A 230,686-nucleotide genomic window follows, 5' to 3' on the forward strand; every position below is an offset into this window, starting at 1 on the left:
ATTCTTGTTTTGCCAATGATAATGCCAACCTTTGTGTATTTTAAAATGCTAACTCAATTTGAAAATTTATCCTTGAATATTTATACACTACTAATCACCATCTTAGTTTTTGTTATTTTGATTGTTAACAGCACCATAACTACTCACATGGCACTAAAATTTGCTGTGGAACAGGATTGAAAAATCTTACTGTTATTCAGTAGACTTCTTGCATAACCTAGAAAAAAGGCAAATAGTTATTATAGATTTAGGTTTATCGACAATTTGAAAAACCTTCATTCCAGCATCCTTCCCTGTCATCCAAGTAGCCCTTCGTTGTCATCCCAGTGTCAAAAACTGGGATAACAGCTAACCTGACAACCGTCATCCCGCTACTTGTTAGCGGCTAAGAGATACCGTGACGGTATGACGGTTCGCGGTGGCATGACGATAAGCCTCATCATCCCGCTACGTGTTAGCGCCGCGGCGGTATGACGATTCGCAGCGGCATGACGAGAAAGGGGCTACTTGGATGATACCTTTTTTCTACTTAGTTTGGGTTATGCAAGAAGTCTATTCCTTCATAAGGAGAAGTAGTTAAAGGAATTTACTCTATTTCTCCCTCTTTTTTTATTATTTTTAATCTATAGTTAACGTAAAAGAGATATGCAAAAACTCTATTGATCCATAGTCTGCAAATTATTAATAACACTTACTTTAAAGAACCTCACTTTACGCTGATCTTTGAGCGCTCTTCTGTGGTATTTTGTAAGAGTATAACTTGTGAAATCGTCTTCCCTATAGATTAAAGAGTTACACTGCTTTATATGTGATGCTATCCACTCTGCATAGTCCTGATGATCGGTTGCAATGAATATTTCCCCTGTTATAAGTATTTTTTTTGCTAATAAATTTAAAAATTCCGTATTAATTAATCGTCTTTTATTGTGACTTCTTTTTGGCCATGGATCTGGAAAGAGAATAAAGAATCTTTCAACACTGTTATCAGGAAAATTTGCAATCAATTCTCTTGCATCTTCTGTCCACATTAAAATATTTTTTATGTTCTGTATTTCTATGTTTGTCAGCAAGCGAGAAACCCCCTTTAAGTAGGGCTCACATCCTATAAATAATAGATCAGGTTCATTGAGCACCTGGTAAAGCATATTTTCACCGTTGCCAAAGCCTATTTCTACCCATATTCTTTTTTGTGAATTTACAATTTTCTCTATAGATTCCTTGCTGTTTTGAATAGAATATTTTTCCAATATTTCATCAACATCAGGTTTTAGCCTGGACCTTCTGGAGAACGATCTAATCCACTTGCTATTCTTAAATAGCATATTCTTGATACATATATAATTTTCTCACTATATTTTATATAGCTTAAACAATTCTCGAAATGAGTTAATGAAAAATTACTTGTCAATAATTGTTAATATTATATAATATATGAGTTCTAATAAAGTTTAAGTTAAAGGTATGAATAATAATAATCCAGTCGTAAATCTACCGGTTACTATCAGAAAGCTATCATCAAACAAATTTATAGAAGAGATATGTCAAGGCCAATTTGAGGATCAAGATAATACCTTGTTTGAAGATTCTTTTGTTAACAAAATTAAAGAAGGAGATGTGGTAGAAGGTGTAATTACAAGAATAAACCCTAACGACGTTGTGGTTGATATTGGTTTAAAATCTGACGGGAGAATTCTGATCAAGGAACTCGGTTGTAATGATGAGGTCATTATTGGCTCGAAAATCAGAGTTTATGTGGAAAGAATTGAAGATTATCATGGTAATGTTGTTCTTAGTCGTGAAAAAGCAATTAGGGACGAAAAATGGAATAAGTTGGAAGAAGATACAGTTACAAGGGCTGAAGTAAGCGGAGTTATTAAACGCTCAATTAAATGTGGCTTTATTGTTGATCTTGGTGACGGAATAAGCGCTTTTTTACCGCTGAGTCATGTGGATTTGAAGCAAGTAAAAGATGCGAAGCACCTTATTGAAACTGAACAAAAGTTCATCGTGCTTAAAATGGATAAGAAGCAGGGCAATATTGTAGTATCAAGAAAGCTGGTGTTAGAAAAATTGCACGCTGGTGAAAAAATTAAATTTTTAGAATCTTTAAATGAAGGCGATATAATAGAAGGGAAAATAAAAAGTATCACTCATTACGGTGTATTTGTCGGTATTCATGAATCAGATGTAGTGGGAGTTATAGATGGATTGTTACATATTACAGATATCTCTTGGAGTAGGGTAAGTCATCCGTCTGCAGTTTTTACTTGTGGTCAGACTATAAAAGTTAAAATTATAAAAATAGACAAGGAAAATGCTAAAATTTCCTTGGGTGTGAAGCAGCTAGAAGATAGCCCTTGGCAAGATGCAGAGTCAAAATATCCAGTTGATAGTGTGCATAAGGGTTATGTAACAAGCATAGAAGATTATGGATTATTTGTTGAGCTTAGACCTGGAATTGAAGGTTTAGTGCACTCGTCAGAAATAACTTGGGTTAAGAGTAATTTACCAGTTAGTAGTCTCGTAACAAGGGGACAAGAAGTATATGTAAAAATTCTCAGTATTGACATTGCTAAGAGTAGGATGAGTTTAAGCATGAAAAGGTGTGTAGACAACCCTTGGCAAGTATTTATCAATAAATATCCTCCTGGTTCTATTGTTTCTGGTGAAGTGAAGAATAATACCGGCTCATATGTATCTGTTGCTTTCGGTGATTCTGAAATAGATGAGAACGTAGAAGGGACAATATATGTGAAAGATTTTAGTTGGTCTAAAAATGGTTCAGATGAGATAAAGAAGTATAATGTAGGTGATAAAATAGAAGCAAAAGTAATAAGGGCTAACGTGAATCGGGCAAGAATTTATCTTGGAATAAAACAAATAGAGTATGATCCTCTTGAAGAACTGATAAAGAAAGTTAAGGTAGGTGATAAAATACAGGTTATTGTAGGTAAGAGAGAAGATAATGGACTAGTCGTTGAAGTTGAGAACGATGTAACCCTTCTAATAGATCAAGAGCATTTACCAGAGAATAAAAAATTCTCTATATCAGAAAAAATAGAAGTTGAAGTATTGGGTGTTGAAGAATATAACATAGCATTATCTGCTAAGTGATAAGGTTTACTTATTTTGGCTTCATATAAATGGCAACAAAGTCTGATATAATAGCGAGGGTAGCAAAAAGACATCCTTTTTTAGATAAGATTGTTATAGCAGCTATAGTTGATAGATTTTTTGGGATACTTTCAAGCACATTGAAACATCATAATAGAGTTGAAATTAGGGGGTTTGGTTCTTTTTCAGTTAGAAGTTATAACCTGAAAGAAACAAGCCATTTAATGTTACAGAAGTTTACAAAGAATCAATACTTTAAAACATATTTTCGTAGCAGTAAAAAATTATCTGATTTGATAAATGAATAAAAATTTATACCATAAATAAGATGAAAGTAGGGGTTTGAGTTTATACTGTACGATAGAAATTTTTAGCACCATATGCAAGTAGTAGAAATAGTTATACGTAATAACACATATAAAATATCTTGCGAAAGTGGGAAGGGGAATCATTTATTACGCCTTGCTAATAGTTTTGACAAGTTAGTTAGTTCTGTATCTCAAAAAACTGGAGGTAAGGGTTCGGATGCATTAAATTTCTTACTTGCAGCACTAATTCTTGAGGATAAAATTTTAGAATTAACAAAGCGATTAGATGAAGTAAATCAAGAGCGCGAAAAGTATAGAAACGAGAAAAGAATAGAATATACTGAGGTACTAGATAAGGTAAATAAGATTATCACTAATCTTGAGTGCATAAAGGATTAGCTTCAATAAAGCAAGCAATTAAATTGACTATCTGACTATTCAAGCCAGGAGGGAGGTTTGTCTTACGAGTTATGTAACAATATAATTCGTAATCATCAAGATCAACTATTTTTTCGTATTCGATTAGTTCGCTTAAGGAAAATTTATCAAGATATTTCAATGCGAAATGCCCTAAAAGTATATCGGTTTCTTTGCAACCCCTATGCCAGCTTCTATATATTAATTTTCTTCTGAGTAGTGAGGTATCTGTCATTACAATTAAACTTTTTTTAATTTAAAAGTTAAACTAAATACTTGTCAAGCGAGGCGCATTTTAATATACTTAACATTTTGTTAAGATCTAAATATACAGGTGGAATTAATTTCTAATCTTATCCATCAATTTAGCGATGGAATATATTATTTTTTATCATTTTCTTTAATAATTTCTGTCATAGTATTCGTGCATGAATATGGGCATTATGTTGTTGCCAAAGCATGCAAAGTTAAAGTTGAATCTTTTTCCATAGGTTTTGGTCCTGAAATTTTTGGTTTTAACGATAAGTCTGGAACTAGATGGAAATTAAGCGTTGTTCCATTGGGTGGTTATGTTAAAATGCTAGGAGATACTAATGCAGCGAGTGTCCCAGCTGATCAACAAGAATTAACGGAAGAAGAAAAATTGTATTCATTTCATACAAAACCGCGTCATAAAAAAGCAGCAGTAGTTTTTGCAGGGCCTTTTGCAAACATGGTATTTGCTGTTATAGCTTTTACAATATTTTTTAGCATAGCAGGTTATTATCGCACTCCACCGGTGATTGAAAATGTAATCGAAGGTAGTGCAGCTAAGCAAGCTGGTTTGTTGCCAGGTGACACTATTACACAAATCAATGAGCATAAAATAAAATACTTTGAAGATATTTCACGTGTGATAATGTCGAATCCTAAAACAAGAATGGAGATTGAGTATAGCAGAAATAATGAGAAGCACAGGACCAGTTTAACTCCATTAATAATCAAGGACAAAGACGTTTTTGGCAACACAATAGAAAGAGAAACTATGGGGATTATTTCAGTCAATACATTAAAGCAGTCGTCTTTTCTTGGGGCTGTGAGCTTATCAGTAAGTGAAACTTACCACACTATGTGCTTAACGATCAAAGCTCTCTTTCACATTATTGTTGGTAAAAGGAGTATCAATGAAATAGGTGGACCAATAAAAATCGCAAAATATTCAGGACAATCAGCTAAAAAGGGATTTATTATGGTTCTATATTTTATGGCAATCATTTCAGCTAATTTAGCTGCAATTAACTTGCTGCCAATACCACTGCTAGATGGTGGGCATTTATTTCATTATATCATAGAAGCGGTTATACGTAGGGATTTAAGCTTGAAATGTCAAAAATATGCAGCTATTTTTGGTGCTTTAGTGTTGTTTTTGCTTATGGCAACTGGAATGTCAAATGATATTAGGGATCTTTTTTGAAATAAAATATGAAAAAGCTATTTTATATACTGGTAGTGGTTTTTATTTCTTTTCCTGCCCTGCTTGTTGCTTTAGGAACTGCGGAAAAAGTGCAGGTGAAAGATGTCAAATGTATTGGTAATGAGAGGGTAAGCAACCAGACAATAGGGTTCTATATAAAACTAAAATCTGGTGATTATATAAACGACGATGATATAGACTCAATTATAAAAGATCTATATAAAACAAAGTTATTTGCTAGTGTTAATGCTTACATAGATGATAAAAAAAATTTGGTAATAAAAATTCAAGAAAATCCACTAATTAACAAGATAATATTAAAAGGTAATAAGTTATTTAATAGCAAAGAGTTACTAAATAATGTGATTCAGTCAAAATCGCTAACTATTTTAACTGAAACAAAATTGCAAAACGATTTAGTGAATTTAGTCACTACTTATAGAAATAACGGTAAGATTGGTGTTAAAATTGAATATGACCTGAATAAGCTTGATGGCAATAGGGTCAATCTAATTTTTAAAATAAAAGAAGGCAAAACCTCTAAAATTAAGGATATAAGATTTATAGGCAATAAAAACTTTTCTGAAAATGAGCTAGAGCAAGTTATCAAAAGACATAGTAATGACATATTTAGTAAGTTATTTAGAGCTATTTTTAAAGGCGGAAATCATTATTCACCGCAATATCTATTGATTAACACAGAATTGCTCGATCATTTTTATTCATCTAAAGGATATATTCAAAATAATATTCAACCAATTGTTGAGGTTGATAATAACAATCAAACAGAGTTAACTTTTTTGATTGACGAAGGACAGCAGTATTTATTTGGAAATAATGAGGTTAATATTGAAACTGAAATTCAGGATTTGAGCCTAAAAGAAGAAATATTGGATTTTATAACAGAGGAAAACGATAAGATATTTAATAGAGTTAAAATTAATAATACAGTAGAAAAAATAAACAAATATTTAAATGAGAAAGGATATATATTTGCAAAAGTTAATCCAGAGTATGCACAACGTGACAATGTTGTAGATGTAACCTACAGAGTGCTGCCGGGTAAAAAGATTTATATAAATCAAATTACAATTGATGGTAACGATCGCACTTTAGATAAAGTGATCAGAAGTAAGCTAAGTGTAGCAGAAGGTGATGCGTACAATATATCTGAGATTCAAAAGTCACGTAAAAAACTAATGAGTAGTGATTTTTTTGAAACAGTGAAAGTAAATAGTTATGCAGTTAATGATAATGCAGTAAATCTTGACTTAAGTGTTAAAGAAAAAAACACTACTTCGTTGTATTTGGGAGGAGGTGTGTCTCTTCCTGGTGGAGCATTGATTAAAATTGACCTCAAAGACCGTAATTTATTTGGTACTGGAAAAGAGCTCTCTTTTGCTCTTGAAAAAAGTCAATACGTATTTTCTACTGATTTAGAGTTTGTTGAAAATAATTTTAACGATTCTGATACGTCACTAGGCATGGGTGTATTTTATGAAAAACAAGATAAACCAAACACTACTTTTGATAGTTGCGATATGGGATTTTTTACAAAGTTATCATATAAAGTCACAGAGAACTTAACTAATTCCCTTCGCTATTCTTATAAGTATAATCATATACACATGGATAATAAGGGTGGACAAGACACCGATATCTCTGAAATAATACTGGACCGAAAAGGTAAACATCAGATTTCATCAGTGGGATACACGTTGGCATATAATAAACTGGATAATCTATATGCTCCAAAAGAAGGGTATTTACTGCGCTTAAGTCAGGATATTTCAGGATTGGGAGGAAACGTGAATTTCCTAAAATCTGAATTCTTATCTTTTTATACGCACCCTATATTAAGCAAAATTGACGATGATATAACGCTACGCTTTAAGATGGCGGCAGGTCATATTTTTTCTTATACTGATGAAAATCTAAACATTGGCCAGCACTTTTTTAAAGGGGGTAATGAGATTAGAGGGTTTGACCTTTCCGGTATTGGACCAAGAGCAGAAGACAAAAATAAAAGCTCATTAGGAGGCAAAACTTATTTTAATCTAACACAGCAAGTGGATTTTCCTCTACCAAAACTATATGACTATGCTGGTATCAAAGGCTCACTATTTGTTGACTATGCAACACTTTTTGGCTTAGATGATAAAAATAAGAAGTATGAAGGGAAATACTACGATAGCAAGCTTGTGAGAGTGTCACCAGGTTTTGGCTTTTCAATGCTTTCTCCTTTTGGTAGACTTAGATTGGATTTCGGGTTTCCTTTAGTAAAGGAATCTTATGATATAATACCATCACCAAATGTTAAATTTTCTATTGAAGCGGGGATTTGAATGAAATATATACAGTTATTTATATCAGTTATTGCCTTAATTATTTCCTTATTTGTGGGGTATAAGTTTGTAGGATATCAACCTCAGAACACAAAAGCTGCAATTATCGATAGTGACAAAGTCATCAATGAATCTCTTGCTCTGCAAAATATACAACAACAAATAAAGGAGCAGAATTCTAGATTACAACAAGAATTTGAAAGTGAGTTAGAAAAACTTAAGCCATCAAAAGAAGAATTTGAACTTTTGTCAGAAGAAGCAAAAAAAGAAAAGACAGAACAGTTTAATAAGCACACTGTAAATACTAGAGATAATTACGCTAAAAAAATGTTACATTTAGAAGAAAGCTATAGAGACGCAGTAGAGAGTGTTTTTAACAAGATAAAAGAAGTCGCTAAAAAAACGGCAGAAAAAAACAACATAGATTTGGTACTATTTATTTCAAAAAAGAACCAAGTTTTATACTCCATGGATGAAGTTGATTTATCAGATGTGGTATTAAACAATATAAACAAGAAAATACCTGAATTTGCTTTGAAAGGCATTGAGTAGGCTTATGCAATTTAATATCAGTGATATTATAAAAATATTACCACATTCTTATCCGTTTCTCTTAGTAGATAGAGTTATAGAGTGTGATCCTGGTAAAAGTATAAAAGCAATCAAAAATGTGACTTTCAATGAGCCATTTTTTATTGGCCACTTCCCTGGTCATCCAATAATGCCAGGAGTCTTGATAATTGAATCTCTAGCTCAGGCATCTGCTATATGTGTTCTAGGTAAAGAAACAATAGAAAATAAAGTTGTTTACTTGAGATCCATTGAAAATGCAAAATTCAGAAAGCTAGTTACTCCAGGGGACACATTGATTCTTCAAGCTAACATTCAAAGTGTGTGTTTAGGTGTACACAAATTTAGGTGTATTGCATCTGTTAGCGAAGAAAAAGTTGCAGAAGCAACAATCTCAGCAGTATTGCAAAATAAATAAAATCTTCATCTGTAAGAAACAGCATGTACACTGTATAGTATAGCAATGAAGCTGAATTTCAACATCTCATTTTCTAATCTATATACTCGCAATGGATTAATAAAATTAGATGAGACATTTTTGAATTATATCAAATCATGTGATGAGAGCTTGTTTTGTTCATTAATTGAAGCAAGAGAAAAAGCAGCTTCTTCTTCAATGTCATCCCAGTGTCACCTCCCATCATCCCAGTGTCACCCCCCGTCATCCCAGTGCTTGACACTGGGATCTAGAAAACAAGAAGGACGGTCAGCTACTTGGATGACAGATAGTCAGTTAATAGTAGACCTCTCATATTTACTTGATGAATTTATTGCAAAACTTTTCAATGTTGAAAAAGAAATAGAGGAGCTAAAGAAAAAGCACAACGACTTTGCTGTAATATATAAGTGCAAAAGATTATTTGTCCAACGCTATGCATTGAAGAAATACACTAATGTGGCGAATATAGATATTACTAACAAACTAAGTCATTTTCTCACTTTGCCAACAACAGAAAAAAATTTTGCTGAGCAGGTGATGCATTGGTTTGAAGATAAAGAAAATCACAAAGAAGAAATAGAACTTGCAGCACAATATGCAGTGTGGAGAGTAAAAAATAAACAGAGTATATTATTCAGTATTCATAAAAAAATCGACCACGAAAACCTCATACCATTTTCTAAAAAAGAAGTGGACAAAGTTGAAGTGCTGTATTCAAATGAAGTAAAAAGACGATACGGTTTTGATCTAACAAGCAAAAAGGTGAGTTTGAATAAAGCACTAGATAATGCTCACTACTGCATATTTTGTCATAAGCAAAGTAAGGACAGCTGCTCAAAGGGGCTAATTAATAACGACAATACTTTTAAACAATCTCCACTAAAAGTTGAACTGCACGGCTGCCCACTAGAGCAGAAAATATCAGAAATGAATCTGGTGAAAAGCGAAGGGTACAGCATAGCAAGTCTTGCAATTGTGATGATAGATAACCCGTTATGTGCAGCTACTGGACACAGAATATGCAATGACTGCATGAATTCGTGCATATATCAAAAACAAGAACCCGTAAATGTGCCAGCAATTGAAACAAGGATTCTGGATGATGTGCTCAGTTTACCGTACGGATTTGAAATATATTCTCTGCTCAGCCGTTGGAATCCTTTAAATTTTCAGCGTTCATTGCCAAGAGAAAACACCGGAAAAAACGTTCTAGTTGTAGGCCTTGGTCCTGCTGGTTTTAATTTAGCTCATCATTTGTTGAACGATGGGCATAACGTTATCACCATTGATGGACTAAAGATTGAACCTTTGATCGATAATTTCCAGCTAATTAAAGATTTCAAACACGAAAAATTGAGTGAACGCACGGCAGGAGGGTTTGGTGGGGTGGCAGAATATGGTATTACTTCTCGGTGGGATAAGAATTACTTAAAGATTATTAGATTACTGCTGGAAAGACGTGAGCATTTCGCACTTTATGGAGGCATTCGTTTTGGTGGCACGATTAATGTTGATGACGCGTTCAACTCGGGTTTTGATCACATCGCCCTAGCACTTGGCTCTGGTAAGCCACGAATGATCAAAATAAAAAACATACTAGCTCGTGGAGTACGCATGGCATCTGATTTTCTGATGTCGTTACAACTGACTGGCGCTCTTAAATTTGATTCTATAGCAAATCTGCAAGTTCGTATGCCGATAGTTGTCATAGGGGCGGGGCTTACTGCGATTGACACTGCCACTGAAGCTTTAGCGTATTATCCAATTCAAGTAGAAAAATTTCTTCTTCGTTATGAGATATTAGTTGATAAGTATGGAAAGGACTGTGTTGAAAAAGATTGGACAGAAGAAGAGCGCGAAATTGCGAATGAGTTTATATCGCACGCACAATTGATCCGAGAAAAGCAAAAGTTAGCAAAAAAAGAGAATAGAGAAATAAAAATATTAGAGTTAATGCAGAGCCTCGGGGGAGTGCAAGTTATATATAGAAAAGAGCTAAAAGATTCACCAAGTTATCGATTAAATAGCGAAGAGGTGCAAAACGCATTATCAGAAGGGATTTACTTTATTGAAAACTTAGAGCCAGTTGAAGTTGTGACGGATAAATATAACCATGCTGAATTAATAAAACTGATAGACACAAAATCCGGCGAAATCAAACGTATAAAAGCACGTTCTATTTTTATAGCAGCAGGTACTGAGCCAAATACAGTTATTGCAACAGAAGATAAAAAGCATTTTAAATTAAGTAATGGGTATTTTACTCATTTGAATTCATCAGGAAAAGAAATAGACCCAATATTTTCTCCTAAAATGCCAAATAAAGATAGAATATTAGTGTATAAGCAAGGCAATAAAACAATCAGCTTTTTTGGTGATCTTCACCCTTCGTATAGTGGCAGCGTCGTGAAAGCTATGGCAAGTGCTAAGAACGGCTACCCTATTATTTCTCAGCTTTTGAGTGGAGTTAATAGCTTCGTTTCTGTCATTCCAGTGTGTGATGTTGTGGGCCAGAAAAAAAATGCGTGGTCAAGTGTTGAAGACCTGGCTAATAAAGAATTATTTAATAGAATCAAAGAGCAATTCACTGCAAAGGTTATAAAAGTTCAATATTTAACAGACAAAGTTGTGGAAATAGTGATCAAAGCACCACTTGCGGCAAAGAATTTTAAGCCTGGGCAATTCTTTAGATTGCAAAATTTTGAAACCAATGGCAGAAAAGCCAATAATACAAACCTTGCTATGGAAGGTATAGCCGTAACCGGCACTGAAGTAGACAAAAAAAAAGGAATTATTTCCACTATTGTACTGGAAATCGGCGGCTCCACTAATTTATGCAGACACTTAAGAGAAGGCGAGCAAATAATTCTTATGGGCCCAACTGGCAGACCTACTGAGGTTTACTAAGTCTCAATATTAAAGTGATGCCAAATTTTATTTCAAAAAGTAAATAATTTACTAACGCTCGTGCACAAATTAAAAATAAATTATGCACGAGTGTAGCGTTATGAATTAGGAGTGCTATATTAAAGCTTACCTCACTATTAAAGCTATCGGTCAGATTAGATTAAAAACCTAATCTGACCGGTTTCTCTATAACCCTCTAAACTCTGATATAATTATATGATAATTAGTTTAATTAGTGGTTAATATGCAAATTGATTTTATTCATATATTGAGATAGCATAAACCATATTGGTTTTAATTATTGTGCAACTTTATAAATCGTCACTGTTACTTCTACTGACTGTATTAATAGTTATAGTCCTAAAATTACCTGAAAATTTGAGCATTGCAGTAAATTGGTCTCTCCCAATTCTAGATTTTGATTTATCTTTTCGTACCATACTAATATCTTTTTTATCAGTTGCATTTTTAGCTGTTCTACCAGCACAAAATTTGACTTTTTCAGAGATGCTATCTTTTGCTGCTTACACTATTAGTTCACTTTATGCAGTTTTATCTGAACATATGATATTGGTTATAATATTCTGTGAATTAATGACCATCAGTGCATTTTTTATTATCGCAGCTAGCTGTAGAGATAGTGGACCTGCAATAAGGTACGCTTGTGTACACTTTTTCGTTGGAGTTATATTAATAGCAGGATTGGCACTTCAAAGCACTAACCTGATAATTTTGGGTTTATTGATAAACTGCGCTTGTTTTCCTTTTTCATTTTGGGTTGTTGATGCATATCCTGCTGCATCGCTACATGGCACCACATATCTCTCTTTATTTACCACTAAAGTCTCTTTTTTAGTGATGCTTTTACACACTTATAACCTATGGCAAGATTGTACTGAAATATTAGCGCTTGTAGGCGCCATCACTGCAATTTACAGCATTATATTTGCTTCTCTTGAGCAAAATATTCGCAGATTTTTATGCTATAACGTTGTAGGACAAATGGGCTTGCTGATTATTGCAGGAAGTTTGCTCAGTCCTTCGGAAAAAGCAATACCAATTTTGATACTGCATATAATCTTCTCTCTTGTTTATCAATCATTATTGTTTGTGGTCAGTAATTCGATTATTTCACAAACAAAAACAATTAGTTTTAATGGAGTGGATAAACTGATGTCAGTGGAAGGCATGTGTGCTATAATCGCAATACTTACAATGGCTGCATTTCCTGGAACCGTTGGATTTATCAGTAAATCATATATCACAGCTGAAATTGAAATGAACACTGTTGCCTTAAAAGGGTATAAAAATTTATATAAGCTTCTAAATTTGCTGCTTCATTTAAGCGTGGGGCTAAAGTTTCTTTATTACTTATTTATTGCAAAAAGTAAGTCAAAACCTTTAGCAGAGAGAGGAGGCAAAATGACTATGATTATTTTAGCATTTATATGCGTAATCGCTGGCAATCCTTACTTACCTATTTACAATAAGCCTTCAATTTTTAATCTTGCGTACAACACAAAAAATATTTGGTCGCAATTTAATTTATTACTATGTACTACTTTATTGTTTATTCCTTTACGCAAGTTATTTTACCCGAGAGTAAATTTTAAAATGGATGTTGATTGGATTTTTAGAGCTTTCATACCCTATATTATCTTGCTGTTCAATCAGTTAGTCTCTAAAACTAGAGAAATGTTTGCCAGCGTAGTGCAAAACTTGACTAATCCACTTGTTGGTTTATACTTTAATAATATTACTAAACTTAAAGAAGTGCTGAGTTATAACTCAGTGAGTTTTGTTTCAGCTTCTTCTCTCTTTTTAATGAGTATTCTACTAATGCTATTATGTTTAAATCGTTAACTGAAAGTTTAAATTCTGTATTTAGTAAACTGAGAGGAAAGTCAATCATTTCTGAAGATGATTTTAATCTTGCCATGCGTGAAATACGCATAGCCTTAATTGAAGCTGACGTTTCACTTGAAGTTGCAAAAAAATTCATCAACGACATTAAAGATAAAGTGATTGGGGAAAAAGTCATAAAAAGTGTTTCTCCAGCACAAATGATAATTAAAATTGTACAGGATAATTTAGTTGCAGTTCTCGGATCAGAGAAAAGTGACTTAAATCTAGCAGTTAAACCCCCTGCTGTGATTATGATGGTGGGCTTACAAGGTGCAGGTAAAACAACTACCTCAGGAAAGCTTGCTTTAAAACTAAAAAAGCAAAAGAAAAAAGTGATGCTTGCCTCTTTAGACATTTATAGGCCTGCTGCCCAGAAACAACTTGAAGTGCTAGGTAAACAAATAGATGTGCAAACTTTACCTGTAGTAATAGATGAGAAGCCCATTACAATTACAAAAAGGGCAATAGCAATAGCAAAGAACGATAATTATGATGTATTAATACTAGACACTGCAGGCAGGCTTCATATTGACAATAATATGATGAATGAGTTGAAAGCCGTAAAGGAAATAGCTTCACCTGCAGAAGTTATTTTAGTAGCCGACGCAATGATAGGCCAGGATGCGGTCAACATTGCCAAATCATTCAATGAGGTAATAGGTGTAACCGGCATTATTCTCACCCGTGTTGATGGTGATGCACGTGGTGGTGCTGCTCTTTCTATGAAAATGATCGCCGATTGTCCAATTAAATTTATTGCTTGTGGTGAAAAATTAAGTGACCTCGATGATTTTTATCCCGATAGAATTGCAAAAAGGATACTTAGCATGGGTGATGTTGTATCATTGGTTGAAAAAGCTGCTGAGATTGTTGGTCAGGAAGAAATTGATAAGTTACAAAAGAAAGTGAAAAAAGGTAAATTCGACCTAAACGACCTAGTGGGAATGTTAAAAACTCTGAGTAAAATGGATGGCATTAGCAACATAATGAAATTCATTCCTAGTTCATTTACAAAAAAGCTAAGTAGCAGTGTGCCAGATGACAATAAAGTGAAAAAATATATAGCCATCATAAACTCAATGACTGAAAAAGAAAGGCAAAATCCAGATATTTTAAATGGCAAAAGAAGACTTAGAATTTCTAAGGGGTCCGGAACAACTGTAACTGACATTAATCTTCTAATTAAGCAGTATAATCAAATGAGCTCTATGGTAAATAAGTTCAGTAAAGTTGACCATAGTAAACTCAAAGAATCTGATTTGATGGATATGCTAAGCAGAAAGTAAGTCAGCAGGTAGTGAAATGAGACAAATCATCAGTAAACCTTTAGCTATATCAAAAGCGGCTTAGGTCTCGCAAAAAAATTTACAGCTTCTTGCTAGCCAAGAAATTTATTATTAATTTTAAGAAATACTATAGCTGACCCAAGCAACACGTCATACCGCCACGGTATCTCTAGATCCCGCTAACACGTAGCGGGATGACGAGGCTTACCTTATCGGATTGTTTCAACACGTCATACCGCGATTCATTCGCGGTATCTCAGCCGCTAACAAGCAGCGGGATGACGAGTTACTATACCGCTGCGAACCGTCATACCGCCGCGGTATCTCTAGATCCCGCTAACACGTAGCGGGATGACGAGGCTTACCTTATCGGATTGTTTCAACACGTCATACCGCGATTCATTCGCGGTATCTCAGCCGCTAACAAGAGATCCCGCTAACAAGCAGCGGGATGACGAGTTACTATACCGCTGCGAACCGTCATACCGCCGCGGTATCTCTAGATCCCGCTAACACGTAGCGGGATGACGAGGCTTACCTTATCGGATTGTTTCAACACGTCATACCGCGATTCATTCGCGGTATCTCAGCCGCTAACAAGAGATCCCGCTAACAAGCAGCGGGATGACGAGTTATAGCCTTTCTTATAATAGTCCGAATGCGATAAGATATGTGTTTATGGCTATAGCAGGCCAGTAGCATATTACGGTCTGTTCGGATTATTGTAAAAAAAGCTATACTATACCGCTGCGAACCGTCATACTGCCGTGGTATCTCTAGATCCCGCTAACACGTAGTGGGATGACGATTGTCAGGGTAGCTGTCATCCCAGTAGCCTCTTTCTCTTGTCATCCTAGTGCCCTGACTACTTGGATCCAGGAAAAAGAATGGTGTCATGAAAGTAGCTGACACTGGTCTCCATCCAAAAGGGTGTCATCCGAGTAGCTTGACTACTTGGATCCAGGAAACTTAATTGCAAGTAATGCATTGGGTTTGGTGAGTATGGGTTTTGCGTTATAGAATGAAGCACTTTTTGTGAATTTGTAAAGAAAACTGGATCCAAGTAGTCAGGGCACTGGGATGACATCATCCTTTTTTTTGGATTCCAGACTGGAATGACAGCAGTCCTACGTCATACCGCGATTCATTCGCGGTATCTCTAGATCCCGCTAACAAGCAGCGGGATGACGGTTGTCGTTTAGCTATAAATATTTAAGAAATTTACTAAACAGAAAAAAAGGCAAAAGAAGCCCCGTAGTTGGCTAATTACTTACATTATACTTTCAAGTATGGCGTTTTTTTATTCTAAACGCTTAATAACCGCGACTCAGCTGCTTTTAAATGCAACTAACCTTAGCTATAAATGTTTAAGAAATTTACTAAACAGAAAAAAAGGCAAAAGAAACCCTAGGGTAGCTAGTTATTCACTATCCATTTTTTAAGTTGGCGTTTTTTTATGTTTTAAACGCTTTATAAGCGCGTTTCAGCTTATGTAGGTAGAAGTTTGATAAAGACATAAGGTGCACATAGTGCAAAAAATTAAACATGAGACGCCAGATACGTGAGTTTTTTTGTCATTTAATCTGTACAGAGAAGATAAATAAATAGCTTCAGTGTTTATGATAAGGGGGCTGGCGGAGTTTGTCAAGCAAGTTTTTTCGTTTCTATTGTAATGACAGTTATGGCCTGTGCAAGAAATCTATTGATTTACAGCAGGTTCTTTGTTACAGTTCACAGTTATGCAAAGAAACTTAAAGCCTCATGAGTTTATTTACAGCCAGTGGTTTACATAATTTGGAACTGTATAGCTGAGTATTGTATATGATAATATTGATAACAAACGATGATGGCTTTGGAAGTGAAGGAATAAAATTACTCAAAGAGATTGCACGGAATTTTGCGCCAGAAATATGGATAGTGGCACCAGATACTGATAGAAGCGGAGCTGCAAGATCTCTTGATTATCCAGTGAAACAATCTATTGGAATAAAACAACATAGTGAAAGGGAATTTAGTGTGTCTGGTACTCCTGCAGATTGTGTCATTATTGCGCTAAATAAAGTTATGAATAAAAAACCAGACTTAATATTGTCCGGAGTAAATATTGGATCAAATGTCGGGGACGATATTTGTTATTCAGGAACAATTGGTGCTGTAATGGAAGGTGCTGCAAGGTCTATACCTTCTATTGCGCTAAGCCAAGTTTATCATGATAAAATAGACTGGCACAATACAAAGGTTTTTGCACCAAAGGTTATTGCCAAGCTAGTTAAGGTTGGTTGGCCTAAAAACATAGTGATGAGTGTAAATTTTCCTGCTACGGAAAAAGTAAAAGGAGTAGAATTTGCTGAACAAGGTGAATATAGCATTGATGGGGATTTAACTTTTACTGAAAATTCGAATGGCTCTTTTAGCTTAAATTGGTCTCGAGAACACTCAGGCAGTGGTAGTGTAAATAAAATAAAAGAAGGATTTATTACTATTACACCGGTAAAATTAGATTTTACAGATTATGATACATTGAATGCTATGAAAAATTCTTACGCAGACGAATTTTCTTCTATAGCTGACTGAAAAAAACATTTGCATTGCTCCTAACTAGATGTTTTCTATTATGTTATCGTGAGCGATTATTTTTTCTTCACCTGTATCCATATTTTTTACTTTAACAGTATTGTTGTTTAACTCATCATTCCCAAAGATCAATGCAATTTTAGCATTTGCTTGACTTGCTTTCTTCATGCGATTTTTAACTGTCCCACTGTGTTCGTAACTTACATATAAACTATTTCTGCGCAATTCATTCGCAAGTGTTAGAGCATATTCTTCAGCCTCTCTGCTGATTGGAATTAGGTAAATAGGTCTCTCTTCTTTCGGAGAATAATTGATTAACTCCATTATGCGTTCAATGCCTCCTGCAAATCCTATTGCTGGAGTGTGTTTTCCACCTACTGAAGATACTAAATTATCGTATCTTCCACCGGCAAAAACTGCCCCTTGTGCACCTAAATCCTCTGTAACAAACTCAAACACTGTGTGGCAATAATAATCCAAACCTCGAACTAGTTTATTGTTTACGGTATAAGGTATATCAAGAATTGTTAATCCATTTAGTATTTGTTCAAAGAAATCTGAGGACTCTTTCGTATAATAATTGCTGATTTTAGGCGCATCAGAAATTATTGATTTATCTTTCTCATCCTTGGAATCCAGTATTCTGAGTGGATTTTTGATCAACCTATTTTTGCTATCTTCTGATAGATCATTTTGATACTTTGTAAAGTATAAGATCAAAGCTTCCCTATATTTAGTGATTGTTTCACCATCACCTAAAGAGTTGATTTCCAGCTTTACATTTTTATTGATGCCAAATTCAGTTAGTAAGTGCTGAGCGAGTGATATCAATTCAATATCAGCTTTTGTATCTTCTATACCAAAAACCTCAAAATTTATCTGATGAAATTGCCTCTGTCTTCCCTTTTGCGGTCTTTCGTAACGAAATGCAGGCCCTGTTGAAAATAATTTTATCGGCGTTTGCAGTTTTTTTTCAATGAGTAGCCTGACAACTGCTGCAGTGAACTCAGGACGTAAAGTTATGCTCTTTCCCCCTTTATCATTAAAGGTGTACATCTCTTTAGTGATGATGTCTGAGCTATCACCTAAAGTCTTTGTGAAAACTTCCGTATATTCAAATATCGGAGTTTGAGCAGGCAAAAAGCCGTATAGACTTGAGATTCTATTTGCTGTTTGCTGAATGTATTTAAACTTATACCACTCATCAAATAGAAGGTCTTTCGTTCCTCTAACTGTTTGATTAGTCATAGTGTGGTCTCTATACCTGCAACCTCTGGTATGTGGTAGCTCAGCATATTCTGCACTCCTTGCTTTAAAGTAATTGCAGCACTTGGGCATCCAGAGCAAGCTCCTTGTAATTCAACATAAACTATCCCGTCTTTATAGCCACGAAATTTGATATCGCCACCATCTTGAGCAACTGCAGGTTTGATATAACTTTCCATCAATTCTTTTATTCTATTTACAATTTCTATATCACTTTCATCAAAAAATTCCTCATTTGGTATGTTATTATCATTCACTCCTTCTTTATCTAGCGCTTTTCCACCTGAAGTAAAGTGATCCATAATTGTAGTTAAAATTTCCACTTTTAATATATCCCAATTAATTCCACCCAATTTTGTTACTGAAATAAAATCATGACCAAAAAACACTCTTACCACATGTTCTATTTGAAAAAGATTTGCTGCTAACTTGGAGTTTTTTGTTTCGTCTGCATTTGAAAAATCAGCCGTTTCTCCTTCGTTTAGAATTGCAAATCCAGGGAGAAATTTCAGTGTGTTTGGATTTGGTGTTTCTTCAATCTGGATGAACATGTTATTTACCATGACAATTATAATTGTTACTATTTAATCATAAAATGATAAAAAAATATACATGTCATTCATCTTTTTCCTTTTTTTGATATTCATAGTAGTTACATTTGTCTTGCCTAGCGTTGTTGTATTTTTTCTTTTCCTGACAAAAAAAAATAACATAAGTTTCATGATGAACTCTATATTGAGTAAGTTTTTGAACGAATTTAATAGCAGTAGAAGTTGTACTGAAAATTACACTGGTGATAACATGTCCAAAGATGAAGCATTAAAGATACTAGGGCTGAATCCTGAGGCAAGTCAAAATGAAATCAATAAAGCATATCAAAATTTAATGAAGTTAGTTCACCCAGATAAGGGAGGCTCGGAATATTTTGCACAAAAGTTAAATGCAGCACGTGATAAGTTGCTGAAGAGGTGATTAATATTGCTTTAAAGTTTTTATTTGTGTGTAAAGGATAAGTTGCTACAATAAAAAAATAAGATAAAAGTAGCAATGGACATGTGTTCAGAAAGGTTTAAGTTATGCAGGAAGATAACAAGAAAGAAACAATAAAAGAAGAAAAAGGCATATTAGGATGGATAGAATATAGATTGCCTATATTTTCTTTTCTAAAACACACCGCTTCTTATCAAGTGCCAAAAAACTTAAATTATGCTTGGAACTTTGGCTCTTTGGCTGGTATAGCGCTAATTTTACAAATAATAACAGGTATATTTCTTGCTATGCACTACACTCCGCATGTTGATTATGCGTTTAATAGTGTAGAGCGCATAATGCGGGATGTGAATTACGGGTGGTTAATACGCTACACTCACGCTGTTGGAGCATCGCTCTTCTTTATGGTAGTCTATGTTCATATAATGCGTGGGTTATATTACGGATCTTATAAAAGACCGAGAGAGATGGTGTGGTTTATTGGAATATTTATATTTTTTGCAATGATGGCAACTGCCTTTATGGGATATGTATTGCCTTGGGGACAAATGAGTTTCTGGGGTGCAACAGTTATAACCAACTTATTTTCTGCTATACCTTTAATTGGCAATAAAATAGTTATATGGTTATGGGGTGGTTTTTCAGTGGATAACCCAACACTTAACCGTTTTTTCGCTCTGCATTATCTTCTGCCTTTTGTTATTATTGCTTTAGCTATGCTTCATGTGACAGCTCTGCATAGGTTTGGCTCTGGTAACCCAAGTGGAGTGGAGGTAAAATCAGATAAGGATACCATCCCTCTCTATCCTTATTATATAGTCAAGGATTGCATAACTTTTGGTCTGTTTTTTGTAGTTTTGTTCGCATTTGTTTTCTATGCTCCCAATTATCTTGGGCATCCAGACAATTATATAGAAGCTGATTCTATGGTCACTCCGGTACATATAGTGCCAGAGTGGTATTTTTTACCTTTTTATGCAATGCTACGTTCAATTCCAGATAAACTTACTGGTGTGCTTACCATGTTTGCGTCTATTTTAGTGTGGTTTTTGTTACCTTGGCTTGATAAATCAAAAGTTAAAAGTGGTGCTTATCGCCCGGTGTTTAAGAAATTTTTTTGGGTTTTTGCAATAAATTTTGTACTTCTTGCCTGGCTTGGAGGACAAGAGGTAAAAGAGCCTTACATCACTATGAGTAGGCTATCTACTCTTTATTACTTTGCATACTTTGTGATAGTTTTACCACTGCTTAGTAAGTATGAAAAGCCAAAAGAACCACCAAAAACCTTAAGTGATTCTGTGCCGGAGATGAGGTGATGTCAATTCAAAGCAGATCTCTTACAAAATTCTCTGTCATCCCAGTGCTTGACACTGGGATCCAGAAAAAAAATAAATGGATTCCAGCATCATGTACACAATTGTATGAACGTTGTATACAACACACAGTGTCATTCCACTATCTTCCGTTGTCATCCCAGTGCTTGACACTGGGATCCAGGTATAAAAATACTTACAAATCATGCAATGGACAACAGATTCTAGGAGTGCATGATAACCATAATGTCAGTGATGAAATAAGCTGGATTCCAGTGTCAGCTACTTGCATGACATCAATTCGAAATTTACTAAAACAGTGGTTATGCATGGGATCTAATGTATTTGCAATCTTCTGCATGTTATTTCTATCTAGTCTTATATCTGCAGAAGAATTTAAATCATCACCAAATAAGAAAATAGACTGGAAATTTGATGGAATTGTCGGATCTTTCGATAGAGAGTCAATTCAGCGTGGCTATAAAGTGTATAAAGAAGTCTGTGCTGCTTGTCATTCAATGAATAGGGTAGCATTTCGTAATTTGCAAGATGTCGGTTTTTCTGAAGAAGATGTAAAACAAATAGCAGCTTCTTATCAAGTTAAAGATGGTCCGAATGATTTGGGTGAAATGTTTGACAGACCTGGAGTACCTTCGGATTATTTTATTGCGCCTTTTGATACAAAAGAAGCAGCTGCAGCAAGCAACAATGGTGCAGTCCCACCAGACTTATCATTAATTATTAAAGCAAGACATGATGGTGCAAATTATGTCTATTCATTGTTAACAGGCTATCAAAACGGCGAACACGATGAAAATGATTTATATTTTAATTCGTATTTTCCAACAGGCAGATTAGCTATGGCGCCACCACTTTCTGAAGGAATGGTGGAATATGATGGTGCAAGGCAAGCCACAGTTGAAAATATGGCGTATGATGTGATAAATTTTTTACAATGGGCAGCAGAGCCAGAATTAGAGCGCCGGCATAAACTTGGATTAAAAGTAGTGGCGTATTTTATAATTTTAACAGTGTTTTTTGTATTAACTAACAACAAAGTTTGGAGCAAGCTCTATAAAAAGAAGTGATAGTCAATTTTGCCTCAAGCACAATGGTTGTCATCCAAGTAGCTAACACTGGTTCCTTTATGACGGTGTCATCCGAGTAGCTGACACTGGGATGGCTTTGTCGCATCGTACCTTATACGGTAATAATTTACGATAAATTCATGTAGCCATTTCGAATTTAGCCATACCAATGTCAGTAAATTTATTAAGCAAACAGCACTTAATGAGCAGTTCTTTTTCACGATTTATAGCTCTTTTCATAGAAGTCCGGATGTGATAAGGATAGATAATGATAAGGAGGTTGAATGCCAGCAGCATATAGTTATGATTTAAGAAAAAAAGCAATGGAGGCGCTAGACGAAGGAGAAAGCAGAGAAGCAGTGGCAGCAAGATTTAAGATTGGACGAACTACTTTATGGGAGTGGCAGCACTGTAGGCTTGACCATAAATTATGTTAAGATAGAAAATGACTATTTTAGATAGAGCTTGATGTAATGCAGTGCGGTACAAAATAACGGTAGAATATAATGGTAGTAGTTTCTCTGGTTGGCAAAAGCAGCAACACTCTGCTAACTCAATCCAGGAGAACATAGAAAATGCTATATTTAATTTTAGTGGTGAGAAAGTTACTTTGTACTGCGGTGGCAGGACTGATGCAGGGGTTCATGCTTTAGGACAAGTTGCTCATTTTGATATGGAAAAGGAATTTGAGCTTTATAGAATAAGGAATGCAATAAACTATCATTTAAAATCAATTCCTATAGTCGTGCTTAATGCAGAAGTTGTAGATGATGCGTTTCACGCACGGTTTTCAGCAAAAAAAAGATATTACGAATATAGAATAGTTAATCGCTATGCTCCTGCCGCTCTGGAGACGGGTTATGTATGGCAAGTGTTTAGCCCACTTGATGTAAATATTATGCGTGAAGCTGCTAAACATCTACTTGGAAAACATGACCTTTCAAGTTTCCGTTCAAAAGATTGTCAAGCCGCAAATCCGATAAGAACAATTGATGATATCGATATAATACAAAATGGGAATCATATACACATCAAAATATCTGCTATTTCCTTTTTACATAACCAAGTGAGGATTATTGTGGGTACTTTAGTTGAATTTGGAAAAAATAGAACCAATCCGCAAGAAATGCTAAATATATTAAACCAATGCAAAAGAAGTGCCGCTGGAGTTACTGCACCACCTTTTGGCTTATATTTGGTAAAGATAGATTACTAATTTAATAAAAGCTAGTGAAATAAGTGCCATACCGCCACGGTATCTCCAGATTCCGCTAACAAGCAGCAAGATGACGAGTTTAAGTTCTCATTGGCATTACTACATATAATGCACTTGAATCGTCTTCATCAGTGATAATTGTAGCACTATTACCATCGGCTAAGCTAAACTTACATTTATTTTTTATGCAGGATAGAACATCAAGTAAATAACGCGAGTTGAACCCTATTTCTATAGGGGCTTCATTGTAGTCCACTTCTATGGATTCAGTTGCATCACTGCACTCTTGGGAGTTTGAATGCAGAGTTAGCAGCTTTTCTTGTAGTGAGAATTTAATAGATTTTACTTTATCAGATACAACAACGGAAACTCGATCTATAACGTCTGAAAGTTTTTTACTTTCAATAATCATATGCTTATCTTGAGATGCTGGAATAACTGCTTTATAATTTGGAAAAGTTCCATCTATTAATTTTGATATTAGAATATATTCACCGCATGTAAACTTGATTTTTCTGTCTGAGACTTTTACTTTAATTTCATTATAATCGTCCAATATTTTTAACAGCTCCATAACAGTTTTACGTGGAATGATCACACCAAATTCGCCATTGATGTTCCCAGGCTTTGGCCTCTTTATACATGATAAACGATGGCCATCAGTTGCAACGCAGTACAGAAATTGCTCATCTGTATGTAGATATATTCCATTTAAATTATACCTTGTATCATCTAGTGATACAGCAAATTTTGTTTTAGTTAATAAGTCTATCAGGTCTGTATTTAGTAGAGTAAAATCATGTTTATAATTGTCTTCTTCAAGAGCAGGAAAGCTGCTTGAAACTACATTCGGTAAAGAAAAGTTTGCATTTCCGCAAGACATCAATAATTTTCCTTGGTTGTTTACTTCAAAATTGACATCCAAATCAGCGGGTAACTTCTTCACTATGTCATGTAAAGTATGCGCTGAAATTTTTACTTCTCCTTCTGTTAATACGGTTGCAGCAAGTGAGGCAAACATTGAAATGTCAAGATCAGTTGCCATTAATTTTATGCTGCCGTGTTGTGCTTTGATATTTATACACGCCAAAACATCTATTGCATTACGCCTTTCAACCACTCCACTTACTCTGGATAATGTATTTAAAAGACTTGTGCGGCTCACGCTAAAACGCATCTGCTCGCACACAGAATTTTGCTTTTTGATTTCTGTATCTACACCTGCAACCTCTGACATTGCTAACTCTCAAAAATATATTTTAAATGATATCCACATCCCATATAAAGTAAAGTGCTATTTATCGAAAGGGCAGTCTGTTTTATACTACAACTGGAAAATTACCTATTCTGTTACAATAATTTACTTTGTATGGCATAAATCATGCATTTTTTGATACGCTTTTTGAAAACCAAGTAGGGAATAAGTATCATCAATGGTCACTGTTTTTGTTTTTCCATTAACTACCATTGATAATCCCTGCTTCATTTTTAGAATGAGATCTTGATCTATTTTTGTATGCTCTGCCCACGCAAAACTTCCCTGTATTATGGGCAGTGTATATTTAATTTTTTTGTCGATATTGAGAGCTACAGGCTCCTTATCATACTGAAAACCAGAGGTAACGCTTACCTCATCTGCTTTTTTATCGACATAACTAACCATTACATACGGCTTGCGATTGGTTGTATAATATTCGCTTTTTTTTTTAGGATAGGATACAATATAACATACTTTCTCTCCATCTTCCAATGCAGTATACACGAGCCAATCTTTATATTTTTCCTTCAATTGTACATCACTAACCGATGCAAAAGCGCCTATCGAAAAAAATATTAGAAATATAAAAAAACTACGCATGCAAACCAAATTTCAAACTTTCAGATTGTATATATTGTTTTACCTTAGCCATCGCCTGCTCAGCCAACTGCCTTATTCTTTCTCTTGAAACACAATATTTTTTACTAAGTTCATCCAGAGTTTGAATGTTTTCAGACAAATATCTACTGATAAAAATGTCTCTTGCCCTTTCGTTGAGGCTCGCTAGTGCATTGTTTAAAATTGTTTCTTTTAATTCTTTTTCTTCATGATTCTGATAGGTTACTTCTTGACTAACCAAGTTACATGGGATCATATCTTGTAGCTCCCTTTTAGAGTCATCACCTATTTTTATGCAATCGTTTAGCGACTGATCCTTACAAGCCATACGGTAATTCATCTGCAGAACGTCTCCTTCGGATACAGAAAGCTCATTAGATATTGCTTTTATTTCTTCATTATTTAAGGTTTCCCTGTTTGTATACTGTAAAATTCTTTTTTTTATTTTACGTAAACTAAAAAACAATCTTCTTTGTGCTTGCGTTGTGCCTATTTTCACAAACGACCAAGATTTCAATATAAAGTCTTTTATTGAAGCTTCAATCCACCACACCGCATAAGTTGAAAAACGAAACCCTAAATCAGGATTAAACTTTTTCACTGCATGCATTAAACCCATATTTCCTTCCATGACCAGGTCCATCAACAATAGTCCATAATTTTTGAATTTCATTGCAATTTTCACTACCAAATTCAAATGGCTGGTAATCAATTTATGAGAAGAAGAAACATCCTTATATTGGTTCCAATTTTTTGCTAATCGTACCTCTTCCTCTTGAGACAGCATAGGAAATTTTTGCACCCTAGCAATATATTGCATGAGATTGGTTCTGCTATCGACACATAAGCTTGCCATTGGGGTCAACATAACAACTTAAATTAAAACTTCATGCATATAATATATTGATTTTCCAGCAAAAATTCAAGCTTTGATTTGAAAAAAGTACAAATTTTTCATCTAATTTCTTGGAGACAGTAGGCCGCAGTGTTAGCTAATTGGATAACATTATGTAACTTTAGATGATATTCTACCAGTACAATGGTAAACGTTACAGCTTAAACACATAGCAAATAGTGTTATTCCAGTGCCTTGACACTGGAATCCACATTTCTTTTTTCTAGATCCCAGTGTCATGCTACTTGGATGACAAGAAAAACCCCACTGGGATAACAAGACTGAGATAGACTAGAAATTAAACGCTACTCCAGCTTCTGCACCAACAGTGCTGTAAAGAACTTTGAGTTCCCCTTTGTCTTTGCCTGCAGCAGCATCTTTATCAAAATGAGCACCAAAAGAACCGAAATAACGAGCTCCAGCATAAAGTTTGACTTCCGGAGTTACATCATAACTAACACCAGCTTTTACTTGACCAGCAAAACCAAATTTACTTTTTTGATCATTCACAGCGTCTTTCAAAGGAGTGCTAATATACGCTGCACCAACACCAACACCAATATATGGAGTGATAGGCATATCTTCAATTGCTATATCGTAATAAACGTTAACTAGTCCTGAAATTGCTGTTAAACTGTCTGCAATAGTATCTGGCGTAAATTTTGCATCTGTAACATCATTTTTGTTTAGGTATGAATAAACTCCTTCAACATCAACCCTGATGTCGTCCATTTTGTAACCAAACGCACCACCACCAGCTATAAAAGACGCTTTTAATGGACTGTAATCACTATTGTCTTTCTTATAGGTAATACCATCAACTTTTGTGAAAAGAGGTAAAATTTCACCGTTGTATTGCAAACGAACGTAGTAGCTAGTTTCTTCATCACTTATTGGACCAACAGGATCTGAAAAAGCAGAGTTTGATAAACTTAGCAACGTTGCTAAAGCGGCTGCTGAAAAAAACTTTTTATAATGCATAATTGTCCTCGTAAAAAAAATTAAAATTCCACTTTAGCAGTCTAAGTAACAACTAAAGTTAAGTCAAGTGCTAACTTAATAACACAAAATATCCTACATTTTAACTAATTTTTAGGAGAAGACAAAGATTTTATTAATGAATAAATACGACTTTTTTACTCTTGATTTTTTGGTATAGCTAACATAGGTAAGATTTACTATCGAAAGACCTCGTCATTCCGCTGCTTGTTAGCGGATGAGATACCGCGAATGAATCCATAACTACACGAACATTGCAATTTGAGTCTACCAGGAGGGCAATGCCTCTTATTCAAGTACCCTCTTCTTGTCATCCCAGTGCGTGACACTGGGATGGCTTTGTTGCATCGCTCAAATGAAAAGAACTGGCAGTTACTGACAAAATTCATTATAAATAGCCATTTAACTGTTGAAGAAAAAATATGCCACAAAAAATGAGAGTCAGTAACTGCCATGAATATAACAAATTTCTCCAAGAAAGAGGAAGCATTTTTTGTTATATCAATGACGCCATAGAAAATTGGTACGAGAATTGTCCAAAAATGCAGGGCGGCAACTATATTTATAGTGATAAAGTTGTGATTTTGGTGCATATAATCGTCAGTTTCTTTAGAATTGGTTTAAGACAAACAGTCGGGTTTATAAAAGGGTATTTGCAACAAATAGGAAGAGATTTGGCAGTTATCAGCTATTCACAAGCATCAAGAAGGTTTAAGAAATTTAATATTAAGATAAATGATTGCAGAATTGATAAAAATATAGCTCTTTCCATAAAAGTCCGGATGTGATAGGATAAGGATAGATGATGATAAGGAGGTTGAATGCCAGCAGCATATAGTTATGATTTAAGAAAAAAAGCAATGGAAGCGCTAGACGAAGGAGAAAGCAGAGAAACAGTGGCAGCAAGATTTAAGATTGGACGAACTACTTTATGGGAGTGGCAGCAAAGAAGAAAAGAAACAGGAGACTTTCAATCAAAAAAACTTGGAAATGGGGGTTACAATCACAAAATTACCGACTGGGATACCTTTGCCAAATTTGCCAGAGAACACGGAGGAAAGACTCTATCGGAAATGGCTAAACTTTGGAACAACGTTAGTATCCAAACGATCTATCGAGCCCTTAAAAAAATTGGATTTACGCGCAAAAAAAGACATATGGATACAAGGAAAGAAACGAAGAAAAACGTGCTGAATTTTTGAAAATTATAGCGACAAAAGAACCTAAAAACTTAGTGTATATAGATGAGTCTGGCATTGATAACACCGAAGACTACCCCTACGGATATTGCCAGAAAGGACAGCGGTTTTATGCCTTAAAATCTGGAAAGAAAACTCAACGAATCAGTATGGTTGCAGCCTTAAGTGGAAGAAAGATAGTTGTTCCGTTAACCTTTGAAGGCCACTGTAATATGGATGTTTTTAATGGATGGTTTGAGCAATTTTTGACACCGATCTTGGAACCTGGACAGACTGACCTTACCCAGAAAAAGTGGAGAGAAAGAAAAGAGTTTTTTTGGGTAAAATAAAATTTTGGAGGATTAGAAATGGTAAGAGAATATACAGCAGAATTCAAATTGGAAGCTGTTAAACTGGCAAATGAACAAAGAAAGGCAGGTCAAACAATTACAAAAACAGCAAAGGATTTAGGAATAAAGGGTGGTTTATTAGGAAAATGGATAAAGAAACACAACGAAAAAAAGTCGGCAGCAGATGCATTTCCAGGTAGAGGTAACATGGCTCCTTACGACAAAGAGAGGTTTGATTTACAAAGCAAGAGTAACAAGGGAAAGAGACATTTAAAAAAAAGCCCTGGCCAGTCAAAAAGAGTAAAATATTTTTTTATATAGTAACTGCTATAAAGTACAGGAATTATGTAGGATTTTCTGCTAGTGGCTACTATAAGTGGACCACAAGAAAAATAAGCAGTAGAGAATCAGCAAATAAAGAGCTACTCGAAGCTATTCAAAAAATATATCAAGTTTCTAAATGTAGATATGGAGCTCCTAAAATTCATGCTGAATTGAAGGCTTTGGGTAAAAGTTGCAATTTGAAAACGGTGCAAAGTATTATGCAGAAAAATGACATCAGGGCTATACTGAAAAGAAAGTTTAAAATTAAAAAACAACAAACAGATAATAGAGCTGTAGCTCCCAATATACTAGATCAAAACTTTATTGTTGATCAACCAAATAAAGTATGGGATTACTTACATCAAAACCAAGGAGGGATGGCTATATTTGGCAGCAATAATTCTCACGTATGGTAGTTAATGAGTAGTGCAATAAATAAACAATTGGTTATGAACTCTTTATTAATGGCCATTAATAGGCGTAAACCTGTTAAAAATCTACTGCTGCACAGTGACCAAGGTTCACAATATACTGCGCAAGGGTATCAATATCTCTTAGCTGTAAAGAATATAGATGAGTAATAAAGGCTGTTGTTACGACAATTCTGTTGCAGAAAGCTTCTTTAGCTCATTGAAAAGAGAAATACTTATTGATACTTCACAACACTCTGCTCAACAAACTAGAACTGCAATATTTGAATACATAGAAATTTTTTATAACAAACAACGTCACTATTATAGCTTTTTTTACAATAATCCGAACAGACCGTAATATGCTACTGGCCTGCTATAGCCATAAACACATATCTTATCGCATTCGGACTATTATAAGAAAGGCTATAACTATTGCATTCCAGAACAATTTGATGCATCATTCTTTTTGTAAAAAACATTCCACACTTTCTCTCCACTTTTTCTGGGTAAGGTCAGTCAGCTACTTGGATGACAGGGGAGGTGCTACCCTGACAATCGTCATCCCGCTACGTGTTAGCGGGATCTAGAGATACCGCGAATGAATCGCGGTATGACGGTCTGCGGCGGTATGACGTAGGGCTGCACTAGCTATATCATGCATTTTATTAACCGACACTATAAACAACATCCTTACAATTATGAGATTGAACCACAACTTGCTCAAGCGTTAAGCTGCTGCGTTTAGCGTCTTTACCGTGGTTTTCCCCAAGAACATTTGTTCTTTCGTGTTTTATTTCTTCAATGAATTTCTTGTTAACGCTTTCAGGGTCAATCTTTTCCTGCGAATATATAAGATTAGTGCAATTTGTTTTTCTATAATAATGTATGCCAAAATCCACAATGAGTAATGCAAGTATACCAGAACCTATAAGTAATGATAATCCTATGTTATTAGTCAAAGGGTTTTGGTAAAATTTTTGTACACCATTAACACCATGTGTTGCAAGTAGCCCTAGAGGAAACGCTATATTTGCAGCAACTACACCAGTAAATAATGCAGTAAATATTGGTCTGTCGTTAATTACTGATTTTATTTTATTAGTTCTAGTAATTACTTTTTCGTCAATGTTAGTGAAGCCTTGTTTAGCTTCCCAAGCATTAAGTACAAAATTTGAATGAGTGCCATTGCTATATTCCAGTCTTACAGATTTTATAGCTTTATCTTTTGGCTGGTGCTCCAACACCTCATCTAAAATTCCATCCGCATTTTTTTCTTGAGTTTTATGCTCTGCAGTATCTCTAAATTGCCTTATTGCAAAAAGTATTGGACTAATTGCAAGCAACGCAGCAAGTGCAATGACTGGTATAGTGATATATTTTGGGCTGTTTGTAAAAAATGCAATAAATTTTGCTTTGTCTTGTAAATATACTAAAGCTGCGGATGTGCTGAGTATAATAGCAGTGGCAGTAAAAATTATAAAGCCCTTCTGCTGCATGGCATATTTTGCTCTTGGCAAGAATCTGTTTGTTTTCTTGCTTGGGCTGATTAAAGGAATTTCTGAATCCATTTCACCTGTACTATATTGTGTACTGAACTCTTCTTTTAGGTTTTCGAGAGTTTTATTAGAATCCCAAGGGTCACTAAATTCCGTTTCTTGTGAAGCTGATCTTCTCATTCCATAGCTTATTCCACTATCTAAACTATTTTTCAAAGCTGGATTTTTTGGCGGAACTGATGGTGCTTCATCATCATCATCTTCTACTGTCTGTCGATTTACAGTCGCATAATCAGGATCTTCATCTGATTCTTCATGTGACATTCCCTGCACACGTGGTACTACATTCAGTACACTTGAGATAGCATTTCCTGCTTCTTCAGGCGATGGTGGATCTTTTAGTGTTATCTTGCTATTGTCACCTGTTTGTTCGTAAGAAGTTAATTTTACTGTTGATTTTTCGACTGACCCATGCATATTCACTCCAAAGTTAATTACTATGCTGCATTGATTACGCTATAGTTATTAAGATGTAGTAAATACCAATTTACAGATAATGTATCTGTTTAGCAGAGTGGCAAAATAAGGTAGACGAGAAAAGACAACTATAGGAACAAATGGGTGTCATCCCAGTGCCCAGACACTGGGATCCAGAAAATTTGATTGTGTACTATACAACATTTTTGATCAAAAGCTGGATTCCAGTGTCAAGCACTGGAATGACATCACAGGGGCACTGGAATTTTTGTTTCAATATTTGTACATTAGCCATGTATCTGAACAGATACATTATTAGTATAGAAATTGTCTATCAAAGATCCTTTCATTCAGAGGGTAATCTTTGTCAAAAAGCAAAGTTATTGTGTTTTCGTGGTCTTTTTGTATTTTTATCTGTGATATATTATGAAACTCCTTGTAATCTGATACTACAAGTGCTGGACGGTTTTTTGTGTCGTTAATGTCAATTTGTACGATTGTATCGTTTGATATTAACGCTCCATTCCAATGCCTTGGATAATAGCTATTGATAGAGGTTAATGCAAGTAAATTTGAATTTAGCGGCAAGATTGGGCCACCGGCAGAGAAGTTGTATGCAGTGCTGCCTGTGGGAGTAGATAATATTACTCCATCCCCTCTAAATTTTTCTACTTTTAGCTTATCATTAATAGTAATATTCATTTCTACTATTTGGTTTGCTTTTCTAAAAACATATACTTCGTTTACTGCTATGTAATGATATCTCTTGCCACTTGTGTCTGTTGCTTCCATTTTTAGCAAAGTTAACTGAGTTGAAGTTGCATGCTCTATATGATCAATTAAATCTTCACTGCAGCTAAAGCATTTATTCATCAAAAACCCAACATTGCCAGTGTTTATCCCATACACATGCATGTTTTTATTTTCTATGACGTAATTGTGCAAAGTGCGTAGCATAAAGCCATCACCGCCAACAACTATCAATAGATCGATTTCGGACTTATTTTCTTCTGTTATATTGATAAAATTAAGTTTCTTTAATAGTTTAGATACTTCCTGCGATTTTGGTGATGGAGAAGCAACATAGCCTATATTTTTGTATTTATGCATGCTTCAGTAAACTCTCTAAAACTTAAAGAGGAGGAGAATTAGAAAATGCTTCCATATTTATCGTTAAACTTAGCTAATTTGCTAGTTTTACTTGCTAACCCGCTTGTCAAACTTCCAGTCCATGCAGGGTGAGTAAGAGGATCTCTATCAAGTTTTACCCTATCTCCCTCCTTTCCATAAGTGGAACGAGTTTCAAACTCTTGACCGTCTGTCATAACTATAATAATTTTATGATAATTCATTGTTGTTTATAAACTTTTAGTCAGTTAACATTCTAGTGAACTTAATTCACTAAGTCAATCATTATTCTAAAATATTGACAAAAAATAAATAAAATCTTATACTTAATAAGGAATAAGTAATAATTATCATGATTTTCGCTTTCCCTGGTCAGGGCTCTCAGTTTGTAGGAATGGGAAAGAGCTTATATAGTGAGTTTTCCGTTGCAAGACAAGTATTTAATGAAGTAGATAGCATATTGGGTAGAAAGCTGTCTCATTTAATCTTCAACGGTCCTATTGAAGAATTAACCATTACAGAAAACGCTCAGCCAGCTATAATGGCAGTATCAATTGCAATGCTACGTGTTATGGAGCATGTGTTTGGCAAATCTCTTTTCACTGATCACAATGTTAAATATGTTTGTGGGCATTCAGTTGGCGAATATACAGCGCTGTGTGCTGCAGGAGCGTTAACGCTTGAGTCTGCAATCAAGCTGCTGAAAGTTCGCAGCGAAGCAATGCATGAAGCTTCACTGAAATGTAAAGGCGGAATGGTTGCGTTGCTTGGAGCAGAGATAAATGAAGTGGAAGATATATTGAAATCAGTTCAAATTGACGGAATTTGTGAAATTGCAAACGATAACGGTGGCGGACAAGTGGTTATAAGTGGCACTAGAGAAGCTCTTGAAATGTTACCCGATTTATTCAAAAACTCGAGTGTGAGGAAACTAATTAAATTACAGGTTAGTGGGCCTTTTCATTCATCTCTTATGAAACCTGCTGATGAAAAAGTTTTGGAGTTTTTGAAGGGTATTAAAATAACCCGTCCTATAGTTCCTTTGATATCAAATGTTACAGCTAAAGAGGAGAGTGATCCCAAAGTTATAAAAACTTTACTCGCCAAGCAAGTTGTAAGCAGAGTGAAATGGAGAGAAATGGTTTTGTATATGTCAAGCCGTGGCATTAACAAATTTGTTGAAATTGGCCCTAATAAAGTTTTATCTAATTTGGTCAAAAGAATTGACCAATCTATCAGTACAAAAAATATAGATAGTATTGGTGATATTGACAGCTTCTTTAATGAATCATTAGTACTAACAGCGAAAAATTTAAAAGTTGGATTAAGTTAAAACACATCTATTTGATGTCATTCCGGTGCATAACGCTGCCTAGCTGGAATGACAGAGGGTAATGCAAGAAATCAACGAACTGCCTGTCATTTCGTTTGGTTTTTTAATTCCGAGTAGCTGTAAAATAGTAGGGGCAATGTCAGATAACCTTCCGTCTCTTAGTTTTAGATTATCGCAAGACACAATAAATGGCACTTTATTTAGAGTGTGTGCTGTATGAGGTGTATTATTTTCTTCATCGAACATACATTCCACGTTACCATGGTCTGCAGTAACAATTAATGCGGTGTTGCTTGACTTTTTAACAGCATTCAGCACTTTCGCAAGACAATCATCTACAGCTAGCACAGCTTTCTCGGCTGCTTTTATATTACCTGTATGCCCTACCATATCAGGATTAGCGTAATTTACAACTATCAGTGCGAATTCTTGGGAGTGAATTTTTTCTACAAGCTTTTCTGTGAGCTCGAAGGCTGACATTTCGGGCTGCAAATCGTAAGTTTGAACTTTTGGTGAGGGAATGAGTATTCTTTCTTCACCAGAGAAAGGTTCTTCTTTTCCACAATTGAAAAAGAAAGTCACATGAGCGTATTTCTCGGTTTCGGCGATACGTAATTGTCGTAATTTATTGTCTTCTATTGTTTGTCCTAGAGTATCAGCGAAAGAAGTAGGAGGAAAAATATAAGGAGTTTTGAGATCTTCTTTATACTTCATCATACTTAAAATTGAAGAGAATTTTGCTACCTTAGCGTAATCTGTTTTGCCAAGCAAAATACTTGCTAATTGTATCATTCGATCAGCACGAAAGTTAGCCAACAGCACTCCATCTTCTGGTTTTATACCTTGATAGTCACCTATTACTGCGGGCCTAATAAACTCATCAGTTATGTTATTTTGATAATTTTCATCAATCAACGATACTGCATTATCATGACAAGGTGCCTTTGCAAATGCGATAGCCTCATAAGCTTCGATTGTTCTCTTCCACCTGTTGTCACGGTCCATAGCATAGTAACGCCCAGAAACAGTAGCAATTCTTGTGTCATTTCCCTTTATACTCTTTGTAAATTCTTGAATGCATTTTTTTCCTGAATTTGGCAATGTGTCTCTGCCATCTAAAAATGCATGTATCACCACTTTTATTCCATGCTGTGATATTTTATTTGCTAAAGTTGAAATATGCTTTTGATGCGAATGAACACCACCATCGGACACCAATCCCATTATATGGCATACTCCGTTCTTACTTTTTAGATCATTAATAAAACTTTGTAGATTTACATTGTTTTCTATTGTTCCAATCTCTTGATTAATGCGCTGAAGGCTTTGCATTACTACTCTACCACTGCCAATATTCATATGGCCAACTTCTGAGTTACCTATTTGACCACCAGGTAACCCCACATCAGTTCCACAGGCGGATAAACTGCATTTTGGATAATTAGAGCTAATATATTGCCAACAGGGTGGATTTGCGTTGCTAATAGCATTGTATTTACTGTTTTCTACTCCATTTCCCCAGCCATCTAGTATACATAAAACGACTGATTTAATGCCCATATAAAATCAACACTAAAATTCAACAGAGAAGAGCTCCCCGGGCCGGATTCGAACCAGCGACCAATTGGTTAACAGCCAACTGCTCTACCACTGAGCTACCGAGGAATAAACCGTTTTTAATTTACCATGTTGAACGTTGGTTGTAAACGTTTTTTGTGTAGACTTTAAGTCCAACTGGTCACAGAAACGAAAAAACTTACTTGACAAACTCCGCCAGCCCCCTTATCATGAAACTGAAGCTATTGTATTTGCTTTCGCCAATCTGCAGATTAAAAGGTAAGGATTACTTAATGTATCGGCGTCTTATGTTCAATTTTTTGCAGTATATAGATACTGTATGTCTTTACAAAACTTCATCTACATCTAGATTTTTATCTAAATAAGCTGAACGCGCTTATAAAGCGTTACAAGACATCAAAAAATGCCAATACTCGACAGAGATAGTAAAAGACTAGCTAACTCGGGGATTCTTTGTCTTTTTTTCTGCTTGGTAAATTTCTTAAACATTTGCAGCATAGGTTAGTTGCAATTAAAAGCAGCTAAATCTTGCTTGTCAAGCGTTTAAAACATAAAAAACGCCAATATTTTAAAGCGGATAATAACCACGGGGCTTCTTTTGCCTTTTTTTTTATTTGGTAAATTTCTTAATGTTTATGGCTAAGCAACAGCCGTCATCCCGCTGCTTGTTAGCGGGATCTCTTGTTAGCGGCTGAGATACCGCGAATGAATCGCGGTATGACGTAGGACTGCTGTCATCCCAGTGCTTGACACTGGGATGGCTTTGTTGCATCGCTCTTCGGATAGTAGGTAACGTACAATAAATTCATGAAGCTATCTCAAACTTAGCCATGCCTATTTCAGTAAATTTGTTAAGCAAATAACACTTGAGTAGCAGTTCCTTCTCACGATTAATCTCAGATTTGCTCCTAAAACTAAACCCAAATATTCGCTTCAACCTTGAGAAAAATCCTTCAATATACGATCTTTTTCCGTAATTTACTTCTTCTTTCCATCTTTTTATACCATTCTCACCATGTAATTTCATTAACTGAATAGCGGCATTTCTATCAAGCATATAATCCAATTTTGGATGCTCTGCTGCGTTGTTTTTCGGAGGAATTTTCGTTTTTATACCATATTGATTACACAGCTTATAGAGCTTTTCTCTGTCATATGCCCTATCTGCATATAGTACTTTTATGACATACTGAAAATCGACTTCTTTTAGCAAATCACAAGCTCCATAGTGATCAGAGTAGACACCGTTACTGTATTTTACAGCTATGGCTTTTTTGCTGTTTGTATTCAACATTACATGCAATTTTCTTGTCTGTTCATAGCTGCGATACTTTCTATCTTCGCTATTTTCTTTGCTATGACCAGGAGTGTTGTTGTATATACTAATTCCTGTACTGTCTATAGTAATTTCGATATCTTCCATATTATTTTTATCAATTCTGCAATCATTGATCTTAATATTGAGTTTCTTAAACCTTCTTGATGATTGTGAATAGCTGATAACTTGCAAATTTTTCCCAATTTGCTCAAGGTATCCTGCTATAAACCCAACTGTTTGCCTCAGGCCTATTCTAAATAAACAAGTTATTATGTGCACCAAAATTACAACTTTATCGCTATAAATATTGTTGCCACCTGGTATTTTTGGACCATTCTCGTACCACTTTTCTATGGCTTCGTTGATATAATGAAAAATATTTCCTCTTTTTTCTAGAAATTTGTTATATTCGCTATGGTTACTGACCCTCATTTTTTGTGGCATATTTTTTCTTTCAAGGTTAAATGGCTATTTTATAATGAATTTTGTCAGTAGCCACCAGATTTTTTCAGTTGCTATGCAACAAAGCCCACTGGGATCCAGGAATTTTGTTAAGTTGGTAAGCATAAAAGTAGCCGTTTTATGTTAAAATACAACGTTTTGATGATTATGAAAAAGCTGGATCCCAGTGTCAAGCACTGGGATGACAGCATAGGGGGCTACTTGGCTGACAACCGTCATCCCGCTACGTGTTAGCGGGATCTATGTTGAGAGATACCGCGAATGAATCGCGGTATGACGGTTTGTGGCGGTATGACGATAAGACACAAAGCCTAATGGAAAAAACTGCGAACGCCAGTGAAAAACATAGCAATTTTATTTTCATTTGCAGCTTTTATCACATCTTGATCTTTCAGCGAGCCGCCGGGCTGAATTATAGCTGTAATCCCATGTTTTGCGCTTTCTACTATGCTATCTGGAAATGGGAAAAATGCATCTGAAGCAAGCACCGCACCTTTACATTTTTCACCTGCTTTTTTCACTGCAATGTTAACACTATCTATTCTGCTTGTTTGTCCTGCACCGATGCCAATAGCACAACCATCTTTTGCTATAACTATTGCGTTGGATTTCACATGCTTACATATTTTCCAGGCAAAAATAAGATCTTTTTTTTCTTTTTCTGTTGTAGTGCATTCTGTTACTTGTTCTGCTTTTATCTTGTGATCATTATTTTCTTGCACCAAAAACCCGCCAACAACGTTTTTAATTTGGTATTTCACATTTTGTTGGAAAGATTTATGAATAATCACTCTTAAATTTTTCTTTCTTTGTAAAATTTTTAGCGCCTCATTGTTTACTGATGGTGCTATCACAACTTCCAAAAATATCTCGTTTAATTTTTCTGCTAGCCTTAAATCTATCTCCCGATTTAAGGCAACTATACCACCAAAACTGCTTACTTCATCACACGATAGGGCCTTTTCATATGCCTCCAAAGCATTATCACCAACAGCAGCGCCACACGGGTTATTGTGCTTTATTATCACTGCTGCAGGCTCTTCGAATTCAGAAGTTATGTTAAGTGCGGACTCTATATCTACTATATTATTATAACTCAACTCTTTTCCATGTATTTTTTCCAGCGGATATTTGGTGAATTGATTGCTATAAAATGCAGCTTTTTGATGAGGGTTTTCACCATACCTTAATTCTTGTGCTTTATGCCCATATAGTGCGAAAAACTCTGGCAACTCATTATTTTTACTCTGGGATAAAAACCAACTGTGAATATTAGAATCGTAGTGTGCAGTGAGAGCAAATGCTTTGGTTGCTAAATATTTTCTATATTCCAATGTTGTTTCATTGTTATTTTTTATCATCTCAGCTTTTAGTGCTTCGTAGTCTTGAATGCTAGAAATAACTGAAGTAAAACGAAAGTTTTTTGCTGCAGCTCTAATTAACGCCACTCCGCCGATATCTATTTGTTCTATAATTTGCTCTTCATTTGAGCCGCTACTTACTGTCTCCCAAAATGGGTATAGGTTAGTTATAAGCAGGTCTATTGGCTCAATACCTAGATTTTGTATTTCCGTTTTGTGTTTTTCTCTATTGCAAAGTATTCCTCCATGAATTTTAGGGTGTAAAGTTTTTACTCTACCACCCAGTATCTCTGGAAATTGTGTGTAATCTGAGACCTCTTGTGTTTTTATTCCTGCACTAGATAGCGTTTTATAAGTATTTCCCGTTGAAAGAATTTCTATTTGTTGCTGCATTAAAAACGATGCAAGATCAATTATATTCGTTTTATCGTATAATGATATTAAAGCTCTTTTTATTTTCATTTTTATATGGAAAGTTTTTTAAAATTATATCTAAGAAAAGGAAATTTAGCTATTACATTTCTACACTAATTTAAAGCAGTCTATTCTATAAATTTTTTTACCATGCTTGATTTCAAGCCACGAATAAAATCTTCAATACTGCAAGGATTTCTCCCTTCCATTTGTACAACTTTAGGAATTAAAGTGCCACCTTTTAAACTTATGTGCATATTATCGTTAACAATCTTACCTTGTTCTGAAGCGAGAGCTTCAAAGTCAGCATCAAGTATCCTGATACGTTTATTTTCTATCTTAATGAATGCTTTTGGGTAAAACGCTTTAACCTTTCTATAAGCAACTTCACAGGCATCACTTGCATAAATTTTATAGTCTTCCACTTTGTCAGCGTAACATGCATTGTTATCGTTCTGTTTTAAGGGAAGCTGTTTTTCAATTTCGTTTAGCACTTTCAGCAGTAAATCACTGCCTAGCTTAGATAATTTATCATGCAATGTCTTGTAATTATCGTTCTTTTCGATAAGAAATTTTTCCTGTTTTAAAATAGGGCCGGAATCTAATCCTTCATCCAATTGCATAATGCTAACCCCGGTTTCTTGATCTCCTGCTAAAATTGTGTGCTGTATCGGGGCTGCACCACGCCACCTTGGTAGTAATGAAGGATGAATATTAATACAACCATATTTTGGAATATTCAAAACTTCTCTTGGAAGTATCAATCCATACGCGGCAACAACCGCAACGTCTGGCTTGAAATTTCTAAATTTTTCTTGCTCTGCCGAGAACTTTAGAGAGATAGGAGTACATACCTCTATGTTACTTTCTTCAGCGATAACATGTACTGGAGATTTCATTGGCTTCTGTCCACGCCCCGAAGGTTTTGGAGCCTTGGTGTATACTGCCACCACTTCGCTCTTTGATTTCAGTAACAAGCTCAGAGAATTAACAGCAAATCCTGGTGATCCCATGAAAATAATTCTCATGGTGTTTTTGCTTTAAGAATTCTCCGCTAATTTACCACTTACAGTTTCTACTAATTTGGCAAAATCATCCTTATAATTAACTGCCATCTCAGCAAGAATTTTTCTATTTAAATCAATGCCGGCAAGTGTAAGACCATGCATAAACCTACCATAAGTAAGCCCATGCTCTCTTGCTGCTGCATTAATACGTATTATCCATAAGCTACGGAAATCACGTTTACGGGTTCTTCTGTCTCTGTAAGCATATTGCAGTGCTTTTTCAACTCTTTGTAATGCAATTCTATAACAGCTTTTTGCACGTCCTCTATAACCCTTTGCCAGTTTCAATATTTTTTTATGACGAGCGTGAGTAGTGACTCCACGTTTTACCCGAGCCATTTTATTTTACCTCCATTTTGTTAAATACCGTAAGGCATATGAAGCTTAACTATACGCGAGTCAGATTTACCAAGAATCGTTGTACCGCGCTGATTACGAATATTAGATTTACTTCTCTTTACCATGCCATGCCTTTTGCCTGACTGAGTAGAAATAACTTTACCCTTAGCTGTAAGGTGAAAGCGCTTTTTCACAGAAGATTTGGTTTTTAATTTTATTTTCTTCATATTCCAAATAAATTTACAAGCACTACTATTGAGTTCTTTAATAGTAATTAAGCATTAGTATAAATAATTTTATTAAAGAATCAAATTAAAATTGTATATTAAAGGAGTTTAAAAGTAATTACGCCCAATATGTGTGTTATACCTTCTTTATTCCCAAGTGGCAACAATACTTGCCTCATTTTAACACTTTCACTTTCTTCCTCTTCATTGATCGGGCATTTACTCTCTATTACAGTATCAAGTTTATCAATAACTGCATCTATTTTATATAGTCGCAAAAATGGTGCATCAATTGCATACTTATTATCAATGCGCGTCTTTTTCTCAAAACCATAGAATTCAACAGCCTTTTCTCCTGCATTTTCACAAATATAACCTTGATCCTTGACTTCAATGACAAAACAATGCTGCCATGATTCCATTATTTCTGCAGTGTCTATTTCATGCCTTTCTGGCCAATCTCTGTCTGATCCTTTTATGTCATTCCAGTGTTGAGTCACCACATTTGCTATTCTTTTTTCTTTGCCTACATAAATTTCCATTCCAATTTCCACATATAAAACACAGATATGAGGTAAATTTATCGTGAATATATTGATTTTTTCTTACCACAAGGTGCATGTCACTAGAAGTTCTCGTACCAATTCCTACTTATAGAACAAACAATATGGGAAACAAGATTATACAGGTAAATATAGCTAGTTGAGGTTTATTAACACCAAAATTATTAAATGAAAAAGCTGTGGATTTAGTAAAGGAAATATTAAAACAGGATATACAATTCTATTGATTTATTCAAGAATCCTGTATGTGAATTTTGGGGATGTTTTTTAAACATCCCCTAGTTTGGACAAGCGCTAATACTTAGCGATAGTTTGAGAAGATAGATGTGTTACTGATGTGGCATTGCTTACTTTGCTGGGCAAAGATTCTTTTTCCTTTCTTTTCGGTGTAGCTTTGGAATGCTCAAGTTGAGTTTGCTCAGAAAGATTTCCTGTCTCACCATTGCTTTTCTGTACTTTTTTAACGTAGCTACCTTCCCTATTTTTTCTGTACCATAAATATCCTAATCCTACACAAGCTACTACTAGCACTCCCACCAATATACCACAAACAGTCCCTATTGCTAATATTTTTAGTCCTCCATTTATTTCCGGTAATTTAGGCCCTTCTACATCTGTACTATTAAATATAGGACGTTCTAATACTTCTTTTGGCTTGTTACCAAAATGGAAAACATTCCTTATATTTTCAGTCGTAATTCCATTACTAGCATTTGATCTCGTTATTTCCTCTATTACGTCGTTAATCTCTTTGGTGGTTGCTTTGCGTGATGCAAAATCAAATAATTCTGGCTCTTGTTTTTTTAAAGGAGCTGATTCTATAGTTACATATTCGCCACCTTCTTGCACCTCATGGTCAACTCCTTCAGTAGTGGATTCTTCCTTTTTTATATTGGATAATAAAAATTTACCTAAAGATGGAACAACTGAATGCAAGAACTCCTTTCCGTTATAGGTACCAGGCTTAACTTTTTTTACTTCACTAAGTATACTGGACCATACTTTATCGCTTGATTCAAACCGTCCAAGTATTGTGTAATTTGCTGCAAAAATTATTTGATCATTGGGATTGCCAAGTATTATAAAACTTTTAATACGGCCTTTATTACTTCCTTCAACTTCCCAAGTTATATCAGGGCTGGATATAGAAGAGCGGCGAATTTTTACTCCGTTGCTTGCAATCGAATGATAAAATAGATCAAACCTTTCATCCCATGCCCTTTTATCCCATGCCCAATTATCCCATGGCCGTCTTATATAATCTGGTAATGACTTTCTCATCATCTTACCTCCTAATTAATTAACAAAAATATTGCTTGAATTAACAAATATTTCTCCATGTTAGTGAATAAATTACTTTAGGCTACAGCTTTTTGTTAAAATTTTTATGTAAGCGCTACTTTTATTATACTGAATAATGTATATATTAATATTTGGATCGATAAATTGATTTTATTTCCATTGCAGCTTATTATTCATAAATACTCTCAATAAAAACGATGAAGCTAAACGAAATCAGAGAAAGATTTATAAAATTTTTTGTAAGTAATGACCACGAGCAGGTTTCTTCTTCTCCTTTGATTCCAGAACATGACCCAACGCTCATGTTCACAAATGCTGGTATGGTGCAGTTTAAAAATATTTTTACTGGCGCTCAAAAAACTGAAATGAAACGTGCTGTCTCAAGTCAAAAGTGCCTAAGAGCAGGCGGTAAACACAATGATCTGGAAAATGTTGGCTATACAACTCGGCATCACACATTTTTTGAAATGCTCGGAAATTTTAGCTTCGGTGATTACTTTAAGGAAACTGCGATAGAATTTGCGTGGGAATTTATCACTAAAGAGTTATCTCTTGATAAAAACAGACTATCCATAACCGTCTACCATACTGATGATGAGGCGTACGAGATTTGGCGTAAGATAAGTGGCTTTTCAAGTGATAAAATCATAAGAATTACAACGGATGATAACTTTTGGAGTATGGGAAGCACTGGTCCGTGTGGTCCATGTTCTGAAATTTTTTATGACCATGGGAGTCCTAATTTACAAGAGGGCGATAGAATTGTTGAAATCTGGAATCTGGTATTCATGGAGTTTAACAAAGATGAAGAAGGTAATTTACACAAATTGCCAAAAAAATGCATCGATACTGGAATGGGCCTTGAAAGAATAGCGGCTGTTATGCAAAACGTCCATGATAACTATGATATTGATCTATTTTCTGCTCTGATAAGTAAATCACAAGAGTACTGTGGAAGAACGGAAAATAAAATAGCGCATAAGATCATAGCAGATCATCTTCGCGCGGCTGCATTTCTCATCGCAGAAGGAGTGCTTCCTGGAAATGAGGGCAGGAATTACGTATTACGCAGATTAATTAGGAGAGCCACACGTTATATTCACCTGCTTGGATATAATGATTCCCTACTCCATCGTATTTTTCCAGTGTTGATAGATAGCACGAGTTCGGCTTATATGGGAGCTGAATTAGTCAGAGCTAAAAGCTTAATAGAAACGACGTTAAAATCAGAGGAAGAAAACTTTAAAGACACTTTGATGAAAGGTATCAATCTCCTGGAGAAATTCACTACAGATTTAAAATCGGGCGATACTTTGCCTGGAGAATCAGCGTTTAAGCTATATGACACCTACGGATTTCCTTTGGATATTACACTTGATATTTTAAAAGAGAAAAAAATAAATTTTGACCAGAAGGGTTTTGATGATGCAATGGGAGAACAAAAAGAGAGAGCACGTGCTAAATGGGCTGGATCTGGTGAAAAATCTGTTGAGCAAGTATGGTTTGATTTGATCAATAAATTTGGCAAAACAAAATTTGTTGGTTATGAGTTCAATGAAGTAAGTGATGCGAAAATACTAGCTATAGTTTCCTCTAAAAATGAAGTAATTGATTCTGCAAAGGAGGGAGAAAAGATAACCATTATACTTGATAAAACACCTTTTTATGGCGAGTCAGGTGGACAAGTGGGAGATACTGGCAGTCTGATCAAATCTGATAGAAGTATTATTATAGTCGAGAATACCAATAAGGTTAATGACCTATATTTGCACAGATGCATAGTTAAGTTCGGTTCAATTTGTAAAGGTAACACAGTTGCAGCAAGCATTGACAAGGAAAGAAGGCAAACCTTAAGAAGAAATCATTCAGCTACACATCTTCTGCACTTTACACTCAGAAAAATTCTAGGTGATCATGTCACTCAAAAAGGTTCCCTAGTTGCACCAGATAGACTGAGATTCGACTTCAGCCATAACACTCAAATGACTCAAGATCAGTTGTTTTGGGTAGAGGATATGGTAAACTCTCTAATCAGAGAAAATCTTTCCGCATCTACAAAAATTCAAAGCATGAATCAGGCAATAGACGAAGGAGCTATGGCGTTATTCGGCGAAAAATATAGCGATCAAGTAAGAGTAGTGAAGATTGGAGATTCAAGGGAACTGTGTGGTGGCACGCACGTTGAACATACTGGAGAAATCGGTTTATTTAAGATAGTAACAGAGAGTTCTGTTGCTTTTGGAGTGAGGAGAATTGAAGCTTTAACTGGTCAGGAAGCAATCAATTATGTACGTGATAATGAAATTAACTTAAAAAAAGTTGCAGAATTCGTAAAAGCGCCAGTGAGTGAAATAACAAGCAGATTAAGTATTTTAAGTCAAGAACACAAAAAATCCGAAACCAAAATAAAAAACCTATATAAAAAGCTTGTGAGTGCAGAGAATATAAAAAGCACCGAAATAAATGGAATAAATTTTATAAGCCACACTTTCACTGATATTCCAGCAAATGTAATAAGAGAGTTTGTTTTGCAGCAACAAAAACCAAAAACGGTAATAGCTTTTACGGCAACAGAAAAAGATAAAACAGTCTTGATTATTAAAGTAAGTAAAGACTTAATCAATAAGATTAGCGCAAAAGAACTAATATCCATAGCAGTTAAAAAGAACTGTGGTGGGAATGCTGAACTTGCACAAACAGGCTGTGATAGCAAGAAAATAGATGATGCCATTACAGCCATTTATAGCAAAATAACAGCTTCTAAGCACTCTACGTCATACCACCACGAACCGTCATACCGCCGCGGCGCTAACAAGCAGCGGGATACTTAACCATCGTCTACACCGTCATACCGCGATTCATTCGCGGTATCTCTTAGCCGCTAACAAGAGATCCCGCTAACAAGCAGCGGGATGACGAATTACTATGCCGCCGCGAACCGTCATACCGTTGCAAACCGTCATACCGCGATTCATTCGCGGTATCTCTTAGCATAGATCCCGCTAACAGGTAGCGGGATGACGGTTGTCAGGCTAGCTGTCATCCAAGTAGCTCGACTACTTGGATCCAGGAAAAAGAATGGTGTCATGAAAGTAGCTGACACTGATTCTTTTATGATGGTGTCATCCCAGTGCCCAGACACTGGGATCCAGGAAACTTAATTGCAAGTAATGCATTGGATTTGGTGAGTATGGGTTTTGCGTTATAGAATGAAGCACTTTTGGTGAATTTATAAAGAAAGCTGGATCCCAGTGTCAAGCACTGGGATGACAAGGTATAAACCTTATCGTCATGCCGCCGCGAACCGTCATACCGCGATTCATTCGCGGTATCTCAGCCGCTAACAAGAGATCCCGCTAACAAGTAGCGGGATGACGGTTGTCGTTCAGCCACAAACATTAAGAAATTTACCAAATGAAAAAAAAGGCAAAAGAAGCCCCGTGGTTATTATCCGCTTTAAAATATTGGCGTTTTTTATGTTTTAAACGCTTGACAAGCAAGATTAAGCTGCTTTTAATTGCAACTAACTTACGCTGCAAATGTTTAAGAAATTTACTAAGCAGAAAAAAAGACAAAGAATCCCCGAGTTAGCTAGTCTTTTACTATCTCTGTCGAGTATTGGCATTTTTTGATGTCTTGTAACGCTTTATAAGCGCGTTCAGCTTATTTAGATAAAAATCTAGATGTAGATGAAGTTTTGTAAAGACATACAGTATCTATATACTGCAAAAAATTGAACATAAGACGCCGATACATTAAGTAATCCTTACCTTTTAATCTGCAGATTGGCGAAAGCAAATACAATAGCTTCAGTTTCATGATAAGGGGGCTTGCGGAGTTTGTCAAGGAATTCTTATTAAAACTAAAGAGCTCAAATGAAAGGAGGTAAACTCTAAAGTATACATTTAGTAGCGCTTTCTATGAGAGAAATCGTATTACCTATTCCGTAAAGCTTTATGAAAGATCCCATTCTTGGACCGGTTTTTTGGCCAAGTAACGTTTCATATAATAGCTGAAACCAGTCACGTAAGTTGGTGTAATCATATTTTTTTCCAATAGAAAATACCTGAGATTGAATTTCTTCAGCAGTAGCAGTTGTAGATAGAGAATGTAAAGTGTCCTTCAAATCTAGTAACGCTGCTTTTTCTTTTTCATTTGGAGTTTTATATGATTTTGTTGGCTTGATAAAATCGTGATAATACTTTACTGCGAAGTCTGAAAGTCTATCAAGCATTTTATTATTTTCTGGTGTAACGTTTGGTGCATAAGAGGATATAAAACCCCATAGGATCTCTTTGTTTTCAGCATTACAAGCTGCTGCTAGGTTTAAAAGTAGTGAGAAATTTATTCCTGAAGTTTCTATACTGGGAACATTGCCCTGGTGAATGTGCCAAGCAGGATTATTTATATCCTTTTCTTTGTTCTCATGATAACGCTTTACAAATTCTAAATATTCATCAGTTGATTTTGGTATCACATCAAAATATAAACGTTTAGCTTTTTTAGGACTCTGAAAAATGTACAATGCTAAGCTCTCTGTTGGTGCGTAAGTTAGCCACTCTTCAATTGAAATGCCATTTCCTTTTGATTTTGATATTTTCTTTCCTTCTTTATCAAGGAAAAGCTCGTAGCAAAACAGAAGTGGTGGCTTTTCTCCAAGTATTTCACATATTTGACTTGAAAGCACAGCAGATGGAGTTAAATCTTTTCCGTGAGCTTCGTAATTTACTCCAAATGCGGCCCACCTCATTCCCCAATCAGGTTTCCATTGCAGTTTACATTTTCCTTTTGTCACTGGAACTTCTATTTTTTCCCCGTTTGGGTCTTCATATGTGATTGTTCCTTTCTCTGTATTTGTTTCAATTACTGGAACTTGTAAAACTTGAGAAGTTTTTGGGCATATTGGCAAGAATGGACTATAAGTCTGCTGTCTTTCTTCCCGAAATGATGGAAGCATTACGTCCATCACTTTATCATAATTTTTCAGTAAGAGTAAAAGTTTTTCATCGTAAACGCCAGATTTATAACACTCTGTTGCACTCCTGAACTCGTATTCAAATTCAAACATATCAAGAAATTTACACAACAATGAATTCATATGATGACCATAACTCTGATGAGTGCCAAATGGATCAGGTATCATAGTCAATGGTTTATTTAAGTGCTCTCTTAGCATCTCTTGATTTGGCACATTATCTGGTATTTTTCGCAAACCATCCATATCATCTGAAACTGCAATGATTTTGGTTTTTATACCAGGAGCTATTTTTTTTAATGCATTTACAATAACTGTAGTGCGGAAAACCTCTCCAAAGGTTCCTATGTGGGGTAAACCAGAGGGTCCATAACCAGTTTCAAATATTATTTCTTTTTTATTAGGAAACTCTTGCAATATTTTTTCTGCTTCTTGAAATGGCCAACTTGTCATTATCGGGATTAAATAATGTATCTTAACTTAAAGTGCTACTAGTTTCAATGGATTTTTAATATAATGATATAGTATTAGTGTTAGAGCTATTATTAGAAGGTTAAAGATATGTCCACAGGTAGTATACAAACAGATCAATTATTTAAAGGTCTTACAAGACCTGCAATGCTCTTTGGTGTGAGTTATATGTTTGCAATATTAAACGTCCTGATTTGCATGCTAATTTTCATTAATTCAAATGATTTAAGAGTGATTCTCTTAATGTTACCAGGTATACATGGACTTGGTTATATAGCTTCTGCAAAAGAACCGTTGTTTATTGAATTATTTATGGTAAAATTGGGAAAGTGCTCGAAATGTTTAAATCGTTTTTACCATGGAGCCAATTCTTATGATATTGCTTAACGTTGTGTGATGCTGAGGTTTAGGGCTATTCAATCAAAGAATAAATCTACTCTGAACAGGGAAGTTCACGCTGCTGAATTTATTCCTTATTCTTGCTATTGGAATAGCACAACCTTGATGACAAAAGAAAATTGGTTGGTTAAGGTTATAAAATTAAGTGGTTTTGCATTTGAAACTGCCGATGACGAGGATTTAGTCATACAGAACAACATCAGGAATCAGATGCTAAGAAGCATTTCATCTCCGGCATTTAGTTTGTATTTTCATACTATCAGACGTAAGAAAAATATTTTTTCTGATGAATTTGCAAGTCAAGGTTTGCCGAATTTTTTCGCTAATCACGTAAATCTAAAATGGAGAGAAAAACACGCAACAAGGCAATCATTTATTAATGACCTATACATTACGATTATCCGTAGAGCGGACACAAAAGGAGTAGAATTTTTGTCACATCTACTAAAAAAATTCGGACATGTAACTTCAAAACATGCTTGGGAAAGTGATATACGTGCCACGTATGAAGATTTAGAGGAAACGACAAATCGTGTAGTGACAAGCCTTAGAAATTATTCGCCTAAAATTCTTGGAGTAAAAGAAACTCCAGATGGTTTGTTCTGCGAAATAATGGAGTTTCTATCTAGAATCGTAAATTGTGGATTCGTTACAAATACGCTTTTTCCGCTAAGAACTGAAATATCAAGATACTTACCAGTACATAGGTTATTCTTTGGCCGTAAGATGATACAGGTTGTGACTCATAATGAGAGTAAATATGCTGGAATAATTAGTATCAAAGAATATGGAAATCATACTTCTGCAGGAATGCTTGATTCGTTTTTACAACTTCCTTACGAGTTTATAATTACGCAATCTTTTCAATTTATAAACAGGCAAATGGCGATTGGAAAAATGCAGATACAGCAAAATCGAATGATACAGTCTGCAGATAAAGCTATTTCTCAAATAGCAGAAATTTCTCAAGCGCTTGATGACGCAATGAGTGGTAAGATTGCGTTTGGTCAACATCACCTGACTATTTTATGTATAGAAAAAAGTCCTAAATCATTGGATAACGCTCTGTCGTTGGTAGAATCAGAGCTTTCTAATTGCGGTGTTTACCCTATACGTGAGAGAGTTAACCTTGAACCAGCATTTTGGGCGCAAATTCCTGGTAATTTCGATTATATAGTGAGAAAAGCTACAATAAGTAGTCTTAATTTGGCTGGATTTGCATCTCAACATAATTATCCTACTGGTAATAAATTCAATAACCACTGGGGAGATGCCGTTACAGTTTTTGACACGACATCTGGTACTCCATTTTTTTTCAACTTTCATATAAGGGATGTTGGACACACTATGATAATTGGCCCAACTGGTGCTGGTAAAACTGTTTTAATGAATTTCCTGTGTGCCCAAGCGATGAAGTTTTCTCCAAGGATATTCTTTTTTGATAAAGATCGCGGTGCAGAGATTTTCTTAAGAGCACTTAGTGGTATCTATACTGTAATAGAACCAAGAACTAAAACAAATTTTAATCCTTTACAACTTGATGATACCTCTGATAATAGAACATTTTTAATGGAGTGGATAAAGTCTTTAATTTCGGTATATAATGATAAATTTACTTCAGAAGATATTGCACGAATTAATGATGCAATTGAAGGAAATTTTAAATTAAGAAAAGAAGACAGATTCTTGAGAAACCTCGTACCGTTTTTAGGGCTTGCAGGTCCTGATACTCTAGCTGGGGCAATATCTATGTGGCATGATAATGGTTCTCATGCTGCAATATTTGACAATAAAGAAGATTTGCTAGATTTTTCACGAGCAAGAGTATTTGGTTTTGAGATGGCTAGCTTGCTCAAAGATCCTGTTGCTCTTGGACCGGTCTTGATTTATTTATTTCATAGGATTAGTATATCTCTTGATGGCACTCCATCTATTATCGTTCTTGATGAGGCATGGGCGTTAATAGATAATCCAGTTTTTGCACCCAAGATAAAAGACTGGTTGAAGGTACTGAGAAAACTAAATGCTTTTGTGATTTTTGCTACTCAGAGTGTTGAGGATGCAAGTAAAAGTACTATTAGCGATACGCTTGTACAACAAACAGCGACACAGATTTTTTTACCAAATCTGAAAGCTACTAGTGTCTATCGGGATGTTTTTATGTTAACTGAACGTGAATATATATTAATTAAGCACACAGATCCGAGTACTAGATTCTTTTTGGTGAAACAAGGAGTCAATGCTGTAGTAGCTAGAATAGACTTAAAAGGCCTGGATGATATAATCAACGTATTATCCGGACGTGCAGAAAGTGTTCTATTGTTACACGATATATTAAATGAAGTTGGGGACAACCCAAAAGTATGGTTGCCTATATTTTATCAGAAGGTAAAAAATGTTTAAGACTAAGCTGTCATTGCTATTAATTGCGATATTTTTACTAAATATAGACTTTTTACTCTCATATCCAGTGCTTGCAGATGGAGTAAGTGGTACTGACAAGACAGAATTTGTTAGCAGATTTAATTCCACTGGCAGTTTTAGTCGTGCCTCTAATCCTGATTGTGGAGCGTTTAAAACAGCTGCAGCACTTGCTGGAATAGCGATTGCTGTTGGCGCAATATTTACTGGCATTGTTTTGATCGTTTCTTCTGCTGGTTTGTTTACCGCTCTTGTTATTGTTGGAATGATAGCTGCAATTGTTGGAGTCTGGAAAGCGATAGGAGGGCTTGTTGTTTGTGAACATAGTTTTGTTAAACACCCAGTTGCACGTGATCATGATGGAAAATACAAAAATTTTAAATTAGAAGACACAGGTTATAGTGGCTGCACCAATGAAAATTACCAAACAGAAGAGGAATATTTTTCTTGTTTGCAAAATAAAGCTCGGGAAGACGTGAACAAAAAAGATTATGACGGGAAAAGAGCAGAAAAAGAAGCCTTAAATTCTAACGTTCAGGAGAGTACAGAGAGTTATTACTGGCCAAAAAACGGTGTGCAATACAGTGAATATATAGAAGTATGTCATCGAAACCCTTTAACTTTTGGTAATCTTTTTAACAAGAAAGACTTTGATTTCAGAAAAGAAACTGGATACATAGATTTTGATGTCAGGGAGAAAGATACTGGATATGTAGATGGGTCATGGTCCCCGAAGGTTGATGGTGAGCTGAAATGTAAAGTTCTCAAAGCAGGACAGAGCGAACCCATACATGGAGCTACATTTAAAGCAGTAAGAAAAATGGGCAGATTATGTGTGGAGTTAGCAAGTGTGAAAATGCTTGGTATCGAAATGACTCCTTGGCCGCAAGGGGTTGATATGGGGTGCACGGAATTGCCACCTGACCCACTTGCTCCTATGTGTGAAAAATCTGTGATGATATTCAAAAATAAAGATGGTACAGGAGAGGAAAAAGTTCCTATTGGTAATAATGATGACTATAAAACTATTATCAGATCTAAAGAAAAAAGACTCAACGGACAAGGGGGGAAAATTTTTGTAGGTTATGATAATGCTGGCTGTTTTAGCTCGTATGTTTCTGAAGCTTGTTATAACCAGGCAGGGAGTAAATCATTAGCTCCTATTCCCGTAACTTCTATGATAGTGCAATGCATTAAGGAATCGTTAGATAATTTAGTTGCAGGTAAAGGTGCACCAAATGGTGAGAGTTTTATATCTGTAGCACAGAAAAGGCTGAAAAACACTGTAACTGCTGTTTTAGTTTTAGCTTTAATACTGTTCTCTATAAAAGCCATGTCTGGTGGAGTTCAGAGGCCTCAAGAAATGTATATGTTGATCATAAAATTCGCTTTAGTGATTTACTTCACAACAGGCAGTACCATGTCTCATTATTATGGAGAATTAACTCGTCTCTCAAATGGTTTGTCAGAGATAGTGCTAAAAGCATCATCTGAAAGTAAAGGCATATGTAATTATAAAGCAGGTACAGATTATGAATATACTCGTGCAGGAAAGAGGGTATCTTACAGTTATCTTGCACCTTGGGATAGGCTTGATTGTAGAATTTTATTTTATTTAGGTGCCCCTTTAGATGGAATTGGTGGCAAAATTGGTACTGGAGGTGTTGCAACGTTAGCAGTCTTGCTTGGTGCTGCTCCTGTCTTATTAGTTGCAGGTTCGGTAATCGGTATTATTTTTGCTGGTGGACAAATTTTAGTAGCTCTTGTCTGTATATTTATGGCCGTTCTGATGATGATGGTTATTTTGTGGCTGTGCTATGTATTTATTTTATCTCTAGTTGCTTTAAGTGTAATCATCATTTTATCACCTTTGTTCATTCCTATGGTTTTATTCCAACACACCAAAGGATATTTTGAAGGCTGGGTGAAAGAGTTGATTACCTATAGCTTATACCCGGTTATCCTTTTTGCGTTTTTGTCCTTTATGTTCATAGCATGTGATAAAATCTATTTTAAAAATTTAAATTTTGAACTGGACGAGTCATATAAAAATGAACAACCGGACAAGTCATATGAAAAGAAACAAGCAGAAATCTCATATAGTAAGAAAAAACAGTGGTTTAAATTGAAAGATGGGGAATGTGATAAAAATGAAACTACTCTTGCATGTATGATGCAAAATTATAGCTTTAAAAAGAGCAGCATACTTGGTCTATTCGACTTTACATACATGGAGTTTGGCAGCTCTCTCATCGGAGAATTATTAAAATTGTGTTTAGTATTATTCCTCTTTTACCACTTTTTAAACATTCTTCCTGGCATGGCTGCTGAACTTGCTGGTAACCATAGAGCAGCACTTGGCTCAGGTCAGACACCTGGACAAATGGTGGGCAAAGCTTTATCTGCTGCCAAAGCTGCTGCTGGGGGTGTTGCTGGAGTTGCTGGTGCTGCTGCTAAGAAGTTGAGTGGTGGAGACAAGAGTAAATCTCGAGGTTCTGGTTCTAGTAGCTCCGAGAGTGTTAACAAAAGCACTGAATGAGTTGGATTTATGCTAAAATTTTTGCTGATAATACCGTTTTTTTTTCTGTCAGGCTGCGGGGAACATCACTGTATTAAGCCAGAAAATTTATCAGGTTTGCGTGAAAAACTAGATATAGTGTCAACAGAGCAGAAATGGGTTGATTCTGGTGTTAATATTTCAGATAGAATAAGAGTAACAGAGATTGATATAGTGCCTAGTAAGGTTAATTTTTGTCCTAAGCAGTATGCAGATTTTGCAATTGGGCCTGGGAGAAATGACGTTGCATTACCATTTGCACTTAAAAAAGGCGATACGATAAGCTTTAGTGTGATTGGAAGTAAAGTGTGTAAAGATAAAGAGAGTGAGACAAAAATCAGGTATTTGAAAATCGACGAAAAGTGTAGCGAGCAAGAAACGGAACATTTTGCACATGTTTTAAATCAAGAGAAATGCCAAGGTGGCAAGGATGGGATATGTCCTAATAAATATATAATAGGCGATGCGCAATGGTTGAGTGGAAGAGAGTACTGGTTTTCGAAGTTAGATCAAGATGAAAGAAAAAAGGAAATTGAAAATATTATTAACTCTATAAAACAAGGAGAGAATATAGATTGCAGCAAGCTTTCAGAGAGCAGTGCAAGTAAGATAGATACGCACATTTTAAATTCACTCTGTAGACGTATATGTAAATTTTCTTCTGGTCGTAGAGGCGAGGATTGCGTGTATATTGAATATAATAATATAGAAATTGAGCTATTCAATGCTTTAAATTCTAGTGGTGAATCTGTTGTTGCTGAAATTATTAGTAACGTATTAAAGGGAAAACAGGTAAAAACTGACATTACATTTCTAAAAGTTGGTATGGATAATGAAACTCTTGAACACATTCCAGGTGGTGGTTTATGTACTAGTTGTGATCATAAGATGGAGAATGACCATCAAATACCAAGTTTAACTTTTAGTCTATGTAGCAGAAATGACAAGAGCTGCTACAATACAAATGACAAAGGCGGGTTCAACATAAGAGTAACGAAGAACCATAGTCTGGAAAATAGCTTGTATATAAGTGTTTCCGATAAATTCCCTGAGCATAAGCCTGGTGAAAATCAAGCGGATATATCTGTAGATATCAGCAAAGTTCATGACATGGAAAACTTGAAAGGAAAATTAAAAGACAAAACAGGCACCATATATTACGGAATAAGAGACCATGGCTGCGATTACAAAAATGAAGGTCAGTTTAGTATTAACCTAACAACTAAAGAGCCACCTACAAAAACTTTTAGTGCAATATATAATTTCTTTGATGAAAAAGTGAAAACTGCATTTTTCGGCTCTAATTATAAAGACCCTAACGCAATTCACTCTGATACTAGTCCTGTGAAGTCTCTTTACGAAAGTTTTATAAAATCAAGCAGAACAAATACCATTAGATCTACTATAATATCACTATTAGTACTATATATAATCTTATATACTCTTTATTACTTTTTTGGATTAACTCATATTTCTATATATGAGTTTTTAATTATATGCGTAAAGATAGGAATCATCGCCCAGCTATTGCAGGATAATAGCTGGGACTTTTTTTATAACAACGCATTCTCTATATTTATTAACACTCCAAAACAACTAATAGAAATAGCAAATTTTAGAGGCACTACTTCAAATGTTTTTGAGTTTCTTGATTTGCCGCTCAATAGGTTCTTGTCATCGCATTCAGTATTGTTAATAGTATCTCTTATATTTTCTGGCCCTTTGGGCATTGTATCTTTTTGCTTGGTGATTTGGGGTTTAATCACAGTGAGCTTATCTATTTTTAATGCCTTATTTTCTTTTATTACATCTATAGCAATAGTTGCGTTATTACTTTCTTTAGCACCTATTTTTATTATTTGTCTTTTATTTGCGTATACTAGGCAGATGTTTCAAAACTGGGTTAAAAATTTAGCAAGATTTGCAATTCATCCAGTGGTCCTTTTAATTTTTATATCACTGATAAGTCAGGTTATGGATTATATTGTGTATTCAGTATTTGATTTTGAGGTCTGCTCTACATGTATACTTAATATTAACCTAAAGATTTTTAACCCTTGTATTTTTTATGGTTATGCTTCCAAATATACACCTAATATTACCGCTATGATGGCTTTTGTTATTTTGGGACACGCTATGAAAGCTTTAGTTGAAGCTTCTTCGGCAATATCTGACTCGTTGTTTGGTGCTTATGTAGCAAGCGAACCTGGAAGACAGTATCAACAAAGCTTAATGGGAACAGTAGGGTTAGATGAACAAAGCGTTCAAAGAAGAGAAAGAGGAGATGCCTCTCAACAGTCAGGTACGTCAAGACCTCAAATACCACAAGGGACTCAAAGGTCAACGCCTCAGATACCACAAGGAAGACAGCAATGATAAGTAAAAGATCACTATTGTTGATACTGTGTCTTGCAATCACTGGTTGTAATATGGATTGTGTCGAGCCTGGGTTGCAGAGCAAAAACACCAGCGTTAATGTGGATGTTCCAGTTCGTAAAGCCGATAAAATTCATTGGGTTGATTCTGGTCAGGTAATTAGTCAGGGTGAGAAAATCAAATTCACCCTCGATGGATCAGTAAATTTTTGCCCTTTTAAAGAAGACAAAAATCCAAGGAAAGTACTTGTGCCAGCTAGCTTTTGTGCTGATGGCTCAGAACCAAATTATAGTAAGGCTGCGGATATTAATAGTGTACCTAACAATTATGGTGTTAATGAAAGTAAAAACGAACTATGTGGTGGCAAAGGATTTGGCAGCAATAGACGTTATGTGGACACTGGAATTAAAGTAAATCCTGGTGACAAGTTAAGCTTCAGCTTAGTTCCCAGAAAAATAACAATTGATTACGACAATCCAGAAGGGAAAGGCATCAATTTTGATGACAATTGTTATAAAGCTGTAGAAAATGACCGTAAGGAAGCTGTATATAAGAAAGCTACAGTGAGTGAAGTACATCAGGGGGGAGAGTTTTTTTGTGATGGTAAAGATGGTACAAAAAATAAAATACAATTTTTACCTCTTGATAAAACAAAAGCAAAGGAAAGCAAAGTGCTAGTTGGCAATGGGTATACCCCATATGATAATAAGGTGCATTTTAATAAAGGTTATATTCAAGACAACGAACCATGGGTATATGGTTCACTACTTGATTTACGCCGCGCTAAAATAGGATTGAACGAGTTATGTAATGGAAAAAACTGTAGTCTTGATGAGAGAAAAAAGTACTCCTCCTATGAGCTTAACTGTTACCATCAAAATATATGCTATACTGAGAAGGGTATATGGAACTATGGTTTAGGTCAAGCAGGAGAACGGAACTGTGTCTCCTCTATAAGGTATAAGAAGTACGATAAAGGAAATAAATGTGATATGTATTCTTATCTAGAAAAAATGGAAGGGAATGTTAAAGCAGGTAGTTTTACTGAAGATGATAAATCTTGGGCTGAGGCTCTTGTTGCAAAAATAAGCGATCCAGGTGATGCAAGTATTTCTGAAGGCAAGCGTAATGATATGAAGGGCGATGCTAAAGGTATTCAATGTCTTCCAAAAAGAGGAGAAGCAGGAAAGGAGAAAAATGATAAACTAGTATGCTCAAAAATCAGTGATAATTTTGAAGATTTTTCCTTAAAATTAAATCATGACTATCCAATAGGAAGTGTAACACCTGGTAGCAGTGTGATGCTTGCCATTGCAGATTATGGTCACTATGGAGCTAATAGAGGTGGGTACCATGTTAAAGTGACTAGATCATGTGAATATATTAATGGCGAAAAATTATATGTATATTTAGGTGATGAGCCACCTAAAGATTTGCATGGTGTGGGAACTAATGATTTTAAAGTGGTAGGAGTGAGAGAAAGAGTAAACGGAAAAGATGAGTACACCATATTAGATGTAATAAGCGGAGAACACTTTCAGAACGAAGAATCTAAGAAGATATATTTCGGCATCAATGTAAGCAACGTAGAGAGAGATGACATTACAGATAAAAATGGCAAATATTATGAAAATAATAAGTACACAGTAACTTTATTTGTTAAAAGAAAAATTAATGATTTTATTTCATCGAATGTAAACGGGGTATTTAAACTTATAAAAGAAGAAGTAATTGGGGACAGCGTTAAAGATTCATACAAAGGATATGCAAGAGGTCTTCTTCAAGGGGTAAGAGCTTTGCTTACTCTATACGTTATATTTACTATCGTTGGCTATATGCTTGGAACAATACAGCTAAGTAAATTTGATTTCATTGTAAGAATGTTCAAGATAGCATTTATAGCTTTTGCCTTTAGCGATAGAAGCTGGGAACTTTTTGGTACAACTTTATCCAGACTTTTTATAGATGGTAGCACTTATTTGGTTGATAGCTTTTCTGGCTATATAGGGGAAGGGGGGAGAAAATTTGCATTCTTAGACTTGACAGCAGGAGTATTATTCACAGCAGAAACTTGGTTAAAGTTTTTATCATTGATGCTCTCTGGTCCTTTTGGCTTTATTGCATTTTTGGCAATACTCTACGCTACTTTTATGTTCTTAAAATGCATTATTAGCGCTACGTTTAAATATGTAATATCTACTGTTCTAGTGGCGTTTTTACTGTCATTAACACCTTTATTTATCGTATTTATTCTATTTCAAAAGACTAAACCCTTGTTTGATAATTGGATAAAAACGTTGGCTCATGTTTCATTAGAACCAGTCATTTTATTTTCATTTTTATCTCTTTTAAATCAGTTGATGTATTCAGTTTTATATAACCTCACAAATTTTTCTGCATGCTATCAATGTTTAATTAGCGTAAATTTCTTATCGTATGATCTGTGCTTGATGAAATCAATACTGCCTCTTGGATACAGTCCTGGCACTAGCGTTGATGTTGCACTCAGTACCGGAGAAAGGGCTGGTGGACACTTTGCAGCATTACCTATAGACCTAATCCAGGCGTTTATATACCTCATTATTGCCGGTGCAATGGAAGCTTTTGTTTCTATATCGGAAACTATGGTACAAACACTATTTAGCTCTGGTTATGGAGTTACTGGCGGTGTTGGTACAGTTGCTAAGAGCGCATCGCAAGCTATGCTGTCAACCGTTGGCCTTGATGATAAGACCCAAAGTATGATACAGAGTATCAAGCAGAAAATGAGTAAAGATCGGGGAAAAATTGAGGCTAAATTACCTAACACGCCAAAGCAACCAGACAAAAAAGAAGATTCTAAAGGAAGTTCTGATAAAACAACGAGTGATAGACCTAAAACATTAAAACAATCAGATCAGCAAAAAAATTCTGATGAAGCAATAAGAAGTGATCCTAGTGCTAAAGCTAAAAACAAGGAAGAAAATGAAGAGGAGTAAGATATAAATGATATTATGGAGTAACTAATTAAAAAGATATTTTAAGTAAAGTTTTAGAAATTTATTCTGTATTTGGAAAAAGTTTAGATATGCAATCACGTTTAGGCAAATGTTGGTTTAGGGTATTACTTCTTGCAGCTTATGTGCTGATCACAGGTTGTAGTAAAAACGATATGCCTTTTCCAAGGTGTATATCTGCTGACTATTTTGGTCCTAAACCTATTGCAGTAAGCGCTCATTTTTCAAGCGACCACAATGCATTTATTCCAGAAGATGGAGAAGTTGTTGATCCTGAAACTGGTGAAATTAATTATGGTTTTCACCATAACCAAGTGGTGAAGTGGGAGGATACCGGACTCGAAACCAATGGAGATAGTTTACAAGTGCGAGTTAATGGTGCATGGACATCTTGGAGTAATAATAACAAGAAGGAATCTAAAAAAGGCAGTTATACCTTACAAAGCTTGGAGCAGTTAAAATATGCAACTAAATTTGAAGGCAAGTCAGGTGATAATAGTCTACCTGACTTTCACTTAGTTTGTAATGATTACAAACCTAGTGCGCCACAGAAAATTTCAAGTAAGTCTAATCCAAGTTGCACTGTAAAGTGCAAGTGCATTAATGAAGATGATAGCGCAAATACAGTATCACGTGGTGCTCCATGTTGGTTTACCAACGGTCATGGTGCTTATCTTTTGTTTCAAAGGCCTGGTGACGATAGTCCTAACAAAGATTTGAAATCTATGCGCAATCCTTCATCTCCTACTGTACATCTAGGTTACAACTCCGTGGCAGAGAATGGGAGCGGTCTTTTTGCTTTAGAAAGAGATAGCACTAAATTAAAGGACAGGGATTGTGATACGGTGAAATTAGAAAAGGGATGGAAAATATATGTAAAAATATTAGATAGATATTACTTAGATAATGTAGGTGGCTACTCTTTTGAGTTCTTAAGTGGAGTGCAGCAGCCAAGTAGTTTTGGGTTTTTTGATTACATTTATAACTATCTAAAATGTGTATTATTGATTAACGAAAATTGCAAAGAACATTTTAATAGCAATGATCCTGCAGTTGCACAAGCTATGTTCGAAAATATAGCTGAAAAAAGTACGAGCTTTCACAATTTTGTTCTTTCCTTACTTGTTCTATTTGTAATGATTTCATCGCTTCTTTATCTTTTTGGCATGATACGAGAAACTAAGCATGATATGCTCATCAGAATGATGAAAATCACTCTAGTAATAGTGCTTATATCTCCTGGAAGTTTTAGATTTTTCTATGATCATTTTCTCGTTTTATTCATCAAAGGTCTTGAACAATTGATAAGTGTAATTACTAACTTTGCTCCCAACATGAACACCGGAAGTATTGCTCAAGGAGATGAAGCTAAGTTGTTTAGCTTCATGGAGGACATGTTCAATAAATTTTTTGCTTATTCTGTTTGGAAAAAGTTTGCAGCGTTTTTACATTACCAAATGTGGGCAAGCCTTCTTATGATACCGGCAATTTTCATAGGGATTGTACTATACTTCTTGTTGTGCTTGTATGCTTACATAATATTTCTCTCTGGCTTTATGGGTATAGCTTTTCTTATAGCCATTATGCCACTGTTTCTAATTTCTATTTTATTTTCACCGCTGAAAAGTCTATTTGAAGGTTGGATAAAATTCTGCATCAGCTTTTGTTTACAGTCGATTATGATATTTGCTCTCTTGTCATTACTGGCTTCCATTATAATGAATACCTTTTATAGGCAGTTAGGTTTTACTGTATGCTACAATAAATGGTTTGAGGTAAGGTTATGTGCTCCAAAATGGGTGTTTGGTGGTTTTTGTATCGTTGATAAGCAGTACTTTGGTTGGACCCCAGGGCAAATTTTCGTACCTTACACTCTTGGAGAAGCTTCTCCGCTGAACGTAGATAAGAACATAGAAGGTATAGAAAAGATAAGCAGAGAAGATGGTACAATAAAATTTACTGGCGGTGCTGGGTATATCCCTCTTCCACCGGATTACATTGAAAAAGGGTTTCGTTATATAGATTATCCTTTCTTTAACCCAATTCCTGGTACTGAGAAGAATCCAGCAGACCACTATATTGCAGAAAGTGATATGGTAGTTAGTAATGGCTGTAGTGAAAAAGATCTAGTGCGCTTAACAAATAGTTTATCTCATGCATCAGAAAAAGCTGATATCTTATTATTGATTAATAATATAAGTAAAAAGACAGAAATCTATTGTAAGCAGCCAGGAAATGAAAGCAGGTGTACTAATTACAAGGAAATCATAGAAAAAGTAATTCTACAGCCAAGTTTAAAAAGTGAAATAAAGTCTTTAGTGCAAGATATAATTAGACAAGATGGGAGCTGCCAATCACAGAATTTTTATAAGGTAAATAGAAACTATCAAGAAAATAGTGATTACCAAAGGGTGCAAGACATACAGAGAGGTTATTTAATCAATGCAGGGGAAATCTTTATACTATTCTTGCTTTCATTTTTAATGTTCTCCTTACGCACGTTCGTACAACAAATGGGCTCAAGTATAGCTGGTGGTGGATTCAGCGTTTACAATATATCTAGTATGTATTCTAAGCATTCTCCAAGCGCTACTGCACATGGCGACCCAGATGCGTCTTTTGTAAGTCAAATCTTATATTCTGGCAAATCAGCAGTGCAAGATAAAATTGGTGGAGGGTTAGAGTCTTTAGGCAGTTGGGCTACTCATTTACCGGATAGATTAGCTGGAGGTGCAGCTAATCTGCTGGGGAGAGTACCAAGAGTTGGAGGAGTGCTGAAATACGCTATTGATGTGCCACGTAAATTTGTAGGTGCTACTATTGAAGCAACAAAATTTGCAACATCACCTAAAAATGACGTTGATAAACTTGAGGAAAAGATCTACAGGGCATTTGGAGTTGATAAGGAAGATATTACACACAGAAGGATCGGTAAATATTTAGATTATTATAAAGGATACGTAGGATCACATTTGGGCTATACAATAGAAGATGCTATGAAGTTTACTTGGGAGCATGGCCTTGATTCTATAGGAGTTAGCCGTCGTACAGGAGAAAAAGATGGTTATCCAAATAACTTACTTTTTAGAGCAAAATCGCATAGGCAAGATTTCTTGAATAAGCTTCATGATGACACCATAGGCCGTAAGAGAGAACCAGAAAAAGACAATCCTGATCAATCAAATAAGGTAGAACGAGAGTTAGGCACGGAACTAGTAAGAGATAACCATGATCAGCCACTAGAAGAAGGCGACCCTCTTCGACTACGAGGGGGAGGTCAGCCAGATAAGGTAGTACGAGAACTAAGCACAGAACAAGAAGACAAGCCTAATCAACTACAGCATGATCAGCCAACAGAAGAAGATAAGCCTGATCAATCAAATGAAGTGACACGAAATTTAGGCACGGAACCAAAAGGTTCAGATGAAATTGATGATTTTGGATCTGCTTTTGAAGGTATGGAAAAACGTGCTGAAAGAGAAGGCAGAAGAAATCAAGATAAAGTTTACAACCTCTCACCACTTTTTGAAATGAACACTCCAGAAGCTGTAGAAAAACGTGCTGAAAGAGCTAGAAGAAAAGAAGAAAGAGATCGAAAAGACGAAGTTTATAATCTTAAGCCTTTATTTAAAGAACCAAAAAATCCAGAAGAGTACGTTAAGGCACTTTTTGAAATGAATACCCAGGAAGCTATAAAAAAACGTGCTGAAAGAGAGGAAAAAAGAAATCGAGAAGACAGTAAAAGGAAATTACCGGAACCAATGAGGAAACCAGATGCAAAAGGAGATGAGAAGAGGATTGAAGATGAAGACTAATAAAAATTTCAAAGGCCTTGATTATTATAAATTGCAGCAAGACAAAGATGGCAACATAAAGTTAAATGACTACGACGACATTTTAAATGCGCGTAGGGCAAGGGTAGACTTGTTGCGGGATAACACATCACTTGACAAGGATGTCAATTTTGCTAAATTGAATAAAGCTTTGAGTGAGAAATTTGTAGATAATCATAGTTTATTGTCTGAATTTGATAAGGAAGACAAAGAGATTGTACAAGAAAGGATTAAGGTGTTTAGTATTTTAGAAAGTCTTGAAGACCTTAAAAGCGTGAAAAGTGAAGATCTGTTAGAGGTTAGCTTACTGCTGTCAGATCTTAGCTTCATAGAGAGAAATGTTGTACTAAATACCGATCAGAATTCTGATCTAGCAGGATTTAAAAACCTATTTATTGAAAAAAAAGCATCTGGTGAAGAGTATAGTGAAGAAGAATGTAGAGGCTTTCTTGATAATATAGATAAAATCAATACTATAATTAAGTTAGAGTTAGAAAGCAGAATTGAAGGGCTAAATCATGATGAAAAAAATGATCATGATGATTTACAAGATGAGATTGGTCAAGCAATTAATGCAGCAGGCAAATCAGAAAAAGATAACTGATGAGTCTTGTGTTTGTGTTTTTCTTACAAGCGACTCGATAGCTTCTCTCTATTAAACTGCTAAAGCCATATTGACATTAATCATATAGTATAAATAATTAATTATTTTGGAGCTTATTTAATATGCTACGCATCATTGCAGGCAAATATCGCGGAAGAAAAATAACTACAGGCAAGCATTTAGCTGCACGGCCAACTATGAGTATTGTCCGAGAAGCAATATTTAATATGCTTTCCTCAAGAAAACCTATTTATAACTTGAATGTACTTGATTTATTCTGTGGTAGTGGTTCTTTTTCATTTGAAGCGCTTTCTCGCGGCGCTAAACATGCATTTATGGTAGATTCAGATTATTACAATTTGCAATTGCCTAAAAAAACAGCAAAAGATTTTGGAATTACGGACAATGTTACGCTAATTTGCTGCAGTGCTAACTGCTTACCACAACCTATTTCAAAATGTGACATAGTTTTTATAGACCCACCTTACAATAGCAATCTAGTTGAATCAACGTTGAATGGACTAGCTCACTCAGGCTGGTTAAGTGATGATGCATTGATAATTCTAGAGATTAGGAAAAACGAAGATTTTGAGTGCAATAAAAACTTCAGTATAATCTTGGAACGCACCTACGGTATAGCGAGAATAATTTTTCTTTCTCTATTAACTTGAACTTGCATATACTTTTCATTGATGAGTTCCAGTTCTATTTTCGTCAAGTTTCCGGAGAAATTACTTATTCTGTACTGCCCTAGATCAAAATTTTTATTAAATTCAGAGTCTATTAAATATTCATGTGCTTCTTCAATAAATTTATTTTCTTTTTCTTCGTAACTGGTGTATTTTGTTGTACCATTATTATCCTCACAATAAACTAAATGTTCTTTATGATCAGCATGAATATTTTTATTTTCACAAACCTTTTCAGGATCGTGCTCAAGTACTTTTCTACCAACAATCAATAGCTTATAAGAAATTTCCTATGATTCCTTTTAAGCGAGTTTTGAATTTTTGAAATGTCATGACATTGTTGATACGGTTATCAAGAAACGATAAAGTATCCACAAAATCTTCTGAATAATCATTGATAAAAAAAAGTATCGTACTTAAGTACACTCCAGCTAATATTGCTCTTTTTGTATAGTAGTTAAAATCTGTTGATTGGTCATAAATGCCATACCAAATCGCACTAACAGTTCTGTATAAAAGTTTACTAGAAAAATATGTATTTTTTGGTGATACAGAGAATAATAAAACATTTTTTAAAAGTTCTCTATAATTTGGTAGCTTAGCGTAATTTGAAAGGCGTATTTGAATGGCTAACTTTACTCGCTCTCGCACTTTCATATCTTCTAAATTAGAATTCCTTAGTTCAGCTTCCATTGAGCTATTTAAGTCCTCTGCTATGTGCTCCAAAGCGCTATATATTCCATTCTGAAATTTGCAAAAGCTATTAGCTAGATTAAGGTCAGTGCACACCTTTAATAGGGTTTCATCGCTTATCCCTTCAAATGGAATAACCCTAATTAGCTTATCTATTATTAACTTTTGTTCCACAGTAGCATTATACTAAACAACATGTGTGATTGTACCTGAGATTTTCAAACATTCTACAAAATGCTTCACCACGTTCCTCGAAATTTTTCCATTGATCAAAAGAAGCACACGCGGGAGAAAGTAATATTGTTACTTCTTCTGCGCTATTTAAGGCCTCTTCAAAAGCCAATCTGAATGCATCTTCTAGATTGCAACATTTAACATAATCTACTTTATTCTCCATAACATTTGCAAAAGCTTCGGTTGATTCTCCAATAAGAAAAGCTTTTCTAACCCTTGTAAAATGCTTGCTTAATGATTCTATTCCACCTTTTTTGCTTCTTCCACCAACGATCCAATTTATGTTTTCATAAGATAAGATCGCCTTTTCGCTCGACTTTGCATTAGTTGCTTTGCTATCGTTCACGAAAAACACATTTCTTATTTTGCCAAGCAGTTCATTCCTATGCCTCAGTCCTGAAAAGGACTTGATTCCATTGATAATAGTGTTGCTATCTACTCCAAGTACCTTACATACGGCATATGCGGCTGCTATGTTTTCTGCGTTGGAAATTAAATTTATTTTCACGTCGCTTACTGATAAGCTATGATTCTCTAGTTTTAACGAGATCTTCTGGATCCCAGTGCCCCTTTTGTCATCCAAGTAGCTGACACTGGGATCCAGATAATTTCGATCTATACCAGTAATCTGTTCACTATAATCAAGCAAATTGTTACCTGCCAATGATATTAGATCTCTTGCACCACCCTCTGTCATCTGAGTAGTTGGCAATGGTTTTTCTTTTCTGGATTCCAGCGTCACGCGCTGGAATGACATCGGGGAATATGTTACTGAGATTGGAATTTTGTCTCCAGTGAATTTGTTGAATATATCAGCAGTAATCTCATTGTCACATCCTATTACGGCAACCTCACTACCGTTTATCAGTTTTAATTTAGTTGCTATGTAGTTCTCCATACTTCCATGCCTATCTATGTGATCTGGTGTAATATTGAGCAGTGCTGAAATGTCCACGTTAATTTCATTCATCAACTCCAATTGAAAAGAGGAGAGTTCGATTACATAAATTTCTGCATCTCTTTCTAGATCCAAAACAGGAACGCCTAAATTTCCACCAATAGCTACTTTTTTCCCTGCAGATTTTAATATGTGCCCTATTAGTGATGTAGTGGTTGATTTACCATTTGTTCCTGTGACGCCTATTACCTTCTGGTTTGTAGTTTTAGCTTCAAGAAATAGCTCAATGTCTGATTTTATTTTGCAATCAAAACTTCTTGCAAGTTTTACTATCCAATGTGGCTCTGTTGGCACTCCAGGGCTTAAAACCAATGCACTGATCTCATGCCAATTGTATTCCTTGGGATGAATAAAATTACATTTTTTATACATCATTTTTGCATTTGCTATTTGCTCTTCATGATCATCCCATGCATATATTCTTGCACCACTCTTTGTTAGAGCGTTAATGGCGGATAAACCAGTTTTACCAAGACCAAAAACCGCAACGTTTTGATTTTTGTATTTGTTTAGTTGCACTGCTAGATAACTTATGCGAACCATTTTATAAAGATATCGTACAAACTACAACAGACTTCTTGCATAGGTCACAACTGTCATTCAATAGAAACGAAAAAACTTACTTGACACCCTCCGCCAGTCCCCTTATCATGAAACTGAAGCTATTTATTTATCTTCTCTGTACAGATTAAATGACAAAAAAACTCACGTATCTGGCGTCTCATGTTTAATTTTTTGCACTATGTGCACCTTATGTCTTTATAAAATTTCTAGGTTTTTACCTAATATAAGCTAAAATGCGCTTATAAAGCATTTAAAACATAAAAAAACGCCAACTTAAAAAATGGATAGTGAATAATTAGCTACCCTAGGGTTTCTTTTGCCTTTTTTTCTGTTTAGTAAATTTCTTAACGTTTATAATTTAGATTAGTTGCGGTTTAAAAGCAACTGAATCGCGGTTATTAAGTGTTTAGAATAAAAAAACGCCATACTTGAAAGTATAATGTAAGTAATTAGCCAACCACGGGGCTTCTTTTGCCTTTTTTCATTTGGTAAATTTCTTAATATTTATGGCTAAACGACAATCGTCATCCCGCTGCTTGTTAGCGGGATCTCTTGTTAGCGGCTGAGATACCGCGAATGAATCGCGGTATGACGGTTCGCGGCGGTATGACGGTTCGCGACGGCGTGACGATAAGCTCGTTATCCCGCTGCTTGTTAGCGGCTAAGAGATACCGCGGCAGTATGACGGTTAAGTGGGGTGTCATCCCAGTGTCAGCTACTCGGATGACAGGAGAAGGAGGCTACTTGCATGACACCATTCTTTTTTCTGGATCCAAGTAATCAGGGCACTGGGATGACAAGAAGAGGGCACTGCCATCATAAAGGAACCAGTGTCAGCTACTTGAATGACATCATAGGGGCGCTGGGATGACACCCTGACAATCGTCATCCCGCTGCTTGTTAGCGGGATCTATGCTAAAGGAGATACTTGGATAACAAGAAATATAGGCACTGGAATTGCAAAGAGTTTGCAAATATTAGTTATTACCTGTAGGATATAGAGAAATTAGTAAGGATTTTAATAGGAATAATATGCCATCTGTTACTTTTATTTTACCTGATGGGAGTAAGAAAAGTTATGAAGCTGCAGAGGGAGAAACTCTGCTCAATTTAGCCCATAGAAGTGATCCAGATCTGCTTGAAGGTGCATGTGAAGGCTCTCTTGCTTGTTCTACATGCCACGTGATTGTTGATCCAAAATCTTATGATGCTGTAGAAACGCATAATCCCATATCTGATGAGGAAAATGATATGTTAGACCTAGCTTTCGGCTTAACAGAGACATCAAGACTTGGGTGCCAAATAAAAATCACAAAAGATATCGACGGCTTGTGTGTAACCATACCAAGGGGTACAAGAAATATATCATTGGATAAACAGGGGAGTGATTAGCTATGCGTAAGATTTTTATCTATATTATCATCTCTTTACTTTTGTTTATTCCTGTAGCGTATAGTGGTTTTTGGTATTTTTCTGCATGTAAGGTAAAAAATCTTTTAGCTGAAACAATACTATACATTAACGACGAAAAATTTGATATTTCACATGATTTTAGTGGATTTCCTTCTAACCTAATTTTTCGTGTGACAAACCCAAAATTTTCCAATGAGCAATTAACCATCTCATCTGATGCTTTATTGATAAAAAATAGATTGTTTGATAAATCAGTATATATCTACATACCAAGCAATGAAGTCAATATTGCTGTTCATGGTGATGAGAAAAAGAATATAAAATGCCACACAAACGATAGCAGCCACTTTGTTGTTAGACTAAACGATTTACCATCTTCATTGCGATTCAACAAAAATAGTACCGTGATAGACTATATAGATACACTTCGTTACGAAGATTATGGATTAAAATGTGATGTTTTAGAAAATCAGCAAAGTGTTATAACTGAAGTGAATGATAAAAGCAATTACATTCAATTTCACCTCGATAAAGAACCAAGTGGAAATACTAAACTAGGATTTGATTTTTATACTTATCGGTATAAAAATACTGCAAGTCCTGAAAGTTACCTTAGTATCGACACTAAATTTGATTACGAATTTGTAAACCACATCTCAGCTTCCAGAATTAATTTCAACATAGAGAAATTTTTAATTCAAAGTAATAATTTTTCTCTTGCTGCAGATGGTGGAGTGCGAAATTATAATTTGGTTACGTCTTCATTTAAAGACAAAATCAACGTGGCTATATCAAATTATAAAGAATTAATCTCGTTTATGATTGGTGACTCAAAAACTTCAGATGCGTTTGAAAAATTAATGTCTTCCTTATCAGAAAAAACAACTGATGATGGTATTCAATTTTCAATAAAGTACGATGATGATGTAGGGTCAAGCTTTATTGGAAAGTTATCCACCACTGATTTTATGAACCAGCTCAGTAAAATAACCCAATTAACCAAGGATGAGAGCAGTAGTTAGTTTACTTTTCATATTGATATTCCACTCAGGCGTAAACGCTTTTACTCTGGATAATAAACTCAGAGATAAAAGCATGGAAAAACGAGCAACAAGTTTATTTGAAATAATAAGGTGTCCAATATGTTCTGGCGAATCATTGTCTGAATCTGGATCTCAGATCGCGTATGATATGCGAGAAGCAATTCGTAAAAAAATCAATGATGGATACACAGATGAAGAGATAATCTTAGAGTTAAAAAATTCTTACGGCAATTCAATTATAATCGTACCACCTAGCACTTACATTTTGTGGTTTATTCCACTTACAACTCTGCTTATTGGGTGTTTTTTAATACAAAGATACATCAATACAACCACTTAAACCTTTTATATATAGCTAAAGTGACTTAGGTTCTCTAATTGCACATAAGTCAACAATAATTTTCACACAAATCAAAACAGCATATCTTCTCCATGATCCTTGGTAATTTTACATAAGTTAAAAGTAGCATATGGTTCTCTCCGCGGTCTGAGATGACAATAAATTTGTCAAGCCGCATCATACTTGTTAGGCGGAAGTGGACGGCAACATATTTACCACGAAGTCTAACTAAGTTCTTGCTTGTCCCTTCCATCGGCATTGCTATCTTTATTTTCAATAAAATTATTGTCCTATGCTCTTTTGATGTTTATTGATAATAAAATTCTGTTTTATCAACCAACATCCTATGCATAATTACAGCTAATTTTCTTGCTACTGCTACAATTGCTTTTTTCATTCCTTTTTTCTTCGCAACCCCAGTTTTTTAATTTAAATGTCCTCTTGGTAACTGTAAGCATTGTTTGTGCAGCTTCATATAACATACTTCTACATTCCGCTGGTCCCATCTTTGATATGCTGCCATGCCGATCAACTTTTCCAGAAGAATATTGCCTTGGTGTCAACCCTATATACCCCAGTTGCGGATTAGCCAACGAAGTAAAGCTTAGAAATGCAGCGGCTGCATGGAATATGAAACAAGCGTAGAAAAAATGTGTACCAAAAAATTTATCGGTGATCTGTGGCGAGTATGCTCAATCTCAAATTTGTTTTTCAGAGAGCCAAAAACTGTCTCAATAATCGATCTTTTTCTTAACAAAATCTTCTCATTTAGCACCATTAATGAGTTTTTCATACCCTTTTTATACTGGTTACAAGCTTTAACCCTCTATCGAATAATTCGTGAAAAAGATCTTTTTTGATATATCCTTTATCTCTAAACAATAATCCAGTCAATTTCTGAGTTAAATTTGGCACAGGTATCAACGTTGCCTTTTGTCACCGTAACCCCTTGAATTTCGCCAGTTTCGTTGATTACTAGATGTACCGAAAAACCACCCATAAGTAGTCTTTCCAATCTTTGCCAACCCTTTGAAAACTTTGTTTCTCGAGGTCCTTTTTGGATGGCAAACAGCGATAGATTATGTACGAAATCCCTGTCACTTTTGACTGTTCGCAAAACCATTGCATTAAGAGCGCTAAATACCATAAAACCCGCGATTTTAACCTGATAAACCTACTATAGGATGGCAATTTTGGAAACGCTGATTCGTATAATAATTTCAAATAATGCACATAGAAAATTTTAAAATTGTCGCACTTGATATAGCAATATTATGGTAAAAATCTCTGAATGCGTAATCTCTGGCGTCCTGGTTGGTTTTTTGCCACTTGGTAGAAGTTTTTCTGCAAAATTTTCATCGACTGTATTGCAAAAATCATCGACTATACAAAAGATTTCTGTTACTTTCTCTTTCATTGGTAACCTCCTATTTTAGGAATGAATATCAAATACCTTGGAGTTTACCCTATTTCCTTACCTTTTCTATTTTTTCTAATTTACAACTGGGGTTAGCAGTGCTGTGAGAATGGTTGAAAGCGCAAAAGAAAACCTCTCGGAAGTTAAAAATATACTGGTCGATGCAGGTTATACAGGAGAAAATTTTGCAACTAAAATAAAAACGATTATTGGAGCAACTGTAGAAGTAATAAAACGAAGTGAATTACATTCCTTTGCTGTATTGCCACAAAGATGGGTTGTAGAGCGATCTTTCGCTTGGTTAGAAAAATGCAGACGATTGTGGAAAAATTGCGAGCGAAAACTTAACACTAGCCTACAAATGGTCGTTCTTTCCTTCATTTCTCTTCTATTGAGAAGATTTTAAACAGGTTCTAAATCTTTATTTTAAAAATGTCATATTGACCACCGGTACCTGAAAATACTATTCCAATTGATCAGAGCTATCCATTTCCTTAATTTTTGTAACGTTGTCATAGGAGTACTATAACTTTAGTATCAACTATGCTTTATTGTTTTTGCATCTAAAAAAATTTAGCTTATTCAAGCAGCATTTTGCCTTTTTTTGGATGTAGGGATTTTTTAGGAATTGTCTTCTTGAATTCTATGGTATTTTGTTTAACATTGAAACAAGATTCCAGTATCAGCTACTTGCATGACATTGTTGGTTAATGTTTTATGGCTTTACGATAGCTATACAACTTATCTTAAAAGCAATATAGTGTTTACTATACAATGAATCAAAGATAGTAAGTAAAGTCTATGGAATTTCAAATCGCTACACATTTTCAACCGGCTGGGGATCAACCACAGGCAATCGATAGCTTAATTGCAGGGCTAAATAGTAATAAAAGAGATCAGGTTTTGCTTGGAGTTACTGGTTCTGGGAAAACTTTTACTATGGCAAATGTTATTGCAAGAACAAATAGGCCTGCATTAATTATGGCACACAATAAAACTTTAGCAGCACAGCTTTATGAGGAAATGAAAGGATTGTTTCCCCATAATGCTGTTGAATACTTCATTTCTTATTATGATTATTATCAACCTGAAGCCTATTTACCACAAACTGATACTTATATCGAAAAAGATTCTGCAATTAACGAAAGAATTGAGATGCTGCGTTATTCCACCGTCTGCTCCCTTTTGGAGCGCAGGGATACGATCGTAGTTGCCAGTGTTTCCTGCATATACGGTCTTGGTTCGCCTGAGAGCTACCGCAGCATGATCATACCGCTTAGTGTTGGAAATAAAATTCGTATTAATGATTTCCTGAGCAACTTAACTGATCTTCAATACAAGCGCTCTGATGCCAGGTTTGAGAGAGGATATTTCAGAGTGCGCGGCGATATTGTTGATATATTTCCTTCCCATTATGAAAATAAAGCTTGGCGTTTATCGTTATTTGGCGATGAAATAGAAGAAATTTCTGAAGTTGATGCTATAACGGGCAATGTTACCAAAGGCGTAAATAAAATCACCATTTTTCCAAATAGCTATTACATAACCCCGCGTGAGGCTTTGTTGCAGGCAATTGAACTAGTCAAAAAAGAGCTGCATGAACGCTTGGATTATTACTACTCGCAAAACAAGATTGTTGAAGCAAAGCGCCTCGAGCAACGCACTAATTTTGATATCGAAATGATGAGAACAACAGGAATATGTAAAGGTATTGAAAATTATTCGCGTTATCTCTATGGAATGGAAGCTGGGGATCCACCACCTACTTTGTTTGAATATTTACCCAAAGACGTAATTTTATTTGTTGATGAGAGTCATGTCACCGTTCCTCAGGTTGGTGCGATGTACAGTGGTAATGAGGCGCGTAAAAAGAAATTGATCGACTATGGCTTCAGGCTCCCTTCCGCTTTTGATAATCGTCCATTAAAATTTGAAGAGTGGGAGGGAGTTAGGCCGCAGACTGTTTACATTTCAGCCACTCCAGGAAAGTATGAGTTGGCAAAGACCAATAATGTATTTATAGAGCAAGTTATCCGTCCAACAGGGCTTACAGACCCAATCTGCATTGTAAAACCAATAGAGAGTCAAATTGATGATGTAATTCATGAGGCACAAGTGACAATAGGGAAGGGATTTTGTGTTTTAATCACTACATTGACGAAAAAAATGGCTGAAAATTTAGCTGAATATATGAGTGAATTGAATATGAGAGTGAGTTATTTGCATTCTGATATTGCTGCGCTGGAGAGAATAGAAATTATATACAAATTGAGATCTAAAGAAATCGATGTTTTAGTAGGTGTTAACTTGCTGAGGGAAGGTCTTGATATTCCAGAGTGTGGGTTGGTTGCAATTTTGGATGCTGATAAAGAAGGATTTTTGCGATCGGAAACTTCATTAATTCAAACGATCGGTCGTGCTGCGCGTAATGCTGAAGGTAGAGTAATTTTGTATGCAGATAAAATCACTGGTTCTCTGGACCGTGCATTAAGAGAGACCGAAAGAAGAAGAAAAAAACAAGAAGAACATAATATATTGCACAATATTGTCCCAAAGACTATAATAAAACCTATATCAAACACCTTACAGGAGAGGGCAATAGCAGAACCGAAAGTAAATACTAATAAGGATGATTTGAGAAAGCAAATGATAGAGCATGCTAAAAATTTAGAATTTGAAGAAGCAGCAAGAATAAAAAAATTATTGCAAGGTTAAGTAATATATGATGCTATGGGCATAGTATAAAAATGTAAATAATTTTATTGATATCTTTATATTAATACTTTTTAAATATTTAGTACCGCGCAATATCTGCAATGGATGAGAAAAATTAACACCAGTGCCTTTAGGGTCAGAGACTTTGGCCCCAACCCTAATAAAACACTTAGGTGGCTGAGAGTAGTGGATTAGATAATAAACCTAAGTTAGTTTCCAAAAAGTCCCTTACTATTTTGATATTCCAGTTTTGTGGAGCTTTTTGCAGAGTCCTTCGGAATCGGAATCAGAAAAATTTGAGTGTGGTGAACCTGCTTCCTCTTCAGACGATGAACTACTGCTTCCGCTTTTCGGAAATTTGTTTGTTGAATTACCTTCACCTACAGGCGATTGAGACCTACGTTTTAGCAATCTTCTTCCAGTATTCTCACAATCCATAGACTCATAACCACTTGTTGTTGCCTCAGCTTTAGAGCTTACGTTTTCAGCATCAGTTACGAACCCGGAAGAGTAACCGCTGTCTTTATTATCTTCGGGCTTCATCTTTTCAGCTTTTGATATACCTTTAGCAGGCCATTGCTCTTTCCTAAACGACTCTACTTCCGAACCATCATAATCACGGTTAATCCAGTATCCACCTTCGTCTTTTGTAATTGAAATATATTCTAATACGCTTTCATCGGGATAACAGGTTGTAATTGCTTTTTTAGGGGATAACCCATGTTCTCGCACCTGGGAATTTACCCATTCGTCCTTTTTAGATTTCACATACTTTTCGACGATGTTAATGTCGATATCTTTTATTTCTACTTTTCCCTCATGCTCCTGACTAAAAAGTTCTTTTAAGTTAAGTAAGGCACCACGACTTATATTAGCAACAACTGTTGTTTCTTGGTTTTCCTCACAACTAGAAAGAAATTTAAATGGAAACTCATTGAGATCATAGGCTTCTTCCTTATTGACACGATACTCTTCTTTCGTTTTATCTATTATCTCCTGTAAATATTCTTTTACATCAACACCATCATCAATAAAACTAGCAATCTTCCCATTTTCTGCAATAAAGTTAGTATGAGGAGGATCCAAAGCATAATTATTTAAGTTAAACCAATAAAGCAATGCTTTAAACAACTTTTCTTCTTCCTTAGTAACTTGCTGTTTTTCAGGTTCCTCATTAGAAACCTCAGGATTTAAGAATGTTGAATCATCCCATGCTGTAGGAAAAGGAGTCAATGATGGCCTATATCTCACTTGCTGATCCCGAATCTCTATTGGCATACTTTCATCAGCACCTTTCGATGATGAAGGTCTACTCTGTGTCCATGATAAACCACTAGGTCCTGGTTGGGTAAACTGCGTTGACGACGTCCATTTATTTCCGGACGTGCTTTGTGATAACAAAGGGTTCATTGGCTGAGACCAAGTACTAGGTCCTGCTTGCACATTTTGAGCAGCACTTACACATTTCTCTGTACCCTGACTAACTGCAGTATAACTCAAATGTGAACGTGGCAAGAATTCTCCACTCGTTCCAGGAACATCTAACTTTTTGTGCAGCATAAAAGATTCTTCCAACCCTTGCCTGGGAGACTCTCCTAATCCTACACCCTGACTCCGCGTGGGAGACTCCTGTTTCAGTGATGGTTCAGTTAATAGCTTTCGAGGAAGCTCAGGGTCAATGGCCAGTTCATGGTCTTTATTGATTACAGAGCTTTCCATGATTTTGCTCAATACACAATACGAGATTTCCTTATCATAAAAATTTATACCATATACTCCTTTCTTATAACCTTCTCCTAGTAATTCTGTTAACTGTTTCTTAGTGATACAATCATCAACATTATGCAATACAGAATAACCAAATACCTTATTGATATTTTTTGCCTCTTTTTGAGTCAGTGATCTAAAGCTCCCATCGAAACTTTGCACAACAGGTATAAGAACTGAATTGTCTTTACTACCTAAATAGGATGCATGAAAGATTATGTAAATTGGAATACTTGATTTAACATGAACCAAGTCAGTTATTTTATCCTTTATTGCTTCAACATATTCATCCTCATTGCTAGGAACTTGAAGATGACGCCCCATGAGCCATAAATTACGCTCTATCATGCTATCAATGAGTGGAATATTATTTTTGAATATATCTTTAACATATACACAATTACCTTCAACTTTAAGGAGGCTTGAAGAAACGTTATTATGGCTTTCAATTTCTGACCGGAACAATTCTATAAACTTATCTCTTACTTCTTTATCTCGAAAATCTGTACAGTATAGATAATGCCTGCGATCAAACTTCATAGACCTTGTCAAATCTTCTAAATATCCTACGCCAAAAATTTCTCCAAGTTCTTCTTCAATGTTACTTGCAAATGAAGATATTAAGTAGCATTTTAAATTAAAAATTGTGCCATCCTCTATCGGAGCAACATATCTCATACCTTTCTTGCTAGGCTGCAATTTTCCTTTCCCCAAATTAAATGGAAAGGACTCAATATCAAAAGCTATACCTGCACCCTTTTCAGTTTCATAAAACCTTTCTACTACTTTATTTTTAAAGTCATTCATATAACTCACGCATTGCTCAGCATTCATGTTTTTATCAAATTTAATGACAATAAAATCTCCATTCCATCTACTTTCTAGAATAAGATTAGTATCAATAATGCGATAAAAACGATTATCAAAATTAAATGCTTCAACCAGCTTTTTAGTCATCTTATTTTTAGGCATAACCCCCCCTACAAATTACCACAAACTTTTAACTTTTACTGCTACATTGACCACTAGACTGATTTTGCTTTCTTTTCTCCTCCTCCAGCTTTTTCCATTTTGCACTAAAGTCATCAATCCTCCTTGGATCCACCCTGTCTAAGTAAACTTTTCCCCCTCCTGGTTTAGTATCATCACCATATTTTGGTTTAACGTAATTATCTTTTGGCATATTTACCCCCGGTAAAAATATTATGTAACTAATATACTAAAAATAAAATTAAGTGGAAGCACTTTTTTATATTTTTTTTCAAAAAATTTTATTCACTCTTTTTCATAAAATTCAGTTTTCTAGATTCCAACGTCACGCGCTGGAATGACACCTGTATTTCTCTTTGCCATCAATCCCTACTCTTTAATGTCATACCAGTACCTCTTTTTCTTGTCATCCCAGTGCCCAGACACTGGGATCCAGTCTCTTTTGTCATCTAAAGCTAACACTAGCTATCCCCTCGATGGTGCTTTTTCTGGTGCCTTTCCTATTGAATCCACATGATTATTAACTTTTACACCATCAATCAATCTTTTTGGTGGTTGAGCATCACCCACAGAACTCTGCTGAGCAGCACTAGCATTAGACTTTCCATTATCATTAATTCCTGATGGAGCTTGAAAATGATCAACTGTAAGGTTGCGCCACTCTTTTTGCATCTTTGTTCCCGTATTCTTAGACCTGAAACCTTTTTTACGCTCCCCCGCCTCTGGCTCCTTTGGAGCTTCCTGTTTAAGTGCAGGTTCAGTTTTCTTCGGTTCCTCCGGCTTCGCTTTTTTCTCTTCTTTGTCCACTTTTTGTTTTTGTGAATTTTCATGATATTTTCTTTCAAGCTCAGCAAGACGCAATAGATGTTTCAAAGGATCTGACACAATTTCAAGTTCTGGTTTGCTCAGAGGGACTGGCCTTACAAATCCGGGTGAAACTTCAAAAAGGGAAACTGGCACAGCGGGCTTTTCTCTTTCGTCTACCTTTATTTCTACGTCTTTATGAACTTCTTTATTTTCTTCCTTTAATGATGTTTTTTCTGCTTTTTTATCTTCTTTTTCTGTAGATGCCTCTACCGCAGCCGCCAACTCAACTCCAAACATCTCTGCGAACATTGTAACAATCCATCCGACAACGGCCATTTGTAACCTGAGTTTCAGATCTTGCAATGCAGTTAATCTTTCTAACGCCCTTGCAAACTCTTCTTCTGATAACTCACCACTGCCTAATTTTTCCTGCAATTCTTTTATCTCTTTGTCCAACCTCTGATTGAAACTTAAATCGCGTGCAAAAATCTTCTTGATTAACTCCTTAAGCTTGTCACGCATAAATTTAATTATCGAAAGAAGCCAATTTTTTTCTTTCTTCTCCTTGAGCATTTGGTAGATTTTCGGATCATCTACATCTACTTCAAAAAGGGTAAAGAGAGATTCAAAGAAATTCCAGAAATCTCCGAGTACTCTTCCTTTTTCACCAGTGAAGTAATCCTCATCATCACCTTCTCCGATATGTAGCTCTGCTTGAGATGATATTTCATCGACACAACTAGAAGCCTGACGCTCACACTCGAGCCTCCTGAGCAAATCTTGTCTGGTGAGCTCCTCTATGGCTGCTTTTAGTTCATTTAGCTTCTGCTCTGCAGAGAAATCTTGCTCCCTGATTTTTCCTTGGAAGATTGAGCTACCGTTTCCGTTATTATCTGAAAAATTTTCCATTATTTTTGCCCCCTCAATAAAATTACTGCCTTTGTTGTTACCTGAAAAGCTTTCCACCATTTTTACTTCCTTCATAAAACTTAATAATTTAATTCTACAGTACTAAATATTTAAGAACTATTAATGTAAAGATGTCAATAAAATTATTTACATTTTTACACTATATATATATTATATCATGTGCTATTTAACCTTTCAATAATATTTTTTATTTTTACTGCTTCTTCAAACTCTAGCATGCGCTTTTCTTAAATTATCCTTATTAATATTTGCTTTTGCCTCTATCCCACTTTTTCTTGTAAAGTATTTGATATAGATTTTATTATACTCTTTGGCATAACATTTGCAACATACTTTATCTATAAATGGAAATTATTATACTTGCAGCTAGACACAATTTGAAATAATTTACACTATAAAGTTAAGGAACGAGATCCCAGTGTCACGCACTGGGATGACAGCAGTCCTACGTCATACCGCGATTCATTCGCGGTATAGATTCCGCTAACAAGTAGCGGAATGACGAATTTTTGTTTTTCAAATTATCGTAAGTCACTTTAGCTATATCAGAGCAATAGAGGCAGTGCGTAGAGGAGCTCACCAGACAAGATTTGCTCAGGAGGCTCGAGTGTGAGCGTCAGGCTTCTAGTTGTGTCGATGAAATATCATCTCAAGCAGAGCTACATATCGGAGAAGGTGATGATGAGGATTACTTCACTGGTGAAAAAGGAAGAGTACTCGGAGATTTCTGGAATTTCTTTGAATCTCTCTTTACCCTTTTTGAAGTAGATGTAGATGATCCGAAAATCTACCAAATGCTCAAGGAGAAGAAAGAAAAAAATTGGCTTCTTTCGATAATTAAATTTATGCGTGACAAGCTTAAGGAGTTAATCAAGAAGATTTTTGCACGCGATTTAAGTTTCAATCAGAGGTTGGACAAAGAGATAAAAGAATTGCAGGAAAAATTAGGCAGTGGTGAGTTATCAGAAGAAGAGTTTGCAAGGGCGTTAGAAAGATTAACTGCATTGCAAGATCTGAAACTCAGGTTACAAATGGCCGTTGTCGGATGGATTGTTACAATGTTCGCAGAGATGTTTGGAGTTGAGTTGGCGGCTGCGGTAGAGGCATCTACAGAAAAAGAAGATAAAAAAGCAGAAAAAACATCATTAAAGGAAGAAAATAAAGAAGTTCATAAAGACGTAGAAATAAAGGTAGACGAAAGAGAAAAGCCCGCTGTGCCAGTTTCCCTTTTTGAAGTTTCACCCGGATTTGTAAGGCCAGTCCCTCTGAGCAAACCAGAACTTGAAATTGTGTCAGATCCTTTGAAACATCTATTGCGTCTTGCTGAGCTTGAAAGAAAATATCATGAAAATTCACAAAAACAAAAAGTGGACAAAGAAGAGAAAAAAGCGAAGCCGGAGGAACCGAAGAAAACTGAACCTGCACTTAAACAGGAAGCTCCAAAGGAGCCAGAGGCGGGGGAGCGTAAAAAAGGTTTCAGGTCTAAGAATACGGGAACAAAGATGCAAAAAGAGTGGCGCAACCTTACAGTTGATCATTTTCAAGCTCCATCAGGAATTAATGATAATGGAAAGTCTAATGCTAGTGCTGCTCAGCAGAGTTCTGTGGGTGATGCTCAACCACCAAAAAGATTGATTGATGGTGTAAAAGTTAATAATCATGTGGATTCAATAGGAAAGGCACCAGAAAAAGCACCATCGAGGGGATAGCTAGTGTTAGCTTTAGATGACAAAAGAGACTGGATCCCAGTGTCTGGGCACTGGGATGACAAGAAAAAGAGGTACTGGTATGACATTAAAGAGTAGGGATTGATGGCAAAGAGAAATACAGGTGTCATTCCAGCGCGTGACGTTGGAATCTAGAAAACTGAATTTTATGAAAAAGAGTGAATAAAATTTTTTGAAAAAAAATATAAAAAAGTGCTTGCACTTAATTTTATTTTTAGTATATTAGTTACATAATATTTTTACCGGGGGTAAATATGCCAAAAGATAATTACGTTAAACCAAAATATGGTGATGATACTAAACCAGGAGGGGGAAAAGTTTACTTAGACAGGGTGGATCCAAGGAGGATTGATGACTTTAGTGCAAAATGGAAAAAGCTGGAGGAGGAGAAAAGAAAGCAAAATCAGTCTAGTGGTCAATGTAGCAGTAAAAGTTAAAAGTTTGTGGTAATTTGTAGGGGGGGTTATGCCTAAAAATAAGATGACTAAAAAGCTGGTTGAAGCATTTAATTTTGATAATCGTTTTTATCGCATTATTGATACTAATCTTATTCTAGAAAGTAGATGGAATGGAGATTTTATTGTCATTAAATTTGATAAAAACATGAATGCTGAGCAATGCGTGAGTTATATGAATGACTTTAAAAATAAAGTAGTAGAAAGGTTTTATGAAACTGAAAAGGGTGCAGGTATAGCTTTTGATATTGAGTCCTTTCCATTTAATTTGGGGAAAGGAAAATTGCAGCCTAGCAAGAAAGGTATGAGATATGTTGCTCCGATAGAGGATGGCACAATTTTTAATTTAAAATGCTACTTAATATCTTCATTTGCAAGTAACATTGAAGAAGAACTTGGAGAAATTTTTGGCGTAGGATATTTAGAAGATTTGACAAGGTCTATGAAGTTTGATCGCAGGCATTATCTATACTGTACAGATTTTCGAGATAAAGAAGTAAGAGATAAGTTTATAGAATTGTTCCGGTCAGAAATTGAAAGCCATAATAACGTTTCTTCAAGCCTCCTTAAAGTTGAAGGTAATTGTGTATATGTTAAAGATATATTCAAAAATAATATTCCACTCATTGATAGCATGATAGAGCGTAATTTATGGCTCATGGGGCGTCATCTTCAAGTTCCTAGCAATGAGGATGAATATGTTGAAGCAATAAAGGATAAAATAACTGACTTGGTTCATGTTAAATCAAGTATTCCAATTTACATAATCTTTCATGCATCCTATTTAGGTAGTAAAGACAATTCAGTTCTTATACCTGTTGTGCAAAGTTTCGATGGGAGCTTTAGATCACTGACTCAAAAAGAGGCAAAAAATATCAATAAGGTATTTGGTTATTCTGTATTGCATAATGTTGATGATTGTATCACTAAGAAACAGTTAACAGAATTACTAGGAGAAGGTTATAAGAAAGGAGTATATGGTATAAATTTTTATGATAAGGAAATCTCGTATTGTGTATTGAGCAAAATCATGGAAAGCTCTGTAATCAATAAAGACCATGAACTGGCCATTGACCCTGAGCTTCCTCGAAAGCTATTAACTGAACCATCACTGAAACAGGAGTCTCCCACGCGGAGTCAGGGTGTAGGATTAGGAGAGTCTCCCAGGCAAGGGTTGGAAGAATCTTTTATGCTGCACAAAAAGTTAGATGTTCCTGGAACGAGTGGAGAATTCTTGCCACGTTCACATTTGAGTTATACTGCAGTTAGTCAGGGTACAGAGAAATGTGTAAGTGCTGCTCAAAATGTGCAAGCAGGACCTAGTACTTGGTCTCAGCCAATGAACCCTTTGTTATCACAAAGCACGTCCGGAAATAAATGGACGTCGTCAACGCAGTTTACCCAACCAGGACCTAGTGGTTTATCATGGACACAGAGTAGACCTTCATCATCGAAAGGTGCTGATGAAAGTATGCCAATAGAGATTCGGGATCAGCAAGTGAGATATAGGCCATCATTGACTCCTTTTCCTACAGCATGGGATGATTCAACATTCTTAAATCCTGAGGTTTCTAATGAGGAACCTGAAAAACAGCAAGTTACTAAGGAAGAAGAAAAGTTGTTTAAAGCATTGCTTTATTGGTTTAACTTAAATAATTATGCTTTGGATCCTCCTCATACTAACTTTATTGCAGAAAATGGGAAGATTGCTAGTTTTATTGATGATGGTGTTGATGTAAAAGAATATTTACAGGAGATAATAGATAAAACGAAAGAAGAGTATCGTGTCAATAAGGAAGAAGCCTATGATCTCAATGAGTTTCCATTTAAATTTCTTTCTAGTTGTGAGGAAAACCAAGAAACAACAGTTGTTGCTAATATAAGTCGTGGTGCCTTACTTAACTTAAAAGAACTTTTTAGTCAGGAGCATGAGGGAAAAGTAGAAATAAAAGATATCGACATTAACATCGTCGAAAAGTATGTGAAATCTAAAAAGGACGAATGGGTAAATTCCCAGGTGCGAGAACATGGGTTATCCCCTAAAAAAGCAATTACAACCTGTTATCCCGATGAAAGCGTATTAGAATATATTTCAATTACAAAAGACGAAGGTGGATACTGGATTAACCGTGATTATGATGGTTCGGAAGTAGAGTCGTTTAGGAAAGAGCAATGGCCTGCTAAAGGTATATCAAAAGCTGAAAAGATGAAGCCCGAAGATAATAAAGACAGCGGTTACTCTTCCGGGTTCGTAACTGATGCTGAAAACGTAAGCTCTAAAGCTGAGGCAACAACAAGTGGTTATGAGTCTATGGATTGTGAGAATACTGGAAGAAGATTGCTAAAACGTAGGTCTCAATCGCCTGTAGGTGAAGGTAATTCAACAAACAAATTTCCGAAAAGCGGAAGCAGTAGTTCATCGTCTGAAGAGGAAGCAGGTTCACCACACTCAAATTTTTCTGATTCCGATTCCGAAGGACTCTGCAAAAAGCTCCACAAAACTGGAATATCAAAATAGTAAGGGACTTTTTGGAAACTAACTTAGGTTTATTATCTAATCCACTACTCTCAGCCACCTAAGTGTTTTATTAGGGTTGGGGCCAAAGTCCCTGACCCTAAAAGTACTGGTGCTAGTTTTTCTCATCCATTGCAGATATTGCACCGTACTATCCACTTGATCATCATAACGGGCTTCCGGAAACATTAAAATCTCATACTCAAAATCATTAAGCCATACTGCTTGCTGTGGCAGAAAAACCCTGCCGGACTCTATCACCGGAACAATTTGATAAAATCGAGTGAGTTTGTCATTGTGTGGCACTATTTCAATAATCGGTAGATCGCTATTTGCCTTTAGCTCTTGTGTTAATTGTTGACCACTTGTTTTTGCTTCGATCAAAATTGCGTGTGGTGCCCATCTTGCAGCTAGTGACAGGACTTGCTCTTTAAGCTTTGGGTACTCAAGCTTTGCTCGATATGCATCAAGTAAATAGAATTTATTATCTATTTTTGCCCAGGTGGTGCAGATGCTAAAGTCGCTGGAATCGTTTGTTGAAACTGCAGTGTCCCAGCTTTGAGTTACATGTGAGAGATTATCAGGGAAATTTTTATAGCGCTTTAGCCACTCTTGTTTTATTATACCGCTTGAAAGTGGTAGAGGATTTTGTTGATATTGAGCAGCAAAAGCGTAACTCCCGAGTTCAACTTTTATCATCTCAACTTCTTCTCTTCCTCCCTCCAGGGGATATAATAACTCATTCTCTTCTCTTGAGTATAATACTCTTGCAGGTAGTGTCATTCCAGCACTTGATGCTGGAATCCAGTCTTTTGCGGTTGAATTTTCTGGATCCCAGTGTCTGGGCACTGGGATGACAGGAGGGGGGGTTGGAATGACACCAGTATGGTTATTATAGCCTTTCTTATAATAGTCCGAATGCGATAAGATATGTGTTTATGGCTATAGCAGGCCAGTAGCATATTACGGTCTGTTCGGATTATTGTAAAAAAAGCTATAATTGAATAAATAACCTCCTTATTTTCAGAAATCATTGGCAAACAAATGTGATGCCATATGTTTTTTGGCTTGGATAAGAGGTGCCCAGTTAAGTCTTCCAGGTGGAGCCTATGCATCACAAGCACAATTACTCCTTTTTTTCTATCGTTGAGTCTCGTTACTAAAGTCTGATCGAACCAGTTTGTGGCACGTTTTCTAAATGTTTCACTCAAAGCTTGAGCAGGGTTAAGCGGATCATCCACAATAATAAAGTCACCACCTTCACCGGTTAATGTTCCTCCAACTGATGTTGCGATTCTAAATCCTCTCTGCACTGTTTGGAATTTATATTTAGTGTTCTGGTCTTTGGATAGTTCTACTTCTGGAAATAGCTTTTTATACCAATCAGATTGCATTATGCACCTCGTATCAAGCGAATGTTTTTCACTAAGCAACTTAGAATAACTTGCAACTATTATTCTTGCAGTTGCCCAGTATCCATGCGGGCCACGCAACACTCACACATATGGACTTCATTGAACGCGGAGGCATATTGAGTATTATGCGCCTTACTTCGCCAGCATTCGCTGCTTCCAGCCTGTCTGCTATGACTTTTATGTACTGATAATCATTATACTCACATCCCGGCACCACTGTTTGAAAGCACAGTTCAATGAATTTTAGAAAATTTATATTATCCATATGTGTATTTTAGTGAATGGAATGTAGACTTTAATAGTTTTGATTTGTCTTGTAAGATTGAGGTGTTACAATGACAGGCTTACAATGCTGCTAATTTAGTAAATAACCTACGAGTGCTATTTCTTCAACTTTATCGAAGTAAAGAATTGATTTCCATTGCGGTAAATGAGCAACATTATTGAATCTTTACCGTTTTTCTTTACTGCTAAATCAACTTGTTTTTGGAAATCATCAGTATTTTCAATATCGATTCCATCTAATTGGATAATGATGTCTCCTTTTTTAATGCCGCGTAGTGCAGCGTTACTGTTATTATCCACACTAGTGACTATCACACCTTTTGTAGGTGGATCATTTTTGCCTTCTCTTAATTCTTTTGACAAGTTTGAAACAGTTAAACCAGTAGATGTTGATTTATTTTCTTCTTGATTATTATCTTGGCAACCATTCGTCAATTCCCCAATCACGGCCTTAATGTTAACCTCTTTGCCTTTTCTTAGTAACTTAATTTGCACCTTTTTCTCAGGTCCAACCCTTGAAACCATCTGAGGTAATTGTGTCATCCTATCAATTATTTTACCATCAAACTCTAATAATATGTCACCCACCTTAATTCCACCTTTTTCTGCAGGACTATCCTTTACTATACTTGCAACCAATGCGCCTTTTATATCTTTTAAACCCAAGGACTCAGCAAATTCTTTCGTTATAGGCTGAACTTGCACACCAAGCCAACCATGTTTTATTTTTTTGCCACTTTTTAATGTGTCAATAATTGACATAGCTAAATTAGATGGTATAGCAAAGCCTATACCCACATTGCCGCCAGACTCAGATGGGGAATAGATAGCGGTGTTAATGCCTATAACTTTTCCATTTAAATCAAATAATGGCCCTCCAGAGTTGCCTCTATTAATTGCAGCGTCGGTTTGAATAAATTCATTCATAGTGCCGATACTAATGTCTCTAGACCTTGCAGATATAATTCCTGTGCTTACAGAGCTACCCAAACCAAATGGGTTACCTATTGCAATAACTGTATCGCCAACCCTTGCTGTATCAGAATTACCAAATGCAACAAAAGGAAGATCTTTATTAGAATGAACCTTAAGCACAGCAAGATCAGTTCTTGCATCATAGCCTAAAACTTCTGCTTTGAAATAAGTATTATCGTTCATAGTAACTGTGATATCTTGGGCGTTTTTAATAACGTGACAATTGGTTACTATAGTTCCACCTTTATCTATAATAAACCCAGAACCAAGCAACACCACCTCTCTGTTAACACTAGGGCCCCTATCCATAAAAAACTGATCAAAATGCTCAAAAAATTCTCTAAAATCATCAAAGAAATTGTTTCTTGGCATAAAAGGGATTTTAGTTCTATTGTTACTTTCTTGTTTGATTATTTGTTCGCTTGAAATATTTACAACCGCAGGAATGAGTTCTTCCACTAAATCGGCAAGTCCTTGATTACAGTTACATGCAGTAGTGCTAGCATTAACGACCTTTTTTGCATTCCAATCAAACATATTAGCGTACGAAGAAAACGCAATTAGAAAATATGCAAATATAGATAAAATAAATGCCTTACTTTTCATAAATTATTTCCATCCTTTATTTAAAATATCTAAAAAGTTATTGTTTGGTGAAAGTACAAATTTAGTATTATTTTCGGCAAATGATTTACTGTAAGCGCTCATAGAACGATAGAAGTTAAAAAACTCCTCATCAACTTTAAATGCCTCATTATAGATTCTGGTTGCTTCAGCGTAACCACGGCCCCTTATCTCGTGCGATTCTTTTACTGCACTAGAGATAATTTCCCTCTTTAATTTATCAGCTTTTGATCTAATTTCCTGCCCCGCTTGCTCTCCTTCTGCTCTAATTTCTTTTGCTTCTTTTTCTCTTTCAGTTTGCATACGGCGAAATATTGCAGAACTATTTTCTTCTGGTAAATCTGCTCTCTTAATTCTTACATCTATTATTTCTATGCCAAATTTTTCAGCTTCAGAATAAACTCCACGCTGAATCAACTGCATAACCTCTGATCTTTTTTCATTCAACAAACTAATCAACGAGAATCTGCCTATATTTTCTCTTATGTGTGCTTCTATAATCGGATATAATCTTCTAACCAGCCCTGATTCATTCCTCACAGCCTGGTAAAAAGTAATAGGATTCGTTATTTTATATTTTGCATACGCATCTACTATAATACGTTTTTGATCTGCAGTTATCACTTCTCTTGGAGTTTTGTCAGGACTTAAATCTAAAACTCTTTTATCAAGAAACTCTACACTATTTATGAATGGCAACTTAAAATATAAGCCACTTTCCCTAACATCCCTTACAACTTTACCCAGTTGTATAACTATTGCTTGCTTTGTTTCTTGCACAACAAATATTGAATTAGATAAAACAATCAATAAAACAACAAATACAGAAACAAAAACAATTTTAATATTACTACTCATGGTTATTTTCCTAAATTTGTAAGAGGTAAATAAGAAAACATACCTTTCAGATCATCAGTTACAACAACTTTGTCTACCTTACTGAAAATATTTTCCATAGTTTCAAGATAAATACGATTCTTAACGAGAGAAGGATTCTGTCTATATTCCTCATAAAGAGATAAAAAGCGATTTGCATTACCTTTTGCTTCATTTATTACTTCATTTTCATATGCTTGTGCATCTAATTTTATCTTTATCGCTTCACCCTTTGCTCGAGGTATAATATCATTATTATAAGCATATGCTTCGTTTATAGTACGCTCTTTGTCTGCACGAGCACTTTGTACATCTCTAAACGAACTGATTACTTTTTCTGGTGGATCAATTTTTTTCATTTGAACAGATAAAATCTCTATGCCCATTTGGTATCCATCAAGAATCTGCTGCAATAGAATTCTAGTATCTCTAGAAATTTCTGGTCTGCCTTGACCAAGTGCAAAAGAGATCGTGTTTTTACCTATTATTTCTCTCATGGCACTTTCAGCAGCATTTTTAACACTGAAACCGGGTTTGTAATCCCGCACTTTGAATAAATAGTCCTTAGCATCTCTAACGCGCCATTGAACCTCGAAGTTAACGTTGACTATATTTTCATCTCCAGTTAGCATCACGCCTTCACCGCGATCTGTATCTCGCCCATAAGAACTACTTACCCCAATTTCTTCACGATTTACTTCCTTAACGTTCACTTTAAAAACCTTGCCAATAGGGTAGGGGAAGTGATAACGCAAACCAGGTGTTTCTGTATTAGAATATTTACCAAAGGTAAGTTCTATACTTTCTTCACTAGGATGGACAATATAAAAGCCAGTGCAAGCATAGAACAGCAAAATAATGAAAATGATGAAATAAGGTTTTTTGCCCCTGTTTCTGGTTAATCCATTAAGAAAGAACCTTATATCAGATACAGCTTTACTTAAAATATCTTCATTATTAGGAGTTTTGTTCCCTACCGGTTTCTTTCCCAGATTCCAAGGATTATTATCATCAAACATAATGATTGATTCTATAATTAATACGCTAATATTACTTCTTTAATAAGAAAATGCAAACATAAATTGCTATTTTATTTACAAATTAATCATCAGGATGGAAAACATGATCGTACACTTCCTTTTCTCTATGTAATATGGTCGACTCTATGGAATTTTCTGGCTTTTTTTTGAATTCTTTGTTGTCACTCTTTAAGTGCACTACGTCTTTGTGAAAATGGGAATTATACCTAAATAGTAAAGCTATTATTATTAAAGTTATAACAGCCAAAAAGATGAGTGTTCTTTTTCTATACTTCATAAATGCTGCAGCTTCTTGACCTAATTTTCTATGTTACCACAAAACACGTCAAGCGAAATTATTTGAAGACAAATAAATACTGGCAATCAATTTAACACTAACTTAAGAATCAAGGAATACAATTATACTATATTTAATTAATAGTGAGGTTTAAAATGTTAGCCAGTGAACAAACAAATTCAAGTCCTGTTAAAAAAAGTTCTACTTTTGTGGAAGCTTTGCAGGGTAAACTACATGATATAAAAAATTTCTCTAATTGGTCTGCAAAAGAGCAAATGGTTGCAGTAGGTGCAGTAGGTGTGATGGTTGGTGCATTACTTCCATTTGTGGCAGCTGCTTTACCGGTTGCTGCAACAGGTGCAATAGTTGCCCTTACTCTATTTTTTGCTGTGAAAGCAGTTGAATACACATTCAAAGGGCTCAAATGGTCAGCAGAAAAAACAGTTAATGGGGCGAAATATACTGCCGGAAAAGTTAGAGATGGTGCTGTACATGTTAAAGATAAGGTGAAAGAAGGTTATGAACATTCAGTAGATTCACTGAAAAAAGGCGCTAGTTTTGTAGGCGAAGGAGTGGCAAATAAGTTCCATAAGGCATCTGGTGAGACGGACTATTTAGATAAGGTAAAAAGGTTTACTCCAGATGCAATTAAGAAATCTGACGAAATAAGAAATGATATGAAAGCAATTTTTGCTGATAAAGGAAATAATTCTGGGTTAGTGAAAAATATACTTTCTGGAATATCGTCAGAAATTGATTTAAAAATGGCAGAGAAGGCAAAATCAGGGGAGATTGAACATACTTCTGAATGGCAAGTACAGAAAGAATTCATTAATAATTTAAATGAAAAAAGCTTGCATAACTTGTTAACACAAAGGTCATTACCTAAAGGTAGTTATTTCATCGACAGTGTTTTCTCTGAACATCACGATGAAATTAAGAAGGTTATTAAAGAATGTAGAGAAAATCATTTGTACTCAAGCGTAAGCAATATGTTTGACAGAGCAGAGAAAAAAGCTAACAGGCCTTCTGTCAAAAGTTTAACTAGGTCTGTGTCATCATCATTCTCTTCACTGGGAAGAAAAAACTCTGAACAATCTAACAGCTTGTCAAAAAGCAATTCACTAAATTCTATAGGAACTGTAAGTACTGCTACTGTCTCTGATTCAGATTCTCAGAACTTTGCAACAGTCCGTAGAAGCAATTCATCTAGTAGCTTAACTCCTAAGCTTACTCCAGTTGCTCCACCAAAGCCACCTAGAAGCCCTTCTATTGATAGTGGAAGAGGTTCATCTGGTTCTTCTACGCCAGAAGGACAAGGGCCTTCTAAAGAAGAAGTGTTAGAACAATTCGATCCGTTGTATAAACCAAATTCATTAAAGAATGATGTTAGTATTACAGATGGCATAGGATTAAAAAGGTAATAAACAAAACCACTCACCTTCTCTAAAAGGATGTTACTCAATGAGTAACGTCCTTTTTTTGTTTTTAAACTATAGAAAAATCCTAGATCCCAGCGGTATGCGTACAACCGTATGAACATTGTGATTTCTCTGCTAGGAAAGGTGTCATCCCAGTGCTTGACTACTTGGATCCAGGAAAGTTTGCTTGTTTACAAGCAAACTAGCATAGAAAGTGGTTACAACGTTTTCGATGAGATTATATGGAAAACTGGATTCCAGTGTCAAGCACTGGAATGACATCACAGGGGCACTGGGATGACACCTTTACGTTTGAGGCAAACTAGCTATAACACTTAACATACTACCTTTGCAAACAAATGTTCATACAGTACGCGCTGGCGTTATTTTCTCTTGATGAATAAACCTGAGTGGAGTATAGTAGCAATGCGTTTATATAGATTCTAATGAATAATTTAGTTTTCAACTTTTTCAAATTTAAATGAGGCTAAAACTATTTCTGAAGAATTGTTAAACGAGAAGTTAATTGTATGTGTAACTGAAGTAAATTCTCTGTATTTATGGAAGGGTGAAATTAACAGTGGTTGTGAAGTAGTGGCAATTATGAAGAGCAGGAATGATCAAGTTGATAAAATTGTAGAAAAAATCGAAGCAATGCATTCTTATGATCAGCCAGCTATTGCTGTGATGCCCATAGAAAAAGCAAATAAATCTTTTACTAATTGGGCTAATAGTGTTATTGATGTAAGTAGTATTGGGGTGTAGCCAAGTGGTAAGGCAGCGGTTTTTGATACCGCCACGCGAAGGTTCGAATCCTTCCACCCCAGCCATATTGAAGTGGGTGTGAAATGATATCACTTTTCTATAAATTAAGATTATTGAATTATATATTAGGTAGTCTAAAAGATATAATTGTGAAACTGTTTCTCTTCACAATGTATCTTTACACATTCAGCATTGTGCTCATGTTTCTCAGCAATGGTTTTTGGTATGCTGTAGAATTTTGCTCTTTCAAAAATGCGTTTTACCGTTTGTTTCAATATTGCAAGTGGTATTATGAAAATAGGGAAGATCTCGGTTACGGAATTTCTATTCGAATATTAGTGGCGTTTCTTACTCCGCATTTTCTCTATAAATTATCACTTGGCACAGGCTGGAAGTCCTTTTTAAAGGAAAAGATAATACAGATACTCAACACAAGAAGAAAAAAGGGTAGTGAGTTCAGTAACACAAGTGGCAGTAGTTATAGTGATAAGAATAATTACAGCAATAACAGTGGTAACAATGAGCGTCAAGCTCAAGATGCAAAGCGAAAAGTAAACATGATAAAGCAGCTATTAATCAAAGATATAGAGGCAACTATAGATAGGAGATTGAATTATATTTTTTTCGGTAAAAGGAGTAAACCTCATTAAGTATATAAAAAGGCTTTATCTAGTAAGGCTTTTTAAGGTTGGCTGTATTTTATTTTTTACGTATACCGGATCACAATCAGCCAATATACATGTGTGCACAAAATCTTGACTAAAGTCTGATAACCAAGAAATTGCCTTACGTTTTTCTACCAAGCTTTCTGTTTTTTTACAGTTACTTGCTGCATCAATCATTGCCTGCGCTATTACTGATTTCCACAGCAAATAATACCTTTGTATATCATCTGACGTACTATTTGTTTCATAGTGGTTAAAAAATTCTTTAAAATTGAAGTTGTTTGACATAATGATACCTCTTTGGATTAAAATTTGAATGATTTGAGTTTATGTTGCCACAGCAGATTCCGCTAACAAGCAGCGGGATAACGAATTACTTAACCGTCATTACACCGTCATACCGCGATTCATTCGCGGTATCTCAGCCGCTAACAAGAGATCCCGCTAACAAGCAGCGGGATGACGGTTGTCGTTTAGCCATAAACATTAAGAAATTTACCAAATAAAAAAAAGGCAAAAGAAGCCCCGTGGTTATTATCCGCTTTAAAATATTGGCGTTTTTTATGTTTTAAACGCTTGACAAGCGAAATTCAGCCGCTTTTAATTGCAACTAACTTACGCTGCAAATGTTTAAGAAATTTACTAAGCAGAAAAAAAGACAAAGAACCCCCGAGTTAGCTAGTCTTTTACTATCTCTGTCGAGTATTGGCATTTTTTGATGTCTTGTAACGCTTTATAAGCGCGTTCAGCTTATTTAGATAAAAATCTAGATGTAGATGAAGTTTTGTAAAGACATACAGTATCTATATACTGCAAAAAATTGAACATAAGACGCCGATACATTAAGTAATCCTTACCTTTTAATCTGCAGATTGGCGAAAGCAAATACAATAGCTTCAGTTTCATGATAAGGGGGCTGGCGAGGTTTGTCAAGGAAGTTTTTTTGTTTCTGCGGGCTACCTGGTTTTTCTACTGAAATTTTGAAAAATGTAATCTACTCCTATATTCAAATATATCAAGCAGTAATTCAAAATCAGCCATTGCGCCTTTTGCGTTATTATACGCGAGATTGAGCAGCTCTTTGTCCTGATATAAATCAGCAAATTTAAATTCCATACATCCTGATTGTTTTGTGCCTAAAATATCTCCACTGCCTCTTAGCATCATATCCCTTTCAGCAATGTAAAATCCATCTTGTGACTCACACATGATCTTTAACTTTGAAGATGAGCTTTTACTTAAATTATCGTATAATAATACACAAAAAGATGGCTTGTTTCCTCGCCCTACTCTGCCTCTTAACTGATGCAATTGTGATAACCCAAATTGCTCTGCATTTTCTATAATCATGATGGTTGCATCTGGCACATCTATACCAACTTCTATCACAGTGGTTGCAACAAGCAGAGAAAATTCATTCCTTTTGAAGGAAAACATAACTTGATCTTTCTGCTCCTGAGTCAATTTTCCGTGTATTATCCCGACTTTATCAAGAAATGTTTTTTGTAATTCCTGAAAACGCATCTCTGCTGCAGCAATATTGGTCTCTTCGTTTTCTTCTATATATGGACAAATCCAATATGCTTTTTCGCCCCTGTTTATAGCACCTTTTAGCTTTTCAATAACATCTGGCATCCTACTAATGTTCATAGTTACAGTTTTTATTGGCAATCTGGATTTTGGTTTTTCTTTCAAAATTGAACATTCAACATCACCATACATAGCTTGCTGCAAGGTTCTTGGAATGGGAGTTGCAGTAACGAAAAGTATATCGGCATTTTCTCCTTTTCCTACCAAGCGATTTCTCTGCATCACTCCAAATCGCTGTTGCTCGTCTATGACTGCAAGCCCTAAATTTTTAAATGTAACGTTAGCTTGAAATAGTGCATGAGTGCCAATCACTATATTTAAAACACCACTTGCAAGTTCGTTCATGATAATCTTTCTTTCCTTGCGCGAAGTTTTACCAGTAAGCAGCGCAACTTTTATATCGGTACAGGATAAAACTTCCTCAATCCAATTATAATGTTGCTCCGCCAAGATAGTAGTCGGTGCCATTAGAGCTGCCTGCATGTTGTTTTCTACCACATTTATCATTGCAAAAAGTGCAACTACGGTTTTGCCACTACCAACATCACCTTGCAGCAAGCTTATCATGCGATACTTGGATTTTTGTCTCTCTGAGATCTCATCTATTGCACGAGTTTGATCATTTGTTAATTGAAACGACAATTCATTTAAAACTTGCTCTTTGTATTTACTCAATATTATAAATTCTCTTCCCCTTTCTTTCACATGATTTTTTCTTGCAAGTTTCAGCGCTAGCTGATACGCAAACAATTCATCATAAGTAAGCCTTTTTCTACAAACCTCAGCTTCCGCCAATGAGCTTGGTCTGTGCAACTTTATGATGCTTTCCCTCCAACTTAACCATTTTTTTTGCTTGATTAATGTATCATCTATCCACTCTGGTAAATCAGGCAATTCCTTTAGATTAGAGCTTATTATGTTCCCAATGCGCTTATTGGTAATGCCACGGCATAATTGGTAAACTGGCTCTATGCAAGCTATTTCTTTAAATTGGTTGATGTCAAGCGACACGTAATCTGGATGAGTAATTTGCCAATGTTCAGCAAATTTTTCGAGTTTGCCACTGATGATCACATTCGCTCCAATTGGAAATAGTTTATATAAATACTTAACTGAGTAATTAAAAAAGACTATGAATATATACTGACTCTCACTTTCAACGACTATTTTATATGGTCTACCTCTAAAAGTGGGCGACTGATGTTCATAAACTTTTGCAATGAAAGTTGTAAATTCTCCAACTCGAGCATCAGATAGTAACTTGCTTCTATCCACATAACTAAGTGGCTTATAAAACAGCAGATCCACCACCTTGTCCCCACCACAAAGTTTAGGCAATATTGCGGAATGGAACTTAGGTATATTCTCCAGCCTGCTATTTAGAAAAATCTGATTGCTCATTGAGATTCATACATGTGTAAAACTGTTATAGAGCCTTTTTAAAATCTTGTCACCTTATGGTCAGGTATGCACTATAGCTAGCACAGCTCTCTAACGTCATACCGCGATTCATTCGCGGTATCTCAGCCGCTAACACGTAACGGAATGACGAATTTGTTGTTTTTAAAATCGTCGGTAAGCCTAAGTTACCCCTAACTATATTTGCTATCATAGGGCTTATAGTAGGTATTTTATTAACTTATTAATCATTTTTATGTGTTATTATACCATTAGCAGTCTATATCAAGGTATTAATGATGAACAGCTCTACACCAAAAGAAAAGGAAAATCCAATAGTTACACTAAGAGCTCAAGCAGGAAAGTTTGGTTTTAGCAGGTTGAGGGCTGGTAAAGATAATGCTGAAGCGAATTCTGGTGCAACTATGTACGTAGATCTTCCAAGAATGAAACTTGTTATTCAGAACAAAGTTATAACAAAAGAGCTTGTTGATGAATTATATAATAAACATACCAACCTCATTTCAAATGACAAAAATAAGTACCGCCAATTTGTAAAACAAGTTTTTACAGAGCTATTTGAATACTTACTATTACCCACAAATAAAAACATAGTATTGTATTTATTCAAATAATTTAATTTTATTAACCTGAAAGCTTATTAGATTAAAATTATTAAACTAAGAGTTATAATTTTAGCAACTAAAAGCTGTAAATTGCACCATATAAACAGTTATTTCAAGCACAAGTTATGCCATTAAGAGCTATGCAACAAACATTTATATTTGTGGGTAATAGTAAGATTTGAATATGCTGAAGCAGAAGTTCCAAATGATTCTATTCTAGAAGAACTAATCACTAATTGTAACCAGGCTGCTTATGTGGATGCATTGTATGGTAGAGGAGGACCTATCCTTCATTTAGCTGAAACATATGGGTTATTGTTTCAGTCTAATCATGTAACACATATTAATTGTAGTGATCCAAGTCATGCGGCAATCAGAATTGAAGAAAAAATTGCAGTTCGCACTTTTGCAGAACTGGAAGAAGAATTATGTAAATTGGATAGCTCGCTAGAATTCACACTTAAGTCTCAAGGTGATAAAAATGTAACATATGAAGATGGTAAATTGTCACTTACTGTTCCTAAGAGACTGAAGGACTATAATATAGGTGATAAAAACTTGTTTGACGTTATAAAAGAGTGTTTTCAGAAATTTTGCGAGAGGCTTGGATTTTTTAAAATAAAAATAGAGCATGGCTTGGATAAGCCACCAAAAGTGAACAGCCATCTGGAAAATATGGAACCGCCCATTCATAGCAATGAGTATGGAAATACACCTAGAAACTAACAATTAAAATATTTCAAGCGCTGTTAGCTCATTTGCACAATCAATGACTTCAGAACTTGGGAACTGGTTTTTAAACCAAGTATACTGGCGTTTTGCGTAGTGTCTTGTGTTTGTTTGAGCAATCTGTATCGCTTCGTCTAAAGTAATCTCACCTTTCAAATACTTTACAATTTCTGGCACTCCATGTGCTTTCATAGCTGGCAAATGTGGGGCTAGGTTCATGCTAAGTAGCTTTTTTACTTCATCAATTGCTCCATTTTCAATCATTGTAATGAAACGAGAATTTATTTTTCGGTATACATCTTCACGTTTAGGCAGAATTGTATATATCTTAAAATTATTGAATAAAGGAGGCTGTCTATTCTCTTGCCATACAAAAATTGACTTGCCAGTTTCAGTGATAACTTCAAGTGCCCTTGAAAGGCGGTGCGAGTCATTCATGAACACTTTACCTTGAATCCTTGGATCTTTGCTTAGCGCTAATTTGTAAAACTCCTCTTTACTTAAATTTTTCCTTAATTCGCTTACATTTTTCCTCACTTCCTGACTTATTTGTGGCATTGATGATAAGCCTTTGATTAAACTGCTGATGTAAAGCCCGCTTCCTCCAGTGATGATAGGTATTTGAGCATTTTCTAATGCGTGATTAACTTCTTTTTCTAAATCTTCTAACCATAGACCCACGGAATAATTTTCTTTTGCTGAAACATAACCATATAGTTTATAAAATACTTCTTGCTTTGGTGGTTGAGCAGTAATTATGGGAATTTCTTCATATACCTGCTTTGAATCACAATTTATTATACTAATATTTCCATATTTTTCTATCAGGTTATCGCATAATTCTGATTTACCTGAGGCCGTAATTCCTGTAATAATTACTATATTATTTTTCATTTATATTAATTTAATTAACATATGATAAAGTGTAGTAAAAGTTTGGATTCTACAATCTAAAGTTTGGAGATTTTTATGGCAGAAAACAACGACAATAATTCATTTACTAAGCGTTTCACAAACAGGACTCCTGGCGGTACAGGGGAAGGTTTTTCCAGTAAGTATTCGTCTCAAAACACCAAAGAACGGGCATTAGGGGAAAAAGGAAAAATTTCTGAATTAGCAGGCAAAAAAACCGAATCCAAGGAAGCTTTTTCTGAAAGTGGCGGCATAAAAAGTAAAAGCAGAACTGTCAATGAAAGATCTTTTGCTGATGCAACAAAAAGAAGTAGGTCAGATCTTATATACTTGGTCCGTGGTAAAGATCGTGGAAAATCAGCGTGGCATTATGTATTAGTTGATAAAGAGAAAAGAGAAATGTTTCTAGCAAAAAGCAGAACTGGCTCTATAGATGTTGCAGACTATGGAGAGATTTTGTATTCAGGATGGGGAGAGGATCCACCACAGGCAATAGTTGATAAAGTCAATGAAGAGTTTGGGTTGTAGCAAGTCTGCATAACAAATGGTAAGCTGCGTTGTATTATATTCACAAAAACTAGCGTATCTGTTTAGAGGAGTGGCTAATGTGCAAATATTGAAGCAAAGTGCGTGACACACAGCTGTACGAACATTGCAATATGGTACATAGTAAACGATGTCATTCCAGTGCTTGACACTGGAATCCAGCTTTTTCATAATCATCAAAATGTTGTATTTTAACATAAAACGGCTACTTTTATGCTTACCAACTTAATAAAATTCCTGGATCCCAGTGGGCTTTGTTGCATCGCTCTTCGGATAGTAGGTAACGTACAATAAATTCATGAAGCTATCTCAAACTTAGCCATGCCTATTTCAGTAAATTTGTTAAGCAAATAACACTTGAGTAGCAGTTCCTTCTCACGATTAATCTCAGATTTGCTCCTAAAACTAAACCCAAATATTCGCTTCAACCTTGAGAAAAATCCTTCAATATACGATCTTTTTCCGTAATTTACTTCTTCTTTCCATCTTTTTATACCATTCTCACCATGTAATTTCATTAACTGAATAGCGGCATTTCTATCAAGCATATAATCCAATTTTGGATGCTCTGCTGCGTTGTTTTTCGGAGGAATTTTCGTTTTTATACCATATTGATTACACAGCTTATAGAGCTTTTCTCTGTCATATGCCCTATCTGCATATAGTACTTTTATGACATACTGAAAATCGACTTCTTTTAGCAAATCACAAGCTCCATAGTGATCAGAGTAGACACCGTTACTGTATTTTACAGCTATGGCTTTTTTGCTGTTTGTATTCAACATTACATGCAATTTTCTTGTCTGTTCATAGCTGCGATACTTTCTATCTTCGCTATTTTCTTTGCTATGACCAGGAGTGTTGTTGTATATACTAATTCCTGTACTGTCTATAGTAATTTCGATATCTTCCATATTATTTTTATCAATTCTGCAATCATTGATCTTAATATTGAGTTTCTTAAACCTTCTTGATGATTGTGAATAGCTGATAACTTGCAAATTTTTCCCAATTTGCTCAAGGTATCCTGCTATAAACCCAACTGTTTGCCTCAGGCCTATTCTAAATAAACAAGTTATTATGTGCACCAAAATTACAACTTTATCGCTATAAATATTGTTGCCACCTGGTATTTTTGGACCATTCTCGTACCACTTTTCTATGGCTTCGTTGATATAATGAAAAATATTTCCTCTTTTTTCTAGAAATTTGTTATATTCGCTATGGTTACTGACCCTCATTTTTTGTGGCATATTTTTTCTTTCAAGGTTAAATGGCTATTTTATAATGAATTTTGTCAGTAGCCACCAGATTTTTTCAGTTGCTATGCAACAAAGCCCACTAGGATCCAGATATACAAATACTTACAAATCATGTAATGGACAAAAGATTCTAGGAGCATATGTCAAAAACAATGTTCGTGATGAAATAGGCTGGATCCCAGTGTCAGCTACTTGGATGACAGAGGGGGGTGGGATGACAGAAGATGATGGAGTGACAGGGAGTAATACAAAAAGTTTCGTCATCCCCATTGAATCGGCTTTAAAATCGATGTTCAAAGTTGAAATTTCCCTAGAAGATGCGGGGAAAATCAGAAAAGGTCAGGAAGTTGTATTAAATAACTTGCGTAATTTAAAGAATCATGATATTTGTTGTACGGTGGTGGGTAGTGTACCTATTGCAATCTGCAGTTTTATTTATGGTTGTGTGAAACCTATTCGTGTTTTTAATATTTAAAATGAGGTTTAGATGTCGATAACATCCGAAAAGAAAAAGAGTTTGATAAATATATATGCAATTAAAGAAGATGATACAGGTTCATCTTTTGTACAATGTGCAATTTTGACCGAGAGGATCAGTAACTTAACTGAGCATTTTAAAGTGCACAAGCATGACCATCACTCTAAGCGTGGTTTACTTATATTGATAGGTAGAAGACGCAAGCACTTAAATTATATAAAGCGTAAATTTGGTAATGAAGCCTATCAGGAATTAATAGAGAAGTTAGGCATTAGAAAATAATCGAGGAATTTAGTATGTTTAAAATTATAAAAAAATCTATAGAGTGGGGTGGTCGTGCCTTATCTTTAGAAACAGGAAAAATAGCACGCCAAGCTCATGGTTCAGTAGTTGTAAATTACGGTGATACTTCTGTTTTAGTAACTGTTGTAAGTAAAAAGAAGGAAGAAAATGTTGATTTCCTACCTTTAAATGTACAGTTTATCGCAAAAAGCTATGCCATGGGTAAGATCCCTGGCGGCTTTTTTAAAAGAGAAGGCAAGCCATCTGATAGAGAAACTTTAATCTCAAGAGTAATAGATAGAAGTATAAGACCACTATTTCCAGAAGGATTTAATGATGAAGTTAGTGTGGTGTGCAATTTATTAACTTATGATACAGTCAATCCTCCTGAAGTGCCAGCATTGATTGGTACTGTTGCAGCTCTTGCAATTTCTGGTGTTCCTTTTCACTTTACTATAGCTGGAGTGATGGTTGGTTGTGATGAAAATAATAACTATGTACTCAACCCTTCTGTTCAAGAGATGAAAGCAAGCAGCTTGGATCTGTTTTTGTCTGGTGATGAAAATTCAATTTTAATGGTTGAATCAGAAGTGAAAGAGCTCTCTGAAGAAAATGTTTTTAATGCAATAAAATTTGGCCATGAACATCTTAAGCCTGTCATTAAGCTCATAAAAGAGTTTGCTGATACAATTGGCAATAAACCTGAGAGCTTTACCCCTTTTGATGCATCAGATATAACACAAGAGCTCGAAAAATACGGTAAAGATTTTGAAAAAGCATATTCGCAAACAGTAAAACAAGAGCGAGTTCAAGCTTTAGAAGCGATCAGAGATAATATATTGAATGCTCTTAAGGAAGCTGGAAAAGACGAAAAGTTAATTACGTATGCAGTAAAAAACTTTGAAAGATCTTTAGTACGTGAAATAATTAGAAAGAAAGGTGTAAGGATAGACGGTCGTAAGCATGATGAAATACGTCAGATAGAAATTGAAGTTGATGTTCTATCCAAGACTCACGGTTCTGCGTTGTTTACCAGAGGTAACACTCAGGCGCTGGTTGTTACTGCTCTTGGCACTACGCAAGATGAGCAAATCGTGGATGATATTGAAGGGGATAGACGTGAGCACTTTATGTTACATTATAATTTTCCTCCTTTTTCTGTTGGAGAAATTTCTACTGGACGTCCACCTGGAAGAAGAGAAATTGGTCACGGTAAACTTGCTTGGAAAGCAATTCATCCTGTTTTACCCGATAAATCTGAATTTCCTTATACAATAAGAGTAGTGTCCGAAATTTTGGAGTCTGATGGTTCTTCTTCTATGGCAACAGTTTGTGGGACTTCTCTTGCTTTAATGGATACGGGTGTGCCAATAAAGGCCCCTGTTGCTGGAATTGCTATGGGCCTCATTAAAGATAAAGACGAATATGTAATACTTTCCGATATATTGGGTGATGAAGATTATCTTGGTGATATGGACTTTAAAGTAGCAGGAACTAGTGAAGGGGTTACGGCACTACAAATGGATATGAAAATTTCTGGTATAAGCTTTGAAATTGTTGAAAAATCTTTAGAACAGGCAAAAGCTGGAAGATTACATATTTTAGAAAAAATGAATGCAGTGATTTCAGAACACAGTGATGATGTCAAAGACCATGCACCAAGGATGTTATCATTTTACATAGATAAAGACAAAATTTCTGCTGCTATAGGTTCTAAGGGAAAAAATATACGCAGTGTGTGTGAAAGAAGTAATGCAAAAATTGAAATAGGAGATGATGGTAAAGTTTCTGTTTTTGCTACGAGTGGCACTGAAGCTGAAATTGCAAAGAGTATGATGATTGATTCAATAACAGAACTAGAACAAGGTTCTATAGTTGATGTCAAGGTTGTAAGAATAGAGAAGTCTATTGTAGAGCTTGAATTTCTTAATGGCAGAAAAGGAAAAATGCACATAAGTGAAGTAGCTAATGAACATATAGATTCTATAGAGAGCGTACTTAAACAAGATGATACTTTCAAAGCACTAGTAATTGACTTCGAAAAAGGTGGGTGTCCAAAGTTGTCAAGACGTCGGGTTGATCAAGAGACGGGAGAGTTTTTTGAAGGTGAGCTTTACAACGAGGAAAGGAAAGATGGTCCAAATGACAGGGATAATTATTACAATAATTCATTTAGTAGAAAACCTGGAGGAAGTCACCATAAGAGGCCTCCTCGTCCTCGTTCTGGTTTCAGCAACAGAAATAGGCCGAAATTTGGTAATAATGATTCATCATCAGGTTTTTATTAAGAGTAAACTTCTTGCGTTACCTCTCGTCATTCCAGTGCTTAACACTGGAATGACACCCTTTCTGGTGAAGGTTGTTCTCAAATCACAATGTTAGTACAATTGTGGTGTTAGCTATAGCTAACCCAAGGTATCCGTTCAGCGGAGTGGTAGAATAAGGTAGACAAAGTGATCTAAAAAGATAATCATAGAGCAAAAGTGAGGTAATGTGGTAAACCTTTTAGAACTTTGCAAAAATTTACAGCAAAAAATAGAAAAACTGAAAGCAGAGATAGAGAACTTAAAAGCAGAAAATAAAGCTTTAAAGATAGAGAACGCTGAATTAAAGGAAAGGCTTGGTTTAAACTCGAAAAATTCATCTCTACCGAGCTCTAAAGAATTGTACAAAACAAAAAAGGACAAGCCAAAAAGCGAAAGGAATGTTGGCGATCAGGTTGGGCATAAAGGAAATTTTCATGCTACAATGGAAGCGGATAAAGTAGTAAAAATAGAGTTGCCTAATATTTGCGAATGCGGAGGAGAGCTTGTAATATGCGAAAAACCTTATGTTCACCAAAAAGTTGATCTTCCGGAAATTAGGCCTTATGTAGTATAGCATTTCTCATAATAGTCCGAACAGGTCATAGGAAGGCAGAATCAACAGCACGACGAAAGGATTCGAATAGAGGAATGTTTTTCCTGGCTCTGTTTTTTATAGCAAACCAATGATGCTCAATTTTGTTGAAATCTGGAGAATAAGGCGGCAGATACAAAATTTCTGCACCAACCCCTTTAGCAAGCTCGATAATCTTATCAGACTTATGAAAAGTAGCATTGTCAAGAATGACAGTCTGTCCAGGTTCCAAGATCGGTGTCAAAAATTGCTCAAACCATCCATTAAAAACATCCATATTACAGTGGCCTTCAAAGGTTAACGGAACAACTATCTTTCTTCCACTTAAGGCTGCAACCATACTGATTCGTTGAGTTTTCTTTCCAGATTTTAAGGCATAAAACCGCTGTCCTTTCTGGCAATATCCGTAGGGGTAGTCTTCGGTGTTATCAATGCCAGACTCATCTATATACACTAAGTTTTTAGGTTCTTTTGTCGCTATAATTTTCAAAAATTCAGCACGTTTTTCTTCGTTTCTTTCCTTGTATCCATATGTCTTTTTTTGCGCGTAAATCCAATTTTTTTAAGGGCTCGATAGATCGTTTGGATACTAACGTTGTTCCAAAGTTTAGCCATTTCCGATAGAGTCTTTCCTCCGTGTTCTCTGGCAAATTTGGCAAAGGTATCCCAGTCGGTAATTTTGTGATTGTAACCCCCATTTCCAAGTTTTTTTGATTGAAAGTCTCCTGTTTCTTTTCTTCTTTGCTGCCACTCCCATAAAGTAGTTCGTCCAATCTTAAATCTTGCTGCCACTGTTTCTCTGCTTTCTCCTTCGTCTAGCGCTTCCATTGCTTTTTTTCTTAAATCATAACTATATGCTGCTGGCATTCAACCTCCTTATCATCATCTATCCTTATCCTATCACATCCGGACTTTTATGGAAAGAGCTATAAGAGGTTGTCCACAAACCAGTAAATCAAGCATATTCCCTACTTAACATAACTTTACTCATAGCCAGATATATGAAACTTTCAGTAGATGTTGTAAGTAAATCGTACTCCTTTGATAGCCTTCTATTTCTATTGATCCAAGCAAAAGTCCTCTCTACCACCCACCTTCTCGGCTGTACTGAAAATCCAGGTCCCGTTGTGGCAATAGTTCTAGTGGTGTATCTTTATGCACCCAAAACCTTACTATTACCCACAAATATAAAGTTCGTGAGCAAGTCGCCATCCTTCTGCTAGATCAAAGAGACGTCTCCATCCTTTCCAAATAGTAATGGGGCCTGGTTCTAGATCATTTTTTCTAGCCAAATGTCCTCCAAGTTGAGCAATCCATGAAACAGCTTCTTTTATAGTAGGAGTTGCATTTGAACATGGTTTTCTATGTATTTTTACATATAGAACTTTCCATTCTTCTTCGGCTAATAAGGTAGTACACGGTAATGTTGGATCAATTCTTGCAATTGTTGTAATAAAGAAAATTCTCCAAGCAATAATACTCATTACTGTTAAATATCGCATCAACCTTTCTGCTGTTCCAAGCCTACATTCTTCAACTTTGAGACCAGATTTTAAAATTTTATGTAATATTTCTATTTTCCATCTAAGACAATACCACCTAACTTTTTCAACAGCTTCATCAAAGGTATTGACTGGAAGATTTGTTAAAAGCATCCACTCTAGCGGACTTGTTTCAGAAGGAAAGTCTTTTTCAACAACGTAAACTGCATAGTGTGGTAATTTAAGTAATTCTTCTGTCTTATGCCTAATACTATTCTTAGATGGATGCATAATAAACTTTCCGAATCTAACTTCCAAATGTGCTGTTCTTTTTGGCTTATTATCTTTTGCAGGAACTTCAACTTTTACCGTACCTGCACAATGAGAGGATTTAATAAATTCCCATAACTTCTGCTCACCTTTTTCAGGATATCGAGATTTTCTATTTACTGCCCTATCTTTGGAAGCTCTAACTAACACTGCCGAATTAAGATTATGTGCAAGCTCAAAAAACTCATATATATCTGCTTCTCTATCGCATATAGTTATAGTCTCAGTTTGAGTTGAATCAATAATGTTGTTTGTGTTGCTTAAAGTTTCTAACCATTTTATACTCTCTTTATCTTCAATGCGGATACTGTCATTGTTCTTTTTTTTTATGTTTTCAGATTCTTCAGGTCTTGAATAAATTTTTTGATCTAGTATCCCTAGTACCAAACCTTCTATACTAACAGCTAGAGCTGTATGCATTATAATACCTTGACTATGTTTTCTTGTAATAACTCCCAATCCACTTGTTTTTTCATGGTCTGTGTATGAAATATAACTTGTATCTTGGATCACAAAAATTTTTTTATGGGCTTTTGTTCTTTCAACTGTTTTAGCAACGTGTGAAGCTAGAATATCGCCTTCTTTCACGTTCTCATTTTGAAAAAAACGATATGCTGCTTTTGCTTCTGACCAACTTCCACACGCCTGATTGATTGAGCTTTCAGGTAAACTTGTAAAACTATCAGCAATATTTACTAATCGGTCAGTTAACCTTTTATCTCCAAGTACAGCATCTCCAAATTCATTTTCAGCCCATTCATTATTCCTGTTTGCCATTTTTTACCCTCAATGTTTGCAAACTTTAATGTTGTAATACTTTATTTTTATGTCCATTTATATTTGTGGGTAATAGTAAGGATACAATCCAGGTTGGAATACTGAGTTGGTGAGTATAAAATTCTACGTCATGCCACCGCGAACCGTCATACCGCCACGGTATCTCAGCCGCTCACAAGTAGCGGGATGACGAGCTTATCGTCATGCCACCGCGAACCGTCATACCGCGATTCATTCGCGGTATCTCTAGATCCCGCTAACAAGTAGCGGGATGACGGTTGTCGTTTAGCTATAAATGTTAAAAAATTTACCAAACGAAAAAAAGGCAAAAGAAGCCCCGTGGTTGGCTAATTACTTACATTATACTTTCAAGTATGGCGTTTTTTTATTCTAAACGTTTAATAACCGCGATTCAGTTGCTTTTAAGCCGCAACTAATCTAAATTATAAACATTAAGAAATTTACTAAACAGAAAAAAAGGCAAAAGAAACCCTAGGGTAGCTAGTTATTCACTATCCATTTTTTAAGTTGGCGTTTTTTTATGTTTTAAATGCTTTATAAGCGCATTTTAGCTTATATTAGGTAAAAACCTAGAAGTTTTATAAAGACATAAGGTGCACATAGTGCAAAAAATTAAACATGAGACGCCAGATACGTGAGTTTTTTTGTCATTTAATCTGTACAGAGAAGATAAATAAATAGCTTCAGTTTTATGATAAGAGGGCTGGCGGAGTTTGTCAAGCAAGTTTTTTTGTTTCTGCGGACTACTTGAATAACGGCTACAATGTTTGTACAGCTATGTACATAGCTGGAACCCAAAAAAAGAACCAAGTAGCCTTGGCTACTTGGATGACAAAAGGTAATACAAGAAATCTATTGGCTCTCGTATATCTTAGTGAAACTTAATAAGTTTATCTATAGTTTTAGTGATGATTCTTGGAGTATCCGGAGAAACTGCTGAGCTCAGCCTATTTAACCGCTCTATAGCGAACTCGCTATTCTCATTTGCTATGAAATCACATAAAATATTTTCTATATCCTTAGTAACACTTTCATGCTTTCTCAGAGGATGATTATGTGGATACCTACTGATGGTTTTGATACTGGAATACTCAACAAAAGCTTGATCCTTAAAAGCAAGTTGTCTCAATTTCTCTTTGAATTTTCCTTCTTCCTCTTTTGCTAAAAGGCGAGACTTTATCAGTGACTTTATAATCAAATTTATAGCTTGATGTATTTCAGAATGCACTATAACTTTAATGGTATTTTCTTCTACTATACAATCATAAATATTTTTTTCGCTCTGTAACGACTCTATTAATTTCTTGCTACTTTGTGAATTCAATTCCAAATTCTCCTCACTCATAGGAGTTATTATGAAGGTGTTCTTACTCACTCTGATGTTAAATTGTGGAGAGCCTTCAGAAAAGGAAAATGCTACATCCTTAAATTCAAGTGCATGATTGTATGCAGCAAAAAGGGTATGTGCTATAACATTGCTGGGCACCTTCATTCCATGTTTACTCAGGTGGTTCAATACATTTTCAACCTCATGATATGTAAAGTCTGTATCTTTTAGCAATTCAACAACTTCTATGCCGTTGTGTTGTTTATACTCTATTCTCACTTCTTCTGTAAAAAGTGTTTTAGCTGCTATATGTTTATCAAGCACTGTGAAAATCTTGATGAAATTCTCTAAATCTTGTTTGTTAACTAATTCGATACTAATTAAGTTTCTGCTAATAATTGAAATATTTTTTGTCATTTTTTCCCACTAAAAAAACTCACTGAATGAATTGTATTTTTAATTCATTAAGAATTGTTTAAAGTGAGCATACTAGTTTTCATTTACGTATTACACGACAAAACAAGATAAAAAGTTACATAAAATCATCATGTGGTATAACACACTCTCCACATTCATCATTGCTGTTTGTGTAGGTTGTGACATCAGTGTGATTGTCATTATTATTTAGCATATCATCCAACTTTCCTTCTTTTTCAAGATCCATCAATTTGTCACACCCCCCAATGTGCTTATCGTTGATAAAAATCTGTGGAACTGTTCTAACGTTATACTTTGATTTTATGTCGTTAAATAGATCTGAGTTTTTGAGCACATCAATTTCTTCATACTTCACACCTTTTTATCTAGTAAATCCTTTGCCCTTATGCAGTATGGACAGCCCTTCTTTACATATATCACAACATTTTTCACAATTTATCTCCGTAGCTTACTAAAATATAGTTATTATATATAAGAAACATGTAAAAACATCAAATTGTATGAAAATTATTTATAATTGTGAGCAAGGGATAGAAAATAATATAGCACTAACCTTCGGAAATTTCGATGGCATTCATTTAGGACACGAGTTTGCAATTTCTACTCTCAAGAAGGTAGCACAAGAAAGAGGATTACCCTCTGCAGTTTTAACTTTTGAGCCTCACCCATCAACTGTTTTATTTGGTAGAAACAATTTTAGGTTAATAGACCAAGAACAAAAAAAGGAACTAATCAGCAGCTATGGTATAGATTACTTATATATTATTAATTTTAATAGAGGTTTTTCTGAGGTTAGCTGCGATGACTTTATCAGTGAGATTTTAATAGATAAATATGGCGCTAAACACATAATTGTCGGAGAAAATTGCACTTTTGGTCATAAACGATTGGGTAATATATTAACTCTAGAGAAATATTCTGAAATATATGGATACTCTTTGACTAAATTAGAGCCATTAACAATTGACGGCAAAATTTGCTCTTCTTCTTCAATAAGGGAGTATGTACAAAGGGGCGAAATAGAAATTGCTAATAAATTGCTCGGCAGGCCTTATCAAGTTTCTGGTGTTGTGACAAAAGGTGCATGTAGAGGTAGAGAAATAGGATTTCCAACCATAAATATTCCTATAGAAGATTGCATGATAAAACCTAAGTTTGGCACATATTACGCTAGAGTGACTTTTCCTGATAGTAATCCAAATTGGTTATATGGAGTAGTCAATATTGGTATGAGACCTACTTTTAAGGATCTGAAAAAGCCTATAATAGAAATGCACATATTCGATTTTGATGAAGACGTATATAGTCATAAAGTCAATATACAACTTTTAAAATTCATAAGGTCAGAAAAAAAATTCCATAGTATTGAGGAGTTAACAAAACAGATAAATTATGATATACTTAAAGTTTATAGGTTAAAGGCAAATTTATGAAAAAGTTATGCTTAGTTGTTATATTAATTATAGTATTGATTGACCAAACGAGCAAATTGTACATAAACTCATTGATTGATGAAGGAGAATCAATTGAGATCGCTAGTTTTATAAAACTAGTTGAAGTTTGGAATTCAGGTATTAGTTTTGGAATGTGTAGCGCTTTACCACATGGCGGTTTCTTTTTTTCAGCATTTTCAATACTAATAATTGGTATACTTGCATATTTGATATACAAGTCTGACGATCAGTCAACTTACCTTGGTTTTTCTCTGATGATTGGTGGAGCAATCGGAAACGTAGTTGATAGGATCTATTGGGGAGCTGTATATGATTTCATATATTTTCATATTGATGATTGGTATTGGCCAGCCTTTAATTTAGCAGATTTATCTATAGTTTGTGGAATGTTTACATTGTTATATAAGTGGTATATATACGATATGCTTATTTCTAAACAAAATGAGGAATAAAATAATTGTTTTTATATTAGGTCGAAATAATGCTTCATAAGTTTTTTAGTTTTCTTATACTACCTGTACTTTTTTTTACTTACCCAATTTCTTCGAATGCTTTAAACATAGAGCACAACATAAAATATACTAAACTCAGTAACGGACTAGATGTTTATGTTGTTTCTAATCATCGGATTCCAGCCGTTTTACATGCAGTAATATACAAAGTTGGGGGAATGGATGATCCAATCGGCAAAGCAGGATTGGCTCACTACTTTGAACATTTAATGTTTGAAACTACAGGAAAGTTCACAGATATAGAAGCCACTATGAGTAGCATTGGGGCTCAATTTAACGCGTTTACCACTAAAGAATATACCTGTTATTATGAGTTGGTCCCCAAAAAAGATTTACCACTTGCAATGGAAGTTGAAGCAGATAGAATGGGCAGCTTTAATGTTACTCAAGACAAAATAGATAGAGAAAAAAACATTGTGTTGGAAGAAAGAAAAATGAGATTTGATAATCATCCTAACAACTTGTTATGGGAAGAAATGAATAGTGCATTTTACCGTACTGGCTATGGTAGGTCTGTTATCGGCTGGGAGAGCGATATCAAAACTTACAATTTGGATGACATAACGAGGTTTCATGATAACTATTATCACTCCGGCAATGCAATATTACTGATTGTGGGTGATGTGGAACTTGATGAAGTAGTGAAATTAGCAGAAGAAAAATATGGCGAAATTAAAGCTAAGCCTGTAATGAGAAATTACCCAAATCAGGATCCAGTGCATAATGCAGGTCTATCGGTGACCTTAGAGAGCACTGAAGTAAAAGAACCAGTTTTATATTTTCGTTATCGTGTACCCTTATTTGAGCATATAAATGAAGCTTCCGCTGCTCATTTAGCGGTTGAAATTTTAGGTAGCGGCAAATCCAGCAAACTGTATAATGATCTGGTTTTAGATGAAGATGTGGCAGTATCAGTGTTTGCTTATTATAATAGCCTAGCTTTTAGTGATGGCTACATTGATATTCAGGTCATTCCAAAAAGCGGAGTTAATTTAGATATTGTTGAAAGAGAGTTAGATAATGCTATTAATAACTTCATGTCTAAAGGAATAACGGATGAGGAGTTGCAAAGCTCGAAATATAGATACAAAGCAGCACAGTTTGATAATCTATCTGACTTAACTCATATAGCGATGTTCTATGTGCCACACCTTGCACTTGGTATTCCACTTGATGAAATAGATATTTCATATAGCAAAATAGATGATGTTAATTTAGAGGATGTAAATAACAAAATTCGTACTATCTTTTCTTCCAATAAGTTAATTGGTCGTTTATTACCAAAAGGAGATAACAATGAGAATAAGTAAATTTGTACTTCTGTTTTTTTTCTGCCTAAGCTTTAATTTACAAGCAAGTGGTAGCTTAAATATAGAGGAGGTCACTACCCGTAAAGGATTTAAGTTTTTATTTGTCGAAAACTGTGCTTTACCAAAAGTTTCACTGAATATATCATTTAAAGATGCAGGTTATGTGTATGAGAGTGCAGAAAAACAGGGGCTTGCTTGGTTTACTTCTCTTGTAATCCAAGAAGGGGCAGGAGAAAATGACGCTAAGGATTTTGCAAAAAAACTGAAGATCAAAGGAATAAATTTACTTTTTTACCCCGATTTAGAAAGTTTCGGAGTGTCATTAGAAACTTTGTCTGAAAATTTAGAAGAAAGTATTTCACTACTTAGCGATGCTATAATACGTCCTAAAGTTGACTCTGAAGGGTTGAATAGAGTTTTCGAGAAAGCCAAAGTTGATTTTAATAATCTTGAAAAAAATCCTTATTTTGTTGCTGGAAAAGAATTAGATACGTTATTGTTTAAAAAACATCCTTACTCAAAAAGTGTGTACGGTACTCTTGATACTATAATGAGCATTACTAGAGACGATGTTTTAACATACATAAAGCGTAATTTTGCTAAAGATAACATAGTTATCAGTGTTGCTGGTTGTACAAAAAAAGAAGAAATTATTACGCTATTAGATAAATATTTATCTAAATTGCCGTCAAAAAGATCAAAAGTTAGAAAAATACCTGTGAAAAATGATTTTGGTTCTGCAGAAAGTAAGAACATTTTTATGGATATACCACAAAGTGTGATACTTTTTGCTCAAAAAGGTATAGCTTATGAAGATCCAGACTACTATAATGCTCAAGTTTTGGTTAATGCGCTTGGTGGTATGGGGCTGAATTCAGTGCTGATGAAAGAGCTAAGGCAAAATCTTGGAATTACTTATGGTATTAGTGCCTCTATGGCTAGTTATACGCATGCAAATATTATAGCCGGAGGTTTAAGTACTGATAGTTCTACTGCTGGCAAAGCTATATCAGCAGTAAAAGATACATTTAGCAGAATAAAAAAGCAAGGAATTGACGAACAATTGTTCAAGGATGCAAAAATTGGCTTGGTAAATAATCTTGTCCTTTTCCTGTCCAATAACACAAATACAGCAACGCTGCTAGATAATATGCAGATAAATGATCGTGATGTTAACCGTATAAATAATTATGCGAATATCATTAATGATGTTAAATTAGAGGAAGTAAACGAACTGGCAAGTTCTTTACTGGAACCTGAAAATTTATTTTTTGTTGAAGTTGGAAAAAACGCTCAAGGTCAATAATTATTACAGTCATATATCTTCTGCTATTGACCTTACTGCTTCTACATAACACTTATGCTCCTCAGCTAGAATGCGTTCTGAGAGGCTTTGAATATCATCAGCTGGTAACACTGGTACAACAACTTGAGCAATTATGGCTCCAGCATCAACTTCAGGAGTGACATAATGTACAGTACAACCTGTAATTTTTACACCTGCTTTTAGAGCTTGCTCTTGAGCGTTTAGGCCTTTAAAAGACGGAAGTAAAGAGGGATGAATATTTATCACCTTGTTATGCCATTTACTCAGAAAATCAGCTTTGAGAATTCTCATAAACCCTGCAAGGCAAATTAAATCAACCTTATGTTGAACAAGTATTTCGTGAATTTTACCAGCATCAAGCGGTTTATCTTTAACAATAAACGCTGAGATTCCTGCTTGCTCTGCTATTTTCAGACCAGCAGCTTCGCTATTATTTGTGATAACACATGCAACTTCTGCGGAAAAATTCTGATCTTGACATGCTTCTATTAAGGCCTGCATATTCGACCCCCTATCTGAAATTAGTATTCCGAGTTTTATCTTTTTCATTATAGCACAGTTAGTTTAGAATTTAGTTAATACTAACAAAACAGCTCAAAAGGAAAACTTATTTTATAGCAAAGAAGGCAGACTAAACTCTTTATATAAGTGGACCTCTAATTTTGAACCTCACTGGACAACACAAAATAACGAATAGCCCCATGTACCCAGCTAAAACTAGCTTTAATGCTTAGATATTGTGCTATTTTTGTATAATATACTACTATAAGTATATATTTTTGTAATCGCGTTATTATTTATTTAACAAAGTATTAGTATAATTTATTACACTGGATTAAATGGAGAAAGTTCAATGAGTAAATTACCGAACAATGCAAAAATAGGTAAATCTCAGGTTACTCAGTGGGAGGTAATAAAAAATTGTGAATATGCTGATAATTGCTTGTCAAAAATAGTAACTTTGTACGTTATTAGAATAACTCAGCTATCAGATTTTTATACGAGTGACGAACCTGAAATTAACACTGTTTTAGCAAGAATAAGCGTGACAAGTGAAAATGTATTTTTAAACAAGGCTACTACTATTGAAGTTATGGAAGGTATTTTTCCGTATAAATTCAACAGCAAGAAGAGAAATAACGTATTAAGGTTAGAAGATTTGTATAATTATTTATGTTCTATTGTTAACAATAGCCTTCCAAAAGAAATGCTTGAAAGTCTTGTAAGGGAATATAAGGATGCTGTTAACTTATTTAAAGCAATTACTTAACTGAACGTAGTATTTTTAAGATTTTATTTTCTATTTCAGAAATGCCGCTTTCAAGATCTTTATCTATCAAATACATGGTAGAGAAATATGTTTTCTGCTTACTTTCAACATTGATAGTTAAAGTTCCGGGAGTGATTGTGACTGAATTGGCAAATAACGCAATGCTTTCGTCATTATGCCCTTTGCATTTTCTTAGGATAATAATCGGTTCAAGCTTAGATTTGAGTTGTAGCACCTTTTTTGTTACATAAACACTTGATAAAATGATTTGGTACATTAACCATGGTATATAACTTACTAACTTATAAAACGACAGTCTACTCGTACTATTTAAAATCTGGCTAAGAGCTCTTTCAGCGTTTATCAACCTTCTAAAGATAAACGATGTGAATATACAGGAAAACACTCCACAAAAAATAAAAAACGGCTCAAAATAACCAGACAATACAGTCCATAGAACAAATAAAATTATAAATGACAGAGAAAAAAACTTGATTTCCTTCCTAAAGTTGAGGTTTTTCATAGTCTGTAATATAACTAAAATGACTCTTTAAGGAAAGATAATAACGAATATTTAGGTTCTTGACTTCTATGTTAAAAGATATAACAACTAAGTTATGTATTTTAAGTGAGGAAGTTATGAAATATGACAAATTTATGGAAATATTAAAAAAAATAAATGACCTTTCAGATTTGAGCAAGGACAATATAGTTGAAAAAATAAAAGCTAAGTTACAAGAAGAAGATCCAGATTTATGTCAAGAGTGGGAAAAGAGTAAACCTGACAATGATAGTGGATCTGGCATAAATTACATATTTACTATATCTTGTGGTCAAAATTCTAAGAAAGTCAAATTGTTACATCTTGCTTCTTATTGGAACTGTGCAAATGTAGCAAAAGCTCTGATTGAAAACGGAGCAGATATTAATGCAGAACATGATAATAAAATTACTCCTTTACATATTGCTGCTCACTATGGCCACGAAGATGTAGTAACCATTCTAACTGAAAAAGGAGCAATTGTTGATGCAAAAAATGGTGATGGATGGACTTCTTTACATTTTGCTGTTGAAAAGAACCACAAAAATGTAGTAAACATTCTAATTGAAAAAGGAGCAAATGTTAATGCAGAAAATGATAAAGGATGGGCTCCTTTACATATTGCTATTACAAATGGCCACAAAGAGATAGTACAAGTTCTATCAAAAGCAGAAGGAATCAACGTTGATGCAAAAAATAGTGATGGGTGGACTCCTTTACATCTTGCTGCTGAAAAGAACTACAAAGATGTAGTAAACACTCTAATTGGAAAAGGAGCAAGTGTTAATGCAGAAGATAATACAAGATGGGCTCCTTTACATTTTGCTGCTGAAAATAACTGCAAAGAGATAGTACAAGCTCTATCGGAAGCAGAAGGAATCAACATTGATGCAAAAAATAGTGATGGGCATACTCCTTTATGTATTGCTGCTGTAAATGGCTACAAAGATGTAGTAAACATTCTAATTGGAAAGGGAGCAGATGTTAATGCAAAAGGTGATAAAGGATGGACTCCTTTACATCTTACTGCTGCAAATGGCCACAAAGAGATAGTACAAGCTCTATCGGAAGCAGAAGGAATCAACGTTGATGCAAAAAATGGTGGATGTACTCCTTTGCATTTGGCTGTTGAAAAGAACTGCATAAATGTAGTAGAAATTCTAGTTGAGAAAGCAGATATTAATGCGCAAGATGATAATGGATGTACTCCTTTATATGTTGCTGCTGTAAAGAACTGCATAGAGGTAGTAAATTTTCTAGTTAGAAAGGGAGCAAATGTTAATGTAGAAGATGGTGAAGGATGGACTCCTTTACATCTTGCTGCTGAAAAGAACTACAAAGATGTAGTAAACACTCTAATTGGAAAAGGAGCAAATGTTAATGCAGAAAATGATAAAGGATGTACTCCTTTACATCTTGCAGCCAGAGAGGGCCATAAAGATGTAGTAGACATTCTAATCAAAAAAGGAGCAAAGGTTAATGCAGAAAATGATGATAGATGTACTGCTTTACATCTTGCTGCTGAAAATAACCACGAAGGTATAGTAAAAGTTCTGCTAGAAGCTGGAGCAGACTCTTCATTAAAAGATGTTGATGGAAAAACGCCAAGAGACCTCACTAAAGATCAAGGTATAATTCAGCTTTTAGAGGAAGCGGAAAAAAAGCAAACGTTAAAAAATGAGAATAAAAAAACGCCAAAGGATCTTACTGAAAATAAAGATGCAATGCAGCTTCCAGAGAAAAAGGAAGAAAAACAGGTTGGAAAAAATGCAATTATGAAAGAAAAAGAACAATCTGCAAAAAATGCAATTGTAAAAGGTGTTATTGTGTGTTTTGTAACTGCAGTGATAGTTGGTGTTGCACTTGCATTTGCTACTGCCCTATCTGTACCAGCAATAATTGGACTAGCTGCAGGATCTGCGCTCATAGTTGGTGCTGGTCAATATATAATGTCAAAGCCTAAAACTGAAATGAAAGGAGTAAAGCAGGAACTTGTATCTGGAAAGGCAAAAGAAGTACTTACTTGATTTTTGTTATCCTGTTGCTATCAGACTAGCCTGGCACCTTATATTTATTGGGATAACTGTTTTATTATGAATTAAGTCAAAAACTCTGTAATATATTGAAGCTTAAAGATATCTTTAGATATGGAAGTTATTGCAGAAAATAGGAAAGCAAGGTTTGAATATTTCATCTTAGAAGAATTTGAAGCGGGTATGGTCTTATTAAGCAGTGAAGTTAAATCGCTAAGAGAAAGAAAAGTAAATATTTCCGACGCCTACGTTGTTGAAAAGAATAGCGAAGTATGGCTGCACAATATGCATATTGCAGAATATAAAGCTGCGAACCGAAAAAATCATAAACCAAAAAGGGAACGTAAATTACTCTTGCATAAAAAGGAGATAAATAAACTAATTGGTCAAATCAAGACTGCTGGGATAACTGTTGTGCCGCTTTCGGTCTATTTTAACGATAAAGGATTTGCAAAAACTAAAATTGCCATTGTAAAAGGAAAAAAACTCTACGATAAGAGAGCAACCATAAAACAGAAAGAGTGGGATCGTGAAAAAAGTAGATTGTCTAAGAATAATTTATAGCAAAATATGTCTTTAAATCCAGTAATTTTCAGCATCGGTCCTGTTTCTATATATTGGTATTCTTTAGCATATGTTTTAGGTATAGTGTTTGCATATTGGTATTTACATAGGCTAGATGACCAAAAAATATTTACTAAGAATTTTTACGATTCGTTATTAACAGCCACTATTGTAGGTATTATCCTTGGAGGTAGACTTGGCTACGTATTGATATATGATCCAGTTCTTTATATAAGCAACCCTATCGAGATATTGAAGACCTGGGAAGGAGGGATGTCATTTCATGGTGGTGCTATAGGAGTTTTGTTTGTAGTAATAATTTCGTGTAAAAGACATAACATTCCTATATTTTATGCACTGGACCTAGTTTCTTGCGGAGTTCCCATAGGTTTATTTTTAGGTCGCATAGGCAATTTTATAAACGGAGAGTTATTTGGCAGAGTTACAACTATGCCATGGGGTATGGTATTTCCAGAGAGTGGTGATAATTTGCTGCGTCATCCAAGCCAGCTTTATGAGGCACTTTTTGAAGGACTGCTACTTTTTGCAGTTGCAAATTCACTGTTTTTCTTAACTAGAATAAGACTGTATCACGGTGCGTTAACTGGTATTGCAGTTATGTGGTATGGAATAGCACGTTTTTTCGTTGAGTTTTTTCGCGAACCAGACTATCAAATTGGCTATTTGTGGCTTGATTTAACTATGGGGCAGTTGCTTTCTATACCTATGGTTTTGCTAGGAATGCTTGTATATCTAGGCGCATTAAATTTAAAATTTAATACGAAATCTGTCACATAGAGAAAAGGTGAGTTCAATAGAAAAATGTAGCCAGAAGCCCCACATTATGCACAATTGTACGAATTTTCTGCGTTGCAGTAGAATGAATCGGTGGGCTTTGTTGCATCGCTAGCTATGATGGATTAAAGATAAAAAAGGTGGAGAATATCAGTAGCTTATTATTCTGGTATTTATAACAAGAACGGTCAGTGAATACCTAAATTTGAGTAAAAGAAATTTCACTACCACTCACTAATCTGGCTAAAATTCAAGAATTTCAATGCTTTAGCTATTTTCAATAGAATTAAATTTATTAATATAAATAACAAATTACTATTCTTAAATTTGATCAGATTGATTGCAAAAAAACAAGATTTTCAATAAGTTGCTTATAATCCTAATTATAGTTAGCCTTTCATAAGTAGCGATGCAACAAAGCCATCCCAGTGTCAGCTACTTTCATGACACCATTTGCTGTGCAGTTTACCTTCAAAAATGAATGTTCGTACAGCTATGGAATGAATCGCGGTATGACGTAGCTTCGCTATAGGCAATGAAGGAAATATTAACTATACTTCTTTTTACCATTGTTTATATTTCCTATTCACATATATTAATATTTTACTCACTTAAAGTAAGCTAACTACCGTTATTAATATTTTTGTAATAAAAATTGTATATGGTGCATGTAATCAAATTAAGAGGAAGATTGTGGAAATTACGCCATCAATAAAAAAAGAATTGAAGCAAAGTACTCTATATGTTTGCCTAGAAAAATGCAAAAGTGCATTTTGGTTTATCTTTTGGTTTAGTGCGGGAATCAATTTATTAATGTTATTCCTACCACTTTATACCTCTCAAGTGCTTGATCGGGTGATATCGAGCGAAAGTGTATCAACACTAACTATGCTGACAATTATCACTTTATCTGCATTTGCATGTTCTGCAATGCTTGAAACTTGTCGATATTTAGCCATGGCAAAAATAGGTGATTGGATCGATAAAACTGCAACACCAGATCTGATAGTAAGGTCAATCAGGCTAACGTCAGTGCAGAGCTCAACTTCAAGTGGTGAAGCAATACGAGATCTCGGAGTGATAAAAAATTTCATTACAGGAAATGGTATATTCTCACTGTTTGATACTCCATGGTCGTTAATTTACCTTGTTGTGATTTTCATGATACATACCTCCACGGGGTTTATAGCTATTACTGGAATTATTATATTAGTCTCTATGGCAATATGGAATGAACTTGCCACTAAACGAATATTACAAGAAACCAACGAAGAAACTATACGGAATATCAATGCTATAGATGTTGCAACAAGAAATGCAGAAGTGGTTGAAGCTATGGGCATGTCAGAATTCATAGTCTCTGATTGGTGTAAACGAAATGATCAGAACCGAGCAATGCAAATTAAAGCACAAAATCGCTCTAATGTAATTACTGGAATCACTAAATTTTTGCGCTCAACTCTGCAAATATCAGTGATTGGAACAGGTGCATTACTTGCAATCACAGCTCATAAGACTGCCGGTAGCATCATCGCTGCTTCAATTTTAATGGGTAGAGTATTAGCACCATTTGATGCTGCGGTTCATACTTGGAAGTTTTTAAATCAGGCTAGAATGTCATATGGAAGGCTACAAAGACTTATATTAACATCGCCAAAAAGAGAGCAAACGATGGCTCTACCAGAACCTGAAGGAAAATTGGAATTTGATAGAGTATTTTTTACTCCTTATGGAAGCAATAAGCCAACAGTAAAAGGAATATCATTCATTATAGATCCTGGAGATGTAGTTGGTGTTATTGGTGCAAGTGCTTCTGGTAAATCCACTATCGCAAAATTAACTGTTGGTGTATGGAAGCCAATATCTGGTGTAGTCAGACTAGATGGCGCTGATGTATATACTTGGAATCGAGAAAATTTTGGTAATTATGTTGGCTACTTACCTCAGGATATTGAGTTATTTAACACTAGTGTCAAAGCTAATATTGCTCGCATGAGGCCAGATCCAAATCCTGAAGAAATAATCAAAGCAGCAAAAATTGCAGGAATACATGAACTAATACTAAGCTTACCAAATGGATATGATACAACAATAGGAGGTCCTGGAGGAGTAACGCTCTCTGGCGGCCAAAAACAGCTTCTTGGACTTGCCAGAGCTTTTTATGGTCACACAAAACTTTTAGTACTTGATGAACCAAACGCTAACTTAGATAGCAATGGAGAGGCATGCTTAATTAATGCAATTGGCATTGCAAGAAAACAAAATACTACTACTGTTATCATCACTCACAAGCTACCGTTATTGTCCGTAGTTGATAAGGTGATCCTCATGTCAGATGGTGTCATTTACGCTATGGGACCAAAAGATGAGATTTTGAGCAAATTAGTTGCTCCATCATCAAGTACCACAGAAGATGAGCGCTCTTCAGCAAATGGTTAGTTTACTTACAATAAATTCTGTATCTGAAATAACAACTGTTCCAGAAAAATATATATTTCTTTACCATTAGAAATAATATTACAAGAATAGTAAATAGATTAATAACTCTTATTAATTAAAGTCAATCGGCAGATATAGCTAAAGTGGCTTAGGTTTACCTACAATTTGAAAAACAACAAATTCGTCTTAATGAATTTTCTTAATTTATTATCTAAATAACTTAATATTAGTGGTAATTTTATAAAAAAATTATAATATAAATAATGTTGCTGCGAAAATTTATAACAATATTTCCCTCTAACGTTTAATGAATTTCAATAAATTGCCTTTTTAATTCTAGATAAGTATATGCTTTGTTAATATGTTTAGTTCAAAATCCAAAAGTAAGTTTATGCTTTCTATTGGAGAAGAAGGCATAATGTTACTATATTTTAAAAATAATACTTTAAATAAAAGGTATTTTGTTAAGGGCAAAAACGATAAAGCAGTTTCCGATTTAATTTCATGTCTTTCGTCAGATAAAAAAGCACCTTTATACCTGGTGCTTAATCATGCAGATCAAAATTACTCGCTACAGTTTATTACAAGGGCAAACAAGATTAGTGCCTATCTATCAGCAAAAACAAAGATGGAGCATTTTTCTCGTAATAATGACATAAGTTCAGTTTTTTTGGTTGAGAAGCCAAACAAATTCAATCAAAACTGGTGCTATCTTCTTGTTTCATCAAAAGCAAAGCATTTAGTAGAATATTGGTTGAATGTGTTTATTGAGATAGGCTCCAACTTTAAGGGAATATTGATGTTTCCTATAGAAATAAGTAATATAACAAAAAAGATTCTACATAAAGATCCTAATAATTGGAAAATTATAGTTGCTGCAACTAAAACGGGAGGCTATAGACAAGTGGTTCTTAAAGAGAATAAAATGGTATTTACGCGCTTAACATCATTTACTAATGATAATTTACCAGGAATTATCGCTGGTGGAATATATCAGGAAGTGCAAGATACTATTCGATCCTTAACTAAGTTTGGGTTTGAAAAAAATAACCCTATCGACCTTTGTATCATAGTGTCAGAAGATATCAAAGCTAGTTTATCAGTCATAAATTTTTCAGAGAACAGTGTGAACATATTAACTCCATATGAGTTAGGCAAACTATTAGGAGCAGAACTAGCTATAAGTGAAAAAGATAACTTTTGCGATACCATAATTTTGTTTCATAGCTTTAAGAATAAATTAGCAGCTATTTTTAATACAAAGGAAACTAAAGAATTTTATCTATTCAATTACCTTTATTTAAACTCTCCTCGAATTTTTCTATACTTCGCCCTGGTTTTAGTTATAATAAACACCCTTTGTTTGCTAAATTTGTATTCAAATTTCAATGTCGCTGATAATTTATCAGCAAAGCAGAACACCTTAAATAACCAATTAACAAAACTTAGCCAAAGCTATAATGTAAAAAAAATAGATGAAATTTATGATTTTATTAATATCAATAATATTTTATCAAAAATAGAATACTCTCCTCTTACACAAGTTAAGTATGTAGAAAAGTTAAAAATACCAGGTATAGAGCTTCGATCATTTGAATGGAATTATAATGAGGCAAAAAGTTATATTACCACAACTTTAAAGTTTAATTTTCAATCCGGTAAAAATATTTCTCATCAATACGAGAAACTACGAAAAAATTTAAACGATAATTTTCGTACCTATGACATTAATATTTCTAGCTTACCTGCTGCTAAAGAGCAAAATCTATCTATTGATGTTGAAATAGGAGAGGCAATGTAGATTAATGACTATCTCTCAATTAAAAAGAAAAGCTACAATTCAGTTTATATCGTATTTGTTATTATCTGTTGGATTAATAGGGTTATTAACATATGTTGTTATCTATAACGAAAAGATTTATAATAAAAACCAAATTGCGATTGATAAAATACGTTCTATTAATTTACAGATTACTGGAATTCAAAAAAAGGAAGTTATTCTAAATAAAAACCTAGATTTATGGAAAAAAATTTCTTCTTCAAATTTACATAGTAGCAGATACATTGCAAATTTAAATTTCGAGCTTAGCAAGTTATATAAAAAGTACTATATATTAGAACCTGAAATATCAATTTCTATACCCGAAGAAGTTGAGCTCCACAACAAAAGTGAACGCACAAAAGTAATAAAAAGTGAAGTGGTCCTAAATTTAAGCTCAATCAGCGATAAGCATATTTTTTTATTTCTACAGTCTATTCCAAGTCTGCCCGGTTATGTTATGATCAAATCTCTTATTTTAAATAAGCAGAGAAATATTGATGCTGCAACTATGAATCAGATTTTGAATGGTAATATGATAGAGATAGTGAGAGCTAATATAGTCTTTGATTGGTATACTATATTAAGTAGATAAGGTGATGAACATAAAGCTGTTTTTTATTTTTACGCTACTCATTTCCAATGTTAATGCATATTGCAGTTGTGAAGATATCATAGAAAGCATAGAAATTTGTAAGGAGTATTCTTGCCGACAATATATTGGCAATGAAGATTTTATTGAGCATAAAATATTAGGATTAAATAGTGGAAATTTATGCGTATATATAGAAAAACAAGGTAATGATGAAATGGTTTGTCATCATTCTCAGTATGGAATGATGATAGAAAAAAGATATTTTGAAAGTATTCTTAAAGTTGGCAATCAAGAAATCGACGATTTTATTGATATAGCAAATTTGCGTGCAAAAGAGTGTTTCTTTATCAACAATCAAAAACTAAGCTATACAGATCGGGACGATATAATAAGAGAAGCAGTGGAAAGTGACTTTGACGTTTTGTCACAATATAGTAACGTAAAAAGCATTTTTTTTGATGAAGAGCCAGTTAATAGAATGGTCAATGAAATGGAAAAGTTCAATTTACGATCTTCAAGAGCTGTAAAAGAGGAGGTATCAGATAATTTCAACGGTAAGGTAGTGAGTTTAGACTCAATTTTATATCTTTCTCCCGATACATGGAAAATATGGGTAAATGGAAAACTGTTTATAAATACTCAGGATTTAAAAGTGCACTCAGTCACTGAAAATTATGTAACTTTTGTATGGACCGTAGATCAAAAAGCAATAAAAAAGCATGCGAATGATTCTCAAAATGTATATTTTGGATATGGGAGTATTATGTTTACGCTTTATCCAAAACAAAAATTTGACTTGGATGGCTTATCTATTAAATAACTTAAATATATATGCGCTTGTAGCTCAGTTGGATAGAGCGTTGCCCTCCGGAGGCAAAGGCCGTGGGTTCGAATCCCTCCAAGCGCACTTTTAATTAAATTTGACAATAGTATTTTCACATAAGATAATAAAAGGATTTATTTAGAGCATAATTATGTCTGGTGGTACCATAAACAAAGTCATACTAGTTGGTAATTTAGGAAAAGATCCTGAAATTAGGACTACACAAAATGGAAAAGAAATGGCAAGTTTTTCAATAGCCACGTCTGAAAGTTGGACTGACAAACTTTCCGGTATGCGCTCTGAAAAGACAGAGTGGCATAATATCGTAATTTTTAGTGAAGGATTAGTAAAAATCGTCAAAGATTTTGCACGCAAAGGCAGTAAAGTTTATGTTGAAGGTTCTTTGAGAACTAGAAAATGGACTGACCAAAATGGTGGTGAAAGATACACAACAGAGGTGGTTCTATATAATTTTAATAGCGCTCTTACTCTCTTGGATTCACGAAATAGTGCGCCAAATTCTGATTACAAGCCAAGTGAATACAAACAAGGTGAAACAGAACAAAAAGATAAACACGAAAGTTTTGACAACGATATAAAAGATGAACTACTCGACGATGAAATACCATTTTAACAATTTAAATTGAAATCTACATTTTTATGGACTGCTTGTGTTACTCCTTTTAATTGCAATGGGGATAGCATAGATTATAGCAGTTTGCAGCGTTTACTGACAATGCAAGTTAAAGCTGAAAATGGCGTAGTGTTGCTAGGTAGCACAGGTGAGAGCCTATCGCTTACTGATTCTGAAAAGCGTACATTAGTTGAATTCGTATGTAAGCTAAAATTAAATACGAAAATTATAATTGGCGTACCAGGAGTGAATCTATATCAGACTCTTGAATGGCTTGATTTTTGCAAGGGTATGCCTATTCATGGCTATCTAATGACAACTCCCATTTATGCAAAGCCCGGAATTATGGGGCAGACTTTATGGTTTGAAAAGCTGCTTGAGAAAGCACATGTGCCGGTTATGTTTTACAATATTCCATCAAGAGCAGGAGTGAGTCTTCACGCTGAAACTGTACGCAACTTATCCAGCCACGAAAAATTTTGGGCTATCAAAGATTCAAGTGGCACTGTTGATACTTTAGCTCAGTATAAGAAAGTTGCACCAAATATTGAGGTCTTTTGCGGAGATGATAATATGATATCTGATATGGCCGCTTATGGTGCGGCTGGCCTGGTTTCCGTTGCTGCCAATGTTTGGCCACGCATAGCGCATGAATACGTTAAGAAGTGCCTCAATGGCAGGAACCCTCAGGCAGATATCTGGCAACAGGCTTGCGAAGCGTTATTTATTGCCAGCAACCCAATACCCACTAAAGCACTTTTGCATGATATTGGGCTCATAGAACATCAAACTGTCCGCCTACCACTCAGCACAGAAGACTTGCCTTCTGTTGAAAAATTGAGGCAAGTCAATAAAATGATTCTTGGATGGAAAGAATTGGCTACTCTCTAAATAGTCTTGCAACTTTGATTTAATATACAATCCAAGTGTCATTTGAACACTCCCAAACTTATCACTTTATGCCACTGGTCTTCATCTAAAATTTCTACACCTAATTCCACTGCCTTTTTATATTTGGATCCTGGTTTTTCTCCTGCAATTAGGTAGTCAGTTTTAGCAGAAAGATGTGAGCTGACCTTTGCTCCTAGAGTTTTGGCTCTTACTTTTGCCTCTCCTCTACTCATAGCAAGTAGCTTACCAGTAAACACTATAATTTTATTATTTAAAACAGAGTTACTAGAGTTGGAGCTCACAGGAAGAATTTGAAGACAAGCAGTAAGATCATTTAACATTTTGATGTTATGTTCCTTAGAAAAAAATGATTCCAAAGATTCAGCCACTTTTTTTCCTATGCCGTCTATACCCACTAGCTCAGTATTATCTGATGACAGTTCAATCATCGAATTATACCAATTATCATAAGAAACATAATAATCTGCAAGCAATTCTGCTGCAACTTGGCCAATAAATCTAATACCTAAAGAAAATATAAACCTATCTAGAGTTATTACCCTTCTGCTTTGTATAGCATTTAATAAATGAGCTATTGATTTCTTGCCCCAACCAGACTGTTCTTCCAGATTAAATTCATCCAATCTTTCTTCTAAAGTAAAAATATCGGGAATTTGTTTTATCAGACCAAGGTCGTAAAAAAACTCTATCTGCTTATCACCAAGGCCAACAATGTCAAATGCATCTTTCGATACAAAATGCTTTAGTTTTTCTATTATTTGAGCTTTACAGGCAAATTCCTCAGGACATCTTACTGCAGCCTCTCCCTCAACCTGACGTACTTTACTACCACATTCAGGGCATACTTCAGGAAACACAAATTCAGGTGTATTTGGAAGACGAGAATCTCTGCTTACTTCAACGATCTGGGGAATTACATCCCCTGCCCTTTTGATTGTTACAATATCTCCCTCTCTTATGTCTTTACGTTTTATCTCATCTTGGTTATGCAGACTTGCTCTACTAACTAGCACCCCACCAATATTGACTGGCACTAAATCTGCAACTGGAGTTAAAACCCCTGTTCTGCCCACCTGTATAAATATCTTATTTAACTTTGTTTTTGCATAAACCGCAGAAAACTTGTATGCAAGTGCTGAGCGCGGTGCTTTGTGAGTATTCCCTAGACGATTTTGTAGTACCAAATCATTTACTTTATAGACTATTCCATCAATATCATAATCCAAGTTATAGCGACAGTTATAGACTTCGTTATAGAACTTCAGCATTCCATCTAAACTACTCGTTAAGGACTGATGCTCATTTACGCAAAAACCAAGTGCCTCAAGCTTATTTAGTACCTCACTTTGACTTTTCTCTGCTCCACCAATCAAAGAATAAGCAAAATATCTAAGAGGTCTGCTTGCTGTAATGTTTGCATCCAATTGCTTTAGAGAACCAGCGGCTGCATTTCGAGGATTGGCAAATTCATCGTTTTCATTTAACTTTAAAAAGTCGCTGTTACTGATGTATATTTCACCTCTTACTTCTAGTCTTCCTTGCACACCTTGCAAAAACTTAGGAAAGCCTTTTATTGTTGCAACATTGTGAGTGACATCTTCCCCTACAAAACCATCACCTCGAGTTGCAGCTTTAACAAATCTTCCATCCTCATAAATTGCAGAAAACGACAACCCATCAATTTTTGGTTCACATAATATCTCTATTTTGTCCTCAATTAAAAACCTCTTTATTTTAGACAAAAATTTCTCTACACCTTGTTCATCATAAGCATTCTCAAGGGAAAGCATAGGTTCTTGATGTTCCACCTTAGAAAACCTCTCATCAGGTGGAGCACCAACACTATCTTGTGTTGCATAAGCTTCTGGAAGTTGTGCCTCTATTTCAGCTAACTTTTTCTTCAGTTCATCATATTCAGCATCACTTATTTCTGGCTTATTTTTTTGGTGATACAAAACATTATGATAATTTATTTGATCTTGCAGTTTTTCTCTCATCTTTTCTAAGTTAGTCATGATACCAATATAATGCTACATTAGCCTTTGTCGTCAAGCTGTGAATTTTCTTGAATTTATCATATGGTCTTAATCCATCAAATATCAAAGGTGCCACAATGCTATAGCCATACTTATTCTTCTCTCGCTCAATTGTATTAGCAGATCTCACTTGCTTTAGCCATATATTTATATAAAATTAAAATAAATTAGAGTAAACAATATTGCTGTTTAAATGCTAACAAGATTCGCTCCAAGCCCAACTGGCTACCTCCACGTAGGAAACGCACGAACTGCCTTGGTTTGTTGGATGTACACACGCAATCAAAATGGAAAATTTTTACTCCGTTTTGATGATACTGACCTTCAGCGTTCAGATGTCAAATATATAAATGATATCATACAAGATTTGAAATGGATTGGTATCAATTGGGATGCAAGTTTCAAGCAATCAGAGCGCTTTGAGCGTTACAATGAGGTGTTTTTGCAGTTAATAAAAGAAGGGCATATTTATGCATGCTATGAAACAAGAGAAGAGTTAGACATTAAACGAAAATTGCAGTTAAAACAAGGACTTCCCCCTGTATATGACAGAAGCGCGTTACTTCTAACTGAGCAAGAGAAAATTAGTTATGAGCAAGAAGGAAGAAGACCACATTTTAGATTTAAGTTGGATAGAAATGAGGTTGTTAAATGGAATGATGAAGTTAAAGGTGAAATAAATATTGCAACCAGTAGCATAAGTGACCCTGTGGTAAAAAGAGAAGATGGAATTTACACATACATGTTACCTTCTGTTATTGATGATGTTGACTTTAATGTAACCCATGTTGTACGCGGGGAAGATCATGTAACTAATACCGCAGTTCAGCTCCAAATGATTAAAGCATTAAAAGCGAAAATCCCTACATTTGCTCACCTTTCTCTGCTACATTTTGATGATAGCAAGATATCGAAACGGAAAGGCGGGCTGGATATCAAGTCCATAAGAGAAAATGAGACTGAACCAATGGCGCTAACTAGCTATTTAGCAAAACTTGGAACATCCAATCCAATCGAAGCTTGCGCCTGTATGCAATCTTTAATTGACTCATTTGATATTAAAAAATTTAGCTCAGCATCTGCACAATTCAGCTTGAGTGAAATGTATAAGCTAAATAGCAAAGTTCTGCAACAAATGCCATTTGAAATGGTGCAAGACCGTTTGAGTCAAATTGGAGTGGACTGCTCAGAGTTTTGGTATTTTATAAGGAACAATATAGAAAGATTTTCTGAGGTGGCTAAGTGGTGGAAAATATGCAAATCCGATATAGAGCCTGTGATTCTTGATAAGGAGCTTATAAAAATTGCGTTCAATGCATTGCCCCAAGGTGATTGTAATGAAAACACGTTGTCAGAATGGGTCAAAACTATTCGACAAACAGTGGATATAAAGGCAAAAAACCTATTTACGCAGTTGCGTTCAGCTTTAACAGGAACAGAAACAGGACCAGAGCTCGCTAAACTATTAATTTTTATCGGCAAAGAAAATATCATTGCAAGGTTAAAAGAAAAGTGAAAACTAAAGAATTATAGCTAATGCAATCCCTACGTCATACCGCGATTCATTCGCGGTATCCCTTAGCCGCTAACAAAGCGGGATGACGATTGTCAGGGTGTCATCCAAGTAGCCTCTTTCTTGTCATCCCAGTGCCCAGACACTGGGATGACAAAAAAAGGAGCACTGGAATGACAGCAATCTACGTCATACCGCGATTCATTCGCGGTATCTCAGCCGCTAACAAGAGATCCCGCTAACAAGCAGCGGGATGACGGTTGTCGTTTAGCCATAAACATTAAGAAATTTACCAAATGAAAAAAAAGGCAAAAGAAGCCCCGTGGTTATTATCCGCTTTAAAATATTGGCGTTTTTTATGTTTTAAACGCTTGACAAGCGAGATTCAGCCGCTTTTAATTGCAACTAACTTACGCTGCAAATGTTTAAGAAATTTACTAAGCAGAAAAAAAGACAAAGAATCCCCGAGTTAGCTAGTCTTTTACTATCTCTGTCGAGTATTGGCATTTTTTGATGTCTTGTAACGCTTTATAAGCGCGTTCAGCTTATTTAGATAAAAATCTAGATGTAGATGAAGTTTTGTAAAGACATACAGTATCTATATACTGCAAAAAATTAAACATAAGACGCCGATACATTAAGTAATCCTTACCTTTTAATCTGCAGATTGGCGAAAGCAAATACAATAGCTTCACTATCATGATAAGGGAGCTGGCGGAGTTTGTCAAGTAAGTTTTTGTATTTTAATTTTAGAATTTTATAGGCTTTTGTTCTCATGAAAATTATGTTCTCATGAGTAAATTAATGTTATCCTTTTTTGTTGATCTAAAGTTTCTTATGTTCATACACTTACGTGTTCATAGTGTTTATTCGCTGCTTGAAAGCTCGGTTAAAATTGAGGAGCTGATCGGCCTTTGTTTGCGCAATAAAATGCCAGCGGTTGCAATTACTGATTCAGGTAATTTATTTGGTTCACTTGAGTTTGCAGAATATGCAGCAAGTAGAGGAATACAGCTAATAATAGGATGCAATATTATAGTTAAACATTCAGAACAAAATTTACCTATATTATTGCTTGCAAAAAATGAGCAAGGGTACACTAATTTAGTCACTTTGGTGAGTGAGTCTTTTAGAAAGCGCAAGAATAACAGCGATATTCCTTACGTTGATTTTGATGAGCTATTGAATTTAAGTACGGGTCTGATCGCTTTAACCGGTGGATGTTTGGCTCAACTATTGTTGGGGCAAGATAAAGAAACGGTTGAAAAACTGCTTTCAGCATTCAATGGTCATTTATATGTTGAATTGCAGCGTCATGGGCTGAGCAAGGAGCTAGAGCTTGAAGAAACTTTAATAGATTTTGCTTATCAGCACAATGTACCACTGGTTGCAACGAACGATGTGTTTTTTCCAAATAGGTCTGACTATGAGGCTTATGATATATTAACGTGTATATCGGAGGGGAGTTATGCCCTGGAGAATAACAGAAAGAAGTTAACTACCGAGCATTACTTCAAGTCTGTGGCAGAAATGGAGGAGCTGTTCAGCGACATTCCCGAAGCAATTCATAACACTTTAGTGATAGCTAAGCGGTGCTCTTACATGCCAAGAAGCAGGCAGCCTATTTTGCCTAAATTTCCTTGTCGAGAAAATAAAACTGAGAATGAAGAACTGAGGGAGCAGGCAGTTGCAGGATTAGAATTCCGTATTGCGAATGAGACAGACATAGACCTTAAACAATACTACGATCGGCTGAATTACGAACTGAGTGTGATAACTTCGATGAACTACGCTGGCTACTTTTTGATAGTTTCTGATTTTATTCGTTGGAGCAAAGCAAATGGCATTCCAGTTGGTCCAGGAAGAGGCTCTGGTGCTGGATCAATTGTTGCTTGGGGCTTGCAGATTACAGACCTTGATCCAATAAAGTTTGGCCTAATATTTGAAAGATTTTTGAATCCTGATCGTGTATCGATGCCTGACTTTGATATCGATTTCTGCCAAGAGAAAAGGGACCTGGTTATTGATTATGTTCAGAAAAAGTACGGTTATGTTGCTCAAATAATCACTTTTGGTAAATTGCAGGCAAGGGCAGTATTGCGTGATGTTGGTAGAGTATTGCAAATGCCTTACTCTCAAGTGGATAAAATATCTAAAATGGTTCCATTTAATCCAGTAAATCCTGTAACTTTATCACAAGCGATAGAGTTTGATCAAAACCTGCAGAAAGAGCGGGATAGTGATGAAGTAATTGCAAAGCTCCTTGCTATATCTCTTAAGCTTGAAGGGATATATCGTCACGTTTCAACTCATGCTGCTGGAATTGTAATATGTGATCAAAAGTTGGAAAATTTTGTTCCTGTGTACTACGATCCAAATTCGGCTCTGCCAATCACTCAATACAGCATGAAATATGTGGAGAAAGCTGGGCTAATAAAATTTGATTTTCTTGGACTTGGTACGCTAACGCTAATAGATCATGTGTGTCGTTTAATTAATCGTGATAGACAAAAGATCGATATTTCTTCAGTTTCTTTAGATGACCAAAAAACCTATGAGATGCTCTCAAGCGGTGATTCAATTGGAGTGTTTCAGCTTGAAAGTTCGGGAATGAGAGAAGCTTTAATTAAACTAAAACCGGACTGCATTGAAGATATTATCGCTTTAATTTCCCTTTATCGTCCAGGACCTATGGATAACATTCCAACTTATGTTGCAAGAAAGCATGGACTTGAGAAGCCAGATTATATTCATCCGTTACTTGAAGGAGTGTTAAAAGAAACATTTGGGGTAATAATTTACCAAGAACAAGTGATGGAAATAGCCCGTATTCTTTCCGGGTATAGCTTAGCGGAAGCAGATCTGCTAAGACGTGCCATGGGTAAGAAAATTAAGGAAGAGATGGATAAACAACGTGAACTTTTCATCCAAGGGGCAACGAAGAATGGCGTTGATTATGACAGGGCAAGTTATATCTTTGACCTTGTTGCAAAATTTGCTGGTTATGGGTTCAATAAATCTCATGCTGCAGCATATGCGGTTATATCTTATCAAACGGCTTACCTTAAAGCTAATTATCCATTAGAATTTTTTACAGCACTAATGAATCTGAATATTGATGATAGAGATAAACTGAATTTATTTTATCATGCAGCAAAGTTTAGTGGCGTTACCGTTCTTCCACCTGATATAAACAAGTCTCAAGCTGAATTCTCAATAGAGGATGAACGCATACGTTATGGTATTGCTGCCTTGAGGAATGTTGGTTTTTCTATAGCGGAAGGAATAGTGAACGTACATTCAAGCGCTTGTAAGGACATATGGGAATTCATTCAAAATTCAGGTCATATAATAAATAAGAGAGCGCTAGAAAGCCTGATTAAATCCGGAGCATTCGATAGCGTGCATAAGAACAGAAAGCAGCTATATGAGTCAATGGACACGCTGATTTACTTTGCAAATAAAAACAAACAGGATAGAGAATCAAGTCAAGCTGCTTTGTTTGGTAGTCTTGATGTCCTCAAACCGAAACTTGAGAATGTGGAAGATTTTGATGAGGAGGAAAAATTAGAACATGAGTTATTTTCACTAGGATTTTATTTAACTAATCATCCGCTTGAAAAATTTAGAACTCTTCTGGAAAAGTTAAATATTGGGTTTATCGGAGAAAATAGAACAGCAAAAACTGCTGGGGTAATATTAAATGCACGTATGAGAACTTCAGAGCGTGGAAGGTTTGTTATCCTCACACTTTCTGATCCCCATAACGTTTCTGAAATAGCATTCTATAATAATGAAATAATAGAAGAAAAAAGAGATTTATTTTCACCAGGAACATTTGTGATAATTGATCTTGAAGCTTCGGAAAATACAACAAGATTGGCAGGCAAAGATATATCTGAGTTTACAAAAAGAATCACTTCTACAATAAAAGAATTAGTTCTCACCACTGAGTGCACGGATTCGCAAAAAGCCGCTATGGAATTAAACGCAATATTGAAAGATGAAGGCAGAACCAAAATAATGCTAAAACTTCTTCTCGAAAAACATAAAGTGAGCATCTTATTACCAGGTGCGTACTCAATTGCTCCTCAAGTTATGTATGAAATATCTAACTTAAGCTGGATTAAAGGCGTAGAAATTAACACAAATAACTTGCTTATATAAAAAAGCTTTATATAATGAAATATTTAATCGGTATTAAAGGAAGATATAGTGAATCTTTATGAATTTACTTTTATAACACAACAAGGATTATTACAGCAAGAAGTAGAGGAGATGATCCAAGAGCTAGCTGTTTCATTGAAAAATATTAAAGCAGATGTTATGTTCCAGCAAATCAGGGATATTCTGAAAAAAGGAAATGACAAGCTTACAACACAAGAGTTAGAAGTGCGTGCTGAAAACATTAAAGAAGGTCTAGTTGCTTACTCTGATTTCTTGGAAGATCTTACAAAAATTTTATGGGTTGAATTGGAAGAAGATCTTTCAAATTTGAAAGAAGTGAAGTCAAAAATCGATAAAGAGTTGAAAGATGACCTAAAAGATTTAGGAATAACGCAAGATTTTACAAAATTTCTAGGAGGCAGTACTAAAAGTGCGTTTATCCATAACGCAGTAAATGCTTTGAAGAGAAATATTTCAGAACATCTAATAAAGATTTTTCAAGATATTTTGAAAGATTTTAGAATAAACGGTCCAACTCAATCGAGCAAAGCGTTGGAAATGCTTTTGAAAAACATTGAAGCATCAGGATTAATCAAGTATGAACATTGGGGTCTTTTGGATTTTGCATATCACAAAAATAAAATGAAGAGCGGTCATTATTGTATAATGTGCATAAGTTCTACTGCAAGCATTCTGGATGAATTTATGCGTAGAATGAAACTTAATGAGAACGTTATTCGCCACTTTCCTGTGCAGGTTGATAAAATTTTTGAAGGTAAATCTCATATGATGAATAAACAAATTGAGGAGCAAAGCGCATAATGATGAAAAGACGAAATAGTTTTAATAATTCTTACGTATCTGTAAATAATAGGACTGGCTTTAGGCGTTCTAAAGTTTGCCCTCTTGCTGCGTCTAAAGATGAAGACATAGATTATAAGAATATAGATTTATTATCCAAGTTTACCTCTGACTATGGTAGGATATTACCTAGAAGATTAACAGGCGTATGTGCAAAAAAACAAAGGAAGTTACGCTTAGCGATCATAAGGGCACGTTTTTTAGCTCTTATTCCTTACTGTACTAAAAAAGTTTAGGTAATTTATGTTGATAATTTTAAAGGAAAATATAAGGACTTTAGGTAAGCTTGGTGAAGTTGTCAAAGTTAAACCAGGTTATGCACGTAATTTTCTTTTTCCACAAAGAAAAGCGGTGAAAGCTACCAAGGAAAATTTAACAAAGCTAGAGGAGCAACGTTTATTACTGGAAGAAGAGAATATAAAAAGATTAAATGTAGCAAAAGAGCTTGCATTGTCACTACATGATAAGTTTGTGGTATTGATAAAGCAAGCTTCAGAGGATGGTAAAATTTTTGGTTCTGTAACAACACGTGAAATTGCGAAAATTTTACTACAAGAAGGACATGTGATAGATCACCGTAGTTTATCTCTTGGTGGAGTAAGCATCAAAAACTTGGGTGAATACCAAGTAAACGTAGAATTACATAGTGAAGTAGTAGTACCAATTACTATATACGTCGTAAAATCCGAAACAGATGCAAATGAGCTAAGGCAAGTAAAATTGCAAAATCAGAAGTCTGAGCAACAAGAGGCAGAGCAAGATGCGAATAAAGAAGCTACTGATGGTGATGATAGCTGATCAAAGATGATCCCTTGTTATAGTCGTAAAGAAATGTCTGCCATGGCTAAGCTGGTGTCATCCCAGTGCTCCCCTCATGTCATCCCAGTGCGTGACACTGGGATCCAGTTTATTTCATCATGGACATTATTTTATGCTTCTAGAATCCGTTGTCCATTGAATAATTTGCAAATACTTTTATATCTGGATTCCAGTGTCACGCACTGGAATGACACCATTATTGGAATAAATCAAAAATGATTCCCCGCTATAGCAGAAAAGAAATGTCTTCCATTTGGGAGGAAAATAATAAATTTAATATATGGCTTAAAATAGAAAAATTAGCGTGTGAAGCTCAAGCAAAGTTAGGAGTGATTCCGAATAATATTGCTGAGAACCTCTCTGGTGCTATTGAATTTGATGTTGAATGTATCAACGAAATTGAATCCATTGTAAAACATGATGTTATAGCTTTTCTGACATATGTTGCTGAAAAAGCGGGAGTTGATGTTCGTTATCTTCATTATGGAATGACAAGTTCTGATGTTTTGGATACATGCCTTGCGGTGCAACTGAAAGAGTCCTGTGATATTTTGCTCGAGAATCTAAAAAATTTACTTGCAGCATTGAAAAAAAAAGCTGAGGACTATAAAGATATTGTTTGTGTTGGACGCAGTCACGGAATGCATGCAGAACCAACAACTCTTGGAATAAAATTTGCCAGATTTTATGCTGAATTTAAACGCAATTATCAGAGATTAATTAGCGCGCAAAAAGAGATCTCAATTTGTAAAATATCAGGTGCAGTAGGCAATTTTGCAAATGTTGATCCGTTTGTTGAAGAATATGTAGCGAAAGAAATAGGACTCATACCTGAAATCATATCGTCTCAAGTCATTCCTCGTGATAGACATGCTATGTTCTTTTCAGTTTTGGGAGTGATTGCAAGCTCAATAGAAAATGTTGCTGTTGAAATTCGTCATTTGCAAAGAACTGAAATCGGCGAAATTTCTGAGCATTTTTCCACTGGGCAGAAGGGAAGCTCTGCTATGCCACACAAATGTAATCCTATTTTAAGTGAAAATCTGACTGGACTCTCACGTTTAATACGCAGTTATGTTTTTCCTGCGTTAGAAAATGTTGCATTGTGGCACGAACGTGATATATCACACTCGTCTGTGGAAAGATGCATTGCTCCTGATGCTTGTATAACAATGGATTTTGCTTTAGTGCGATTAACAGATTTGATAGATAAATTGGTGATCAATAAGGAAAACATTGAAAAGAACTTAAATTCTTCAAAAGGTTTAGTTTTCTCACAGCGTGTATTGCTTGAGTTAGTAAATAGTGGTTTGGCGAGGGAAGAGGCGTATAAAATTGTTCAGAGCAATGCAATGAAAGTGAAACAAAACAACAGTGATTTTCTGGCCGAATTGAAACAAGATAAACCCTTACTTAAGGTTATTAACTCGGAAAAACTTGAATCTTTGTTTGATTTGAAGTATTATACGAAACATATAGATCGTGTGTATAATAAGGTTTTTAATTAGGCTGAGTAGCTCAGTTGGTAGAGCAGGAGGATCATAATCTCTTGGTCGGGGGTTCAAGTCCCTCCTCAGCCACTCGAACTAAACTATGTTTAGCAAAGCAGTGCTATTGGTGAAACCCAGTGTCAGTTACTTGGAATGAGTTGTATATCCACTCAGGTGAGGAGACAATGGATAAGAGATTGTGAAAAGGGTTTAGCTTTTGGCCTATGATCTCTTTAAATGACAGAATTTCACTACAAAACTTAACTTTCTTCTATGCAGTTAGCTAAGTCAAGAAAGGTGAATCTATCTCTTGTTGTAAACGCAAGATCGACCACTTTACAATATTGTTCTTTATTCCAACTGAGGTGCTCTGGTAAGTGTGGAATTGATAGATCTTCAAATATTTTTTGCAGGTGTTTTGCAGGTAGTAAATTTTGCTTAATTAAACTGGAAATATTAGGCCATTCTTTACAAATAATCTCTTGGATTTTTTGCTGCATAATTTGCTTCTGTTCAAAAGTTCTTACAAATTCGATATTATCAAAGCACTGAGTTATATGTTTTACATCTAAAGTGGTCGGTTTGATAATCGGGTTTTGTATTGATAATATCTTTTCCTGCAAATTAGCCATGGTAATCGTCGTAACAGCAATTTTTTCGCCATGTAGTAAGGAATGATCTCTTGTTACCATTTCCATTGCGTGAGCTATCATATGCTCTCCTTGGCTTGCAGAATAGCTGCCTTTTGATATTACCATTCCAAGTCCTGAAATTAGTAGAACTTCCATAAGTAATAGGACCACTTTTCTACTTCTTTTAGTAAGCGCCGTATACTCTCTTAGCAAAATTTGCTCCAAATCGCGAACAAGTGTAAAAGGTAATTCATTGTATTCTGTGCCAAGCAACAAATGAGATAGTAGCCAGTCAGCCTGAACTGTTGAACGACAAATGAAATCTGCAAATCCGCTTAATGTGAGACGCAGTGGTGCATTGGCAAGTATGTCTATATCTATATATACTGCTCTTGGAAGATGTGCTTTGAACGATTTTTTATATCCATTTACTAATATTGAAGCATTTGCAGAGGTATATCCATTCATAGAAGCGGCTGTTGGGAACGATATATAATCTTTTTTCTCGAGGTAGCTTGCATATTTGCAGATATCGTTAACAGTGCCGCTACCAAATGCAACTATTAAGTCACTGTCTTTTGCTTTGTTTCTAACTAGATTTACGGTTTCAAGAGAGGCAGCTCTGCTTGGTGTCATGCAAGTAGCTGACACTGGGATCCAGGAAAACAACTTATGGATCCCAGTGTCACGCGCTAGAATGACAGGTGGAGCTGGAATAATTAAGTTAGGAATTTTATTAAGTACGTTTTTGTTTAAAAGTTTTGCTGTATTTTTATCTGTAACTAGAAAGACGTCATTTCCGTGTCGTGTGCATATTTCATAGATATCATCAGCAAGGTAGTAATCTGTTATTACTTCCCTTAGAAAAGTTTGTTCGGTTTGATGTAATATTTGTTTTAAATAGTGCATAGAGTGTTTACAATATAGCAGTATAAGTATTTTAAGATTGACATGAAAATTGACCCTGTAGAGCTAACTAGGAAATTGATCTCTTTTGAGAGTATAACACCAGAAGACAGCGGGGCAATAGAGTATATAGCAACAATCTTCAAGAAGAGCGGCTTTGATTGTGAGATTTTAGAATTTGGTGATAAAGTTAAAAATCTTTATGCGAAATATATAAATGGAGTACCAAATTTGTGCTTTGCTGGGCACGTTGATGTTGTACCACCGGGTCAGTTAAAAGATTGGGCATTTGGTCCATTTAATCCAGAAGTGAGGGATGGAATGCTATATGGAAGAGGGGCCGCTGATATGAAAAGCGGAGTAGCTGCATTTATTGCTGCTATGGTAAATTTGATTGCAGAGAAGTTTCAATTTAATGGTTCGATAAGTGCATTGATTACCAGTGCTGAAGAAAGCATGGAAGAATATGGAACAAAGGCAGTTTTGGAATGGATGAAAAATAAGCAGAAAAAGATAGATTTTTGTGTGGTTGGCGAACCAACCAGTAGTAAGAAATTAGGTGATACCATAAAAATAGGCAGAAGAGGTTCTGTAACATTTGAATTAATTTGCCATGGAAAACAAGGGCACGTTGCCTACCCAGACCTAGCAGATAATCCAATATATAAGGTAATATCGATATTGAGTAAGGTAAAAAATACTACTTTTGATCATGGTAATAAATATTTTCAGCCTTCACATTGCGAAGTTACTACTATCGATGTTGGAAATAATACTAGCAATCTAATACCTGGCTCAGCAACTACACGTTTTAACATTCGATATAACAATGAACAAACACCGGGTGGCTTATATAAGCTGATTGATGAAATATGCTCTAGTGTAACTAACGATTATAAGCTTTTTATGCATAGCAGCAGGGACGTTTTCCTCTCTACTCCCGATAGGAATACTGATATTATGCTTGATGCAATAAATAAAGTTACCAGTATTGATGCTGCGTTGAGCACAAGTGGTGGCACATCTGACGCTGCGTTTATCAAAGATGTTTGTCCAGTGATTGAATTTGGTATAATCAACAAAACTGCACATCAGATAAACGAATGCGTATCAGTAAACGATATACACAAGTTAACAGCTATATATAAGGAATTTATAGAAAATTATTTCAATCCCACTAATAAAATATTGAATCAGGTCAACGTGGTTAGTAATATATCTAGTGGTCCATTGTTAGCTTAGATGTAATCAGATCTCTTGCATAACTGTTGTTTGAATAATATAGCCTTTCTTATAATAGTCCGAATGCGATAAGATATGTGTTTATGGCTATAGCAGGCCAGTAGCATATTACGGTCTGTTCGGATTATTGTAAAAAGAGCTATAACTTGTATCATTCCAGCAAAATGTGTCAAGTAAGTTTTTTCGTTTCTATAGCTACTTGGATGACAAAAGAAGAAATACTAGACTTTATACCTTTTGCACTCAAATTCACATAAATCATGAATTATGCACGTTTCACACGAAGGTTTCTGTGCTTTGCAAACATATCTACCATGCAAAACTAGCCAATGATGAGCATAAAGCAGGTATTTTTTGGGAACCACATTTAAAAGAGATTGCTCTGTTTTAAACACATCTTTTTCTTTCACAAGCCCAATTCTATTGCTCACTCTAAAAACGTGAGTATCAACTGCCAATGTTGGAATGCCCAGCCCCGAATTTAAGAACACATTAGCGCTCTTTCTCCCCACTCCAGGCAAAGACACCAAATCATCAAAATTAGTAGGTACTTTGCTGTTGTATCGTTCTACCAATATTTTACTAAGCCCGATTATATTTTTTGCTTTGGAATTATATAAACCAATACTGCTTATGCATTTTTTCAGCTCACTCTGCCCAAAGCTCAGCATTTTTTCTGGCGTATCAGCGATATTAAATAGTTCTCTTGTAATTTTATTAACGCTTACATCAGTTGTCCGCGCTGATAAAACTATCGCAACCAGTAACGTAAAATGATTGGTATAATTTAGCTCTATTTTTGGCGCAGGATTTGATTGTTGAAACTTTTCAAATATTAGTTCTACTTTTTTTGAGTCCATTTCATTTACCACACCTCTTTTAAATATTTAAACAAAGAACCCCTCTTTCCCATCATACAAATACAATTTGTCCATTCTCACCACGTCAAAATTGTGTTCTTCAAGTTTGATTAGCAAGTTATTCACATCACTATTTGTAATAGCTTGCTTTTCATTATTTGCGATAAACCTACAGGTTATTTGATCACTTGAAGGTTTTGAGTTTCCTGGCCAAATCGCAAGACCTTTTGAGTATATTGCTATCATTTGCAGATTACTCGATTCAAATAACCTAACTATTTGGTCAAAGTTGCTGGATTTGTCCCAAGCAAGCGCTATATCACTACCTACTAGCTTTTTGGTTTTATAGTCCTGTTCATAGCTATTTTGTATTTCACTTATTTTGCTATTTGTACTGCTACCGACTGTAAGCTCAGATAATGTTTTCGGTTTTTTTCCTAGATTATCTATAACGGCTTCTGCAAATTCTTTGGTACCAATTTTCTGTTTACTCTTTTTCTCTTTATATAAATCGGCGGTATGTATTCCATCCTCCAAAGTCTTGAGCCATGCATCGTAAATTAGTTTTGCAGTACTCACTTGACTGATGTAGACCAACATATGCACTGCAGCATTCAAAAGTCCAGAAGGATTAGCTATGTTTTTTCCTGCAATATCAGGAGCAGAACCGTGCACTGCTTCAAACATTGCATATTCATTACCTATATTGCTACTTCCAGCGAGTCCAACAGATCCAGAGGTTTGCGCCACAATGTCCGATAATATATCGCCATATAAGTTCTCGGTTACTATAACATCGAAATTCTCCGGTTCTGTGGCAACACGTGCCATCCCAATATCGACTATATAATGTTCTGCCTTTATGTCCGGGTATTCCTTTGCAATACGATCAAACGCCGCATGGAAAGTTCCGTCAGTCATTTTCATTATGTTATCTTTAGTAAGACAAGTTACCTTCTTTCTACTATGTTTTTTTGCATATTCAAAAGCGTACCTGCATATTTTTTCTGAGCCGGATCTAGTAATAATTTTAGTGCATTGGTAAGAGTCACCAGTGAGCCTGTGCTCTATTCCGGTGTAAACGTCCTCTTCATTTTCACGTATTACTACGATATCAAACTTATCGAATTTATTTTCTATAACAGGATGATATGAAATGCATGGTCTGATATTTGCATACAACCCTAGATTTTTTCTGAGTGCAACGTTTAAGCTTTTGTGGCCTTTACCTTGAGGAGTTGTTGTCGGAGATTTTAATAATATTTTTGTCCTTTCAATTGATTCCCAACCACTTGGAGAAATTCCGTGAGACCATTCTTTACTATAAACACGCTCCCCTATTTCAATAATATCTATTGAGATTTTCGCTTCTGCTTCGCGCAATATCGACAGCACCGCTTCCATGATTTCTGGTCCGATACCGTCGCCATATGCAACTGTGATTGGTGTTGACATAACTTCCCTAGTTATAAATGATTTAATATTAATTTAAATAATAGAGTGGCACAAGTAGCTAATATTACCCAAGTTAGTATATTTACGGTTATTTAATAACGTATTTTTATATTATATGATGATATTATGAAATATAGGTGGGGTTATGAATACTGAAATAAATGTTAAAGTAAATTATGTAGGATTTACAAGGCGTATTGTAGCAGAAATACTTGACCTCATCATATTTTCCCCTCATTTTATCTTCGGTTTTATCTATGGTGTATTCATCGTATCATTACAAGATCAAGATAAAGACTCTTTTCAGGAACTTGCACAACTAGCAACAGAAATACCATTTATAGTTTCTACAGTGGTCGCAACATTAGTACTAACAATATCCAAAATATTAATGGTAACAAAACTTGGTGGTACCCCAGGAAAACTATTGTGTGGTATGCATATTAAAGATGCTAATACATTTACAAATGTTACCCTTATGCAAGCAACAATAAGATGTATTTCTAAGGGAAGCATCTGGATTATTTTTCGCTTTTTGCTTCATCTGCATTATCATGGTTATACTTTTCTATATCTTTTAATTGTGCTAATTTTATTTTTGTTTGCAGTATTTGATCAACGCAAACAGACTTTTTACGATAAAATTGCAAAAACAGTAGTGATAGACTATAAATCTAGTTGATATTTTTCTTTATAGGTAGTACATGGATAAAAAAGTAAACTACTCAACGATGACAAGACGTACTCTAGCATTTATAGTTGATTGTATTTTATTTATCGCAATACCATTTGGTTTAATGGCGGTGGGTTTCTCACTTACACACGCAATACAAGGGATCATGGGTGCAATAATTGTAATCACCACGATTGTATTTTCTTTATTTTTAATGATACCATGTATATTTCATATATTCATGCTAGTAAAATTTGGCGGCACTCCAGGACACTTGTTATTTAGCATGCGCGTAAAAGACAAAGATACATTTGAGTCAATCACTACAATGCAAGCAATGAAAAGGACTATAGCTCTTTTTATAATTTATTGCATATCACTTTGTAATCCCATTTTATTCTTAGCTATACTAATCTTAGTTTTAGTATGTGCAGTAGGTGATGAACATAAACAAGCTTTTCACGACAAAATTGCAAACACGGTAGTGATAGATTATAAACCTAGTTGATATTTTCCTTTAGCTGTCTGCCACCAAGGGTGTCATTCCAGTGTCACGCGCTAACTTAAGGTAAATTGCCAACTTAACTATAAATATATTTTGGTAAATCCAAATTATTTTAGCTATAAGAGCGTTTTACTTTTTGCTCAGCATATCCATCATAACTGGCTTACTTTTAGTGATTCATGGAGTTAAAAAAGTCAGCATTGCTCTTTGTTAAAAGTAGTTTGTCACGTAAAAATTCCATTGCTTCAACGGGTCCCATAGGATTGAGTATCCTACGCACCACCCATATTTTATTTAGTATAGCCTTATCAACTAATAGCTCTTCCTTCCTTGTTCCGGATTTTGTAATATCAATAGCTGGAAATATACGTTTATCAGAAAGTTTTCTATCAAGTATGATCTCAGCATTTCCTGTACCTTTAAACTCTTCAAAAATAACTTCATCCATTTTTGAACCAGTCTCTATAAGAGCTGTGGCGATTATAGTTAAAGAACCCCCATTCTCAATATTACGAGCTGCTCCAAAAAAGCGTTTTGGTCTCTGCAGTGCGTTTGAATCTACACCACCAGTTAGAACTTTCCCAGACGAAGGAATAACCGCATTATAAGCACGTGCAAGTCTAGTAATATTGTCAAGTAGAATTACCACATCTTTTTTATGCTCAACCATTCTTTTAGCTTTTTCTATTACTATTTCAGCAAGCTGTACGTGACGGTAAGCAGGCTCATCGAACGTAGAACTTACTACCTCACCTTTTACAGAACGTATCATATCTGTTACTTCTTCAGGTCTTTCATCTATAAGTAACACTATTAATTCTACTTCAGGGTGATTTATAGCTATAGAGTTAGCCATTTGCTGAAGCAATACAGTTTTTCCTGTGCGAGGTGGAGCAACTACTAACGCTCTTTGCCCTTTTCCAAGAGGAGCTACTATATCTATAGCACGCATGCTTAAGCCTTTTTTATCATCACCATTATTACACTCAAGTACTATGCTTTCCTCAGGATAAAGAGGAAGCAAATTATCAAAATGGACGTACTTTCTTAATTCACTTACTTCAGTAGAGTTTATACTTTGAACCTTAGTTAAAGTAAAATATCTCTCTTTATCACCAGGTGGCCTTATTTCTCCATATGCCATATCTCCTGTACGTAAATTAAACTTCTTTATTTGCCCGTTAGAAATATAAACATCATCGGTACTTGGGGCATAATTTGCACTTGCTGAACGTAAGAAACCAAAACCATCAGGCAATATTTCCACTATTCCACTCCCTGTGGTTATGCCTCCTTCTTCACTCATTTTTTTCATTAAGCTGAATATTATTTCCTGCTTTAGCATTCTACCATTGCTTTTACCGTTAGTTGAAATTTTTCTTTCTTCAGCTAACTCTAACAATTCTTCTGCTGTTTTCTCTTTTAATTCGCTCAGATCTAATGTTTTTCTGTTTTTCTCAGTACCTTCATTGACCATCTGTTTTACTGTATCGTTATTGTAAATTTGCTCACTTTTTTCAGGTTGAGCTGTAACCTTTCCTTTTGCCAAAACATCTTCATTGATTGTTGTCATAATCCTCCAAAAATTTTAATTGATGCTTACTAACCTAAAATGTGACTATAAGATAATAAATTAGGCTGAGTTAGTTTCAGTGCGTATTAAGCTTAATTATCATTAAACCCCGTACTTTACTTACATTATACTAATAAACACTAGCAAGTCAAGTTAATTTAATGTTAACAAAACACAAAAATTTGAGGATTTTCAATAGCTATTCTTTATATTTTTTTAACCTTTCTTGCTTCTCCTCTTCTACTTTTGCTTTTTCCACTTCTGCTTCTAAATTTTCTTGACTACATAAGCCGAGTAGTACAGGATCTTGGGGTTTTATATTTTGCATGTTATGATGAGATCCATCTCTTACCTGCTCAACTGTGTAATTTGTTGTACTAATTAATTTAGCTATAACGTTATCGTCCAAGATAGGAAATTTTTTTACTAAATAATAAATCGCATCAGGTTTATCTCTACGTCTTGCCGTAGAGGCAAAGCCAAGAATGCTACCAATCGCTTTACTTCTTTTTTTTATATTTTTTATAATCAAATTTGGTACACGATTTGAATTTTTTTTGCAATCATCGATTTCTTTTTCAGTAATTATTCCAGAAATAATAGGGTTATATTTTTCTACTTCTATTTCCTCATCAGCTATGTCTTGTACTTCTTCAAGGGCCAATCTGCAACATTGTGCTATTTGATTAAAAGTTAAACCAGTGTTGTCTACTAACCAAGCAGCTATTTGCACTAGAAACTGTTTATTTCTATCGTTATTGCCCTTAGAAGATTCCATTGACATCAAAAAAGCATCTCCCATTTAAAGTATCCCTTACTGTTATACAGAGCTAAAATATAAACTATTAAAACTAAAAAAGCATTAATTTTGTCATTCAATAACTTTTTGTTTGTCACTTCCCACCTCTTAAGTTAATTAAATGCGCTTACCTTTAAGCATATTTCAAACAAAATATTTCCCCTTCCTAAGGTATAGTATAACTCAGTTAAACATATGTTCCTATTTAAGATTAGAGAGTTAAATTTTAAGTTAATATATTGTAATATTATATATATTAGCTAATAAAGCAACAGGTTTACAAGCATTAAATTATCACTATTCTATAATTAATCATTAATTAACTGGGTTTAAAATGAATGTTAAAAATTTTTTCACTAAAGTAACCGTTGTCCTTTTAGCTTGCTTGTTAATCTTCATGGGAATTGGCAACCTTTTATCAGGTGATGATGAAAAAGAAGAGGTAGCTAGGGTTGGAAAAGAAGTTATAACGTCAGATGAGTATAAATCACTATATCAAAATTATGAAAAGCAAATTTCTGGATCTGATGCGAGTAGAGAACAAGTAAAAAAGCTGAAATATGATTTGCTTAACGCACTTATAGAGCAAAAACTATTGTTTAACCTAACTAGTGAGCTGGGGTTGACAGTTGGAGAAGAATCTATAAAAAACCATATTAAAAACACCAAATACTTTCAAAATGATAAAGGTGAATTTGACAAAAATAAATTCTATGAAACGCTAAATGACCTGCATATGACAGAGAAAGAGTATATAGCAAAGCTAGAGAAAGTCCTGCCTGCAATGATGTTCATGACTTCATTATTTAAAGATAATTATCCAGTAACTTTTGGCGAGAAAATTGATGAGCAGATATACAAAAGTCGCTACCAAACTAGAGTAGTTGATATTGTTAAAATAACTGAAGATGCAGTTACAAACATTCCTGAACCAGATGATCAAGCCTTACTTGATTTGTACGAAAGAAATAAATCCCATTTTTATTATCCTGAGTATCGAACTGCGCAATATATTTCCCTAGGCCAAAAGTATTTTGAAGATCAAATCAAGATCTCAGATGAAGAAGTTGATGGTATAATAGAACAACAAGAACTTAAAAATCAAAGAGATATATTCAATGCAATATTTTCTACCAAAGAAGAAGCTGAGACAGCAAGAAGAGCATTTGAGGAGGGTAAAACAAGCTTTGAACAGATAGTAGAAGAGTTTGGCAAAGCAAAACTTGAGGAAACTAGAGTAAATAATATAACTAAGGATTTTTTACCAGAAGACGTGAGAGAGAAGGTATTTGCTCTCAAAGTAGGTGAAGTAAGTGAAGTTTTAGCAAGCAGTTTTGGTTGGCACATAGTAAAAGTGGAAAGTGCGCATCAAATCTCTGATGAAGACTTAGTTGATTTAAAAAAAGACATAAAGTCAGTTCTAACTAACCAAAAGTCTTTTGAAAGAGTCAATGATTTCATAAACCAAGTGAACTATAAGATATACAATGGTTCAGAAATTGAAGAAATATTGAGTGAATATAATTTACCTATACAAACTATTGGTCCAGTAGATGCGAGTGGAAAAGATCAAAGCGGTAATAACGTAGGAGATTCTGGTGATTTGATTTCTTTCATTTTTTCGCGAGAAAAGGATCAGAAAGGTTATTTTAAGGGCGTTGGGGACGCTGTTGTTAGTGTAAAAATCGTCGATATCGTTCCACCCAAATTGCAAAGTTTTGAAGAAGGCAAGGCATTAGCGGTAGAGCTTTGGCGTAGTGAGTTTATAAAAGAAAGAATGTTTAAATTCGGGCAAGAGGTTGCAGTTCAACTAAGAGAAAAAACAGATTTGGAAGAAATTCAAGGTGTGGAATTAGTTAAAGGTCAGCAGATGCACCGCAATAAAGTGGATCAACAAAACTACCCCTTTTCTTTTGTAGAAGAGATTTTCAATATGAAAACAACTGGTTCAGTGACAGATCCTATTCAATACAATAATGAAATTATAATAGGTGTTCTAAAAGAAATGCATTCATCAAATGGCAAATTAAACATGCTTGACACCGGAAAACGTGTGATGATATCGCTAAAAGAGCAATTAATTAGCTATCTGGAATCAAAGTATAAAGTCGAAGTTAATCACGCTATACTTGATGATATATAATCAAAAATCTTATAAGTTGCTTCAAACGCATCCAGTGCCCAGACACACAACTGTACGAACATTGCGATTTGAGAGCAATCTTCACTAGAAAGGATGTCATCCCAGTGCCCAGACACTGGGATCCAGGAATTTTATTAAGTTGGTAAGCATAAAAGTAGCCGTTTTATGTTAAAATACAACGTTTTAATGATTAAAAAAAGGCTGGATTCCAGTGTCAAGCACTGGAATGACACCATTTGCTGTGCAATTTACCTTCACAAATGAATGTTCGTATAGCTGTGCACCCGGCACTGCCCTACATTATTGGTAATTATATTATAAGGTGCAAAAGTTGTATAATTCATTTGACTTAAAACGGCTCATTGTATAAAATTGTGGCTAATATATGAATAAAGGTTAACATGGCAGTTAAAATAAGGTTGGCGAGGTTTGGCGCAAAGAAACGCCCTTTTTATAGGATAGTTGTAGCTGATTCACGAGCACCAAGAGATGGGCGTTTTATTGAGAAAATAGGACAATATGATCCAATGTTACCAAAAGACAATAAAAATCGTGTTGTGGTGAAAGCTGATAGATTAAAACATTGGCTAAGTGTAGGCGCGCAGGCAACTGAAAGAGTACTGTGGTTTATCAAAAAAGGCATAGTAACTTTAGAAACAGAACCAAAGAAAACAGAAAAGAAGAAAGTAGAGAACGAGAAAGCACAAGGGCAAGAGGCATAAGTCTCTTAAAATGCTAAATACTGATTTAACAAACAGCGATAAATTAGACGATATTGTATCTTCTGATTTGTCAGCTATGAATGACTTTGTCTTCAAAAATGTCAATGATGAAGATGCTAAGCTTGCTACTGATATTATATCTCATCTTGTTAGGTCAGGTGGAAAAAAAATAAGGCCTAAACTAGTTTTTATTATATGTAAAATGCTAAACTATTCTGGGGAGAATAGGATCAACGTTGCTGCATCGGTAGAGTTTATACACAATGCTACTTTACTTCATGATGATGTGCTCGATGAAAGTGAGGCACGCCATGGAGTTAAAACAGCGAATAAGATTTGGGGAAATAAATCAAGCATTTTAGTTGGTGATCTATTGTTGACTCTAGCATTTAAATGGCTTATAGAGTGTGGAAATTTAAATATTCTCTCTATTTTATCTAAAGCATCGCATTTACTTGTGAAGGGTGAAATAAAGCAGATGACAGCACGCTTTGACCCCCACACAGTCAGGGAAAATTATTTTGATATCATTGGAGAAAAGACAGCATCTTTATTTTCTGCATGCTGTGAAGCTGCATCAACAGTATCTGGTGCAACAAATGACGAAACAGAGAGGCTAAAGAATTTTGGTTTTAATTTTGGTATGGCATTTCAAATAGTTGATGATATGCTCGATTATACTGCTAATCAAGGCACTTCTGGAAAACAAGTCGGAAAAGACTTTTTCGAAGGTAAAGTCACCTTACCTGCTATTATAGCATACGAAAAGGGCAGTCCAGCAGAGCAAACATTCTGGGAAAAATGCTTTTCTTCAGCTAGACACAATTTTAACCAAGCATTACACTATATTAATCACCATAATGCCATTCAGCTTTCTATGGAAAAAGCTAGACACTACATTAATATGGCACAAAATGATATTAGTACTTTTTCTGATTCTTTTTATAAAACTACTTTAATTAACTTTTTAAATGCGAGCATAGAAAGACGAATGTAGCTGGCGCTTGATATTTTCAGATTAATTGTTATATATTTATTAGATTCTTAAGGGTAATGATATGTCAGATAGCAGTAAGGAGAAAAAGAAGAAGTTTGCTGATATGGTAAGTAGGCAGAAAGGTGACGACCAACAAAGTGATAACCATAAGCAAACTGATGATTTAAATGAAGATCTCAATACATTAAAAGAACGTGCAGTTCAGCTTGAAGATCATTTACGCCGTGCTGTTGCAGATAATGAAAACGTCAAACGTATAATGCAAAAGCAAATTAGCGATGCAAGTGACTACGCAGTCACAAAACTTGCACGTGATATGATCGACTCGTGCGACAATTTAAAAAGAGTAATGGAAATTTTGAAAGACGGTGATCCTGTTCATGAGGGGATTAAAGTAGCTTATCAAAAAATTATAAATGATCTAAAAAAACATGGAATAGAGGAAGTAGATCCACTTGGTGAGCTTTTTGATAGTAATTTACACCAAGCTGTTGTGGAAAGAGAAGACAATGAAAAAAAGCCTGGCACCATTGTAGAAGTACTACAAACTGGTTATACTATCAAAAATAGGTTGCTCCGTCCTGCAATGGTTATTCTTTCTAAGAAATCTGCTGATTGTGGAAGCGATTAGCATGAGGTAAATGTATAATGACAAGTATTGTCTTTTCAGGTATCCAGCCAAGTGGCGTACTACATTTAGGTAATTATCTTGGTGCAATCAAACAGTGGATAGACTTACAGGATAAATACAAATCTCTTTTTTGTATTGTCGACCTACACGCAATCACAGCAAATAAGCTTCCCGCAAGTGAATTAAAAAGTAATATTTTCAAAACAGCAGCAGCTTATATTGCATGCGGAATAGATCCAGAAAAGTCCATTATTTTTAGTCAGTCCACAGTTAGTGGTCATGCAGAACTGGGCTGGCTGCTTGGATGCTATACACCAATTGGTTGGCTTAATCGCATGACTCAATTTAAAGATAAAGCTGGCAGCGATAAACAAAAAGCCTCTCTTGGATTATATAGTTATCCAGTACTTATGGCTGCAGATATATTGTTGTATCAAACTAAATACGTTCCTGTTGGTGATGATCAAAAACAGCATTTGGAGCTTGCACGTGATATTGCATCAGCTTTTAACAATCATTATAAGCTGGATTATTTCATCGTACCTGAAATCTTAACTTTGGATTGCACATCAAGGATAATGAGCTTAAGGGATGGCACAAGCAAGATGAGTAAATCTGATCCTTCAGAACATTCGTGCATTAACCTTGATGATACGGATGACTTAATTGTCAAAAAAATAGAAAAAGCAAAAACAGATTCAATTCTAGGCTTTGCTACTTTAAAGTGCCGACCAGAAATAAGCAATTTGATAAACATTTATTCAGTGCTTAGTAATGTAAATGCGGAAAAAGTATGTGAAGAAGTGAACAAACATGACATGAAGCACTTCAAAAAAGAGTTAGCTGATTTAATTATCAGTGTTATATCTCCCATACGTGAGAAAATGAATGATCTTTTAAAAGACCAATTCCATTTACATGAAATATTAAAAAAAGGCACAAAGAAAGCAGCAGAAATTGCAACCCATAATATAAAAGAAATCAAGGATATTATTGGATTTGCTCAATATCTGTAAGGTTCCAAAGTGTGATGGTGCGAACCGTCATACCGCCGCGGTATCTCAGCCGCTAACACGTAGCGGGATGACGGTTTTTCAAATTGTCGGTAAATCTAAGTCAGTTTAGCTATAGGCAGCAATTTTCTGTATTTATTTTAAGTTGAAGAAAGCTCAAATGAAAAATCGTGTTTTGCTAAAAATCACAGAATGCAGTCTGGTTACAAAATTCTCTAATGGTCTTAAATAAAACTTCCAGTGAATGATTGTCAGACATATTGTGCTCTGCTGATTTTATTAAGTGTACTTCAACATCGGTTGACTTAATTTTTTCAGCTAAATTCAATGAAGTTTGATAAGGAACATCTTTATCATTAATGCTATGCAGCAAGCGCACAGGACAGTTTATATCTATTGTCTTTTTGTTTAAAAGAAGGTTCTTTCTGCCATCTTCGATCAAATTTTTAGTTATTTTGTATGTACAATGCTCTGAAGTAAAATCTATTACACCTTTAGAATCTAGTTCTTCTTTTTGCTTGCCTGACAATTGCTTGAATATCAAATCTTCAGTAAAATCGGGAGCAGACGATATACCAATTAGTGCTGCAATTTTTTCTGGAAATTGAAGGGCAGTGAGCAACATCAGCCATCCTCCCATACTTGAACCTATAATTATTTGTTTATCGCTAGTTAATTCACTCATTACTTTAGCACAATTTTTTTGCCAATCACTTATCGTGTAATCAATAAAATTACCACTTGAATGACCGTGACCAAAATAATCAAATAGCACAAGTGCTACGTCATTTTCTTGGCAAAATTTGTAAATAGCAGTTGCTTTAGTTCCATCCATATTGGATGCAAATCCACCGAAAAAAACTACAGAAGCTTTCTTTCCTTGTAGCTTTCGATATGCTATGTGACCATTATTTCCATCAAACAATTTACAATAATCCATACTACTTTGGCAAAGCAACCGGGCTATCACTCAATTGATGCAAATAACTAACTAGATCTGCAATTTCTTGTGGATTGGAAATACCTGCAAATGCCATACGTGTACCTTTTATATAGGCTTTTGGGTTCTTTAAAAAGGCAAATAGCTCCTCATACCCCCATTTTCCACCTCTGTCAAGCACTGCTTTTGAGTAATTGAATGAGTTACCAAGATGGGCCTTTTTATTTCCAACTATGTTCCATAAGTTTGGTCCTACTTTATTCATTCCACCTTTCTCAAAACTATGGCAGGCTATACATTTTTTTGCTGCTGATTTACCTTTCTCAAAGCTAGCATTCTGCATGAGCGCTCCAATATCAAGCGCCACTTGCTCGATTTTTTGCTGGAACTCATTGCTGCCAGCAGCTACTATCGTTTGGTGTTCAATCTTATATTCTTCTGGACTGTAAAGCATATCAACTACATTACTAACTATCATAATGATTAGCCCAGAAAGTAAAATCGATGCTGCAATCTTATTAAGCTCCATAGTTAATTTTTATTAAGTAATGTTACTTAAATTATGCGAATATTTTCGCAAATAGCAACCAATTACCTTGAAGCTCGCTAAAGATGAGAGTCTCTATAGCTGACCCAAGAAAGGTTTTCTTACGTCCATACCGCCGCGAACCGTCATACCGCGATTCATTCGCGGTATCTCAGCCGCTAACAAGAGATCCCGCTAACAAGTAGCGGGATGACGAGGTTCACTGCCATTAAGTTAAGGAAAGAATGGTTAAAAACTGAACTAAAAAGTCAGAAATAATTAAGGATTTATGACAAATGCTGAAACAGAATAGAGTAAACTTTAAAGCAGATAAACTCTGAAGTGTAAATTACTTAAGAAATAGTTTGTTTAGAAGTCATTTTACAGGAGCTATGGCAATAAGCTACCCAGTTATTATCAGAAGATATGAATACTACCTCTAGTCAAAATATGTGTTTTCTAACCCTTTTTTGGTAATTGAACGAACGAAGATAAGGTACCTTATGACGATCAACTTTCCTTCCCTTTCTTACCGCCAAAGTGTTCATCAAAAATAGCTTTGATAATTGATCCATAATGCAGTCAGTATCTGATTCCGTAGCAAAAATGTCGAAAGCCAAGTTTTTGATCGCGTTAAATGAGACAGATTTGTTAATGCTCCTCTTAAGCTTATCATCGGTTAAGTCCATATTCAACGCTTCTTCTACATCTTCTGTCATAACACTTTCTAGGTTGCTAATAAAGATAGCTGACCAAAAATCCTGTTTAACAGACTCAACACTTTTTCCTGTAAAATTTTCTAGACTTAGTCTTCCTTTGAGTTTTGCAAAAAATGTCTCAACTCCCCAGCGTAAAAAATATAACTCCTTAAATCCTCCAGTTTGAAACTTTTGTTCATCCATTAATGATGTAGCTAACACTTCAATTTCACCAGATGGCAGTACCACTTTGAAGCGTTATTCCACTATTTTCTTGTTTTATCTTACGCTGAGCACATATGGTAACCTCAACACTAGATGGGCTTTTTTCTTCAAACATAGCATTCACTTCATTAAAAGATGATCTGGGACATCGAATGACATAAGCAATTTTTCTTTTTGTAAGGCTAGAAAGAAATTTATAAGATAAATATACAAATCAGTAAGTCATTAGTATTTACAACTTTAAGCATTTCATCTGCTAAGTTAATTTCATGAGTGTTACCTCTATCTAACACTGACCTTATGGCAACATTATTTAGCACATCTTCACAAACCGCAAAGGTTGCACTTGCATAATCACCTAAATCTTTTGGTTTTTGGTTACGTATTTTTCTTGAGCCAAATTCATTTTTTATTTCAACGCTTGTTGGTAAAATGATTTTGGAGGCATCAAGAGCTAACACTCTAAAGCCAAAACAAGTTTTAAATTTTTGGTCTTGGTAGTACAAGGAAACCACACCTTCGTTAATTTCTGAAAATGCACTGTGTTTCATTTTTTTTCTTGCTTGACTAAAAGCACTAGCAGTAACGGTATAGTCTTTTTTCCTATATAAAATAAATTCGTTTAGTATTACTTGCAGCGACTTTACACTTTTTCTTAAAATTAAGATAAATATGTCAATAAAAGATAACTTCCTCTTTCTCATAAAATCTTTTGAAGATGATTTATGGGATTCTATAAATTCTAGACTTGCCAATTCATTTTGAATAAATTTTATTACTGCCTTTTTTACTCATACTACCTTTAAACTTATTGGTATACATCATTATCCCATAAAATCTATCTTTTTTCCTTAACTTAATGGCAGTGAGACGAGGTTATCGTCATGCCGCCACGAACCGTCATACCGCGATTCATTCGCGGTATCTCTTAGCCGCTAACAAGTAGCTGGATGACGATTGTCAGGGTGTAATCCCAGTGTCCCTATGATGTCATCCCAGTGCCCAGACACTGGGATCCAGGAAAGTTTGCTTGTAAGCAAGCAAACTAGCACAGAAAGTGGTTACAACATTTTCGATGAGATTATATGGAAAACTGGATCCCAGTGTCAAGCACTGGGATGACAAAAAAAGGAGCACTGGAATGGCACCATTTGTTATGTTTAACAAAGTTCGTACTTAGCTTCATGTTAGCCATAAATATTTAAGAAATTTACCAAATGGAAAAAAAGGCAAAAGAAGCCCCATGGTTAACTAGTTCTGACACTGGTTTCCATCCAAGACGGCAGTAGCCCCTTCGGTGTCATTCCAGTGTCAAGCACTGGAATGACAAAGGAGAGCAGTGTCAGCTACTTGGATGACACCTTTTTTCTACTTAGTGTGGGTTATACAAGAAGTCTATTGTATGGCTATTGCTGGTCGTATATTACTTATAGCTTATCTATTCAAATTGCAACTTTGTTTTTCATAATTAATTATTGACAGAAATTATTAATTGGGTTATTATTAGATTATCGTTAACAAGTGAGGCAAAGAAATGATGATATCCAATAATTCTTCATTGCTAAAAGATAGTCAGGAGCTTACTAAAACTAAGCAGACTATATGGAAACCTTTAATTGCTGTTTCATTATTATCTATATTTAGTTTCATATCTGGTCAATATCTTCCTTATGTTATTATAGCAGTTTCTGGTTCTGGTCCTATTGCAGCAGTTCCTTTAGCAATTTTTGCTGTTTCTACGGTTGTTGCACTTATTTCAGTGACATATCTTGTTAAACTGGCTATTTCTAGAGATGATAATAAGAAAGAAGTAGGTCTTAATGGACAGAAATTCGGCCATACTCCATCTCAAGAACCACAAAAATTTGTGTGTAAAAATTGTACTAATCTGGAGAATAAATCAAATGTACCTACTCCTCAATCACCTCCAGTAACGTTTGGAACACAACCAAATCCAAGTGTCAGTGTACCACCGCCGCCACCTCCTCCATTGCCACAAGATGCTGCACTACCACCTCCGCCTCCGCATTTTTTTACAGCTTCCAAGCGTACGGAGCAACCTAAGAATGATGCACCGAAGAAGGCTGGTGAACCTGAGAATAATAATCATTCTACTCTGTTTGAACAGATAAGAGGAGGTACTACGTTAAAAAGAGTGAGCAGCAACAAGAGTGGGCAGCAACAAAATTTTACAAATGAATTGAAAGCAAAATCAGAAAGTAGTGGGGGCACTGACAAAAAAGAAACACCAGAAGAGTTTGCTGCAAGAATAGATAGGGAGCAAGTAGAGAGAAAGAAGTCGGATGATAATGATTCAGATTGGACAAAGAGACTTAAGGAGAGAGTAGCAGTCATGCAATTCTCAGATAGTGAAAGTGAGCATTCTGATTCTATTAGCGATTCAGATTGGACTACAGATGAAAGCAAAGACAAACAGAAAGAGATAGAGCAGGAAAAAGAGGAGCAGACAAAACACACAAATTCCCCATCAAGCAAGGAAGAAGGAAGCGGGGGTCTTGACAGTGGTATAGGATCTAGAGCCACATCTCCGATACATCCTGAACAAGAAACAGAGGAGTCACCGGTACCGCCAAGTTCGTGTGTTGATTCACCACAAGTAAATAATGTTGACTCAGTGGATAATGAGGTGCAAGATTCACCTCCTCTTTCTGTTGAGGATCGCATAGCACAGTTTGGTGGAAAAGCGTTGCGATACCAAAAGGAAAATGTTGTACAAGGACTATGATAACTATGAAATGGTCAGCCATGCACTTTCCTTCCTTTTCAAAATAAGTTTACCTACAGGTCTGATTGTATTAAGATTACTTAATACAATCAGATCTATTATATGCGTTTATCCAAATATTACCTGCCAACTCTAAAGGAAAAGCCTGCCCATGCTAAAATTATCTCCCATCAATATTCTTTGCGTGCAGGTTTAATAAAGCAGATAGCATCTGGCATCTATACGTGGTTACCACTTGGTCTCTCAGTGCTTAAGAATATTGAAGATATTATCAGAGATGAAATGAACAAATCCGGTGCTATTGAAGCATTAATGCCTTGTGTGCAACCAGCAAGTCTTTGGCGAGAATCAGGGCGTTACGATGATTACGGTAAGGAAATGCTACGCATAAAGGATAGGCATGAGGAAGATATGCTTTTTGGTCCAACGCATGAGGAGATAGCAACTGATTTAATTAGAGATGTGGTAAAAAGTTACAAAGATTTGCCACTTTGTTTATACCAAATTCAATGGAAATTCCGTGATGAGGTAAGACCACGTTATGGTGTTATGAGGGGCAGGGAATTTTTGATGAAGGATGCATACAGTTTTGATGTAGATTACGAAGGTGCACTGAATTCATATAATTTGATGTACAAAACTTACATAAAAATCTTCAAACGCATGGGATTTACTCCAATTGGAGTTCGAGCTGATACGGGGCCAATTGGAGGAAATTTGAGCCACGAGTTTCATATATTGGCAAACACTGGTGAGAGCACTTTATATTATGACAATAAATTTTCTGAACTACTAGAGAGTGAAGATATTGAAAGTTTAAAGAGTATATATGCAGTTGCAGATGATATGCATGATCCTGAGACTTGCCCTATATCACAAGAACAGTTAAATGTTAGTAAGGGTATTGAAATAGGGCATATTTTTTATTTTGGTGATAAATATTCGAAGCCTATGAAGGCAAGTGTTACTTCTCAAGATGGAAAAAATGTCAATATACATATGGGTTCGTATGGCATTGGGGTTTCAAGACTTGTTGGTGCAATAATAGAAGCTTTTCATGATGATAAAGGAATTATCTGGCCAGAATCGGTAGCTCCTTTCAGAATTGGTTTAATCAATTTACAACCGAAAGTAACGGAGGCTGCAGATAAAATATATAAAGCTTTGAAAAGCGATGAAGTGCTTTACGATGATACGGAAGGGAGTGTAGGAGTAAAATTTTCTAGAATGGATCTGATAGGCTTGCCGTGGCAAATAATTGTCGGAAAAAAGGCAATAGATGAAAAGATAGTTGAAGTAAAAAATAGAGCAACTGGAGAGGTAAAGGAAATGCAGATTGAAGAAGCAATAAATCACTTTAGCACAAAATGATACACGGTATCGGCACTGACATAGTATATATACCAAGAGTATCGAGGATATTACAAAAATACGGGGAAAAATTTCTCAATAGAATCTACACTGAAAAAGAAATAGAGCTAAGTAGAAAGTATAATAGTCAAGAAATGCGAGCAAGGTATTTTGCTAAACGCTTTGCAGCAAAGGAGGCTTTTGTTAAAGCACGAGGTAGTGGTCAGGGTATTATAATGAAAGATATAGAAATATACAATGATGTAAGAGGCAAGCCATATCTTACCGTTAGCAAGGATTTTATCTCCAAAATTCATCTTTCTCTGAGTGACGATGGAGATTACGCTACTGCATTTGTTATAATTTGCGTCTATAGCTCACACAGATAAAGTTTACTCTTTTGTCATCTTATGGCTTACTGTATGAACATTCATTTTTAAAGGTAAACTTGCACAGCAAATGGTGTCATTCCAGTGCCCAGACACTGGTTTCTGCAATCTCATCGAAAACGTTTTTCTATGCTAGTTTGCTTGCTCACAAGCAAACTTTCCTGGATCCCAGACTGGGATGACATCTTTGTTGTGTTTAACAAAAACAAATGTTCGTACAGTTGTGGAATGAATCGCAGTATAGCTATAGCATACACAAATAACTAAAAAAACATAGCGGTTTTTCTATGATTTGAGTATAATTCTAACTTTACCTAAACAAAAAATTTAATGTTAATGTATCTTTCCTTACCATTTTTTATTACTGAGAATTATTTATTAATTACTGCGTTGATTCCACTTTTAAGTGCGTTAGCTATTTTTTTTACTGGTAAATGGCCCAGAGTGAACAATAGTATTACTGTCACTTCTTCTCTACTTCTATTTGCGTATACGTGTCTGTGCACTTTATATTGGGTGTATGGTGATCATTCTCAATTTATCCTCATGGATTTTGGTAATAATTTGCACATTAGTTTAAAGCTAGAGTCTACCGGAGTAATATTCAGTTTATTGATATCGTTTTTATGGATACTAACCAGTATATATGCAATATGTTATATGCAGAATAACTATGCTGATAGCAATCACTCAAGTTTTCTATGCTTTTTTTCAATATCGATTAGCTGTGCAATGTTTATTGCTTTTTCTGGAGATTTGCTCACTACATTTGTCTTTTATGAGCTTCTAACTATTAGTACATACCCTCTGGTTACTTACAACTCAACAAATGAATCAATGATTGCAGGACGCTATTACTTTGGCGTGCTATTTTTCTCTTCTTTGGTATTATTTTTTCCTGCAATAGGCCTTTTATATAATGAATTTCATACTTTAGACTTTGTAAGTGGTGGAATATTCAAATTTGATACTTCACTCATCACTTTTATTGCAGTGTGTTTTGCTATGCTAATTTACGGAATAGGAAAAGCTGCATTAATGCCAATGCATTTTTGGTTACCAAAAGCAATGGTTGCACCAACTCCTGTGAGTGCACTACTGCATGCTGTTGCTGTTGTGAAATCCGGAGTTTTCATCATCATAAAAGTTATATTATACACTTTTGGCGTCGATAACATGCAACGTTTTGTGCAGCAAAATTGGTTTGCTGGAGGGTGGCTTCCGTACGCTGCTGGATTTACTATTATTACTGCATCATTGATTGCACTAAAGCAAAAAGAATTAAAGAAATTGCTTGCTTACTCTACCATCTCTCAATTGTCATATATTATATTGTTCGCTTCAATTTTTAGTGAGCTCAGCATGAGGGTTGCAATTTTTCAATTAGTTTGCCACGCATTTGCAAAAATCACTTTGTTTTTCGTTGCCGGAGCAATAATAACGAGAGCAGGTGAGAAATATATAGATAAGATTTACGGTATAGGACGCAGTATGCCAATTAGCATGACAGCATTTGCTATAGGTGCGTTGTCTATGATAGGGGTGCCGCCTGCTCCAACTTTTTGGGGTAAATTTCTCATTTTTCAAGCTGTTTTCAACTCTGGCAATGTAATACTTTCTGTGTTTGTAACTCTAGTGTTAATTGTTAGTACTATACTCAACGCTCTGTACTTTTTACCGATGATTTACAATGCCTTTTTCTTAAAACCTTCTCAGAATTACTTCATTAAAAAAACGCCAATTCTTCTAGTTTTACCTCCAGTTATTACTGCTATGTGCACTTTGGTTATTTTTTTTAGCTACCAAGTAATATTTTAAATGTGATTATCTGTATTTATAACCATTAACAATAAATTTAAATGGTATTATACCAGCCAGAGTTGCTTTTATATTCGACAAAGTGAAGCTAATCTCAACAGCCTGATTTTTCACCTCCTTATTTTGCTCGGTTGCAAAAACTACAGTAGCATTTCCAGCAAATGTAACTAAGTCCTTGGTCGATCGATCAATAGATAATGTTATTACATTTATGTTGGCAATTTTTCTTTTGGATGAAACAGCTTCATTGTTCGTTTTTTCCTGAAAGCCTTGATAGATTTTATGTATAGAATTATTTCTTATAAAATTTTCTTGGTACTTCGGTTCAACGATCTTAATGGACTCGTATATTTCAATGTATTTACTTATTAAGTACCTCGCTGTGGAAGTGTATTCATCTTCCTTTTTACTGAAACTAAGCTTATGCATTGCAGAGAACTCATCTTCTGTGTGGTTCATATACTTCACAAAATTTAAATCTTTTTTAATAGGAAATAACAGGTATATGTTTAATGTTAATAAACATAAGCATACTAGGAGAAGCGATACTATTAATGCCATCCAAGATCTTTCTGCCACACAAAACAGATACCTATGGCAGTACCATTCGACTGCTTTACTGAAATAACTTTTGTTTTTTACTGATTCAAGCAATTTATCTTCCATAACACAATACTACCAGACCTAATCGGATCATTATAATAACAATAAGCTTAGATACTCTAAAAAAAACTTTAAAATATGTCTAAATTTTCCCAAATAGGATGAATGATTATATCACCTTGTTCTGCAATGAGGTAGAATTTATCGATTTTGCTCACATCTATATTTATCATTTTTACACTGAAATTTTCAGGATCATAAGTATTACTTTCTACACTTTTGTGATAATTATAATAATGTAATTTATTTTGATCATCAAAATAACCAAATTCATCAGCAAAGGTTCCCACTTTTCTACCTTTACCACTTTTGACTAGCTCAAATAGATCAATTACATGGTTTTGGGATCCAGGCTCAATAGGCCCTTCTGCAGCAAAAAATTTAGGTGCATGACCAATGTATTCCTTAAATTTTAGATTATGAGTCTTTTTTACACTACCAAAATCCACAAATTTATATTCATCTGAAATACCAGAATATTGTGGATCATACTTTTTATATTCAAAAAACTCATTACCTAAAAAATTACAAAACGTTAATTTATAATTATCATGATCGGATTTTACGACTTTAAGGTAATGAAAATCTCCAGGAATCTTTACTTCCTCTTCCGTAATATGATTACGTACAACAAGCTCACCATTTAGCATATGATAGCCAATTTTTGGCAAAGTAGCTATATTGATTGTCTTGTTTAGCTTAAAATTTGCTTCATAAATGCCACTTAACAACTCCTTTCCTTTTTCTAGGGTTATGTCTTGATCTGAAGCTATATTCTTAATTAAGCTTAATTTTTTCTGCATGTTCAATATGGCTTTCGTCAAAACTTCTATTGATTGCCATACAGTTAATTTATTATCAGTCAAATTATATACTTCGAGTATTAAATTAACAGAATTTTATCATGAATTTATGTTAAAAGTATTATACTTCGTAAACTTATGTCATGATATTAACTACATTAGCTAAAACATGCTTTTTATCTAAGTGAAGTTGCTTAGCAACAACGAAAAGTTCATCTATTTTTTTCCACTGACTTAGCAGAATTTCAACACCATTTACCTCTCTCTTTATGCTTTCTAAAATGAAGGCCTGAATTATATATGATGCTAGTTCTAGTTCGATTTCGCTATTAATTACTTTATTAATCATATTGGGATTCTTTAAATCATGAAGAAATTTATAAAAGCATTTGTATGCTTCATAAGCATCACTACTTATTGCATTTATTATCATTCCTGGCATTCCAGGAAATAAAGTGATCATTTCATCAAACGTTTGACCATCAAACTTACATTGAGATGAAGCAACTTGCTTTGTTTCATCATAAGTTAATGGGAGTAAATTTAGCTGAAAGCACCTACACAAGATAGTGGTTTGTATATCATATGGCTTATGGCTAATTATAAATATCTTAGAATTTTTTGGCGGCTCTTCTAATATTTTCAATATTGCGTTTTTAGCGTTATTAGTCATTGCCTCTAAGCTATCTATTATAGCTATTTTGTGTTCTGATTGAATGGGACTTAAGTGTAGAAAGTTTTTCATTTCTCTGACTTTTTCTATTCCGATAGTATCACCTTCAACAATGTGTAAGTCCAATGCTACTTCATTATAGTTTTTTATGAGTAACCAATTGGAGAAGGATTTTGCAAGTGTTGCTTTTCCTATACCTTTTTTACCACAGATCAGCCAAGACTGAACAGATAAGTTGTTCATTATTTTTTTTTTGGCTTGGTTGTGGCCTATTACTTTTTTCATTCTTTCTCCTATAGATCTTAGTTTGAAAATGTATTGTTTACTGTTTGTAATAAAATTGCACCTTCCCTTAAAACCTTAATCTTATCTTCGGTTAAGTCAATAATAGTAGATTCTATACCAGAAACTAATTCGTCATCTTCAATCACTGCAGATAAATGTTGCTTAATGGATTGTGGTATATCGTTTGCCTTACATACACTTTTTTCTCCTGAAATATTTATACTAGTTGCAACTATTGGAACTTTCAGTTTATTTAATATTGAAATTGCAATAGGATGCTTAGGGATTCTGATGCCTATACTATCTTTAAAGAATTCGTTTGGCAATATGTTGTTGTTTTTAAGTGGTAAAATGTAGGTAATTGGTCCAGGAGAAAAGTGATTTACTAAACCAATATACTTTTTCTCTAGCTTTGCTATTCTCATCAAGCTGCAAATATCACTAACAAATATAGACAGTGGCTTATTTTGAGAGCGTTTCTTTATCTGATATATTTTTCCTATAGATTCATTATCTAGTGCATTACAAGCAAGAGCATACACTGTTTCTGTTGGAAAACACACTAACAAGTTGTTCTGTATTGCATTTATTATTTTAGATACCATATAGCTCAAAACTTATTTATAACAACTAGATCAGTTTTGTTGCATTGTATCTTATATAGTAACTGCTAGTTTGTATCCGTTCAGGATAGCGGCAAGACCATAGAGTAAAAGTGAGTTTACAACAAATGGTGTCATCCCAGTGCTTGACACTGGGATGGCTTTGTTGCATAGCAACTGAAAAAATCTGGTGGCTACTGACAAAATTCATTATAAAATAGCCATTTAACCTTGAAAGAAAAAATATGCCACAAAAAATGAGGGTCAGTAACCATAGCGAATATAACAAATTTCTAGAAAAAAGAGGAAATATTTTTCATTATATCAACGAAGCCATAGAAAAGTGGTACGAGAATGGTCCAAAAATACCAGGTGGCAACAATATTTATAGCGATAAAGTTGTAATTTTGGTGCACATAATAACTTGTTTATTTAGAATAGGCCTGAGGCAAACAGTTGGGTTTATAGCAGGATACCTTGAGCAAATTGGGAAAAATTTGCAAGTTATCAGCTATTCACAATCATCAAGAAGGTTTAAGAAACTCAATATTAAGATCAATGATTGCAGAATTGATAAAAATAATATGGAAGATATCGAAATTACTATAGACAGTACAGGAATTAGTATATACAACAACACTCCTGGTCATAGCAAAGAAAATAGCGAAGATAGAAAGTATCGCAGCTATGAACAGACAAGAAAATTGCATGTAATGTTGAATACAAACAGCAAAAAAGCCATAGCTGTAAAATACAGTAACGGTGTCTACTCTGATCACTATGGAGCTTGTGATTTGCTAAAAGAAGTCGATTTTCAGTATGTCATAAAAGTACTATATGCAGATAGGGCATATGACAGAGAAAAGCTCTATAAGCTGTGTAATCAATATGGTATAAAAACGAAAATTCCTCCGAAAAACAACGCAGCAGAGCATCCAAAATTGGATTATATGCTTGATAGAAATGCCGCTATTCAGTTAATGAAATTACATGGTGAGAATGGTATAAAAAGATGGAAAGAAGAAGTAAATTACGGAAAAAGATCGTATATTGAAGGATTTTTCTCAAGGTTGAAGCGAATATTTGGGTTTAGTTTTAGGAGCAAATCTGAGATTAATCGTGAGAAGGAACTGCTACTCAAGTGTTATTTGCTTAACAAATTTACTGAAATAGGCATGGCTAAGTTTGAGATAGCTTCATGAATTTATTGTACGTTACCTACTATCCGAAGAGCGATGCAACAAAGCCATCCCAGTGTCAAGCACTGGGATGACATCGGAGAGTAAGTTGTTGTGTTTTTTTTAGTAAGTTGCTCAATTGTCACTGATTCATTTTCTCTAAAGTCACCTACCATAGTTCTTCTTAATTTTGTAATGTGTCCAAAACAATTTAATGCAATTCCAAGATCACGAGCAATTGATCTTACATATACACCACTACCGCATATCATAGAAAAATTTGCACTATTATTTATCTTACTATTACCCACAAATATAAATGTACTTATAAATAAAGTATTACAATATTAGAGTTTGCAAATATTGAGGGTATAAAAATGGCAAACGAGAGTAATGAATGGGCTAAAAATGAATTTGGAGATAAAAGGTTAACTGAGCGATTAGTAAAGATTGCTGATATGTTTGACAAAATTACCTGAAAGTTAGATTAATCAAGCATGTGAAAGTTGGTCAGAAGCAAAAGCAGCATATCGTTTTTTTTAAAATGAGAACGTAAAAGAAGTCGATATTCTAGCTTCACACATTGATAAAACAGTTGAGAGAACAAAAGCTCACAAGAGGGTTCTTGTCATTCAAGATACCAGTTACATTGTATATAATAACCATAAAAAAACAAGCGGATTAGCAAATTTGTCCAGTTATGATACTGCAAAAGGTATTATAATGCATACAGCTCTTGCCGTTAGTATAGAAGGTTTGGTACTAGGGATACTAGATCAAAAAGTTTATTTAAGACCTGAAGAAACTGAGAACCTTAAAAAAAAGAGCGATCGCATTGAAGATAAAGAAAGCGTAAAGTGGTTGGAAACTTTAAGAAAAACAAATAATATTATTGATCCAACTCAAACTGAGACTATAACTGTATGCGATAGAGAAGCAGATATATATGACTTTTTTGAGCTTGCACATAGTCTTAATTCGGCAGTGCTAGTTAGAGCATGCAGAGATAGAGCAGTAAATAGAAAATCTCGATATCCTGAAAAAGGTGAGCAGAAGTTATGGGCATTTATTAAATCCTCTCATTGTGCAGGTACGGTAGAAGTTGAAGTTCCTGTAAAAGATAATAAGCCAAAAAGAACAGCACGTTTGGAAGTTAGATTTGGAAAGTTTATGATGAATCCATCTAAGAATAATATTAGGCATAAGACGGAAGAACTACCTAAATTACCACTTTATGCAGTTTATGTTGTTGAGAAAACTCCCCTTCCCTTAAAAAAAACCGCTAGAATGGATGCTATTAACGAATCTTTCAGTTAATACTTTCGATGAAGCTGTTGAAAAAATTAGTTGGTATCAACTATGTTTTTTAAAAATTTTTTTATTTGTGTAATTTTGCAAATTATATGGGCAATAAAAACCCGTTTGTCATAGAAATAGAATTTTATATCAAACAGCTACCACAGCAATTTCTGCTTAAGCTAATGAATATGTGCTTTAAGTCTGTGTGGACGCACATATTCATTAGCCAATTTCAGTTACCGTTGTGAAGATTTTTAAGTATGCAAATTAATTGCTTCTTTAAGTCTTGTATTAGCAATTACTATAATTTTACGCATTAGGGCTGTTATAGCCACCATCTTCTTCTTACCACTTTCAACAAGCTTAGAATAAAAGGCGCCAAGTATAGATTTTGACCTTGTAGCAGCCATAGCGGCTGTAAAGAGCTTTGAACGAACGTTACTTCTACCACCTGTAATCCTTCGGTAACCAACAGCTTTACCACTTTCTTTTGGATGCGGTGCAACTCCGGCAAGACTTGCTACTTCTTTTCTATTTAAGTAACCAAGCTCTGGCATTAAACACAAAAAATCTTGTGATAACTTTTTACCTATTCCAGGAACTGTTTTAAGAATTTTTTGGCGTTGTTGTAATTCGCGGCTTTCATCAATAATCTTTTGTATAGTATCATTGAGTTCGTTTATTTGACTATCGAAAAACTCAATGGTCTTTTGACAGCTTTCTTTTATATGATCATTTTCCGGTGCTTCAAGTCTGCATTTTTCTTGAGTTCTCATTTGCGTAATATCATCACGACGTTGACAAAGTGCAGCCAAAGTTGATTGTTCTGTAGAGGTAGGTACAAATAGAGAGATAGTTCTATGGCGTTCAAATCCATATTGAGCAAGAGCTCTTGCATCTAGACTTTGCTAAAGTTCCGTGAGATAAAATAAAGCTTTTTACTTTACGAGTATTAGCTCGATGCACGGCAATATTTTTGTCGGTAAGAAAATGTGATAAGCCAAGCTCATATTTCCCTGTATTTTCTAAAGTCACTAAAGCATTAGGTAGAATATCTGAAAACTCTTGAAATAATTGTTGCCAACCAGAAGCATTATTATCAAATTCGACAGCATTCTTCTGTTTGTGAATTGCAACGACATTTTTAAATTTTCCGATGTCAATGCCAATAAAATTTTGATAAGATGTAACCATAATAAACCTCGATAGTTTTAGTTAATTTAAGATTGTAAACGGGTGCATATATATGTCCCAAGCAACTATTCAAACGTATCGAGAGATAGGGCTAGCGTACCTTGATACCAACGGTTGTAATACCAATTTCCTTTCGGTCGCGCACGCCCGCTATTCCTAGTGAGCAGGGTTATCTTTCTCTCTTATCTCTTTTATATCACGTTTTTAACTTACAATTGCCTTAGATGGAAAATAGAGATATTACATAAAATTTTAAATCCGGTCTCAAAGTTGAAGAATGTAGGCTTGGAATAGCAGAAAGATTAATGAGGTATTTAACAGTCATGAGCATTATTGCTTGGAGAATTTTCTTTATTACATCAATTGCAAGAACTAACCCAACATTACCATGTACTGCCTTATTAGCTGAGGAAGAATGGAAAGTTTTATATGTTAAAATACACAGGAAACCATGTCCAAATATAGCCCCTACTATAAAAGAAGCCGTTTCGTGAACTTGGAGGTCATTTAGCAAGAAAAAGCGACCCAAAACCAGGACCAATTACTCTTTGGAAAGGATATAAACGTCTCTTTGATTTAGCAGAAGGATGGCGACTTGCTCACGAACCTCATATTTGTGGGTAATAGTAAGATTTGAGAGGTTGTCCACAAACCAAGGAATACGTAGTATATAAAGAAAGAATATTGAGGTAAGAGATGAGGAAAAAATATCCAACAGATTTAAGTAAAAGGGAATGGGCAAGAATAGAAAAACACTTCAGAGTATCGTACAAGAAAGGAGGAAGGCCACCAAAATACAGTAAGTGTGAGATAGTAAATGCAATTCTTTATATACTGCGCACAGGATGTCAATGGCGCTATTTACCACACGATTTTCCGCCGTGGAAGGCTGTGCATGAACAGTTTAGAAGATGGAAAAAGCAGGGAATTTTTGAGAAAATGAACTATGATATCACTAAATATAGTAGGTCAAAAATGGGAAGCCGAGCGCATGCATAGTGGACAGTCAATCGGTAAAAACCACGGAAAAAGGGGGGTCAAAGGTTATGATGGTGCGAAAAAGGTAAAGGGGAGAAAAAGACATATAATCACAGATACTCAAGGATTTGTGCTTGGTTGCTATGTAGGAGCTGCAAGCGAAAATGACAGAGATGGGGTGAAGATGGCATTGGACAATATGAAGGAAAAATACAGCAATATTAAGAAAATGTGGGCTGATATGGGATACCAAGGAAAAGATTTAAAGGATTACGTAAAGAGAGAATATGGGATAGATATTGAAATTGTCAAAAGGCCTCCATGTAGGTTTTGGGTGCATAAAGATACACCACTAGAACTATTGCCACAACGGGACCTGGATTTTCAGTACAGCCGAGAAGGTGGGTGGTAGAGAGGACTTTTGCTTGGATCAATAGAAATAGAAGGCTATCAAAGGAGTACGATTTACTTACAACATCTACTGAAAGTTTCATATATCTGGCTATGAGTAAAGTTATGTTAAGTAGGGAATATGCTTGATTTACTGGTTTGTGGACAACCTCTTAAATTCTTGAAAGCCTGTATGGCAAATCTTATACCTTGCTTTAGAAAAAGCTTGCTTTGAGGGTACATGTCAATGGCTCCATAAGTTCACATTCTATTCCCAAACTTTTTTTAACTAACTTTAAAATCATAGAAAATACTGTCGAAAAAGGAAGTTTTCTTGTTCGTGTAAAACTCAACACAATGGATTTTCTGAAAAGTTTTCGAGTATATTATATTTTTAATTTGTAGAATAAGGTTTTTTCCTTTTTGCATATTTCACCTAAAAAGGACACATTTTAGACTTCTTTGTTGAAATAAAACAGAAACAAAAGTGCTGTCCCTTGCACTCTTTGGATAATTTAATGATAAAAAATTTGGAGAGAAATTTTATACACTATCGCTGATATTTTTCCTTAAGTTGACGCCATTGCCTGAACACTTACCTAATGATGAAGCTATCGAAAACATAGCAAAGAGACTTCAAAAATCTATAGACGATGCAAAAAAGCACAAGGTCATGTTTAGTGTTGATGTATTCCAAGGAGAAAAAAGTCATCAATAATAGATTATTCGATACTGATCTTATACCACCTCATGGAGCAAGATAAAAATGTTACTGAGACTGGAAAAGAAAAACTACGGCCTCTTATGTTAGAAATGTTTAATCTAGTTTCAACAGGCACTGATGTGAGCCAAGAAGTTCGGAGATTATTGCCAGAAGATATACTGAAAGAACGCGGCGAATATTTGTCACGTCTAAAACAAATTGTAAGTGATAGTATTGAAAATGACAAAAAAAAGGAATTGTAGTAGAAAGAGATAATAAATTTTATTATGTACAGTGTCCAGAAAAAAGTGTGATCACTCCTGCAAAATTTATGAACTCCCCGGAATTTAAGGACTTAGAATATGGTGCATTGCGAATAGGAGAAGGAGATAATCTAATCTGAATAAAAAGCTGGCAATATCATGATATGCAAGGCAAAGTAAAAATGACCTTTAGGGTAGGCGATGAAAAGATCGAAATGATTTTATCTTCTGAAAAAGCTGAAAGTTTTGGTAAAATAATGGTACATATGGATGACAAAAGTTGTGAAATCTTCTCAAAGTACCTAAAAGAGCTAGAAAAAGAACCTCGTATAAGCAAGGTTGTTGAAGCTGCTAAAAGTTTTGCACAAACGAAAAGCAGTGCAGTTAGTCCACCTCTTTCTAATATGAAAAGTGTTGACACATCGCAACATTTTCAAAGTAGTGACCATGAATCACCAGAGCATTAACAATTATCATACATACATTGTTGCATATAGCAATAGTGTATGTGTATAGTTAGTAGGGTTTGTAAACTTAATAAAGTCTACAACTAATTTGAAAACTACTTTATTGTATGCAAGACTTTAAAATACTAGAAAATCTAAAAACCAAAGCACTAGAAGCTGAAAAAGGAGGCGGTTCTGATAGGATTACCAAACAACATGAAAAAGGGAAATTAACTGCTAGAGAAAGGCTCAGTATATTGCTCGATGAAAGTTCTTTTGCAGAATACGATAAATTCGTAAAACATCATGCAAATGATTTTGGCATGCAAAATGCTAATTTTTTAGCTGATGGGGTAGTGATTGGTCATGGTACTATTTATGGCAGAAAAGTTTTTGTTTATTCTCAGGATTTTACTGTCTTTGGTGGTTCACTTGGTGCGTCACATGCAAAAAAAATATGCAAAATTATGGATATGGCAATTAATGCCAGAGTTCCAATTATCGGACTAAATGATTCTGGTGGAGCCAGAATTCAGGAAGGAGTAAATTCTCTTGCTGGTTATGGAGAAATTTTTCAAAGAAACGTAAATGCATCGGGTGTTATACCACAAATTTCTTTAATTATGGGCCCATGTGCAGGAGGTGCAGTTTATTCCCCAGCATTAACTGACTTTACTTTCATGGTGAAAAACAGTTCATATATGTTTATAACCGGGCCAGATGTAGTAAAAAAGGTTACCTACGAAGATGTAAGTTTCGAAGACCTCGGTGGAGCAAAAATTCATACAAGCAAAACAGGAGTAGCGGATTTTGCATTCAATAATGATGTTGAAATGCTGCTAAAAATGCGTGAATTCTTTACTTTCTTACCAGCAAATAATCAAGAATCACCAAAATCTGCACCAATCTGTAATGATGTTGACGACATTGATGAATCCTTAAACACTCTAATTCCTACCAATCCTAATACTCCTTATGATATGTATGAACTCATTGAAAAAGTTTGTGATGAAAGGAATTTCTTTGAACTGAAACCTGATTTTGCTCGTAATATCATAACTGGTTTTGGTAGAATTGGAGGAAATACTGTCGGTATTGTTGCAAATCAACCTATGCACCTTGCAGGATGTTTGGATATTGATTCTTCAAGAAAAGCTGCGAGGTTTGTAAGGTTTTGTGACGCATTTAACATTCCGATCATCACACTTATTGATGTTCCAGGATTTTTGCCGGGTACAAATCAAGAATACAATAATATAATACAACACGGAGCGAAACTGCTTTACGCTTACGCTGAAGCGACCGTGCCGAAAATTAGCCTTATCACTAGAAAAGCGTATGGTGGTGCATACATTGTTATGAATTCGAAACATCTAAAAGGTGATATAAATTATGCCTGGCCAACTGCTGAAATAGCTGTGATGGGCCCTGAAAGTGCAGTTGAGATTATATTTCGACACGAAAAAGATCAGCAAACGTTAATTAAAGAATATAAAGAAAAATTTGCTAACCCATTTTTTGCTGCATCATATGGATACATTGATGACATTATAGTGCCAAGTAAAACAAGGTATCACTTTTGTAAAGCATTAGAGCTACTCAAAAACAAGAAGGTAGAAAGGATATGGAAAAAGCATGACAACTTACCTCTTTAACTTTCTTTTAAGCCTTGCTTACAAGTTATGCAATATTATAAGTATAATCAGTGTGCCGTTACCAAGATTCGAACTTGGGACCTCGTCATTACCAATGACGTACTCTACCACCTGAGCTACAACGGCAAGTTTATATATTATGATAATGAATAACACAAAAAAGAATAAGGAAAAAGAAGAAGAGAGAAAAAGATTGGCAAAAGCTTTAAAGCAAAATATTTTGAAAAGAAAAAAGCAGCAACAGAGTAGACAGAGAACCCTTTCAAAACTCGTTTGTGGTGAGGAATTTTTAGGAGAAAGCACCGCAGAATACTCGAATGTATTTGAGAACGACAAAATTACCATCAGAAACTTAAGTTTTGAAGGAGGTATCATGCCAGAACTACCGGAAGTGGAAGTAATCTCTAATTTTTTGCTTGATAAAATTAAAAACAAGCAAATCAGTAATGTTATAGTGAATAATTGGAATTTACGTGCCCCAATAACAAAAAATATTGATGATATGCTAAAGGGCAAAGTCATACGCAACATCAAGCGTAGAGGTAAGTATACCATCTGGAATACAGATGGTAGTGTGGCTGTAATCATACATCTTGGCATGAGCGGAAAGCTTATATATGCTGACCACGATCAAATGCGGAATAAGCATGATCACGTGGTATTTTTATTTTCTGACAATACTTCAATAATTTTTAATGACCCAAGAAGATTTGGATTAGTTATCGTTTTAAATAAAGAACAAGAAACGGATTTTTTTAGCGATTTTGGAATAGAGCCCCTCACGGATGAATTCAGTGGAGACTATTTACAGGAGTTGCTGAAAAACAAAAAAGTGAATATCAAATCAGCGTTAATGGACAATAAATCAATAGTTGGCGTAGGCAACATATATGCTTCTGAGAGCTTGTTTAGAGCCCGTATATCACCACTCAGGTCAGCAAAAAACTTGACCTATAGAGAGTGCGAAAAACTTGCTGCTGAAATAAAAAATACTCTGAGTGATGCAATTGCTGCAGGTGGTTCAACACTGAAAGATTATGCACAGCCATCTGGATCTGCTGGATACTTTCAAAATAACTTTTACGTATATGGTAAAGTTCAAAAACCTTGCAAGATTTGCAATAATATCATAACACTTATACGACAAAATGGCCGTAGCACTTATTTTTGCAACGCGTGCCAGAATTAAGATTTTATTTTTTGATATGATATTTTCACTTGAAAAAGATCCATTTGATTTGTTTTCAAAGTGGTACAAAGCAGTACTTAATTCTCCGTGTGAACAACCAACTGCAATGACGCTAGCAACTTGTAGCAAAGACTGTATTCCATCTGCAAGAGTGGTATTACTAAAGGAATATAGCAAAGAAGGTTTTGTGTTTTTCACTAACGTAAACAGTAAAAAAGGGAAAGAATTGACTGAGAACCCCAAAGCTGCATTAGTGTTTCATTGGATAGAATTTGCTAGGCAGGTAAGAATTGAAGGAGAGGTTAAACTTCTAAACGATGAAAGAACTGACAAATACTTCTCTTCTCGAGCGCTGGGTAGTCAAATTAGCGCATGGTGCTCAAAACAATCGAGCATTCTGAAAGATTGGCAAGATTTTGAGCAAGCTATAAAATTGAAGGAAAAAGAATTTCACAATACACAAGTTTCTCGTCCTGATTTTTGGGTGGGATTTTGCGTAATCCCAAAAGTAATTGAATTTTGGCAAGAAGGTGAATATAGGAAGCATATTAGATTTAGATACACTCTTGTTGAGGGAAGCGATTGGAAAGTGGAACAACTATATCCTTAAAAATGGTTGCGGGAGTAGGATTTGAACCTACGACCTTCAGGTTATGAGCCTGACGAGCTACCGAGCTGCTCCATCCCGCGTCGTTGCTTATTTAGTTATTATATATACAAATAATGAAAAAAGAAAAATAAAATTTCACCACATGCAAATATCGACACACTTATTAACTTTTCTTGACATAATAGTTAGTTATATACGTAACAATCTGCGCAATGAACAATATAACTTGATACTGTGGTTTCCTGTTTTTCAGTGTGTAGGAATTCTAACCTATTTTTCCCTAAGTTTTGAACCAAGCTGCATATCTATTTTTCTTTTGCTTTTACCCACACTAATTTTGATTGCAATATTGTATAAAAGGTACGCGATATTGTGTATCGCTTTAATTGCAGTGCTCATAGGATTTACAGCTAGTAAATTAAGAACAGCTTTAGTTGATACTCAAATTCTTGATAAAGAGAGATATGTAAAAGATATCGTTGCCACAGTGAAGGATATTAACGACAGGGGCTCATATAAACAATTTCTGCTTTCTGTTGAAAAATCCCCTACTATCTCAAAATCCTCTCCTGTCATCCCAGCGCCCCCTTTTGTCATCCCAGTACTTGATACTGGGATGGCTTTGTTGCATCGCTCTTCGGATAGTAGGTAACGTACAATAAATTCATGAAGCTATCTCAAACTTAGCCATGCCTATTTCAGTAAATTTGTTAAGCAAATAACACTTGAGTAGCAGTTCCTTCTCACGATTAATCTCAGATTTGCTCCTAAAACTAAACCCAAATATTCGCTTCAACCTTGAGAAAAATCCTTCAATATACGATCTTTTTCCGTAATTTACTTCTTCTTTCCATCTTTTTATACCATTCTCACCATGTAATTTCATTAACTGAATAGCGGCATTTCTATCAAGCATATAATCCAATTTTGGATGCTCTGCTGCGTTGTTTTTCGGAGGAATTTTCGTTTTTATACCATATTGATTACACAGCTTATAGAGCTTTTCTCTGTCATATGCCCTATCTGCATATAGTACTTTTATGACATACTGAAAATCGACTTCTTTTAGCAAATCACAAGCTCCATAGTGATCAGAGTAGACACCGTTACTGTATTTTACAGCTATGGCTTTTTTGCTGTTTGTATTCAACATTACATGCAATTTTCTTGTCTGTTCATAGCTGCGATACTTTCTATCTTCGCTATTTTCTTTGCTATGACCAGGAGTGTTGTTGTATATACTAATTCCTGTACTGTCTATAGTAATTTCGATATCTTCCATATTATTTTTATCAATTCTGCAATCATTGATCTTAATATTGAGTTTCTTAAACCTTCTTGATGATTGTGAATAGCTGATAACTTGCAAATTTTTCCCAATTTGCTCAAGGTATCCTGCTATAAACCCAACTGTTTGCCTCAGGCCTATTCTAAATAAACAAGTTATTATGTGCACCAAAATTACAACTTTATCGCTATAAATATTGTTGCCACCTGGTATTTTTGGACCATTCTCGTACCACTTTTCTATGGCTTCGTTGATATAATGAAAAATATTTCCTCTTTTTTCTAGAAATTTGTTATATTCGCTATGGTTACTGACCCTCATTTTTTGTGGCATATTTTTTCTTTCAAGGTTAAATGGCTATTTTATAATGAATTTTGTCAGTAGCCACCAGATTTTTTCAGTTGCTATGCAACAAAGCCTACTGGGATCCAGAAAAAAAAGATATGGATTCCAGCGTCACGCGCTGGAATGACACCGGATAGAGCTCTAGATAACATCAGAATATCAGTTAGAACCAAAGTGGAAAAAGGCATTAAAATAGGCGATCAAGTAAAATTATCAGCAAAACTCTTCCCTCTAAAGATTGCGCCTTCGGAGTATGCATACGATTTTGCAAGAATAGCATATTACCAAAAAATAAGTGCAACAGGTTTTGCGACAAGCAAAATAGCCCTACACAAAAAGGCTGAAGCAAGGCAATTTCTAGAGTATATAGAATCTTTCCGTCAATACATTTATGAAAACCTGCAGCAAAATATCAAAAAACCACATGCGGATATAATCTCTGCATTACTGATCGGTAAAAAAGATGGCATAGATCAAAAAACTATGGACGCGATACGAGATTCAGGTATAGCACATTTGTTTGCCATATCTGGTTTGCATTTATCATTCGTTGCTGGTCTGTTTTTTGTAGTGTTTCGTAATTTATTCGCAATATCTGAAACTCTGACTCTTAAGTATAACACCAAGAAAATATCTGCATTCCTTACTATCTTGCCAACCACGTTTTATTTGTTGATTACCGGTATGCAAATTTCTGCTCAGCGTGCCTACATCATGGTGATTTTAGTACTCGTTGCAATAATGATAGAGAGAAAATATCGAGGGTTAATAGCAATTGCGTTTGCTGCTTCAGTGATACTCTCAGTAGAACCAGAAGCAATTTTAAAGCCTGGCTTTCAGATGTCATTTTCTGCTGTTTTGGCACTGGTTGCCAGTTATCAGATCAATGCCAACAAATTATTCAAAATAAAAATAATGAAATATTTTGTGTCGATAATGATCAGCTCAGTAATAGCAAGTTTAGCAACTGTTCCGTATACGATATATAATTTTAATTATTTTTCAATTAGTGGCATTATCACAAATTTAGTTGCTATACCAATAGTTACATTAATTATTATTCCACTTGGAATAATTTATGTCTTATTGATTCCTTTAGGTATTGAATGGATTATAGCGCCATTTATAGAGCGCCCAATTGACAGTATCTTGTATATAACAAATGCAATCGCTAGTCTTCAGTATTTGGTTATTCCCATTCGTACTTTTCCTGCCTCATCAATTATTATAATAACATTTGGGTTATTGTGGCTGTGCTTGTGGGAAAGAAATTGGCGTTTTTTGGGATTTTTTTTTATTGTACTAGGTATTTGCTTTAGCGCTGCATATAAAACCCCCGACATCCTAATAAATGCTGATAATGTTGCTGTAAAAGAAAGTGATAACTTACTATATTCTCTCACCAGGAAAAATAGGAACTTTGTTGTCAAAACATGGGCGAAGCAAAATGGGCAGAACCAAATTTTGAATCATAAAAAATACAATAACTCAGATAAAAGGCTAAAGTGTAACGATTATGGCTGCATATATAATAAAGGAAATAATAAATTAGTGCTGCTAGCTTATAAAAAAGAAGATATTTCAGAAAATTGTGATAAAGTTGATTTAACAATTCAATTAAGTGAATTCGACTATTCAGCTTGCAACGCTAAAATTATTAAACATGCTGATCTAGAAACGTATGGCACACATTCTGTTTGGTTAACAAATCGTTACGTAAAGATTAATACAGTGCGCTCCAATAGGCCTTGGCACATGTTGAAAAATTAAGAAACTTGATTTTAAGGTTTGGTTAATGTATACCTAAATAAGTTTAAACTAGAAAAATGTTATGGTTACAGACACTCAAGATCCTTTCAAAGACTATTTTGATTTTTTAGGATTTAGAAAACTTTCTGACCAGCCCAGTAGAATTTTGAGCTCTATAAGAAAGTATTCTGGTACTATATCGATAGCAAGTACCATTGCTACTCTTATAGCATTTACTGCCTTTTCTATTCAGCCTGTTACAGTAAGTATTGCTGGGTTTGCGTTCACGCCAGCACCTCTTGCCTTTATTCCTCTTACAGTTCTCTTATTTACTGCTGTTATAAACTTTATAAATACACAAAAAATAAAAGAGAATGAGATAGATAAAAAAGTAGGAAACTATCAAGTTGATGAACAGTACAGCCAGATTGTTCAAGAAGCCGAAAAAATTGAAATTGTAACAAATTTAGATCGTAAGAGGAAAAAGCTTTCAATAGTTTTACCAAATTCTAAGACGCAGAGAGAAATACTAGAAGATATAGAAGCAGAAAATAGAAATAGGATTCTCTTGTTTACTGGATCATATGTATTTGGTACTATTATAGTAGTTTCAGCAATATCACAATCCATTAATGCTCCAATAATATTAATAGCTTTATTAGTCGCTATTCTTTTATGCATCATATCAACACTTAGCAATCTAATAAGTAATAGCGTGGATCATGAAAATCATACTATTAGAAAACACAGTTCTTTAGGTCTTCTATTTCCATACTGGTCTGGAAAGGGCATGGTTGTATCAGTAGTAGAAAATAAGCTTGGTAAAAGGGAAAATGAACTAATATCTCTAATGAAAAAACTACTTAGTCCGCTTTGCAACTCATTTGACAGTAACCTTAAAAAAGCTTGCGATTTACTTGATAATAGTCTTTTAAAGCCTGCAAATATTAACATTAAAGAAACGCTTGATCACCTAAAAAAAATCAGAGAAGACATCAAAAAAGATTTAGATTGGCTACATGCAGAAATTTCAGAAGTTTTAAACAACACTAAAGAATTGACAAAAAAAGCACATTCACTAGATATTGAAGGTACTTTTTCTAGGTTAGAGAATGCTATTAAAATTGCTGAAGATAAGATTGAACGATTTGAACCAAGCCGCTTTGTAGGCTGGCTTCAATCAACTACGCAGTCTAATAATAACGAGTTCCTTAGCATGCTAAAAAAGTTAAAAGAGGATACAGAAGAGGAAAAAACGGAATTGAAGGAGCAATTAAACGTAGTAAGGAATGAATTAGAAGAAATAAAAAAGAAGCAAGCTCAACCAAGTACGCCTGATTTAGAAGCTAACAATGGAAATAATACTAATAAATTATTAGTATTAGAAAATAAAGTCAAAGAACTACGTGACACAGTTAGAAAGTTAGAGCTGGAAGCAGAACAAAATAAGCTGCAGCAAAAGAAGGAAAAGTTAGAGCAAAAAAAATCTGAACAAGAAAAAACAGATGAATGGAAAGAAAAAATCAACGGCAAACCAAGTGACTTTCTATATTATTTATTAGAATCTATTAAGCTGGAAGAAAAAGATAATAAAGAAAAAAAGGTTGAGGCAACATTACGAGATTTTGATAATAAAGTTACAATCTACTGGAAAGATGGCTCTCAAACAATTTGCCATATTAAAAAACAAGGTGATCTGCAAATTGAGTCTAGTGCAACAATGTTTACAGACCCAAATGTTCAAGCAGCATGGGAAATGGCGCGGGGTAAATCACTATAGATCACTCAATAATAACCTTAAGTGTTAATAATGATAAAGAGAAATTAAGGTTAGACACCTATATAGCTGAAAAATGCAACATATCACGCAGTAAAGCTCAAAGATTGATACAAAATGGGCAGGTGAAATTACTTGGCATACCGATAATTAATAATGATCACATAGTAAAACCAGGTGAAGAGTATATAGTACATCTCGTTCAACCTGACATATCCACATCAATTGAGCCTAATTATGACATAAAACTTGATATCGTCTATGAAGATGAGGACATTATAGTTCTGAGTAAACAAAGTGGATTAACAGTGCACCCAGGTGCTGGGACAAACAATGATACGCTTTTGAACGCAGTTATCGCTCACCTTAATGTAAGACCAGGAATTGTTCATAGACTCGATAAAGATACTAGTGGGCTAATGGTAATTGCAAAAAATGAAGCAGCCCATAGTTTTTTGTCTGAATTGTTATCGAATCGCAAAATAAAGCGGGAATACTTAGCAGTAGTTTGGGGAACATTATCTTCTCAGCAAGGCACGATAAAAACTAACATTGCTCCCAAACGCGGTAATAAAGAAATGATGTGTGTAACAAAAATCACAGGCAAATTAGCAATCACTCACTATTTAGTGCAAAAAGTTATAGGACAAGTAAGCCTCGTTAAATGCACTTTAGAGACAGGCAGAACACACCAAATTCGAGTCCACATGAGCCACATAGGACATTCCATAGTTGGTGATCAAGTTTATGGAAAAAATAGTAGTAAAAGCACAAAATATGCTAAAAACTCTAGTTTCATTCGTAATTTCAATAGACAAGCACTACATGCTTATACACTGGGCTTATATCACCCCAAAAGTAAGGGATACATGGAATTTGTCTCTGATTTACCGCAAGATATAAAAACTTTAATTGGTGAGTTTGACAACATATCTTAATAACATTCGTATTAACCTGTCAATATTATCATCCATGTTATCAGGAAGTTAATTAATGAAAGAAAAACTGCTGCACTACCTAGATCTTTCACCTTTTTTGAAAGTATGTGTTGTTCACTGGAAATACGCTCAATTGTCGTTTCAAAAGCAGTGTTAACAATTTCCACAATTAACACCAGGAATAGACTGCTTATCATTACTGCACGTTCTAGATTACTTACATCCAAAACAAACAAAATTGAGACACATACTATAAAAAGCAGTAACTCCTGTCTGAACGCAATTTCTGATATAAAAGCTGATTTTATTCCTTCACAAGAGTATTGAATTGCTTTTATTAGACGAATAATGCCCTTCTTCATTATTATTCACAAAACCCTTTAATCAAAATTTTAACTCATTTGGATTTGCTACACCCTATAGCATTTTTATCATTTGTTCACCCTATTGGTTTTGAAATTAAGATTTACCGCAACTACAATAAGTACTCTTATCATCACATTTTGGTGTTAAGTCAGGATAGAACGTGAGTATAGCATCATTCTTTCTTACAAACACTGATTGATAATCGTCATCTTCCATTTCATATAGACACATTCCATCTTTTCCTAATTCCTTAAACGCCTTAGTTGCAGAAATTATCGGCATGAAGGTTATATGCGTATCCATTTGGGCATTTAACTTTCACTTCTCCATCCTTACCTAAATATTTCATTCCAAATGTATAAACTGGTGGCTTAATATCTGATTTATTGCATAGGATTCCAAATTGCACCTGCCCATTTATCTTCTTGAGCTTCAACATATCTACCTACAAAATGCATACCACCTAGTTTATCGTTTGGCTCACCACAAAAAATATGTCCAAACCCTATAGTTTCTTTTTCACTTTCACTATTTGTAAACCAAATGTTAGCCAGTTCATCTTTAAGTAACTCCAAATCCGCATCTGGCGTAATCACTTATATATTCCTTTCACTACTTCTTGATGCTGCGGACAACTAAGTAAAATTTTGAAATCTTCTTTATCTGGATGTGCTCCCCAATCTCCACAAACTTTCAACACTCCTCTATCGAAGTCAGTTAATTCTGAAACGGTGGCTGGTTGTGAACTGAAAAATGGTTCAAAATTGACTTCAACATTTTCTTCTACATAGCCGGTGTGAAAATAATGATCCTTAATATAAAAAATAAATCCTATTATTGGTATTATTAAACACAAAATTAGTTTAACTGTCTTCGACATAATCACGTTCACAAAAAAGCTAGCCTATAAGAAATAATTTAAAAAAGTTTTAATCTAATCGTTTTTGCAGAGCAGCAACTCCCGGCATTTCATCGCCACTTAACCAATCTAAAAATGCTCCTCCACCAGTGGAAACATATGTAAAATCCTTATCGGTAAGGCCTGCAGCGCTTATTGCAGATAGACTATCGCCTCCCCCTATTATGCTGGTTAACTTTCCTTTGTGCGTTAAGTCACTTACGATTTTCATTACCCCTATTGTACCACTTGCAAAAGCTGAATGTTCAAAAACACCAATAGGTCCATTCCACAGCAGAGTCTTACTGCTTGCTATTATACTGCTTATTGTACTCAAAGTTTGTGGTCCGATATCCAAAATTATATCACCGTCCAAAATGGACTCAGTTCTTCTTGAAATACTAGTGCTGTAATCAGAGTTTACTGCAACCAGAACGTCTTCTGGCACAACTATTTTGCAATTGTTTTTATTTGCTGTTTCAACAATATTATGTAGAAGGTCGTCAACACCATTTTGAAAGAAAGATTTCCCTATATTTACTTTGCTCAATGACAAAAAATTATTGGCTATTGCACCACCTAGAACTAGGTAATCAACCTTTTCTGTTAGCTTCATAAGCACTTTTATTTTAGTTGATATTTTAGCTCCCCCAACTATCGCAGTAATAGGTTTAGCTTTAAATGATACAGCTTTTTCAAGATACTTTAGCTCATCTTGCAAGCAAAATCCCGCATAAGAAGGTAAAAATTCTGTAATGCGTGAAATAGAAGCGTGAGCTCTGTGAGAGCAAGAAAATGCATCATTTACATATATATCCGCTAGAGATGCTAGTTGTTTGGCAAAATTTGAGTCACTTTGCTCTTCCTCTTTATAAAATCTTAGATTCTCTAGTAATATTATATCTCCTGCATCCATAACACTTACTGCTCTTTGTACTTTTTCACCAACGCAATCGTCAATGAATTTCACTTTTTTATTTAGTAACTGCGATAAAGTGTCAATTACATTTTTTAGCGACAGATTATTGTCTCTGGCCTTTGGGCGTCCGAAATGCGATATAATAATAATCTTTGCACTCGCATTCACTAAATACTGAATAGTAGGCAATGCTCTCAAAATACGAGTGACGTCACGAATTTCTCCATCTTTTATAGGAACATTGAAGTCAACTCTGAGTAAGACGGTTTTATTGTGAAGATCACAATTTTCTATACTAGGTATATTCATTACAAAATTGAAGCTATAAAGTCACTATACAGCAGTTTGATCTAAAGTAAAGTTTTAAGCTTACGAACGTTTAAGGAAATTTGCATGCCAAACGCTTGACACTGGAACCTTATCGTCATGCCATCACGAACCGTCATACCGCCGGGTATCTCTTAGCCGCTAACACGTAGCGGGATACTTGACCTTTACAGGGATGACGATTGTCGTTTAGCCATAAATATTTAAGAAATTGACTAAACAGAAAAAAAGGCAAAAGAAGCCCCGTGGTTGGCTAATCACTTACATTATACTTTCAAGTATGGCGTTTTTTTATTCTAAACGCTTAATAACCGCGATTTAGCTGCTTTTTAATGCAACTAACCTTTAGTCATAAATGTTTAAGAAATTTACTAAACAGAAAAAAAGGCAAAAGAAACCCTAGGGTAGCTAATTATTCACTATCCATTTTTTAAGTTGGCGTTTTTTGATGTTTTAAATGCTTTATAAGCGTATTTCAGCTTGTATAGGTAAAAACCTAGAAATTTGATAAAGACATAGAGTGCACATAGTGCAAAAAATTAAACATGAGACGCCAGATACGTTGAGTTTTTTTGTCATTTAATCTGTACAGAGAAGATAAATAAATAGCTTCAGTTTCATGATAAGGAGGCTGGCGGAGTTTGTCAAGTAAGTTTTTCGTTTAATCCGTTTCTTGATTTAGGTGCCCTTGACTTCCGGCTGGGTCGAATTTGTATAGCTACATTGTCGGTAAATCTAAATTGCTTTAATGATTTTGATTGAAAAATAGTTTTTCTATTATATAAATGCTACTTTAGGGTAATCAAAATGGAAGACGATAAATATAGCCTAGGTTTAAGAGTTATCCATTGGTTGATGGCTATTTTTATTATCGGTATGCTTTGCTCTGGACTTTATATGAAAAGCTTACCACTTAGCAATGAAATTAAGTTCAACATATACGCTATTCATAAGGCTTGCGGTATCACTATTCTTGGATTAATCATAGTACGCATATTTTTTCGCGTCTTTACTTATGTTCCACCACTTCCAGCAAATTTTTCTCGGTTTGTAATCAATATAAGTAAAGCAGTACACTTTGGTTTATATTCTTTGATGGTGCTAATGCCACTATCTGGCTATGTCATGTCTTCTGCTTCTGGCAAACAGATCAAATATTTTTTTCATATCCCTTTGTTGATTAATCAAAACAAAGACCTAGCTAACACGGCTAATGAGCTACATTCGATGCTTGCATATTTTATGGTACTCTTTATAATCTTACATATACTTGGCGCCTTAAAACACACATTTATAGATAAACAAAACATTTTTAAACGTATGATATAGGTTATATGTTAAGTAGCCTCTGGAAAAAAGGAACAGATTTTCTTGGCAGTGAGTTTGCTATAATGGGTGGTGCTATGAGCTGGGTTTCAGAGAGAAACTTGGTCTCAGCAATCTCAAACGCTGGTGGTTTTGGTGTGATTGCATGTGGTGCAATGTTCCCAGACTTACTGGAAAAAGAAATCATAGAGACACAGAAGTTAACTAACAAGCCATTTGGTGTAAATCTAATTACTATGCACCCAAAGTTGAGTGAGTTGATAGATGTGTGCATTGAAACGAAAGTGAGCCATATAGTGCTTGCCGGTGGACTGCCAACAAAGCCTAATATAGAAAAAATCAAGGGTGCAGGCATTAAAGTTATGTGCTTTGCACCAGCATTAAGCCTTGCGAAAAGGTTAGTAAAAATGGGAGTAGATGCATTAATAATAGAAGGAATGGAAGCAGGTGGGCATATAGGTCCAGTTAGTACTTCTGTTCTTGCACAAGAGATATTGCCTCATTTTAAAAATGAACAAATACCAGTGTTTGTTGCAGGTGGAATAGGAAGAGGTGAAATGATAGTTAATTACCTGGAAATGGGAGCAAGTGGCTGTCAAATAGGTACATTATTTGTCTGCACTAATGAGTCAATTGCCCACAAAAATTTTAAGGAAGTGTTTATTAAATCGGCCGCACGTAATGCAATACCTTCTGTACAGATAAGTGCTGATTTTCCTGTAATTCCTGTAAGAGCTATAGCCAACAAAGCAAGCGATGACTTCATGAAGCGTCAAAAAGAAGTTATTGATGAATACCAAAAGGGACAGATCTCAAAAGAAGATGGGCAGCTTGAAATAGAAAAGTTCTGGGCTGGAGCTTTAAGAAGGGCAGTGATTGAAGGAGATGTTGAAACAGGATCTTTAATGGCCGGCCAAAGTGTTGGCATGGTTGATAGGGAAAAGCCTGTAAAAGAAGTAGTGGATATGTTAGTTCAACAAGCAAAGAATCATATTAATAGCAAATCTGTAGAAGTAGAAAGCCCAGAAAGCAAATAGTTAAGCGACCTTCCAATAAGCAAGTTGCCGCAATTATTTATAATATGGCATAATTGCCCAGTTTTAATGTAAAATTAACGCTAAAAAGGTATCTATACATTTTATTATGTATGGAGGAATGTTATGCACAGTCCCTTTAAAAAACCTAAGAGTAAGGAAGGAGATATTAACCAACAATTGAGCAACACTATATACAAAAAGGTAACAGCAGAAAATTATCAAGAAAATCAAGATGAGACTTCCAAAGAATGCAAAAGGTTGTTCAAGCAGGGAGCTAGTCCTAAAACATTGGCTGAATTGGAAAAAATACTGAGAGAACGACAAAATGAGCAGGCTATTGCAAAACACTTAGAGTCATCCAAGCAAGGAACTAGTCCTGAAGCATTAGCTGAGTTAGAAAAATCAGTGGGGAAAAAAAGAGAACATTATAATAATTATATCCAACACTTTCTTCCAGCGTTGAAAGCAGAAATAACAGAGTCAAAAAAACTAGACTCAAAAAAAAGGCAGCAATAGTACAAACAATTTTGGATATTATAGCCTTTCTTATAATAGTCCGAATGCGATAAGATATGTGTTTATGGCTATAGCAGGCCAGTAGCATATTACGGTCTGTTCGGATTATTGTAAAAAAAGCTATACTAACAGGAGCAGCAGTGTAAGCTCAATACCAAATGCTGTTGAAGAAAATATTGAAGATCAAATGCAGCTAAAACATATTGAAGAGCAAAACAACACACAAGAAACACCCTTGAATGTAGCTGAGAAAAAAAGTGGTGATAATAAAATACTTAGTAATTCAGATGTTACAGAGGAAGTGTTTGAAAAATATAGCAAGGTTGTGAAAGAAATAGAGGAGAAGCAAACTTCTAAACTCAGTAGTAGCAATGACTCAGATAGTGGAATAGACTCACCTAGAACGAGTAAAGAAAGTTTGAAATCACCAGTAAGTAGCAGAAGGAGCAGTTTAACTTTAGTAACAAGCACTTCATCTGAGGAAAGTTTAAACTCAACATTGAGCTCTGTTGAAGGAGATAATGGCTTACAACCAGAGGATGAAGGAGAGACAAAATTAGCACACCTAACTAAAACAAGGTCCAAAGGGCCAAGTGGACGAAGATCTCCTTCTAAATATAATAAAAAGATTGAAGATCAAGTTAAAAATGAAGTCAGCCCAGGTGTCATCCAAGTAGCTGACACTGGGATTCAGAGAGAAAAAAATACGGACCCAAGTGGTCAGACTACTCAAGTAACAGGTAGTCATACAAAAGATCCAATACAACCCGAAGAAAAAGAGGACAAAAAAAATACCATTACAATCGTGCAGAAATTTCCTTTGAATAAGAAAAAGGGTGAAGATACTCCACTTGAAAAACAACCCAATAACAGAAATCTTCACGTTGCATTTGTAGCAGGTTGTGCTCTCTCCACAATAGGGTGCATTGTTGCAGGAGCAATGACATCAGGATTGATAGGAGCAGGACTACTTGCTATGGTTGCAGTGCTTGCTATAGCAGCAGTAGCTGAATTGCATTCAAACTTCCTATCAAGTAAATTAACATCCATTAATGTGAGTCCTCTTGTTGATGATAAGAGCTTACAGCATGTTCGCAGCGGTAAAAATTCAATATGTGTTACTTGTAGTGGATAAGTGAATTCAGTTCTTGCCTATTGATATAAAAGTTGTTATATTTGAGGAATGTTTAAAAGGTGTTTAGTTGATGCGCATTCAATTGAATAAAGTTTTGGTTTTTATAGCCTTATTAAGTTTCATTTTTGCATCATATTCTAGCGAAGCAAGTTCGGCGAGTGATGAATTAAAGGGTATACAAGAAACGGTAAAAAATTTTATTTCTTCATTTTCAGTTAAAGATACTGTAGAAAATATGAGTCCTTCAACAATCATAGGGTTGTGTATAGCTGCAGTGATACTTGCAGTAGTGTTCAGAGGTCTAATCTTTTTTATGATAATGTTTGGTGTACTGGTCCTGATGTTCGGTAGTACAGAAAAGGCAACAGACTACTTAAAAGAAAAATTTAACTTTACAAAAGATATAAAATTACAATCCGATAGCGAAAAAAAAGATAAAAATTAAGATAGTATTTTTATCTTTTTTAATTATCTTTATTGAATACGCATATGCAGTTAAAAGTACCAACAGTTAACTCTAAGCTTAAAAAAAAGAACAACTTAGCATTACTAGAAAGCATTGATTTAGATTTTGTTCCTTATGCTTGTCATTACGATGAAGAAACCATACTCACAAAACAGGGAGAATTGTTAAAAATAATCAAGTTAGAAGATTATTCTTCTGTTGATAACTACAGCGACCTCAGAACTGAAATTAGAAAAAGCATATCAAAAAATATTAATAGCCTGTATTTTACCGTTTGGATTCATACCGTTAGAAAGCGCAATAAACTGAGCTTGAAATGGAATAAAACTGAAGACTTCTCTGACAACCTACATTCAACGTGGTTTAATAAACTAACTGATAGTAAATTACAGTATATAAATGAACTATACATTGTAATATTGTTTAGCGATTTTGGCAAGCATACTAATAATTCGTTTTTTTTCAATAGAATAAAGAATAAGCATAAGTTGTCTTTACAAGAAAGCCATCAGGAGTTGCAAAAGATAACTGACGTAATTCAAAATGATTTAGGACCTTTTGGAGCTAAAAAACTGAGTCTAAGGTTTAGTGAAGGTAAAATATATTCTGAAATGATAGAATTTCTCCACTATATTGTTACATTAACGCACAAAGATTATCCAATACATGAAAGGGACCTGTCGCAATATATTAGAAATTTTAAAATAGCTTTTGGTTTCAATACGTTTCAAACAATATTTGAAAATCAACAGAAATTTGGCTCTATTTTCAGCATAAAAGAATACCGGGAAATCTCTTTAGGTAATATAGATAGATGCTTGCAGCTTGAATCTGAATTTATCATTACAGAAATAATGATATTTACTAGTAATAACAAAGCAATAAAAGAATTTAAAAAACAAATCAACATGCTGCAAATTAGTGAGGATAATACCTTACTTAAAAGCTCAGGAATTGAAGAAATAATAGAGCTTGAAAAGACCTCTAGTATAGACTTCTGCCAACAGAAAATTATTTTTACAATATTTGCAGATGATAGGAATAAGTTAGCTGAAAGTATTAGTGATTTATCTTCTATAATGTCATTAGTTGGCTTCATGATGTTTAGAACTGATTTACATATGGAAAGTCATTTTTGGGCACAACTTCCAGGCAATTTTGCTTTTATTACGCAACCGAAAAATATCTTAACAAAATACGCTTGCAGCTTTGCTATGCTGCACGATTTTACGTCAGGTACATTAAAAGGAAGAAGGTGGAAAGAAGCGGTAATGATTTTTTTTTCAAAAAAAGGAAATCCTTACTTCTTTAATTTTCATGGAAAAAGAAATAATGGCCATACTACGATACTCGGAGCTCCAAATTCAGGCAGAACTTCACTCATTAATTTTCTATTATCAGAATCAAGAAAGTTTAACCCAAGAATTGTCATATTGGATAACACTGGAAAATCAATAATTTTTACTAAAGCAGTGAGTGGTAAATATTACATAATCGATCCAAAATATAAGGACAAAAGCCTAAAATTTAATCCACTAAACATTGAAGATAGTGCTTCCAATCGCAATATGTTGGTTGAACTGATCAGAAGAATGGTAGCCGATACGAGCTTGGTGGACGTAGAAGAAAAGATAAGAAAAATTGTGGATTCTATATTTGCTATACCCAAGGAATCACGTTCTATTTCACAAATTTCTGAGGTGCTCTTGCTCCTTGGGGGTAAGATAAGTAGATGGTGTGACGATGGTGACTTTGCTTACTTATTTCAAGATGGTGATGAATCAGATATTGACTGGGAAACAAAAATTATATCTCTCAACACCGCAAACCTTACAAAACAAAAGGAATGTATGTCCGTGATACTTTACTATTTTTTATATTCTTTTGAGGCAAAATGTGATGGCTCGCCTGCAATACTTGTTTTGGATGAAGCATGGGAGATAAGTAATATTTTTCCTACAGAGAAAGAGTTTGATAACTGGATGCAAAGAATGACGGAACTAAATGTTGTAGTAATCCTAAGTACTGAGAATTTAAATCTCGCATTTGCTAGCAAATTTACTCAATATTTAGATAAACATGTTGATACAAGAATCTTGATGCCGAACGTCAATGCAAATAGATTATACATGAAGGCATTTTCTCTATCGAAAGAGGAGCTGAATATAATTCTGCAGACGCCAACACAGGAAGGTTTATTTTTGATAAAACAGTACAAAGGATTAGTAACCTTAAATCTGGATTTGAAGGATATGCAAGAAATACATGTACTTTCAGCTAACAAAGAGACTATAAAGTATATGTATGAGGCAATAAAAGAAAAAGGAGAAGAAGTTAATGAGTGGTTACCGGTATTTTATGAGAAGTGTAAGGCTTAATTTCTTATTGATATTTTTTTTGATACTTGGTCTTTCGTATCAAGGATATGCTGATTGTCCAACATTTGTAAAAAGTAATACTTGGTGGGAAGCAATAGTTGGTGGAGATTGGGTAAAGGAAATTAAGGTGCAAGCAATAAAAGATCAAGGAGTTGATGGTTACTTTAATCCCAAAATTAGAGTATGTGCTTATGATGGACAAAGTTATTGTTATGACTTACAAAGTGGGGAATCCTGCCGCCAGATATATGGAACGCAAGGTACAGGAGCTGGAGTTTCTGCTGCAGCTTTTATCGACTGGGAAGGAGATAAAACAAAAGCTGGAGGAGAAATTGCTCAGGGTCTTAAATGGGAATGGGCAGACGGTGTTACTGATGAGGAAAAAAGAAGATTCGCTAACTCTCCTAAAATATGTGCTTGCAGTCAAAAAGGGGCTTGTATGTCAGGAATTTCTTCATGGGGTTCTAGAGTATTTTCGGGTGAGAATATTTTCCGTCCTGGGGAGATGGAAAAAGTCTGTGATACCTGCTACCAAACGGCAGTAAAATGTGCTCCTGTGCCACTTGCACCTAGCCCCCCTCCATTCTGTGAACAACTTGCGATGTCACCTCCACAAGTTAGAATTGTTCCTATAACAAATGAAGATAATGATTACTTCGATCCAAGAGTTGGGGTGATAATTAGCGGACTGGAGGAAAGAAAAGAGTTAGGTTTTCCACACGTTGTTTCAAATAATGAGAACATTCCAAATCACTCATATACTGTTACAGATAAGGATACTCACTATTACTTCAAAACCTATAGAAAAAAGGGCCAGCTCTGCGCTGAATACCATAGAACTCAAAGTATAGACAAAAAAAATCCACAGTTCGTCCGCTGTTTCCCGGCACCACCTGCTCCAGAGCCTGAGATAGTGAAGGTAGCAAATGAAAACACGCTAGAAATAAAAATGAAGATGAGCGAGAGCACTTGTACTTATAGAGCACATGGAGTCTACAGCAATGGTGTCTGTACTTTCAATGTTATCACTAATTCTACTAAGAACATCGGCCCTCTATCTTTAAAAGTAGTAAAACCAGCAATAGTAGCAAAAACGACTGACAGTAGTAACACAAAAAGTTACATTGATAATATTATAGAAGGTATATTAGAAAGTAATCCGCAACAATTTAAAGTTCTGAAAGAATATGGCTATGTTCCTGATATTGAAACGGAATGTAAAGAGTTTCAGGGGAATAAGTGCAAATTGAACAACTTAGGACAACCAGAAATAGAAGTAAAGTATAAAGGAAATTCTAACAGTAAAATGCTTTGTCTTTCTGGATGGCAGCCAGAACCAGAGGAGTTTGTTCTTGAAAGAGAAAATAAAATAATACCACTAAAATTAATGGGAACAAGATATACTAAATACAATGCTGTTTACTCCAAGGAATCAAATCAGTTCTATTATCTTCCAAGCAAGGAAATAGTTTACCCTTTGAAAGAAACTCAAGAGAGGTTGGATAAAATAATATTTAATAAGCAAGAGTATGTTTTCTTCCCTGATGAAAATGAGCAGAAGAAGGAAGAATGCAGTTATTGTGTGAAGAAAGATAGCAAAATAGACGAAAAATTAAAATCTGGTGAAGGACTGAAAGTAGTATACAAATTGACGGATGTAGAGCATAAAGAAGGATGTGAGCAAGGTGATGATGGTTGCATCTGCTTTGATGGAAAGTGTAGCCGTTCAAAACAATATTTGAATAAAAATGAAGATGATAAGCCATTCTACTTAAGGTATGAGGAAGTGGATTGTAAAGATAAGGATGGTAAAGTATTAAGAGATGAAAAAAATGAAGTACGAAAGTGTATACAATTAAAAGATCAACTGATTAAAGCAAACAGAACAGAGGTTTTTTACGCTGATAAATTGTGTAGGTTCGATTTAGAAGGTCTCAAAAAGAAATTAAAAGAGATAATCAAGGAACATCTGAAAAATAAGAAACCAGATCTTGAAAAAAATAATGAAAAATCCTATGATCATAAAAATAAAGATGTTTATACAGATGACTTATCAATAAGATTTGATCGTATTAAAATAGAAGCGTGGGGAAGTGGTGAAGCAGGTCATATACAAGGTAGTGGCTGTAACAATCAAAAATGCCATTCTACTGAAAGCAGAGTAGGGATGCCAGGAGATTATATTAAAGCTAAACTGAAAATCGATCCTAATTATCCTATAATTAAGGTGCAAGTCACAGAGGGAGGGGGTAACCAGGAAAGTAACCTCTCAGATAAGGACGGGGGACCTGTTTTCATAGAAATGTGCAATTCGCAGAAGCAACATTGCCAGCAACTGATTACTGTTGCAGGTGGAGGTGAGTATAGAACATACGGTGGTAAGGGTTATGAGGAAACAGTAATTCATAAGCAAGATTTAAAGCTAGAGGAGAAAATTGTAAAGGCAGATAAACTGAAGTCTACACAAGACAATCAAATAGCATATATAGAAAATGGTGAAATCAAGTATGAAACAGTAGAGTGTGGAAGTGGTTTGAGAAGCAGTAGATCTGGTGCAGGTGGCTGCATTAATAAAAGCAAAGGAATTTATGGTAAAGGCTCTCCAGGGTATGTGAAGATTAGACCTATTATAAAGGAATTTGACGAAGAAGAAATAAATGCTGCTATTAAAAAAGTAATAGAGGATCTATACGATCTTGAAACTATGACTGATTTTTGGGTAGGGGATCTTAACGTGAATATAAGTGGGATAATTAAAGAGGAACTCAAAAAAGAATTGTTAAGGTAAAAAGATATAACTCTGAAAATTATGCTCTCGTTTTAATAATTAATTAAAGTAAAGCATGTAGTAAATGGTGTAATTGCTGTATCTTAACAAAAAGGTATAACGAATGTAAGGAGGGTACTTTATGTCTCTAAAGAATAAAATTTCTGAGCTAATAGAACAACAATTTAGCATTAAATACCATGACAATTATTTGGCTTACACTATACATAATTGGGCTGCAAGTGAAATATCTGATTCTATTGCTCTTTGTATAACTGGCGGTGGTGATTGCAAGATCAAGTATCAAGATATTGCAAATTCATTCAACATAACAAAAGAAGAAATTGATCAAGGTAATATTGCAAGCATAGAAAGTAAAATAAAAAATGAAGCTGAAAAATCAGGTAGCGAGTTTTCTGAGTTGATTTCTAGAATGGATCAATCGCTAAAAGAGCAGAGTGAAAAGTCTATTGTACAAATTTTAGATTCATCCGCTGAGGAGATGTTAAGGAGTTTCTGTGATAGCCCTGTACAGTCTCCAGAGCCTCAAGAACCCTCTGCTTCATCTGAAGAGCATGCTACAGAAGGCCCAGAAACTAGTGTTAATTCAGATCTTTTGTCAACCTAATCAACCCCATATATATGTTTTTTTTGTACCCATGCTTTGCGTTTTGGGGTGGAAAGAAAGCACCATTCTTCGTTGCATTTTTCTATCTTCATCACAACAAATTTGTCTATTTTCATAGTAATCTTGCTGTCTACACTCTGTTTTTGATATCCATAAGTATCTTCTTTTACAATCGCGTAGCGCTTATCACTAAGAAGATTGCCTTTTATCCATCCGCAGTCTTCATCTATATCGCAGACCTTTTTCCAACTCTCAAACTCTTCTATCACTTTCAGGGGCAGATTTTTGCAAGTGTATATCCATTTTACAGGATAGTGAAACCCTGGCCCCGTTCTCATGTTGATCTTATTTGATTTGGTTGAAACAAAGTTGTTAGCAAACAAGCTATGGCTAAATAATAAAAACAATAGGATAATAGTACTGAACCAAGATCCCAGTGTCACGCACTGGGATAACGTGAGGGATAGTGTAACAGACTTATTCATCATAATTCACGATTAGATTGACATAAGATAAAGAGTAAATTAAAAATTGAATAGATCTTTAAATGCAAAATTAATGCCTATAGAAATATTAATGCCTGCTCTTTCACCGACAATGAGCAAAACTGGAGGAAAAATTGTAAAGTGGCATAAAAAAGAACAAGATAAAGTTAAAGTAGGCGACGTAATTGCTGAGATAGAGACTGATAAAGCCATAATGGAGTTTGAATCTGTAGATGAAGGAGTTTTAGCAAAAATTTTAGTAACAGAAGGAACAAGTGGCGTGCCTGTAAATCAACTGATAGCTTTAATGCTGGAAGATGGAGAAGATGAAAGTGCACTCGATAACTATGTTTCAGCTTCTGCTACCAATATTGAAGCTAAGAAAGAAGTTGAAACCAATTCCTCAGTGCCATCCAATTCCTCAATCAATCCTCCAATGTCATCCAACTCTTCAATGTCATCCCAGTGCTTGACACTGGGATCTAGAAAAGAGGAAGGAACAGAAGGTAGAACAAAAATAAGCCCATTAGCTAAGAAAATAGCTCAAAATGAAGGGGTTAATGTGCAGCAATTAAAAGGTACAGGACCATATGGTCGCATAATTAAGGCTGATGTGTTGGAGTTTTTAGGCAGTGGTATACATACTGAAAGTCCTGAGAAAGATACCATAGTTGAAGTAAGCAACATGCGCCAAGTGATAGCACAGCGCCTGACTGAATCAAAACAGAATGTTCCACATTTTTATTTAACTGTAGATTGCCAGGTTGATAAGTTAATATCGTTAAAAAACGAGATTAACTCAGCAGATGAAAACAATAAAGTAACAATTAATGATCTAATCATAAAAGCTGCAGCTTTCAGCATGAAAAAATTTCCTGATATAAATTCTTCGTGGATAGATAATAAAATACTGAGATATTCAAATATAGATATTTCAATCGCTGTGGCACTTGAAGATGGGCTAATTACTCCTATAGTAAAAAATGCTGATAAAAAGGGTATTTTATCTATATCAAAAGAAGTGAAAGATTTAGTAAGCAGAGCAAGATCTGGAAAATTGAAACCTGAAGAGTTTCAAGGAGGAGGGTTTACTATCTCCAACTTAGGGATGTTTGGTATAAAAGCCTTCAGTGCTATAATCAATCCGCCGCAATCTTGCATTATGGCAGTTGGTGCATCTAAAAAACAACCAATTGTTATGAATGAGAAAATAGAAATAGCAGAAATAATGACAGTAACGCTCTCTGTTGACCATAGAGCAGTTGATGGGGCACTCGGAGCAAAGTTTTTAAATGCCTTTAAGCATTATATAGAGAATCCTCTGGTGATGCTTATTGAAACTGCGGTAATCTATTAGCATTGTTATTACAAAATTAATACCTCTAAGTTTATACTTTTATTAGTTAATAGGTTTAGAGGTAAAAAAATGAATACTACAGTAGAAAAAAATAATCCAAAAATTTTTCCTCAAAATGAAGGAAAGATTAACTCAAAAGGCATGGTTGCCCCACCTGTTCCTCCGAAATCTTCCCAAGCTAAATTTGCTGGAATAAAAGCAATTTTTGAGCGAAATGTACCTCATTCTCAAGCAAATGATAGTAATAAAACAGTGAGTAGCAATCTTGGAAGAACATTTGGCCCAACAATGCAAAAACTCATGGAAGACAACATTCATAGCACTCCTAACAAACAACGCCGCAATTCAGGGGATAGTGGTATCAGTGATATTAGTAGCAGCACTTCTGATGATGAGGATAGAACAATAAAAGATAAAATGATGGAAAATGTTAAGCAGGATAACCATCAAAAAAGCTTTGATTTACATAAAGTACAAGCAACTGATGAATTAGAAACCGTAAAATTTCTCAAAACGCTAAGCAAGAAAGAAAGAGAAAAACTTGGTTTTTCTCCTAAACAGCAAAATAACCAAAAGGTTGAGACTAGCAAAAAAACTTATAATCCACTTGATTGGAATCCAATCTATCAAGGTAAAAAGCTCTTTAGCTTAGGCAATATGTCGAGTAATTCGTCTTCATGTAGTGAAAAAAGCAATATTTCAGATGTAAGCGATAAGTCTAATAATTCAAACATTGTTAGATGTAATATTACTAGGAGTAACAGTAAGGAAGACCTTCATAAACCTGATGCTTCACATAATGACAAATCTGCAGGTAAAAAATTATCTAATGTCAATGTAAGCGAATTAATCAGAAAGTTTGAACAAGGTAATGACATAGTAAAAGGGCGTTAATCAAATGTTACCCTATCTTTGTATATGTAAAGGTAGGGTATCTTTTCAAAATAGTATATCCTTTATAGCTTTGTTAATTTTTGACTCCCTCTCTGCAAAAGCAGTTTCTAGAGAGGTTTTAAGTTTTTCCCATTCTTCTTGACCATTTAGAACTAAAGATTTATATTCATTTTCAATTTTTTCCAATGCTCTTTGATATGAAAAACCTAATTCCTCATATATATCAATATTTATCGATTGCAGTATTACCAAAAATGAAAACAAATTCGGATCAGGTAATTCTTCTCTTGTGTGATTCAGAAGACACAGCTTTATTTTTTTTACGCAGTATTCTATTGTTTTTAACGATAGTGACAGGCTTTCTGCATAAAATATAAAACTATCTACAATCAAATTTTTTGACTTTTTCGGTAATTTAATATTTTCAAATAGTTCTTTTGTAAATTTTTCTATCGGTTGTTTTGGCAAATGTAAAGAGAGATCAGTAAAAGATTTTAGGTCAAAATTTGGTCCAAGTATTGTGCTGATTGCTCTTTGTACATTACTCTTATCTTTACTTACAGAAATAATGAAAACCAGCCCCTCCACATCAAGCATATACTTTATAGATTCCAAAAAATCGACAACGAATTTAGGACGGCACACATCAAGATTATCCACCATTATATAAATGTTTTTGTCTTTTCTGATTTTATTAACCACATCCGCTAACTGTGTTTTAAAATCTCTAGTACTCTCTTTTCTTCTTTGGAGAAGACTTAATTCACTCAAGACAAAACCTATGTCTTTTTTATCAGCCTCTTTTGCAGCATCAAGAAATACTGAAAGCATAGCAAGTGGAGATTTACTGATCAGCTTTCCTAGTGTGTTTAGAGAAAATAGCTCTTGGTTTATGTTCTTGAACTGTTGTATAACACTTCTTTTTACTTTATACGATACAAATAAATCTTCAAATAGGAAATTTAAAAAAGAAGGCAGTGGTTGGTCCAATGCATTGATATCCCATGCACTATAATAAGCTGCAATTTCATTTTGCTGTTTTAACTCTTTTACCCATTCTTTCAAAAAAAACGTCTTGCCCCATCCACTATATCCTTCCAAAGATATTATTGTAAAAGACTGATCAATTGTTTTTACTATAGTGCTGAACTTATTCGTAAATTGCTTATAGTTTAGACGGTCATTTTCCCAAGCCACCACTTTAAGTGGTGGCACTATTTTTTTCTTTTTGAATGTTATTAGCGATATAAGTTTTTTTAAGCACATGTCTTATTTTATGTTTAACTCATATTCTTGTCTTGAAGTGAGTGCTATCCTCAGCGTTCCTTCATCAAGATAGTCAATTTCTCCGCCCATTGGTATGCCGCAAGCAAGATGTGATATTTTCACATCCAAATTTTTTAGCAATTCAATTATATATTGTGCAGTAACTTGACCCTCTAATGTCGGATTAATTGCGATAATTATCTCTTCAATTTTAGACTCTGTCACTCTTTTCAGAATAGTATCAAGGTTGAGTTCTTTTGGACCTATGCCATTTATCGCAGACAATCTGCCACCCAAAACATGGTATAAACCTGAATATATATTTCCTTTTTCAAACGCCCATAGATCACCCAATTCTTCTACTACACACAGTAACTTAGTGTCACGTTTTGGGTTAGTACAAATAGAACAAGGTGACTTAGTATCTAGATTTCCGCAAACTTCACACTCTATTATAAGATCTGCTAGCTCTTTAATCAAAGATGCAAGTGGTAGCATAACTTTTTCTTTGTTTTGGAGTAAATGTATAACTAACCTGCGTGATGATGATGGCCCTAAACTTGGCAATTTAGAGAAAGCATGAACTAGATTCTTTATGTTAACGTTCATTCAATAAATTCAGAATAGGCAGTCAAATGGTAACATCAAACCCTTTGTAAAGAAAGTGGTAAGTTTCTCTTAATCCCACTTTGATTAGCTATAGAAAAAATTTTTTACTTTAACGAAAAAAATTACTTCCGCATACTTAAAGCCTGATTATAATAAACTTCTTGCATAACCCAAACTAAGTAGAAAAAGGTATCATCCGATCAGCTGACACTGGTTCCTTTATGACGGCAGTACCTTCTCCTGTCATCCGAGTAGCCGACTACTTGGATCCAGGAAATTTAACTCTACCAAGTAAATGTACAATAAGAACTAGATTCCAGACTGGAATGACAGCAGTCCTACGTCATACCGCGATTCATTCGCGGTATCTCTAGATCCCGCTAACAAGTAGCGGGATGACGGTTGTCAGGCTAGCTGTCATCCCAGTGCCCAGACACTGGGATGACAAAAAAAGGAGCACTGGAATGACAGCAATCTACGTCATACCGCGATTCATTCGCGGTATCTCAGCCGCTAACAAGCAGCGGGATGACGGTTGTCGTTTAGCCATAAACATTAAGAAATTTACCAAATGAAAAAAAAGGCAAAAGAAGCCCTGGGGTTATTATCCGCTTTAAAATATTGGCGTTTTTTATGTTTTAAACGCTTGACAAGCGAGATTCAGCCGCTTTTAATTGCAACTAACTTGCGCTGCAAATGTTTAAGAAATTTACTAAGCAGAAAAAAAGACAAAGAATCCCCGAGTTAGCTAGTCTTTTACTATCTCTGTCGAGTATTGGCATTTTTTGATGTCTTGTAACGCTTTATAAGCGCGTTCAGCTTATTTAGATAAAAACCTAGATGTAGATGAAGTTTTGTAAAGACATACAGTATCTATATACTGCAAAAAATTGAACATAAGACGCCGATACATTAAGTAATCCTTACCTTTTAATCTGCAGATTGGCGAAAGCAAATACAATAGCTTCAGTTTCATGATAAGGGAGCTGGCGAGGTTTGTCAAGGAAGTTTTTTCGTTTCTATGTTGTCAGCTACTTGGATGACGCCAATCTGAGTTGACTACACCAACTCACATTCAGCAAAAAAGAAAGCTATCTCCTTACGAGCATTTTCTAGACTATCTGAGCCGTGAACTCTATTTTCACTAATATCATCAGCAAAATCACCCCTGATTGTGCCTTTATCTGCCTGCTTTGGATTGGTAGCTCCCATGATTTGTCTGTATTTACTTACTGCATTTTCACCAACTAAAACTTGAACTATCACAGGACCAGAAGTCATAAATTCCACTAACTCCCCAAAAAAAGGTCTATCTTTATGAATTTCATAAAATAGCTCTGCTTGTTTTTTTGTCAGTAACATCATTTTTTGTGCTATAATCTTCAGCCCAGAGCTTTCAATATATGAATTTATCTTGCCTGTAATATCATTTTTTACTGCATCAGGTTTTAAAATTGAAAGTGTCTTCTCAATTGCCATATTATTTCCCTATATAAGATTGTATATTTATAGCACCGAACAGAAAAATCTGTCAAACCAGGAAGAAACTCTCCAATTTAAGTTTTAGTAGTTTTTAAGTACAATTGTACAGGAGGTGCTTTTGCAGTTATAACCGAATGTTTCACTGGTGCCATAAGTGCCCGTTTTATAGCATGGTTTTGGGAGGAACGTTCGAACCATTGATGGAGCCATATTTTATGACTACCTCGTTTAGGAGATTGTATAATCTTAACCATTCCCAAGCTGAAGCGCTTCGTTATTATAAATTATAGGAGCTACCATGAAAAAAGCAAAAAGTAAATTAGAGATAATGAATCCTAACGCAGCAGGAATAGATATCGGTTCATCTGTGCATTATGTATGTATACCTGAAGAAAGAGATGAACAACGTGTACAAAAGTTTAGCTGCTTCACAGAAGATCTTCACAATATAGCAAAGTGGTTAAAGAAGTGTAAAGTTACTACAGTAGCTATGGAGTCAACAGGAGTATATTGGATTCCTTTGTTCCAAGTACTTGAATCGTATGGATTCGAAGTAAAACTGGCAAATGCAAGGCATGTAAAAAATGTACCTGGGAGAAAATCAGACGTCCAGGATTGCCAATGGCTACAACAACTACACAGTTATGGGTTAATCCAAGGATCGTTTAGGCCAGATGATCAAATGTGCATATTGCGTAGTTATGTTCGGCAACGTAAAAATCTTACAGAAAGTGCGACTACACACATTAATAGGATGCAAAAGGCGTTAGTACAAATGAATATTCAGTTACATAAAGTAATAAGCCATATAACAGGTGTCACTGGAATGCAAATTATTAAGGCTATAATCGAAGGTGAAAGAAATCCTAATAAATTAGCTGAATTAAGGGATGTGCGAATAAAGAGTGATAAATCGGCTATTGCCAAAGCACTAACAGGTGACTACAGAGAGGAACATTTATTTGCATTACAGCAGGAATTTGAACTATACAATGTTTATCAGGAAAAAATAGCAGAGTGTGACAAAAATATTGAAAACCACTATAAGACATTTGAAGCAAAATCTGACGAGAGTAGAGAGTTAAGCAAGGAAAGAAGTAAGTATCGAAAAGATAAGCTAAACTTTGCCTTGCGTGAAGAATTGTATCGAGTAACCGGTATAGATTTTACTAAAATTCCTGGATTTGATGTACTAACTGTACAAGCTATTATTTCGGAAGTTGGTATTAACTACAGTAAATGGCAATCAGAAAAGCATTTTACTTCATGGTTGGGGCTAAGTCCTGCTAATAAGATTACAGGGGAAAAAGTATTTAGGACAAGAACTCGTGAGGTTATCAATCGTGCTGCGAATGCATTTCGAATGGCTGCTTATGCCGTGGGAAAAAGTAAGAGTGCATTGGGTGCATATTATAGAAGATTAAAAAAGCAACTGGGATCCCCAAAAGCAATTACTGCTACAGCAAGGAAATTAGCGTGTATCTTCTATCAAATGTTGAGATACGGACAAGAGTATGTGGAAAAAGGAATGAACTATTACGAAACACGTTACAAAGAGAGAGTCGTGAAAAATTTGATCAAAAAGGCACGGGTTTTTGGTTATATCTTGGTGCAACAGGAAGAGCTAATTGAGGGAGTTTCTTAGGAGATTCATTCTATTGCAAATTTTTGTTTCATCAAAGAGGTTTTTTATTTATAGTCAAGGGTAAACCATCAAGGAGGTATTATATGGGTTGTCCTAAAAAAACTGAGCCTATCACTGAAAAACAAGCTGAATCTACTGCTAAAAAATTGGTCAATAACTTGAAGTCATCAATTTTTTGTGGAACAAAAGGATTTTTGACTTTTAATTTGGCATTTTTAAGCTATTTGGAATATAGCTCACATCATAATACAGAATTAAAAAAAGGTGCTGCCTTTGCAATGAAAAGGAATACTATTCCGTTTCTTGAAATGGCTGTCATAGTACCGCTTGTTTGCCTTACATTCACTGGTCTTCTACAATGTGCACTCGTATGCGCTGCTTTAATGATTGCCACATGTTTTATTGTCAGAACTTTTAATCTACGTGAAAAATTATTAGAAAAACAAACAGGTTGCCCAAAAGAAACAGTGAATAAGGAATTTAAGAAAGATACTATAAAATTTCCTATTTTTAATCGAAATAGAAAACACATCGAGTATAATTCACCCAACTCAGGGCGACCACTGGATGAAACAAGTAGCACCTCTCTTTTCGTTAAAGTTTTATTTTTCCCTCTAAAGGTTCTTTTGAAGGTCCTGCAAAGTTGTATCATGCTATCTTTAGCTGCTATTGAACTTCTTGAAGTAGCGCCAAGTCTTTTTGTTGATACATTTTTCGATTGGAGCTTCACATCCACCAAGAGTAACCTGCAGAGATCAGTTCATTTATTGTATGCTAGTGTGAGAAATTTAGTGCCTATATCTATACTTGATGAATATGTAGATGAACTTATAGGCACCCCAAAAGTAACTTGTTGTAAGTAGTGTGTAGGTGAAAAAGGCAGTTATCTTATTTAACCTTGGCGGACCTAATTCATTGAATGCGGTTCGTCCTTTTTTATTCAATCTTTTTTATGACAGGAGAATAATCAATTTACTGAATCCCTTTCGGTTTCTTTTAGCAAAGTTTATATCTGCAAAACGAGAAAATACTGCACGAGAAATATATGAGCAAATCGGAGGCAAATCGCCGATTTTGGATAATACGAAAGCACAAGTTAGTGCTTTAGAACTAAAATTAAATGAAGATAGAAACCATGTATATAAGGTATTCATCTGCATGCGCTACTGGCACCCTTTTGCCGACGAAGTTGTTAAAAGTGTAAAACAATTTGATCCTGACGAAGTAATTCTGTTGCCACTGTATCCACAATATTCAACTACCACAACTCTGTCATCCATCGAGAATTGGCAAAAAAATGCTAAACGGTATGGCCTAAAATGCAATACAAAAATGATTCACCGTTATTATGATAACCAAGATTTTATTGAAGCTCACGCTAATCTGATAGCTAAGTACTATAAATTGGCTAGCAAAATCGGTAAACCAAGAGTCCTATTTTCAGCCCATAGCTTACCTCTTAGTATCATTAAAAAGGGCGACCCTTACGCTTCACAGGTAGAAAGAAGCGTAGAGTTAATAGTAGAAAAGTTAGCTATCAATAACTTAGATTGGTCAATATGTTATCAGAGTAAGATTGGTCCTGTAAAATGGCTAGAGCCAAGCACTGAAAGTGAGCTATTACGCGCAAAAGCTGATGGTGTACCTGTAGTTCTATCACCTATATCTTTTGTTTCTGAGCATTCAGAAACTCTAGTTGAACTTGATATAGAATATAAAGCAATTATCAAGGATGGATATTACTTTCGCGTGCCAACTCTCAGTACTGATTCTTTGTTTATAAAATGCTTAGCCGATTTGTGCATAAATCTCCCTTAAAGTCCTGATTTATAGAGCTTTTCTTTTAGGATTTTATGTGATAGAATAATAGGGAGTTATTAACTATTTCATGCTAAAAAAGGAATCCAACACGCCCGCACAAAAGGTGCATGATATTTATAATCATGATTTCAGGAAGGTAATCTGCATCACAACAGGTTTAACAGCCCTATTGTGTAAGATTTCACTGCAATTTTGCTGTGAGTTTATTGACAATAACAGATCCAATATCTCCTTTATAAAGAATGTTGCCCGATGGGTGAAATTTCCGACATCTACCCTATACATTGTCCATTCTGCATTTATCTTACGGGATTTGGTAAAAGATTATAAAGACCCTAAAGGTAAAAAAGAATTAGCAAAAATTTTGGGTAAATCGGCTAGTCTTACAAATAGCACCATAGAAGCGTTGATGATGCTGAAAGTCATACATTTTTTGGCTAGAGGTAATGCAGATGTAATAAGTTATGTTAGCTTAACATCAACGATCCTATTTCTGTTTATTTCGGAACCTATAAGTTACTATTATTCATGGAGAAAATACCTAGATAATAAGGATCCTGAAAAGTCTGCTGAGTGTAAGAAGGACCTCATTATCAGCACATTAACTTTGTCGTTAGGTTTATTAAACTTCATATTAAGAAGGATAGAGACTCCAACTATACCAATAAACTTAGGTAATGGTATAATCTATAATTTCAACTTAAGCGTAACAGTCAGCATAATATATAGTGCAGTATTCTTGGTAGTTCAGTTTGATAAACTGTTTAATCAACCTATCAATGATGATCCTTCCACTGAACTTGATGGCGCTAATCATATTAGGCACGATTATGATGGTAATGGTCTCCCCAATGGCGACGTTGTGGGAATGTAAGGGTTAGAGGTGAAAAGACCTTATTTCTACCGCTAATGCTAACACTGCTAATTTACTAACTATATTCCAAAGTGCTAGAGGTTTCTCTTCCACTATTTTGCTAACGTCATAAAATTCGCAGTCAATGGAGTTTAAGCTGGAATATACATCTTTCCTGCTATTACATCGGTATAAGTAACATGTTGGAGTATCTCCTATATAGTATATTAGCGGTTCTGCAGAACTGCTTTTAAATACGTCAATGGTTGGTACACCTTCTTGTATAATAACACTATCGATTGCTATTCCTTCTTTTATCTTTTTCATTTTATGACGCTTTTTTTTATTGAGGTTTAATATTTCCTCTCCACTTGTTGCTGTTATAATGCCCATCCCATATGTGCCATTGCTTGCTTTGATAAAAACGTAAGGTTGTGTTTTTATTTCATATTCCTCATATTTTTTTTGCACTAGAGATAATATTTGGTCAACTTTAGTTGCTACTGCTCCTAGTGATGAATCATCATCAAAATCAACTCCATCACAGCTCTCTGTAAGCACAGAAATTAGCCATGGGTCCATTTTAAATTCGCTACAAAACTCGGACGCTAATTCTTGATAGATTTCAAAATACTTAAATTTCTGCCTGCTATGCCAACCGTATAGTGGGCTTGGTACTATATCTTGCTTTACGTCTTTTAGCGTGTCTGGAATGTGGTTCGTCATATCACGGTTCAGTATAATAACATCAGGCACAAATCCTGAAGTTGTCTTTAATAGAGAGGTTTCCTTCACAATAGCTTCATACGGTTCTATTAAATTGTACGTTTCATTATGAAAGAGGCCAATCTTAGTTTCAAAACCAGCCAGTTGCAGTATTTTCTCTATAGCAAATACGTTTTCTATATACATTTTATTTCGTGTATAATTTTCCGGTATTATAAGAACCTTTTTGTATTGATGTCTTTTAAAGTAGCTTTCTATCAATCTTGCTGCCATCGTTCTTGATTCTTCACTTAAGTTATTGAACCCCGCAGGAAATAAATTAGCGTCCACTGGGGCAATTTTGTAGCTGGAGTTTCTAAGATCTATAGAGCTATAAAATGGCAATGTAAGGCCGTTAAATTTTGCCTCAAACCAATTATTTATACTTTTTTCCAAATCTGGGTGAATTATGTTTTGCATCTACACTTTAAATGTTATAAGGAAGGTATTATATTATAAGCTATAATTAAACATATTTAGCAAATTTGACTAAAGATTAAAGTATAATGGGATTCTTATTTAAAGTGATAGAAAAATGATTCAACACGACAACAGTAAAATGTATGGCACTACTATACTGTCAATTAGAAAAGATAAAAGTGTAGTAGTAATAGGTGACGGACAAGTTTCACTGGGCCACACTGTTATAAAATCCGGAGCAAAAAAAGTTAGGCGTCTTTCTGGTGATTCTGTAATTGCTGGGTTTGCTGGAGCAACAGCTGATGCATTTACTCTCTTTGAAAGACTAGAATCTAAACTTGATAAGCACCCAGGGCAATTAATGAGAGCATGTGTTGAACTTGCAAAAGACTGGAGAATGGATAAATATCTGAGGAAATTAGAGGCTATGATGATCGTTGCAGATAAATCTATTTCATTAGTAATTACGGGAACAGGTGATGTTCTTGAACCTGAAGATGGAATCGCCGCTATTGGCTCTGGGGGAAATTTTGCTCTATCTGCAGCAAGAGCTTTAATTGATATTAAAGGAATATCAATAGAGGAAATTGCGAAAAAGGCTATGAAGGTAGCTGCCGATATATGTGTTTATACAAATCATAATGTAGTTATTGAAAAGATAGAGGAGTGATATGTCTTCCAAGCAAAAAACTTTATGCACCAATTTTTCCAATCAGCCCATAACCCTTTCAGAAGGGCGGTCTTGTAGTAGTGACACCTACGATGAAAAAGATAACCTCTATAAAGATACTAAGAGTGGTTTTGATTCAAATGACAGCGATGTTCAAGTTAATGACAGCACTCAAGTTTTGTTAGATGACCTGCCACCACAGAAGATAGTTAAAGAATTGGACAGATTCATAATCGGACAGGATGATGCAAAGCGTGCTGTTGCTATTGCGCTCAGAAATCGTTGGCGTCGCAATCAGGTTCCATTTCCATTGCGTGATGAAATCATACCTAAGAATATATTGATGATCGGTCATACAGGGGTTGGTAAAACTGAAATAGCTCGTCGCTTAGCAAAACTTGCCGGTGCACCGTTCATAAAAATTGAGGCAACGAAGTTTACTGAAATAGGGTACGTTGGACGTGACGTTGATTCGATAATACGCGATTTAGTTGATGCAGCAATAGTTTTAGTTAAAGAGAAAGCCCGTAAAGCCTTAGCTAAAAAGGCTTTAATTTTAGCTGAGAAAACAATAGTAAACTCTATGGTAGGCGAAAATGCAACCGAAGAGAGTAAAAAAATTTTTAGAGAAAGGTTGAGGAATAAAGAGTTTGAGGACGGAGAAGTTTCTATTAACGTCAGAGAGAGCAAGAGTATGTTACCTACTTTCGATATACCAGGTATGCCAGGTGGGCAAGTTGGTGTGATGAATGTAACAGAAATAATGGGCAAGATGTTTAACGGGAGCAAAAAAACAAAAACTATTACGGTGAAGGTAAAAGAAGCGCGTGAAATATTAATTAATGAAGAAAGTGAAGGGCTAATGGATGAAGATAAGATAATCAAAGAAGCTATTGATCTTGTTAGTAATGACGGTATAGTATTTTTGGATGAAATAGACAAAATTGCAGCGCGTACAGAAGTAAAAGGTGAAGTAAACAGAGAAGGAGTGCAACGCGATCTGTTACCATTACTTGAAGGAACAACTGTTACAACTAAGTATGGCCATGTAAAAACAGACTATATATTATTTATTGCATCTGGTGCTTTTCATCAGTCTAAACCATCTGACCTCTTACCGGAATTGCAGGGCAGATTACCGATCAGGGTAGAACTTAAGGCACTTACTCAAGAAGATTTAATAAGAATATTAAAGGAACCAGAATCTAGTTTGTTAAAGCAGTACATAGCTTTAATGAAAACAGAAAATGTGACACTTGAGTTCACTGATGATGGTATAAAAACCATAGCTGAAATAGCGTTTACAGTTAATAGGCAAGTGGAAAATATAGGTGCAAGAAGGCTTCACACTGTTATGGAGAAGCTTTTAGATGAGATAAGTTTCATTGCTTCTGAGAAAAATAGCGAAAAATTCATTATAGACAGCAAGTATGTAAAAGATAAACTTGAGTCAATTTCGAAGCAGCTTGATTTATCTAAGTTTATACTTTAGGAAAAACGAAAAGCCTACTTTAAGTAGTATAGAAAGTGTTCAGAAGGTCAGCCAGTAGACCTAAAATTTCAGCTATATTCTTTAGGCTGTTTTTCAACAGTAGAATGGTGTGCTGCGACCTCTTGCTTAACATCTAAGCTTAAGTCAATTATTGAGATATTTTCTTCATCATAATCTATGTCTTTTATTAACATATCGTCAGTAATAGTCAAAAGGTCAGGCGGAGAAAGAATAGTTCTTTTATTACCAGCTCTCATTCCCACAACTCCAAGCTCTATAGCAAGTGGTATTTTTTTATCGCCAACCCTAAATTGCACTGTTTGATCTTTGGCTATATATTCTCCATTATGCTCCTTTACGCTATATTTAACCGATATCTCATCACCGCACCTTACTTGTTTTCCAGTCTTGTTAATTAAGTCATTAAAAACCATCAGATTATTTACTGAGTCGGGATATTTATCCTTTATTTCGATCAGTTTGACGTAATAAGAATTAAAATTCATTTTGTTATCATTGGCAATAGTAACTACACGCTCTCCGCCTTCTTTCATACCTATTACCCCTAAACTCACTTCTTTTAGGTTATCTTGACCTATTTTCAAAGTAACATCAGAAACTTTGCTAGGGAGTGTTGCTAAGTTATTATTAGAAATTTTATATATTTGCAATAGGACTTCCAGGCCACAAAAAGCCTTGCTGCCACTGCCTTCAGTAATTTCATAAAAATTTATTGAATCTTCTTCTTTTTGCTGCGTCATTTCTTCTAAATATTCTGTCAGCCCATGCTTTTCAATATAGCGGTCAAGTGCTGATTCAAGTATTGGCTTCACTAGGTAATATGCTATCGTCTGTATCAAACCACCATGCGTGGCATTTATCTCATAAAGCTTGTCCTTTTTTTCCGGTTTACCTTTGTTTATATAGACAATAGTAAACACAAAAGTAGAAGTTAAAGTGAGAATCGTTACTACGGAAATAAGCATTTGTAATATAATTTTTCTAACCATCTTTCTTTACTTGATTCAATAAATCATATAAATAATTAGTATCCCCTGAAAGCGCACTCAAATTATCCAAGCCTTGTTTAAAGAGGCCGTCTATATAGTCCTCTACTTCACTTTTACCAAGCACAGACATTAGGTTATTTGTTTTATCTTGTTCGTAGTCTTCAATATCATCCTTAGCTTGAAAGATAAGCCCTAGATTTATTCCATAGTTATATAACGCTTTACGTTGCTTGTCTGTAGCATCCCCTATTATAGCACCTATTTCACATGAAGCTGCAAATAGTTTTGCGGTTTTCATCAAATGAATTTCTTTTATTTTATCAGCTTGGCCCGACGTCATTCCAGCGTCATACATACAGCCGTACGAATGTTGTAGTTTTAAGGTAGAAAGGGTGTCATGCAAGTAGCTGACACTGGAATCCATTTCATGTTCAGCTCCACTATCGCATGGCTTTTTGCACGAAATGCTTGTAGGCAAAGCCTTCTGGATCCCAGTGTCCGCTACTTGAATGACAGAGGGTTGGGGGCTAAAATCTATATGCTCACTGTTAATATCTAAAGCCTGTCCTCCCACCATTCCCCTAATTCCTATTGCCTGAGAAAGAACTTTTATGATCTCACAGCGTTTCTCATTTAACGAAGATAATACCTCAAAAGCCAGAGTAAGTAGTGCATCTCCGGCAAGCACTGCTGTTGCTTCATCAAATTTTTTATGGCAGCTTAGCTGGCTTCTGCGAGTATCACTGTTGTCCATGCACGGTAAATCATCGTGAATTAGAGAGTAAGCATGAACAAATTCAATTGCTGCAGCAACTGATATTACTTTTTTAGCTTCCGCGTTAAACACTCGCGATGAAGCTACGACTAAAAAGGAGCGTATATGTTTTGCAGGAGCAAGGAGTATATAACGCATAGCTGATATAAGCTTATTCTCGCTATTTTCGGGTAAGAGTTTATTTACTTCTACAATAAGCAAATTTTTTGTTGTTTCGTCTAGCATTTTTGAATTGTTAATTGTTTAGCACGTAACGCTAGCCAGCTAGGGCAGTAGAAAACTTTACTGTAGTTTACCAGTTATAAAAGATATTGCAAACATAAAAATTTTTTATAACATCAAAGAATAGGTTATTTTTTTGGTAAGAAATGTGAATAGCGAACTAGCAAAGAGCACTAGAGAAGACATAGAAGAAAAAGTGAAAAAGATTATACTAGAGCATATTAGTAAGGATGTAGAGAAATTCAACAGCTCTTCAAAGCTTTCGGAGCATGGTACAGACAGCTTAGATGCAGTTGAAATCATCATGGCAGCAGAAGAAGAGTTTGGAATAGAAATTCCAGATGAAGACGCACAAAAAATGGAAACTATGGAGCAAATAGTTGAGTACATTAATAATAAAAAAGGCTAATAGTTAGTGTTAAATGAGCAGAAGAGTAGTAGTCACTGGTGTTGGTTTAATCACTCCACTAGCGGCAGATGTTGACAACACTTGGTCAAGGCTAATAAAAAGTGAGTCTGGCATAAAAGCAATCAATACGGATAGATTTGACTCTTCTGATCTTGCTTGCAAAATTGCAGGGCAGGTGCCGTTGCAATCAGACAACATTGAGCACCATTTCAATCCACTAGATTATATTTCTGAGAAAGACTCAAAAAGGACAGATCGTTTTATCCATTACGGTATTGCAGCAGCTATTCAGGCAGTAGATGATTCATTAATTTTGGAAAGCCAAAATATCAATCGGGAACGTGTTGGTGTGACTATTGGCTCTGGTATAGGTGGTCTTCCGTCAATTCAGGAAAATGTTATTACCATGCAGGAAAAAGGGCCCAGACGTGTCAGTCCATTTTTTGTCCCTGCAAGTCTAATAAATTTGATATCTGGCCATATTTCTATTAAATACGAATTTACAGGTCCAAACGATTCAGCAGTAACCGCATGTGCAACAGGTGCGCATGCAATCATAAACTCAGCAAGAACTATAAAACTTGGTGAAGCAGATGTTATGATTGCAGGTGGAGCAGAAAGTGCACTGTGTAGAGTTGGAATTGCAGGTTTTGCATCTATGAAAGCGTTATCAACTAAATTCAATGATAAACCCAAAGAAGCTTCAAGACCATGGGATGCAGAACGCGATGGTTTTGTTATGGGTGAAGGAGCAGGTATATTGGTGTTGGAAGAATACGAACATGCAAAAAAAAGGGGGGCAAAAATACATGCTGAACTGGTTGGGTACGGACTCACAGGAGATGCGCACCACATTACAGCACCACATCCAGAAGGAAGAGGCGCATTTAAGGCAATGCAGCTTGCTTTAAAGAGCGCGCAAATTAATCCCAATCAAGTAGGGTATATCAATGCACATGGAACTTCAACGCCACTTGGAGATAAAATTGAAGTAATAGCAATGAAACAGTTATTCGGTGACTACGTTTATAAAATACCTGTTTCTTCAACTAAATCTTCTATAGGACATTTACTTGGTGCTGCAGGGAGCGTTGAAGCAATATTCAGTATTCTTGCGTTAAATAATGGAATTATTCCGCCAACCTTAAATTTACACAAGCCTTCAGAAGGATGTGATTTAAATTTTGTACCGTTTAAAGCTCAGGAGCATAAAATTCAATATGCACTTTCTAATTCGTTTGGTTTTGGTGGCACTAATGCATCGCTCATATTTGGACAAGTTTAGTTGATGTCACCCCAGTGTCTTCCTCTTGTCATTCCAGTACCCTCCTCTTGTCATGCAAGCAGCTCTCCTACTGTCATCCCAGCACGTGATACTGGGATGACAAACGGTTGTGAAAGGGAATACATATAAAAATTAAACTATCATTAGCAATTCAAAAAGAAAAAATATTCTATTCATCCCTGAAGAAGTATTTTATTGACAATTTATGAATAAAGATCAATAATGCAGAAAAGGAATTGATAGGCGTATGCATGAATTTAACCACTATTAATTGTACATTATTTGTTGTAATTACATATTTTTTGACGTGCATTATAGCTTGGTGCTTACCTTTCAAAGACATAACATTATTAACAACATTTGTTCCGGCTTCAGTTGCAATTTTGCTAACCATTTATAATAAACAGAAGGTAAGGGATCTTTTTAAACTTAGTTCGCCAAAAAACTGTCTATTAGGGTTTATACTTATTCTGGTAAGTATGCTAATTTCCAATGGTCTTTTGTCAATTTACTGCGGTTTTTCATTTTTCCGAGAGTCTTTTACGTTAGACCGTGTAAAGGATTTGAGTGCAGTTTTGAGTCCATTAGTGATGTTATTTGTTTTATTATCAACCTTTGTGATGTGGATCATTATGTCTCTTGGTGAAGAGATCGGTTGGCGTGGCTATCTTTTGAAAAATCTTAAAAGCAAAATATCAAATTTTTATATCAGAGCAATTATTGTCGGTATTATTTGGTCAGTATGGCACATACCAACTTATGTGGTTGCTGGCTCAGCTTTGTGGAAGGATGGCTTTACATTCCCGACTATTTGTGCTTATACCCTTTATATTTGTGCAATGTCTATAATGTTTACCTGGTTGTTTGAAAAAGACAACTCGATTTGGCCAGTAACTATTGCTCATGCAACAAATAATCTTGTGTATAGTGTTTTGAGCATTCTAATGCCGTCTCCTCCTCTGTCAACTTTCGATGCAGTAATTCGCCTTACATTAGGAGCAGCTGGTTATTTCATTGTTGCAATTGGTGTTATTTGGTTTGATAAAGCTCGAGAGCGTCATTTGAGTAATTCATAGTATAAAATTTCGGGGGCAATTCGCATCAGGTGTCATGCAGGTAGCATGACACTGGGATGATGAGGAAGAAAAAGCAAATTTTGCCTTTTACGGTCAATCTATTATACTTAGTAAGACTTCAATAAACTAATGAATTATACTTTATATCTAATTAAATGCACAAGATATTAATAAGAAATAACTACAAACCTTTGGTCGGAAAAATCAAGATTAATGGCTCAAAAAATGCTGTTTTACCAATAATGGCAGCAAGTCTATTAAGTAGCTCCCCGGTAATTTTGCATGATGTACCTGATTTAATTGATGTGCATCTAATGTCTAAGTTGCTTGAAAGTCTTGGAGCAGAAGTGAACTTTATGCACAATAAAAATTATAAAGCGAACCATACTTTGAAAATTGACTGCAGCAATATCAACAATCACGTGATGCCATATAAAACCGCAAGTAAGCTAAGAACTTCTTTTCTAATATTGGGTCCAATGCTTAGCAGATTTGGCAAAGCGAGAACAGCATTTCCTGGTGGATGCAACATTGGAAAGCGTCCCGTTGATATGCATATTAAAGCATTAGAAGAAATGGGAGCTAAAATTGAAATTGACGGCTATAATATAATTGCAACAGTGAAAGGAAAGCTACAAGGAAAAGAAATCACATTTGAGAAAATAAGTGTTGGCGCAACAGAAAATGTAATAATGGCAGCAACATTTGCAGAAGGAGTGACAACAATAAACAATGCTGCAACTGAGCCGGAAGTTCTTGATTTAATAGATTTTCTGAAGAAAATGGGTGCTGATATTGAAATTGATAATACAAAGGTCATAATAACAGGAGTTGAAGCACTAAATGGATGTGTTCATAAAATAATACCAGATCGCATAGAAGCAGGCACCTATGCACTAGCTGCTATAATAACCGGTGGTAAATTGGAGTTGGAAGGAATAAATCTATCTGATATAAGGTGTATTACAAATGAGTTGGAGACTATAGGAGCTATGGTTGAACTGTATGATGGAGGCATTGTTATTTCCAGAAAAAATGGCTCTATTAAGTCTGCTAACGTTGCGACAGATCCATACCCCAATTTTCCCAGTGATATGCAACCACAACTGATGTCTGCAATGTGCATCGCTGATGGGATATCAGTAATTGAAGAGAACATTTTTGAAAACAGATTTACACATGCAGATGAATTGAGAAAGTTAGGTGCTAATATCAGCATCGAGAAAAGCAAAGCTACTATAAGTGGAATAAAAAGCTTATCTGGAGCTAATCTATATGCTACTGACTTAAGATCAACAGCAGCTTTGGTGCTTGCTTCTTTGGTAGCCGATGGAGAAACTATAATAAACAATTCACATCATTTATGGAGAGGATATGAAGCAATGCATGAAAAACTCAATTCATGTGGAGCTGATATCTCCATTTCGTCTTGAGGATATTTTATGAATGAAGCAACCAAACGAACTATAGTAAAAGAAATAGATGCAATCTTATATGAAGAACATAAGGTATTAGACCATGGATTTATTCGAGTAGTGGATTATATGGGCTCTGATAGCGCTATAGTTCAAGCTGCTCGTGTTTCTTATGGCAAGGGAACAAAACAGATAAGTCAGGATGAAGCACTTATAAAGTATTTAATGAGACATCATCATACAACTCCATTTGAAATGTGTGAAATTAAGTTTCACGTGAAACTTCCAATTTTTGTTGCAAGGCAATGGATAAGGCATAGAACTGCAAATGTGAATGAATATTCAGCAAGGTATTCAATACTTGATAATGAATTTTATACACCTAAACCAGAACAAGTTGCAAAACAATCTGACAATAATAAACAAGGTAGCGGGGAAGCTTTTGATCCAGATACCTCAAAGGAAATAATAGATTCTCTAACAAATGACTCTAATTTAGTATATTCTCATTATGAAAAATTTATTGAGCAGGGGCTTGCAAGAGAAATTGCCAGAACTAACCTAATGCTTAATTACTACACGCAATTTTATTGGAAAATAGATCTGCATAATCTCCTTCATTTTTTGAAGCTTAGAGCTGATAAGCATGCCCAATATGAAATCAGAGTTTATGCAGAAGTTATGCTGGATATAATAAAAAAATGGGTTCCACTGGCCTACAATGCCTTTGTTGAATATTGCCTAGAATCAGCCTGTATTTCAAGAACTGGTCTAGAAATAATTCGCAAATTAATTAAAGGGGAAAACGTTACTAGAGAAGAAAGTAATATTGGTAAAAGAGAATGGGGCGAGCTGATGTCTATACTTGATAAACAATCTTAAAGATAAAGGCATACGTGTCAATCTCCTCTGTCAGTTAACTCTCGTTCACCAGATTGAATCTTGCTTTTTACATCACATTAACTCATCACTTTTATAGAACATCTCATTAAAATCATTTAGAGTTCCAAAATCCTGACCCTTGATAAACAGGTGATCATTAGCAACATGTGCTTCATCAAGAGTAAACAGCTCGTAATGATGATTGTGAGCGGGCCTAACAATTTCATTATATAAAACCATTACTTGTTCGTAGTTATATCCATCGCCAGCATGATATTTACCACGTACGGTATCATAAAAATTCTTTACATCATCATATGTCACTTGCAGCTCCACCTTATACTTTCCCACTTCAAGAGGACTTCCTGTCTTTATTTTTAAGGGATGTTGTGAATTTGCAACACTGTTAGAAGTTTCTGCTTCAATATCAGAATTTTTATCCATATTTTCTATCACACTTGCCATAACAGTTTCTTGTTCATCTTCTGTTGGTTTTGTTTGTTTTTCAGTCTTATTACTGCTACTGTCAGTTTCCACAGTTACTTTTTTTACTTCTATATCTTTTTGAGCTTTCTCATTACTTTGCTTGTGTATTTCATCTCCATGCAATTTTTCCTGCAGAGCTTTTTTCGTATCAGCATAATCATCACGATTGCTTTGCAAAGCTGGTTTATAACTGCTGCTATCATCCGCTTGCATTTGATCTATATAGTTAGATTCTTCTTCCTGTATAGTATTTTTTGCGTTATCCTCACCAACCGTTCCTTTCTCCCCAGACTTGGCTTCACTCTCTACCACAACTTCTTCGTCTACTTGCTCATCATCAATTGTAAATTCAGTACCTATCTGATTGCTATCTTCCTCCAATTCATTCTCTAATTTTTCAGATAGCTGGTCACCACTCAAATATGGTTCCTTTGAATATTTAGCATAATTATGGGTATCGGTTCTGTTTTCTGAATAAAACCCACTTTCAAAGTCTGAGTAGGAGCTTTGATTGAGCACAAAAAATAAGTTTTCATAATTAACCAGCATATCACTATCAGGGCTAACAAAATTTAAATATTCATCGCCTTCCCATTCTGGGTGGTGTCTATACTCTGCTATGTAGTATTTACTAGAGTCGAGAGGTATCTTGTCACCTTCTTCCCCATCAAGTTGTAAAACTACTGCTGAATGCCCATTACCTAAATCATTACCTTTTACCACTTTGAATATTTTAATCTCATCCTTTTCTACAAGTTCTTTTAACTCCTCGTTCTTTTCATTTAACTCTTCCTCCCTTTGTCTTTCTGCTTCTCTTTCTCTTGCCAATCTTTCTGCTTCTTCATCAGCTTTCTTCTGCAGTTGTGAGAATACATTTTGTAATATATCTTGTGTGGTTAAGCTATTTGTGTTGCTTAAAAAATTATCTAACACATTTGATGCAATTGGTGACAATTCACCGTGATCATCAAATACTTTTTCCTTTGCTTTATCATAGTGATTTGGGTTATAGATTGCATACAGAGGATAAAAACCATAATCTGCAATTGACGCTCCGTCAGGTGATAGTTCCATTGAGAATCCATAGTAATTAAGTGGAAGATTGGAGGTTAAATATTTACCGTTATCATCCCTAACGTGTAGCTCACTTCTACCATTGTGCTCACTATATTTGTTGTAGTAGATATAAAAATTCTCATGGTTAAGATTGAAGTGATCATCTAGATTATCGAATTGAATTGTACTGCCAAGCTTCTCCCGCAAAAGATTTTTGCTTTCATCTGTAAGCTTTATATGTGCAGAAAAGTAGTATCGATCTATAGGTTCGCCTTTTTCTATTTCAAAGTTCAAAGTAATCTTGTCGTTGACCATTGGTAGCCTCCACAAATTCTATAAATCATTTTATTTATCAATCATACGGTCTGTACTATGAAAAATGTGTTAAACGTTAAGATTTTCTCTGTACCGATTCATCTATATTGCCAAGCTTAATAAAGTTACAAGCTCTTTAAAACAATGTTAAACTCAATCACTATGGCAAAAACAGTTGACGTATTACTACCACTTCCAATTGATCAGTTATTTTCATATGCAATTGAGGAAAATACTGAGATTTTACTTGGAGATTACGTAGTGGTGCCATTTGGCAAAAAACGCTTAATCGGAATAGTTTGGAAATACAGTGATAAAAGTAACCGAGAATTAAAATTTATTGAGCAAAAAATCGATTTACCAAATATTAGACCAAAATTGATTGCATTTGCAGAGTGGGTTGCACAATACAATTTAATACCTATTGGTATGCTTGCCAAAGTGATAATGGGAGGAGTGTTAAAAGTAAATCACATAGATAAATTGGTTTGTGTTGAACAAAAGCAGGAAACAAGTGAAATAAGCTGCAAATTGAGTCCTGAACAGCAGGTAGCTAGTGATAAAATAATCAGCAATTTGAACGAATATTCAGTGACTTTGCTTGACGGTGAGACCGGGTCTGGAAAAACCGAAGTTTATCTCTCTGTGATTGCACAATTGATTAAGAATTACACTGCCGTTCCAAATGCTGCTCAGACTTTACCATCCCAGTGCCCAGAGACACAACTGTACGAACATTGTGATTTGGGTCTACCAAGAGGGTGTTATCCGAGTAGCCTGACACTGGGATCCAGTTTTTCATATAACCTCATTACAAATGTTTATTTTAACTTAAGACCAATACCTAATTTACAATCAAAATTCCTGGATTCCAGTGTCAAGCACTGGAATGACACCTTTGTACTCAAGGCAAAACCCACTGTAACATTTAGCATACCGTCTTTGCCACGTACTAGTATGACACCAGAATATGTTGAAATGACACCAGGAGAGGGTAATGCACAAATTTTAATCCTCCTACCTGAAATTGTTTTAACTTCACAATTGGTAAATCGTGTTCGCGGTCAGATATCAAAAAACTTAGTTGAATGGCACTCAGGGCTCACTCCAAAAACTCGCCGGAATAATTGGCTCAATATAGCAAATGGAAATGCGCAGATAATTATTGGTGCACGGTCAGCGCTTTTTTTGCCTTATAAAAACCTAAAATTGATTATCGTTGATGAAGAGCACGACTCATCTTTTAAACAAGAACAGGGAATTATATATAATGCTCGAGATATGGCGATAATCTTAGCCAAATTTGAAAATATTCCGATTATTTTATCATCAGCTACTCCACTGCTTGAAACGATTCATCATGTTAAAAACGGGAATTACAATCATGTAAAGCTAACTAAACGATTTGGTGGTGCAGAATTGCCACTCATTAAAGTAGTAGATATGAGGAACAACAAGCAATGGATCTCCTCTGAGCTTTTTGAAAGCATCAAACAAACCATAGAGAAAAAACAGCAGGTTATGCTTTTTCTAAACCGCAGAGGGTATGCACAACTGGCAATTTGTAAAAAGTGTGGATATAAAATTTCCTGCTTAAATTGTGCTGTTTGGCTTACATATCACAAGAAAAAAAATGCTCTTTTGTGCCATCATTGCTCTTATCAATTAAAACTTCCAGAGAAATGCTCTAATTGCCAAAGTGAACAGCCATTGTCCCTCTACGGCATAGGAATTGAAAGGTTGCTTGAAGAAATGGTGAAATTAATACCAAACGCAAAAACTGCGATGATAAGCAGCGATCAGAAGTCGGTTAGTAACATCATTGATTTAGTGTTAAAGGAAGAGGTGAACATTATAATCGGCACACAGATAATTGCTAAGGGGCACAATTTTCCTAAATTAACTTTGGTTGGAGTAATAAATGCAGATTTGAGCCTCGAAAATTCTGATTTGAGAGCAGCGGAAAAGACGTATCAATTATTGCACCAAGTTGCAGGCAGATCAGGAAGGTTTAATGAAAAAGGAATGGTAATAGTGCAAACCAATAACCCTGAAAGTTCAATAATAAAAGCATTGCTGCATCAAAAAAGGGACTCATTTTATGAAATTGAACTTAAGTCAAGACGTGAAGCCAAAATGCCACCATTTAGCAGATTAATAGCGCTTATCATTTGTGGTAAGAATCAGATTGCAACACAAAAAGCAGCGAATGAAATAGTAAAATCTCTTCTTTGTCATCCAAGTAGCTTAACTACTTGTATCCAGGAAAAAAATGTAGGTGTAGACAAAAAGGAATTTGAAATTCTTGGCCCATCACCAGCAGCGATAAATTTTTTAAATAATAAGTATCGGTATAGGGTATTATTAAAAATACACAATAAACACAGTTTATCTATACAAAAAAAGCTGAAATATTGGATTAAAAATTGTAACTTGAATTCGAGTATTGCAGTGATAATAGATGTTGATCCTGTGAGTTTTTTTTAACGAGTTCCGTTAAGCCTTCTTGCCAATTACCACAACATTCTCACTGGGAAAAAAATAATCAGGTACAGCCATATTTTTCGGTGCAGGACCCCCAATTACTCGACCTGATGTATCATAATATGAACCGTGGCAAGGACAAAACCAACCATTACCATCTCTTGTAGCGTGGTCAACCGGTACACACCCAAGATGTGTACATATTCCAAGCATAATTAACCATTCGTCTTTTCCTTCGTATACTCTCTGCTCATCTAATTGAGGATCCCTCAAGCTCTTCACATTCACAGCTCTTGCAGCCTCAATTTCTTGCTTTGTGCGTCTACGAATGAATACTGGTTTACCTTGCCACTTTACTTTTACTCCGTGTCCTTCCTGAATTCCAGACAAATTCACCTCCACTGTGGAAGTTGCTAGAACTTCAGCAGAAGGATTCATAGACTTAACCAGTGGCCAAAGTCCACTTGCAGCTCCTATACCTGCCATAGCGCATGTAGTTAATGTTATAAAATCTCTCCTACCCTTATTTTTAGTAAGATCTTTAACAGGAGGTGTTTTTTTATCCTCTTTGTTTGCCAGTGGTTTTTTATTTTTAGTTAAATTTTTATTCATTGATCTTTACTCAGCCATAAGTATATATTTTAAATTAAATACTGCGTATTAATCAACAAAAACTTGCGCTTTTTGTTTAACCTGTACTACAGTTGAGAAGAGATAGAGTTTTCAACTTCAGAAATACTATCTTCAGTGGAATCAGGATCTTCGACTTTTGCTACTGAGACCACCTTTTCTCTACTCTCTGTTTTAAACAGAGTGACTCCTTGAGTGCTACGTCCTGCAATTCTGATATCATTTACTGAAATACGAATTAACTTTCCTTTATCTGTAATAAGCATGATATTATCGCCCTGCTCAACTGGAAAACTAGCAACAACATTACCATTTCTGCTAGTAGTAAGAATATTGGTGATACCAACACCACCCCTGTTAGTTATTCTATACTCATACGCAGAAGTTCTTTTACCAAAGCCATTTTCGGTAATAGTTAATATAAACTCCTCATTCACTGCAAGTTTTAAGAATAATTCGTTATCTATTCCTAAATCATTTAAAGTCTTTTCCAATTTAGAATGAATGGAGTTATTAATTGCAGTCCCCAATCTTTTTGCAAGTGGAACTTTTAAGTAAAGTTCTTTTGTTTCTGTTGCTACACCTATCCCATTTAATATGGTCATGGATATCACGCTGTCATTCTTTGCAAGTTTGATACCTCTTACGCCATCTGAATTGCGACTTTTAAATTGACGCACATCACTTACAACAAATCTGATACTTTTGCCGAATCTTGTTGAAAGAAAAACATGATCAATTTCATTGCATACTTTAACCGATATTAATTTGTCTCCTTCATCGAGCTTTATTGCTATTTTTCCATTGCTTGGAATATAGTGAAAGTCCGCTAAAGAGTTACGCCTTATGTTTCCATAGGCAGTAGCAAAAACTATGTTTTGATTTTCGTCATTTTCACTTGGCAATGGCATGATATTAGTTATAGTTTCACCATCGCTAAGCGGAAATATGTTAACAAGTGCTCTTCCACGTGCAGTTGGCTCTGCAAGAGGTAATTTATAAACTTTTAATCTATAAACTCGACCAATGTTAGAGAAGAACAAAACACTAGTGTGAGTATTTGTCACAAATAATTCTGTAATTACGTCTTCTTCTTTTAATCCCTGTCCTAGCTTTCCTTTTCCACCACGACGCTGAGTTCTGTAGTGAGAAAGCTTCACACGCTTGATATAACCATTCATAGTTACGGTTATCACCATATCCTCTTGTGGAATTAGATCTTCAGCTTCAATGTCCGTATCTGATTCCTCTATTGAAGTTTTTCGCGGCACAGCAAATCTGTTCTTTATTTCTTGTAGATTGTTTTTTATTTCCTTCATCAACTTCTCTTCTGAGCCAAGAAAAGCGATATATTCTTTTATCAGGTTGATCATTGAACTTAGCTCAGCTTCTAATTTGTCTTTTTCAAGGCCTGTTAAACGCTGCAGTTTCATATCAAGGATAGCTTTAATTTGTAGCTCAGTTAATCTATACACTCCATCTTTCAAAAAGCTTGCGCTATCTGAAATCAACTCGATAATAGTGTTGATTTCATTCGAAGTTTTCCATTCTTTATTTAAAAGTTCTCTACTTGCTTCCGCAGGATCTTTTGCACCGCGGATGATTTTTATCACTTCATCTATGCTGAGGACCGCAATGTAGAGCCCTATATATATATGAGCTTTTTCTCTCGTTTTTCTTAGACGAAATTCTGTTCTTCGAATTAGTACTTCTTTTCTAAAATCAATAAAAGCAGCTATGATTTCTTTTAACGACATCAAAGCAGGTCTGTTGTTATTGAGGACTAAAGTGTTAACACTAAAACTACTTCTTAGTGGAGTTAGTCCCAATATTTGATTAAGTATAAAACTTGCTTCAGCATTTCTTCTGAGGTCAATTACTACTCTAATACCAGACTTATCGGACTCATCCCTAATTTCTGTTATACCATCAATTCTTTTTTCTTTTACAAGCTCACCTATCTTCTCAATTAATTTTACTTTATTTACCTGGTAAGGTATTTCATCAATCACTATTGCTTGCCTATCTTGTGGCAGATCTTCTATATGAGTCTTGCCTTGCACAACAATTGATCCACGACCAGTTGCAAATGCTGATCTTATTCCAGACCTTCCAAGAATTGTTCCCCCAGTTGGAAAATCCGGCCCTGGCATCACTTCAAGTAACTCATCCAAAGTAACTTCAGGATTATTTACATATAATATACAAGCATCTATTATTTCTCCAAGATTATGAGAAGGAATATTGGTTGCCATACCAACTGCAACACCACTTGCACCGTTTACCAATAGATTCGGAAACTCTGCAGGCAGCACAACTGGTTCTGTTTCATTTCCATCGTAGTTTGGCCTAAAATTAACTGTATCTTCATCAATATCATTCAGTAAAAAGTGCGACACTTTTTGAAGTCTTGCTTCTGTGTATCGCATTGAAGCTGGTGGATCTCCGTCTATCGAACCAAAGTTACCTTGCCCATCAACAAGTGGTAAAAGAAGAGAGAAATCTTGGGCCATTCTAACCAAGGAATCGTAAATAGCTGCATCACCATGTGGGTGATATTTCCCCATTACATCCCCAACTATACGAGCTGCCTTTTTATATGGCTTACCGGCATCGAATCCAGCTCTTGACATTGCATATAATATGCGCCTGTGAACAGGTTTAAATCCATCCCGCACGTCAGGTATAGCCCGGCTTATGATAACGCTCATTGCGTAGGAAAGATAAGAATCTTCCAGCTCTTTTACTATTGAGATTGGTACTATATTATCCTGCATTTTCTATACTTTAATTGAAGTAATTAATAATACTAACATTCAGTTAAGCAAATGGGCAATGACAGACTTGAACTGCCGACCTCCTCGGTGTAAACGAGATGCTCTACCAGCTGAGCTAATTGCCCCTTTAGATGTAATTCTATAGCTCAATATTATTATTGTAAACAAAAATAGCAATAAATTGTATCCGTTCAGCAGAGTGGCAAAATAGGTAGACAAGGTGATCTAAAAAGATAATCATAGAGTAAATGTGAGCTTACAATAAATGGTGTCATCCCAGTCTGGGATCCAGGTTACTATATATGAAAAGTTATTATGTTTATATACTTGCAAGTGAACGAAATGGAACCCTGTATATAGGTATAACATCAAATTTAATCAAACGAATTTGGGAGCATAAAAGCAAAGCTATTTCCGGTTTCACGTCAAAGTACAATGTTAGTAAATTAGTCTACTTTGAGGAGTTTCAAGACATAAATTTAGCAATTAGTAAAGAAAAGCTTCTAAAAAGCTGGCAGAGAAAACGGAAAATAAACTTAATTGAAAAAACAAATCAAGAATGGAAAGATTTATATGATGAAATCGTATCTGGATTCCAGACTGGAATGACACCATTTGTTGCATAATTGTACGAACATTGTGATTTGGGCCTACCAGAAGGGCAATGCCTCTTATCCAAGTACCCTCTTCTTGTCATTCCAGTGCTTGACACTGGAATCCAGCTTTTTCATAATCATTAAAACGTTGTATTTTAACATAAAACAGCTATTTTTATACTTAATAAAATTCCTGGATCCCAGTGGGCTTTGTTGCATCGCTCTTCGGATAGTAGGTAACGTACAATAAATTCATGAAGCTATCTCAAACTTAGCCATGCCTATTTCAGTAAATTTGTTAAGCAAATAACACTTGAGTAGCAGTTCCTTCTCACGATTAATCTCAGATTTGCTCCTAAAACTAAACCCAAATATTCGCTTCAACCTTGAGAAAAATCCTTCAATATACGATCTTTTTCCGTAATTTACTTCTTCTTTCCATCTTTTTATACCATTCTCACCATGTAATTTCATTAACTGAATAGCGGCATTTCTATCAAGCATATAATCCAATTTTGGATGCTCTGCTGCGTTGTTTTTCGGAGGAATTTTCGTTTTTATACCATATTGATTACACAGCTTATAGAGCTTTTCTCTGTCATATGCCCTATCTGCATATAGTACTTTTATGACATACTGAAAATCGACTTCTTTTAGCAAATCACAAGCTCCATAGTGATCAGAGTAGACACCGTTACTGTATTTTACAGCTATGGCTTTTTTGCTGTTTGTATTCAACATTACATGCAATTTTCTTGTCTGTTCATAGCTGCGATACTTTCTATCTTCGCTATTTTCTTTGCTATGACCAGGAGTGTTGTTGTATATACTAATTCCTGTACTGTCTATAGTAATTTCGATATCTTCCATATTATTTTTATCAATTCTGCAATCATTGATCTTAATATTGAGTTTCTTAAACCTTCTTGATGATTGTGAATAGCTGATAACTTGCAAATTTTTCCCAATTTGCTCAAGGTATCCTGCTATAAACCCAACTGTTTGCCTCAGGCCTATTCTAAATAAACAAGTTATTATGTGCACCAAAATTACAACTTTATCGCTATAAATATTGTTGCCACCTGGTATTTTTGGACCATTCTCGTACCACTTTTCTATGGCTTCGTTGATATAATGAAAAATATTTCCTCTTTTTTCTAGAAATTTGTTATATTCGCTATGGTTACTGACCCTCATTTTTTGTGGCATATTTTTTCTTTCAAGGTTAAATGGCTATTTTATAATGAATTTTGTCAGTAGCCACCAGATTTTTTCAGTTGCTATGCAACAAAGCCATCCCAGTGTCAAGCACTGGGATGACACCCTCCTGATGGGCCAAAATCACAATGTTCGTACAGTTATGCATTTGTTGTGCAAATTACCTTTGCAAACAAATGTTCGTACAGCTGTGTGTCACACACTTTGCTTCAATATTTGCACATTAGCCACTCCCTTGAACAGATACGATAAATTAGCTTTAGGTAAGCTATAAGCTTTTATGAAATCTTTGGGTGCGTGCTGTGAAGTTTTATAAATTTTAGTCTTGCTGTCACTTTGTATAAAGGTATTTTTTCACTCACATCTTTCGAAGTTGTAGCCATGTTTAACAACTTTAAGTAGAATATTGTAGCATTTTGAAAATCTGAAAGTTTATCTAGAATAACAGCTAAATTATAAGTATAAAAAATATTGTTTTCATCGAGGGAAATAGCAGTTATCATATACTCTTTACCTTTTACATAATCCTCCTTTTTCATATAGATCAGACCTAAATTTGCTAATAAAGGAGCATAATTTTTATGTATATCATACAATTTTAACATTTCACTCAACGCCAGATCAGGATCATATTGTGAGATTATCGTCAGAAAATTTTTTAATATGTAAGGGTTACTAGGGTGTTCTTTTAACAGTCTTGTGTAAATCTCTACAGCTTTTTTGTATTCTTTATTAGCGTAATAAATATTTCCCAATCCAATTAAAGCATTTTTATGATAAGGAAACTTTGCGATAATCTGATTAAGGAGAGAAATAGCTGCTTTATTATCTCCTGATTCAAAGGAATCTTTTGCTTTTTTTAAAGTAGAGTATATGTCAAAACTCTTGCCAGAATTCTGCGAAATTTTGATATTAAATTTGTCACTTTTTCTCTCAATAACATCAAGATCTTTATATTTTTTATCAGCTTTTATATGCTTGACAACACTATCGAAGGCCTTTTGTATCTCCAAATTTTCACTAGCATAGGTAACAGAAGACCTCCATAAAATCACAACGCAAATTAACATGCAGATAAACATAGGTCCTAGTGTTGTGGCATTGGCTGCAGCGTGTAACCAGTAAACCTTATTTCTTTGAGCTATGCGTAACACATTACAAATTCATAAATGCTAAATTACCTATCTCATACAATAATAAAGATATTATTAATTAGCGGGACGAACATGCTGTGTAGCTTTTCAGAATGCATTTATCTTTTGTCTTCCATATTTCGCTTTATTTCCACAAAAATGCTTCAATTTATCTTAACATTTTGTCAACTACCTTTGTAGATTTAAAAGGGCATTTTTACATATTCCATATGGCTGCCAGTTGCACCCCTCACATGCGTACTCGAATTTCTTTAAAGACATTTTCTCCCTAATCTTTTTTACTGCCTCATTCCAAGTTAAAGTCTCGCCAATTTTAATTCCTAAAATTTCCATATGCCTTCTATCTAGCTCTAAAACTTTAGCTTGTGTGGTGCATTTACCTTGTTTAGTCTGATTTGGACAAGCACTACAGATATTATCAAGGTTACCAACTACTTCGATTTGAGTACTAATTACTTTGCTTGCTATCCTTTTATAATTTTCTACAAAACCCTGAGAATACCCATATCCCCGAAACGCGAGGGTGCACATGAAATGATGAGGGCGGAATTTTATCATTTTTTCAAATATTGCAAAGCTGCTACAAGTAGAAAAATTTTTACCAAACCAGGAAGGATAAATGGTAAAACACCCACCATTATTGCTTGTCCCAGACCCAAGTAAACAGCAAGCCAACTAACACCACAAATAAAGATTACAACTGTACCAGCCAGACAACTTAAAGAATTACACACAAATGATTTATATTTAGAGTTCAGTAATTCATTTACTTTGCTCATTACCATAACAGCAGCTAAACAGCCAATTAAATATCCACCGGTTGGTCCAAGAAGAGCGTGATAACCACCAGAAAAATTCGCAAGAACAGGCAATCCTGCTGCACCAAGTGATAGATATGTAAGCACAGAATAGAATGCTGTTCTGCGGTTAAATTTAAGCCCAATAAGGATTACTCCTAAAGTTTGCAATGTGATAGGCACAGGCTGCAATGGTATACTTATTTGAGCCATCAAGAATAAAAGTAAAACGCAAGACAATATTTCAGCCAGTGTTGATCTGCTGCTAGATTGTGTTATAAACATACCTTCCCAATAAAAATAACTTATTAAATGTAATATATGTGTATGAGAGGTTTTGCAATTTAAATTTTGCTTATATTGTGCTACAATGAATTATTTATGCACTATTAAATTAAAAATGATGAGTAAACAAGATCTATTATCGTTGATGAAAGCAAGACACAGCGGACGTTCATACGATCCTACAAGAGCAATATCTCAGGAAGACATGGATATTTTAATGGAAGCTGTAAGGCTGACTCCCTCATGTTTTGGTGATGAACCCTGGAGATACGTAATATGCAACAAACAGAACAATCAAAGCGCATGGGAAAAGCTGCTAAATTGCCTTGATGAATCTAATCAAAAATGGGCAAAAGATGCACAAGTGTTAATCATATCTTTAAGTGCTAAAAACTTCCGTAAACAAGGTAAAGGAGAAAATCTTTGGGCTAATCATGATACTGGTGCAGCAAATTATGGACTTATGTTACAAGCTGCAGTTATGAACTTAATGGCCCATCAAATGGGTGGATTTGATAGAGATAAAATAGTGAAAGAGTTCAATATACCCAATGACTTTAACGTAATGTCAGTGATAGCGGTTGGTTACGAAGAAGAGGGTGCTGAAACAAGTAAGAAGAAAAGAAGACCAATAGAAGAAATATTTTTTTATGATGAGTGGCCAAAATTCTGAAAATTTTATCAAAATGCACGGCACTGGTAACAATTTCGTTATCATAGACTCACGTTCAACAAACAATTTAGACTGGAACCATAGACAAATTGCTGATCAAAGCAGTTGTGATCAAGTGATAATTATAACAATGTCTAATGCTGCAGACTGTTTTATGCATATCTATAATGCTGATGGCAGTCGAGCTGAAATGTGCGGAAACGCAGCACGCTGTGTTGGATATTTGATAATGTCAGAAAAAGGTGCTGAATACTCCATTATTGAGCTAACAAGCAAACGCATTTTAGAGTGTTTTAAAGTGGGTGATAAATCCATAAAGGTTAACATGGGTAAACCTTTGCTAAAATGGCATGAAATTCCCTTGTCTACTGAGTGTGACACTCTTCACTTACCTATAGAGCTTGAAATGCTAAAAGATCCTGTTGCAGTAAATATTGGCAATCCTCACATAGTTTTTTTTGTTGATAACATAAGTGAAATACCATTGCGAAATTTAGGACCAAAGCTAGAAAATCACGCATTATTTCCTCGGAAAATTAATGTTAGTATTGCACAAGTTAAAAAGTCTGGAGAAATAGCTTTAAGAGTTTGGGAAAGAGGTACAGGCATTACTGCATCATGCGGTAGTGCAGCCTGTGCAGCACTTGTTGCATCCACACTACGTGGATATCTGGTTGCCCAACAGACTTCAGTAAATTTACCAGGAGGCAAGTTATTAATCGAATGGGCAAATAACGTATTCATGACCGGTGATATAGGATTTTTGTGACCCTAATTCTAGTGATGCATTACTTCCAATACCTTCTTACCAATTACTGCAGGGGTTTCAGCAATTGCAATTCCAGCGCTCCGCATAACTTCTAGTTTTGCACCAGCACTTCCACCGCTGGAAGAGATGATTGCTCCAGCGTGTCCCATACGTCTTCCTGGAGGTGCCGTTTGGCCTGCTACAAAACCAACGATTGGCTTTTTAGTTTTTTCTGTTTTCACAAAATGTGATACATCTTCTTCTTCGTTTCCACCTATTTCACCAATAACTACAATACCATGAGTATCGTCATCTTTTAAAAAGAGCTCCATACAGTCAACAAATGTCATACCATGAACTGGATCTCCCCCAATTCCGATACATGTGGATTGACCAAGACCAACAGCGGTTGTTTGTGCTACTGCCTCGTAAGTTAAAGTTCCGGAGCGAGACATAATTCCTATGTGTCCACGCTTATGGATATGGCCAGGCATAATTCCTATTTTGCATTCTTCAGGTGTAATAATTCCCGGGCAGTTGGGACCAATCAATCGACTTTTTGAGCCGATAAGCGCACGCTTAACTTTCACCATATCAAGTATAGGAATGCCCTCTGTAATACAAATTATCAATTCTATTTTTGCATCTATTGCTTCAAGTATTGCAGCAGCAGCAAATTTAGCAGGTACATATATAACTGTAGCATTTGCACCGGTTTTTTCTTTGGCTTCTGCTACAGTATTAAAAACCGGTAAATTAAGGTGAGTGCTACCACCCTTTCCAGGAGTTACACCGCCAACCATTTTCGTTCCGTAATCAATTGCTTGCTCTGAATGAAATGTGCCTTGTGCACCAGTAAAACCCTGGCATATTAATCTTGTATCTTTGTTTACTAAAACGGACATGCTTTATTTTACCTCTTTTACTATCTTTTGCGCAGCTTCATCTAGCTCATCTGCAGCAATAATATTTAATCCTGACTCTTCTAAAATTTTTTTTCCTTCTTCAAAATTAGTACCTGATAATCTAACCACTAGAGGAACTTTAATGCTCATTTCTTTTGCAGCCGCAACAATTCCACTTGCGATAATATCGCAACGCATTATACCACCAAATATGTTAACCAGAATTCCTTTTACGTTGCTATCAGACAATATGATTTTAAATGCTTCAGTTACAGTTTCTTTACTCGCTCCACCACCAACATCCAAAAAGTTAGCAGGCTCTGCTCCGTAGTATTTTATTATATCCATTGTTGCCATAGCAAGACCTGCACCATTTACCATGCAACCAATACTGCCATCCATTTTGATGTAACTGAGCCCATACTTTGAAGCCTCTATCTCTTCTTTCACTTCCTCATCATAATCACGAAGTTCCATAATTTCTGGGTGACGATATAAAGCATTATCATCGAAATTAATTTTTGCATCGAGCGCAATAAAATCTCCAGAATTTGTTTCAACCAGTGGATTAATTTCAATTTGGCTCGCATCAGTTGCAATAAACGCATCATATATTTTTTTTGCAATGTTCGATATCTTTTCTATTTGTTCTGGACTCAAATGAAAACTGCTGCTTAACTTGCTGCTATCAAAACTTGTAGCAGGATCAATATCAAATTTCACAATTTTTGCAGGAGAATTTTTTGCCACTTCTTCGATGTCCATTCCACCTTCTGAGGAAAATATGAATATTGGCCTACTGAGCTTCGGGTCGATTACCAGGCTTAAATAATACTCTTTCTTAATGCTTGAGCCTTCTTCAACGTACACTTTTCTTACTTGCTGCCCGCTTGGCCCTGTTTGATGAGTAACTAAAGTCATACCAATCATGTCCTTTACAAACTGTTGAGCTTCTTCAACTGACTTTGCTAGCTTTACGCCACCGGCTTTACCCCTACCACCTGCATGAATTTGAGCTTTAACTACAAACACGTCAGATTTTAATTGACTTACTTGAGTCTTTACTTCTTCCGCAGATGTAGCAACAAAACCTTTTGGCACTGGGACATTAAATTTATGCAAAACTTCTTTCGCTTGATATTCGTGAATATTCATAAAATAACCAATGATAAACTATTAACTTGAGTACAAACTACCAACCATAACGCTGCCTTCTGCACTCTTGTTGGTACCTCTTTTTTTTAGCTTCAGCTTTCTTTTTAGCTCTTTTTTCTGATTTTTTTTCATGATATTGTTTTTTCATTTTCAACCCTCTTCCTTCCTTTTGAATTGTTTTTTTCAATACTGGAAGAGCTCTGTCTACATCACCATAATGGACTGATACTTCTATCAAACTCTATACCTCCTTCGGTAATCATTTCAAAATCTATTTATAAATTAGAAAATTAACATTGTCAATTATTTTATAAACTTGAGCGTTAAAATGTAATATGCCATAATTTACATGGTAAATAATGTCATTCCAGTGTCAGCTACTTGCTTACTGATGGAGATTGCTCTTATGTTACAGCGTTCTTACAATTATACTAACATCGGGGCGGAGAGATTTGAACTCCCGACCCTTTGGTCCCAAACCAAATGCGCTACCAGGCTGCGCTACGCCCCGACTTCTTTACTCAGAGTATCAATAACTCAGGCAAAATGCAAGATTCATTTGTTTACTTTAGAAAAAATATAATATGAGATTTAATATTATCTTAGAATATGTTTTTTATTAGCTCCTCTTTAACAACAGACTGCTTCGTAGAAAGTCTACAGGGTTTTTGTGCGCGCAACACTGAACCAGATTTCTTTATCTTAGCCATATTTAAAAATCTAGCTACACCAATTGGTGAAAGTGAGTGCAGCAACTACAGCAGTATCGACCCTTAAAATTCTTTTTCCTAGACTCAATTTTTGACAAAACTTATCGGCAAGATCAAGTTCATAAGATGAAAAACCACCTTCAGGACCAACAATAATAGCAACATTTTTTTTGCCTTTCAGCACTTTGTCAGCTTTACCTGTTTCATCACACAAAACAAAATTTTTACTTTGGGAATCAGGTAACTCACAAAAGTTAATAGGAGGCAAAATCTCTGGTATACTTATCCTACCTGATTGTTCCGCTGCTTCGATTGCTTGTAATTTTGCTCTACTTAGGTTAATATTTTTTACCACTGTACGTTCTGTTGAAATAAATTGAATGCAGATTACTCCCATTTCAGTTGCCTGTCTTACTATGTTGTTCAAAGCAGCACTTTTTACCATGGCACAATACAGGTATAAATTTTCCTCATATTGCTGTTGTTTAGTGCATTCTTTGGGTGTAACTTCTGTCAATTTACGCGATATATTAACTACTTCTCCTAACCATTCTCCATCTTTTCCATTAAAAAGAGAGAGATTATCATACTTCTTAAGCCGCATTACATTGCAAATATAGTGACTTTGTTGTGGATTAAGTGCTAAACTCACGCCTTGTGATAAAGCTTCTTCAACATAGAGCCTAATTTTTCCCATTCAAAACTTTAATTATATTCTACTTGAGTGACTCTTACGGGATTTGAACCCGTGTTACCACCGTGAAAGGGTGGTGTCCTAACCACTAGACGAAAGAGTCAACTTGAATCTAACTAGGTTATATCGATTACATATATAAAGTCAATTCAATTATTTTGAATCACATAGTTAGAGGGATATATCAGTAATCTTATATCGACAGCCTCCTATTACTCCATGCTCAATACTCACTGAACCTATCTCAGATTTAGGAGCTAATTCTAATTGTTGTTCAACTTTTGTATCGGAATCATAGCCAGAATCGTAGCCAGAATCTCTACGCTCATATTTCTGCCTTATTTCTTCTACACTAAAGCCAGCCTTGGTCTTAATTTTTTGATCATTAGTCTGTTGCTGACTTATCGACTTATTAGCACTTAGCTCATTTAGCTTCACTTGCCAATCATTCACTTTATCTTGCACTAACCCATGGCAAGTTCCAGAATTAGCTTTTATGTCTTTTGCTTTTCTTTCTGCTCTTTTCTTGGACAAATCTACCCTAGCATAAATAGGTTCTGACGACTGTTCTGGCTCTTTCTGTTTTAGGCTAGTAGGCTTTTTTTGTTCTGAAAGATCATCTATAGTGCAATAAATAGGTTCTTCTGATATACTCAAATAACCACTATCTTCCAATGATAAATTTTCAGTGGATTTTTTATGTGAATCATATATTTCAGCATAAATAGATTCTTCTGATACACTCAAATAACCATTCTCCCCTAATGAGTTACTAACCTTAGCATCATACACCTCAGCGTAAATTGGCTCTTTTGAAGGCAAAGCATCATAATTAGTGCTCTTTGGCTTATACTCAAAAGTTCTAGAAGGTTTTTGAGGTGGTATTACATTGTTGTTCACCTCAGCGTACATAGTTATTGGCTCATATTCAGAGGTTCTAGGAGGTTTTTGTTGTATAGCTTCAACATTCAAATCATCTGTAGAATAATACTCTGTGCCTTTTCCTAGTAAAAAGGAAACTGTGGGGTGAAGAATTATCTCTGCTGGTAAGTTTTTCTCACTATCCAATTTTAGATTTTTTGATTCTGCTAAACTCTCAATAACACGAATTATAACATTCTTTCCATTCTCATCTATTGAGTGGATATCAGCTCCACGATTAATCAGCAATTCCATTATTTTGTGATCTGTAGCATGTCCTAAAGCCTGATTTAAAGCTTGATTATTATTTATATCAAATGATCCTGTATTCTTGAGAGACATAGTCTTTGAAAAGAATTTTCTAAAACTATTTAATGCATCATAGAGAATTAGAGTCAGTTTAACACCTTTTATGTCATTGTTTTTGACAGATTTAATTAAAAAATTATCTATTATGCCCATGATTATACCCCCTATATAAAAGCTCACTACCATGGTACAATTTTAAACTATGATGATTTATTTTCTACTAATAGCAGCTCTCTATAACCACTTAACAAGTGGTGGCATTGACATCATAATTGCATCTGGATTGCCGTCAGTCATTAAACCAAACCTTGTGCCACGATCGTATAACAGATTGAATTCTACATATCTGCCACGTTTTATTAATTGATTTTCTCGTTGTTCTTTTGTCCAAGATTTTTGCATATGTTTACGTATGACGTGCGAATAAATTTCCAAAAAGGCTTCACCTACTGCTTTTGTGAACTCAAAATCGTTTTCCCAGTTGCCAGAACTCAGATTATCATAGAAAATGCCACCAATACCACGTGGCTCTTTTCTGTGTTGTAAGAAAAAATAATTGTCACATTGCTCTTTAAATTTTGGATAATATCCGGTGTCAAATCTATCACATGTCATTTTGATTGATTCATGGATATACTTGCAATCTTCTTCATTTTTATATATTGGCGTAAAATCCATTCCTCCACCAAACCATTGTTTTGAAGTATATATCAGCCTTGTGTTCATATGCGCTGCAGGGATAAGGGGCGATTGCATATGAGACACTAAAGATATACCGCTTGCCCAGAACTTTCCGTTACTTTCACTTGCACCAGGAATTTCATTGATAGCTGAATCTGCAAATTTTCCGTGTACTTTTGAAACGTTTACTCCAACTTTTTCAAAAACATTACCAAAAATAATTGTAGATTCACCACCTCCACCACCTGGGCGATCCCACTTTCTCTTTTCGATCTTTGGCTCTGCGGATGATTGTTTTTCAATTAATAAGAAAGATTCTATGATCTTATCTCTTAGTGCACAGAACCATTTAAATGCTTGTGTTTTTTGTTTTTCCATAATATCCTCTTACTAGCTTATTAACATTGTTATATCTGACATTTAAGGAACTTAATTAGATTTGGATGATAATTATCTATCAAAGACGTTAATAAATCTATAATAATTAAATCAATATAATAGAACATTTTCGTATGTACAACAATGCCAAGTAACAATAATGAATAAAAGATACATAGATAACAAAAAAGAGAACAGGGTTGACTTCATACTAAGAAATTATGGAATGTCAATTGTTGTGATGGCAGTTATTATGCTCTTACCTCCAGTAGCAATATCGATACTCTACTTTTTTGATATATATAGTCAGCATATTAATATAGAGATTAATTTATTAGTTAGCATTCTAACAACTCTCTTTATGATATATAATGTAAAACGCTACAGATACCTACTTAATACTATAGAATTTCAAAATGCAATATTTGCAAATGCACTAAATCATAATACAGAATTTTGCCTTATTTTACATAAAGATGAGGGTGTTATTTATGCTGATGCAAGGTTCTACGAAAGGTTTAAAGATCATATAATAGATGATGACATTACGTTAGGCAAGATTCTTGAAATAGGAGATGTTTCAGAAGCAGACAAAAAAGTACTCTATCATGCACTAAAAAATAACTCTTCTGTACAGGTATGCATTTCCTTAAACAAGAAGAATAGAGTATCTAACTTTCTTTTGCTCTTTGAGCCAATACCAGATAATCCCCAAATTGCTATAAATAGTAATAAGATTTTAAATTTATCATTAGTGCCAATAGCAAGGCCAGATGGGTATTTTGTATTAAAAGCAACACAGATAAACAAGGAGCAGATATATGAAGAGTTAATAGAAAAACACAGCATAGGAACTTACATTGCAAATGCCAAAGGGGTGATTTTATCTGTAAATAAAAGATTTTTAGACATATTTGAACTAAAAAAACTGGAAAAAGGTAGCTCAATCAGTGATTTTATATCTCAATCTAAATATAACAATACAACAACCGATAATGAAATTTTGTTTTTTACTATAAGTGGTATTCCATTCAAGGCTTATATGAGCACTGCTATATTTTGTGATAAATACAACCATAGCTATATATATGGCTTTATAACACCAACCGAATCAAATATTGTTGATTATCAATTACACCCTTGTTTTGCAAATTCATCAATTGCTATTGCACAATGTGACATAAACGGCAACTTTGTAAAGAAAAATACGGCACTAATAAAGCTTGCAGGGTCAGATAATAATTCAATCTTTACGTTGATATTGGATAGTTATCATGTGAAAATACGTGAATATTTTTCGAGTAATAGAATAAATAATGCGTCTTTTGATGTACAGCTCAACGGCGGTAATAACATAAAAATATATTTCAATAAGTTTCTTCATAATAAAATGATCTTCATACTTTGTTATTTTATTGACAATACTGAACACAAAAACCTAGAGATAAAGCTTGAGCATTATCAAAAGATGCAAGCTATAGGGCAGTTAGCAGGTGGTATTGCGCATGATTTCAACAATATATTGACTGGGATAATAGGATTTTGCGATTTGCTTTTACTCCAACACTCAGCTGGTGACCCATCTTTTGGAGATATAATACAAATACAGCAAAATGCAAAGCGTGGATCAAATTTAGTAAGACAATTGCTTGCTTTCTCAAGAAGACAGACCTTGCAGCCAAAAATTATTGATGTAAATAATACTATAGCTAATCTTTATGAAATGATAAAAAGATTAATAGGTGAAAATATAAAATTTAATATTTATTATGGTAGAGACTTGGGTGCTGTTAGGGCTGATCAAGGGCAATTAGAGCAAGTTATACTTAACTTAGCAGTCAATGCTAGTGCTGCTATGGAAAAGGGCGGAGAATTAACTATACGAACCTTTAATCAAAAGATTGACTCATTAAATTCTACACCTCAGGATATGTTTTCTCCAGACAAGGAAGCAATTGAACATGGAAATTATGTTGTGATTGAAGTAATTGATACTGGATGTGGAATGACAAGTGATACAATTGGAAAGGTATTTGACCCATTTTTTTCTACCAAAGATATTACCTCTGGTACAGGTCTTGGCCTCTCTACTGTATATGGCATTATTAAACAAACTGAAGGATACATCTATGTTGCTAGCAAAGTAAATCATGGAACTAAATTTAGCATATTTTTGCCCATGGTTTACATATCAGATGAAAATGATAGAGAAGAAGATAGTGAAGAAACAGAAAAACCGGTAGTAAGTGAAATTAAAGGTAATGGTATAATTTTATTAATTGAAGATGAAGATTCAGTAAGGGAATTCATCTCTAAAGCACTCAAAAGAAAAGGATTTGATGTAATAGAAGCAAGCATAGGCAGCGAGGCGCTAGAAATAATCAGTAAAAAAAGTCAACATATAGATCTTATAATCACTGATGTAATCATGCCAGAGGTGAGCGGTCCAGAAATAGTTAAAGAAGCATTGATCCATAGGCCAAATATCAACGTTATTTTTATTTCTGGGTATGCAGAAGATGCTTTTTTAAAGAGTGATGACATCAATATAGAAGATTTTCACTTTTTGCCAAAACCATTCACTCTGAATGAATTAGGAAACAAGGTTCAAAGTGTGTTACACAAAGCAAAAAAGACAGTCTAATTTTAGTGTGGTTAACAACAAAAAAATTTTCTAATGCAAAAGTTTCTTGCATATATACAATAGAATTATTT

At 35.1% G+C, this 230,686-nt stretch carries 198 protein-coding genes, 9 tRNA genes and 25 pseudogenes (1 of these 232 running past the window's edge); 135 read left to right on the forward strand and 97 right to left on the reverse strand.

Features of this window, described 5'->3' with window-relative positions; genetic code table 11:
• Window positions 1–180, forward strand: partial view of a heme exporter protein CcmB gene (locus OOK97_RS00265; RefSeq protein WP_253303389.1) — the 3' portion only. 468 nt of this gene lie to the left of the window's left edge; only the last 180 of its 648 coding nucleotides appear in the window; the start codon falls outside the window, past its left edge; it ends in the stop codon at window positions 178–180.
• Window positions 181–656: 476 nt separating this feature from the next.
• Here OOK97_RS00265 and trmB read toward each other — a convergent pair whose 3' ends face one another.
• The gene (gene trmB, locus OOK97_RS00270; RefSeq protein WP_012673367.1) at window positions 657–1,322 is read right to left on the reverse strand and encodes a tRNA (guanosine(46)-N7)-methyltransferase TrmB; all 666 of its coding nucleotides are present in this window, start codon (window positions 1,320–1,322) and stop codon (window positions 657–659) included.
• 139 nt (window positions 1,323–1,461) lie between these two features.
• Between trmB and OOK97_RS00275 the strand changes: the two genes are divergently transcribed.
• The 3 genes from OOK97_RS00275 (at window position 1,462) to OOK97_RS00285 (ending at window position 3,821) form a co-directional block, all read left to right on the forward strand.
• Window positions 1,462–3,114, forward strand: a complete 1,653-nt coding sequence (locus OOK97_RS00275) for a 30S ribosomal protein S1 (protein ID WP_012673366.1) — start codon at window positions 1,462–1,464, stop codon at window positions 3,112–3,114.
• 29 nt (window positions 3,115–3,143) lie between these two features.
• Window positions 3,144–3,422 carry an HU family DNA-binding protein gene (locus tag OOK97_RS00280; protein ID WP_010963035.1) on the forward strand — a complete coding sequence of 93 codons (279 nt, stop codon included), beginning with the start codon at window positions 3,144–3,146 and terminating at the stop codon, window positions 3,420–3,422.
• Between the two features lie 72 nt (window positions 3,423–3,494).
• Complete coding sequence (locus OOK97_RS00285) at window positions 3,495–3,821, forward strand: cell division protein ZapA (RefSeq protein WP_010082086.1); 327 nt, start codon at window positions 3,495–3,497, stop codon at window positions 3,819–3,821.
• Here OOK97_RS00285 and OOK97_RS00290 read toward each other — a convergent pair.
• On the reverse strand, window positions 3,796–4,074 hold the full coding sequence (locus OOK97_RS00290; RefSeq protein ID WP_006279484.1) for an FAD assembly factor SdhE: 279 nt from the start codon (window positions 4,072–4,074) through the stop codon (window positions 3,796–3,798). The two genes, OOK97_RS00285 and OOK97_RS00290, sit on opposite strands and share 26 nt — an antisense overlap.
• Before the next feature lie 99 nt (window positions 4,075–4,173).
• Here OOK97_RS00290 and rseP point away from each other — a divergent pair, with 99 nt between their 5' ends.
• The 9 genes from rseP to surE all read left to right on the forward strand — a co-directional run bounded on the left by rseP (window position 4,174) and on the right by surE (window position 17,318).
• The gene (gene rseP / locus OOK97_RS00295; RefSeq protein WP_264705340.1) at window positions 4,174–5,292 is read left to right on the forward strand and encodes an RIP metalloprotease RseP; all 1,119 of its coding nucleotides are present in this window, start codon (window positions 4,174–4,176) and stop codon (window positions 5,290–5,292) included.
• Between the two features lie 8 nt (window positions 5,293–5,300).
• Window positions 5,301–7,637, forward strand: coding sequence for an outer membrane protein assembly factor BamA (bamA, locus tag OOK97_RS00300; RefSeq protein WP_264705341.1), 2,337 nt, complete (start codon window positions 5,301–5,303; stop codon window positions 7,635–7,637).
• Window positions 7,638–8,189, forward strand: a complete 552-nt coding sequence (locus tag OOK97_RS00305; protein WP_077188197.1) for an OmpH family outer membrane protein — start codon at window positions 7,638–7,640, stop codon at window positions 8,187–8,189. It abuts the gene before it with no gap.
• Between the two features lie 4 nt (window positions 8,190–8,193).
• Window positions 8,194–8,625: a 3-hydroxyacyl-ACP dehydratase FabZ gene (gene fabZ / locus OOK97_RS00310; protein WP_065094742.1), complete on the forward strand. Its 432-nt coding sequence runs from the start codon at window positions 8,194–8,196 to the stop codon at window positions 8,623–8,625.
• A gap of 45 nt (window positions 8,626–8,670) precedes the next feature.
• Complete coding sequence (locus OOK97_RS00315) at window positions 8,671–11,553, forward strand: FAD-dependent oxidoreductase (RefSeq protein ID WP_264705342.1); 2,883 nt, start codon at window positions 8,671–8,673, stop codon at window positions 11,551–11,553.
• Window positions 11,554–11,856: 303 nt separating this feature from the next.
• Entirely contained in the window at window positions 11,857–13,416 is a 1,560-nt protein-coding gene (locus OOK97_RS00320) for a proton-conducting transporter transmembrane domain-containing protein (protein WP_264705343.1), read from the forward strand.
• Window positions 13,401–14,744, forward strand: coding sequence for a signal recognition particle protein (gene ffh / locus OOK97_RS00325; RefSeq protein ID WP_095742798.1), 1,344 nt, complete (start codon window positions 13,401–13,403; stop codon window positions 14,742–14,744). Before OOK97_RS00320 ends, ffh begins: the two co-directional genes overlap by 16 nt.
• Before the next feature lie 351 nt (window positions 14,745–15,095).
• Entirely contained in the window at window positions 15,096–15,257 is a 162-nt protein-coding gene (locus tag OOK97_RS00330; protein ID WP_264705344.1) for a hypothetical protein, read from the forward strand.
• Window positions 15,258–16,565: 1,308 nt separating this feature from the next.
• Window positions 16,566–17,318 carry a 5'/3'-nucleotidase SurE gene (gene surE / locus OOK97_RS00335; protein ID WP_264705345.1) on the forward strand — a complete coding sequence of 251 codons (753 nt, stop codon included), beginning with the start codon at window positions 16,566–16,568 and terminating at the stop codon, window positions 17,316–17,318.
• Window positions 17,319–17,342: 24 nt separating this feature from the next.
• Here surE and hisS read toward each other — a convergent pair whose 3' ends face one another.
• Together hisS and OOK97_RS00345 are read right to left on the reverse strand one after the other, a co-directional pair.
• Window positions 17,343–18,566 carry a histidine--tRNA ligase gene (gene hisS / locus OOK97_RS00340; protein WP_264705346.1) on the reverse strand — a complete coding sequence of 408 codons (1,224 nt, stop codon included), beginning with the start codon at window positions 18,564–18,566 and terminating at the stop codon, window positions 17,343–17,345.
• Complete coding sequence (locus OOK97_RS00345; protein WP_264705686.1) at window positions 18,563–19,135, reverse strand: NifU family protein; 573 nt, start codon at window positions 19,133–19,135, stop codon at window positions 18,563–18,565. The genes hisS and OOK97_RS00345 overlap by 4 nt, the downstream gene beginning before the upstream one ends.
• A 169-nt stretch (window positions 19,136–19,304) precedes the next feature.
• On the opposite strand from OOK97_RS00345, the gene OOK97_RS00350 reads away from it, so the two are divergent.
• The 3 genes from OOK97_RS00350 (at window position 19,305) to OOK97_RS00360 (ending at window position 21,975) form a co-directional block, all read left to right on the forward strand.
• On the forward strand, window positions 19,305–19,556 hold the full coding sequence (locus tag OOK97_RS00350; RefSeq protein WP_264705347.1) for a J domain-containing protein: 252 nt from the start codon (window positions 19,305–19,307) through the stop codon (window positions 19,554–19,556).
• 104 nt (window positions 19,557–19,660) lie between these two features.
• Window positions 19,661–20,890: a cytochrome b gene (locus tag OOK97_RS00355; RefSeq protein ID WP_264705348.1), complete on the forward strand. Its 1,230-nt coding sequence runs from the start codon at window positions 19,661–19,663 to the stop codon at window positions 20,888–20,890.
• 326 nt (window positions 20,891–21,216) lie between these two features.
• Entirely contained in the window at window positions 21,217–21,975 is a 759-nt protein-coding gene (locus OOK97_RS00360; RefSeq protein ID WP_010963022.1) for a cytochrome c1, read from the forward strand.
• Window positions 21,976–22,113: 138 nt separating this feature from the next.
• On the opposite strand, the pseudogene OOK97_RS07540 reads toward OOK97_RS00360, so the two are convergent.
• Window positions 22,114–22,212: pseudogene (locus OOK97_RS07540) on the reverse strand (IS5 family transposase); the annotation flags it as partial.
• Between the two features lie 47 nt (window positions 22,213–22,259).
• Between OOK97_RS07540 and OOK97_RS00370 the strand changes: the two are divergent.
• Window positions 22,260–22,382 (forward strand): annotated as a pseudogene (locus tag OOK97_RS00370) (IS630 transposase-related protein); the annotation flags it as partial.
• Window positions 22,383–22,453: 71 nt separating this feature from the next.
• Window positions 22,454–23,191: a tRNA pseudouridine(38-40) synthase TruA gene (gene truA / locus OOK97_RS00375; protein ID WP_264705349.1), complete on the forward strand. Its 738-nt coding sequence runs from the start codon at window positions 22,454–22,456 to the stop codon at window positions 23,189–23,191.
• 79 nt (window positions 23,192–23,270) lie between these two features.
• On the opposite strand, the gene dnaN is transcribed toward truA, so the two are convergent.
• The 6 genes from dnaN to OOK97_RS00405 all read right to left on the reverse strand — a co-directional run bounded on the left by dnaN (window position 23,271) and on the right by OOK97_RS00405 (window position 27,350).
• The gene (dnaN, locus tag OOK97_RS00380) at window positions 23,271–24,428 is read right to left on the reverse strand and encodes a DNA polymerase III subunit beta (RefSeq protein ID WP_264705350.1); all 1,158 of its coding nucleotides are present in this window, start codon (window positions 24,426–24,428) and stop codon (window positions 23,271–23,273) included.
• Window positions 24,429–24,551: 123 nt separating this feature from the next.
• On the reverse strand, window positions 24,552–25,049 hold the full coding sequence (locus OOK97_RS00385) for an invasion associated locus B family protein (RefSeq protein WP_006279310.1): 498 nt from the start codon (window positions 25,047–25,049) through the stop codon (window positions 24,552–24,554).
• Window positions 25,042–25,935, reverse strand: coding sequence for an RNA polymerase factor sigma-32 (locus OOK97_RS00390; protein ID WP_264705351.1), 894 nt, complete (start codon window positions 25,933–25,935; stop codon window positions 25,042–25,044). Before OOK97_RS00390 ends, OOK97_RS00385 begins: the two co-directional genes overlap by 8 nt.
• Window positions 25,936–26,073: 138 nt before the next feature.
• Complete coding sequence (locus OOK97_RS00395; RefSeq protein WP_174515942.1) at window positions 26,074–26,241, reverse strand: hypothetical protein; 168 nt, start codon at window positions 26,239–26,241, stop codon at window positions 26,074–26,076.
• A gap of 12 nt (window positions 26,242–26,253) precedes the next feature.
• Complete coding sequence (locus tag OOK97_RS00400; RefSeq protein WP_182320883.1) at window positions 26,254–26,943, reverse strand: acyloxyacyl hydrolase; 690 nt, start codon at window positions 26,941–26,943, stop codon at window positions 26,254–26,256.
• A 197-nt stretch (window positions 26,944–27,140) separates the two neighbouring features.
• Window positions 27,141–27,350, reverse strand: coding sequence for a hypothetical protein (locus OOK97_RS00405; RefSeq protein WP_264705352.1), 210 nt, complete (start codon window positions 27,348–27,350; stop codon window positions 27,141–27,143).
• Between the two features lie 33 nt (window positions 27,351–27,383).
• Here OOK97_RS00405 and OOK97_RS00410 point away from each other — a divergent pair.
• The 4 genes and pseudogenes from OOK97_RS00410 to OOK97_RS00440 form a co-directional block, all read left to right on the forward strand.
• A pseudogene (locus OOK97_RS00410) lies at window positions 27,384–27,740 on the forward strand (transposase); the annotation flags it as partial.
• A gap of 42 nt (window positions 27,741–27,782) precedes the next feature.
• A pseudogene (locus OOK97_RS00415) lies at window positions 27,783–28,435 on the forward strand (IS630 family transposase); the annotation flags it as partial.
• Between the two features lie 72 nt (window positions 28,436–28,507).
• Window positions 28,508–29,584: pseudogene (locus OOK97_RS07545) on the forward strand (IS3 family transposase).
• Window position 29,585: 1 nt separating this feature from the next.
• On the forward strand, window positions 29,586–29,813 hold the full coding sequence (locus OOK97_RS00440; RefSeq protein WP_264705355.1) for a hypothetical protein: 228 nt from the start codon (window positions 29,586–29,588) through the stop codon (window positions 29,811–29,813).
• A 78-nt stretch (window positions 29,814–29,891) separates the two neighbouring features.
• On the opposite strand, the gene OOK97_RS00445 is transcribed toward OOK97_RS00440, so the two are convergent.
• Complete coding sequence (locus OOK97_RS00445; protein WP_264705356.1) at window positions 29,892–31,199, reverse strand: hypothetical protein; 1,308 nt, start codon at window positions 31,197–31,199, stop codon at window positions 29,892–29,894.
• Window positions 31,200–31,345: 146 nt separating this feature from the next.
• On the opposite strand from OOK97_RS00445, the pseudogene OOK97_RS07550 reads away from it, so the two are divergent.
• Window positions 31,346–31,453 (forward strand): annotated as a pseudogene (locus OOK97_RS07550) (WPE palindromic element domain-containing protein); the annotation flags it as partial.
• 61 nt (window positions 31,454–31,514) lie between these two features.
• Here OOK97_RS07550 and OOK97_RS00455 read toward each other — a convergent pair.
• Together OOK97_RS00455 and rpmE are read right to left on the reverse strand one after the other, a co-directional pair.
• A complete protein-coding gene (locus OOK97_RS00455; RefSeq protein ID WP_070356930.1) occupies window positions 31,515–32,309 on the reverse strand; it encodes an NAD kinase in 795 nt (264 codons plus the stop codon).
• 38 nt (window positions 32,310–32,347) lie between these two features.
• Entirely contained in the window at window positions 32,348–32,551 is a 204-nt protein-coding gene (gene rpmE, locus OOK97_RS00460; RefSeq protein ID WP_007548602.1) for a 50S ribosomal protein L31, read from the reverse strand.
• Between the two features lie 128 nt (window positions 32,552–32,679).
• Here rpmE and fabD point away from each other — a divergent pair, with 128 nt between their 5' ends.
• Window positions 32,680–33,660 carry an ACP S-malonyltransferase gene (gene fabD / locus OOK97_RS00465; protein WP_182365784.1) on the forward strand — a complete coding sequence of 327 codons (981 nt, stop codon included), beginning with the start codon at window positions 32,680–32,682 and terminating at the stop codon, window positions 33,658–33,660.
• A 39-nt stretch (window positions 33,661–33,699) separates the two neighbouring features.
• On the opposite strand, the gene gpmI is transcribed toward fabD, so the two are convergent.
• The 9 genes from gpmI to OOK97_RS00510 all read right to left on the reverse strand — a co-directional run bounded on the left by gpmI (window position 33,700) and on the right by OOK97_RS00510 (window position 42,273).
• Window positions 33,700–35,220, reverse strand: a complete 1,521-nt coding sequence (gene gpmI / locus OOK97_RS00470; protein ID WP_264705358.1) for a 2,3-bisphosphoglycerate-independent phosphoglycerate mutase — start codon at window positions 35,218–35,220, stop codon at window positions 33,700–33,702.
• A gap of 33 nt (window positions 35,221–35,253) precedes the next feature.
• A tRNA-Asn gene (locus tag OOK97_RS00475) sits at window positions 35,254–35,325 on the reverse strand.
• A gap of 718 nt (window positions 35,326–36,043) precedes the next feature.
• A complete protein-coding gene (locus tag OOK97_RS00480; RefSeq protein WP_253303449.1) occupies window positions 36,044–37,000 on the reverse strand; it encodes an IS5 family transposase in 957 nt (318 codons plus the stop codon).
• Between the two features lie 329 nt (window positions 37,001–37,329).
• Window positions 37,330–38,841 carry a bifunctional phosphoribosylaminoimidazolecarboxamide formyltransferase/IMP cyclohydrolase gene (gene purH, locus OOK97_RS00485; RefSeq protein WP_264705359.1) on the reverse strand — a complete coding sequence of 504 codons (1,512 nt, stop codon included), beginning with the start codon at window positions 38,839–38,841 and terminating at the stop codon, window positions 37,330–37,332.
• Window positions 38,842–38,921: 80 nt separating this feature from the next.
• Window positions 38,922–39,821, reverse strand: coding sequence for a methionyl-tRNA formyltransferase (gene fmt / locus OOK97_RS00490; RefSeq protein WP_264705360.1), 900 nt, complete (start codon window positions 39,819–39,821; stop codon window positions 38,922–38,924).
• A gap of 12 nt (window positions 39,822–39,833) precedes the next feature.
• The gene (gene rplT, locus OOK97_RS00495; protein ID WP_006279340.1) at window positions 39,834–40,199 is read right to left on the reverse strand and encodes a 50S ribosomal protein L20; all 366 of its coding nucleotides are present in this window, start codon (window positions 40,197–40,199) and stop codon (window positions 39,834–39,836) included.
• 20 nt (window positions 40,200–40,219) lie between these two features.
• Window positions 40,220–40,426, reverse strand: coding sequence for a 50S ribosomal protein L35 (rpmI, locus tag OOK97_RS00500; protein WP_007548610.1), 207 nt, complete (start codon window positions 40,424–40,426; stop codon window positions 40,220–40,222).
• A gap of 98 nt (window positions 40,427–40,524) precedes the next feature.
• Window positions 40,525–40,968, reverse strand: coding sequence for a PAS domain-containing protein (locus OOK97_RS00505; protein WP_010962890.1), 444 nt, complete (start codon window positions 40,966–40,968; stop codon window positions 40,525–40,527).
• Window positions 40,969–41,283: 315 nt separating this feature from the next.
• A complete protein-coding gene (locus tag OOK97_RS00510; RefSeq protein ID WP_264705362.1) occupies window positions 41,284–42,273 on the reverse strand; it encodes a hypothetical protein in 990 nt (329 codons plus the stop codon).
• 215 nt (window positions 42,274–42,488) lie between these two features.
• Here OOK97_RS00510 and alaS point away from each other — a divergent pair, with 215 nt between their 5' ends.
• A complete protein-coding gene (alaS, locus tag OOK97_RS00515; protein WP_264705363.1) occupies window positions 42,489–45,122 on the forward strand; it encodes an alanine--tRNA ligase in 2,634 nt (877 codons plus the stop codon).
• A gap of 186 nt (window positions 45,123–45,308) precedes the next feature.
• Window positions 45,309–45,452, forward strand: a complete 144-nt coding sequence (locus OOK97_RS00520; protein ID WP_153801319.1) for a hypothetical protein — start codon at window positions 45,309–45,311, stop codon at window positions 45,450–45,452.
• A gap of 731 nt (window positions 45,453–46,183) precedes the next feature.
• On the opposite strand, the gene OOK97_RS00530 is transcribed toward OOK97_RS00520, so the two are convergent.
• Entirely contained in the window at window positions 46,184–47,719 is a 1,536-nt protein-coding gene (locus tag OOK97_RS00530; RefSeq protein WP_015589250.1) for a lysine--tRNA ligase, read from the reverse strand.
• 108 nt (window positions 47,720–47,827) lie between these two features.
• Here OOK97_RS00530 and OOK97_RS00535 point away from each other — a divergent pair, with 108 nt between their 5' ends.
• The 8 genes from OOK97_RS00535 to rsmD all read left to right on the forward strand — a co-directional run bounded on the left by OOK97_RS00535 (window position 47,828) and on the right by rsmD (window position 63,594).
• Window positions 47,828–48,124 carry a type IV secretion system protein VirB3 gene (locus tag OOK97_RS00535; RefSeq protein ID WP_007548615.1) on the forward strand — a complete coding sequence of 99 codons (297 nt, stop codon included), beginning with the start codon at window positions 47,828–47,830 and terminating at the stop codon, window positions 48,122–48,124.
• A 9-nt stretch (window positions 48,125–48,133) separates the two neighbouring features.
• On the forward strand, window positions 48,134–50,539 hold the full coding sequence (locus tag OOK97_RS00540) for a VirB4 family type IV secretion/conjugal transfer ATPase (RefSeq protein ID WP_010962886.1): 2,406 nt from the start codon (window positions 48,134–48,136) through the stop codon (window positions 50,537–50,539).
• Window positions 50,532–53,096 (forward strand): TrbL/VirB6 family protein, encoded by a 2,565-nt coding sequence (locus tag OOK97_RS00545; RefSeq protein ID WP_264705364.1) that lies wholly within the window; start codon window positions 50,532–50,534, stop codon window positions 53,094–53,096. Before OOK97_RS00540 ends, OOK97_RS00545 begins: the two co-directional genes overlap by 8 nt.
• Before the next feature lie 9 nt (window positions 53,097–53,105).
• Window positions 53,106–55,490 (forward strand): TrbL/VirB6 family protein, encoded by a 2,385-nt coding sequence (locus OOK97_RS00550; RefSeq protein ID WP_264705365.1) that lies wholly within the window; start codon window positions 53,106–53,108, stop codon window positions 55,488–55,490.
• Complete coding sequence (locus OOK97_RS00555; RefSeq protein ID WP_264705366.1) at window positions 55,487–58,468, forward strand: TrbL/VirB6 family protein; 2,982 nt, start codon at window positions 55,487–55,489, stop codon at window positions 58,466–58,468. Before OOK97_RS00550 ends, OOK97_RS00555 begins: the two co-directional genes overlap by 4 nt.
• 89 nt (window positions 58,469–58,557) lie before the next feature.
• Window positions 58,558–62,301, forward strand: a complete 3,744-nt coding sequence (locus OOK97_RS00560) for a TrbL/VirB6 family protein (protein WP_264705367.1) — start codon at window positions 58,558–58,560, stop codon at window positions 62,299–62,301.
• The gene (locus OOK97_RS00565; RefSeq protein ID WP_010082417.1) at window positions 62,291–62,923 is read left to right on the forward strand and encodes a WD_0853 family protein; all 633 of its coding nucleotides are present in this window, start codon (window positions 62,291–62,293) and stop codon (window positions 62,921–62,923) included. The genes OOK97_RS00560 and OOK97_RS00565 overlap by 11 nt, the downstream gene beginning before the upstream one ends.
• Window positions 62,924–63,045: 122 nt before the next feature.
• A complete protein-coding gene (gene rsmD / locus OOK97_RS00570) occupies window positions 63,046–63,594 on the forward strand; it encodes a 16S rRNA (guanine(966)-N(2))-methyltransferase RsmD (protein ID WP_006280837.1) in 549 nt (182 codons plus the stop codon).
• Here the strand turns inward: rsmD and OOK97_RS00575 are convergent.
• The 3 genes and pseudogenes from OOK97_RS00575 to OOK97_RS00585 form a co-directional block, all read right to left on the reverse strand.
• Window positions 63,552–63,866: pseudogene (locus tag OOK97_RS00575) on the reverse strand (hypothetical protein); the annotation flags it as partial. The gene rsmD and the pseudogene OOK97_RS00575 sit on opposite strands and share 43 nt — an antisense overlap.
• 22 nt (window positions 63,867–63,888) lie before the next feature.
• Entirely contained in the window at window positions 63,889–64,479 is a 591-nt protein-coding gene (locus tag OOK97_RS00580) for a COQ9 family protein (protein ID WP_064125504.1), read from the reverse strand.
• 7 nt (window positions 64,480–64,486) lie between these two features.
• Window positions 64,487–66,040, reverse strand: a complete 1,554-nt coding sequence (locus OOK97_RS00585; RefSeq protein ID WP_264705368.1) for a Mur ligase family protein — start codon at window positions 66,038–66,040, stop codon at window positions 64,487–64,489.
• Window positions 66,041–66,613: 573 nt separating this feature from the next.
• Here OOK97_RS00585 and OOK97_RS00590 point away from each other — a divergent pair.
• Window positions 66,614–66,841 carry a hypothetical protein gene (locus OOK97_RS00590; RefSeq protein WP_264705369.1) on the forward strand — a complete coding sequence of 76 codons (228 nt, stop codon included), beginning with the start codon at window positions 66,614–66,616 and terminating at the stop codon, window positions 66,839–66,841.
• On the opposite strand, the gene OOK97_RS00595 is transcribed toward OOK97_RS00590, so the two are convergent.
• On the reverse strand, window positions 66,777–66,950 hold the full coding sequence (locus OOK97_RS00595) for a hypothetical protein (RefSeq protein ID WP_264705370.1): 174 nt from the start codon (window positions 66,948–66,950) through the stop codon (window positions 66,777–66,779). The two genes, OOK97_RS00590 and OOK97_RS00595, sit on opposite strands and share 65 nt — an antisense overlap.
• Before the next feature lie 143 nt (window positions 66,951–67,093).
• Here OOK97_RS00595 and OOK97_RS00600 point away from each other — a divergent pair, with 143 nt between their 5' ends.
• Genes OOK97_RS00600 through OOK97_RS00610 form a run of 3 tightly spaced genes read left to right on the forward strand, consistent with a single transcriptional unit; the run spans window position 67,094 to window position 68,857 of the window.
• The gene (locus OOK97_RS00600) at window positions 67,094–67,453 is read left to right on the forward strand and encodes a ferredoxin family 2Fe-2S iron-sulfur cluster binding protein (RefSeq protein ID WP_155969176.1); all 360 of its coding nucleotides are present in this window, start codon (window positions 67,094–67,096) and stop codon (window positions 67,451–67,453) included.
• Window positions 67,454–67,455: 2 nt separating this feature from the next.
• Window positions 67,456–68,496 carry a hypothetical protein gene (locus OOK97_RS00605; protein ID WP_155969178.1) on the forward strand — a complete coding sequence of 347 codons (1,041 nt, stop codon included), beginning with the start codon at window positions 67,456–67,458 and terminating at the stop codon, window positions 68,494–68,496.
• Window positions 68,480–68,857 carry a cytochrome c-type biogenesis protein gene (locus tag OOK97_RS00610; RefSeq protein ID WP_264705371.1) on the forward strand — a complete coding sequence of 126 codons (378 nt, stop codon included), beginning with the start codon at window positions 68,480–68,482 and terminating at the stop codon, window positions 68,855–68,857. The genes OOK97_RS00605 and OOK97_RS00610 overlap by 17 nt, the downstream gene beginning before the upstream one ends.
• A gap of 494 nt (window positions 68,858–69,351) precedes the next feature.
• Here OOK97_RS00610 and OOK97_RS07340 read toward each other — a convergent pair.
• Window positions 69,352–69,450: pseudogene (locus OOK97_RS07340) on the reverse strand (transposase); the annotation flags it as partial.
• Window positions 69,443–70,274, reverse strand: a pseudogene (locus tag OOK97_RS00615) (IS982 family transposase). The pseudogenes OOK97_RS07340 and OOK97_RS00615, both read right to left, overlap by 8 nt.
• 133 nt (window positions 70,275–70,407) lie before the next feature.
• Here OOK97_RS00615 and OOK97_RS00620 point away from each other — a divergent pair.
• Window positions 70,408–70,680 (forward strand): annotated as a pseudogene (locus OOK97_RS00620) (transposase); the annotation flags it as partial.
• A gap of 395 nt (window positions 70,681–71,075) precedes the next feature.
• The gene (uvrB, locus tag OOK97_RS00625) at window positions 71,076–72,989 is read left to right on the forward strand and encodes an excinuclease ABC subunit UvrB (RefSeq protein ID WP_264705372.1); all 1,914 of its coding nucleotides are present in this window, start codon (window positions 71,076–71,078) and stop codon (window positions 72,987–72,989) included.
• Between the two features lie 231 nt (window positions 72,990–73,220).
• Here the strand turns inward: uvrB and OOK97_RS00630 are convergent, their stop codons facing one another.
• The 3 genes from OOK97_RS00630 to OOK97_RS00640 form a co-directional block, all read right to left on the reverse strand.
• The gene (locus OOK97_RS00630) at window positions 73,221–75,728 is read right to left on the reverse strand and encodes a hypothetical protein (protein WP_264705373.1); all 2,508 of its coding nucleotides are present in this window, start codon (window positions 75,726–75,728) and stop codon (window positions 73,221–73,223) included.
• 28 nt (window positions 75,729–75,756) lie between these two features.
• Complete coding sequence (locus OOK97_RS00635) at window positions 75,757–75,939, reverse strand: hypothetical protein (protein ID WP_264705374.1); 183 nt, start codon at window positions 75,937–75,939, stop codon at window positions 75,757–75,759.
• Window positions 75,940–76,211: 272 nt separating this feature from the next.
• The gene (locus tag OOK97_RS00640) at window positions 76,212–77,522 is read right to left on the reverse strand and encodes a hypothetical protein (protein WP_264705687.1); all 1,311 of its coding nucleotides are present in this window, start codon (window positions 77,520–77,522) and stop codon (window positions 76,212–76,214) included.
• Window positions 77,523–78,073: 551 nt separating this feature from the next.
• On the opposite strand from OOK97_RS00640, the gene OOK97_RS00645 reads away from it, so the two are divergent.
• From OOK97_RS00645 to OOK97_RS00655, 3 genes are all read left to right on the forward strand, one after another.
• Window positions 78,074–79,192 carry a hypothetical protein gene (locus OOK97_RS00645; protein WP_264705375.1) on the forward strand — a complete coding sequence of 373 codons (1,119 nt, stop codon included), beginning with the start codon at window positions 78,074–78,076 and terminating at the stop codon, window positions 79,190–79,192.
• Between the two features lie 272 nt (window positions 79,193–79,464).
• Complete coding sequence (locus OOK97_RS00650; RefSeq protein WP_264705374.1) at window positions 79,465–79,647, forward strand: hypothetical protein; 183 nt, start codon at window positions 79,465–79,467, stop codon at window positions 79,645–79,647.
• A 28-nt stretch (window positions 79,648–79,675) separates the two neighbouring features.
• Window positions 79,676–82,183, forward strand: a complete 2,508-nt coding sequence (locus OOK97_RS00655; RefSeq protein WP_264705373.1) for a hypothetical protein — start codon at window positions 79,676–79,678, stop codon at window positions 82,181–82,183.
• Window positions 82,184–82,219: 36 nt separating this feature from the next.
• Here the strand turns inward: OOK97_RS00655 and terL are convergent.
• The 5 genes and pseudogenes from terL to OOK97_RS00685 form a co-directional block, all read right to left on the reverse strand.
• A pseudogene (gene terL / locus OOK97_RS07345) lies at window positions 82,220–83,860 on the reverse strand (phage terminase large subunit).
• Between the two features lie 116 nt (window positions 83,861–83,976).
• Window positions 83,977–85,461 (reverse strand): DegQ family serine endoprotease, encoded by a 1,485-nt coding sequence (locus tag OOK97_RS00670; protein ID WP_264705377.1) that lies wholly within the window; start codon window positions 85,459–85,461, stop codon window positions 83,977–83,979.
• A 3-nt stretch (window positions 85,462–85,464) separates the two neighbouring features.
• A complete protein-coding gene (gene hflC / locus OOK97_RS00675; RefSeq protein ID WP_264705378.1) occupies window positions 85,465–86,337 on the reverse strand; it encodes a protease modulator HflC in 873 nt (290 codons plus the stop codon).
• Between the two features lie 2 nt (window positions 86,338–86,339).
• Window positions 86,340–87,374: an FtsH protease activity modulator HflK gene (gene hflK / locus OOK97_RS00680; protein ID WP_006279849.1), complete on the reverse strand. Its 1,035-nt coding sequence runs from the start codon at window positions 87,372–87,374 to the stop codon at window positions 86,340–86,342.
• Window positions 87,375–87,456: 82 nt separating this feature from the next.
• Window positions 87,457–87,672, reverse strand: coding sequence for a hypothetical protein (locus OOK97_RS00685; protein ID WP_006279848.1), 216 nt, complete (start codon window positions 87,670–87,672; stop codon window positions 87,457–87,459).
• A gap of 215 nt (window positions 87,673–87,887) precedes the next feature.
• Here OOK97_RS00685 and OOK97_RS00690 point away from each other — a divergent pair.
• The 5 genes and pseudogenes from OOK97_RS00690 to OOK97_RS00710 all read left to right on the forward strand — a co-directional run.
• Window positions 87,888–88,944 (forward strand): annotated as a pseudogene (locus OOK97_RS00690) (actin-bundling T4SS effector WalE1 family protein); the annotation flags it as partial.
• Window positions 88,945–89,207: 263 nt separating this feature from the next.
• A complete protein-coding gene (locus OOK97_RS00695) occupies window positions 89,208–89,372 on the forward strand; it encodes a hypothetical protein (protein ID WP_153296807.1) in 165 nt (54 codons plus the stop codon).
• A 216-nt stretch (window positions 89,373–89,588) separates the two neighbouring features.
• Window positions 89,589–89,858 (forward strand): divalent-cation tolerance protein CutA, encoded by a 270-nt coding sequence (gene cutA, locus OOK97_RS00700; protein ID WP_395460184.1) that lies wholly within the window; start codon window positions 89,589–89,591, stop codon window positions 89,856–89,858.
• Window positions 89,849–89,923 (forward strand) — tRNA-Gln (locus tag OOK97_RS00705). The genes cutA and OOK97_RS00705 overlap by 10 nt, the downstream gene beginning before the upstream one ends.
• Window positions 89,924–90,058: 135 nt before the next feature.
• On the forward strand, window positions 90,059–90,508 hold the full coding sequence (locus OOK97_RS00710) for a hypothetical protein (protein ID WP_264705379.1): 450 nt from the start codon (window positions 90,059–90,061) through the stop codon (window positions 90,506–90,508).
• Between the two features lie 15 nt (window positions 90,509–90,523).
• On the opposite strand, the gene OOK97_RS00715 is transcribed toward OOK97_RS00710, so the two are convergent.
• Entirely contained in the window at window positions 90,524–90,811 is a 288-nt protein-coding gene (locus tag OOK97_RS00715; protein WP_010962862.1) for a hypothetical protein, read from the reverse strand.
• 681 nt (window positions 90,812–91,492) lie between these two features.
• Window positions 91,493–93,514, reverse strand: a complete 2,022-nt coding sequence (gene recG, locus OOK97_RS00720; protein ID WP_264705380.1) for an ATP-dependent DNA helicase RecG — start codon at window positions 93,512–93,514, stop codon at window positions 91,493–91,495.
• A gap of 293 nt (window positions 93,515–93,807) precedes the next feature.
• On the opposite strand from recG, the gene OOK97_RS00725 reads away from it, so the two are divergent.
• The gene (locus OOK97_RS00725) at window positions 93,808–94,146 is read left to right on the forward strand and encodes a hypothetical protein (RefSeq protein ID WP_264705383.1); all 339 of its coding nucleotides are present in this window, start codon (window positions 93,808–93,810) and stop codon (window positions 94,144–94,146) included.
• Window positions 94,147–94,296: 150 nt separating this feature from the next.
• A complete protein-coding gene (locus OOK97_RS00730; RefSeq protein ID WP_264705384.1) occupies window positions 94,297–94,863 on the forward strand; it encodes a hypothetical protein in 567 nt (188 codons plus the stop codon).
• A gap of 3 nt (window positions 94,864–94,866) precedes the next feature.
• Here OOK97_RS00730 and miaA read toward each other — a convergent pair whose 3' ends face one another.
• Window positions 94,867–95,760, reverse strand: a complete 894-nt coding sequence (gene miaA / locus OOK97_RS00735) for a tRNA (adenosine(37)-N6)-dimethylallyltransferase MiaA (protein WP_264705385.1) — start codon at window positions 95,758–95,760, stop codon at window positions 94,867–94,869.
• A gap of 75 nt (window positions 95,761–95,835) precedes the next feature.
• Between miaA and OOK97_RS00740 the strand changes: the two genes are divergently transcribed.
• Window positions 95,836–96,306 carry a hypothetical protein gene (locus tag OOK97_RS00740; protein WP_182309938.1) on the forward strand — a complete coding sequence of 157 codons (471 nt, stop codon included), beginning with the start codon at window positions 95,836–95,838 and terminating at the stop codon, window positions 96,304–96,306.
• A 314-nt stretch (window positions 96,307–96,620) separates the two neighbouring features.
• Here OOK97_RS00740 and OOK97_RS00745 read toward each other — a convergent pair whose 3' ends face one another.
• Window positions 96,621–97,577, reverse strand: a complete 957-nt coding sequence (locus tag OOK97_RS00745; RefSeq protein WP_253303449.1) for an IS5 family transposase — start codon at window positions 97,575–97,577, stop codon at window positions 96,621–96,623.
• 73 nt (window positions 97,578–97,650) lie between these two features.
• On the opposite strand from OOK97_RS00745, the gene OOK97_RS00750 reads away from it, so the two are divergent.
• The 4 genes and pseudogenes from OOK97_RS00750 to OOK97_RS00765 form a co-directional block, all read left to right on the forward strand.
• Window positions 97,651–98,061: a hypothetical protein gene (locus OOK97_RS00750; RefSeq protein ID WP_264705386.1), complete on the forward strand. Its 411-nt coding sequence runs from the start codon at window positions 97,651–97,653 to the stop codon at window positions 98,059–98,061.
• A gap of 12 nt (window positions 98,062–98,073) precedes the next feature.
• Window positions 98,074–98,346, forward strand: a complete 273-nt coding sequence (rpsO, locus tag OOK97_RS00755; RefSeq protein WP_006279944.1) for a 30S ribosomal protein S15 — start codon at window positions 98,074–98,076, stop codon at window positions 98,344–98,346.
• A gap of 14 nt (window positions 98,347–98,360) precedes the next feature.
• Window positions 98,361–100,634 carry a polyribonucleotide nucleotidyltransferase gene (pnp, locus tag OOK97_RS00760; protein WP_264705387.1) on the forward strand — a complete coding sequence of 758 codons (2,274 nt, stop codon included), beginning with the start codon at window positions 98,361–98,363 and terminating at the stop codon, window positions 100,632–100,634.
• Between the two features lie 205 nt (window positions 100,635–100,839).
• Window positions 100,840–101,223: pseudogene (locus OOK97_RS00765) on the forward strand (IS66 family transposase); the annotation flags it as partial.
• Between the two features lie 28 nt (window positions 101,224–101,251).
• Here the strand turns inward: OOK97_RS00765 and OOK97_RS00770 are convergent.
• The 5 genes and pseudogenes from OOK97_RS00770 to grxC all read right to left on the reverse strand — a co-directional run bounded on the left by OOK97_RS00770 (window position 101,252) and on the right by grxC (window position 106,053).
• Window positions 101,252–102,111, reverse strand: a protein-coding gene (locus OOK97_RS00770) for an IS630 family transposase (RefSeq protein WP_264705388.1) whose coding sequence is annotated in 2 segments (ribosomal slippage) — window positions 101,252–101,787 and window positions 101,787–102,111 — 861 coding nt in all. Because the reading frame shifts where the segments join, the coding sequence is not laid out codon by codon here.
• 88 nt (window positions 102,112–102,199) lie between these two features.
• Window positions 102,200–102,361: pseudogene (locus OOK97_RS00775) on the reverse strand (transposase); the annotation flags it as partial.
• A gap of 58 nt (window positions 102,362–102,419) precedes the next feature.
• A complete protein-coding gene (locus OOK97_RS00780; protein ID WP_076612417.1) occupies window positions 102,420–103,832 on the reverse strand; it encodes an IS4-like element ISWosp2 family transposase in 1,413 nt (470 codons plus the stop codon).
• Between the two features lie 892 nt (window positions 103,833–104,724).
• The gene (locus tag OOK97_RS00785) at window positions 104,725–105,597 is read right to left on the reverse strand and encodes a hypothetical protein (RefSeq protein WP_264705389.1); all 873 of its coding nucleotides are present in this window, start codon (window positions 105,595–105,597) and stop codon (window positions 104,725–104,727) included.
• A 115-nt stretch (window positions 105,598–105,712) separates the two neighbouring features.
• Window positions 105,713–106,053 (reverse strand): annotated as a pseudogene (gene grxC / locus OOK97_RS00790) (glutaredoxin 3).
• Between the two features lie 65 nt (window positions 106,054–106,118).
• Here grxC and ribF point away from each other — a divergent pair.
• From ribF to OOK97_RS00810, 4 genes are read left to right on the forward strand one after another with little or no spacing between them, the layout of a single operon-like run.
• Entirely contained in the window at window positions 106,119–107,051 is a 933-nt protein-coding gene (gene ribF / locus OOK97_RS00795; protein ID WP_010082493.1) for a riboflavin biosynthesis protein RibF, read from the forward strand.
• The gene (lspA, locus tag OOK97_RS00800; RefSeq protein ID WP_006279329.1) at window positions 107,048–107,524 is read left to right on the forward strand and encodes a signal peptidase II; all 477 of its coding nucleotides are present in this window, start codon (window positions 107,048–107,050) and stop codon (window positions 107,522–107,524) included. Before ribF ends, lspA begins: the two co-directional genes overlap by 4 nt.
• Before the next feature lie 29 nt (window positions 107,525–107,553).
• The gene (locus OOK97_RS00805; RefSeq protein ID WP_007548859.1) at window positions 107,554–108,894 is read left to right on the forward strand and encodes a M16 family metallopeptidase; all 1,341 of its coding nucleotides are present in this window, start codon (window positions 107,554–107,556) and stop codon (window positions 108,892–108,894) included.
• Entirely contained in the window at window positions 108,881–110,200 is a 1,320-nt protein-coding gene (locus OOK97_RS00810) for a M16 family metallopeptidase (RefSeq protein ID WP_264705390.1), read from the forward strand. Before OOK97_RS00805 ends, OOK97_RS00810 begins: the two co-directional genes overlap by 14 nt.
• A gap of 9 nt (window positions 110,201–110,209) precedes the next feature.
• Here the strand turns inward: OOK97_RS00810 and purN are convergent, their stop codons facing one another.
• Window positions 110,210–110,770: a phosphoribosylglycinamide formyltransferase gene (gene purN / locus OOK97_RS00815; RefSeq protein WP_264705391.1), complete on the reverse strand. Its 561-nt coding sequence runs from the start codon at window positions 110,768–110,770 to the stop codon at window positions 110,210–110,212.
• A 304-nt stretch (window positions 110,771–111,074) separates the two neighbouring features.
• Here purN and OOK97_RS00820 point away from each other — a divergent pair, with 304 nt between their 5' ends.
• A complete protein-coding gene (locus tag OOK97_RS00820) occupies window positions 111,075–111,491 on the forward strand; it encodes a hypothetical protein (RefSeq protein WP_010082489.1) in 417 nt (138 codons plus the stop codon).
• On the opposite strand, the gene OOK97_RS00825 is transcribed toward OOK97_RS00820, so the two are convergent.
• On the reverse strand, window positions 111,484–112,014 hold the full coding sequence (locus OOK97_RS00825) for a Na+/H+ antiporter subunit E (protein ID WP_006280659.1): 531 nt from the start codon (window positions 112,012–112,014) through the stop codon (window positions 111,484–111,486). The genes OOK97_RS00820 and OOK97_RS00825 overlap by 8 nt on opposite strands.
• A 68-nt stretch (window positions 112,015–112,082) precedes the next feature.
• On the opposite strand from OOK97_RS00825, the gene OOK97_RS00830 reads away from it, so the two are divergent.
• The 10 genes from OOK97_RS00830 (at window position 112,083) to dapA (ending at window position 122,625) form a co-directional block, all read left to right on the forward strand.
• A complete protein-coding gene (locus OOK97_RS00830) occupies window positions 112,083–114,059 on the forward strand; it encodes an ankyrin repeat domain-containing protein (RefSeq protein ID WP_264705392.1) in 1,977 nt (658 codons plus the stop codon).
• Window positions 114,060–114,179: 120 nt separating this feature from the next.
• Window positions 114,180–114,629, forward strand: coding sequence for an SsrA-binding protein SmpB (smpB, locus tag OOK97_RS00835; RefSeq protein ID WP_264705393.1), 450 nt, complete (start codon window positions 114,180–114,182; stop codon window positions 114,627–114,629).
• 6 nt (window positions 114,630–114,635) lie between these two features.
• Window positions 114,636–115,427 carry a prolipoprotein diacylglyceryl transferase gene (gene lgt, locus OOK97_RS00840; RefSeq protein ID WP_264705394.1) on the forward strand — a complete coding sequence of 264 codons (792 nt, stop codon included), beginning with the start codon at window positions 114,636–114,638 and terminating at the stop codon, window positions 115,425–115,427.
• A gap of 690 nt (window positions 115,428–116,117) precedes the next feature.
• Window positions 116,118–117,863, forward strand: a complete 1,746-nt coding sequence (locus OOK97_RS00845) for a type I secretion system permease/ATPase (RefSeq protein ID WP_015589192.1) — start codon at window positions 116,118–116,120, stop codon at window positions 117,861–117,863.
• A 361-nt stretch (window positions 117,864–118,224) separates the two neighbouring features.
• Window positions 118,225–119,664 (forward strand): hypothetical protein, encoded by a 1,440-nt coding sequence (locus OOK97_RS00850; protein WP_253303432.1) that lies wholly within the window; start codon window positions 118,225–118,227, stop codon window positions 119,662–119,664.
• Window positions 119,665–119,668: 4 nt separating this feature from the next.
• Window positions 119,669–120,277, forward strand: coding sequence for a hypothetical protein (locus OOK97_RS00855; RefSeq protein ID WP_264705396.1), 609 nt, complete (start codon window positions 119,669–119,671; stop codon window positions 120,275–120,277).
• A gap of 4 nt (window positions 120,278–120,281) precedes the next feature.
• Window positions 120,282–121,097 (forward strand): hypothetical protein, encoded by an 816-nt coding sequence (locus OOK97_RS00860; protein ID WP_264705397.1) that lies wholly within the window; start codon window positions 120,282–120,284, stop codon window positions 121,095–121,097.
• Window positions 121,098–121,110: 13 nt separating this feature from the next.
• Window positions 121,111–121,184: transfer RNA gene (locus OOK97_RS00865), tRNA-Arg, on the forward strand.
• 67 nt (window positions 121,185–121,251) lie between these two features.
• Entirely contained in the window at window positions 121,252–121,734 is a 483-nt protein-coding gene (gene ssb / locus OOK97_RS00870; protein ID WP_010082448.1) for a single-stranded DNA-binding protein, read from the forward strand.
• Window positions 121,735–121,743: 9 nt separating this feature from the next.
• Entirely contained in the window at window positions 121,744–122,625 is an 882-nt protein-coding gene (gene dapA / locus OOK97_RS00875) for a 4-hydroxy-tetrahydrodipicolinate synthase (protein ID WP_264705398.1), read from the forward strand.
• Between the two features lie 38 nt (window positions 122,626–122,663).
• On the opposite strand, the gene ligA is transcribed toward dapA, so the two are convergent.
• Complete coding sequence (gene ligA, locus OOK97_RS00880) at window positions 122,664–124,661, reverse strand: NAD-dependent DNA ligase LigA (protein ID WP_264705399.1); 1,998 nt, start codon at window positions 124,659–124,661, stop codon at window positions 122,664–122,666.
• A 214-nt stretch (window positions 124,662–124,875) separates the two neighbouring features.
• Here ligA and gltX point away from each other — a divergent pair, with 214 nt between their 5' ends.
• From gltX to OOK97_RS00925, 9 genes are all read left to right on the forward strand, one after another.
• The gene (gltX, locus tag OOK97_RS00885) at window positions 124,876–126,198 is read left to right on the forward strand and encodes a glutamate--tRNA ligase (protein ID WP_264705401.1); all 1,323 of its coding nucleotides are present in this window, start codon (window positions 124,876–124,878) and stop codon (window positions 126,196–126,198) included.
• Window positions 126,199–126,287: 89 nt separating this feature from the next.
• Complete coding sequence (locus OOK97_RS00890) at window positions 126,288–126,437, forward strand: hypothetical protein (protein ID WP_264374431.1); 150 nt, start codon at window positions 126,288–126,290, stop codon at window positions 126,435–126,437.
• 595 nt (window positions 126,438–127,032) lie between these two features.
• The gene (gene dnaE, locus OOK97_RS00895; RefSeq protein ID WP_264705688.1) at window positions 127,033–130,362 is read left to right on the forward strand and encodes a DNA polymerase III subunit alpha; all 3,330 of its coding nucleotides are present in this window, start codon (window positions 127,033–127,035) and stop codon (window positions 130,360–130,362) included.
• Between the two features lie 48 nt (window positions 130,363–130,410).
• On the forward strand, window positions 130,411–131,184 hold the full coding sequence (locus tag OOK97_RS00900) for a 30S ribosomal protein S6 (RefSeq protein ID WP_253303428.1): 774 nt from the start codon (window positions 130,411–130,413) through the stop codon (window positions 131,182–131,184).
• Window positions 131,184–131,459 carry a 30S ribosomal protein S18 gene (gene rpsR / locus OOK97_RS00905; RefSeq protein ID WP_007548890.1) on the forward strand — a complete coding sequence of 92 codons (276 nt, stop codon included), beginning with the start codon at window positions 131,184–131,186 and terminating at the stop codon, window positions 131,457–131,459. Before OOK97_RS00900 ends, rpsR begins: the two co-directional genes overlap by 1 nt.
• A 7-nt stretch (window positions 131,460–131,466) precedes the next feature.
• Window positions 131,467–132,021, forward strand: coding sequence for a 50S ribosomal protein L9 (rplI, locus tag OOK97_RS00910; RefSeq protein WP_264705405.1), 555 nt, complete (start codon window positions 131,467–131,469; stop codon window positions 132,019–132,021).
• 42 nt (window positions 132,022–132,063) lie between these two features.
• Complete coding sequence (locus tag OOK97_RS00915) at window positions 132,064–132,261, forward strand: hypothetical protein (protein ID WP_264705406.1); 198 nt, start codon at window positions 132,064–132,066, stop codon at window positions 132,259–132,261.
• Window positions 132,258–133,550 carry an adenylosuccinate lyase gene (gene purB / locus OOK97_RS00920; protein WP_038250082.1) on the forward strand — a complete coding sequence of 431 codons (1,293 nt, stop codon included), beginning with the start codon at window positions 132,258–132,260 and terminating at the stop codon, window positions 133,548–133,550. Before OOK97_RS00915 ends, purB begins: the two co-directional genes overlap by 4 nt.
• A tRNA-Met gene (locus OOK97_RS00925) sits at window positions 133,550–133,622 on the forward strand. Before purB ends, OOK97_RS00925 begins: the two co-directional genes overlap by 1 nt.
• A 170-nt stretch (window positions 133,623–133,792) precedes the next feature.
• Here OOK97_RS00925 and OOK97_RS00930 read toward each other — a convergent pair.
• Window positions 133,793–135,073 (reverse strand): iron-containing alcohol dehydrogenase, encoded by a 1,281-nt coding sequence (locus OOK97_RS00930; protein WP_264705408.1) that lies wholly within the window; start codon window positions 135,071–135,073, stop codon window positions 133,793–133,795.
• A gap of 42 nt (window positions 135,074–135,115) precedes the next feature.
• On the opposite strand from OOK97_RS00930, the gene dapE reads away from it, so the two are divergent.
• Window positions 135,116–136,312: a succinyl-diaminopimelate desuccinylase gene (dapE, locus tag OOK97_RS00935; protein ID WP_182320691.1), complete on the forward strand. Its 1,197-nt coding sequence runs from the start codon at window positions 135,116–135,118 to the stop codon at window positions 136,310–136,312.
• A 221-nt stretch (window positions 136,313–136,533) separates the two neighbouring features.
• Here dapE and nth read toward each other — a convergent pair whose 3' ends face one another.
• The gene (gene nth / locus OOK97_RS00940) at window positions 136,534–137,172 is read right to left on the reverse strand and encodes an endonuclease III (protein WP_006279797.1); all 639 of its coding nucleotides are present in this window, start codon (window positions 137,170–137,172) and stop codon (window positions 136,534–136,536) included.
• 27 nt (window positions 137,173–137,199) lie between these two features.
• Window positions 137,200–138,627 (reverse strand): isocitrate dehydrogenase, encoded by a 1,428-nt coding sequence (icd, locus tag OOK97_RS00945; RefSeq protein WP_006279798.1) that lies wholly within the window; start codon window positions 138,625–138,627, stop codon window positions 137,200–137,202.
• Window positions 138,628–138,772: 145 nt separating this feature from the next.
• On the opposite strand from icd, the gene OOK97_RS00950 reads away from it, so the two are divergent.
• Window positions 138,773–139,309, forward strand: a complete 537-nt coding sequence (locus OOK97_RS00950) for an RDD family protein (protein WP_006279799.1) — start codon at window positions 138,773–138,775, stop codon at window positions 139,307–139,309.
• A 22-nt stretch (window positions 139,310–139,331) separates the two neighbouring features.
• Window positions 139,332–139,808 (forward strand): RDD family protein, encoded by a 477-nt coding sequence (locus tag OOK97_RS00955; protein ID WP_006279800.1) that lies wholly within the window; start codon window positions 139,332–139,334, stop codon window positions 139,806–139,808.
• Window positions 139,809–139,974: 166 nt separating this feature from the next.
• Here OOK97_RS00955 and rho read toward each other — a convergent pair whose 3' ends face one another.
• Together rho and OOK97_RS00965 are read right to left on the reverse strand one after the other, a co-directional pair.
• Window positions 139,975–141,378 (reverse strand): transcription termination factor Rho, encoded by a 1,404-nt coding sequence (gene rho / locus OOK97_RS00960; RefSeq protein ID WP_007549497.1) that lies wholly within the window; start codon window positions 141,376–141,378, stop codon window positions 139,975–139,977.
• A gap of 199 nt (window positions 141,379–141,577) precedes the next feature.
• On the reverse strand, window positions 141,578–142,180 hold the full coding sequence (locus OOK97_RS00965; RefSeq protein WP_274979679.1) for a cell cycle transcriptional regulator TrcR: 603 nt from the start codon (window positions 142,178–142,180) through the stop codon (window positions 141,578–141,580).
• Between the two features lie 331 nt (window positions 142,181–142,511).
• Here OOK97_RS00965 and OOK97_RS00970 point away from each other — a divergent pair, with 331 nt between their 5' ends.
• From OOK97_RS00970 to trpS, 5 genes are all read left to right on the forward strand, one after another.
• The gene (locus OOK97_RS00970) at window positions 142,512–144,320 is read left to right on the forward strand and encodes a peptidylprolyl isomerase (protein ID WP_236514542.1); all 1,809 of its coding nucleotides are present in this window, start codon (window positions 142,512–142,514) and stop codon (window positions 144,318–144,320) included.
• Window positions 144,321–144,721: 401 nt separating this feature from the next.
• Window positions 144,722–145,042 (forward strand): 30S ribosomal protein S16, encoded by a 321-nt coding sequence (rpsP, locus tag OOK97_RS00975; protein ID WP_006279266.1) that lies wholly within the window; start codon window positions 144,722–144,724, stop codon window positions 145,040–145,042.
• Window positions 145,043–145,052: 10 nt separating this feature from the next.
• Entirely contained in the window at window positions 145,053–146,039 is a 987-nt protein-coding gene (locus tag OOK97_RS00980) for a polyprenyl synthetase family protein (RefSeq protein WP_264705412.1), read from the forward strand.
• A 61-nt stretch (window positions 146,040–146,100) separates the two neighbouring features.
• Entirely contained in the window at window positions 146,101–146,670 is a 570-nt protein-coding gene (locus tag OOK97_RS00985; RefSeq protein WP_012673267.1) for a nucleotide exchange factor GrpE, read from the forward strand.
• 17 nt (window positions 146,671–146,687) lie between these two features.
• Window positions 146,688–147,686 (forward strand): tryptophan--tRNA ligase, encoded by a 999-nt coding sequence (gene trpS / locus OOK97_RS00990; RefSeq protein WP_182320709.1) that lies wholly within the window; start codon window positions 146,688–146,690, stop codon window positions 147,684–147,686.
• 175 nt (window positions 147,687–147,861) lie between these two features.
• Here trpS and OOK97_RS00995 read toward each other — a convergent pair whose 3' ends face one another.
• The 3 genes and pseudogenes from OOK97_RS00995 to OOK97_RS01005 all read right to left on the reverse strand — a co-directional run bounded on the left by OOK97_RS00995 (window position 147,862) and on the right by OOK97_RS01005 (window position 150,848).
• Entirely contained in the window at window positions 147,862–148,623 is a 762-nt protein-coding gene (locus OOK97_RS00995; protein WP_012673268.1) for an alpha/beta hydrolase, read from the reverse strand.
• Between the two features lies 1 nt (window position 148,624).
• Window positions 148,625–149,152 (reverse strand): c-type cytochrome, encoded by a 528-nt coding sequence (locus tag OOK97_RS01000; protein WP_015589210.1) that lies wholly within the window; start codon window positions 149,150–149,152, stop codon window positions 148,625–148,627.
• Between the two features lie 440 nt (window positions 149,153–149,592).
• Window positions 149,593–150,848 (reverse strand): annotated as a pseudogene (locus OOK97_RS01005) (IS4 family transposase).
• Between the two features lie 181 nt (window positions 150,849–151,029).
• Here OOK97_RS01005 and OOK97_RS01010 point away from each other — a divergent pair.
• The 5 genes from OOK97_RS01010 to OOK97_RS01030 all read left to right on the forward strand — a co-directional run bounded on the left by OOK97_RS01010 (window position 151,030) and on the right by OOK97_RS01030 (window position 156,375).
• A complete protein-coding gene (locus tag OOK97_RS01010) occupies window positions 151,030–151,194 on the forward strand; it encodes a hypothetical protein (protein ID WP_162829040.1) in 165 nt (54 codons plus the stop codon).
• A gap of 412 nt (window positions 151,195–151,606) precedes the next feature.
• Complete coding sequence (locus OOK97_RS01015) at window positions 151,607–152,818, forward strand: hypothetical protein (protein ID WP_264705414.1); 1,212 nt, start codon at window positions 151,607–151,609, stop codon at window positions 152,816–152,818.
• Window positions 152,819–152,920: 102 nt separating this feature from the next.
• Window positions 152,921–154,189 (forward strand): proline--tRNA ligase, encoded by a 1,269-nt coding sequence (gene proS, locus OOK97_RS01020; RefSeq protein ID WP_264705415.1) that lies wholly within the window; start codon window positions 152,921–152,923, stop codon window positions 154,187–154,189.
• The gene (locus tag OOK97_RS01025; RefSeq protein ID WP_182320717.1) at window positions 154,186–154,557 is read left to right on the forward strand and encodes a holo-[acyl-carrier-protein] synthase; all 372 of its coding nucleotides are present in this window, start codon (window positions 154,186–154,188) and stop codon (window positions 154,555–154,557) included. Before proS ends, OOK97_RS01025 begins: the two co-directional genes overlap by 4 nt.
• A 336-nt stretch (window positions 154,558–154,893) precedes the next feature.
• Window positions 154,894–156,375, forward strand: a complete 1,482-nt coding sequence (locus OOK97_RS01030) for a proton-conducting transporter transmembrane domain-containing protein (RefSeq protein ID WP_182320759.1) — start codon at window positions 154,894–154,896, stop codon at window positions 156,373–156,375.
• Between the two features lie 6 nt (window positions 156,376–156,381).
• On the opposite strand, the gene OOK97_RS01035 is transcribed toward OOK97_RS01030, so the two are convergent.
• The 5 genes from OOK97_RS01035 to OOK97_RS01055 form a co-directional block, all read right to left on the reverse strand.
• Window positions 156,382–157,041: a conjugal transfer protein TraJ gene (locus OOK97_RS01035; protein WP_264705417.1), complete on the reverse strand. Its 660-nt coding sequence runs from the start codon at window positions 157,039–157,041 to the stop codon at window positions 156,382–156,384.
• 68 nt (window positions 157,042–157,109) lie between these two features.
• Complete coding sequence (locus tag OOK97_RS01040; protein WP_022626354.1) at window positions 157,110–157,904, reverse strand: hypothetical protein; 795 nt, start codon at window positions 157,902–157,904, stop codon at window positions 157,110–157,112.
• Between the two features lie 73 nt (window positions 157,905–157,977).
• Window positions 157,978–158,799, reverse strand: a complete 822-nt coding sequence (locus OOK97_RS01045) for an AAA family ATPase (protein WP_264705418.1) — start codon at window positions 158,797–158,799, stop codon at window positions 157,978–157,980.
• A 17-nt stretch (window positions 158,800–158,816) separates the two neighbouring features.
• On the reverse strand, window positions 158,817–159,404 hold the full coding sequence (locus OOK97_RS01050) for an L-threonylcarbamoyladenylate synthase (protein ID WP_264705419.1): 588 nt from the start codon (window positions 159,402–159,404) through the stop codon (window positions 158,817–158,819).
• 51 nt (window positions 159,405–159,455) lie between these two features.
• Entirely contained in the window at window positions 159,456–159,605 is a 150-nt protein-coding gene (locus OOK97_RS01055; protein WP_264339207.1) for a hypothetical protein, read from the reverse strand.
• A 41-nt stretch (window positions 159,606–159,646) separates the two neighbouring features.
• On the opposite strand from OOK97_RS01055, the gene OOK97_RS01060 reads away from it, so the two are divergent.
• Entirely contained in the window at window positions 159,647–160,603 is a 957-nt protein-coding gene (locus tag OOK97_RS01060; protein ID WP_253303449.1) for an IS5 family transposase, read from the forward strand.
• Window positions 160,604–160,650: 47 nt separating this feature from the next.
• On the opposite strand, the pseudogene OOK97_RS01065 reads toward OOK97_RS01060, so the two are convergent.
• Window positions 160,651–160,875, reverse strand: a pseudogene (locus tag OOK97_RS01065) (tRNA pseudouridine(55) synthase TruB); the annotation flags it as partial.
• A gap of 81 nt (window positions 160,876–160,956) precedes the next feature.
• Between OOK97_RS01065 and OOK97_RS01070 the strand changes: the two are divergent.
• A pseudogene (locus tag OOK97_RS01070) lies at window positions 160,957–161,939 on the forward strand (IS4 family transposase); the annotation flags it as partial.
• Window positions 161,940–162,132: 193 nt separating this feature from the next.
• On the opposite strand, the pseudogene OOK97_RS01075 reads toward OOK97_RS01070, so the two are convergent.
• Window positions 162,133–163,072: pseudogene (locus OOK97_RS01075) on the reverse strand (IS110 family RNA-guided transposase).
• Window positions 163,073–163,288: 216 nt separating this feature from the next.
• Here OOK97_RS01075 and OOK97_RS01080 point away from each other — a divergent pair.
• Both OOK97_RS01080 and OOK97_RS01085 read left to right on the forward strand, forming a co-directional pair.
• Window positions 163,289–163,696: pseudogene (locus OOK97_RS01080) on the forward strand (IS4 family transposase); the annotation flags it as partial.
• A gap of 72 nt (window positions 163,697–163,768) precedes the next feature.
• A pseudogene (locus tag OOK97_RS01085) lies at window positions 163,769–164,590 on the forward strand (IS5 family transposase).
• 13 nt (window positions 164,591–164,603) lie between these two features.
• On the opposite strand, the pseudogene OOK97_RS01090 reads toward OOK97_RS01085, so the two are convergent.
• Window positions 164,604–164,869, reverse strand: a pseudogene (locus OOK97_RS01090) (IS4-like element ISWosp8 family transposase); the annotation flags it as partial.
• Between the two features lie 154 nt (window positions 164,870–165,023).
• Between OOK97_RS01090 and OOK97_RS01095 the strand changes: the two are divergent.
• The 4 genes from OOK97_RS01095 (at window position 165,024) to OOK97_RS01110 (ending at window position 167,507) form a co-directional block, all read left to right on the forward strand.
• Window positions 165,024–165,158, forward strand: a complete 135-nt coding sequence (locus OOK97_RS01095) for a hypothetical protein (RefSeq protein ID WP_255324782.1) — start codon at window positions 165,024–165,026, stop codon at window positions 165,156–165,158.
• Window positions 165,159–165,190: 32 nt separating this feature from the next.
• Window positions 165,191–165,406 carry a hypothetical protein gene (locus tag OOK97_RS01100; RefSeq protein ID WP_233641024.1) on the forward strand — a complete coding sequence of 72 codons (216 nt, stop codon included), beginning with the start codon at window positions 165,191–165,193 and terminating at the stop codon, window positions 165,404–165,406.
• A 164-nt stretch (window positions 165,407–165,570) separates the two neighbouring features.
• A complete protein-coding gene (locus tag OOK97_RS01105) occupies window positions 165,571–165,873 on the forward strand; it encodes a hypothetical protein (RefSeq protein ID WP_231115838.1) in 303 nt (100 codons plus the stop codon).
• Window positions 165,874–165,980: 107 nt separating this feature from the next.
• Window positions 165,981–167,507, forward strand: coding sequence for an acyl-CoA carboxylase subunit beta (locus OOK97_RS01110; protein ID WP_264705422.1), 1,527 nt, complete (start codon window positions 165,981–165,983; stop codon window positions 167,505–167,507).
• Between the two features lie 53 nt (window positions 167,508–167,560).
• On the opposite strand, the gene OOK97_RS01115 is transcribed toward OOK97_RS01110, so the two are convergent.
• Window positions 167,561–167,633: transfer RNA gene (locus OOK97_RS01115), tRNA-Thr, on the reverse strand.
• Between the two features lie 247 nt (window positions 167,634–167,880).
• Here OOK97_RS01115 and mutM point away from each other — a divergent pair.
• Together mutM and pdxH are read left to right on the forward strand one after the other, a co-directional pair.
• Complete coding sequence (gene mutM, locus OOK97_RS01120; RefSeq protein WP_010963068.1) at window positions 167,881–168,696, forward strand: bifunctional DNA-formamidopyrimidine glycosylase/DNA-(apurinic or apyrimidinic site) lyase; 816 nt, start codon at window positions 167,881–167,883, stop codon at window positions 168,694–168,696.
• Window positions 168,697–168,712: 16 nt separating this feature from the next.
• Complete coding sequence (gene pdxH / locus OOK97_RS01125) at window positions 168,713–169,306, forward strand: pyridoxamine 5'-phosphate oxidase (protein WP_022626142.1); 594 nt, start codon at window positions 168,713–168,715, stop codon at window positions 169,304–169,306.
• Between the two features lie 3 nt (window positions 169,307–169,309).
• Here pdxH and OOK97_RS01130 read toward each other — a convergent pair.
• Window positions 169,310–169,386, reverse strand: a tRNA-Met gene (locus tag OOK97_RS01130).
• A gap of 62 nt (window positions 169,387–169,448) precedes the next feature.
• Here OOK97_RS01130 and OOK97_RS01135 point away from each other — a divergent pair.
• Window positions 169,449–169,925: pseudogene (locus OOK97_RS01135) on the forward strand (ComEC/Rec2 family competence protein); the annotation flags it as partial.
• Window positions 169,926–169,970: 45 nt separating this feature from the next.
• Here OOK97_RS01135 and OOK97_RS01140 read toward each other — a convergent pair.
• A complete protein-coding gene (locus OOK97_RS01140; protein ID WP_253303449.1) occupies window positions 169,971–170,927 on the reverse strand; it encodes an IS5 family transposase in 957 nt (318 codons plus the stop codon).
• Window positions 170,928–171,062: 135 nt separating this feature from the next.
• Here OOK97_RS01140 and OOK97_RS01145 point away from each other — a divergent pair, with 135 nt between their 5' ends.
• The 3 genes from OOK97_RS01145 (at window position 171,063) to OOK97_RS01155 (ending at window position 175,403) form a co-directional block, all read left to right on the forward strand.
• Window positions 171,063–172,709 (forward strand): ComEC/Rec2 family competence protein, encoded by a 1,647-nt coding sequence (locus OOK97_RS01145; protein ID WP_264705424.1) that lies wholly within the window; start codon window positions 171,063–171,065, stop codon window positions 172,707–172,709.
• A 61-nt stretch (window positions 172,710–172,770) separates the two neighbouring features.
• Window positions 172,771–174,468, forward strand: coding sequence for a hypothetical protein (locus OOK97_RS01150; RefSeq protein WP_264705425.1), 1,698 nt, complete (start codon window positions 172,771–172,773; stop codon window positions 174,466–174,468).
• Window positions 174,459–175,403, forward strand: a complete 945-nt coding sequence (locus OOK97_RS01155; RefSeq protein WP_264705689.1) for an RluA family pseudouridine synthase — start codon at window positions 174,459–174,461, stop codon at window positions 175,401–175,403. Before OOK97_RS01150 ends, OOK97_RS01155 begins: the two co-directional genes overlap by 10 nt.
• A gap of 11 nt (window positions 175,404–175,414) precedes the next feature.
• Here the strand turns inward: OOK97_RS01155 and OOK97_RS01160 are convergent, their stop codons facing one another.
• From OOK97_RS01160 to OOK97_RS01180, 3 genes and pseudogenes are all read right to left on the reverse strand, one after another.
• Entirely contained in the window at window positions 175,415–175,765 is a 351-nt protein-coding gene (locus OOK97_RS01160; RefSeq protein WP_151807638.1) for a diacylglycerol kinase, read from the reverse strand.
• Between the two features lie 97 nt (window positions 175,766–175,862).
• A pseudogene (locus tag OOK97_RS07555) lies at window positions 175,863–176,649 on the reverse strand (EndoU domain-containing protein).
• A gap of 49 nt (window positions 176,650–176,698) precedes the next feature.
• Window positions 176,699–177,895, reverse strand: coding sequence for a phosphoglycerate kinase (locus OOK97_RS01180; RefSeq protein WP_264705429.1), 1,197 nt, complete (start codon window positions 177,893–177,895; stop codon window positions 176,699–176,701).
• Between the two features lie 825 nt (window positions 177,896–178,720).
• Here OOK97_RS01180 and OOK97_RS01185 point away from each other — a divergent pair.
• The 8 genes and pseudogenes from OOK97_RS01185 to OOK97_RS01220 all read left to right on the forward strand — a co-directional run bounded on the left by OOK97_RS01185 (window position 178,721) and on the right by OOK97_RS01220 (window position 188,166).
• Window positions 178,721–179,242, forward strand: a complete 522-nt coding sequence (locus OOK97_RS01185) for a cytochrome b (RefSeq protein WP_065094760.1) — start codon at window positions 178,721–178,723, stop codon at window positions 179,240–179,242.
• A gap of 5 nt (window positions 179,243–179,247) precedes the next feature.
• Window positions 179,248–180,276 carry an NAD(P)H-dependent flavin oxidoreductase gene (locus tag OOK97_RS01190; RefSeq protein ID WP_077188405.1) on the forward strand — a complete coding sequence of 343 codons (1,029 nt, stop codon included), beginning with the start codon at window positions 179,248–179,250 and terminating at the stop codon, window positions 180,274–180,276.
• Between the two features lie 123 nt (window positions 180,277–180,399).
• On the forward strand, window positions 180,400–180,792 hold the full coding sequence (locus OOK97_RS01195; RefSeq protein WP_259348561.1) for a hypothetical protein: 393 nt from the start codon (window positions 180,400–180,402) through the stop codon (window positions 180,790–180,792).
• Window positions 180,793–181,291: 499 nt separating this feature from the next.
• Window positions 181,292–181,927 (forward strand): annotated as a pseudogene (locus OOK97_RS07350) (hypothetical protein); the annotation flags it as partial.
• A 70-nt stretch (window positions 181,928–181,997) separates the two neighbouring features.
• A complete protein-coding gene (locus OOK97_RS01205) occupies window positions 181,998–182,372 on the forward strand; it encodes a hypothetical protein (protein ID WP_253303543.1) in 375 nt (124 codons plus the stop codon).
• A gap of 44 nt (window positions 182,373–182,416) precedes the next feature.
• Complete coding sequence (locus tag OOK97_RS01210) at window positions 182,417–184,771, forward strand: VirB4 family type IV secretion/conjugal transfer ATPase (protein ID WP_006280308.1); 2,355 nt, start codon at window positions 182,417–182,419, stop codon at window positions 184,769–184,771.
• Window positions 184,752–187,559, forward strand: a complete 2,808-nt coding sequence (locus tag OOK97_RS01215; protein ID WP_264705430.1) for a hypothetical protein — start codon at window positions 184,752–184,754, stop codon at window positions 187,557–187,559. The genes OOK97_RS01210 and OOK97_RS01215 overlap by 20 nt, the downstream gene beginning before the upstream one ends.
• Window positions 187,560–187,680: 121 nt before the next feature.
• Window positions 187,681–188,166 carry a WBM0748 family T4SS-associated protein gene (locus tag OOK97_RS01220; RefSeq protein ID WP_264705431.1) on the forward strand — a complete coding sequence of 162 codons (486 nt, stop codon included), beginning with the start codon at window positions 187,681–187,683 and terminating at the stop codon, window positions 188,164–188,166.
• Here the strand turns inward: OOK97_RS01220 and OOK97_RS01225 are convergent.
• A complete protein-coding gene (locus tag OOK97_RS01225) occupies window positions 188,163–188,654 on the reverse strand; it encodes an SH3 domain-containing protein (protein WP_007551030.1) in 492 nt (163 codons plus the stop codon). The two genes, OOK97_RS01220 and OOK97_RS01225, sit on opposite strands and share 4 nt — an antisense overlap.
• Window positions 188,655–188,724: 70 nt before the next feature.
• Here OOK97_RS01225 and OOK97_RS01230 point away from each other — a divergent pair, with 70 nt between their 5' ends.
• The gene (locus OOK97_RS01230) at window positions 188,725–190,008 is read left to right on the forward strand and encodes a pyruvate dehydrogenase complex dihydrolipoamide acetyltransferase (protein ID WP_264705690.1); all 1,284 of its coding nucleotides are present in this window, start codon (window positions 188,725–188,727) and stop codon (window positions 190,006–190,008) included.
• 69 nt (window positions 190,009–190,077) lie between these two features.
• Complete coding sequence (locus OOK97_RS01235) at window positions 190,078–190,902, forward strand: hypothetical protein (protein ID WP_264705433.1); 825 nt, start codon at window positions 190,078–190,080, stop codon at window positions 190,900–190,902.
• Window positions 190,903–190,947: 45 nt separating this feature from the next.
• Here the strand turns inward: OOK97_RS01235 and OOK97_RS01240 are convergent, their stop codons facing one another.
• Window positions 190,948–192,168, reverse strand: a complete 1,221-nt coding sequence (locus OOK97_RS01240) for a KAP family P-loop NTPase fold protein (protein ID WP_264705434.1) — start codon at window positions 192,166–192,168, stop codon at window positions 190,948–190,950.
• 3 nt (window positions 192,169–192,171) lie between these two features.
• Window positions 192,172–192,777 (reverse strand): recombination mediator RecR, encoded by a 606-nt coding sequence (recR, locus tag OOK97_RS01245; RefSeq protein WP_264705435.1) that lies wholly within the window; start codon window positions 192,775–192,777, stop codon window positions 192,172–192,174.
• Window positions 192,778–192,998: 221 nt separating this feature from the next.
• Between recR and OOK97_RS01250 the strand changes: the two genes are divergently transcribed.
• Both OOK97_RS01250 and OOK97_RS01255 read left to right on the forward strand, forming a co-directional pair.
• Window positions 192,999–193,151: a hypothetical protein gene (locus OOK97_RS01250; protein ID WP_156517965.1), complete on the forward strand. Its 153-nt coding sequence runs from the start codon at window positions 192,999–193,001 to the stop codon at window positions 193,149–193,151.
• Between the two features lie 21 nt (window positions 193,152–193,172).
• Window positions 193,173–193,352, forward strand: a complete 180-nt coding sequence (locus OOK97_RS01255) for a hypothetical protein (RefSeq protein WP_264705436.1) — start codon at window positions 193,173–193,175, stop codon at window positions 193,350–193,352.
• Window positions 193,353–193,836: 484 nt separating this feature from the next.
• Here OOK97_RS01255 and ndk read toward each other — a convergent pair whose 3' ends face one another.
• Entirely contained in the window at window positions 193,837–194,256 is a 420-nt protein-coding gene (gene ndk / locus OOK97_RS01260) for a nucleoside-diphosphate kinase (protein WP_264705437.1), read from the reverse strand.
• 301 nt (window positions 194,257–194,557) lie between these two features.
• On the opposite strand from ndk, the gene OOK97_RS01265 reads away from it, so the two are divergent.
• The 4 genes from OOK97_RS01265 (at window position 194,558) to OOK97_RS01280 (ending at window position 198,599) form a co-directional block, all read left to right on the forward strand.
• Entirely contained in the window at window positions 194,558–195,904 is a 1,347-nt protein-coding gene (locus OOK97_RS01265; RefSeq protein WP_264705004.1) for an IS110 family RNA-guided transposase, read from the forward strand.
• Window positions 195,905–195,987: 83 nt separating this feature from the next.
• Window positions 195,988–196,767, forward strand: coding sequence for a hypothetical protein (locus OOK97_RS01270; RefSeq protein WP_264705438.1), 780 nt, complete (start codon window positions 195,988–195,990; stop codon window positions 196,765–196,767).
• 7 nt (window positions 196,768–196,774) lie between these two features.
• Window positions 196,775–197,722 carry a ferrochelatase gene (gene hemH, locus OOK97_RS01275; protein WP_264705439.1) on the forward strand — a complete coding sequence of 316 codons (948 nt, stop codon included), beginning with the start codon at window positions 196,775–196,777 and terminating at the stop codon, window positions 197,720–197,722.
• A 70-nt stretch (window positions 197,723–197,792) separates the two neighbouring features.
• Entirely contained in the window at window positions 197,793–198,599 is an 807-nt protein-coding gene (locus tag OOK97_RS01280) for a hypothetical protein (RefSeq protein ID WP_264705440.1), read from the forward strand.
• A 3-nt stretch (window positions 198,600–198,602) separates the two neighbouring features.
• Here OOK97_RS01280 and gshA read toward each other — a convergent pair whose 3' ends face one another.
• Window positions 198,603–199,763, reverse strand: coding sequence for a glutamate--cysteine ligase (gshA, locus tag OOK97_RS01285; RefSeq protein WP_264705441.1), 1,161 nt, complete (start codon window positions 199,761–199,763; stop codon window positions 198,603–198,605).
• Window positions 199,764–199,878: 115 nt separating this feature from the next.
• Between gshA and hslV the strand changes: the two genes are divergently transcribed.
• Together hslV and hslU are read left to right on the forward strand one after the other, a co-directional pair.
• A complete protein-coding gene (gene hslV / locus OOK97_RS01290) occupies window positions 199,879–200,433 on the forward strand; it encodes an ATP-dependent protease subunit HslV (protein ID WP_182321246.1) in 555 nt (184 codons plus the stop codon).
• 1 nt (window position 200,434) lies between these two features.
• The gene (gene hslU / locus OOK97_RS01295) at window positions 200,435–201,925 is read left to right on the forward strand and encodes an ATP-dependent protease ATPase subunit HslU (protein ID WP_264705442.1); all 1,491 of its coding nucleotides are present in this window, start codon (window positions 200,435–200,437) and stop codon (window positions 201,923–201,925) included.
• Window positions 201,926–201,993: 68 nt separating this feature from the next.
• On the opposite strand, the gene OOK97_RS01300 is transcribed toward hslU, so the two are convergent.
• Both OOK97_RS01300 and OOK97_RS07505 read right to left on the reverse strand, forming a co-directional pair.
• The gene (locus tag OOK97_RS01300; RefSeq protein WP_253303555.1) at window positions 201,994–202,935 is read right to left on the reverse strand and encodes an FKBP-type peptidyl-prolyl cis-trans isomerase; all 942 of its coding nucleotides are present in this window, start codon (window positions 202,933–202,935) and stop codon (window positions 201,994–201,996) included.
• Window positions 202,928–203,935 (reverse strand): polyprenyl synthetase family protein, encoded by a 1,008-nt coding sequence (locus tag OOK97_RS07505; RefSeq protein ID WP_264705443.1) that lies wholly within the window; start codon window positions 203,933–203,935, stop codon window positions 202,928–202,930. Before OOK97_RS07505 ends, OOK97_RS01300 begins: the two co-directional genes overlap by 8 nt.
• A 145-nt stretch (window positions 203,936–204,080) precedes the next feature.
• On the opposite strand from OOK97_RS07505, the gene acpP reads away from it, so the two are divergent.
• The 3 genes from acpP to OOK97_RS01320 are packed head-to-tail and all read left to right on the forward strand — an operon-like array spanning window position 204,081 to window position 205,755.
• Entirely contained in the window at window positions 204,081–204,341 is a 261-nt protein-coding gene (gene acpP, locus OOK97_RS01310) for an acyl carrier protein (protein ID WP_006279836.1), read from the forward strand.
• Between the two features lie 13 nt (window positions 204,342–204,354).
• Window positions 204,355–205,626, forward strand: coding sequence for a beta-ketoacyl-ACP synthase II (fabF, locus tag OOK97_RS01315; RefSeq protein ID WP_077188419.1), 1,272 nt, complete (start codon window positions 204,355–204,357; stop codon window positions 205,624–205,626).
• Window positions 205,627–205,629: 3 nt separating this feature from the next.
• Window positions 205,630–205,755: a hypothetical protein gene (locus OOK97_RS01320; RefSeq protein ID WP_255322260.1), complete on the forward strand. Its 126-nt coding sequence runs from the start codon at window positions 205,630–205,632 to the stop codon at window positions 205,753–205,755.
• Window positions 205,756–205,795: 40 nt separating this feature from the next.
• Here OOK97_RS01320 and OOK97_RS01325 read toward each other — a convergent pair whose 3' ends face one another.
• A complete protein-coding gene (locus OOK97_RS01325; RefSeq protein WP_010082031.1) occupies window positions 205,796–206,020 on the reverse strand; it encodes a hypothetical protein in 225 nt (74 codons plus the stop codon).
• Between OOK97_RS01325 and OOK97_RS01330 the strand changes: the two genes are divergently transcribed.
• From OOK97_RS01330 to thyX, 3 genes are all read left to right on the forward strand, one after another.
• Window positions 205,929–206,702, forward strand: coding sequence for a CPBP family intramembrane glutamic endopeptidase (locus tag OOK97_RS01330; RefSeq protein WP_416635899.1), 774 nt, complete (start codon window positions 205,929–205,931; stop codon window positions 206,700–206,702). The genes OOK97_RS01325 and OOK97_RS01330 overlap by 92 nt on opposite strands.
• Window positions 206,703–206,857: 155 nt before the next feature.
• The gene (gene murA / locus OOK97_RS01335) at window positions 206,858–208,135 is read left to right on the forward strand and encodes a UDP-N-acetylglucosamine 1-carboxyvinyltransferase (protein ID WP_264705444.1); all 1,278 of its coding nucleotides are present in this window, start codon (window positions 206,858–206,860) and stop codon (window positions 208,133–208,135) included.
• 9 nt (window positions 208,136–208,144) lie between these two features.
• Entirely contained in the window at window positions 208,145–208,999 is an 855-nt protein-coding gene (gene thyX / locus OOK97_RS01340) for an FAD-dependent thymidylate synthase (protein WP_015589436.1), read from the forward strand.
• 72 nt (window positions 209,000–209,071) lie between these two features.
• On the opposite strand, the gene OOK97_RS01345 is transcribed toward thyX, so the two are convergent.
• Window positions 209,072–210,856 carry a hypothetical protein gene (locus OOK97_RS01345; RefSeq protein WP_264705445.1) on the reverse strand — a complete coding sequence of 595 codons (1,785 nt, stop codon included), beginning with the start codon at window positions 210,854–210,856 and terminating at the stop codon, window positions 209,072–209,074.
• Window positions 210,857–211,000: 144 nt separating this feature from the next.
• On the opposite strand from OOK97_RS01345, the gene priA reads away from it, so the two are divergent.
• On the forward strand, window positions 211,001–213,343 hold the full coding sequence (gene priA / locus OOK97_RS01350) for a replication restart helicase PriA (RefSeq protein WP_264705446.1): 2,343 nt from the start codon (window positions 211,001–211,003) through the stop codon (window positions 213,341–213,343).
• A 9-nt stretch (window positions 213,344–213,352) separates the two neighbouring features.
• Here priA and petA read toward each other — a convergent pair whose 3' ends face one another.
• From petA to OOK97_RS01365, 3 genes are all read right to left on the reverse strand, one after another.
• Window positions 213,353–213,952, reverse strand: a complete 600-nt coding sequence (gene petA / locus OOK97_RS01355) for a ubiquinol-cytochrome c reductase iron-sulfur subunit (protein ID WP_264705447.1) — start codon at window positions 213,950–213,952, stop codon at window positions 213,353–213,355.
• An 86-nt stretch (window positions 213,953–214,038) separates the two neighbouring features.
• Window positions 214,039–216,747 carry a DNA gyrase subunit A gene (gene gyrA / locus OOK97_RS01360; RefSeq protein ID WP_264705448.1) on the reverse strand — a complete coding sequence of 903 codons (2,709 nt, stop codon included), beginning with the start codon at window positions 216,745–216,747 and terminating at the stop codon, window positions 214,039–214,041.
• A 52-nt stretch (window positions 216,748–216,799) separates the two neighbouring features.
• A tRNA-Val gene (locus tag OOK97_RS01365) sits at window positions 216,800–216,872 on the reverse strand.
• Between the two features lie 177 nt (window positions 216,873–217,049).
• On the opposite strand from OOK97_RS01365, the gene OOK97_RS01370 reads away from it, so the two are divergent.
• Window positions 217,050–217,373, forward strand: coding sequence for a GIY-YIG nuclease family protein (locus tag OOK97_RS01370; protein ID WP_264705449.1), 324 nt, complete (start codon window positions 217,050–217,052; stop codon window positions 217,371–217,373).
• Window positions 217,374–217,418: 45 nt separating this feature from the next.
• On the opposite strand, the gene OOK97_RS01375 is transcribed toward OOK97_RS01370, so the two are convergent.
• The 5 genes from OOK97_RS01375 to OOK97_RS01395 all read right to left on the reverse strand — a co-directional run bounded on the left by OOK97_RS01375 (window position 217,419) and on the right by OOK97_RS01395 (window position 220,797).
• Window positions 217,419–217,562 carry a hypothetical protein gene (locus OOK97_RS01375; protein ID WP_264705451.1) on the reverse strand — a complete coding sequence of 48 codons (144 nt, stop codon included), beginning with the start codon at window positions 217,560–217,562 and terminating at the stop codon, window positions 217,419–217,421.
• A 33-nt stretch (window positions 217,563–217,595) separates the two neighbouring features.
• On the reverse strand, window positions 217,596–218,552 hold the full coding sequence (locus OOK97_RS01380) for an IS5 family transposase (RefSeq protein WP_253303449.1): 957 nt from the start codon (window positions 218,550–218,552) through the stop codon (window positions 217,596–217,598).
• 287 nt (window positions 218,553–218,839) lie between these two features.
• The gene (locus tag OOK97_RS01385; RefSeq protein ID WP_264705452.1) at window positions 218,840–219,715 is read right to left on the reverse strand and encodes a tetratricopeptide repeat protein; all 876 of its coding nucleotides are present in this window, start codon (window positions 219,713–219,715) and stop codon (window positions 218,840–218,842) included.
• Between the two features lie 168 nt (window positions 219,716–219,883).
• Window positions 219,884–220,273, reverse strand: a complete 390-nt coding sequence (locus OOK97_RS01390) for a DUF1284 domain-containing protein (RefSeq protein ID WP_006279825.1) — start codon at window positions 220,271–220,273, stop codon at window positions 219,884–219,886.
• Entirely contained in the window at window positions 220,270–220,797 is a 528-nt protein-coding gene (locus OOK97_RS01395) for a biotin transporter BioY (protein ID WP_264705453.1), read from the reverse strand. The genes OOK97_RS01390 and OOK97_RS01395 overlap by 4 nt, the downstream gene beginning before the upstream one ends.
• A gap of 85 nt (window positions 220,798–220,882) precedes the next feature.
• On the opposite strand from OOK97_RS01395, the gene OOK97_RS01400 reads away from it, so the two are divergent.
• Both OOK97_RS01400 and dapF read left to right on the forward strand, forming a co-directional pair.
• Window positions 220,883–221,470 (forward strand): nitroreductase family protein, encoded by a 588-nt coding sequence (locus tag OOK97_RS01400; RefSeq protein WP_006279823.1) that lies wholly within the window; start codon window positions 220,883–220,885, stop codon window positions 221,468–221,470.
• Window positions 221,451–222,239 carry a diaminopimelate epimerase gene (dapF, locus tag OOK97_RS01405; protein WP_264705691.1) on the forward strand — a complete coding sequence of 263 codons (789 nt, stop codon included), beginning with the start codon at window positions 221,451–221,453 and terminating at the stop codon, window positions 222,237–222,239. The genes OOK97_RS01400 and dapF overlap by 20 nt, the downstream gene beginning before the upstream one ends.
• Window positions 222,240–222,247: 8 nt before the next feature.
• Here dapF and sucD read toward each other — a convergent pair whose 3' ends face one another.
• The 8 genes from sucD to hemF form a co-directional block, all read right to left on the reverse strand.
• Window positions 222,248–223,123, reverse strand: coding sequence for a succinate--CoA ligase subunit alpha (gene sucD, locus OOK97_RS01410; protein WP_006279821.1), 876 nt, complete (start codon window positions 223,121–223,123; stop codon window positions 222,248–222,250).
• Between the two features lie 3 nt (window positions 223,124–223,126).
• Entirely contained in the window at window positions 223,127–224,278 is a 1,152-nt protein-coding gene (sucC, locus tag OOK97_RS01415) for an ADP-forming succinate--CoA ligase subunit beta (protein ID WP_006279820.1), read from the reverse strand.
• A gap of 37 nt (window positions 224,279–224,315) precedes the next feature.
• Window positions 224,316–224,516 (reverse strand): 30S ribosomal protein S21, encoded by a 201-nt coding sequence (gene rpsU, locus OOK97_RS01420; protein WP_006279819.1) that lies wholly within the window; start codon window positions 224,514–224,516, stop codon window positions 224,316–224,318.
• Between the two features lie 199 nt (window positions 224,517–224,715).
• A tRNA-Pro gene (locus tag OOK97_RS01425) sits at window positions 224,716–224,789 on the reverse strand.
• Between the two features lie 209 nt (window positions 224,790–224,998).
• Window positions 224,999–225,685 carry a 16S rRNA (uracil(1498)-N(3))-methyltransferase gene (locus OOK97_RS01430; RefSeq protein WP_006279818.1) on the reverse strand — a complete coding sequence of 229 codons (687 nt, stop codon included), beginning with the start codon at window positions 225,683–225,685 and terminating at the stop codon, window positions 224,999–225,001.
• A gap of 28 nt (window positions 225,686–225,713) precedes the next feature.
• A tRNA-Glu gene (locus tag OOK97_RS01435) sits at window positions 225,714–225,785 on the reverse strand.
• Window positions 225,786–225,853: 68 nt separating this feature from the next.
• Window positions 225,854–227,065 carry a hypothetical protein gene (locus OOK97_RS01440; protein ID WP_264705454.1) on the reverse strand — a complete coding sequence of 404 codons (1,212 nt, stop codon included), beginning with the start codon at window positions 227,063–227,065 and terminating at the stop codon, window positions 225,854–225,856.
• 81 nt (window positions 227,066–227,146) lie between these two features.
• Entirely contained in the window at window positions 227,147–227,971 is an 825-nt protein-coding gene (hemF, locus tag OOK97_RS01445; RefSeq protein ID WP_264705455.1) for an oxygen-dependent coproporphyrinogen oxidase, read from the reverse strand.
• 160 nt (window positions 227,972–228,131) lie between these two features.
• Here hemF and OOK97_RS01450 point away from each other — a divergent pair, with 160 nt between their 5' ends.
• Window positions 228,132–230,615 (forward strand): response regulator, encoded by a 2,484-nt coding sequence (locus OOK97_RS01450; RefSeq protein ID WP_264705456.1) that lies wholly within the window; start codon window positions 228,132–228,134, stop codon window positions 230,613–230,615.
• Window positions 230,616–230,686 lie beyond the last annotated feature (71 nt).

The organism is Wolbachia endosymbiont (group A) of Gymnosoma rotundatum, from assembly GCF_947250765.1.
In the GTDB taxonomy this organism is placed as follows: Bacteria; Pseudomonadota; Alphaproteobacteria; order Rickettsiales; family Anaplasmataceae; genus Wolbachia; species Wolbachia pipientis.

Excerpts from the sequence above, each read along its gene's own strand:
- OOK97_RS00595 (WP_264705370.1), bottom strand. The coding sequence starts at position 66,950 with ATGACGATTGTCAGGGTGTCATCCCAGCGCCCCTATGATGTCATTCAA.
- murA (WP_264705444.1), top strand. The coding sequence starts at position 206,858 with ATGCACAAGATATTAATAAGAAATAACTACAAACCTTTGGTCGGAAAA.
- purN (WP_264705391.1), bottom strand. The coding sequence starts at position 110,770 with ATGAAAAAGATAAAACTCGGAATACTAATTTCAGATAGGGGGTCGAAT.
- OOK97_RS01390 (WP_006279825.1), bottom strand. The coding sequence starts at position 220,273 with ATGATAAAATTCCGCCCTCATCATTTCATGTGCACCCTCGCGTTTCGG.
- OOK97_RS00930 (WP_264705408.1), bottom strand. The coding sequence starts at position 135,073 with ATGCACTATTTAAAACAAATATTACATCAAACCGAACAAACTTTTCTA.
- trmB (WP_012673367.1), bottom strand. The coding sequence starts at position 1,322 with ATGCTATTTAAGAATAGCAAGTGGATTAGATCGTTCTCCAGAAGGTCC.
- hslV (WP_182321246.1), top strand. The coding sequence starts at position 199,879 with ATGATTCAACACGACAACAGTAAAATGTATGGCACTACTATACTGTCA.
- dapE (WP_182320691.1), top strand. The coding sequence starts at position 135,116 with ATGAAAATTGACCCTGTAGAGCTAACTAGGAAATTGATCTCTTTTGAG.
- rplT (WP_006279340.1), bottom strand. The coding sequence starts at position 40,199 with ATGGCTCGGGTAAAACGTGGAGTCACTACTCACGCTCGTCATAAAAAA.
- OOK97_RS00950 (WP_006279799.1), top strand. The coding sequence starts at position 138,773 with ATGAATACTGAAATAAATGTTAAAGTAAATTATGTAGGATTTACAAGG.
- rpsP (WP_006279266.1), top strand. The coding sequence starts at position 144,722 with ATGGCAGTTAAAATAAGGTTGGCGAGGTTTGGCGCAAAGAAACGCCCT.
- OOK97_RS01110 (WP_264705422.1), top strand. The coding sequence starts at position 165,981 with ATGCAAGACTTTAAAATACTAGAAAATCTAAAAACCAAAGCACTAGAA.
- OOK97_RS00685 (WP_006279848.1), bottom strand. The coding sequence starts at position 87,672 with ATGAAGTATAGAAAAAGAACACTCATCTTTTTGGCTGTTATAACTTTA.
- dnaN (WP_264705350.1), bottom strand. The coding sequence starts at position 24,428 with ATGTCAGAGGTTGCAGGTGTAGATACAGAAATCAAAAAGCAAAATTCT.
- OOK97_RS00640 (WP_264705687.1), bottom strand. The coding sequence starts at position 77,522 with ATGGTGGAAAGCTTTTCAGGTAACAACAAAGGCAGTAATTTTATTGAG.
- ribF (WP_010082493.1), top strand. The coding sequence starts at position 106,119 with ATGAAAATTATTTATAATTGTGAGCAAGGGATAGAAAATAATATAGCA.
- OOK97_RS00480 (WP_253303449.1), bottom strand. The coding sequence starts at position 37,000 with ATGCCACAAAAAATGAGGGTCAGTAACCATAGCGAATATAACAAATTT.
- OOK97_RS01045 (WP_264705418.1), bottom strand. The coding sequence starts at position 158,799 with ATGAAAAAAGTAATAGGCCACAACCAAGCCAAAAAAAAAATAATGAAC.
- OOK97_RS01300 (WP_253303555.1), bottom strand. The coding sequence starts at position 202,935 with ATGGTTAGAAAAATTATATTACAAATGCTTATTTCCGTAGTAACGATT.
- OOK97_RS00965 (WP_274979679.1), bottom strand. The coding sequence starts at position 142,180 with ATGGGAGATGCTTTTTTGATGTCAATGGAATCTTCTAAGGGCAATAAC.
- ssb (WP_010082448.1), top strand. The coding sequence starts at position 121,252 with ATGTCTGGTGGTACCATAAACAAAGTCATACTAGTTGGTAATTTAGGA.
- OOK97_RS01160 (WP_151807638.1), bottom strand. The coding sequence starts at position 175,765 with ATGAAGAAGGGCATTATTCGTCTAATAAAAGCAATTCAATACTCTTGT.
- OOK97_RS00855 (WP_264705396.1), top strand. The coding sequence starts at position 119,669 with ATGACTATCTCTCAATTAAAAAGAAAAGCTACAATTCAGTTTATATCG.
- uvrB (WP_264705372.1), top strand. The coding sequence starts at position 71,076 with ATGGAATTTCAAATCGCTACACATTTTCAACCGGCTGGGGATCAACCA.
- OOK97_RS00560 (WP_264705367.1), top strand. The coding sequence starts at position 58,558 with ATGCAATCACGTTTAGGCAAATGTTGGTTTAGGGTATTACTTCTTGCA.
- rpsR (WP_007548890.1), top strand. The coding sequence starts at position 131,184 with ATGATGAAAAGACGAAATAGTTTTAATAATTCTTACGTATCTGTAAAT.
- OOK97_RS01205 (WP_253303543.1), top strand. The coding sequence starts at position 181,998 with ATGCGCATTCAATTGAATAAAGTTTTGGTTTTTATAGCCTTATTAAGT.
- OOK97_RS01440 (WP_264705454.1), bottom strand. The coding sequence starts at position 227,065 with ATGGGCATAATAGATAATTTTTTAATTAAATCTGTCAAAAACAATGAC.
- trpS (WP_182320709.1), top strand. The coding sequence starts at position 146,688 with ATGACAAGTATTGTCTTTTCAGGTATCCAGCCAAGTGGCGTACTACAT.
- OOK97_RS01320 (WP_255322260.1), top strand. The coding sequence starts at position 205,630 with ATGTCACCCCAGTGTCTTCCTCTTGTCATTCCAGTACCCTCCTCTTGT.
- rplI (WP_264705405.1), top strand. The coding sequence starts at position 131,467 with ATGTTGATAATTTTAAAGGAAAATATAAGGACTTTAGGTAAGCTTGGT.
- OOK97_RS00655 (WP_264705373.1), top strand. The coding sequence starts at position 79,676 with ATGCCTAAAAATAAGATGACTAAAAAGCTGGTTGAAGCATTTAATTTT.
- OOK97_RS00740 (WP_182309938.1), top strand. The coding sequence starts at position 95,836 with ATGGCAGAAAACAACGACAATAATTCATTTACTAAGCGTTTCACAAAC.
- OOK97_RS00360 (WP_010963022.1), top strand. The coding sequence starts at position 21,217 with ATGGGATCTAATGTATTTGCAATCTTCTGCATGTTATTTCTATCTAGT.
- OOK97_RS00530 (WP_015589250.1), bottom strand. The coding sequence starts at position 47,719 with ATGACAAGTTGGCCATTTCAAGAAGCAGAAAAAATATTGCAAGAGTTT.
- OOK97_RS00985 (WP_012673267.1), top strand. The coding sequence starts at position 146,101 with ATGTCAGATAGCAGTAAGGAGAAAAAGAAGAAGTTTGCTGATATGGTA.
- rpsO (WP_006279944.1), top strand. The coding sequence starts at position 98,074 with ATGTCGATAACATCCGAAAAGAAAAAGAGTTTGATAAATATATATGCA.
- lspA (WP_006279329.1), top strand. The coding sequence starts at position 107,048 with ATGAAAAAGTTATGCTTAGTTGTTATATTAATTATAGTATTGATTGAC.
- OOK97_RS01185 (WP_065094760.1), top strand. The coding sequence starts at position 178,721 with ATGGAAGACGATAAATATAGCCTAGGTTTAAGAGTTATCCATTGGTTG.
- OOK97_RS00715 (WP_010962862.1), bottom strand. The coding sequence starts at position 90,811 with ATGTCAAACAACTTCAATTTTAAAGAATTTTTTAACCACTATGAAACA.
- OOK97_RS01375 (WP_264705451.1), bottom strand. The coding sequence starts at position 217,562 with ATGCAACAAAGCCCACTGGGATCCAGGAATTTTATTAAGTATAAAAAT.
- OOK97_RS00600 (WP_155969176.1), top strand. The coding sequence starts at position 67,094 with ATGCCATCTGTTACTTTTATTTTACCTGATGGGAGTAAGAAAAGTTAT.
- OOK97_RS01100 (WP_233641024.1), top strand. The coding sequence starts at position 165,191 with ATGGAGCAAGATAAAAATGTTACTGAGACTGGAAAAGAAAAACTACGG.
- OOK97_RS01180 (WP_264705429.1), bottom strand. The coding sequence starts at position 177,895 with ATGAATATACCTAGTATAGAAAATTGTGATCTTCACAATAAAACCGTC.
- rsmD (WP_006280837.1), top strand. The coding sequence starts at position 63,046 with ATGCTACGCATCATTGCAGGCAAATATCGCGGAAGAAAAATAACTACA.
- OOK97_RS00315 (WP_264705342.1), top strand. The coding sequence starts at position 8,671 with ATGAAGCTGAATTTCAACATCTCATTTTCTAATCTATATACTCGCAAT.
- OOK97_RS01015 (WP_264705414.1), top strand. The coding sequence starts at position 151,607 with ATGATGATATCCAATAATTCTTCATTGCTAAAAGATAGTCAGGAGCTT.
- OOK97_RS01450 (WP_264705456.1), top strand. The coding sequence starts at position 228,132 with ATGAATAAAAGATACATAGATAACAAAAAAGAGAACAGGGTTGACTTC.
- OOK97_RS01215 (WP_264705430.1), top strand. The coding sequence starts at position 184,752 with ATGAGAAGTGTAAGGCTTAATTTCTTATTGATATTTTTTTTGATACTT.
- fabF (WP_077188419.1), top strand. The coding sequence starts at position 204,355 with ATGAGCAGAAGAGTAGTAGTCACTGGTGTTGGTTTAATCACTCCACTA.
- OOK97_RS00915 (WP_264705406.1), top strand. The coding sequence starts at position 132,064 with ATGGCTAAGCTGGTGTCATCCCAGTGCTCCCCTCATGTCATCCCAGTG.
- OOK97_RS00285 (WP_010082086.1), top strand. The coding sequence starts at position 3,495 with ATGCAAGTAGTAGAAATAGTTATACGTAATAACACATATAAAATATCT.
- OOK97_RS00860 (WP_264705397.1), top strand. The coding sequence starts at position 120,282 with ATGAACATAAAGCTGTTTTTTATTTTTACGCTACTCATTTCCAATGTT.
- OOK97_RS01345 (WP_264705445.1), bottom strand. The coding sequence starts at position 210,856 with ATGGTCAACGACAAGATTACTTTGAACTTTGAAATAGAAAAAGGCGAA.
- OOK97_RS00955 (WP_006279800.1), top strand. The coding sequence starts at position 139,332 with ATGGATAAAAAAGTAAACTACTCAACGATGACAAGACGTACTCTAGCA.
- lgt (WP_264705394.1), top strand. The coding sequence starts at position 114,636 with ATGTCTTTAAATCCAGTAATTTTCAGCATCGGTCCTGTTTCTATATAT.
- OOK97_RS01050 (WP_264705419.1), bottom strand. The coding sequence starts at position 159,404 with ATGGTATCTAAAATAATAAATGCAATACAGAACAACTTGTTAGTGTGT.
- OOK97_RS00805 (WP_007548859.1), top strand. The coding sequence starts at position 107,554 with ATGCTTCATAAGTTTTTTAGTTTTCTTATACTACCTGTACTTTTTTTT.
- OOK97_RS00330 (WP_264705344.1), top strand. The coding sequence starts at position 15,096 with ATGACGAGGCTTACCTTATCGGATTGTTTCAACACGTCATACCGCGAT.
- OOK97_RS00970 (WP_236514542.1), top strand. The coding sequence starts at position 142,512 with ATGAATGTTAAAAATTTTTTCACTAAAGTAACCGTTGTCCTTTTAGCT.
- OOK97_RS00545 (WP_264705364.1), top strand. The coding sequence starts at position 50,532 with ATGTTTAAGACTAAGCTGTCATTGCTATTAATTGCGATATTTTTACTA.
- pdxH (WP_022626142.1), top strand. The coding sequence starts at position 168,713 with ATGATATTTTCACTTGAAAAAGATCCATTTGATTTGTTTTCAAAGTGG.
- OOK97_RS00825 (WP_006280659.1), bottom strand. The coding sequence starts at position 112,014 with ATGAAAAACCTCAACTTTAGGAAGGAAATCAAGTTTTTTTCTCTGTCA.
- OOK97_RS00745 (WP_253303449.1), bottom strand. The coding sequence starts at position 97,577 with ATGCCACAAAAAATGAGGGTCAGTAACCATAGCGAATATAACAAATTT.
- surE (WP_264705345.1), top strand. The coding sequence starts at position 16,566 with ATGATAATATTGATAACAAACGATGATGGCTTTGGAAGTGAAGGAATA.
- gshA (WP_264705441.1), bottom strand. The coding sequence starts at position 199,763 with ATGCAAAACATAATTCACCCAGATTTGGAAAAAAGTATAAATAATTGG.
- hemF (WP_264705455.1), bottom strand. The coding sequence starts at position 227,971 with ATGGAAAAACAAAAAACACAAGCATTTAAATGGTTCTGTGCACTAAGA.
- OOK97_RS00565 (WP_010082417.1), top strand. The coding sequence starts at position 62,291 with ATGAAGACTAATAAAAATTTCAAAGGCCTTGATTATTATAAATTGCAG.
- OOK97_RS00850 (WP_253303432.1), top strand. The coding sequence starts at position 118,225 with ATGTTTAGTTCAAAATCCAAAAGTAAGTTTATGCTTTCTATTGGAGAA.
- purB (WP_038250082.1), top strand. The coding sequence starts at position 132,258 with ATGATTCCCCGCTATAGCAGAAAAGAAATGTCTTCCATTTGGGAGGAA.
- OOK97_RS01145 (WP_264705424.1), top strand. The coding sequence starts at position 171,063 with ATGACACCGGATAGAGCTCTAGATAACATCAGAATATCAGTTAGAACC.
- miaA (WP_264705385.1), bottom strand. The coding sequence starts at position 95,760 with ATGAAAAATAATATAGTAATTATTACAGGAATTACGGCCTCAGGTAAA.
- OOK97_RS01400 (WP_006279823.1), top strand. The coding sequence starts at position 220,883 with ATGAATTATTTATGCACTATTAAATTAAAAATGATGAGTAAACAAGAT.
- alaS (WP_264705363.1), top strand. The coding sequence starts at position 42,489 with ATGAAGCTAAACGAAATCAGAGAAAGATTTATAAAATTTTTTGTAAGT.
- OOK97_RS01265 (WP_264705004.1), top strand. The coding sequence starts at position 194,558 with ATGAAAAAAGCAAAAAGTAAATTAGAGATAATGAATCCTAACGCAGCA.
- OOK97_RS00400 (WP_182320883.1), bottom strand. The coding sequence starts at position 26,943 with ATGCATTATAAAAAGTTTTTTTCAGCAGCCGCTTTAGCAACGTTGCTA.
- OOK97_RS00275 (WP_012673366.1), top strand. The coding sequence starts at position 1,462 with ATGAATAATAATAATCCAGTCGTAAATCTACCGGTTACTATCAGAAAG.
- OOK97_RS00695 (WP_153296807.1), top strand. The coding sequence starts at position 89,208 with ATGAACATTGTGATTTCTCTGCTAGGAAAGGTGTCATCCCAGTGCTTG.
- hisS (WP_264705346.1), bottom strand. The coding sequence starts at position 18,566 with ATGACTAATCAAACAGTTAGAGGAACGAAAGACCTTCTATTTGATGAG.
- purH (WP_264705359.1), bottom strand. The coding sequence starts at position 38,841 with ATGAAAATAAAAAGAGCTTTAATATCATTATACGATAAAACGAATATA.
- smpB (WP_264705393.1), top strand. The coding sequence starts at position 114,180 with ATGGAAGTTATTGCAGAAAATAGGAAAGCAAGGTTTGAATATTTCATC.
- OOK97_RS01060 (WP_253303449.1), top strand. The coding sequence starts at position 159,647 with ATGCCACAAAAAATGAGGGTCAGTAACCATAGCGAATATAACAAATTT.
- OOK97_RS01230 (WP_264705690.1), top strand. The coding sequence starts at position 188,725 with ATGCCTATAGAAATATTAATGCCTGCTCTTTCACCGACAATGAGCAAA.
- rpmE (WP_007548602.1), bottom strand. The coding sequence starts at position 32,551 with ATGAATTATCATAAAATTATTATAGTTATGACAGACGGTCAAGAGTTT.
- icd (WP_006279798.1), bottom strand. The coding sequence starts at position 138,627 with ATGTCAACACCAATCACAGTTGCATATGGCGACGGTATCGGACCAGAA.
- OOK97_RS01225 (WP_007551030.1), bottom strand. The coding sequence starts at position 188,654 with ATGATGAATAAGTCTGTTACACTATCCCTCACGTTATCCCAGTGCGTG.
- OOK97_RS00280 (WP_010963035.1), top strand. The coding sequence starts at position 3,144 with ATGGCAACAAAGTCTGATATAATAGCGAGGGTAGCAAAAAGACATCCT.
- OOK97_RS01210 (WP_006280308.1), top strand. The coding sequence starts at position 182,417 with ATGCAGTTAAAAGTACCAACAGTTAACTCTAAGCTTAAAAAAAAGAAC.
- OOK97_RS07505 (WP_264705443.1), bottom strand. The coding sequence starts at position 203,935 with ATGCTAGACGAAACAACAAAAAATTTGCTTATTGTAGAAGTAAATAAA.
- OOK97_RS00555 (WP_264705366.1), top strand. The coding sequence starts at position 55,487 with ATGATAAGTAAAAGATCACTATTGTTGATACTGTGTCTTGCAATCACT.
- OOK97_RS00290 (WP_006279484.1), bottom strand. The coding sequence starts at position 4,074 with ATGACAGATACCTCACTACTCAGAAGAAAATTAATATATAGAAGCTGG.
- OOK97_RS00390 (WP_264705351.1), bottom strand. The coding sequence starts at position 25,935 with ATGTTGACCCCAATGGCAAGCTTATGTGTCGATAGCAGAACCAATCTC.
- OOK97_RS01220 (WP_264705431.1), top strand. The coding sequence starts at position 187,681 with ATGTCTCTAAAGAATAAAATTTCTGAGCTAATAGAACAACAATTTAGC.
- OOK97_RS01370 (WP_264705449.1), top strand. The coding sequence starts at position 217,050 with ATGAAAAGTTATTATGTTTATATACTTGCAAGTGAACGAAATGGAACC.
- OOK97_RS01395 (WP_264705453.1), bottom strand. The coding sequence starts at position 220,797 with ATGTTTATAACACAATCTAGCAGCAGATCAACACTGGCTGAAATATTG.
- OOK97_RS00385 (WP_006279310.1), bottom strand. The coding sequence starts at position 25,049 with ATGCGTAGTTTTTTTATATTTCTAATATTTTTTTCGATAGGCGCTTTT.
- ffh (WP_095742798.1), top strand. The coding sequence starts at position 13,401 with ATGTTTAAATCGTTAACTGAAAGTTTAAATTCTGTATTTAGTAAACTG.
- OOK97_RS00505 (WP_010962890.1), bottom strand. The coding sequence starts at position 40,968 with ATGGAAATTTATGTAGGCAAAGAAAAAAGAATAGCAAATGTGGTGACT.
- rho (WP_007549497.1), bottom strand. The coding sequence starts at position 141,378 with ATGACAACAATCAATGAAGATGTTTTGGCAAAAGGAAAGGTTACAGCT.
- OOK97_RS01140 (WP_253303449.1), bottom strand. The coding sequence starts at position 170,927 with ATGCCACAAAAAATGAGGGTCAGTAACCATAGCGAATATAACAAATTT.
- OOK97_RS00445 (WP_264705356.1), bottom strand. The coding sequence starts at position 31,199 with ATGCATGGGTCAGTCGAAAAATCAACAGTAAAATTAACTTCTTACGAA.
- OOK97_RS01280 (WP_264705440.1), top strand. The coding sequence starts at position 197,793 with ATGCTAAAAAAGGAATCCAACACGCCCGCACAAAAGGTGCATGATATT.
- OOK97_RS00455 (WP_070356930.1), bottom strand. The coding sequence starts at position 32,309 with ATGCATAAATACAAAAATATAGGCTATGTTGCTTCTCCATCACCAAAA.
- OOK97_RS00540 (WP_010962886.1), top strand. The coding sequence starts at position 48,134 with ATGCTGAGGTTTAGGGCTATTCAATCAAAGAATAAATCTACTCTGAAC.
- OOK97_RS00650 (WP_264705374.1), top strand. The coding sequence starts at position 79,465 with ATGCCAAAAGATAATTACGTTAAACCAAAATATGGTGATGATACTAAA.
- OOK97_RS00810 (WP_264705390.1), top strand. The coding sequence starts at position 108,881 with ATGAGAATAAGTAAATTTGTACTTCTGTTTTTTTTCTGCCTAAGCTTT.
- OOK97_RS00995 (WP_012673268.1), bottom strand. The coding sequence starts at position 148,623 with ATGGATTATTGTAAATTGTTTGATGGAAATAATGGTCACATAGCATAT.
- OOK97_RS00350 (WP_264705347.1), top strand. The coding sequence starts at position 19,305 with ATGATGAACTCTATATTGAGTAAGTTTTTGAACGAATTTAATAGCAGT.
- OOK97_RS01235 (WP_264705433.1), top strand. The coding sequence starts at position 190,078 with ATGAATACTACAGTAGAAAAAAATAATCCAAAAATTTTTCCTCAAAAT.
- OOK97_RS01380 (WP_253303449.1), bottom strand. The coding sequence starts at position 218,552 with ATGCCACAAAAAATGAGGGTCAGTAACCATAGCGAATATAACAAATTT.
- mutM (WP_010963068.1), top strand. The coding sequence starts at position 167,881 with ATGCCAGAACTACCGGAAGTGGAAGTAATCTCTAATTTTTTGCTTGAT.
- OOK97_RS00785 (WP_264705389.1), bottom strand. The coding sequence starts at position 105,597 with ATGACAAAAAATATTTCAATTATTAGCAGAAACTTAATTAGTATCGAA.
- OOK97_RS01255 (WP_264705436.1), top strand. The coding sequence starts at position 193,173 with ATGACGGTTGTCAGGCTAGCTGTCATCCCAGTGCCCAGACACTGGGAT.
- OOK97_RS00345 (WP_264705686.1), bottom strand. The coding sequence starts at position 19,135 with ATGTTCATCCAGATTGAAGAAACACCAAATCCAAACACACTGAAATTT.
- OOK97_RS00520 (WP_153801319.1), top strand. The coding sequence starts at position 45,309 with ATGACGGTTGTCAGGCTAGCTGTCATCCAAGTAGCTCGACTACTTGGA.
- gltX (WP_264705401.1), top strand. The coding sequence starts at position 124,876 with ATGCTAACAAGATTCGCTCCAAGCCCAACTGGCTACCTCCACGTAGGA.
- OOK97_RS00510 (WP_264705362.1), bottom strand. The coding sequence starts at position 42,273 with ATGATGAGAAAGTCATTACCAGATTATATAAGACGGCCATGGGATAAT.
- OOK97_RS01030 (WP_182320759.1), top strand. The coding sequence starts at position 154,894 with ATGTATCTTTCCTTACCATTTTTTATTACTGAGAATTATTTATTAATT.
- OOK97_RS00830 (WP_264705392.1), top strand. The coding sequence starts at position 112,083 with ATGTTAAAAGATATAACAACTAAGTTATGTATTTTAAGTGAGGAAGTT.
- bamA (WP_264705341.1), top strand. The coding sequence starts at position 5,301 with ATGAAAAAGCTATTTTATATACTGGTAGTGGTTTTTATTTCTTTTCCT.
- petA (WP_264705447.1), bottom strand. The coding sequence starts at position 213,952 with ATGAATAAAAATTTAACTAAAAATAAAAAACCACTGGCAAACAAAGAG.
- OOK97_RS00630 (WP_264705373.1), bottom strand. The coding sequence starts at position 75,728 with ATGCCTAAAAATAAGATGACTAAAAAGCTGGTTGAAGCATTTAATTTT.
- dnaE (WP_264705688.1), top strand. The coding sequence starts at position 127,033 with ATGTTCATACACTTACGTGTTCATAGTGTTTATTCGCTGCTTGAAAGC.
- gpmI (WP_264705358.1), bottom strand. The coding sequence starts at position 35,220 with ATGGGCATTAAATCAGTCGTTTTATGTATACTAGATGGCTGGGGAAAT.
- recG (WP_264705380.1), bottom strand. The coding sequence starts at position 93,514 with ATGAGCAATCAGATTTTTCTAAATAGCAGGCTGGAGAATATACCTAAG.
- OOK97_RS00610 (WP_264705371.1), top strand. The coding sequence starts at position 68,480 with ATGAGAGCAGTAGTTAGTTTACTTTTCATATTGATATTCCACTCAGGC.
- OOK97_RS01195 (WP_259348561.1), top strand. The coding sequence starts at position 180,400 with ATGCACAGTCCCTTTAAAAAACCTAAGAGTAAGGAAGGAGATATTAAC.
- OOK97_RS01025 (WP_182320717.1), top strand. The coding sequence starts at position 154,186 with ATGATACACGGTATCGGCACTGACATAGTATATATACCAAGAGTATCG.
- OOK97_RS00440 (WP_264705355.1), top strand. The coding sequence starts at position 29,586 with ATGCTACTGGCCTGCTATAGCCATAAACACATATCTTATCGCATTCGG.
- fabD (WP_182365784.1), top strand. The coding sequence starts at position 32,680 with ATGATTTTCGCTTTCCCTGGTCAGGGCTCTCAGTTTGTAGGAATGGGA.
- pnp (WP_264705387.1), top strand. The coding sequence starts at position 98,361 with ATGTTTAAAATTATAAAAAAATCTATAGAGTGGGGTGGTCGTGCCTTA.
- hflC (WP_264705378.1), bottom strand. The coding sequence starts at position 86,337 with ATGAGTAGTAATATTAAAATTGTTTTTGTTTCTGTATTTGTTGTTTTA.
- OOK97_RS01250 (WP_156517965.1), top strand. The coding sequence starts at position 192,999 with ATGACGGCAGTACCTTCTCCTGTCATCCGAGTAGCCGACTACTTGGAT.
- OOK97_RS00725 (WP_264705383.1), top strand. The coding sequence starts at position 93,808 with ATGATGAACAGCTCTACACCAAAAGAAAAGGAAAATCCAATAGTTACA.
- priA (WP_264705446.1), top strand. The coding sequence starts at position 211,001 with ATGTTAAACTCAATCACTATGGCAAAAACAGTTGACGTATTACTACCA.
- OOK97_RS00670 (WP_264705377.1), bottom strand. The coding sequence starts at position 85,461 with ATGAAAAGTAAGGCATTTATTTTATCTATATTTGCATATTTTCTAATT.
- OOK97_RS00750 (WP_264705386.1), top strand. The coding sequence starts at position 97,651 with ATGCAACAAAGCCCACTAGGATCCAGATATACAAATACTTACAAATCA.
- recR (WP_264705435.1), bottom strand. The coding sequence starts at position 192,777 with ATGAACGTTAACATAAAGAATCTAGTTCATGCTTTCTCTAAATTGCCA.
- OOK97_RS01105 (WP_231115838.1), top strand. The coding sequence starts at position 165,571 with ATGCAAGGCAAAGTAAAAATGACCTTTAGGGTAGGCGATGAAAAGATC.
- thyX (WP_015589436.1), top strand. The coding sequence starts at position 208,145 with ATGAATGAAGCAACCAAACGAACTATAGTAAAAGAAATAGATGCAATC.
- nth (WP_006279797.1), bottom strand. The coding sequence starts at position 137,172 with ATGGACTCAAAAAAAGTAGAACTAATATTTGAAAAGTTTCAACAATCA.
- proS (WP_264705415.1), top strand. The coding sequence starts at position 152,921 with ATGCGTTTATCCAAATATTACCTGCCAACTCTAAAGGAAAAGCCTGCC.
- OOK97_RS00355 (WP_264705348.1), top strand. The coding sequence starts at position 19,661 with ATGCAGGAAGATAACAAGAAAGAAACAATAAAAGAAGAAAAAGGCATA.
- dapF (WP_264705691.1), top strand. The coding sequence starts at position 221,451 with ATGAGTGGCCAAAATTCTGAAAATTTTATCAAAATGCACGGCACTGGT.
- OOK97_RS01150 (WP_264705425.1), top strand. The coding sequence starts at position 172,771 with ATGGTTACAGACACTCAAGATCCTTTCAAAGACTATTTTGATTTTTTA.
- fmt (WP_264705360.1), bottom strand. The coding sequence starts at position 39,821 with ATGAGAATTATTTTCATGGGATCACCAGGATTTGCTGTTAATTCTCTG.
- OOK97_RS00710 (WP_264705379.1), top strand. The coding sequence starts at position 90,059 with ATGTTTCTCAGCAATGGTTTTTGGTATGCTGTAGAATTTTGCTCTTTC.
- OOK97_RS01270 (WP_264705438.1), top strand. The coding sequence starts at position 195,988 with ATGGGTTGTCCTAAAAAAACTGAGCCTATCACTGAAAAACAAGCTGAA.
- hflK (WP_006279849.1), bottom strand. The coding sequence starts at position 87,374 with ATGTTTGATGATAATAATCCTTGGAATCTGGGAAAGAAACCGGTAGGG.
- OOK97_RS00550 (WP_264705365.1), top strand. The coding sequence starts at position 53,106 with ATGCTAAAATTTTTGCTGATAATACCGTTTTTTTTTCTGTCAGGCTGC.
- OOK97_RS00820 (WP_010082489.1), top strand. The coding sequence starts at position 111,075 with ATGAGTAAATTACCGAACAATGCAAAAATAGGTAAATCTCAGGTTACT.
- OOK97_RS00305 (WP_077188197.1), top strand. The coding sequence starts at position 7,638 with ATGAAATATATACAGTTATTTATATCAGTTATTGCCTTAATTATTTCC.
- OOK97_RS01430 (WP_006279818.1), bottom strand. The coding sequence starts at position 225,685 with ATGGGAAAAATTAGGCTCTATGTTGAAGAAGCTTTATCACAAGGCGTG.
- OOK97_RS00635 (WP_264705374.1), bottom strand. The coding sequence starts at position 75,939 with ATGCCAAAAGATAATTACGTTAAACCAAAATATGGTGATGATACTAAA.
- OOK97_RS01035 (WP_264705417.1), bottom strand. The coding sequence starts at position 157,041 with ATGGAAGATAAATTGCTTGAATCAGTAAAAAACAAAAGTTATTTCAGT.
- sucD (WP_006279821.1), bottom strand. The coding sequence starts at position 223,123 with ATGTCCGTTTTAGTAAACAAAGATACAAGATTAATATGCCAGGGTTTT.
- OOK97_RS01190 (WP_077188405.1), top strand. The coding sequence starts at position 179,248 with ATGTTAAGTAGCCTCTGGAAAAAAGGAACAGATTTTCTTGGCAGTGAG.
- hslU (WP_264705442.1), top strand. The coding sequence starts at position 200,435 with ATGTCTTCCAAGCAAAAAACTTTATGCACCAATTTTTCCAATCAGCCC.
- fabZ (WP_065094742.1), top strand. The coding sequence starts at position 8,194 with ATGCAATTTAATATCAGTGATATTATAAAAATATTACCACATTCTTAT.
- OOK97_RS00585 (WP_264705368.1), bottom strand. The coding sequence starts at position 66,040 with ATGGTTCGCATAAGTTATCTAGCAGTGCAACTAAACAAATACAAAAAT.
- ndk (WP_264705437.1), bottom strand. The coding sequence starts at position 194,256 with ATGGCAATTGAGAAGACACTTTCAATTTTAAAACCTGATGCAGTAAAA.
- gyrA (WP_264705448.1), bottom strand. The coding sequence starts at position 216,747 with ATGCAGGATAATATAGTACCAATCTCAATAGTAAAAGAGCTGGAAGAT.
- OOK97_RS00780 (WP_076612417.1), bottom strand. The coding sequence starts at position 103,832 with ATGGCAAACAGGAATAATGAATGGGCTGAAAATGAATTTGGAGATGCT.
- OOK97_RS01240 (WP_264705434.1), bottom strand. The coding sequence starts at position 192,168 with ATGTGCTTAAAAAAACTTATATCGCTAATAACATTCAAAAAGAAAAAA.
- sucC (WP_006279820.1), bottom strand. The coding sequence starts at position 224,278 with ATGAATATTCACGAATATCAAGCGAAAGAAGTTTTGCATAAATTTAAT.
- OOK97_RS00535 (WP_007548615.1), top strand. The coding sequence starts at position 47,828 with ATGTCCACAGGTAGTATACAAACAGATCAATTATTTAAAGGTCTTACA.
- OOK97_RS01325 (WP_010082031.1), bottom strand. The coding sequence starts at position 206,020 with ATGGTTAGCAAAATTGCAACTGAAGCCGGAACAAATGTTGTTAATAAT.
- ligA (WP_264705399.1), bottom strand. The coding sequence starts at position 124,661 with ATGACTAACTTAGAAAAGATGAGAGAAAAACTGCAAGATCAAATAAAT.
- OOK97_RS01000 (WP_015589210.1), bottom strand. The coding sequence starts at position 149,152 with ATGGAGCTTAATAAGATTGCAGCATCGATTTTACTTTCTGGGCTAATC.
- OOK97_RS00980 (WP_264705412.1), top strand. The coding sequence starts at position 145,053 with ATGCTAAATACTGATTTAACAAACAGCGATAAATTAGACGATATTGTA.
- OOK97_RS00405 (WP_264705352.1), bottom strand. The coding sequence starts at position 27,350 with ATGAATTTTGTCAGTAACTGCCAGTTCTTTTCATTTGAGCGATGCAAC.
- rpmI (WP_007548610.1), bottom strand. The coding sequence starts at position 40,426 with ATGAAGAAAATAAAATTAAAAACCAAATCTTCTGTGAAAAAGCGCTTT.
- OOK97_RS00605 (WP_155969178.1), top strand. The coding sequence starts at position 67,456 with ATGCGTAAGATTTTTATCTATATTATCATCTCTTTACTTTTGTTTATT.